Origin of the sequence: Hwangdonia seohaensis (genome assembly GCF_031932625.1) — a bacterium.
Lineage (GTDB): Bacteria > Bacteroidota > Bacteroidia > Flavobacteriales > Flavobacteriaceae > Hwangdonia > Hwangdonia seohaensis.
Window position 1 is genome coordinate 61,091 of record NZ_JAVSCK010000004.1, and the last position, 230,686, is coordinate 291,776.

Sequence of the window (230,686 nt, forward strand, 5' to 3'; positions counted from 1 at the left end):
AGCCAGTCTACAATTCCAAACGAAGTTGAAAAGAAAGACAATCAGCAAAAAACCTACTATTCAAAAAATAAAAGCAGCCTTTTAGGCGATTATTTAAAACAGGAATTAGAAGCCAAAGAACGAATCATTTTTGAAAATGACGATTTTGTAGTGCTAATCCCTTTTTGGGCCATTTGGCCATTTGAAGCTATGATTGCACCAAAAAAACAATACAAAGATATTACCCAAATTTCTGAAAAGGAAAGTCTTGCGTATGCCGAAGCTATTTCGGTTTTAACCAAAGTTTACGATGCTTTATTTGCCTGTTCTTTCCCTTATTCCAGCGGTATCCACCAAGCGCCAACAAACGGTGAAGACAATAACCATTGGCATTGGCACATGAGTTTTTATCCGCCGTTATTAAGAAGTGCTACCGTAAAAAAGTTTATGGTAGGTTACGAAATGTTTGGTACGCCACAGCGCGACATCACTGCAGAACAAGCGGCACAACGACTACGTGATTTAGTTAAATAGAACTTGGGTTTTTAATTGTAAATTGCCGGAAACTATGTAAAGTAAAGGACAAATAAAATCTGGCAATTTTAACTTTTTAAAAACGTTTATGCTATATGCTTTATTTTTTTATTATTGAGACTTATACCTTGGGCAGTAAAGTTATATTGGGTATTCTGTTTGCGGTATTAGCCTATTTATTGCTTTATTTTGCTTTTAAAATGACCGAAATGGCATATGTTTTAAAGCATAAAAAGCCGTTGTACAATCACTTTTATATATTTTTAAAACAGCTAAATGAGTCGCAAAAAACAATTTTAAAAAATCGATTTTCGTTTTATAAGAAGTTATCGGATAAAGAAAAAAAATATTTCGAGCACCGTGTGGCCTTATTTATTAAAGACAAAGATTTTATTGGTAGGGACGGAAACAGGATTACCGATGAGATGAAAGTTTTAATCTCTGCCACTGCCGTAATGCTTACCTTCGGGTTTAGGGATTTTTATATTGGTGTAATTTCTAAAATTGTTATCTATCCTAAAAAGTTTTATTCCAATACCAATAAAGCCTATCACCGCGGTGAATTCAATCCTAAGCTAAAGGCCTTGGTGTTGTCTTGGGAAGATTTTATGGCGGGATTTAATGATGGAAACGATAATTTGAATTTGGGCATTCATGAATTTACACACGCCATTCATATAAACAGCATTAAGGAACGCGATGTAAGTTCCACCATTTTTAGCGATTCTTTTAAAGAGCTCACAAAGCTGTTATCAATAAATGAAGCTTTAAGGAACAGGCTTATGGCTTCAGATTATTTTCGAAAATATGCCTTTACAAATCAGTTTGAATTTGTTGCCGTAATCATCGAAAATTTTATTGAAACACCACAGGAATTCAAATCACAATTTCCCAAAGTTTATGCTAAAGTTAGGCAGATGCTTAATTTTAATGTGGCAGGTTATTGAGCGGAAAAAATAACTTGAATCCATGATTTTTATCATACTTTATTCGGTTTTTCATTTATACTTTTAATGTAGAATTTAAAACGGAATGCCATGAGAAAATTAACTCCAGTTTCAGAAATAATGACCAAAAACGTCATCGCTTTAACGCGGTCTGACAATTTAGATAGAGCCGAAATGCTTTTTAAAAGACACAACATTAGGCATATTCCTGTTGTAACCCAAGAGTCTATAATAGGGATGTTAAGCTATTCTGATTTACTTCGGATTAGTTTTGCCGATGCCACAAACGATGAGCGCAATGTAGATGCTGTGGTTTATAATATGTTTACCATTGAGCAGGTGATGACCAAAAACCTTGTTAGCGTAACAAGCGATACCACGATTAAAGAAGTTGCCAAAATTTTAGCCGAAAAAGAATTTCATGCACTACCAGTGGTCGACGATAGTATTTTAGTGGGTATTGTTACAACAACCGATTTAATAAAATATCTGCTAAAGCAGCTTTAAGAATTTGCAATAGCTTTTAAGCCTTTAATGGTTTCAAGTTGGTCGTCGCTTTTAAAAACATAACTACCGGCTACTAAAACGTCGGCACCAGAATCAATTAATTGCTTTGCATTTTTATCGGTAACGCCACCGTCAATTTCAATACGCGTTGAGGCGCCTTTTCGGTTTATGAGCGCTTTAAGTTGCTGCACTTTATTATAGGTGTTTTCAATAAAACTTTGGCCCCCAAAACCTGGGTTTACGCTCATTAGGCATACTAAATCAATGTCGTTAATAGTGTCTTCTAAAACATTGATGTTGGTATGCGGGTTTAAGGCAACACCGGCTTGCATGCCTTCGGCTTTTATAGCCTGAAGCGTGCGATGTAAATGGGTACAGGCCTCATAATGAACCGTTAATATATGGCTACCTAAATCGGCAAATGTTTTGATGTACCGGTCTGGATCCACAATCATTAAATGCACATCAATTGTTTTTTTAGCGTGTTTGGCAATAGCTTGTAAAACGGGCATGCCAAAAGAAATATTGGGCACAAAAACACCGTCCATAATATCAATATGAAACCAATCTGCTTCACTTTGGTTAACCATTTCTATATCGCGTTGAAGGTTTGCAAAGTCTGCCGCTAAAATTGATGGTGCAATTAATTTAGAACTCATTGTGTGGTATAATTTATTTGCGCAAAAATAGTATAAAAAAACAAACCCGCGGTAATCAGCCGCGGGTTCTTTCATCAATCAAAAAACGAACAGTTATGTGAAACTGTTTGTTGTCGTAATTTAGTCGTAATTTAATTACTAACCTAAATATGTTTTTAATATTTTACTTCTAGACGTATGTTTTAGCCTACGAATAGCTTTTTCTTTTATTTGTCGTACACGCTCTCGAGTTAAGTCGAAAGTTTCTCCAATTTCCTCTAAAGTCATTGGGTGTTGGTTTCCAAGTCCAAAATATAAACGAATAACATCTGCTTCACGAGGTGTTAAGGTTTCAAGGGCTCTTTCAATCTCCGTACGTAACGATTCATGCAACAGCTCTTTATCTGGATTTGGCGATTCACCACTGTTTAATACATCGTATAAGTTAGAATCTTCACCTTCAACTAATGGCGCATCCATACTTACGTGACGCCCGGAGTTTTTCATAGACTCCTTAACATCGTTAATCGTCATATCCAACTCTTTTGCAATTTCTTCGGCCGAAGGCGGACGCTCATGACTTTGCTCTAAAAAAGCAAACGTTTTATTGATTTTGTTAATAGAACCAATTTTATTTAATGGTAAACGTACAATACGCGATTGTTCAGCCAAGGCCTGTAAAATCGATTGACGAATCCACCAAACAGCGTAAGAAATAAATTTAAAACCACGTGTTTCATCAAAACGTTGTGCTGCTTTAATTAAGCCTAAATTGCCTTCGTTAATTAAATCTGGCAAAGTAAGTCCTTGGTTTTGGTATTGCTTAGCTACCGACACTACGAAACGTAAATTAGCTTTTGTTAATTTCTCTAAAGCTAGTTGGTCGCCAGCTTTAATACGTTGTGCTAATTCTACTTCTTCGTCTGCGGTAATTAAGTCAACTTTTCCTATTTCTTGAAGATATTTGTCTAACGATGCCGTTTCTCTGTTGGTAACCTGCTTCGTGATTTTAAGTTGTCTCATGTAATGTTCTCCTTTGTTTTTTAAGGATTGCTAATCCTGCTTCTATAGTTATACGTACAATCTTCAAAAAATGTTACAAAAAAATATAATTATTTTATGGGCATTCTTTTTTAAGACCCCAAAAGTTTAAAAAAGTCACATTGTCTAATATATTTTTGATAAAAAAAGGAAACTCTTGCTATCGTTAAGGTAGCGTGAATGTTTTCAATTGGAATCATTTAAATTTTTATAGGCTTTTTGTTGCTTAAATTTACCGCTTCAAGCATATCTTGTGTAAATTTATAATGACCGCGGGCAGTAATTATTTTAAACCGGTGCGATTTTAAGCTGCTTAATGTGTTTAAAAACAGCCATTTGGATTTGAGTTGATTGGGTTTTTCAGATTTTAAGCTTATATCGAAGTAATGCTTTCTGCCTTCTTTTGTGGCAACAATATCTGGGGTTATACTAATATCGCTTCCTACTTTCGAGAATGATTTTGGTGTTTCGTAACCATCAATATCGGCTTTAATGTTTTCAAAACCACGGCTTTCCAAATAGGCGATTGAATTTTCTAAAACGTCTGAATATTTGTCTTTATCTGCTTTTATCATAGCTAGTAATATAATGATTATTAGCAGAATAGCAAATTTTTAACTCGATTTAACGTTTTGTGAAAGGTTCTTCACTCAAAATCAAAAGGATCATTATCGATAATAATACGTTCTCTTAATCGGTTTATTTTTTGATGCATTCTTTTAAAAAACAGCGATCTGTCTTTTTCGCCGGCATTTACCAATAGTTTTGAAATACTCATTTGTTTCTCAAAAAAATCGAACATGAGCTCGCAAGTAGGTTGATGCTCAATTTTAAAATAGCTTATTACGGTGAACGGCGTAAAAAATACTTTTTGATGTGGTGTTTTTACCATAATGGTATTGCTCATGGTATGTATATCGTTAAAATATAAATTATAAGTAGCTTTATTTTTAGAGTCTATCAACGATTGTTGGATAGCCTGTTTTTCAACATGCCGTATCACATCTTCAATATCGGTACAAATAAGTAATGCCAATTCTTTGGACAGAGATCCTGCTTCAAAATAATACAGCACTTGCTGTAATGTGCCATTAATAGTAGTGTTATTCCAAATTTCGGTAATGTTTATATCTTTATAAACCTCACCTAATTTAAAGGCGTTTTCCAGCAACGAATCCGGAATATCTTTTATAAAATCGTCAAAGGAAACCTTGTTTCTTGTCATTTCTGTATCTACATCCTTTAACCAAACGTATATTTTATAACGCGATAAAAAAGAATCTTTAAGTGTGTGAAAAAGCGGAATATCCTTTGCCGAATAAATAATGGAAGCGCTCTTTAATTTTGTTAACGGATAAACGCTATTGTAGGATTGTTTTAGCCACATCTCCAAACCTTCTTTATTGTGTATGGGAGGCGATAAATCTGTAAGTATTGTGGTTTGGCTACCTACTTCAAATAACTTATTTAACGATATTTTATAATGTTTTGCAAGCTTTACGGTTTCTTCAAGCGACAAACTGGTTTTTAAGTTAATTCTGCGGTAAGCGGCATCGTAACCAATATCCAAAACACCTGCTATTTCATCTACAAATGAGGTGTTGTCATCCGCCTTTTCTTTTAAATATTGAATAAACTGATCTTGCATTATTTCAAAAATTGAAAGTAGGAAAGAGGATGATTTTGTGAAAATTAAGAAAAATAAATTGAATTCTTAGCAAATTAGTCTAATGATTATCAATAAATGCAAAGTAAATTTGAGTCATAATCTTTTAACATTCAATAAAATGAAATCTTCATACTCACATATTTTTCTGTTTTGGACGTTACCGAGTATTTCTATGGTTGAAGCCTATAAAAAAAAGTGCAAACTATTAAATAATGCCATGTATAGCATGAAGTCTATTGAAATTACAACCTTTCAAAATAAAATTTTAAAACTGAAAGAAATAGGCATTGAGTCTGGAAGATTTTATGGATTTGAAAGCATTAAGGGTGGAATTAAAAAGATAAGCTTAAACATTAACGATATAAAAAATATAATACTATTGTAAAACAATAAAACTAATGCCATCATGGGAACTAAAACAACACCATCTGCTTCATGGTTTTTCAGGATATTGGATAGCTATATTCGTTTAATAGTTGTTAGGAAAAGTTATAAAAAAGTTTTTTTTCGCAAAGCACCAAAACGAGCGACTTCAATTAACATAAATATTGCTTAGGTTATATTTGAAAAAATTACTCGTTAATAAATAACGATTTAAAATAATAAAACAATATTTTTGTAATCGATTGACTAATAGTTGTTTGCTTAAATTCCTTAAGGAGTTTCAGGCTTTTTTAAAAATTGCAACATCGAGATTATGGTTTTCCCTAAAATTAATTAAATCTTTTTTTAATTGTATTTAACCAACTGTAATTACTTGTGATAGTTAAAATTATTAATTTTCTTTTAATAGCTGGAGTTCTTCAAGGTTTTGGATTTAATCTTGTGACTGTTTTTGTAAAGAAAAGGTTCCATAAAGTAATTATATTCCTAAATTTAACGGTATTATTTATTTCATTAAACAATCTGCAAGCATGGTTAATTGATAGTGGGTTTACAAGTAAACTTTTCTTAATAAACCAGCTATTGGTGCCTTGGTATTTGTTAATATTTCCCATGTTTTATGCATTTACTGCAAATTTTCTGCGAGTAGAAAAAAAGGTAAATAGCTTTATCAAGCCCACATTAATCCTGTTTTTTACAGAAATGGTTATTAGGCTTTGCTTAATTTCTTATGTGTATTATGAAGTGCTAAATAGAGACATTTCTTTAATTGAAAAATACACAGCACTTGAAGAAATATGCAATGTGTTTTACTGCGTGTTCTTATTTGTAAACGCCAGCTTATTAATTTTTAGAAAACACGAAATGCTTGACTATATTTTAAGTTACGATGATTTAAAATGGATAAAATGGTTCATAAGATTAGGGAGCATCATTGTTTTATTTTGGATTACAGCTATTATTATAAAAAACATTTTTGACAATGATATGGCGTACTATCCTTTGCGTTTGGGGACATCGGTTTTGCTGTATTGGATTGGATACCAAGGATTCTATAAATACAATGTAGTACAAGACCGTATCTTTTTAAGAAGCACCATAAATGAAAACAAGGTACTGATTACGGATAATCCGCCGAATAAAACAGAAACCCAAAAAGATCGCATTGTTAATGAAAAACATCAAAAAGAATTTAATAACATAAAGCAACATATTATAAACAACAAACTCTATCTCGATCCTTTGTTGAGTATGGACACCATAACCTCGCAGTTGGGGATAAGTAAAAGTCATTTTTCTAAACTAATCAATACGTATAGTAAATATAATTTTTCAGATTTTATAAATTCCTTGCGGGTAGAGCAGGCCAAGAAATTCTTATCGAACGATGAATTTAGTGCCTACACCATTGTTGCTATTGGTTTGGAATGCGGATTTAATTCGAAATCCACATTTTATTCCGCTTTCAAGAAGTTTACTTCAGAAACACCCACCCTTTTTAGAGACCAATTTTAAACGTTTTAGTCCGAGATTATCTTTGGACATCCTAATTTTTACAACTTAGAGTATTTAGGATATTTGAACCGGTGATTGCTAATAATTTTACGATTAATAATAATCTTAAAACTATTAGTTATGATACCAGCACTTATTTTATATCTCATTAGAAGATTTAAAAGAAAATCGAGCTCAGCTAAAATAACTAACAAATTAATATCAAAAATAAAAAAGATAAGAGCGCTACTGTTCTTCGCTTTAATGATTTGTTTATCTGCGTTTACAAGTTTTAATAACTCTGAATCAATTACATACAACGTGATAAACGGCGATAAAACCATTGGAACCATTAAAACAATTAAAAATGGTTTTAAAGATTCTGAAACCTATACGCTTGAAAGTAATATTAAAGCAAAATTTCTATTTAAGTTTAATATTATAGGTAAAGAAAAATCTGTTTATAAAAAAGGCATATTAGTATTCTCTTCGGTATTTAGAACGGTAAACAACAAAACTAAAACGAACCATAAAATAGTTTTGGACGGCAATCATTACAACCTCGAATCCAATAAAAACTCTCAAGCATTAAATGTTAGCTTAATCAAGCAAAACCTTATAACACTTTATTACGAAGAACCCATTGGAATTTCATCCGTTTTCTGTGATAATATAAAACAAATGGCACCTGTAAAACCTATGGGTAAAGGGCAGTATAAGGTTGAGTTTACTAATGGGAAGTACAATGTTTTTCATTATAAGAATGGAAAATGCATCAAAATTGAAGCAAAAAGCACACTTTTTAATGTTGATTTAATACCTGTTAATCATGAATAGTTTACATGTTATTTGGATTATCATCGGTGTTATTTTCACCACTTATTTTATAATTAGTTTGATGTATAAAAAATTAGGCATTGGTAAATTGGAAAATGCTTTGGTGGTTGTAAACGGCTTAAGGTTTATAAATTTAAAACACATCATGGGTATCGTGCTTTTCGGGATTTTCCCTTTTGCAATGATGCCAGAATTAAGACATTTAATAAACACTATAGAGGTTCCAAAACTACACGTATTAATCCCTTTTGTAATTGTGTTTTTTCTTTCAGCTTTTATTTCTAATTTAAGTATAAAAAAGCATGTTAATATTGAAAAAATATATGCACAGCATTATAGTTTTTCAGATGCATGGGCTTATTTTATTATCAGATTTTGGTTTCTATTGTTCTACGAATTCTTTTTTAGAGGTGTGTTATTATTTATGTTTTTAGATCACGTAACTATAACAATAGCCATAGTGTGCAATGTTGTTTTATACATGCTAATACATGCTTTTGATTCGAAAAAGGAAATTTTAGGCACCATACCTTTCGGAATAATTTTATGCCTGTTAGCCTATTTTACAAATAGTGTTTGGTATGCTTTTTTAGTCCATCTTTCACTATCTGCCGTTTACGAAATTTCAATTTTTTATTACCTAACCTTAAAAAACAAAACCATATCATGAAGGTATTTTTAACAGGATCAACAGGATATGTTGGTCATCAATTGGCAATAAAACTGGCAAATCAAAATCTAAAAATTATAGCGCTAGTTAGGGATTTGAATTCTGAGAAGATTCCGAATCATAGAAATATTTTCCCGGTTCAAGGCAATGTGTGCGATTATGAATCTGTTGAAAAAAACATTAAAGGTTGCACCTATGTTTTTCATACCGCAGCATACACCAATTTAAAGAATAAAAGATTAGACAACTTTTATAATACCAATGTTGTTGGTACCGAAAATATCTTGAAAGCATCATTAAAACATAAAATTAAAAAAGTTATTTATACGAGTTCATTGGCTGTTTTTGGGCCCTCATATAAAGATGTTCCAATTACAGAAAACCAACCCAGATTGGTGTCTTATTCCAATGATTATGAATTGACTAAAAGTATTTCAGAAGAATTGGTTTTCAATTATATAAAAACAGGATTGCCATGTGCTATCTTGAATGTTTCAAGGGTTTATGGTCCAGGTTTAAAAACATTTTCAAGTGGCGTTAACACTTTAATTTCAAAAATAGCTAACAATGACTTTTTATTTGTACCTGCTAAATTACATGTTTCGGCAAATTATGTTTTTATAGAAGATGTTGTAAACGCACATGTTTTGGCAATGACTAATAGAGCTTCCGTTGGAAAATATATTATAGGTGGAGAAAATATTAGCTATGAAACCCTTTTTAAAAACATTAAGAATTTAACCAAAAGTAAAATTAGAATTATAAAAATTGATTTCGGAATTGTAAAAACAAGTTTAAAATGTATCAATGTTTTTAGAGGTTTTTTGGGCAAACCATCTGGAATTACCATACGTGTTTTAAACTCATTATTCGTTAACCGATTGTCCACTTCTCAAAAAGCAATTACAGATTTAGGGTATCGCATTACACCGTTAAATTCTGGGTTGACGCAAACCATTGAATATTTAAAACTTTCGTAATGAAAACTTATACTTTAATTACTGGTGCAAGCAGAGGTTTTGGAAAAGCTTTGGCTTTGGAATATGCTAAAAAACAGACGAATCTGGTATTGGTGGCTTTACCAAATTCGGGATTACTTTTGTTAAGTAATTTTTTGAAAGATAATTTTAAAATTGATGTTTTGGCTTTTGAAATCGATTTAAGCTCAAAGGAAAATTGTATACAACTATACAGTGAAATAAAAAGGGAAGGAGCGTCTGTAAAGTATTTAATAAATAATGCAGGCATGTTAAGCAATGGCCTTTTTGAAAATATGGATGAAGATTATTTTTTAAATCAAATAAATGTAAATGTTTCAACACCAACGCTTTTAATAAAATTGTTTATAGACGATTTTAAGGCCAATGCCCCATCGGGTATATTAAATGTAAGCAGTATGGCAAGTTTTTTTCATTTACCAAAAAAACAAGTTTATGGCGGTACAAAAGCATATCTGCTTTCCTTTTCAAAAAGTCTTAGAAAAGAATTAAAACCATACAACATATCGGTATCTATTGTTTGCCCGGGTGGGATGAACACCACTACCAATCTGTGTTTGCAAAACAGGACTTTAAGCGGGATTTCCAGAAGTTCTATTTTGAACCCCGAAGAAGCCGCAAAAATTACCGTTGATCAATTTACAAAAGGAAAAGAAGTCATTATTCCGGGAAAAATGAATAAAGTGTTTATGTTTTTAAACTCCATTTTACCTACTGGGATTAAGAATAGACTTACTAGCAATGCTATTTAATCAATCAATTAAACAATGGAATTTATGTGATCTAAATTCAGCTTAAAAACTTATATTATTTAGGCTTACACGCCTTTAAATATATGGAAAACTCGCTTCCTACATCAACCTCGCTAGTCACAATAACTTTTCCGCCCATGGATTCAATATGGGTTTTAGTAATAAATAAACCTATGCCAATGGCATCTTCGTTGCAATGAAACGTTTTGTACATTTGAAACAGCTTGTCGCCATATTTGTCTAAATCTATTCCTAAGCCATTATCTGCAATATTTAGAACTATATAATCATTTTGTAAATCGGTGGTGAGTTTAATTTTTGGCGGTCTTTTATCCGATCTGTATTTTATGGCATTGGTTAAAAAATTTAAAATAATGCTATCTAAATATGCGGGGATTCCTTTTACACAAAAATTCTCATCAACATCGTTTATTATGGTTGTATTTGTGTTTTTGGCAATTGCTTTAATATTGTAAATGGCCTTTTCAACATAATCGTATAAGTTTAAAGTTTCCGTTTCGCTTTCGTCTATTTCTTTAATTTTGGCAACCTGGGTTAAGTGCGCCATGGTTTCCTGTAAATTTTCGATTGCCTTTTTTAAAAGCACAAAATTTTCATTTTCATTTAATAAAGAAAAATCCTCTTCTAAAAATTCGGCAAGCATTGATAAATTGCCCGAGTGCGAGCGTAGATTATGCGTAATGATATCGGCAAAGGCAGTTAGGCGTTCATTCTGCTCTTTTACCACGCTAAGCATCATTTTTAATTTATTTTGACTTTTTTGATGGTTTGTAACATCTGTAAATTGCCAAATCATGTGTGGCCGCCCTTCTTTATAACTTACTAACGACACATATATTAAAATAGAAATAACGGAGCCGTTTTTATGGAAATAGCGTTGTTTAACGCGGTATTTGTCTATTTTTCCCTGAATTAAACTTTCGTACTTTTTTTCGTGAACGCCAAGATCCTCCCTAAATATGATATTGTCAATATTCATATTAAAAAGTTCTCTTCTTGAGTACCCGAAAATTTCGCAAACGCTATCGTTCACTTTTAACCAATCGCCCTCTAAATTTAAAATGGCGATACCATTATAAGTGTTATTAAAAATGCGTTCAAGGAAATATGAGGTATCTGAAAAGGTACCTTGGAGTTTTTCTGTTTTCATCTGTTAATCTTTTAAATTAATTTATAGTTGCTATTAATTAAAAGGGTTGGTTAACGATAAAAAACTTAACGCTTCTTAAGCATCTGTAAAAGTTACAAAAAAATTCGTAAAAACACAAAAAAACACTACATTTGCGGCTCGAAAGAAAGGCTTTCGTGTACATAAAAATCATTTACAACAATATTAGCATGTATTTAGATCAAAAAGAAAAAGAGAAAATTTTTAAAAAACACGGTAACAATGCAAAAGACACTGGTTCTGCAGAAGGACAGATTGCATTATTTACTTATCGGATTAATCACTTAACCGAACACTTGAAAAACAATCGTAAAGATTATAATACCGAGCGTTCGTTAGTGAAATTGGTAGGAAAGCGTCGTGCTTTACTAGATTACTTAACTAAGAAGGATGTTTTAAGATATCGTGCTATAGTTAAAGAATTAGGTTTAAGAAAATAAGAAAAAGAGGCTTTTTTAGCCTCTTTTTTGTTTTTGCGTTAGGGATTGCAGCGGCATCCTTTTTTGCCATTAAAAGCAAAAAAGATATAGCGGAAAGCCCGACCTTTAGGTAACGCCCAAATAACTTAACTCGAGCGTAGGAGTTTAAACCACGCAATAGAAGAAGCTAATTATAGTTTTTCATTGGTCAATCACACACACAACAACTACACACAACACAACGACCATTGTTTAACATGATTTGAGCATGATTGTGCTTGAATTACAAGAAAAAATTTATGATTCCAAAAGTTTTTAAAGAGGTTATTGACCTAGGGGACGGTAGAGAAATTTCTATCGAAACCGGAAAATTGGCAAAACAAGCGCATGGTAGCGTTGTTGTGCAATCTGGAAAATGTATGTTATTATGTACAGTTGTTTCCAATTACAAACAATCTGATGTCGACTTTTTACCGTTGACCGTAGATTACAGAGAAAAATTTGCTGCCTCGGGACGTTACCCGGGTGGTTTCTTTAAAAGAGAAGCAAGGCCTAGTGATGGTGAAGTATTGACCATGCGTTTGGTAGACCGGGTGCTACGTCCGTTATTCCCAAGAGATTATCACGCGGAAACCCAGGTGATGATTCAGTTAATGTCTCATGACGAAGACGTTATGCCTGATGCCATGGCTGGATTAGCTGCCTCTGCTGCGATTCAATTATCAGATTTCCCGTTTGAATGTCCAATCTCCGAAGCAAGAGTTGGTCGTATTAATGGCGAATTCGTTATTAACCCAACACGTGCTCAATTAGCAGATTCTGATATCGATATGATGATTGGAGCCTCTGCCGATTCCGTAATGATGGTTGAAGGTGAAATGGATGAGATTTCTGAAGAAGAAATGGCTGAAGCTATCAAGTTTGCACACGAAGCTATTAAAGAACAATGTGCTGCTCAAGTAAGATTGGCAGAAGCATTCGGAAAGAAAGAAGTTCGTGAATATGCTCCTGAAAGAACTGACGAGGATTTAGCGAAGAAAATTCATGATATGGCTTATGATAAAGTGTATGCTATTGCAAAAGCTGGATCTGCTAAACATGAAAGAAGCGCTGCATTTGAAGCCATCAAAGAAGAAATTAAGGCTACGTTCAGCGAAGAAGAATTAGAAGACTTCGGTGGCATGGTTTCAAAATATTACTATCAAGCTGAAAAAGCAGCTATTCGTGATTTAACCTTAAATGAAGGTTTGCGTTTAGACGGTAGAAAAACAGATGAAATCAGACCAATTTGGTGTGAGGTTGATTATTTACCATCAACACATGGTTCTGCACTTTTTACACGTGGAGAAACGCAAGCATTGGCTACGGTTACTTTAGGTACATCGAGAGAAGCAAACCAAATAGATATGCCATCTTTTGAAGGTGAAGAGCGTTTCTATTTACATTATAACTTCCCACCTTTCTCAACAGGTGAGGCAAGACCAATTCGTGGAACATCGCGTCGTGAGATAGGACATGGTAACTTAGCACAACGTGCTTTAAAAGGTATGGTGCCAGATGAAAGCCCTTATACCGTTCGTGTTGTTTCTGAAGTTTTAGAATCCAACGGATCGTCTTCTATGGCAACGGTTTGTGCAGGTACAATGGCGCTTATGGATGCCGGTGTTCAATTGATAAAACCAGTTTCTGGTATAGCTATGGGATTAATTTCCGATGGTGATTCTGGAAAGTATGCGGTTCTTTCTGATATTTTAGGTGATGAAGATCACTTAGGCGATATGGACTTTAAAGTAACGGGTACGGCAGATGGTATTACGGCTTGCCAAATGGATATTAAAGTAAAAGGTCTTTCTTATGAAATTCTTGTAAATGCATTAAAACAAGCTCGTGATGGTCGTTTGCATATCCTTGAGAAATTAACGGATACCATTGCCAAACCTAATGCTGAGGTTAAAGAGCATGCACCAACAATGGTTACAAGACGTATTCCTAATGAATTCATTGGCGCTTTAATTGGTCCTGGTGGAAAAGTAATTCAGGAATTACAAAAGGAAACGGATACGACTATTGTTATTAACGAAGACCCGGTAACCGAAGAAGGTATTGTTGAAATTTTAGGTGTTGGTAGTAAAGGTATTGATGCTGTTTTGGCAAAAATAGATTCTTTATTATTTAAGCCTGAAGTTGGTAGCGTTTATGAAGTTAAAGTAATTAAAATGCTCGATTTTGGCGCAGTTGTAGAATATATGGATGCTCCAGGAAACGAAGTATTGTTACATGTTTCTGAATTAGCTTGGGAACGTACTGAAAACGTATCGGATGTTGTGAATATGGGCGATGTTTTTGATGTGAAGTACTTTGGTGTTGACCCGAGAACCCGTAAAGAAAAAGTATCTCGTAAAGCTATTTTGCCAAAACCAGAAGGTTATGTGGCAAGACCGCCAAGAGATAACAACAATCGAGGTGGACGCGACAATAGAGGTAGAGACAATCGCGGACGTGATAATCGTCGTGACGACAGAAAACCTAGAGAGGATAAGAAAGAGGATTAAACTTCTTTAAAATCTATAATGTATTAAAGCCCGTTTCAAATTTTGAAACGGGCTTTTTGCTTTTACATCTTAAAACATTGTAGACAGACTGACTTTTTAATGCGTATTCAATCTAATGAAAAACCAAAATCACACTAGGAAAAAACCATTTTGAGCTGTTATATAAATAAATGTAAGATTTGACGCAACCATTTGTTAAGTTTTGTATCTATTAAGTAATAAACATTCTAAAAGCATGAAAATACTTGTAATTATAGCCATCCTTATTATTGTTAATTTGATTCTATTGGCTTTTAGTGTAAACAAAAAAACAGAACCTTGAAAACATTTAGGTTCTGTCTTTTAAAACGGAATTATTAATAACACTTAATTAATTCACTTCTGGCAAAAAACTATAGTTTTTGCTGTATTCTAGCATTTGGCCAGGAAATGTTTCCGGCTGTGTAACTTTAATAGCTATTATTTCTCCAGCTTCATTTTTTTCTGCAACTAAAACAGGATTTACAAAGCCACTGTACGGTGCCGATGTAAACTGTTTGTTTCGCTCTAAAACTTCAGCGTGAATGGCTTGGTCTACTTTTACGCCGTAACCTTCCACTAAAGCTTCAACTGCAGCATAATCACCTTCAGATTTTATACGTTGTGTTTCGCGCAATAACTGTCCAAATAAGTCGTGAAGCTTGTCGTAATCGTTAATATTAAAATAGGTTTTTCCATCGCGCGTTACTTTTTCAATAACATTATCGGCTTTTCCTTTTTCGTATGCCCAGGCCGAAACCCATTGTCTGTTACGCATGTGCGCTTCTTCAACATCGTCGCCTAAATTCAAACGGATCAATTGGGTCATCAATCCATTTCTAATATAGCCATCGTATGCAGCTTTTCCAACCGCTTTCCAATCTTTAACCAAACCTAATTCTTGTAATTTAGGATTGTATAAATAATAAAGTCCAACCAAGTCGGCACGACCTTCTTCAAGAGTTGAGGCATAGTTTTTTAGGGTTTCCTTGGTCTCGCCAACGCCAGGGTTTAATTGCCCCGAGGCGTGCCCAATTACTTCGTGTAATGCCGTATGCAATTTATCGGCCAATTGCCCGTGCTCTTCTTCCAGTTTTAATTCGTCGTCGTCATGCACAAACTCTTTTAAACGCCCTGAACTTCCAGCGTTATTGTATGCCTCGATAATATTCCCTAAAGACACCGACTTACTGCCAACCGCAGCACGAATCCAATTTGCATTGGGTAAGTTTACGCCAATGGGTGTGCTAGGTGAGGCATCGCCAGCTTCTCCGGCCACGTTTACCACTTTATAGGTTACACCAACCACATTTTTCTTTTTATGTGCGTCCATTAACGGTGCATTGTCTTCAAACCATTGGGCGTTATCCGATAACACTTTCATTTTTTGAGACATATCAAAATCATTGATTTGAACGATGTTTTCATAAGAGCCTCTATATCCAAGGGGGTCGTTATAGACTTCAATAAAACTATTAATGTAGTCTATATTTCCTTCCGTTGCTGCAGTCCACGCTACATTGTAGTCGTCCCATGTTTGCAAATCGCCCGTTTTGTAATAATCGATTAATAATCCAAGTGCATTGCCCTGTGCTTCGTTTTCAGCAACCCCTTTTGCCAATTCCAACCACTTAACAATTTCATCGATAGCAGAACCGTACAAACCGCCCGATTTATAAACACGTTCTTTTAACTCACCATTTTCCTTTACCAACTGCGAATTCAACCCATAAGATAAAGGCTTCAAAGGGTCTGGAGATTTCATCTTTCCGTAAAATGTCTCAACATCTTTGTTGGTAACATTTGGCCCATAAAAATTAACTGCCGAAAGCGCAACATTATCAACGCCTTTGGCTTGATTTACTTTTTTGGAATCGGCATCGTTAAAAATAACATCAAAAGCGTCACCTTCTAAAGTTGTACTGGTTTCAGCTAATAATCCTTTTAAATAATCTGAAGAAAATTCAGGTTTTAACTTATCGTTAGAGTAGTGGTGATGAATACCGTTACAAAACCAAACACGCTTTAAATAGGTTTCAAAAGCCTTCCAGTCATCAGTTGATTTATCGCCATTGTAATGGGCATAAACCTGCTCTAAGGCTTTTCTGATTTTAAGGTTATGTCGGTAATTTTGGTCCCACATAATATCTCTACCTGCCAAACCTGCTTGGGTTAAATAATACACCAATTTTTGCTCTTTTAAAGAGAGTTGCTCCCAACCTGGAATTTGATAGCGCAATATTTTAATATCGGCAAACTGTTCAACGTTATAATCAAATGCGGTTGATAGATTCTCTTTAACGCTATCGGTTTTCTTTTCAGATTTATCATTTCCGCACGATAACAAAAAGGTTGCTACTAAAGCAAGACTTAATACTGATTTTAATTTCATGTGTGTTTTTTAATTTGGTTATTCCTTAAAAAAGAACGAATTAAACCTAAATAATTTGTGGTATTTTCAAAATAAATAAGCTCCATTGTAATATTTTTATTTTTAGAGTAGCAAATGTAATAATTTATTAATCAAAGATTAAAATGATTATATTTGATTTTCAATATTTATTATATTTTTTTAAGATGAAAACACTAAAATACATTCTGTTTTTACTGCTTATTGGCATTATTGGAACCGCTATTTATATAGCCGTTCAGCCCAATGAGTTCGAAGTGACCAGAACACGTACCATTGAAGCGCCGGCTGCGGTAGTTTATGATAATGTAATCGATTTTAAAAACTGGGAAGCGTGGTCGTCCTGGGCGGAAGCCGATTCGGACATGACCATTACTTTGCCCGAGCAAACCAAAGGCGTTAAGGGCTCGTATTCTTGGGAAGACAAAGATGGTGTGGGCACCATGGAAATTACTGATGCGACACCCTATGTCTCGATACAACAGCGCATGCAATTTGCCGAATTCCCGCCATCGGATGTGAGTTGGAATTTTAACCCAAACGAGGATGGTTCAACAGACGTTAAATGGACGATTTCCGGAAAGAATTTACCCTTTGTTTTTAAAATGTTTTCCGTTTTAATGGGCGGCATGGAAAAACAAATTGGCCCACATTACGAGCGAAGCCTTGAGAAATTAGACAGTATCGTGGTTAATAGTATGAAGGCTTACATCATAAATATAGATGGTATTACCGAATATGGTGGCGGATTTTATATGTACAAAACAACATCGGCAACCGGGACAAATATTAGCCAAATTATGGGTGAGCAATATGGTGAGATTATGGGGTATATGGCAAGCCATTCCATTAAACAAACCGGCATGCCGTTTACTATTTATCACAATATGGATGTAGCAGAAAACGGTATTATTATGAGTCAAGCCATACCCGTGCAAAATAAAGTTACGGTAACCGGAGATAGTAATGTGCTTTGTGGTTACATTCCTAAAACCAGGGTTTTAAAAACCACCTTAAATGGCAATTATACCAATTTGCCAAAGGCATGGGAAGCCGCCATGAAACATTTAGAAATAAAAAATATCGAACAATCTGATATTCTTCCTTTTGAAATTTACCAAACCGATCCTGGGGAAGTGCCAAATCCAGCCAATTGGATTACCGAAATTTATATCCCGATAAAAGAATAACCTTGTAAATGAAGCAACTTTTATTGGTTTTTGTTGGCGGAGGTTTTGGTAGTGTGTTGCGCTTTGTAATTGGCAAATATTTAAATTCTACCGAAACCGGCATACCTTATGGCACCTTTGCGGCAAACATTATAGGCAGTTTGCTTATTGGTATCATTTTAGGGATGGCAGCCAAAAACGATGCGCTAACCCAAAATCAAACCTTGCTTTTGGCCACTGGTTTTTGTGGTGGCTTTACAACCTTTTCTACTTTTGCATACGAAAACCACGTGTTTTTAAAAGCCGGCGATTTTACAAGTTTTGCATTATACACCATTGGAAGTTTTGTAGTGGGATTTTTGGCCGTGTTTTTGGGGATGTTTTTGGTGAAATGAGATTTGACTTTGTCAGAAAAAAATATAACTTCGTTTGCTTGTGCTGTCCAATAGCTGTCGGGATTGTTTTAGTAACGTCGAATATAAATCATTAAAACGACGCATATCTGCGAGTCATTGTGCATAATCCTAAACCTAATCAAATGAATAATAATAAAGAGATAATTGACAAGCTTTTTGATGTTTGGTTTCAAGGTAAACATAAGTTGATTGAATTTGAAGCTACTTTTCCTGATAACAAAGAGTCAGAGGAATTAAAAGAAGACTTGCTGCCCGACTTTTGCGATACATTGATTGACTTTTACTGGAATTATTTCTTTCTTATAATAGCTAGACTGTTAGACCCACCTACTCAAGGACAACATAAGAATCTAACTCTATTTACTTTATCTGACCTTTTAAAAAAGAATAATAAATCTGAATGGAAAAATGTGTTAAAAAAAACAGATGAATTAAAAACAAAATTTCTGCCAGTTATAAAATACCGAAGAAAAAAGTTAGCTCATTTTGATTTTGACCATACTATTGGAAATGCTGATTTTGGAACTTCAACTCATATTGATGAGATAACTCATTTTTTTGATACAATGCTGGAATTAATAAATTTGACTTACAAACCACTTGGATTTGACATAAGAGTCCCAGTAATTATAAGTAGAGCGAGATTTAAGGGCGGAACCGAATTTAATAGAATATTATCTGAATATAAAAAGTGCTATGCACAACAGTAGCTAAAATTCACTGTGACTGAATGACTAATCGGAATTCAATGCAAGTTTGTTGTTTTTTCGCAACGAAATCATAACCGCAAACGCTAAACAAGCCTCCAAATCTCAATCCTTCCCAAAAGCCTTAACCCCGGCTTCAATCCTGGTTGTTAAATAGTTTTTTCGCGGTACAATGGGGCAAGAATATTTTTCGTTATATGCACAATAGGGGTTATAAGCTTTATTAAAATCTATGATAATGCTGTTGCCTTCGGGAATTCTGGCATCAATATAGCGTCCGCCACCATAACTTTCCAACCCGTTAGTTTCATCTAAAAAAGGCAGGAATAAATAATCTTCATAACCTTCTTCATTTATTAAACCTTGATTTTGATATATGTTCAACGTGAAGTTTTTTCCTTTTAAATCAAAATTTAATTCGCCATATTTTACATATTCCGGGGTTCTGTCTGTGGTGGTCTTCATTTTAAAAATAGGCTCGTTTGGTGTCCGTTTAAAACGTGCGTTTACGACGTAAGTTGAATCGAACTTAAAAAAATCCAAACCCTTAAAACCCTTTCGGTCTTTATCTTTTAATGGTGATGTTGTGGCATCCTTAAAATAAGAATTTTGCTCTTTCTGAAATTCGGTTTCACCTAAAACAGGATTTTTTTCTTGCCCACAAGCTACTACCGAAATGAGTAAAACGGCTAAAACTATTTTTTTCATTTTTAAAATTTAATGCGTTTCAAAAATGCAACTTACAAATATTTTATATAGATTTGTTGCTTACAATTAAGAAAAATGAATAATAACATCACTATTTATAGAAAGCAGTGGACCTCTTGTTTAAAGGCAAGTTGTTGGGCTTATTATATATTGTGGTGATAAGATTATAAAATATTACAATATTAAAAAGTCCGACTTCACAGTCGGACTTTTTATTTTTAGACAACTTTCAATTTAAAAATTACAGCGTATAGAAACAACTTGAACAACTGGAACCAATGAAAATACTATTCAACAATTACCTTGAATCTTTTAAAGGCCTATCGAAAGAAATTTGGTACCTCTCTTTAATAACATTAATTAATAGAGCCGGTACCATGGTTATTCCATTTTTATCGCTATACCTAACCAAAAACCTGGGTTTTAGTAAAGATGATGCGGGTTGGATTTTGGTTTTCTTCGGTTTAGGCTCGCTAATTGGGTCGTGGTTGGGCGGTTGGTTAACAGACAAAATTGGCTTTTACAAAGTGATGGTTTTAAGCCTATTTGTTACCGGTATTGGCTTTATTGGCCTGCAATACGTTACATCGTTTTGGGGTTTGTGTTTTGCCATATTGCTTATAATGGTCATTGCAGATACGTTTCGGCCTGCACTGTTTGTATCGTTAAAGACGTACAGCAAACCGGAAAACCAAACCAGGTCGTTAGCCTTAATTCGATTGGCCATTAATTTAGGAATGGGTGTTGGCCCAACATTGGCAGGCTTAATCATTGTGATGAAAGGTTATAATATGCTGTTTTGGATTGATGGCTTAACCTGTATAACGGCCATTGTTTTATTTAATATTTTGGTAAAAGAAGTTAAGCAAAAACCGAGTGCAGATGAAGGCGAAAAGATTATAAAAGCTAAAAATGTAATTTACAAAGACAGCTCGTATTGGATATTTATTGCGATATGTTTTTTAATGGGCATGACGTTTTTTCAATTGATAGTTACCATGCCCATCTATTACGAAGAGCAATTTGGTTTAAACGAATTTAACATCGGGCTAATCATGTTTATAAATGTGGCTATTATTGTTATTTTCGAAATGCCATTCATACATTTTCTGGAGAAAAAAAGTTTAAAGTCCACGCAATTTATCATCACATCTTGTATTTTGTTCGGGTTGAGTTTTTATGTGCTGTACAACAATTTCTGGCTAGGCATATTAATAGTAAGCATGGTTATAATAACGTTTGCCGAAATGTTGGGCTTTCCGTATACAAACGCATTTGCTTTAAAGCGTGCAAAAGACGGTTTCGAGGGCAGTTATATGGCGTTGTATGCTATGGCATTCTCCTTGGCACATATTTTCAGTTCTAAAATAGGATTGAGTATTGTGGCCAATTTTGGCTATCAAATCAATTGGTTGGTTACGGGCTCGTTTGCAGCCCTTGCCACGGTACTCGCTATATGGTTGCATAATAGGGTGAAACTGGATTTGTAATGCATTAAATCTGAATAATAATTTAAAAATGAAAAGGGATAAATATGAGTATGATTGAAAAATGGGAGAAACTACCGGTTTTTAAAAAAGCCATGGAAATACAAAAATTGGTTGACCATATCGTTGAATGTGTTGAACAATCTGATATTGACTTTGAGAATGACATTGAATCAGAAATGATAAAGAACAACCTGCATTTTTTAAGAGAAAACGCAATGATTATACCTGCAAAAATTGCTGGGGCAGCAGACGAGGATATGCTTTATGATATAAAAATGGAAAACGCCGCCATTATTAGAAAATCTGCTAGAGAACTTATTACCGATGCTAGAGGCATAGAAATGCACGGATTTAAAGATATTGAATATTTAGACCTGTTGAGAAATGAGGTAGAGACGTTTAGGGTTTTGTTTGCAGAATGGGTAAAAACCTTTGATTGTTGGAACTATATTATTGATAGATGGGGGCTTTTTAATCCACCGGGAATTAATTACGACGATAAAGACCCTGATGATGATTTGCCGTTTAATCCCGACGATTTTGAAGAATAGCCACTTACTCAATAGGCCTAATCTCATTGTGTTTTACTACCCGAGATAAAACAATTTGTGTTTTACTTTCGCCATAAATTATTAGCTGATCAATAAACTGCTCTAAATGTTTTTGGTTTTTTAAAACCACTTCCATCACTATGTTTTCGTCGCCTGTAATGCGGTAGCAATTTATAACCTCGTCGTAGGTTTTTACTTTTTCCAAAAACGGTTTTAGTTTACCCATAAAAGCACGTAAGGTAATAATGGCTTTAAACTGATACCCTAATTCAAACGGCGAAACTATGGTTTTATAATCTTCAATAACACCCAAATCTTCCATTTTTTTAATGCGCTCGGAAACCGCTGGCGAACTAACCCCAACCTGTCTTCCAATCTCCGCATTGGATTGTCTGGCATTCTGTTGCAAACACTTTAAAATCTTCTTATTCAGGCTATCTATACTCATTTAAGGAAATCAAACTGCAAAACATTAATATTTAAAGCAAATATACGTATTTACTTTAAAATCAAAAGAACAATGTGGATTCTTGTGAGTAATTTTGATAAAATTGCTTAAGAAAAAATAAAGATGTCATCTAATACCCCACAAAACCTATCGGAATTACCGATTTATAAAAAAGCATTAGATATTTTTGTCTTATCACAAAACATATCTTCGTATTTAAATCAAGATTTATCTGTTTTAAAAGAAGATGGGTCTGAAGACAATAACATTTACTTTTCCGGCGATATCGTTCAGCAATCAGTGTCCTTAGCTCCCGAAATTGCCAATGCGGAATTAGAGCGTTATTCAGAAAGAAGGCATAAACACATTGCTACGCTTAAGCGTATTACAAACTTACTTTATAAAAACTCGTACCGCTTAGAACGTGCCAATAGTAATGGTAAAGATTTTTTGCCCATTTTACGTAAAGAGCTCAAGAAATTCAAAAAATTGCAACGCACTTGGTTGCTGACTTTGTAAAATATCTTAGAGCTACTCTTTCCCTTTTTTTATAATAATAAACAGTTTCCTTTTTTTGATGTTTTTCAGATATAGATTGGTATGCGCTTTTGGCGTTGTATGAAGAATTTAATTCAGCCTAAAAACACGAGATACTAGTGGTAAATTAAACGGGTTGCGGAATTACTTTAAAAAGTATTTAATAGCAACAATGCCCAGTATAAAGGAAATAAAGGCGAGCAGCACCCAAAAACTACCTTTGTAAAAGCGTTTGTGAAGCTTTAAATCTTTGCGGTAAGAATAACCGATTACCACAGCAAAAACAATAAAAAATAAAACTCCAAAAATGATTTGACCTTTACTAAACATATAGTTATTTTTATGCAAATTTAATTAATAAGAACGATATTTTCGCTGTTGCGGAAATGAAATAAAACTTTAAATGAAAAATAAAATTGAGGCCGTAAAAGCATTTCATACCGCATTTAAAATAGGGCACAGGGAAACGCCAAAAGCCGATTTGGGATTAGCCAAAAACATGCTGCGCTACAAACTTATGCGAGAAGAAAACGAAGAATATTTAGAAGCCGCAACCAATAACGATTTAGTTGAAGTTGCCGATGCCCTGGGCGATATGCTTTATATTTTATGCGGAACCATTATTGAACACGGGATGCAACATAAAATTGAAGACGTGTTTAACGAAATTCAAAGAAGTAATATGAGCAAATTAGGTGAAAACGGACAGCCTATTTATCGTGAAGACGGCAAGGTGCTTAAAGGTCCCAATTATTTTAAACCAAATATTGAAGCTATTCTAGAAAAATAAGTTGATACAAATTTCACGAATTAACACTAATCATAACAGTACAAACCATTAGTGGAAATTCGTGAAATTTGTATCTTTTTGTTAAATTACTCTATAACGCCATCCAAAAGGATCTTCAACTTTGTTGGTTTGAATATCGGTAATGCGTTTCTTTAAAGAACTTGCATAGGTGTTTTCTAATTTTGGTAAATCAAAATCTTCATCTTTGTAACCAAAACCAGATATTGGAGAAATTACAGCAGCTGTTCCTGCACCAAACATCTCCTTTAAAGAGCCATTTTTAGCAGCTTCAACAACCTCGCTTACGGTAATTTTTCTAACCTCTACGGGAATGCCTTCTTTTTTCGCCAATTCAATAATACTTTTACGTGTAATGCCATCGAGAATTCTGTCGCTGGTTGGCCCCGTAATAAGGGTATCATTTATACGGATAAATATATTCATCGCACCCGCTTCTTCAATATATTCATGGGTGTTATCATCGGTCCAAATAACTTGTTGGTAGCCTTTTTCAATGGCTAATTGCGTGGGGTAAAACTGTCCGGCATAATTACCGCCAGCTTTAGCAAAACCAACACCACCATTGGCAGAACGCGAATATTTTTCTTCTATTAAAACCTTTAATTCACCAGCAAAATACGAGCCCGATGGTGCCGTGGCAATTACAAATTTATACTCATCGGCAGGCGATGCATGAAACCCTTTCCCTGTCGCAAAAATAAAAGGCCTTATGTATAACGAGCTGCCTTCGTTTTTAGGAATCCAGTCGCTATCCACCTTTAAAAGCGCTTTTAAACCTTCCATGAAATAAGCTTCAGGCAATTCTGGAATCGCAAGGCGTTTTGCTGAAATGTTCAATCGTTTAAAATTATCTAAAGGACGAAATAATAATATATTGTTATCGGTATCTTTATAGGCTTTCATACCTTCAAAAATAGATTGCCCGTAATGAAAAATCTTAGCAGAAGGATCTAAGGTAATCGGCGCATAAGGCACCACTTTGGGCGCTTGCCACTTTCCGTCTTTATAATCACATTCAAGCATGTGGTCAGAAAATGTTTTTCCAAAGCTTAAATGGTCAAAATCTACTTCATTAATTTTGGAATGTTTGGTTTTTATAACCTCGATATCATTCATTAAAGCATTCATAATTTACGTTGTTTTAGGCTGCAAATTTAAGGAAAAACGCAATTAAAAATGATATATTTGCAACAAATCGTTTAAAATTGAAAATTATATACAATGAAACCAATAACTTTAACAATTATCTGTCTGTTTGTGTTAAATTCTTGTAAAAACAAAGTAGAGAATCCACAAGAAAAGCAAATTGAAACTGAAAAAGTAGACTATGCATCCTTTGGAAACACTATAATTGCTGATGATGCAATTGCTGCGGCATCTATGGCAACACACTATAAAACCATGAGCGTGGGAGACAGCATTAATTCTAAAATGACTGCAACTGTTAACAAAGTGTGCCAATCTAAAGGCTGTTGGATGACTTTGGATTTGGGCGATAACGAAGAAGTGATGGTGAAATTTAAGGATTATGCCATTTTTATGCCTAAAGATATTGCAGGAAAAGAAGTGATTATAAATGGCAAAGCTTATGTAACCGAGGTTTCGGTTGATGAGCAGCGCCACTATGCCGAAGATGAAGGGCAATCTACCGAACAGATAGCAAGCATCACAGAGCCTAAAAAAACATATTCTTTTGAAGCCGATGGCGTATTATTAAAACAATAGTGTGCAACGCGAAATTGTAATAACAGCCGATGGCTCTACAACCATTCATTTACCGGAATGGGACGAGCAATACCACTCCAAACACGGCGCTATACAAGAGGCTTATCATGTGTTTATAAAACATGGTCTGCACTATTTTTGTGATTCAGGTGGAAGCAAAGAATCTCAAAAAGCAAGTCATGTTGTTGAGGGCGCAATTTGTAATTCTAATGAAATTTCGATATTGGAAATTGGTTTTGGAACGGGTTTAAACGCTTTTATTACTTTATTGGAAGCCGAAAAATTAAAAACCAATATTGCTTATTATGGTGTTGAGGCCTATCCTGTTTTAATGGATGAAATCAATCAATTAAATTACCCAAAAGAATTAAAAGCTGAAGATAAAGTTTCACTTTTTAACAAGTTGCATGAAGTTTCGTGGGAAGCATCGCATAAAATCACATCTCATTTTTCATTAACAAAACAAAATCGATTTTTTTCAAAAATTAAAGAAAAAGAGCGGTACAACATTATTTATTTTGATGCTTTTGGAGCCCGTGTTCAACCGGAATTATGGACGGAAAGTATATTCCAAAACATGTTTCATGCCCTTAAAGATAACGGGGTTTTAGTTACCTATTCTGCCAAAGGCAGTGTTAGGCGCGCTATGGAAGCCGTAGGTTTTAAAGTCCAGCGATTGCCCGGGCCTCCGGGAAAACGTGAAATGTTACGCGCTTGTAAAGAAGCGTAACATTCAGAGACTCCAAAAAATAAAATCTTGAGTTAAATGCTGAGGGCAACGAAACTTTCGGCAACCTCAAACCATTAAAGTATTGAACTAAATGGCCCGCATCAAAATTTAATCTTGATTAAGGGGTGTTTTGATTTATAAAACTTCGATTTTATTCCGGCTCAATTTAATTTTGTTTTCGTTCTCAAGTTGCTTTAGCAAACGCGAAATAACCACACGAGATGTGTGTAAATCTTCAGCAATATCCAAATGTTTTACAATGATGGTTTTTGAGTTGTCCATCTTTGTTTTATGGATTAAATACTTGTACAAACGCTCGTTCATTTTCATAAAAGCAAGATCGTCAATGGTTTCAAGCATTTCGCTAAACCGTGATTGGTAGCTTTCTAAAATGAAATTCCGCCAACTTTCGTTGTCATGAAACCATTTTTGCATAAACGCAACCGGTATCATGACTAAGCTTGAATCTTTTTCGGCAACCGCTCTCACTTTACTTTTTGAGCTGCCCATACAGCATGTTAGCGACATGGTGCAGGTTTCTCCGGTTTCCAAAAAGTAAATAAGCAAATCGTTTCCATCGTTATCTTCCCTAAGTATTTTTATACTACCACTTAACAAAAGCGGAATGTGTTTTAAGGTTTGGTCGATATCGATAACAATATCTTGCTTTTTAAACGTTTTAAATACACCAAATTGATAGATTTTTTTAATAAGATTATCATCTAAAAGGTGGTTGAAGTTTTGTTGTAATAATTCTTTAGACATGCTCAAAAATAACCATTTTGAAATTTGAAATAAAAGTTTGGTGGGGTTTTAATAAAAAATGTATATTTGCATCCACAAAAAAGGCCATGTGGCGCAACTGAATAGCGCACTTGATTACGGCTCAAGAGGTTGCAGGTTTGAATCCTGCCATGGTCACGAATAAATACAAAAGGGACAATTAAAAATGAGCGTGCTCACCATTTTATTTGTCCCTTTTTGTTTTCAAAACCTATTTGTAAAGGATACTCGCAACGAATAAAATAATACTTCGACAAGCTAAATATGGTATGGAACTAGATTTTAAGGCAGCCTCTTGTGCTTTACAATACATTTTATTTCCCCTTTTGCGCCGTTTAGTTTAAATTTGTGTGTTATTAATCATTTACTAAATAAGGATGTCGAAATTATTTGCGCTTAAAGGAAAAATTCAACATTACGCATGGGGCGGAACTGCATATATTCCTCAATTATTAGGAATAAAAAGCAATACCGAAAAATGTGCCGAATATTGGTTGGGTGCTCACGCCAATGCACCTTCTGTAATAACAACTGCTGCTGGTAGCCGGAATTTGGATAGCCATATAGCCTCAAACCCCAATGAAAGTTTAGGGGCTGAAATTGCTGAAAGCTTTGGGCGGTTACCTTTTCTTTTTAAAGTGTTAGATGTAAAGGATATGTTGTCCATTCAAGTGCATCCCACCAAAATAGAAGCCGAAAAAGGATTTAAACGTGAAAATGAATTGGGCATTCCGTTAACTGCGCCTCACAGAAATTACAAAGACGATAACCACAAGCCGGAAATTATGGTGGCGCTTAGCGAGTTTTGGTTGCTACACGGATTTTTGCCTAAGAATGAATTAATTGAAAGATTGAAAACTACTCCGGAATTTGTCGATTTGTTACCTGTTTTTACAGATTCAGGTTATTTTGGTTTGTATAAAAAAGTGATGGAGCAATCTGCTGAAGACAGCAACCGCATTTTAAAACCCTTGGTAAATCGGATTATGCCATTGTATTCGCAAGGAAATTTGGATAAATCAAGTCCCGATTATTGGGCGGCCAAAGCTGTGGATACGGCACCAGATACAGATGTTTTGGATAAAGGCATTTATTCCATCTACTTTTTCAATATTGTTAAAACCAATAAAGGTGAAGCTGTTTTTCAGGATGCCGGAATTCCGCATGCCTATCTCGAAGGACAAAATATGGAGCTTATGGCAAATTCCGATAATGTTTTACGTGGTGGCTTAACGCCAAAACACGTTGATGTGCCCGAGTTGTTAAAACATGTGGCTTTTGAGGAAACCAAACCAAATGTGATGCAAGGAACCTTGCAAGCCGATGGCATTGAGCGCATTTATAAAACGCCGGCACCAGATTTTGAATTGAGTAAAATAGATTTAAAACGATCGGAAAGCTATCAAGCGACATCAAAAACGGCACAAATTTTAATCGTTATTGAAGGCGAATCTACAATTTCAAGTGGCGAAAAAGTGTTGCATATCGGTAAGGGCGATTCGGTGTTTTTAGAAGCCAATTGTGCGTATAGTATAGCTGCACAAACAAACGCAACCCTTTATAAAGCTACTGCACCGTAAGGTTTTTTGTAGAATAAATCAATCCAAAGCTTGTTTTGTAACGTAAACGCGCCAGCCTATTATGGCCATTTGTAGTTTCGTGGCTTTTGCTAAATCCAGTTGTCGTTTCGAGTAGCTTGGTAAGACTATTTTGTTAACCTTTGCCAAAAATTTGAATACTTGCTTTTTCATTTGTAAAACCCTTATTAAAAGGTAAAAATAGTAAAACTTATTCTAGACTAAGTTTTACTTTTTTTTTGTGTTATATAATTGAAATTATAACCAAGATAATATCAATCATAATTTTAGCAAGAGTTATCATAATTATAGGGTTTTAAAGGTTAGTAAATGGTGTTATTTTATCAATGTTTTTTTAAGATATATTTTTTGGAATATATCCACCAAATGTTTTTGGGTAAATCTGTGAATTTGAATATAGGTTTGTAAGTAAAAAGACGATTTATGTTTCAGTATTTATGTGACGCTCTTTAAGATAGTTTTAAAATGTAATTTTAAACGATGTTAATTGTTGTAATTTGTAATAATTGTAGGGGTGTTTTTGAGTGATTTATAAAAACCAAGGCACTTTTGGTTAAAAAAAGGATGTTATTTGGCCATTTCATCTTTTATTTGATTTTTTGGCACAAAAAAAGACACTCTTTTTAGAGTGCCTTTTAGTTAATCTGTTTAGGTAGATTTAGTTTTTCTTTTTGGACGTAATTTCTACCACACCATCTTTAGCTTTTTTACCATATTTTTCAATGGCCGATTCGCCTTTAAGTACCGTTATGCTTTCAATATCGTTTGGATCAATGGCGTCAAATTTGTTTTTTCTAATTTTCTTACCGTCCAAAATATACAATGGTTCTTTATCACTGTCAGTGGAAATTTGGATTTTACCATTGCCATTACTTTTGCCAAAAGTTTTAATTTTATATGATTTGCCTTTAGATTCTCCACTTTTTAAAATAATAACATCTTCATCTTCATTCTTCCCATCGTTTTCAATAATAACCTCGACATTTTTATCGTCATCATCAGAAATATCTTCAACATTACTATGGCTTTCAACAATAGCATATTGTCCTTTTTTGCCATCATTTTTATTAAAATGAATGCTATCAGCTATAATCGCTTTTTTGTCTTTAAAAACATGTACAAAATCAGAAGTTATGAATGCATAACTGTTTTTGTTATTGGAGTGTAAAGTGTCTATCACTTTACCTGATTTAGAGATAACGTATTTGGTTTTTATTTCAGTGCCAAAACCAAACCCTTCACTATTTTGCCTGTAAGCAAAAGGTTTTATGGGTTTGTCGCCATTTAAGCTATAATTGCCAGAGCCATTTTTGGTTTTAAATTCAGCATAAATTGCAATAATTTCATTTTTTGAGTTTCGCTTTATTTTACTGAATTTTAAAGTCACACCCTTTTCTTTTCCTCTTTTTATGGCATTTTCAAAATCTTTATCTGTAAAATTTTTGGTAATGGTTACGTTAAAAGGTTTGATTTTTTGAGTGTTAGGGTTTTGTTTTGCAGTAGTTCGCTTGAGTTTCGTTTTAGAATTATGTGAGTTTTTGCTACTGCCAAAATCCAAGGTTTTGGAGTTATTAAAATCAAATTCATCATTAACTGTTTTTATGTGTTCAATACCTCCAACTCCACAAGTTTCTTCGTGTTTAAAATAATAAAAAGGTTCGATTGGTGACTGATCGCTATTATAAGTACAACTACCACCTTCAGTTTCAAATTTCGTTATAATTTTTGTAATTTCTCCTTTTGCATTTCGTTTTAATTCTGAATATGTAAAAACAACACCCATACTCTGTAGCTTTTTCTCAATCTTGTTTAAATCTTTGTCAGACAGATTTTTTCTAAAAATTATTTTTATTTTATCATTCTCTTTTGTGATTTCCTGCTGTTCTACTTTGTTTGTAATTTTAGTTGAGCTATCATTATCCAAAACCTTTTCAACATAAACCTCCTCCGTATTAAACCCCATTAAAAACAGGGCGAGAAAAGGCAGAACCAAGGCATATTTTAAAAGATTGATTTTTTTCGATTTTGATTTGTGTAACATAACGATTCGTTTTTTGATTAATGAACTGTAAAAATTATTGGTGATGGCGATGTGCTGATGAGGCACACTTGTTTTTAACAATAAATGCTGATAGCTTTTTTTGCAGCTCGATTGCTTTTGCGCTTTGTAATCGGCAATAAACTCCAGGTTTTGCTGTAAATCTTTTTTGTAAAACCAAGTAATTGGGTTAAACCAAAACACAATAGCAGCGAGTTGCGATATTAAAATGTCGATAGAATGGTATTGTTTTACATGCACTTTTTCATGGGCGATAATATGTTGTAACTCCGTATTGTCAAACTGATTTGGGTTAAAAACAATCCATCTAAAAAACGAAAAAGGCTGGGTTTCGTTTTGGGTTTCAATAAATGTAAATCCGTTTTGTCGCTGCTTTTTATTGTTTAAAATAAGTAAGGCCAACGAGCCCAATTGCACCAAAAATCGCAGGGAAAATAGAGCAACACCAATTGCATAAACAACAAGTGCATAATGCCAAATATTAAAAGGGGCTTCGGTCGTTTCAGCTATAGCTGAAGCATCGGTAACTTCAAAATTCTGAATGGGCATTGGCGTGTACTCAATATAAATAGGAATCACCACATAAGGCAGTGCAAAAGCGGTAATTAGCCCGATAAGCAAAAACCAACGATTGGACTGAAAAAAAGTGTCGCGCTGTAAAAACAGTTTGTAGCACAGGTAAAAAATGGCAATAACCGTACTGGCTTTAAGTAAATATTCCATGGTTATTTTTGTTTTTCAATTAATGCGATAATCTCCTTAAGCTCGTCCACGCTTATCTTTTCCTCTTTGGCAAAAAACGATACCATATTTTTATACGAGTTGTTAAAATAATTATCAATGGCCGCCGTCATAAACCGTTTTTTGTAATCCTCTTTAGTAACAATAGGGTAGTATTGGTGGGTTTTTCCGTAGGCATTATAAGCCACAAAACCCTTGTCTTCCAAATTTCTTATAATGGTCGATAACGTGTTGTAATGCGGCTTGTCGTCTGTAATTTCAGCAAGCACATCTTTTACAAAAGCCTTTTCAAGCCTCCATAAAATATGCATAATTTCTTCTTCTTTGTTTGTTAGTTTTTGCATTATTAAAGGTTATTTCATTTCCACGAAGGTGAAAATCTTTTTTAATTATTAATATTTGGGCGTGACCACAACCCTTCGACTGCGCTCAGGGCAAGTGGTCGGGCTTTCACTACTCGCTTCCTCCTGCGTCGGCGAGCTCAAACATGCCGTTCAATCCCTAACGCAATACAAACGTATAACTATTTTTGTAGTTATACAACTAAAATTGTAGTTATTTAACTAAAATTTAAGTTTTCAAGGCTGTGGCATAAGCAAATACCGCTGTATTATTTGGTCTCACAAAAACTTTCAACTTTTTAACTTCTAACTTTTAACTTTCATTTATCTTCGCAAAAAAATATATAATATGAGTATTCTTTGGGTTGTCCTTGGATTTATTTTATTGGTAATAGGAGGTGAGTTTTTAGTGCGCTCGTCCGTGGCTTTGTCATTTAAGTTTAGCATTTCTAAAATGGTAATTGGTATGACGGTGGTTTCATTCGCAACCTCGGCACCGGAATTATTGGTGAGTTTGCAGGCGGCACTTTCCGGTTCGCCAGCCATAGCCATTAACAATGTGGTGGGTTCCAATATTGCAAACATTGGTTTGGTATTGGGCATAACGGCCATGGTTGGTGCTATTTCGGTCGATAAATCATTTTATAAACTCAACTGGCCAGCGATGATGCTGTTTTCGGTGGCCTTGTATTATTTTCTTAAAAACGATAGTGTATTAACGGCATTTGAAGGCGCCATTTTGTTTGTGGGGCTGTTTTTGTTTCTATTTGTATTAATACGAAGTACAAAAAAAGATATTAATATAGAAGAAGTCGACGAAAGTCTAGCCGTAGTTTCCAATTTTAAAATCGGTTTGTGGTTGCTAATAGGCGCCACAGCGTTGTATTTTGGTAGCGAATGGTTGGTTGTTGGCGCAAAAGATATCGCCACGGCGGTTGGAGTGAGCGAAGCAGTAATAGGCGTGTCGTTAATAGCGGTAGGTACCAGTGTTCCGGAATTGGCTGCATCGGTTATTGCAGCGGCAAAACAGGAAAAAGCCATTTCGTTGGGTAATTTAATAGGCTCGAATATATTTAATATCGGCTCTGTTTTGGGGTTGACGGCCATGATAAAGCCAATTCCTGTGACCGAGCCGCAAATACTAACTAGCGATATTTTTTGGATGCTTGCTTTTTCAGCTGTTTTATTACCCATGATTTTTATAAAAAAACGCATGCAAATAAGCCGAATAAAAGGATTTGTTTTGGTAGTTGCTTACGGTATATTTATGTTTTTGGTGTTTAGCAAGGACAAGTTTTAGTTTGTGATACATTCACTTTGGCAATGTTGTGTAGAACAATGCTTTGTCGGAAAAATTGACTAACTTCGTTTAGCATTAGATATAAAGCACCTGTGCTGAGCTTAGTTGAAGCTTTGAATGATTTTATATCATGTCGTTGACAATAATATAACAAAATGAAAACCTACATACTTGATATAATTCCAAAGATTCAAAGATTTAGTCAAAAATTAGATAATTTGACCATTCTATTACATAAGCATTGGGTAATTTTAGATGAGGATTCCTCAAGAAAATGTGTTTTCATTTTTAGAGAAAAAGACAACCAATTATTAATTTCTAATGATGGAAAAATAGAGAAAGGTAATTGGGAGTATTTGGGAAACAATTCGCTTTTAATTGACCGAAAAGATGGCTCATTTCTTTTTAAACACGGATTTATAGATGATTATGTTCTTGCACTAAAAGTTGATGGTAAAGAAGAATATGCACTACTTGTAAATGAAAAATGGTTTGAGAAACAGTTAAAGTCTCTTGATAAAATTTTATCTTTTCTAAATGAAAGATATATTGAACAAAAAGAGCAACTTTCAATAACAATTCCGAATATTGAAACTCTAAATGCCAATTCTGAAAAGGAATCAACAAATCCACTTTCAATAAACGATTTCAGTAATAGTATTGATAAAATTAAAATCCCTGAATCTATTAAGAAAAACTTTTATTCCGAGAAATCGTTCTTGCTTTATTCAATTGAAGAAATAGATTATTACATAAAATTTTTTAAATCAAAAGAATACCCATTTTATGCAGCTCTTGTTCTTGACAAGAAAAATATTAAATTATCACCAAAATTACGACAGAATTTATTAATGGTAGCAAAAAGAGATTTTGGTTTAGAAACAATTAATGAAGTAATAAATACTATTGCCAACAACATTTATAATTAATGGCGAGTTCTCTTCTCTTGTTAAATTTAGTAACATCAAAGTAAAGAGAAATGTTAAACTCACCTCTCCAAAAAAAAGCAACTTTCAATTTAAAAACATAACCCTGAAAACAAGCCCGACCCTTTTTGCCCTGAGCGGAGTCGAAGGGCGGGGTAACGCCCAACTTCTCGATACAATTCTTTTAAACACATCAGAATCACTCGAAATGACATGCATTATATAAAAAACGCCAACAAATTAATGTTGGCGTTTTTTATGAACAAAAATGTTAATCTATAGGAATTAAATTTTTGCGGATTTAACGGTTTTAATAATTCTTCCCGCAATTTTATAAGGGTCTCCGTTTGACGCAGGGCGTCTGTCTTCCAACCAACCTTTCCAGCCTTTTTCAACCGTGATTATAGGAATACGGATGGAAGCGCCTCTATCTGAAACGCCGTAAGAGAAATCAGAAACGTGTGCCGTTTCGTGCAATCCGGTTAAACGCTCATCGTTAAACTCACCGTACACTTCGATGTGCTCATCTGTAACGGGCCTGAAGGCTTCACATATTTTTTCGTAAGTTTCTTTAGAACCACAAGTTCTTAAAGTGGTGTTGGAAAAGTTGGCGTGCATACCAGAACCATTCCAATCGCCTTTTACCGGTTTTGGGTGGTATTCGATATAGTAGCCATATTTTTCGGTTAATCTGTCTAATAGGTAACGGGCAATCCAAATTTCGTCTCCGGCTTTTTTGGCGCCTTTTGCAAATAATTGGAATTCCCATTGTCCCGGAGCAACTTCTTGGTTTATTCCCTCAAAGTTTAATCCGGCTTCAATACATAAATCGGCATGCTCTTCAACAAAATCCCTACCCCAAGTGTAGCGTCCGCCAACAGAACAGTAATATTTACCTTGTGGGCCAGGGAAACCACCACGTGGGAACCCTAGAGGTAAATCGGTTTTGGTATCCATTAAAAAATACTCTTGCTCAAAACCAAACCAGAAATCACCATTGTCATCATCAATCTGAGCTCTTGCATTTGAAGGGTGTGGTGTTCCGTCTGCACTTAAAACTTCAGCCATCACTAAGTAACCGTTTTTTCTTGTCGGGTCTGGATAAATAGCTACGGGTTTTAATAAACAGTCTGATGCGCCTCCAGAGGCTTGCTCGGTCGAGCTGCCGTCAAAAGACCAAATTGCGCAATCTTCTAATTTACCACTAAAGTCTTCTTCAACTTTAGTTTTGCTTCTCATGTTTTGTGTTGGTTCATGACCATCTAGCCATATATACTCTAATTTTGATTTTGCCATAATGAATAGTTTATAAATACAATATTTAAAATAATGACACAAATATAAAATTTTATGAAACACGGTATGTTTTATAGGGGTATTTTAATTAACAGTGGCTTTATTTTTATTTACCCCCTATTTTTTATGGGTTTATTTTATAATATGAACATAATTTTATGCTAAAATCTAAAAATTGTTAATAACAAACTTTTGTGTTTTATACTTTTATTGTTTTTGCTGTTTATTTTTGCACCTATAAATTTGTTGTAACATCTAAAAATTATACGAAATGTCAACTTTAAGATTTCACGCTATAAAAAAATCGCTTTCAGCCAAACCTGTACCCGTTGAAGAGAAAGAACGTCGCTCAGATATATTTGGTAAGAATGTGTTTAACGAAAATTCTATGCGCCAATACTTGACAAAAGATGCTTTTGCCGGAGTGATGAACGCCATTCAATATGGTAAAAAAATTGATAGAGCTATAGCAGACCAAGTGTCCTCTTCAATGAAAGATTGGGCGTTATCAAAAGGCGTTACACATTATACCCATTGGTTTCAGCCATTAACCGGGACAACTGCCGAAAAGCACGATGCTTTTTTTGAGACCATTGGAGATGGAATGGCCATCGAAAAATTTGGAGGTAGCCAATTGGTGCAACAAGAACCGGATGCCTCAAGTTTTCCAAGTGGCGGTATTCGAAATACCTTCGAGGCTCGTGGATATACGGCTTGGGATCCTACATCACCGGCATTTATTTATGGCACAACCCTTTGTATCCCTACCATTTTTGTGGCGTACACGGGAGAGGCCTTAGATTATAAAACCCCACTATTAAGGGCGCTACAAGCGGTTGATGGTGCAGCTACCGCAGTATGTAAATATTTTGATAAAAACGTAAAAAAAGTAACCTCGTCTTTAGGCTGGGAGCAAGAATATTTTTTAATCGATAAAACCTTGGCGGCCACCCGTCCGGATATTGCATTAACCGGCAGAACATTATTGGGGCACTCTGCAGCAAAAGGGCAACAATTGGACGACCATTATTTTGGCTCTATTCCTAGCAGGGCTTTAAACTATATGCGCGAGCTGGAAACCGAATGTATGCTTTTAGGTATTCCGGTAAAAACGAGACATAACGAGGTAGCCCCAAACCAATTTGAATTGGCGCCAATTTTTGAGGAAGCCAATTTAGCAGTCGACCATAATTCGTTGCTCATGGATATTATGGGTCGTGTGGCATCGCGCCATAATTTTAAGGTGCTATTACACGAAAAACCATTTGCGGGCATCAATGGCTCGGGTAAGCACAACAACTGGTCGCTGTCCACAGATACGGGGGTTAATTTATTGGCTCCGGGAAAAACGCCCATGAGTAATTTACAATTTTTAACCTTTTTTATAAATACCATAAAAGCGGTTAACAAGCACGAAGCACTATTACGGGCCACCATTGCTTCGGCGAGCAACGACCACAGATTGGGAGCCAACGAAGCACCTCCAGCCATTATTTCCGTGTTTATTGGCGAACAATTAACCAAGGTTTTAGAAGAATTGGAAGGCGTTACCAAAGGCAAATTATCACCTCAGGAAAAAACCGAATTAAAATTAAATGTAGTTGGTAAAATACCGGATGTTTTGTTGGACAATACCGATAGAAACCGCACATCGCCATTTGCATTTACGGGCAATAAATTCGAGTTTAGAGCCGTGGGTTCAACAGCTAATTGCGGCGACCCCATGACGGTTTTAAACACCATAGTTGCAAAGCAATTAAAAGACTTTAAAGTGGAAGTCGATAAGCTAATCGACGAAAAAGGTTTAAAGAAAGACGAAGCGATTTTTAATGTGTTGCGCGAATATATAAAAGCCTCAAAACGTATTTTGTTCGAAGGCAATGGCTATAGCGAAGCTTGGGAAAAGGAAGCCGAAAAAAGAGGGTTGAGCAATAATAAAACCACGCCCGATGCCCTAAAAGCTAAAATATCAAAAGATAGTATGGCCCTGTTTGAGGAAATGCAGGTAATGAGTAATATTGAAACCAAAGCGCGTTACGAAATAGAGGTTGAAGCCTATATTATGCACATTCAAATTGAAGGTCGGGTTTTGGGCGATATAGCGCGTAACCACATTGTTCCAACGGCGGTGAGATACCAAAACACCTTAATTGAAAACGTAAAAGGCCTCAAGGAAATTTTCGATGAAAAATTCAAGGAAGTTTCCAAAGAGCAACTCAATTTAATAGAGCAAATTTCAAATCATATAGAAAGCATCAACGCCAATGTTACGAAAATGATTAACGAAAGAAAAAAAGCCAATGCCATTCAAGATGTCGAAAAGAAAGCGCAGGCCTATTGCTTTAACGTAAAGCCCCTGTTCGAAGACATTCGTTACCATTGCGATAAGCTGGAATTGTTGGTAGACGACGAGATTTGGCCACTAACCAAGTACCGGGAGCTGCTGTTTACAAGGTAGTCCGTTTTTAGCAATCCCGTAACTTCGTGGTTTTCTAGAAGTTGGGCGTTACCCCGCCCTTCGACTCCGCTCAGGGCAAGAGGGGTCGGGCTTTCCGCTACAATCTTTTTAAAATGTTTGTTCAGGGAGCAAGCAATGTGTTTGCCTGTTAACACGGGCATTAAAGCAAAGTTTTTGCAAACCAATTTTAAAAAGGATTTCCACTGCAATCCCTAACGCGCTTATGTGCCGGCTTATGGTTTTAAATTAAAAGGGCTTTTGCTTTTTGCAGAGGCTCTTTTTTTTTTTCAATAAAATCGAATTCACATAAGCCCAATTTTCTATAAAAAACCAAATCTTTTCAATTACTTTTAAAATAAATTTTAGCTTCAGGCAACCTTTAGCACAACATTTGCGTCTTTATAAATAGAAGACCACATAAAATCCATTTTTTTTGAAAGTCATTCAACTCCATAAAAACGAATCCGAGCTTATTAAAAGAGCGATTAAAAACAATCGCGAAGCGCAACAGGTGTTGTTCGAGTGGCATGCCCCAAAAATGTTAAGCGTTTGCAGGTATTACATAAAAGATATACAACATGCCGAAGAAGCGATGCTTAACGGGTTTTTCAAGGTGTTTTCAAATTTAAAAAATTTTAAAAATGAAGGCAGTTTTGAGGGTTGGATACGGCGGATAATGATTCGGGAATCGATTTCGTTTTTACGACAGAAAAAAAACATGGAGTTTCCGGTTGAAGCTATTGAGCATAAAAACGATTACACCAACAACATTAAAACCGACATTGAAGTTGCCCAAATACAGCAACTTATAGACGCCCTTCCCGATGGCTATAAAGAGGTGTTTGTTATGTATGCCATTGAAGGTTACAAGCATTACGAAATTGCCAATATGCTAAACATTAGCGAGGGCGCATCAAAATCGCAGCTGTTTAAAGCACGCAAACAGCTTCAGGAAAGCATTAAAAAATTAAATAAAACAACAAGCTATGGCAGCAAATAAATTTGAAAAAAAGATTAAGGATAAACTTGAAAAAAGAACCATAAAACCATCTGCCGATGCGTGGAATAAATTATCTCACCGCTTAGAAAATCAAGAAGAAAAACGGAATAACAAAGCGTTTTGGTGGTTGGGCATTGCGGCAAGTATTATAGGTGTGTTATTGGTGGTTACCCAAGTTTTCAAGAATGATTCCGGTGAGCATGTTGCACCGCAAATTGTGGTAACACCAGAACTTGTTAAACAAGATGATATTTCGACAGGCTCAATAACCGCCGATAAAATAGCTAATGAAAAGGTTGAGCCTATTGAAGAAATTTCAGAAGATATCAAATCAAAAGAAGCTAATCAGTCCAATCAAATTCAAAAAAAACCAACTGTAATCAAACCTAATTTAATTAAAGAAACAACGCGTATTGTTGAAGAAAAAGATGTTCAAACCACAAAAGAAACCCATGTTGAGCCAGTCAAAATAATTTCTGAAAAGTTAACGCTCGAAGAACAGAAAATTAAGGAAGTCATAGCCCAGGTAAAAACCTTAAAAGACGGTAAAAACCAGGTTACGGAAAACGAAATTGAAGCCTTGTTAATTGAAGCTCAAAACGAAATCAAATTAAAACGATTATATAACGAAAGCACAAAAAAAGTTGATGCCTTGACACTGCTTCAAGATGTTGAAGACGAGCTCGACCAATCTTTTAGAGATCAGGTTTTTAAAGCTTTAAAAGAAAATTTTATTACGGTAAAAACGGCCGTGGCACAACGTAACGACTAAAAAAATCATCAAAATTCAATCGATAAATCAATACCCACTTTGGGCAAAAAACGAACAGTTATGCAAACCATTACAAAGTATTTAGCACTGGCGGTGCTGTGTTTAAATGTGCATTTAATCACTGCGCAAGACAGCATTTCAAACACCAATAATCATGAACAAATAAAGACTTTAAGAGCCTTAAAGGATAAGGTTAAAACCCAAGAACGCGAGTATTTAAAAGCCGAGGTTGAAGCCATAAACAAGCAATTGGACGGAAACGAGATTACTTTTGAGGAAGCCGAAAATTTAAAAAAGGAAGCGGCTAAAAAACATGCTTTGAATATTGAAAACCGCATAGCGATTATCAATAATAAAATTTCACTTTTAGAACGAAACGATGCTGTTTACAACAATGAAGAAGAGGAAGCCGATGATCAATTTGTTTTTAGAATTGGAAAGGGAGACGAAACCGATGACGAATTTATATTTATTGGTACAAAGGGAAGCGACAACCACAGACATCGAAAATACGACAGGCGAACCACTAGCGATTTGGTGCTGGCCTTTGGTTTAAACAACGCCATTGTTGAAGGCGATAACCTGGATAATTCGCCGTATAAATTTGGAGGCTCTCGGTTTTTCGAAATAGGTTGGGCGTGGAAAACCCGGGTATTTAAAAACTCGAATGTTTTACGTTTCAAATATGGCTATTCGTTTCAAATAAACGGATTGAAGCCAACCGACAATCGATATTTTGTTAGCCAAGGCAACCAAACCATGTTGGAGGTATTTCCTGAAAACCTTAAAAAATCGAAGTTATCCATAACCAATTTAGTGTTTCCTGTGCATTTTGAATTTGGCCCATCCAAAAAAATCGAAAAGGATGATTATTTTAGATATTCAACACGTAATAAGTTTAAAATTGGCCTTGGCGGATATGCAGGATTTAATATAGGAACGCGCCAAAAATTAAAATATTCAGTTGACGGAAACAGGCAAAAGGATAAAATAAAAGGCGGCTTAAACACCACTAATTTGGTGTACGGAATTAGTAGTTATATTGCTGTTGGCAGTACGGCATTATATGTAAAATACGATTTGTCACCCATTTTTAAAGACCAAGTTGCAGACCAGAACAACATCTCCATTGGTGTTAGGTTCGATATGGATTGATATTTATAAGTCGATTAATAAAATAAAAGAGTTTCAATATTGAAGCTCTTTTTGTTTTACTTCAAAATAGATTATATTACATTTACACATAAAATAAGTTTCTCCATTGATTGCACCATCGTCCATAGACCAAGTATTTGAAACCGCTCGTGTAGAGGAGGTTATAGGTGATTTTGTTCAGTTAAAAAAAGCGGGCAGTAACTTTAAAGGTTTAAGTCCGTTTTCCGATGAGCGTTCACCAAGTTTTATGGTATCGCCAGTAAAACAAATTTGGAAGGATTTTTCCAGTGGAAAAGGCGGTAATGTGGTGGCGTTTTTAATGGAACACGAGCATTTTACCTATCCCGAGGCCATTAGATATTTGGCCAAAAAATACAATATTGAAATTGAAGAAACCGTTCAGTCCGATGAGCAAAAACAGGCCGCGAACGAACGGGAAAGTTTGTATTTGGTAAGCGAATATGCGAGCAAGTATTTTCAAAATATATTGCATAAAACCGATCAGGGAAAATCAATAGGATTAAGCTATTTTAAAGAGCGCGGATTTACCGAAGATACCATTAAAAAATTCGATCTAGGGTATGCACTCGACGAGTGGCAAGCCTTTACCGACGAGGCCTTAAAACAAGGTTATAATATAGATTATCTCGAAAAAACAGGGCTCACCATTGTTAAGGATACCAAACGTTTCGACAGGTTTAAGGGGCGTGTTTTATTTCCCATAAAAAGTATGAGCGGCCGAATATTGGGGTTTGGCGGGCGTATTTTGATCAACGATAAAAAAGCGGCCAAATACCTAAACTCCCCAGAGAGCGATATTTACCATAAAAGTAAAGTATTGTACGGTATTTTCCATGCCAAACAAAGCATTGCCAAAGAGGATAATTGTTATTTAGTTGAAGGCTATACCGATGTAATCCAGTTTCATCAAACGGGTATAAAAAACGTAGTGTCTTCCTCTGGAACTGCCTTAACTTCCGATCAAATCAGGCTTATAAACAGGTTAACCAAAAACATCACGGTGTTATTTGATAGCGATGCGGCAGGTATGCGCGCTTCACTTCGCGGTATCGATTTAATTCTGGAGCAGGGCATGAATGTAAAAGTATGCACATTTCCCGATGGCGAAGACCCCGATAGCTTTGCAAAAAAGAATTCACTTGAAGAACTCGCCCTGTATTTAGAAGAAAACTCCAAAGACTTTATTCAGTTCAAAGCTTCGGTTTTATTTGAAGAATCCAAAAACGACCCCATAAAAAAAGCCGAAACCGTTAGGGATATTGTCAACAGCATTTCTAAAATACCGGACCGTATTAAAAAGGAAATCTACATTCAAGAATGTGCCAGAATTATGGACATTAGCGAAGCTGTTTTGTTTAGTACCTTGGCTCAAATCAATAAAAAGGAATTTCAAGAAGAAAATAAAAAATACCAAAACGAGCAAAAAGCCTTTGATGTAATTAAGAACCAACAGCCTGTAAAAAAGGTTGATGTGCAATATGTGTTGGAGCGAAAAATAATAGAAGTGCTATTGCTTTACGGAAACAAAACCGAAGATTTTGAAGATTTGGTTTTAAAGGAAAATGATAAAAACGAACTTATTTTAGAGCCCGTAATACAACAGGCCAAAGTGTTCGAAAAAGTGTTTTTGGATTTACAAGACGATGAAATGCAATTTTCGAACCCCCAATTTAAAACCCTGTATTACACCATTATTGATAGGCTCAACCAGACCGAGGATTTTGAATTGAAAACCTTTATCAATTCCGTAGACCAAGATATGGCAAACGAAATAACCACCATTTTAATGGATGATGAACGCTATGCTTTGGACGATTGGAACAGGATGAATATTTTCCCAAAAGGAAAAACAACAAGTATTGCGCAACTGGTTAGCGAAACCATTTTAAGTTTACGCTGCTTTTTAATAGACCAAAAAGTAAAAGAATTTCAGCAAGAAACATTGCATAACAAAATAGACACGAATAGAAATATACTTGAAGAAGTAAAAGACTATTCGAGTCTAAAAATGTTATTGTCCAGAAAGCTTAATCGCGTATTATAGCTCAGCTGAAAGTTTAGCTTGGTTAACAAGATCCACTAAATTGGTTACCTTTAGTTTTCTCATTAAACGCGCTTTGTAAGTACTTACCGTTTTCTCGTTAATGTTTAGCTCTTTAGAAATCTCTTTGTTTTTTCTACCAATAGTTAAAAGTTTTAAAACTTCTGACTCGCGAGTTGATAGTTTTTTGTAAAAAGATCCCGATTTGTTGCTTTTAGCACCAAAAGCTAATTGTTGCGTTAAGGCATCACTTAAATAAATACCACCTTCGTGAACCTTTAAAATGGCCTCGTTAATGGTAATGATGTTAACTGATTTAGAAATGAATCCTGAAGCCCCCGCTTTAATGGCGTTTATGCCATATACCTCTTCGGGCTGGCCACTAAAAATAAGGGTTTTTACGTTAGGATAATCCTTCTTTAAATAACGCAAAACGGTTAAACCGTTAAGTTTTGGGAAATCTACTTCTGTTAAAATAATGTCTACGTCATTGTTTTTGACAAAGTCTAAAATATCATCGCCATCGTTTACACTTCCCACAATTTTTATGTCTGAAGATGCCGAAAATAGATGTTCTAGACCCTTTCTGATAATTGGATGATTGTCTGCTATTAGTAATTTTATCATTATTAAGGGTTTTTATACTATTATAGCTGTGAGAGGTTTACAGCTATAATTGAGAGAGTTATATGGCTGTAAAGATAGTTTTTTTTGCTAACAATGCAATGATTATTTTAAATTTGTGGGAATTTCGCAAATAGGTATTGCAATCATTTTGTGTTTATTGGCCGTATTAAAGCGTTTGTAAATTTTAAAAACGTCTTGCTCTCTACCAAGAAATTCCGATGCCGTTTTACCGGCTTGGTCCATTTTCATAGCCCACTCAAGCTCAGGGTATGACGCTCCAATTTGATCTTCATCACTCCGTGCATCGCCAAATAAACCATCACTTGGAGCCGCTTTCATAATGGATTCCGGAACGTCTAAAAATTCACCTAATTTATAAACTTCAGACTTTAATAAATCTGCAATAGGACTTAAATCTACGCCGCCATCGCCGTATTTGGTGTAAAAGCCTACCCCAAAATCCTCCACTTTATTACCGGTTCCGGCCACCAATAATTTATAAAGTCCTGCGTAATAGTAAAGGGTTGTCATGCGCAGGCGTGCTCTGGTATTTGCCAAGGCCATATCAATAGTGGCTTGGTCTCCGTCAAAAAACACCTCGCTTTTAAAGGTCTCGAAAACTGGTGTTAAATTGGTGCGTGTATCGTCAACATTATTAAACCGATGTTTTAATTGCGCAATGTGTTCTTGGGCTCTGGTAACGTGGCTCTCCGCTTGGTGTATTGGCATTTCAACACACAATACATTTAATCCCGTTTTGGCGCATAGTATTGAGGTTACTGCAGAATCGATGCCTCCTGAAATACCAATTACAAATCCGTTTACGCCAGCATTTGTCGCGTAATCTTTTAGCCAATTAACAATGTGATTTACCACTTTTTCTGTTTGCATATTTAACACAGTTTTTAATCTAAGAATAGTACCTTTGCAGACAAAAATAAAGGAAACGCCCAATTAATAAAAATCTATACCGTTTAAGTTATATTTAAAAGCCGAAATGGGCATTTAAAATATTAAATGGATGCCAACCATTTGATTGAAAACCGAATGAAAAGTTGTTTTTAAAATTTTAAGTAAATGAAAAATACAATCTTGTTATTTAGTGTTATTTTGTTAAGCATTTCTTGTAAAAAAGATAATACGTTACAAAAAAATATAGCTAAAATAAACACAGATATTAAAATTGAACGTTTTGACAGGTTGTTTGCCCAGGCAGATTCAAAAGATTTGCCAAAGCTAAAACAAGCCTACCCGTTTATGTTTTCTGAAAAATATTCAGATTCGTTTTGGATTGCCAAAAAAGCCGATACTTTACAAATTCAACTGTTTAATGAGGTTGCTAAAGCATTTACCAATTTTAACGACGTTGAAACTGAAATTGAATCGCTTTTCAATCATTTAAAATATTATTTTCCAGAATTCAATCCACCCAGAATCATTACCGTCACCAACGATGTAGATTATAGAAACCGGGTAATTGTTACCGATACCATTGCTGTAATCGCTTTGGATAATTATTTGGGAAGTGACCACGAATTTTACGGAGCCATCCCCAAATACATTAGAGCTCATTTTAATAAAGAACAGCTCGTTGTAGATTTGGCCGATGCATATGCAAAGAAATATATCTATCAATCGCAAAAAAGAACTTTGTTGGACGAAATGATTTATTCAGGGAAACTACTCTATTTTAAAGATAAGGTTATTCCTTTTAAAACTGATGCGGAGCGTATGGGCTATTCGCCCGAGCAGTTAACTTGGGCCATTGCAAACGAGAGTTATATTTGGCGCTATTTTGTGGAGCGCGAATTATTGTTTAGCACAGACTCAAAATTACCGAGCCGATTTATAAATCCTGCGCCTTTCACTAAATTTTATTTAGAAGAAATTGACGCCGATTCACCAGGGCGATTAGGACAATATATAGGTTGGCAAATTGTACGTGCTTACATGCAGCAAAACGATGTTGCTTTAAAAGACATGCTTATAAAATCTACTGAAGACATATTTAATAACACCAAGTTTAAACCACGTAAATAATGGCAAAAAATCACACCTCAAAAATAGAATTGAAAGTTGAATTGGATGAAAACAGAATTCCGGAAAGTTTGCAATGGACTGCTGAAGATGGTGGTATTACAAACCAAGAAGCCAAAGCGATGATGCTTTCTGTTTGGGACGCTGAAAGCCAAGAAACTCTGCGCATCGATTTATGGACCAAAGATATGCCCGTAGATGAAATGAAAGTGTTTTTTCATCAAACCTTAGTAACGATGAGCGATACGTTTAATAGGGCCACACAGGATGAAAAAATGACGGCAACCATGAAAGATTTTTGTGATTATTTTGCTGAAAAGTTGGAGCTGAAAAAATAATTTTTAAGTTCAAAGTTCAAAGTTCAAAGTTCAAAGTTCAAAGTTCAAAGTTCAAAGTTCAAAGTTCAAAGTTCAAAGTTCAAAGTTGTGTGCAGTAAAACCGAGATTGAATTATGTCACAGAGACTCAGAGAGATACGCAAAATTTTGACCAAAATGATCACTTATTGTAAACTGGGATTGCGTGTTTGGTTTTTGGAATCTAACTTTTTTGGGATTTGTAATTTCTCACCACTCATTGATTTTGTTTGAGTCCAGTTTGATGAAAATAAACAGTAAAATAGTGAATGCCCAAAGCCCGGAACCACCATAGCTAAACATCGGCAGTGGAATACCAATGGTTGGAATTAAACCCATTACCATGCCCACATTTATTAGGAAATGTATAAAAATAATGGATGCAACCCCATAACCGTACACTCTACTGAATTGTGATTTTTGGCGTTCGGCTAAATGTAAAATACGTATAATAAGAAGCACAAAAAGAACAACCACAAATGTGGTTCCTAAAAAACCCCACTCTTCGCCCACGGTACTAAAAATATAATCGGTATGTTGCTCGGGCACAAATTTTCCGGTGGTTCGTGTGCCTTCCATAAAGCCTCTTCCGGTTAAACCGCCAGAGCTAATGGCTTTTTCGGATTCATTCAAGTTATAGGCAAACGTTTTTTTCATTTGCTCTAATTTAACGGGGTCTTTTTCCAATCGAAGCCACAGACTAATACGGTCTTGTTGGTGTGGTTTTAGAAGATTCTGATAAAAGAATTTTATTCCAAAAGACACCACAATGGTTACTAATAAAATAAATAAAGATTGAAATAGGCGTAATTTCTTTTTTCTTAAAAAATGAAAACCAACAAGTATTAAAACGGCAATTATTGAGGTGATTGTAACGCCGAATTTTAAAGACAATATGGATACTATAATCAAGGAAACACCAATGGTTAAATAATATTTTGGCAATCCTTCGCGGTACAAAACAAAAAAGAATGCGCCGTAAACAATGGTGCTGCCCGTGTCGTTTTGCAAGAGTACTAAAATTGCGGGAATGGCAATAATTATAAGGGCTTTTAACTGATCTCTTAGCGTTTTGATGTTGGTGTTTAAATCGCTAACATGTTTTGCCACGGCCAAAGCCGTTGCCATTTTCGCGAACTCACTGGGTTGAATGGTCATTCCGCCAATGGCGTACCACGACGTGGCCCCGTTTACGTTTTTACCGAAAATAAAAAGTCCGATTAAGGAGAGCATCGAAACAATGTAAATAATACTTGAAAATCGTTCGTAAAACTTAGCATCAACCGCCAATAAAAGTACGATTAAACCAAGGGTTAGAAATATAAAAATGAGTTGTTTGCCGTAAGGTTGTGAGAAATCGAAATAGTCGATGGTACTTCCTGTATGCGAAGCCGACAAAATATTCAGATAACCAAAACCAACTAAAAGTAAGAAGAGAATAATGGTAATCCAATCGAATCTAAAATATTTATTCGTATCTCTAACCATTAATTTGTGGCTTTGCTAATGTTGTTTAAATGCTTTTTTAAACGATAGTATTCCTTATCATCAACAAGTTGTAATAAAGTTTGCCCATTAATTTTAAAAGGCTCTCCAGAATAAGGTTTGGCGTATTCATCTTCCAAACTGTGTTTTAACAACCAATCTTCCAAATCGGTTCTGGTAATCTCGCCTTTAATATGTTTTTCAATCATTAAACTGGCAATTTTTCCGGCGAAGCGGCTTCCCCAATAACCGTTTTCAACAAAAACGGCGATTGCTATTTTTGGATTGTCTTTAGGGGCAAAAGCCACAAAAATAGAGTGGTCTGTCAATTGTGTTTTCACACTGTCGATAATAGCAAAATTTTCAACCGTTCCTGTTTTTCCGCAAATATCAATATCCTTTACTTGTAACCATTTAGCGGTTCCGTTTTTATATACTTGGTGCATGCCTTCAATTACAGGCTCAAAATGCTGTTTGTCAATCGTTGTGTATTTAGGAGTCGTGAATTTTTCGGGAAGTGTTTCACCTTTAATGGATTTAATGATATGCGGCGTGTAAAAATGCCCTCTGTTGGCAATAGCTGCAATCATATTGGCCAGCTGAATGGGCGTTGTGGCCACTTCACCTTGTCCAATTGAATTGGAAATGGTGTAAGTTGAATAAAAGGTTCTAGGGTAAATCCTTTTGTAATAGTCTCTATCAGGAATTCTTCCTTTTTGCCCCACTTTTAAATCGTAGCCTAAAAAATTGCCCAATCCGAAACTTTTAGCATGATCGCTCCACACATCAATACCTTTTGAGGCACTACCCGTTTTGTCTAAAATTTTTCTGTAAGCCGTGGCGAAATAAGCGTTGCAGGATTCTTGAATACCACTAATCATATTGTTGCGCCTGCCTATGTAGCAATGGCATTTCATAAACCGATTTCCGTATCTGTAACCCGCATAGCAAGTAACGGTTTCGTTTGGGGTTAATACGCCTTCTTGCAAGCCAATAAGGGCGTTCATTAATTTAAAAGGTGACCCGGGTTCGTAAACCCCTTGCAGACTTCTATTAAATAGAGGTTTGGCGATAGAATCGTTAAAAAGTTTGGTAAAGTTTTTAGAGCGTTGTCTGCCAACCAAATCGTTGGGGTTATAAGTTGGGGCAGCTACCATAGCTAATATTTCGCCTGTAGACGGCTCGATAGCGATAACGCCACCACGTTTGTTTTGCATCAACAACTCGCCGTATTCTTGTAATTTGGCATCGATGGTAATGGTGATGTCTTTGCCCTGTTCGGGGATAGTATCGAATTCCCCACCTTTATACGGTCCAATATTTCTGTTAAATCGGTCTTTTTGAATGAACTTAATGCCTTTTACGCCTCGCAATATGTCTTCGTAGGAGGCCTCAACACCTTGTTTGCCAATTAAATCGCCCATTTTGTAATAGGGGTCGTTTTTAATATCTCTGGTGTTAACCTCGCCAATATCGCCTAAAACATTGGCGCCAATTGAGGTTTCGTACTTTCTAAGCGACCGTTTCTGAATATAGAAGCCATCAAATTTGCGCATCTTTTCTTGTAAAACGGCATAGTCTTCTTTTGATAAATGCGAAACGAAAACCGATGGCAATCGGGGCGAATAATGATAGGCCTTGTTGTACGTTTTTATAAACTGATCTTTGTCAATTTTTAATAAATCACAAAACTCAAGCGTGTCCAAAGGCTGCACTTCACGCGGAATAACCATCACGTCGTAAGAGGGTTGGTTGGCCACTAAAAGTTGTCCGTTTCTGTCGTAAACAAAACCGCGTTTCGGGTAATCGTAAACTTTTCTAATAGCATTGTCTTCAAATAAATTATGCGTATTTGAAGTGTATACTTGCAAGTAAAAAAGCCTTGCGATAAACACAAAACCAACAAGAATTACCGATATGAATAGTAAAAGTTGTCTCATTTAGATTTTCGACTAAAAATAATAGTTATTAAAACACAAAGTATTATAGTGAATATACTTGAGAATAACGTTTTTTGAAGGATTAAAATTATTTTGGAAATGCTAAAAATTTCCAAACAAAACAAAATGAAGTGATGCGCGATTACCATAATGGTGATGTAGATTAGTTTTGCGCCAAAATCTACGGTATTGAATTTCATGTTTTGATGTTCGTAAACCATGCCAAAAGAGAACTTTAATGCAACGGGTCTGGCATAGGCTATAAACACAGATGCCGCAGCGTTAATGCCGCCGGAGTCTAAGAATAAATCGACCGTTAAACCCAATAAAAAACTTAAGAAAATAAATAAAGACCGGTTGTTTTTTACAGGAAATAAAATGATGAAAAGAATATAAATATACGGATTGATGTAGCCCAAAAAATTAATATGGCTGCATATTAAAACCTGAATTAAAATAAGTGCTATAAAGCGGATGCTATTTAAAGAAATGATACCGTTCATTTAATGGGAATTTAACAAATTTGTAATTTCCTCAAAATCCTTGTTTTCTATAATATGAACATGCTCAAGGTTAGTCATGTCGTTAAAAAGCTTCACATTAATCTCATAATAATTTTCGGCAACATCCAATTCAAAATCCTCTACAACACCAATATCAATATTTTTTGGAAAGATTGAAGAGCGCCCCGAGGTAACAATCGTATCGCCTATGGCAACCGGTGCTATTTTTTCAACATCTATTAACTGCACGATGTTTGGCGATTCGCCGTCCCAAGTTAAAGAGCCAATATGATTGGTTTTTTTTAATCCTGCACTAATATTGCTTGTGGTGTTTAACACCGAAATAACCGTTGAATAATTTTTACTTGAGTTGTCTATAATACCTAAAACACCTTTACTGGTTATCACGCCAAAATCTTCTCTAATACTATCGTTTGTGCCTTTATTGATGAGTAAAAAATTATCGGTTAAAGAATAACTGTTCTTTATAATTTTTGCAGTTTGGATTCTATACAGTCCGTTGTACGTAACACTGTCTATATAGCTTGAGTCCAGTTGGTTTTCAGCATTAAACAAAAGCGCTTTTAATCGATTGTTCTCTTCGGCTAAAATCTGGTTTTGCGATTTTAAATTAAAATATTCACTAATGTTATTAACAGAATTGTAAACGCCACCGGTTAAAAAATTGGCAGAATTTATAAACTTGCTTTTGTGATAGGAATGCGATTGAATAGTAAAAACAATAGACACCGAAAACAGCAACAAGAACAACAAAAACCTTTTGTTTCTTATTATAAAATTAATAATCTGTTGCATGATTTAGGGACTGTTTTATGCTTTTATTTAATCAATACACTTTTGTATTTAGGTAAATTTTTAAGTGTAATTCCAGTACCTCTTACCACAGCTCGCAATGGGTCTTCGGCAATATAAACAGGAAGGTCTGTTTTTTGCGACAAGCGTTTATCCAAGCCACGTAACATCGATCCGCCACCAGCTAAATAAATACCGGTATTGTAAATATCGGCAGCCAATTCGGGAGGTGTTTGCGATAGGGTTTCCATAACCGCATCTTCAATTCGTAAAATAGATTTATCTAAAGCTTTTGCGATTTCACGGTACGAAATTTGAACTTGCTTCGGTTTCCCCGTTAACAAATCACGCCCTTGAACACTCATATCTTCAGGCGGTAATTCCAAATCCTCTGTAGCCGCACCAATCTGTATTTTTATCTTTTCGGCAGTACGCTCACCCACATACAAATTGTGTTGGGTACGCATGTAATACACAATATCGTTTGTAAATACATCACCGGCAATTTTAACCGATTTATCGCAAACAATGCCACCTAGGGCGATTACTGCAATTTCGGTGGTTCCGCCACCTATATCAACCACCATATTGCCTTTGGGTTGCATAATATCTACCCCAATACCAATAGCGGCCGCCATGGGTTCGTGAATTAAATACACTTCCTTTCCGTTAACACGTTCGGCACTTTCTTTTACCGCACGCATTTCAACCTCGGTAATCCCCGACGGAATACAAATAACCATACGCAACGCCGGCGTAAAAAACTTCTTTTTTAAAGCCGGTATGTTTTTAATAAACATACTTATCATTTGTTCCGAAGCATCAAAATCGGCAATTACCCCGTCTTTTAAGGGGCGAATCGTTTTAATGTTTTCATGCGTTTTGCCCTGCATTAAACTCGCTTGTTGGCCAACGGCAATTATTTTACCTGTAATTCTATCGCGCGCAACTATCGATGGCGCATCAACAACAACTTTGTCGTTATGTATAATAAGTGTATTTGCAGTACCTAAATCTATTGCAATCTCTTCGGTTAAGAAGTCAAAAAAGCCCATGTGCTATTAGTGGTTTTTAAAGGGTTGTTAACAAATCCTGTAAATGTAATAAAAGTAAATAAATATACCGAGTTTAAATGGCATACAAATGGCATCAAAATAAAGTATTAACTATTTATACGTAGTTTATCGATTTTTAGATGGTTTTTTTAAAGATTGTGGTGTTCCCTACGCTCATACCTACAAGGTTGGATGCTGAAACAAGTTCAGCACAAAAACCTTGCAGGATCGCTTCGGTCGGGCTTTCACTACTACTCGCTTCCTCCTACGTCGGCGAGCTCAAACAAACCGTTCAATCCCTAACGCAAATAACTGCTGTAGTTCAAAAAACTATCATGTTATTTTTAAACTTGCCAGATTTCTAAAACCTGGCAAGTTTAATTTTTTGGTAAGTATCGCAGTAATAATTTTAATGCTTAAAATGGCGTGTTCCGGTCATTACCATCGCCACGTTATTGGCGTTGCAATAATCAATGCTCAATTGGTCTTTTATCGAGCCACCCGGTTGGATTACCGCAGTAATACCCGCATTTTTAGCAATTTCCACACAGTCCGGAAACGGGAAAAAAGCATCACTTGCCATTACCGCACCGTTTAAATCAAATTTAAAAGTTCCAGCTTTATGGATAGCTTGCTCTAAAGCATCAACACGACTGGTTTGCCCCGTACCGCTAGCGCACAATTGTTTGTTTTTGGCTAAAACAATGGTATTCGATTTTGTATGCTTACAAATTTTCGATGCAAATATTAAATCCTCTAATTCGTTGTCCGTTGGATTCGTGTCTGTAACATTTTTTAAACCTTCAATAGTATCTGTAATGTTGTTTCTGTCTTGTACCAAAACACCGTTTAAACAGCTTCTTACATTGGTTTTTGGCATCTCCACATCATGAATTTCCAATAAAATCCTGTTCTTCTTGCCTTTTAACAATTCTAAAGCATCGGAAGCAAAAGATGGTGCAATAACCACCTCACAGAATAACTTGTGAATCTCCTCAGCCGTAGCCAAATCAATTTCTTTATTGCTAATTAAAACACCGCCAAAAGCCGAAACAGGATCACCAGCCAAAGCATCAAGATAAGCTTGGTGTAAGGTGTCGCGTTGCGCCAATCCACAGGCATTGTTGTGCTTTAAAATAGCAAAAGTAGGCGCGTCGTTTTTAAATTCCAGCATTAAATTAACCGCGGCATCAACATCTAAAAGATTGTTATAGCTTAGTTCTTTTCCGTGCAGTTTGGTAAACAGTTCGTCAAAATCGCCAAAGAAAAAGCCTCTTTGGTGTGGGTTTTCCCCATAGCGTAAAACCTTGCCTTTTGGTTCGCTGATTTTTAAAACCGCTTCATCATGGTTTTTGTTGAAGTAATTAAAAATAGCCGTGTCGTAATGCGATGATACATTAAACGCTTTTCCGGCAAAACGCTTTCTGCTTTCTTCTGAGATACTGCCGTTATTTTCAGAAATCAATTCTAAAAATTCCGCATAATCGTCAACAGAAGATACACAAATTACATCGGCAAAATTTTTGGCCGCCGCACGAATTAGCGAAATACCGCCAATATCAATCTTTTCAATAATATCCTGCTCGCTGGCGCCAGAAGCAACCGTTTTTTCAAAGGGATATAAATCCACAATCACCACATCGATCTGCGGAATGTTGTATGCTGCCAATTCTGCCACATCACCTTCATGGTTTTGACGATTCAAAATACCACCAAAAACCTTGGGATGCAATGTTTTTACGCGACCACCAAGAATGGAAGGGTAGGATGTAACCTCTTCAACCGGAACCACATCGATGCCTAAATCGTTAATAAATTTTTCGGTTCCACCCGTCGAGTAAATGGTAACGCCTTGTTCGTTTAACTTTTTTACAATTGGGGCTAATCCGTCTTTGCTAAAAACAGATATTAATGCGGATTTAATGGTTTTTTCGTTGCTCATGTTAGTGTGTTGTGTTTGATTTCCATATTCATGGGAATGACAGTATTATGGTTTTTCAATGTGATGCATTGAATGTGCTGTTTTAAAAATGCAAAAGTAGTTATTTCAACTAAAAAAAGGGGCTACTTGAAATTAAAAAAGAACAGCTTTTTTCAACGAAACAAAGAAGTTGTTAACATTAAGAGTTCAAAGTTCTAAGTTTAAAATTCAAAGTTGCTATAGGTAGAAATATTAAACCCAGAATTTTGAACTTTAAACCTAGAGTAGCTGTGCTACTTGAGTACAAACAAACTCCAAAAAGCGTTCGTCTGCTTCGGTAAACGGATCTGCTGTGTTGGAGTCGATGTCTATCTGTCCGATGTTTTTGCCGTTTACAAAAATGGGCACCACAATTTCAGCCTTTACGGTAATACTGCACGCAATATAATTATCTTGGGCGGCCACGTCGGGCACCACAAAATTTTGGTTGCTTAGGGCAACTTGACCGCAAATCCCTTTCCCGAACGGAATCACGGTATGGTCGGTTGGTTCGCCAACATAAGGTCCCAAATGCAATTCTTTTTTATCGCTATCTGCAAAATAAAAACCTACCCAATTGTAATAATCGATGTGGCGTTCCAATAACTGGCAAATCGATAATAAACGTTCGTCGGTAGTTTTATTGGTTTCGGAAATTATGGTTTCAACCTGCGGTTTTAGAGTTTCAAAATTCATAAATAAAAAACTTTTGGTAAAAGTATTTAAAAAGGTGTAAATTCGATATTTAGTTTAGAAAAAAAATAATCACCAAATTAATTAAAATCACTTTTTTGCAGGAACTCTTCACGAAATACAAATTAGTTATAAAGTTTATACTTACTTTTTTAATGGTATATGTATTGTTTTCCGTGATATATCATTTTTATTTAGAGTTTTCTGAAGGTTGCAAATTCTACCCGGATTATATAACACATTTGGTAGCCAAACAAACCGAGGATTTGCTAAATGGTTTTGGTTACAATACTCAGGTTTTACCGCATCCCGACGAGCCTTCGATGAAGGTGATTCTAAACGGCAACTATGTGGCCCGGGTTATTGAAGGGTGCAATGCGGCAAGCGTAATTATCTTGTTTATGTCGTTTGTATTTGCGTTTTCGGGCAAACTTAAAACCACCTTGTTTTTTATACTTTCGGGCAGTGTTTTAATATATGTCGTTAATTTATTTAGGATTGCCCTTATATGTGTCGCCCTTTACCATTACCCCGAACATCAAGAATTTTTACACGGGGTGCTGTTTCCGGCAATTATTTACGGCATGGTTTTTTTATTGTGGATTTTTTGGGTGAATCGGTTTTCAAACTTAAAAAACAAGCATGGGTAAGTTGGTAAAATACACATGGCTTTTTGTGGGTTTCGGATTGCTGATTTTAATCCGATGGTTTGAAAACGACTTGTTTTACGACCCCTATTTGGCATTTTTTAAAAACGATTATTTATATGCGGATAGCCCAAATGTTGATATGTTAAAAGCATCGGCATTCACGGTGCTAAGGTATGCTCTAAACACACTAATTTCCTTGGCTATTTTGTTTGTTGTTTTTAAAGATAAAGGCGTCGTCAAGTTTTCTGGGTTTATATATGTTGTTGCCTTTGTTTTACTAATGATAGGCTATCTGTACTTTGTTTTAAACCCAAAACAGGAAACCTATTACATCTTTTTTAATGTGCGTCGGTTTTTAATTCAGCCCATAATTTTAATCCTTTTATTGCCAGCGTTTTATTATCACAAACTAAAAAATTAACTGTTAATCATTTTATAAAACAGGGCGAATAATTTTAAGTTTTTGTATTTTGGCACTGTGATAAAACAGATTTTGCATAAAAGCTTTTCCATGCTACTAGCATTTTTAGTGTTGTTTTCAACGGTATCCTTTACTATTGAGAAACACTTTTGTGGCGATGTTTTAGTTGATGTTGCCATTTTTGTTGAAGCTGAAAAATGCGAAATGGAAGCTTTCGAGATTCAGCAAAAAATGACTTGCTGTAAAGACGAAATAAAGGTGATTAAAGGGCAAGACCAATTAAATGTGTCTTCGTTTGATGATTTGGAGTTCGAACACCAACAATTTTTAGCATCCTTTGTTTATTCATTCACCAATCTCTTCAAAACACTTAAAAAAGAGATTGTGCCCCATAAAGATTATGCGCCACCCATTCTGGTCTCAGACATACAGGTGCTTAATGATACTTTCCTGATTTGATTTATTATTTTTTGTAATTCCTGCGTGCCATACTGAATTTGTTGAAGTGACGGCAGGAACCTAATCGCACACTACAATTAATAAAACATCAAAATTTTACAATATTTCTAATAAATGAAACAAATAATATATATACTGTTCATGCTTCCCGTGCTCAGCTTTTCGCAAGACAAAATAAGCGGATTGATTATGGAAGCAAACGATAAAAACGAGCCTATAGGATTAGCCGGCGCTAACGTATATTGGCTCGATACCTCGGTTGGTGCGGTAACCGATATAGATGGAAAATTCACCATACCTTATAAAAAAGAATACACCAAATTAGTAATAAGTTATGTGGGTTTTAAAACCGACACTATTACCATTAGCAAACCAAAAATGGTGCGTCATTGGCTGCAGTCTACAGATAATTTAGATGCCGTAACGGTAACCTCCAGAAAACAGGCCACATCAAAATCGTACATGCAAGCCACTAACGTTTTTACGGTAAGTAGCGACGAACTGCTTAAAGCGGCATGCTGTAATTTGTCTGAGAGTTTTGAAACCAACCCGTCCATCGACGTTAATTTTGCCGATGCCGTTTCGGGTACCCGACAAATAAAAATGCTGGGTTTAACGAGTCCATATATTTTAATAGCGACCGAAAACATACCATCTATTCGCGGTGCATCGCAAGCCTTTGGAATGAGTTTTATACCCGGAACTTGGGTGGAGAGCATTCAAATTACCAAAGGTGCCGGAAGTGCCGTTAATGGTTTCGAGAGTATTGCAGGTCAAATAAATGCAGAATTGGTAAAACCAACAACCGATGCAAAGTTATTTGTAAACGCATACGCCAATGCCAACGGACGCTTGGAATTAAACACCCATTTAAACACGGCCATAAACGAGAAATGGAGTACAGGCCTCTATTTACACGGAAATCTTAGAGACGCAAAGCACGATAATAATAACGATACCTTTTTGGATATGCCTTTGCAAGAACAGGTTAACATCATGAACCGATGGCAATATACCGATACCGAAAAGGGCTTTGTAACCTTTGTAAACCTAAAGTTTTTAAATGATGAAAAACAAACGGGACAAGTCAATTTCAATCCTAAAACCGATAAGGGCACAACCAACGCTTGGGGCAGCGAAATTGATACGCGACGTTACGAAGTATCCACAAAATTTGGATATGTAAACCCAGAATTGCCGTGGCAAAATATTGGGGTGCAAACGGCTTATAGCAACCACAGACAAGAATCGTATTTTGGTTTAAATCAATACGATATTACACATAATAGCTTGTACGCCAATGCCATTTATAGTTCCATTATTAGCGATTCCAGACATAAAATTAAAACCGGCATCAGCTATACCTACGATCATTACGACGAGTTTGTAAATACAAATGATTACGAAAGAACCGAGCGTTCGGTGGGTGCATTTTTCGAGTATAATTTTGACAATCTCGACAAGCTGAACCTAACGGCCGGAATTCGTGTGGACAACCATAATTTAATGGGCACTTTTATTACGCCTAGATTTCATGCACGATACACGCCTTGGGAAAAATCGGCGTTACGGGCGTCGTTCGGTCGCGGTATTCGCAGCGCCAATATTTTTGCCGAAAACCAGAGTATATTTTCAACCTCGCGGTCCATTAATATTTTAAATACCGACGGTGATATTTATGGATTGGACCCGGAAATTGCTTGGAATTACGGCCTGTCTTTTCTACAAGGATTTAATCTTTTTAACAGAAAAGCCGATATTACTTTAGATTATTACCGCACCGATTTTCAAAACCAAGTGGTGGTAGATTTTGAAAACCCGCAGGAAGTCAATTTCTATAATTTAGATGGCGATAGTTATGCCAATAGCTTTCAAGTTGAATGGAATTATAATGTGTTTGAGCATTTCGATTTACGATTGGCGTACAAATATTACGATGTTAAAACCGACTATAATTCCGGTAAATTATCAAAACCGCTAGTGCCAACCAATCGTTTTTTTGCCAATGCCTCTTATGAAACGCACATGCACGAAAATGGTTCGCAGTGGAAATTTGATGCTACCTTTAATTGGTTGGGCGAACAGCGCTTTTCATCAACCGTGGGTAATCCTGCACCATATCAATTACCTGAAAACACACCAACACTTGGTACGTTAAATGCGCAAATAACCAAAGTATTTTCTTCTAAATTTGAAGTATATTTAGGCGGTGAAAACATAACAAACGTAAAACAAGATAATCCCATTTTAGGAGCGAACGATCCTTTTGGTTCAAATTTTGATACAACTTTTGTGTATGGCCCCATTTTTGGAGCAAGTTATTATGCCGGATTGCGGTTTAAAATAGAATAATCAGTCATTTCCTCGAAGGAGGGAATCTTATAAATGGAACTAATATATAAACCTGTCATGCTGAGCGCAGTCGAAGCATCTTATTAAAAAAAACAGATAAATAATAAATGAGATTCCCGTCTTCACGGGAATGAAAAAAACTTAATTATGAAAAAAATAATGATTTTAGCACTTATGCTAATAGGAGCAACAACCTTTGCACAAAACAAAAACCAAAAAGCCTCCATAGAAGTCGATGGCGTTTGTATGATGTGTAAAAACCGCATTGAAAAAGCCTGCTTAACCTCAAAGGGTGTAAAGTCTGCCGATTGGAACGTGAAAACCCACGAGTTAAAATTGATTTACGATGCCCGTAAAACCGATTTAAAAACCATACAGCAAACCATTGCCGATGTGGGGCACGATACCAAAGAAATAAAAGCATCCGACGAGGCCTATGCCAAAGTGCACACGTGTTGTAAATACCGCGACGATGAGGTGATTGATGACCATAAAGAAGACGGTGAAGAAAAACCTAAAAATTAGAAAACGTTATTATCAAAACCCAAACAATTTGTTTGGGTTTTTTGTTTTAGTGCTTTTGGTTTTGTGAGAAAAAAAGGATATTTTCGATAAACTGTGTATATAAACAATTTTAGTTATAAGTTTATATCAGAAAACGTTTTAGCCAATTAAAACCGAACTCAAAATGATATTTAATCTTAATCAAAAACAACATGAAATTAATCGACGAAAAGGATTGAGATTATTTGATATTGGTTGGAAAGAAGAAGATTTTCAAAAGATGATGTATGAAAATTTAGAAGTTCTTCTTCCCGAAGATGAATTACTTCTAATTATGCAATCTCACAAATGGCAGGAGGAACCAGACTTAATGGCAATCGATAAGAACGGAGACTTGTACATTTTTGAATTAAAGGCTTGGGAATCTCAAGATGTCAATTTATTACAAGTAATGAGATACGGACAAATTTATGGTCAATATCAATACGACGACCTAAATGAGTTGTTTTTAAAGCGCTTCCCAAATGAGGTTAGTTTAATTAGTGCATTAAATTCAAAATTTGATAGTGGTTTAAAAACGAGCAATATAAATACTAAACAAAAATTTATTTTAATAACAAATGGATTAGATTTTAAAACAAGAGCAGCTATTGAATACTGGGACAAACAAGGAGTGAGTATTTCAAGTTGGGTTTATAAAATTTATAAAGTAAATAAAGAAATCCTTCTTGACTTTGAAACTTACCGCAAAAATCCTAATCCTTACGAAGATATAGATGAAGGATACTATATTTTCAATACTAACATAAAACATGGATCAGAAGATGAAACGGATATGTTAGAAAACCATAAGGTCGCTGCATATTTTGAGCCTTGGAAGTTTAAAATTGAGCATCTGAATAAAGGAGATAAGGTTTTCTTATACAGTTCAGGTACGGGAATAGTGGCAAAAGGGATAGCGACAGATAAAATTAACAAAGGCAGATATCGTGATAATCCCAAATATTCAAACGAAGAATATTCAATGAAATTAAATAATTTTAAAATTTTGGAAAATCCAATACCTGCATCTGAAATAAAAAGAATTGCAGGTGTAAACTATGTATTTATGCAAACAATGTTTTCCATAGATAAAGAAACAGGTGAAAAACTATGGAAGAAAAAATAACTGGCTATAACACGTTATCGTTTAGGTGGGTAAAATACTAAATTCAAAGTTTTCGGCACTTAGCAAAGTTTATCTCATTCGGACAGATAAGAGCTTTTAAATCAGCCGCAAGAAAAATAAACAGCGTCAAAAAATCTTTACAGAACACTTCAAAATTCAAACACAAACCACTGAATTTTAAACAAGTAATTGTCCTTCATTTCAAAATTTAGTATCTTTACTCAGTCAAATCGTTTATTCACTCAATATAACTTTCATGGCAATCTTTCTTAGGATAGATTTGATGAAAACAAAATATTTATAATTATGAAAACACAGTTAAAATTCACACAGAAAAAAGCGTATCGCACCTTAGGTTTTGTCGCCATTTTTATGATGTCCACATTGGCATTTAATCCAATTTACGGACAAACAAAAAATGCGACTTCAGCCGAAACCCCGCAAAACGAGCGCATCGTTAAAGGCATTATCACCAATGATGAAGGGCCTGTAGAGAGCGCAAGTATTACATTAAAAGGTACTAAAGTAGGAACGGTGTCTAACAGCAAAGGCGAATTTACATTTCCGCAAGCACTAAAAACAGGCGATGTTCTGCTTATCAACTATTTGGGTTACGAAACCATTGCCATAAAAATTAAAGACGATACCTCGTTTATCAGACCGGTATTAAGCGAAGATTTAATTGAATTCGTGGGGGCTTTAAATACCAATAAACCTTATAAATCCAAACGCTCAAATTAGTAATTGCCACTTGATAGCCTTGTTTAAATGAAAATGATACGATATTTATTTTTGTTCATTTTTGTATTCCAATCCCATGCTCAAATTTCTGATTTTGATACTATTGATTTTAAAAAAGCAGATAGAATAGCGTTGGAGTACAAAAATGAAAGGCTTGATAATTTACCCGAATTGGTACATAAACTCACCTCGAATTTAAATACCGATGTTGAACGTTTCAGGGCAATTTTTACTTGGGTTTGCAATAACATTGCCAACGATTACGGCATGTATTCAAAAAACATGCGAAAGCGCCAACGTTTTAAAAACGATAGTGTTAAGCTTGAAAACTGGAACACCGAATTTAGAAAATCGACCCTTAAAAAACTCCTAAAAAACAATAGAACCATTTGCACGGGGTACGCTTATCTTTTAAAAGAGCTTGCAGATTTAGCCAATATTGAATGCGAAATGGTGCACGGTTTTGCAAAAACAAGTACGATAAACATTGCATCGCTCGACATGCCGAACCACACTTGGAATGCGGTTAAATTAAACGGCAAATGGTACCTTTGCGATCCCACTTGGGCAAGCGGTATTCCTAACCCGTCAACTTTTCAGTTTACATTTCATTATAACGATGGTTTCTTTTTGGCCAATCCCAAACTGTTTGTTATCGATCATTTTCCGGTCGACAAAAAATGGTTGCTTTTAGATGATGCCGACACAGCTTCATTTGAAACATTTTTAGAATCGCCTATAATTTACGGTCAGGCTTATGCGAATCTCAACAGCCATATTCAGCCTAAAAAGATGCATAATACCATTCAGAAAAACGAAAAAATCACCTTTGAGTTTCAACTACTTAAACCGGCAAATGTTAAAGATGTGACACTTTTAATTGATAGCGGCCATAACAGCAAGAAAATCCGACCGGAATCTACTTTTATAAAAAACGAATCCTTAATATTCGAATATAAATTCAAGCACACAGGCTTTTACGATGTACATTTTTTAATTGGTGAAGATTTAATTTCCACTTATACATTTAAAGTAAAAAGCTAAAACGGCATAAATACTGCTTTATTTAGTTGAAATATTTCGATGTAAATTTTTATAGCATATAATAGCGTAAAAATGTATTTTCGCTTTTTAAAATTATGAAAATGACAATGACTGAGTTTGAGCCTATTATAGAAGTTATAGAAGAGGCTTACGAAGTACCACATTTAAATGCCACCAGAAAAATTTCGGCATTATTGCCACACGATTATTACCAAACCGATAAAAAGTATCCGGTTTTATATCTTCAAGATGGGCAAAACCTATTTAATCCATCGGCCCAATATGGCGATTGGGCAATAGATAAATCGATGGCAAAATTAGCCGAAGAAGGGCTGAGCGATATTATAATTATAGCCATAGACCACGGCGAAGAGGAGCGTATTATTGAATACTTACCGTATTATCATCCACGTTTTGGTAAAGGCAAAGGGAATTTTTATATACAATTTATGATTGATAAATTAATTCCTTACATTAACAAGCATTACCGTACGTTAACCGATTTTGAGCATACGGGCATTGGCGGGAGCTCTATGGGTGGCTTGATAAGTTTGCACGCCGGTTTATCAAATCCCGGGGTTTTTGGTAAAATGATGATTTTTTCACCCAGTTTATGGATTTCGAGAATGATTTTTAACAACACCAAAACCTTTACACCATTAAACGAATCTAAAATTTATTTGTATGCTGGCGGACAAGAAAGCAAAGAGCATTTACCAAATGCTAGAATGCTGGAAACCATTATTAAAAACAAAATGGTGAAAGGGCATGCTATAGATTTTCATTTTTCGTTGAACGAATTGGGTAACCATTCCGAAGTGCATTGGCGCGAAGAATTCCCCAAAGCTGTAAAATGGCTTTTCTTTAATAAAAAAACATGATATATAAACACACACAGAGTTTAGATACAAAAAAGGATATCATAATTCCTTGTAAAAAAGGAAACCTAAAACGTCTGGCAGAATTCACGTCCATAAAAAACCTGGATTTTGAAGGCGATTTATCTACCTATCAACTCATTTATGGCGATGCCGGAAATAGAATTTATCTTTTGGGATTGGGCGAAGAGAAAGATGCCATAAAGATTGAAGATGCCTTTAGGAAGTTGGCTTTCGAAACCAAAAAGCATTGGAAAAAAAACATTCAGGTTGATGCGCAATCATTATCTGAAGATGCCGTAAAACAAGCGGTTATTGGTTTGGAATTATCCAATTATGAAATCGGTCAGTTTAAATCAGAAAAGAAAAAGCAAGCCGAATTAGTAGTCAATTTCATTTCAAAAAATGATATCGAAAATCAGCTTAAAGAGGGCAAATATACGGGCGAAACCACTAACCAAATTAAAGCTTTGGTTGATGCGCCGGCAAATTATAAAACACCAGAATTTTTAGGGGAATGGGCCACTAAATCTGCCAAAACATACGGTTATAAATGCACCGTTTTACACCAAAACGAGCTTAAAAAACAAGGCTTCGACGCGGTAATTGCTGTGGGCCAGGGCAGTGTTAATCCCCCGGTGGTCATCGTTACGGAATACATTACAAAGCCAAATGCCAAAATAGATATTGGTTTAGTGGGTAAGGGCATCACCTTTGATACGGGTGGGTTATCCATAAAACCATCCACCAATTTGCACTATATGAAAAGCGATATGGGTGGGGCAGCCGTGGTTTTAGGTGTTGTTGAGTTGGTGGCAAAATTAAAATTGGATGTTAATATTGTCGGTATTGTCGCTTCCGCGGAAAATGCGGTTGATAAAAACAGTTACAGACCGGGCGATGTGATAAACTCGTATTCAGGAAAAACCATTGAAATCATTGATACCGATGCCGAAGGGCGCTTGGTTTTAGCCGATGGATTGAGTTATTTAATTAAGGAATTCCAACCTGAAAAAATCATTGATATCGCCACTTTAACGGGCAGTGTGGTGCGAACTTTGGCGTTTTCTGCAGCGGGAATGTTTACCAATAATACCGAAATGGCAAAATCCATGTCGGATATCGGATTTAAAACCAACGAGCGCGTGTGGCAATTGCCATTGTTTGAAGATTTTGAAACCGATTTACACTCAGATATTGCAGATTTGCGTAACTTTAGTGGTAAACCTATCGCGGGGGCCATTAATGCCGCAAAATTTCTAGAGGCATTTACCGAGTCTCATAAAAATTGGATGCATTTGGATATTGCAGGTGTATCTTTTGGCGATTCGCCTTTTTCAAAAATGAAAAGCGCTTCGGGCTTTGGTGTTCAATTAATTACCAATTATGTAAAATCTTTAAACTAAAAAACATGTCTACACAGCCACTCAATTTCATTTGTATTTCCACTTATTTTAAGGGTGAAGATTTTTTAAAACGATGCAAAGCCGAGGGCAACCATGTGTATTTGTTAACCATGAAAAAGCTGGAACATGAAAATTGGCCATGGGAAGCGATAGATGATGTGTTTTATGTTGAAAATTGGAATGATAACGATGTTATTAAAGGGTTGGCGTACAAATACAGAAGCATCAAGTTTGACCGCTTTGTGGCATTAGACGATTTTGATGTTGAAAATGTAGCCGCCATACGCGAGCATTTCAGAATGCCGGGAATGGGCAGTACCACGGCGCGCTATTTTAGAGATAAATTGGCCATGCGTATCAAAGCAAAAGAAGAAGGGATAAATGTGCCTGAGTTTACAGCCTTGTTTAATGATGGTGCCATTAATAATTACGCCGATAATGTTAGTCCACCTTGGTTGTTAAAACCACGCTCGGAAGCATCGGCAGCAGGTATAAAAAAAATACATTCTAAAGACGAGCTTTGGGAAGTAGTGCATAGTTTGGGCGATGAACGCGACGATTTTTTAGTTGAAAAATTTGCTCCGGGCGATGTGTATCATGTCGATGGATTAAATGTTGACGGGAAAGTCCTTTTTTCTCGGGTAAGCAAATATTTAGATACGCCTTTTGAGGTTGCCCACGGGGGCGGTATTTTTAGGTCGGCCACTTGTGAAATGGGGTCGAAAACGGAAAAAGCATTAAGCAAAATGAATGCAGAAGTTATGAAAGCTTTTGGGATGCAGTTTGGCGCATCGCATACCGAGTTTATTGCATCAAAAGCCACGGGCGAGTTGTTTTTTTTGGAGACATCGTCAAGAGTTGGTGGTGCTAATTTAGCAGAAATGGTGGCCTTTGCCTCGGGTGTTAATTTATGGAGCGAATGGGCCAAAATAGAATCGGATACTTTAAAAAAACAAACCTATAGATTGCCAAAAATCCATGATAAATATGCTGGCATTGTGGTGTCTTTAAGTCGATATGAGCATCCCGATACCTCTAGTTTTTCCGATAAGGAAATTGTGTGGCGTATGAATAAACCATGGCATATTGGACTTATTGTGGTGTCGGAATCAAGCGAGCGTGTTTTAGAATTGTTGGATCTGTACACTACCCGTATTGCCAATGAGTTTCATGCGAGTTTGCCAGCACCGGACAGTTTAAGGGAATAGTCGGTTTTTAGCCGTTTTTGGATGTAATCGCCATTAATCAAATAAAAAATTATTAAAAGCTTCGTGTTTGTTTACGGAGCTTTTCTATTTTTATGGAAATCTATTTAAAATGAAACGTATCGCATTTGTATTAGTCGTTATTGTGTTTTTTTCTTGTAAGCAGGAAGATAAGTTTGTTCCTAGAAATATTTCTAAAGTTGAAATTAATCATCTTTTGGAAGATTCTTTATTGAATGTTAGGGCTTTGGAAATTATGAATGATACTGTTTTAATATTTCCTTTTGATAGATATACTGTTTATAGTAATGATATAGGTTACGATGAAGGGTTTTGGGTTGATACAGTTCATAGTACTTATCCCATTATGAATGAAGAGGTAGATACATTAAATGGAATTGGTAAAATTGAATCAAAACAGATTAGATCAATCGCATCAAACTATAATTCATTGTTTCTTCTTAATATAGAATCTCCTGCGTTTATTAATAAAATAAAACTTGATACAGTTTTACATGCAAATTTAAGATTACAAAAAGTGATCATGGTTGATGATAGCCCCAAAGCCTTTTACGACTCCATGGATTTTTGGAACGACAACGAAGGCATTGCCATTGGCGATCCAACCGAGGAATGTATGAGTATTATCATCACCCGCGACGGCGGGGAAACATGGACTAAACTATCTTGCGACGATTTACCAAAATCCAAAGCAGGCGAAGCGGCATTTGCAGCTAGCGATACCAATATTGCCATTGTTGGCGATAACACTTGGGTGGCCACAGGAGGAAAGGCAAGCAGGGTTTTGTATTCGCCAGATAAAGGTAAAACCTGGACCGTTTTTGAAACACCTATTGTTCAAGGATTGGAAACTACGGGTATGTATTCTATCGACTTTTATGATGAACTCACTGGGTTTGCTATTGGTGGTGATTACACCAAACCAGACGATAACGCTGCCAATAAAATAAGAACAGCCGATGGCGGAAAAACTTGGGAGCTGGTGGCACAAAACCAAAATCCCGGATACCGAAGCTGTGTGCAATACATCCCAAACGGTAGAGGGAAAGAGCTCGTTGCCATTGGTTTTAAAGGAATTGATTACAGTAACGATTATGGAAGTACGTGGAAGCGTTTAAGCGATGAAGGCTTTTACACCATCAGGTTTTTAAACGATAGTGTGGCTTATGCCGCTGGCGCAGGCAGGATTTCTAAGCTCACGTTTAGGGAGGAATGAATCTGTCTAAAAAAGTCTTTTTGGATTGTATCTGCCAGGTTGAGCTTGTCGAAACCAATCTTGATTATCAGTAAGTCAAAATATTTCGACAAGCTCAATATGACATAGAATTAGACTTTTCAGATAGCGGCATTCTAATTTCTGCTTTTACCTTCTTGTCTTCTTTTTTTAAATTGCTCAAATAGTTTTCTTTTAAAGCTTTCTTCAGCAATTTGCAATAACAGTATTTTTTTAGGGGAAATTATGGTTTTTAGTTTGCTGGCTAATTTAACACGTTCGTTGTGCAAACTGTTTTCAGCTTTATATAACCTATCTAATAATTCCTGGGATTTTTCATCCGTGAGCGTTTCATGATTGTCTTTAATTTCTTTGCGAATACTTCTAATGTCTTGATGTTTTAACTTATAAACATTATCGTCGTAAGCATTATATATGGGCCAAAACTGTTGCGCTTCCTTTTCGGTTAAGTTTAATTTTTCAGTAATATGCGCTACTTTAAGTGCTTTAATATGCTCTCTTCTTTCGTTTCCTTGAGAAAAGGCAGTTAATGTTAAACTTGCGAAAAGCATTGTTATTATAATTTTTTTCATGCTTGTTTTATATCTTTATTCTATTAATAAATCTTCAATGTCTGCGTTATCCAACAAATAATCTTCTAATGAATCTTCTGTGATATTGGTGTTTGTAAAAGCCTCCGAATTTAATTCTTCTTCAGTTAATAAGGTGGCTAGCTCGTAACTTGTAAAATCTTCTTCAGCTAAATAATTTTCGATGGATGCGGTTTCTAACGAATCGAAGGTCAGTTCTTCAGAAGTATTAAAAACAAGGTTAAACATAAGTATGATACTTGCCGCTACCGCTGAGGCATACGCCACTTTTTTCCATGTAAATAACGAGATGACTTTGGTGTCTCTTTGATTTTTAACCGCATTTAAAATGGTGTCATCAATCGTTTCAAAATAATCGTTTGGCACTTTAAAGCCCGTTGTTTTAATACCATCCAATTTATTGGAAGTTTTTAACTTAGCTAAAAGCTCGTCATCAAAAGACTCAAAGTAGTTATCTGGCGTTTTAAAGCCTGAAGATTTTATATTATGTAAATTCTTGTTTTTCATGGTATTAATTGGACTAATTTATACTTAAAAGGTTTAATTTTTAGTTAAATAGTCTTCTATTTTTTTAACGGCAATATGATAGGATGCTTTTAGTGCTCCTTCGCTGGTTTCCAATATATGTGCCATGTCTTTATATTTAATATCCTCAAAATACTTCATATTAAAAACCAATTGTTGTTTGTGCGGTAGCGTCGCAATGGCTTGTTGCAATTTTAACTGAATGGCATCGCCCTCAAAATAAACATCGGTGGTTAAATTGTTTATAGCTATTTGCTGCACCTCTTCACTTGTTACCTGTAATCGTTTTGCATTTTTATTGATGAACGTAATGGACTCGTTTGTGGCTATTCTGTACATCCAAGAAAACAGTTTGCTTTCCCCCTTAAAGTTATTAATATTTTTATAAATTTTTATGAACGTGTTTTGCAGCACATCATCGGCATCATCGTGCGATTTAACAATGTTTCGAATATGCCAATATAAGCGTTCCTTATAAAGTGTCAGCAAGGTTTTAAAAGCCTGCTCTTTATAGGTGTCAGATTTCAATTGTTCTAATAACTGTGCGTCGTCAATCAAAGAAAATAGTTTGGTTTTTAGACTATTAAATATAATAAAAGTTTAATGTGAATTTTTTTAATATTTTCTTAAGATTTTAAAGTGCTGATAGTCAATAGTTTGTCTTGAAAAACATCGATAAAGTGTATTGTTAATACGATTAAATGCAGTTTTTTCTTGTGTAGTCTGTTTTTTTACTTTATGTTTGTACCAGAAACCTACTTATGTTGCTAGTTTGTCCCCAAGTCTAGCAATGAATAAAAAAAGGATAGAAGCCCCAAATCTCTATCCTTTTTTGTTTTTTATATGTCTGTGCTTTTATTCAAAGCTCTGCATTTCCACTAATTTTTTATAAGTCCCATTTTTAGCAATGAGTTCGTTGTGCTGTCCTTTTTCATCAATTTGACCTTTCTTTAAAACCACAATTTCATCGGCATTTTGAATGGTTGATAAGCGGTGTGCGATAACGATGGATGTTCTGTTTTTCATCATATTTTCCAAAGCGACTTGCACCAAGCGTTCGCTTTCGGTGTCCAGTGCCGATGTGGCTTCGTCTAAAACCATAATTGGTGGACTTTTTAATACCGCACGGGCAATACTTAAACGTTGTTTTTGTCCGCCGGAAAGCTTGTTTCCGGAATCGCCAATATTGGTATTGATACCTTCGGGTAAATCTTTAACAAACTCCCAAGCGTTTGCCACTTTTAGCGCTTCAATGATGTCTTCGTCCGTAGCATCGTCGTTGCCCAATTTCATATTATTTTTTATGCTTTCGTTAAACAAAATGGCGTCTTGGGTTACAATGCCCAATTGCGCACGTAAAGAGCCCGTTGTTAAGTCGCGAATATCTATGCCATCAATTAAAATTTGTCCTTTATTTACATCGTAAAAACGGGTAATTAGGTTGGCTATGGTCGATTTTCCGCTACCAGACTGCCCAACAAGCGCGACGGTTTTTCCTTTGGGAATGGTTAAGGAAAAATCCTTTAAAACATAGTCGTCTTGATATTTAAAAGAAATATTGTCAAATTTAATTTCCGAATCGAAACTGGTTTTTTCAATAGCATTTTCTTTATCCTTTAAAGGATTTGGCGTGTCGATGATTTCTTGAATACGTTCCGCGGCAGCGCCACCTTTTTTAATGTTGTAAAGCGCTCTTGAAATGGCTTTTGCCGGTGTTAATATATTGTAAGACAGCCCCATGTAAACGAGAAATGTACTGCCGTCTAATTCAGAATCGCCAGTAAGCACCAAATTACCACCGTACCATAAAATAACGGCAATCATAAGAATGCCCAAGAATTCGCTACTTGGTGATGCTAAATTTTGACGGTTGAGCAACTTGTTTGAAAAATGGTAGAATCGCGTAGTGGATTCCTGAAATTGTTGGTTGAATTTTTCTTCAGCATTAAAACCTTTAATGATGCGTAGTCCCGTAAGTGTTTCTTCCAAAGCAGACAGAAATATACCCTGTTCTTTTTGAACACGATCTGATTTTCGTTTTAAACTTTTACCGATTTTTGAAATGATAAAGCCCATTACTGGGATGAAAATAAAAATAAACAAGGTGAGCTGCGGACTAATATACAGCATAATCGTGATGGTGAAAATAATGGTTAAAGGCTCTCTAACAATAAGCTCTAAAACCGATAAAAACGAATATTGCAAATCTAAAACATCACTGGTTACACGCGATAATATATCGCCTTTTCGTTGCTCGGAGAAATATGATAGCGGTAATTCTACCGTTTTTTTATAAACTTTATTTCTAATGTCCCTTATAACGCCATTTCTTAGGAATACTAAAAAATAATTGGCTAAATAGCCAAAAATATTTTTTAATAAAAACATAACAACTATCAATCCCACCACAAAAATCAATGCTTTCGAATCGTCTCCGCCGGTAAACTGGTGCATGTTGTAGGCTAACAAATTTTCAACATAATCGTCAATTTGCATTAAACCGGTATAAACGGGCTCGGTAGGAGCCATTTGCGCGATGGGTTGCCCTAAATCATCAAGAGGGTCTTTCTTGAAAATAACATCGAGCATGGGCTTTAATGCTACAAATGACAGGGTGCCAAATAAAGCAAAAAACACATTAGAAATAATGTGTCCTATGGCATAACGCTTATAAGGTTTTGCGTATTTTAGAATATTTATAAAGTGATTCATTAACTCAATTTCATGTCTTTTACAATCGCTGCTATTTTTTTGTCGAGTTGCGCTTCTACGGTTTTATACTCCGAAGCTGAATTTAAAGTGGTGTTAACACTCATATAAAATTTTATTTTTGGCTCCGTACCACTTGGTCTTAGTGCCACTTGGGTACCATCTTCGGTATAATAAATAAGCACATTTGATTTTGGGATATCAATAGGGCTTTCTTCTCCAGTAACCATATTTTTTGAAACCGATAATTGGTAGTCTTCAATTTTAGTTACTTTCGAGCCGTTAACTTCGGTTAGCGGGTTTTCGCGCGCATCAATCATCATTTGCTTTATTTCCTCGGCACCTTCAATTCCTTTTTTGGTCAATGCGATTAGGTGTTCTTTATAGAAGCCGTGTTCAACGTACAAGTCTATTAACTCTTTATAAACCGAACTGCCACTTGCATTAGCCTGAGCAGCAATTTCGCAAGCTAAAAGCGTTGAGGTTACCGCATCTTTGTCGCGTACAAAATCGCCCACCATGTAGCCAAAACTTTCTTCGCCACCACCAATAAAATTGAGGTCTTTGTTTTCGTGGATTAACTGAGCAATCCATTTAAAACCGGTAAGTACAATTTTACTCTCTACATTATACGATGCCGCAAGGGTGCTTAACAAAGGCGTTGAAACTATGGTAGAGGCAATAAATTCCTTTCCTGTAATTTTGCCTTGTTTTTTCCATTGTTTCAAAAGGAACTGCGTCATCATTAACATGGTTTGATTTCCGTTAAGCAATTGCAATTCGTTTTTTGTGTTGCGCACGGCAATGCCCAATCTGTCGCAATCTGGATCGGTACCAATAACAATATCGGCGTTAACTTTTTCGGCTAATTCCAAGGCCATTTTTAATGCCGCAGGTTCTTCTGGGTTTGGTGATGCTACGGTTGGGAAATCGCCATTTGGTACTTCCTGCTCCTTTACAATATGCACGTTTTTATAACCCGCACGTTTTAAGGTTTCTGGCACTGCCGTAATTGACGTGCCATGAAGTGAGGTAAACACAATGGTTAAATCGTCTTTCGCGGCTTGCGATGTGTTAAAACTTCCGTTGCTTACCGAAGCATTAATAAATGCATCATCAACCTCTTTTCCTATATATTCGATTAAATCGTTATTGGCTTTAAATTTAATGTCGGCATAATCTAAACTTTCTATCTCATTAATAATGGCATTGTCGTGCGGTGGTACTAATTGTCCGCCATCTTGCCAATATACTTTGTAACCGTTGTATTCCGGTGGATTGTGCGATGCTGTTAGCACGATACCACAGTGGCAGTTTAAGTATCTTAAAGCGAATGATAATTCTGGAGTTGCTCTTAAGTCCTCAAATAAATAGACTTTTATGCCGTTGGCCGAAAACACATCGGCCACTACTTTTGCCAACGATTTGCTATTATGTCTGCAATCGTAAGCAATTACGGCTTTTGGCGTTTCGTTAGGGAAAGATTTATGTAAATAATCACTTAAGCCTTGCGTGTTTTTTCCGAGGGTATATTTGTTGATTCTGTTGGTGCCAACACCCATAATACCACGCATTCCTCCAGTACCGAATTCTAAATTTTTATAAAAACTTTCTTGAATATCCTTTGGATTATTGGCGATGCTATCTTTGATGGTTTGCTGCGTTTCTTCATCGAAAGTTGGAGTTAACCACGAGTTTATTCTGTCTAAAATTTCTGGTTTAATGTGAATCATCTTTAAGCATTGATTAGTTGACAAACGCTAAAATAAGCATTTCGTTAGTTAGTTTATTGTTTTAAATTTAAGAAATATAATTTTTATAATTATAATAATTCAGCTCTAATATTTTAATTAAAATTCAATTCGTCTTTAATTAAATAGCGTTTTTTATTTTGCTTGGTACGTAAAATAATTTCGCCTAAAAAACCAGCAACAAAAAACTGGGTGCCAATTATCATTGTAGAAAGTGCTAGGTAAAATTGGGGGCGTTGGGTAATGAGTCGGCCCATGGGGTTTAAAAACAATTTGTCTATGCCTAAATAAATGGCAAAGCCAAAGCCAATGGCAAACATAATAAACCCTAAGGCACCAAATAAATGCATGGGGCGTTTACCAAAGCGCGACAAAAACCAAATGGTTATTAAATCTAAAAAACCGTGTACAAACCGGTTCATTCCAAATTTGGTTTCGCCATACTTTCTGGCTTGATGCTGAACTATTTTTTCGCCAATTTTTGAAAATCCTGCGTTTTTGGAAAGCACGGGGATATAGCGGTGCATTTCGCCATTAACATCAATGTTTTTTACAACATCCAGTTTGTAGGCCTTAAGACCGCAATTAAAATCGTTCAATTTTACACCCGAGGTTTTTCTGGCGGCCCAATTGAATAATTTTGACGGTAAATTTTTTGCTAACACCGAATCGTAGCGTTTCTTTTTCCAGCCCGAAACCAAATCGAAACCATCGTTTACAATCATATTGTACAGCTCGGGAATTTCATCTGGATTATCTTGTAAATCGGCATCCATGGTAATAACCACATCGCCTTGGGCTTTTTCAAAACCTGCGTGCAATGCTTGAGATTTTCCGAAGTTTTTTAAAAACCGAATGCCTTTTACTTGGTTATTTTGGTTAGATAGCTGGCTGATAATTTGCCAAGAATCATCGGTACTGCCATCGTCGATAAAAATGATTTCATACGAAAAATGATTGGACTGCATAACTTTAGCAATCCAATCATTTAATTCTGTTAGAGATTCTTGTTCGTTAAGTAGTGGTATAACTACAGATATATTCATTTATAAATTTCAAAATTATTTTCACTTCAAAAATACTGAAATTATGCTTCGTCTGGATTATTTTTTTTAACAACCAAAGCCACAATTAATCCAACAAGACTATAGCCAATAAGCTGAAATGCCAAAGATTGCAAAACCTTGCCCATGGCAAACATGCTTTCATCGGCTTCCATTTTTTCTACGGTTTCGGCAATAGCTTCTTCCGGTGCGCCAAAATTACGCATCATTTCAACAGTTGAATCCAATATTTTTTCTTTTAAAGCGACTGCTGCATCCGGGTCAATAAAATTAAAAATTAAAATACTCACCACGGTACTTATAGCTAAACCTAATGCTACTGTAATAAAATATGAAGTAAAAGCTTCTTTATAACTTATAAACCCGTTTAAAGCACCTCTGGATTTCATTGAAGATATAATCCCGAAAATGATAATTATAATGAGCATGCCAATACCAAACCACCATTTAGTAAATAAATCGAGGTTTACATAACCCAATAAGGTTAATAGCGATAAGACAATACCTAAATACAAACCGTAATTTGTAGCAACAGATTTAATAGATTTTTCCATAATATTTTGTTTAATTTGTTAGTTGATTAGTTAGTATTCAAAGATAACAAAACGTTACATTTTTAATACGAATAAAAAATATTAAAAAGTATTGTGCATTTGTAAAAAATGCGTAAATTTGCAGCTCGAAAATTATAAAGAATAAAAAGCGTTTAGCGATGAGAAAAGGTATACATCCAGAAAATTATAGATTAGTAGCATTTAAAGACATGTCTAACGATGATGTGTTTTTAACTAAATCTACTGCAGTTACTAATGAAACTTTAGAGGTTGATGGCGTAGAATATCCGCTTGTAAAAATGGAGATTTCAAGAACATCTCACCCATACTATACCGGTAAATCTAAATTGATAGATACTGCTGGTCGTATTGATAAATTTAAAAACAAATACGCTAAGTTTAAAAAATAAATTTAGCCGAATACATATTTAAAAGCCTTTCAAAATTGTTGAAAGGCTTTTTTTGTGCGCATAGGTGTTCTCGAACACAACGATAAGCTACTGTTTTACTAGGTAAAATGAGATACAACTTTTTGATGTAATGTTTATATTTGGCGTCTAAAAAATAAATTAAAGATGAACTACATTCTATTTGATGGTCCTTCGCGTATTAATTTATTACCGTTTACCTTTACAAGGCCTGTTGCAGATATTAGAGTAGGTATTTTAACCATTCGCGAAAAATGGGAAACCTATTTGGGCTCAACAATAACAACGGTAACCGAAGATTATTTGTCGGATAAATACCCGATGGTGGAAATGGACGAGAATGTTATGATAAACGCCTCCTATCTGCCAAACGAGACCTTAGTGTATCTGGTTGAAAATTTAAAGGAAAACCAAGCTATTTTTGATGGTGAATCCGTGGTTGCCTTTTATGCCAAAGATACCCAAGAAGATATAGATTTTGATACATACGAATCTGTTGAGCTTAATAGCGATGTTATAAAAATAGAGCACACTTGGGATATTTTTTCTAAAAACGGAGAAGCTATTCAAGAGGATTTTAACATAGTTACAAAAAACAGGAAATCCCAACCCATTTCGTCTACAAACAACATTGTGGCACCTGAACATATTTTTATAGAAGAAGGTGCCACCGTAGAATTTGCAACCCTTAACGCAAGCCTTGGACCCATATATATAGGTAAAGATGCTGTAATTATGGAAGGGGCACTTATTCGCGGTCCGTTGGCATTGTGCGATAGGGCCGGAATAAAAATGGGCACCAAAATTTATGGACCAACAACCATTGGACCTTGTAGTAGAGTAGGCGGGGAAATTAAAAATTCCGTGATTTTTCAAAACTCCAATAAAGGGCACGAAGGTTATTTGGGAAACTCGGTAATAGGTGAGTGGTGTAATTTAGGCGCCGACACCAATAACTCCAATCTTAAAAATAATTATGCCGAAGTACGCCTGTGGGATTACGAAACGGAAGGCTTTGCGAAAACCGGATTACAGTTTTGCGGACTCATGATGGGCGACCATAGTAAATGTGGCATAAACACCATGTTTAACACAGGAACCGTTGTTGGCGTTAACGCCAATATTTACGGTAGTGGTTTCCCAAGAAATTTTATTCCGAGTTTCAGTTGGGGCGGAAATGCCGGTTTTATAACTTATAAGCTTCCTAAAGCTATTGAAGTTGCCAAAGTGGTTATAAGTAGAAAAAATTTAGAATTCACGGAAAAAGACGAAGCCATATTCGAACACATTTTCGAAGAAACCAAAAAGTTCAGAAGAGATTAGTATAGTAATATACTGAAGTGGTGACTAGCTCTCAATAGGTTTAAATTCAAAATATTATATTTGTTTTTAAACCTTTTTTTTAATGAAGTTATTCTGCTATCTCGTCTTATTTGTTGGCTGCTTTGGGTTTTCCCAAACTGAAAGATATGAGATAACCAATTTAGAAATAAATAACGAGCACCCGCATTATGGATTGATGTGCGCCAGTGCCAACACAATTATTTTCACAACCTATTTTTTAACGAAAAAAGGAAAAGTAAAAAAGGTTTCAAGAAACACCGTACTCGCCATTTTTCAAGGTGAATTATCTGAAAACGGACAAATAATTAATATTTACCCCATTGGTGTTGATGCCAAATACGGTATTACGCGCATTACAAGTGCTGCGATATCACCTAACGGAAAGCAGCTCTTTTTAACTACAAATTATAGTGATAAAGACAGGCCGTCAGGCAGTTTTAAAGACACCAATTTTCATATAAAAGTAGGCGAGTATAATGAGGCTTTAGGTTGGACAAACTTTAAAGTGCTGCCCTTTTGCAACCCAAAATTTTCGTATGCGCATCCCAGTTTAAGTGCCGATGGCAAAACCCTTTATTTTACTGCCAATATTAGAGGAGGCAAGGAAACCACAAAAGGCGGATCGGATATTTTTAAGGTTGATGTTTTAGAAAACGGAAATTATAGCGAACCTAAAAATTTGGGCAGTAAAGTAAACTCGTATAGCAAGGAAATGTTTCCGTTTATAAGTGCAGATAATACCTTGTATTTTGCGTCAAACCGACCAAACGGTTATGGCGGATTCGATATTTACAAAAGCACAATGAATGCCGATGGTGCATTTTTAAAAGCCATAAAAATGCCAAAACCCATAAATAGCAATAAGGACGATTTTTCCTTTATAATTGACGCCCAAAACAAAACGGGTTACTTTTCATCAAAAAGAAATGAAGGAAAAGGCGATGATGATGTTTATTTCTTCACGATAAATCGATAATAGCTATATTTAGAAATTAATATAAAACCCAAGATTAGAATGTTAGGAATTTTACTTATTTATTTTATTGGAAAAAGATTTTATGATTTATCGGTAGACTATCAGCAAAATAAATGGCTGTATGCTATATTAAGTGTTGTTGTTTATTACACAGGAACTTTTTTGGCTGGATTAATTTTAGGAGTTTTAATTGCGTTAGGCATCATGGATTTAGACCCTGAAAACACCTTTGTTATTAGTATAATTACTGTACCATTTGGATTGGGCTTCGTGTACTTGTTTTATATTTTATTAGAAAAAAAATGGAAAAAAACAGTTGTCGTTATTAAAGATGAAATAAATGATATTGGAAAACACTAATGAATTAATTTTCTTATTTCCTTTTTTCATAAAAAAACGTATTAATTGTAAGCATAAAGACTAGCTGTAGCCTAAACAAATTGAAAGAAAAAGATCTTACTATATTTATTTTACTACAAATTAGATTGTAATCGGTATTTTTGTTATTTTCGTCGACATTCATCATTGCCCCAAATAATGATAAAACGTGTTTTTTTAAACCATAAACAATTTGCATTGCTCTATTTTATCGTGTTGTCAATCGATATTGTTGTGAAGCTAAATTGTGCTCAGTTTCCCTATAGGTTTATGTCTAAGCCTTGGGTAATTATAATTTTATTGGGGTATTTTTATTTCAATTTAATTAATAAAAATGATACAAAGCACAAAATGGTATTTTGGGCATTATTATCGTTTCTTTTAGGCGATTTAATTATCTTGTTAAAAGGAGATAGCGTTGTTCTTTTAGGTATAACCATCGCTTTTTTTACAGCGGCTAAATTGTTTTTAAGTTATACATTCTCCCATAACAAAGATTTTAGCGTTTCAAGGCTAATCCCCTTTACTTCAATTTTGTTTGTTTATACCGTTTTTATGACGTGGTTTCTTTATGATGACCTCAAAGCTTTTTTTGTGCCTGCATTGATTTCCTTCTTTATATCTTTACTCATGCTTCAATTTGCTTTTTTAAGACAAGTTGTATTCAATAAAAAGAGTTTTAAATGTGTTTTTATTGGTGTATTGTCTTATGTAGCGAGCGAAGGCTTGCAGGCCGTTCAGTTGTTTAAAGGCATGTTTCCTCTGCAGGAGTTTTTAAGTACGCTGTTTTATGGGTTTGGATTGTATGCTATAGTTTTCGGTATTTTAAACGAAAAAGAAATCGAGCAAGAACAGGTAGAAAAATTTGATGATAAAATTAATGTTTTATAGTTGGCGCATAGCTCAATAAAGCCACGGCATTTTCTTTAAACCCTTCCATTTTTCAATATAATATTTTAGTTGTAAATTTGCAGTCTTTTAATAGAAACAGGTTATATAACAAGGTTTTCCATTTGTGAAAATCAAAATAGATACATGAAAAATAAAGTCGCGTTTTATACTTTAGGTTGTAAACTAAATTTTTCGGAAACTTCAACCATTGCCAGAAATTTTACCGATGAAGGTTTTAACCGTGTCGATTTTTCTGAAAAAGCCGATATATATGTTATCAATACCTGTTCGGTTACCGAAAATGCCGATAAGCGTTTTAAAACCATTGTAAAGCAAGCCCAAAAAGCAAACCCCGAGGCTTTTGTTGCTGCGGTGGGCTGTTATGCCCAACTTAAACCACAAGAATTGGCCGATGTTAACGGTGTGGATTTGGTGCTTGGTGCTACCGAAAAATTCAAGATTACCGATTACTTAAACGATTTGTCGAAAAACGATTTTGGCGAAGTGCATTCCTGCGAAATTGAAGATGCCGATTTTTATGTGGGTAGTTATTCAATGGGCGACAGGACCCGTGCTTTTTTAAAAGTACAAGATGGTTGCGATTATAAATGTACCTATTGCACCATTCCGTTGGCTCGTGGTATTTCACGTAGCGATGCTTTGGAAAACGTGTTGAAAAATGCAAAAGACATTGCAAAGCAAAACATTAAAGAGATTGTTTTAACGGGCGTTAATATTGGCGACTACGGTAAAGGTGAATTTGGCAATAAAAAACACGAGCACACTTTTTTGGATTTGGTTACCGAGTTGGATAAAGTTGAAGGCATCGAGCGTTTGCGCATCTCATCAATCGAGCCTAACCTTCTAAAGAACGAAACCATCGATTTGGTTTCAAAATCCAGGGCTTTTGTGCCTCATTTTCATATTCCCTTACAATCGGGAAGCAATGCGATTCTAAAAAAAATGAAACGTCGTTACATGCGCGAATTGTATATTGATCGGGTTTCAAAAATAAAGGAAGTAATGCCGCATGCCTGTATTGGTGTTGATGTTATTGTTGGATTTCCGGGTGAAACCGACGACCATTTTTTAGAAACCTATAATTTCTTGACCGAGTTGGATATTTCGTATTTACATGTATTTACGTATTCTGAACGCGATAATACCGAAGCTGCAGAAATGGAAGGCGTAGTGCCTATGAATGTAAGGAGTAAGCGCAGTAAAATGTTACGTGGTTTATCGGTAAAAAAGCGTCGTGCCTTTTATGAAAATCAGATAGGAAGCCGTAGAACCGTTTTGTTTGAAAGCGAAAATAAAGATGGTTATATTCATGGGTTTACAGAAAATTACATTAAAGTAAAAACGCCTTGGAACCCAGAATTGGTAAATACGCTGCACCAGATTAAACTCACCAAAATTGATGAGGATGGTTTGGTAAGGTTTGAATTTGAAAAAGAACTTATAGTTTGATAAACAAAAAAAAATCCGAAGCCTAAACTTCGGATTTCATATTTTTCTAACTTCTAACTTCTAACTTCTAACTTCTAACTTTCTATATCCTCACGCCAACCGGAAGCATGCGTTTGTATTTTCTATTGCTTCTTACAAACTTAGCAATTTCAGGGCTTGTTGGAACTACGCTTAAATTGCGTTCTTGAATTTGATCAAAAACAAGGGTCAAAAATTCTTTTTTAAAATTTTCGTCTTTTATACCTTCAGGAATAATAAGTTTGGTTAAAAAAATCTTTCGTTCTTGTAAGGAATATTCAATTTTTGCCAAATGGTCATCAATTTTAATTTCATATTGACGTAAAAAATCATTGTCAATTAATTCTGCAGTATCAACCATAATGTATTAATTTAATTTCTTAGGAATTTCTAAAATAGCGAGCACTATTTCATAACTTTGTGCAAAAGTACGAAAAATTTCGTTACCATCAACAGTATTAAAGGTTAAAACCTTATGGGTCAAGAGATAATACCAGTGTATTTTATGCCGGGAATGGCTGCAAGTCCTAAAATTTTCGAGCATATCAAGTTGCCGGAAAATCAGTTTGAAATACATTATTTAGAGTGGATGATTCCTTTAAAAAACGAATTATTGAGCGCGTATGCATTGCGGCTTTCAAATTGTATTAATCATGACAATGTTGTATTGCTGGGCGTGTCGTTTGGAGGCGTTTTGGTGCAAGAAATGGCAAAGCACATCAGTGTTAGAAAACTCATTATTGTATCGAGTGTAAAATCCATGCGCGAATTGCCAAAACGCATGCTTATCACCAAAGCCACAAAAGCCTATAAGTTAATACCAACACAACTTGCCAGCAATATTGATGCCTTTGCTAAACTCGCTTTTGGCGGCAATATAAATAAACGCTTGGAGCTTTATAAAAAATATTTATCGGTAAATGACAGTACATATTTAAGTTGGGCCATAGAAAATATGGTGCGTTGGAATCAAAAAGATTCCGACCCCAAAATAATACATATCCATGGCGATAACGACCCGGTATTTCCATTAAAAAATATTAAACAATGTATTATCATAAAAGGCGGTACGCATATTATGATTATTAATAAATATAAGTGGTTTAATGAAAATTTACCTCGTATAATTTTAGAAACCTAATCCTTTTTTTTACCTTTAGAAAAACTTTTTAAAAATGAAGATAATACAGAAAGCACTTGCGTTTGTAGGATTATTAAGTTTATGCGGATTATTTATTTATGCCCTACAAGATGCTCCCACCGATGAAAATTTTGAAACCAAATTAATAAACGATTATAATGTTTATGCACTTCAAGTTCCAGACGATTTGAATTTTGCTGGCGAACCAATGCCCTTACAAAATCCAGATATTTTAGAGCGTATGGACAGAGAGTTGTTGGTTAACACCTATTGGCAATCTAACGGGTTGTTAATGTTTAAACGCTCTAAAAAATACTTCCCGATTATTGAGCCTATTTTGGCAAAACACGGTATTCCAGACGATTTTAAGTATTTGGCAGTTATTGAAAGCGGATTAACAAACGCTGTGTCGCCTGCTGGAGCGCGAGGTGTTTGGCAAATCATGAAAGCTACCGGAAGAGAAAACGGGTTAGAAATTAATGCAAATGTTGACGAGCGCTATAACCTGGAAAAGGCCACCGAAGTAGCTTGTAAATATTTAAAAAACTCTAAAGAGAGATTAGGGTCTTGGACACTAGCTGCTGCTGCCTATAACGGAGGAAACGCGGGCATGTCTCGACGTTTAAAAGCACAAAATGTCAATAATTACTACGATTTATTATTGGGCGAAGAAACAGGTCGTTACCTCTTTAGAATTGTTGCTTTAAAAGAAATTTTATCAAATCCGGATAAATACGGCTTTAATTTTAGAGAAAAGGATTTGTACAAAAACATACCAACTTACCAGGTAGAAGTGGATACGGCGGTTGCCGATTTTTCAAAATTCGCGCAAGATTTTGGTATCAATTACAAAATATTAAAACTGCATAACCCATGGTTGCGTGAGCCGCATCTTAACAACAGTTCCAGAAAACTGTATAAGATTGAAATTCCTAAAGCCGGCGTCTACCAGACCGGTCCTTAAATGCTCAATTTTATAAAAGAAAACATTTGGTATTTACTCATTATAGTCAATTATATATTAGCTATATCTGCAGTAATTACCATTTTTTTTAAACGTATAAATCCAACCAAAACACTATCTTACATTATCGTTTTGGTGTTCTTCCCGTTTTTGGGATTGTTGGTTTATTATCTTTTTGGGCAAGAATATCGGAAAAATAAAATTTTTAGCAGAAAGCATATTCTCAATAAAAGTGTTATAAAATCCATCAATAAGGAATTAGAGTTTAGCAAAGCGGAAATTAAAAAGGTAGACAACTATTTAGACGATAAAGTAAAACTGGTAAAGTTGCTTTATGAAAGCGATGATGAGCCTTTAACTTTAAAAAATAAGATTGCAATCCTCAAAAATGGCGATGCTAAATTCAAACATCTTTTAGACGATTTAAAAAATGCTGAACATCACATTCATTTAGAATATTATATTGTTAAAGATGATGATATTGGAACGCAGGTGTTAAATGTACTTTGCGAAAAAGCCGAAGCTGGCTTAAAGGTGAGATTGATTTACGATGATGTTGGTAGCAAAATATCAACCCAAATGAAGCGTAAACTATCCAGTTCTGGAGTAAAACACCATCCGTTTATGCCCGTTCTTTTTTCCAAATTCACCGGGAAAATGAATTACAGAAACCACCGGAAAATAGCTGTTATAGATGGTAAAATAGGTTATGTTGGCGGTATTAATATTTCGGACGAATATCTTAACGAAAACGATAGTGACCGTTTTTGGCGCGACACCCATTTGCGTATCGAAGGTGAAGCTGTAAAATCGTTGCAAATCCATTTTTTGTCCACTTGGGATTTTGTTTCGGATGAGAAATTGGCAGTTTATAAAACGTTTTTTCCAGAGGTTGAAATGGAAAATGGCAACGTAGCTTTACAAATTGCTGCCAGTGGACCGGATACCGATTGGGCAAATATTATGGAAGTTATTTTTACAGCCATAGTTACGGCCAACGACTATATTTATATTACAACGCCTTATTTTGTGCCCAATGAGCAAATAATAACCGCTTTACAAATAGCTGCCAAAAGCGGTATTGATGTTAAGTTAATCATTCCCAAAAAATCAGATTCCTGGATTGTTAAACACGCCTCAAACTCGTACTTGGACGCCTTATTAAAAGCCGGTATTAAAGTGTATAAATACAACAAAGGTTTTATTCATGCGAAAACCATGGTGGTTGACGATATATTTTCTACCGTTGGCACATCAAATATGGATTACCGTAGCTTTAATATAAACTTCGAAATAAACTCTTTAATTTATGATGAAGCACAAAGCAAAATCATTAAAAAGCACTTTTTAGAAGATATGGAAAATAGTGATGAGGTAAATTACAATACGTATTTAAATCGCTCTAAATTCGAAAAATTAAAAGAATCATATTGCAGATTGTGGTCTCCGCTCATTTAACCTCTGCGTTTCTGCGCTCTTAAAGAGCCACCAGCTCCATAATGTTGATTTGGTCCTGCAGCGCGCTTCATATTTTGTTTCATCATTTTAATCTGATCGGTAAGCATGCCTTGTTTATCTAGTTTTTGAGCTTCAGATAATAATTTTTGGGCTTCTTGTTTTCTGCGTTTAGAAAATGCAATACCAGATAAATTCAATTTGGCCATGGCTAAATCATGATCCATGGATAAGCCTAACGAAATCGCCTTTTTAAAATACTTTTCGGCTTCATTCATATTACTTTGAGATACCATCAAACCGTGTAGATAATTGTAATACCCTTGTTGTTTTCTTACTAAAGCAGTCTCTGGATTTTTAATTTTGCTCAACCATTTTTTGGCGCCGTCAAAATCCTGTTTACGCAATCTTAAAAAAGCCAATAAAATAAATTCATTTTTAAAATATAAGAACACAAAAATTAATGATAACAAAATAAACATAATTCCATTACCAATATAACCTTCGGTGAACTGGTAAACGGCATAAGCAATAATACCCGCTGCAATAATTAGTTTTATAATTTTATTGTACATGATGCGTAATTTATAATAGATTTAGAAGCTTTTTTTTTTTTTTAAAATCTTTATTTGTTGTTTTGTAACTGCAAAGAAACTAAATTTTTATTAATAAAAGAACATAGGGCGGTAACAAAAACTAAGGGTTAGCCCAAATAAATAAAGGTGTGGCAAGCGTTTTAGCTTTAAAAAAATAAATTAAAAATATTTTAAAATAAGGTTTGTCAAAGTAATAAAGGCTTTGTATATTTGCCCTCGGTTTTTAGGGGAGCCTAATACATTATAAAAATTACAATTCAGATTTAAAGATATAAGATAATGAGTAAAAGAACATTTCAGCCATCTAAAAGAAAGAGAAAAAACAAGCATGGTTTTAGAGAAAGAATGGCTTCTGCTAACGGTAGAAAGGTATTAGCACGTAGAAGAGCTAAAGGAAGAAAAAAATTATCTGTGTCATCTGAAATTAGACATAAGAAATAATGATTAACAATTGTTGATAATAAAAAGGTGTTACTTAACGGTAACGCCTTTTTTTATATCTGCTAAACAGTATTTTTGTAACACTTTTAAATAAAACACAATACAAACAAAATGCCGAAAAACGAAACACTAAAATCTATTTTAATTATTGGTTCTGGTCCAATTATAATAGGACAAGCATGCGAATTTGATTACTCAGGATCTCAAGCACTACGATCGTTGAGGGAAGATGGGATTGAAACGGTATTGATTAATTCCAACCCAGCGACAATTATGACAGATCCTTCAATGGCCGACCATATTTATTTGTTGCCGCTTACCACAAAGTCACTTATAAAAATACTTAAAGAGCATCCGCAAATCGATGCTGTTTTACCAACTATGGGCGGACAAACGGCGTTAAATTTATGTATTGAAGCCGATGAAAAAGGAATTTGGGAAGATTTTGATGTTGAAATTATTGGTGTAGATATTGATGCCATTAATATTACCGAAGATAGAGAGCAGTTTAGAGAACTGATGCTAAAAATAGGTGTGCCCATGGCACCTCAAGCTACAGCAACATCGTATTTAAAAGGAAAAGAAATTGCACAAGAGTTTGGATTTCCGTTGGTAATTAGAGCGTCTTATACATTAGGTGGAGCGGGCGCATCTTTTGTGCACAAAGAAGAAGATTTTGATGAACTGTTAACTCGTGGTTTAGAAATTTCCCCAATCCACGAAGTGATGATTGATAAAGCACTAATTGGTTGGAAAGAGTACGAATTGGAGCTGCTTAGAGATGCCAATGATAACGTGGTTATTATATGTTCTATTGAAAATATGGACCCAATGGGCATTCATACCGGAGACTCCATTACGGTGGCACCAGCCATGACTTTAAGCGATAGAACTTACCAAAAAATGCGTGATATGGCCATCCACATGATGCGCAGTATTGGCGATTTCGCCGGTGGTTGTAATGTGCAATTTGCTGTGTCTCCGGATGAAAACGAAGATATTATTGCTATTGAAATCAATCCGCGTGTGTCGCGTTCTTCCGCTTTAGCGAGTAAAGCCACAGGATATCCCATTGCAAAAATTGCAGCTAAATTGGCGATAGGCTACCATTTGGATGAATTACAAAATCAAATTACAAAATCAACTTCGGCGCTGTTCGAGCCAACTTTAGATTATGTTATCGTAAAAATACCGCGTTGGAATTTTGATAAGTTTGAAGGCAGCGACAGAACCTTAGGGCTTCAAATGAAATCCGTTGGTGAGGTTATGGGTATTGGACGTTCGTTTCAAGAAGCACTCCATAAAGCCACACAGTCACTGGAGATTAAACGAAATGGTTTAGGTGCAGACGGAAAGGAAAATAAGAATTACGACCAAATCATCGAAAAGCTAACCTACGCATCTTGGGATCGTGTTTTTATAATTTACGACGCCATTCGCATGGGCATTCCGTTAAGTAGAATCCACGAAATCACAAAAATTGATATGTGGTTTTTAAAACAATATGAAGAGCTACATTTCCTTAACAACGAAATTTCAACCTTTACCATTGATACGATTCAAAAGGATTTATTGCTTGAAGCGAAACAAAAAGGCTATGGCGACCGCCAAATAGCACACATGTTGAATTGTTTAGAAAGTCAGGTTTATAATAAAAGGGAAGAACTTGGTATCAATCGCGTTTACAAATTGGTCGACACCTGTGCCGCAGAATTTGAAGCCAAAACACCTTATTACTATTCTACTTTTGAAAGCGATATGGAAACCGCCGATGGAAACCGTTTTGCGCACAATGAAAGTATTGTAACCGATAAGAAGAAAATCATTGTTTTAGGCTCTGGTCCTAATAGAATAGGGCAAGGGATTGAGTTCGATTATTGCTGTGTTCACGGGGTTTTAGCTGCTGCGGAATGTGGTTACGAAACCATTATGATTAACTGTAACCCAGAAACCGTTTCAACCGATTTTGATACGGCCGATAAGTTATATTTCGAACCTGTTTTTTGGGAACATATTTACGACATCATCAAGCATGAAAAGCCAGAAGGTGTTATTGTGCAATTAGGTGGGCAAACGGCTTTAAAGCTTGCAGAAAAACTCACCAAATACGGTATTAAAATTATAGGAACCAGCTTTGAATCGTTGGATTTAGCTGAAGATAGGGGGAATTTTTCAAAGTTGTTAAAAGCAAATGATATTCCTTATCCGCAATTTGATATTGCAACCACGGCCGATGAAGCTGCAGCCATTGCCGATGTTTTGGATTTCCCGATTTTAGTGCGTCCGTCTTATGTTTTGGGAGGGCAAGGCATGAAAATTGTGATTAATAAAGAAGAATTAGAAAAGCATGTGGTTGATTTGTTACGACGCATGCCTGGGAATCAGTTGCTTTTAGACCATTACTTGGATGGTGCCATTGAAGCCGAAGCGGATGCGATTTGCGATGGCGAGGATGTTTACATTATCGGGATTATGGAACATATCGAACCTTGTGGAATCCACTCGGGTGATAGTAATTCAACTTTACCGCCATTTAACATTGGCGAATTTGTGATGCAACAAATAAAAGACCACACTAAAAAGATTGCTTTGGCATTAAATACGGTTGGCCTGATAAACATTCAGTTTGCCATTAAAGACGATATCGTCTATATTATTGAAGCCAACCCAAGAGCTTCTCGTACCGTACCGTTTATTGCAAAGGCCTACGGCGAACCTTATGTAAATTATGCAACTAAAGTAATGTTAGGGGAGAAGAAGATTAAGGATTTTGTTTTTAATCCAAAATTAGAAGGTTTTGCCATTAAGCAGCCGGTGTTCTCTTTTAATAAGTTCCCTAATGTAAACAAAAAACTTGGTCCGGAAATGAAGAGTACAGGCGAAAGCATCTTGTTTATCGATAGTTTAAAAGACGACCAGTTTTACGATTTGTATTCGAGACGAAAAATGTATTTGAGTAAATAATAATTTGAATAAAAGAGGTTGTCTAAAAAGCCAATTTCTACCCTAAATGTCACATTGAGCGCAGTCGAAATGTTTTGGTTTTCAGAATATTAAAACTTCGACTGCGCTCAGTTTGACAGAGGGTAATCACTTTTCAGACAGCCTCTTTTTATTTCTTTTTCATATTAAATTCAAATGAAACCTCAATGGTTTCAGAAATTTTATTACTGACTATTTTAGGGATTTCAATATCAAAATCAGATGCTTTTGCTTTAAAGTTTCCCGATAAAATAATCATATCATTATCTTTTGAAATGGAGATGTTTAAAGCATCAAATGCTTTTGTTTTTCCGTGAAAATTCAGTTCGCCTTTTATGGTATAAAATGCTGTTTCAGTTTTCAAATCAACTATATTAAAATCCTTTATTTTCCCTTTAAAGGTAGCTTTTGGAAACTTATCCGATTCGGCATAGTTTTCATTAAAATGTTCTTCCATTAAAGCATTTTTAAAACGAAATCCTTTCACTAAGGCTAATGCTGCAAACTCGCCATTTTCAATGTTTATTATGGCTGTAACCAAGTTGTGGGATGCTTTAACTTCTTCAAAAGATGGCACTGAGGCTTCAAAATTCACCACTCCCGTTTTAGTTATGTATTTGGTCTGCGCAGACAAGCTAAAACAGATTAAAAACAATACGTAAATGGCATTTTTCATAACTATAAAATTACATTGTTATTAATGAGAAATCACTACTCCAGTAAGCCATCGGCTTGCCATTGTATGATTTCGTCAATTAGGTTTTGTGGCAACCTTGGCCCGCCCAATGGCATCGCTCCAGCTTCTCCTACTTGTTTTGAAATCCGACCAATTAAACCATTTATTTGAACGGCGTTTTTAACTTCGTTGTACGTGGTTAAGGAAATTGGCGCACCGTTTACTGGCGGATTGCTATGGCAAAAAATACAGTTGTTGTTAATGGTAGATTTTATATTGTTATAAGTAACCAAAGTAGGCAATGGCTGTGTATCAGTCAAGTCGTCGGTACTTGTGTGTGAGCACCCCAAGAGGATGAACGCCGTAAAAACTAATGTTATAAATACTTTTTTCATAACTGTGGGTTAAAATACTCTGCTTAGGTTAAATCCGAAATAGATATTGCCATCGCTCCAATCTCCAGTGCCTTGGCCTAAAAAACTATTGGTATTCATGCCTTGCGCATTGGTAAAATGCATTTGAAATACATGTCCGCCAGTTTCCAAATCCAAACCTATGGATAAAGGGTTTTTAAACGGCGAATTACTATCGCGGTTTAAGTGCCAGCCATAATCCATGTTTAAAGACCAGCGTTTACCCAGTTTGTACCTGCCACCAAAACCCAGAGCGAATTGTGAGTTGTCCTGATCACTTAATTTTACTTGGTTTTCATCATAAAACGAAGATGTTAGGTTATCGTGAAAAAAGGTTGGAGCCAATTCAACCGAAAAGTTGGTATTTAACTTTCTTGATATTAACACTTGAACCGTTTGGCCTAATCGGTGTTTAAACTTTAAAAGAGGCAAATTGCTTTTATCTAAACCCGTGTTGATTAAAAACGAATTATAGCCAACAACGGTAAATGGAAAACCGCTTTCAGTTTGCCTCAGCAATCTGTACTTTGCTGAAAACTCATAAATTTTCTGAAAAGAACTTCTGGAGGCTCCAATATTAAAACCATCTGAAATTCCGTAAACAAAATTTAAACGTGTTACCGCATCATCAAGACCAAAAAAGCTATCAAAACCATTTTCAATACTGCCAAACCGGTGCGCCACAATAAAGGTTAACTGTTTTTTTGCAACCAATTTGGTCGATTCAAAATTTACAATTTTCAATCCTTTAAATACTGCTGTTGCATATTGTATTCCCGTTGAATCGGTATTGATTTCATCCAATAAATCATCTTGGGAAAAACAAAATACAGGAAAGCAAAAAATTAAAAATACGAGTTTCATAAACTGTTATTGCTTTATAAAGCGTTTCGTGTGATTGATGCCTTCTGACGAGATTTTAACAAAGTACAATCCGTTGGTCAAACCTGAAATATCAACAGTGGTTTTTGTAATGGTATTTGAATAAAGTTGTTTGCCCAATAAATCGAAAACGCTAATAGTCCCCGTATTTAATCCTTTAGGAAGCTTAAATGAAATTACCGTATTTGCTGGGTTTGGAATAATTGCAAATCCTTTTAAACGAAAATCATCTACACTAAGCGCAGCTTCTACGGTTATGGTGCCCTTCATGGTTGACGGATGGAAATTACATTGATATGGATTTGAACCAGCTGCATTAAAGGTTTTAGAATATGTCGAATTGACTCCAGTTTTTGAACCACTATCAAAAGTCTCTGTACTTCCCGGTAAGCTAGATACGGTGTGAGGGGCACTGTCCGTCCACGTCCAAATAACAGTATCGCCTTCATCAATAGTTAAATCTAGGGTTCCAATACCAATTTCCCAATTAAGATTATGGGTGGTTTGAGCATGTGCACTTAACATTCCTAAAAACATTAAGGCGAGTAGTTTTGTTTTCATAATTGTAGTTTTAGTTAATTAATAATTGTGCATTGGTCTAACTTAACTTGCTCTAACAAATCATCGTAGCCAATGCAACGTCCTTTTACTTTAAGAGTTGTATTAATTTTTATCGATTGGTTTAACATGTCATTGAATTGACAAAAAACCAAGTCGTTTAAGGTTATGTTATTTTGGTTAACTTCGGTAACTATACCTAAGATTTCAATGGTTTTATTAAGGAATTTTTTTTCAGATTTAAGGGCGTCTTGCTTAAATTCATCACTAATGGATTGCGGTGTTGTAGTGTATTCGGCTTTTTCCGTTTCAATATCTCTATGGTCTTGATAGATGTATTGATAGCCCATAAACGCGCACAGGATTAATAGCACTATCAAAAAAAACCAATTGCGTTTATTTTTGCTACCAACCATTTTCGTGGAGTGTTAATGTTAGTTTTAGTCGTGGTTAAATATTTTTAATTACATGTTTCACTAAATTATCGCATTTTTCAAATCCGAATTCAAACACATTGGGTTTTTGCGATAACTCGTAAAGATTGTCTTTCAGCATTTGTTTGGCCCGATGGGTTCTAACTTTTACGTTGTTTATTGAAATGCCAAGGCAGTCACTAATGTCTTTAATTTTCATGTTTTCAACTTCACTTAGTATATAAACCACTTTATACTTTTCTGGAAGCTGGTCAATTACTTTTTCTAAAATCCATTTGGCTTCCCTTTGAATAATATTATGCTCCGGATTCATGTTTTTTGATGCTTCTGTAAATGATTTAATACGGTTGGTGTTTGGATGGATAACAAGGTTACGCTGTTTAGATTTTAATTCGTGCAACGCTTCATTAATGCCAATTCTGATCAACCAAGTTGAAAACTCCGATTTTTTACTAAATTGATATAGTTTCTCGTAAGCCTTTATATACGTGTTTTGCATAATGTCTTTTATAACATCTTCATCCTTAATATAGCTCCGTACAACGCGATATAGTTTTTGGTTGTTTCTCCGCATTAAAATTTCGTACAGGCCTTTTTCTCCACTCAGTATTTGCGTAATAACATCAAAATCATGAATGGTATGATTGTTATAATCACTTATTTTAATGGCTTTCATGTGTTTGTTTTTCCTTTAGATGGGTTAATCTGCAAATAGTTACAAAGTTTTGTAACTTTTTTAAAGTTTGGGTATCAAAAGCATAGAATAACTAAAATAATGATATTATGAATGAACAAACATTACTGAAGTATACCTTTGGTTTAGTGCCCATTGTGGCCGGATTAGATAAATTTACAAATATTTTGACAGATTGGAGCCAGTATTTAAGTTCAGGGTTTCAAGAATTGTTGCCTTTTGATGCCTCAACTTTTATGATTATTGTTGGAATTATTGAAATTGCAGCAGGAATTATTGTATTGGTTAAAACCAAAATAGGAGCCATAATAGTCGCCCTATGGCTGGCTTTAATTGCCCTTACTTTAATATTTAGCGGCCAATATTTAGATGTGGCCGTACGCGACTTGGTAATGGCAATTGCTGCTTATGTATTGTATAAACTCAGTAACTAATTAATAGTGTTGTTAGTTTTAATCGCATAGCAAATTGGTAAGATTGTTATGCGGTTTTTTAATTTAACTAAACTCTAATTTAACGTTATGTGTTTTAAGCAAGTCTAAATGCTCTTCAATTTTAAACCCAGAAGCTTTAAAATATTCAGATCTTTTTTTTGCATGTTCCTGCCTGGTAATACTTCTTGAAAACCTGCGGATGGCGGTTTTGGAGTTTAGAATAATTCCGGGCACGGGTACATTGTTCCCATCGTCATCCTTAGCCACCATGGTAAAATATGATGAGTTGCAATGTTTTGTTTCGCCTGAATGAATGTTTTCAGATTCTACCCGAACACCAATAACCATTGAGGTTCGCCCGGTGTAATTTACAGAGGCTTTAAGGGTTACCAATTCGCCAACTTCAATAGGGTTTAAAAAATCGACCTTGTTAACAGATGCCGTTACGCAATAATGTCGGGAATGTCTTGAAGCACAAGCAAAAGCAATTTGATCCATTAAATTCAAAATATAGCCCCCATGGATTTTACCGCTAAAATTAGAGTGCGATGGCAACATGAGTTCGGAAATTGTAATTTGGGAATCTTTAATGTGTTTAAACATAGCTTTAAATTTTATAAGTCGTCTTCTTCTGCGCGTTTTATTATAGCTTCAGGTAATGCTTTTTTAGCTTTTGCTCCCATTTTTTTAAGTTTTTCAACACTGGTAATTAAATTGCCTCGGCCATCGACTAGTTTATTCATGGCTGCCGAATAATCACTTTTAGCGGCATCAATTTTTTTGCCCACACCTGTTAAATCACTAACCAAACCTTCAAATTTATCGTATAATGCCCCAGCTTGACGCGCAATTTCAATAGCATTTCGCTGTTGTTTTTCGTTGTTCCACATGCTATCAATGGTACGTAAAGTTGCCAATAAAGTGGATGGCGTTACAATAACAATGTTCTTTTCGAAAGCTTTGTTATAAATAGAATTGTCTTCATTTACAACAACCGCAAAAGCAGGTTCAATGGGGATGAACATCAATACAAAATCGGGTGATTCAATATCGTATAAATCCTGATAATTTTTTTCGGAAAGTTGATCCACATGTTTTTTTATGGAGTTAACATGTGCTTTTAAAAAGGATGGTTTGTCATCATCTTCAGCATTTACCAAACGCTCATAATCGGTTAATGATACTTTACTGTCAATAACCATTTTTTTACCATCGGGAAGGTGTAAAACCACATCGGGCAATACGCGAGAGCCGTCTGCCAAAGTAAAGCTTTGTTGCACAAAATACTCTCTGTCTTTTTCCAGTCCGGATTTTTCCAAAACGCGTTCTAAAACCAATTCGCCCCAATTTCCCTGCATTTTACTATCGCCTTTTAAAGCTCTGGTTAAATTGGTGGCTTCCTTGGTCATTTGTTGGTTGAGGTCTTTTAATCCCAGCAATTGCTCTTTTAAAGCAGAGTGCATGCTGATGCTTTCTTTTTGGGTTAAATCTACTTTTTCTTCAAAGACTTTAATTTTTTCTTGAAGCGGATTTAAAATGTTTTTGATGTTCTCCTTATTCTGAAGTGTGAATTTTTCAGATTTTTCATCGAGTATTTTTGTAGCTAATAATTCGAAATCTTTTCGTAATTGTTCTTGACGTTCTTCAATTTCCGCATCACGTTTTAAGCTCAATTGTTGCAGATTTTCGTATTCGGTATTTCTTCTGGTCAATTCAGCATTTAAAAAGTCTTTTTCCTTCCGAATAGTTTCACGTTCGTTTTCAATTTTGCTTAAATTTTGCTTTAATTCATCAATAGTTTGATGCGCTTGGTTTTGGCGTTCCTCCAAAGTGCTTTGTTCGCTTTTGCTTTTAAGTTTGGTAAATAGCATGCCCAAATAGGCACCAATGCCACCGGAAATAAGAATAGCTATGATAAGAATTAGGTTGTCGTTCATTTAAAATAGAAGTTTACCCAAAGATAAATTTTTACCTTGAGGATAAAAAGAATAAATAAGAGATAAATTTAATCTTATATTAAAGAACAGAGGTATTTATTTCTATATCCGCATCTTGCCATGCCAGGTTAAATTCTTGCATTACGCTGGCAGCTTCATTTAATTTTCCTTGAGCCCTTAAACTTTCATATAAGCCCATTAGCGACCAACCATTTTGCCTTAAATCTTCTAAATCTTTGTGGTAAACGTGTTCGGCTTCACTGTATTTTCCGGCTTTTAATAATGCGGCTCCCAAATTTTGTCTCGGTGGAATGTACCATGCGGATGGCTCGTTGTAAACCAGGTTGTCTTCCATTACTACGGCGTTTTCAAAATGACCAATAGCTAAGTTGTAATTTTTTTCCAATAAAGCTATTTCGCCGGCAACCACTTGGTAAGCTAATTTTGCAATCGTAGTACCGTTGTCAAAACCGGTCGCTACAAGGGTTTCCATTTCGGGGTCATCAACCAATGTTTGTATAGCCTCAAGTTCTTCTTTGGCTTCCTTGATATTGTTCTTTCTAACAAAAGCTACGCCTCTAGCATAATGCCATATAAGTTTAAGGTGCTTGATGCCATCATTAGGTTTTGGATAGGTTAAAATATCATTCCATTTACCAAATCTTGTGTATGCCAAAAGTGGGGTTGCTGCAAAGTTTTGTAAAAAATGTAGTTCTTTCATTTCGCCCACAGGAACTTTTTCAGCCGTTTTTTTTGCAGCATCAATGGCGAGGTCGCTATTGCCTAAAAGGCTTGAAGCAGACCATAAAAAATGAATGTTATGCGGATAATACCCAAGCGGATACATACCTTGTGAAAGGCATTGCGAAATATAATCCTCATCTGCCAAAATAGCTTGCTGATTGGCTAAAACAGCATCTTTGTAACGCCCAACCCGAATAAAAATATGCGATGGCATGTGAACAATGTGTCCAGCGGCTGGCATTAAACCTCCTAGTTTTTCTGCACTTGGAACAGCCAAATCCGGCTTAGGCAGTTCTACCATGTGAATATAATAATGGTGCGCTCCGGGGTTATCGGGACTCATAAGCATAGCTTTTTCCAAGGCTGCTTTTGCTTCGGGAATATTGGGCGATGGATTACCGTTGTTATCCCAATAATTCCAAGGAACCGTATTCATAACCGAAGCCGCATACAGGGTTAAAATATCTGGGTCTTTCGGATATTCTTTTGCCACTTCAGCCATAGATTCCATGTATTTATGGTTTAATTCCGTTACATCTTTGTCTAAATCTACCGAATATCTATGGGCTAATGCTTTTATTAAAGCTTGCTCCTTTTGCGAGGCATTGGGTGCTAATTTAATCGCTCTGGATATGGCCTCATTGTATTTGTTTTTCCGGTTTTCGTCGGGAAAAGGGTCGTTAATATTTGGACCCAAAGCATAGGCTTGCCCCCAAAAAGCCATGGCCAAATTAGGGTCTAGTCGTGCCGCTTCCATAAAAGAACGATGTGCTTCGGCATGGTTAAAGGCATAGGTTAATCGTAATCCTTGATTAAAAAACCGTTGCGCCAAATCGTTTTTGGTGCTTACTTTATAACTGTGATTTCCAAGGTTTTCAAATAAGGGTGATATTTGTTTTGTTGAATCGACATCGGTAAGGATGAATTTTGCAGGCATGCATTTAATAGCGTTCGCGCCTATTTTTTTTGAATAATCAAATTCATTTTCTTTGTTAAATTGATAAAACAAGAAACCTATAAATAATGTAATTGTTAAAAGAATTAAACCTGCTTTGAATTTCATGACTTTTAAATTAATGGTTAATAATGCATTAAATGCTATAAGGTTGAAACTAAAAGTAGCTTAAGGACTTGAGAATGAATGTGCTAAAGTTAATGAATTAAAACAGTAAAACAGAAGCTAATTTTTATTTTTTCACCCTAAAACTCCCCGTGTTTGCATCAAAATTTATTAAATCCTTAGGGAATAAAGTATCGAAAGTGCCTTTTAAAATGAGGTTGCAAGGTTCGTCGGAGACCACTTCTCCTTTAGTCATTACAATAAGTTTGTCGCATAGCTGAATGGCCAAATCGATTTCGTGTGAAGAAAATAAAATGGTTTTGCCCGTTTCTTTGGCCAATTTTTGAAGCAGTTTTAATATGTATGCTTTATGATACATATCCAGATGTGTTGTGGGTTCGTCTAAAATAATCAAATCGGTGTCTTGTGCCAAAGCACGTGCAATCATTACTTTTTGTAACTGGCCGTCGCTTAACTCAAAACATTTTTTATGTTTTAAATTTTCAATGTTGGTTTGCGTTATCGCTTTATTTATAATGATTGTGTCGTTTTCAGATAAATTACCAATCCAACTTGTGTAAGGCTGTCTGCCCAATGCGATCACCTCAAAAACAGTTAGGTTTTTAGAGGCTATTTGTTCGGTTAAAACCAAGCTCATCACTTTCGCCAAATCGACCGCTTGATAAGCTGAAATATGTTTTTCATTAATGAGAATATCACCTTTTAAATGTTTTTGAACATTCGTAATGGTTCTGATTAAAGTCGATTTTCCAATACCATTGGCACCAATCAAACCAACCAATTCGCCTTTTTTCAACTCAATATTTATATTTGAAGCCACAACAGTTTGCCGTTTTTTAGTTGAATAACCAATCGTAAGATTTTCTGTTTTTAAGATAATATGTGATTCGTTTACACTCATAAATTTCAATATACAACTTTCAAATTCCAACTACTAAATTCCAAAAAATCGCTCTCATTTTTGTAGCATAGGTTTTGGAATTTTGTTTTTGCTATTTTGGAGTTTATATTCATATTAAAACACCATTTTCCGTTTTCTAACCAATAACCAAATCACAACCGGTGCGCCAATTAAAGAGGTTATGGCATTAATGGGCAAGGTGTAATCGCTGTTTGGTAATTGCGCAATACTATCGCAAATTAACATGATAATAGCACCGAACAAAAATACAGCGGGCAATAATATTTTATGGTTTGAGGTGTTAAATACTTGCCGTGTTATGTGCGGAATAGCCAATCCGATAAACGCAATGGGACCCGCAAAAGCAGTTATCGTTCCTGCCAATAAACTCGTGGCGGCAATAATAATTAACCGACTTCTTTTAATATTCAATCCTAAACTTACGGCGTAATTTTCGCCTAAAAGCAAGGTGTTTAACGATTTGATGGAAATGATGCTTAACAAAATACCCAAACAAAATATAACTGAAAAAATAAACAATTCATGCCACGATAAATTACCTAGACTTCCAAAGCCCCAAAAAATGTATTGCTGCAATTGTTCGGCAGACCCAAAATAGGAAAGCACACTTACAATGGCGGCCGTGATACTGGCAAACATGAGCCCGATAATAAGAATTGCCATGGTATCGCGTACTTTAATGGAAACCACTAAAACGGCTAAAAGCACCAGAAAACTACCCAAACTTGCTGCGATTACAACGCTCCATTTCGATATAAAAAATGATGCAAAAACACCGCCAAACAAACCTGAGCCTAAAATGATCAAAGCGACACCCAAGCTGGCACCCGAGCTAATGCCCAATACAAATGGGCCGGCTAACGGATTTCTAAATAGCGTTTGCATCAATAGCCCTGAAATACCCAAACCCGAACCCACTAAAATGGCTGTTAAGGCCTTTGGTAATCTGTAATTGGTAATAATATGTTGCCAAGTATCCTGTTCCGTTGCGGTTCCGATAAGGCTATTAAAAACATCTTTTAATGGAATATAAACCGAGCCCAAACTTATATTGGTTATAAAGCAAACCAAAAGTATGAGCGCTAATGTTATAAACGGAAACTTGTATGTTTTTGAAATCGACAATTATTTTAAGGGTTTAAAAAAGAATGGTTTGTAGTCTTTTAATAGCTCTGGGTGACAGATTTTAATAATGTCCTTTAGTACCAAATCGGGTCTGGCAAAACCCAATTCGTAGTACAAAACACCACCCGTTTTGCCAGTCGTATTTGCAATAGTAAATACTTTTTTGTTTTTAAAGGCAATAAACATGGCATTGTGCGAACTTGAGTTTTCAAGTGCTTTTAAACTTGTGTAATTTGATGGGTTTATCCAAATATCGGCATCTTTGGCGGTTGTAAAAACAGATTCAAAATTAAGTTTTAAACTCCCGGAACCTTTAGTGTCGCTCCAAAGATAGTTTAGGTTGGCGTCTTTAAAAAGCTGTGCTTCGGTACTCGATCCGTTTGGTAAATACCAAATATCGCTATGCATGGCACCGCTTAAAACAGTGGGTTTGTTTTTAACGGTTTGCGCTAGTTTTTTAGCTTCCAAATAATTTTTTTCAATGGTATTAAAAATAGAATCGGCTTCTTTTTCTTTATTGTAAAGCGCTCCAAAAAATTTAATCCATTCGGCTTTTGCCAATGGTGAATTCTCAACCCAATCACCATTATAAATAACAGGAATGCCCGATTTTTTTATGGTTTCAAAGGTTTTGTTATTGCCGTCAATACCAAAGCCAATTACAGCATTCGGGTTTAAGCTCAATAAAACCTCGGTGTTTATGCTTTCGTTTTTACCAAGTTCCCTGATTTTGCCTTGGCCGATTTGGGTTCTTATTTTTTCAGATGAAATAAAATCCGTTCCGGGAAATCCAACTAAAGTTTTTTCGGCATTCAATAATTCTAAAGCAGGTATATGCGTGGTTGAGGTAACCACTATTTTTATTATGGGGTTTATTATAATGCCATCAAACGCATCTTTCATAAACGTTGTTTTTGCCGCATTTTCCTTATTGATTAACACGTAACGATAGCTTTTTTCGGCGTTTGGCCATGGGTTTTCAATGTTTAAGACTTTATAGGTTGAATAGTCTGTTACCGAAAATCCTTTGGCATATTTTAATTCAAGTTGAATCCCATCAACAGGTTTAACGACATGTTTGGCTGTTTCATTTTTACATGAAAAAACGAAAACTATAAATAATAAAAAGACGGCTTTTTTCAAGGTTTTAGCTTTATTGATTTCAAAAGTAATATTATTTAAAGTTTTAATATAAACAATCAAGAGAATGTTTATTTTTGCAGCGAAATTTGGTTTCATTCAGTTTTAACTGAAAAGAATTAAAAGGGAATCTGGTGCGATATTTTTATCAATTCCAGAACTGTTCCCGCAACTGTAAGTTTATGCTCTCCCGATATATCGGGATTACCGAGCTCCTTTTAAAAAGGGTGTTATTTCTTCTTTTAAACCACTGTTCTTCATAAAGAATGGGAAGGTTAAATAACATAAAACAAGTCAGGAGACCTGCCATTTTCAAAAAATTAATAAGTCAAACTTTCGGGATAAAAGTTTTGGTATGAAGAGTCATGCTATTCCGAGTAATTATTCATTAAAATGAAAAAAACAAATGTTTTGGGTGTGCTGTTTTTTGGCGTATCTATGGTTGGTTTTGCACAACAGCAACAAACCGATTCAACAAAAGTAGAACAGCTGAACGAAGTTGTGGTTACCGATTCGCGTTTTAAACTAAAACGTGAAAACTCGGGAAAAACGGTTATTAAAATTTCAAAAAAAGAACTTGAAAACCATCAAGGGCGCACCATTTCGGAACTTATAAATACCAAAAGCGGTATTGAAATTAACGGGAGCCGAAGTGTCGCAGGGCAGAATTTGGGTAATTTTATTAGAGGCGGTAACAACAGGCAGGTTTTGGTGCTTATTGACGGTATTCAAGTGAATGACCCTTCGATTGTGGCAAACGATTTTGATTTGCGATTGATGGATTTAAACACCGTTGAATCTATCGAAATTATCAAGGGCGCGGCAAGTACGCTTTACGGTAATGCCGCTGCAACTGCTGTAATTAATATTACCACTAAAAAAGCATCTACAAAACAAATTTCAGGAAGTTTTTTAACCGTAGTCGGCACCAATCAAACACAAGACGATTTGAACTATAATGGGTCTAGTTTTACCAATAATGTGTCGGTAAACGGTAGCTTAAATAAGTTTACATATTTAGCTAGTTTTGGGAATAGATATGTTGATGGTTTATCGGCTGCAAAATCTGACAATCCCGAAAAAGATCCGTTTTCAAGATTTAATACTAATGTGAAGTTGGGTTACGAAATTAACGATGCTGTCGAGGTTAACGCCTTTGCCAGTTACGATAAGTTTAAAACCGATATCGATGGGTTTCCTGCGCCAACGTACAGTTTTGCTGATACCAACGATAAATATATTTCGGAACAAGCGCGCTTTGGAATTTCTCCAAAGTTTAACTATGAAAACGGAAGCGTTCAAATTAATGCCGCTTTTTCTAAAATAAACAGAGAAACCATTTCTGAATTTGGGTCGACCAACGAAGCCGAAAGTTTTGTGGTTGATGCCTTTAACAAATATGTGTTTAATGAAACCTTTTATACCATAGTTGGTGTGAATTATTCCGATTATAAAAGTGTGTTTACCGACGAGGAAAGCTACACCAATACCGACCCGTATTTGAATGTGGTTTATGTTTCAGACTTTGGATTGAACATAAATGCGGGAACACGTTTTAATAACCACAGCGAATACGGTTCGCAGCTGGTTTATAGTTTAAATCCGTCGTATAGTATTCCTGTGAATTCAGGTTATGCTAAAGTTTTTGGTTCCTACGCTACCTCGTTTATTGCGCCAAATTTATCGCAATTATTCGGCTTTTTTGGAGCCAATCCTGATTTAAAACCCGAGGAAAATGTTACGATTGAAGGTGGTTTGGAATTTTCAAATAAAAACGGGTTTCGAATAAATGGGGTTTACTTTAACAGGAAAGAAGAAAACACCATAATTTATACAACTGGCTATGAAAATGCTACTGAAGATGCGACGGTTCATGGTTTTGAAGTTGAGGCTGAATTGAAAACGATTAAAAATCTAACGTTTAGCGCGAATTACACATTTACCGAGTTAAAAGATGGCGTGCGTTTGCGTATACCAAAGCATAAAGCCAATACGGGTTTGGGTTATAATTTTTGTAAAAACACGTTTGCATCCATAAATTATCAATTTGTTGGAAGCAGAACGGATACAAATTTTTCTACGTTTGCAAATGAAGAATTAGAAGCTTTTTCTTTGATTGATTTATATTTTAGTCAGAAAATCATCAAAAATAAAGTGAAGCTTTTTGCAAGTGTAACCAATGTATTTAACGAAGATTATTTTGAAATTTTAGGATACACTACAAAAGGTAGAAATGTAAATTTAGGATTGCATATTAATTTGTAAAATTTATCTGCGTCATTCTGAACTTGTTTCAGAATCCCACTCTAATGAGAGCCTGAAATAAATTCAGGTTGGCGGAAAATAATATTTTCAGACCTAACAAGTTTTATAAAACCTGTTAGGTCTTTTTTATGGAATTAAATCGCAATACCAAACGCCATATTTGGTATCTTCACCATACGAGTCGTCAGTTTTTGGCGCATCATATTCGCGATACACTTTTTCTCCAATTTTAAAAGGAATCGGGTTTTTGAAAATGGGGCCATCAAAACAAAAGGTGTGGAATTCGCCGTTTTCACCACAGGGATCGACCCCTTTTGGTAAATTGTCGATAAAATCTTTGTCTATAACAGTTCCCACAAAATCTTCATCAAAATATTTGGAATGTGCACAAACAACAATGGTTTTAAAACCTAAATCTATAAACTCATTTAAGAGTTTTTTGGTGTCTCGTTTCCAAAGTGGAAATATGGTTTTTATGTTTTGTTTCGCGAGTTGTTTTTCGCGATAGCATTTTAAGTCTTCAAGAAAAATATCGCCAAAAGCGCTGTGTGTAAATCCGTCTTTTTTTAATCGTGTTACGGTTTCCAACATTTTTTGCTCATAAACTTCCATACTTGGCTTTTCCGGAAGTTCAATTAAACTGGCCGGAATGTTTAAAGCAAGGGTTTGGGCAATCAATAATTCTTTCCTTAAACCGTGCATCGATACCCGATTGTAATGGCTGTTTATTGTTGTAATCAATTCATCGACAGCATAGCGTTTGTCTTGTAATACATGATAAAGTGCTAAGGCAGAATCTTTGCCAGAGCTCCAGTTAAAATAGGTTTTGTGTTTATTCAAACAGTATTCTTTTAATCAATTCGTCCGGAATCTCTTTATCGGTATACATGTCGTTTGAAAGCGGAAGCAAATCTTTACTGCTGCCCGTAATATCTATCAGGTTTTCACTTTTAGAAGGTTTGGTTATTGGAAATCTTCCCGAGCCATCAATAATGCTAATGGCTCTTGCCAGTAAAGGTTCGTTTTCATCACCTAAAACGCCTAAATTATGAATGCTTTCGCCCAAAACATTATTAGGATTTGGAGATAGTCCGTTAAAATAATCGGTTACACCGTTAACATTTAACGATTTAAAAATAAGCGGTTGCATGGCGTAAGTATGGCTTGGGTTTGCGCCCGAGCGACTAAAGTTTGGGGAATCGTATAAAGTACGGGATGCTTGATATTTTCCTCTTGTGGTCGTGCCAATTTGAACCACGTTAATATATGGTGCTAAGCTGTTAATTACCAATTCGCTTGCCGAGGCGCTTGAGTTTGTTGTGAGCACGAAAACTCTTGATAGGTTTAAGCTGTTTAAGGCTGCACCCTCATTATTATCTACAAATCTGTTTATTAATAATTCTGGGTCTTCGTTCTCAAAAGCCTGCTGGATTTCGGCATTCCATTGTTCGGTGCTAAAAATTTCGCCCGTAAATTGACCGGTGATCAAGCTGGATAGCAAAATAGCTGTATTTACCGAACCGCCAGGGTTGTACCGCAAATCGAGAACCAATTCGGTTGCATTTGCACTTTTATATGTGCTAAAAATATCGTTTAATTCGGCATTAAATTGCTCGGTTCCCGTAAAGCCATTGTACATTAAGTAAGCCACTTTGGTGCCTACCACATCGAAAACCCTACTGAGCAACACGGGGTTTTCGGTGTATTGCGCTTTTGATAGTGCTATGGTTTCTGAGGTGGTGGTTACTGAATCGTCTGTGGTCTCTGGCGTGCCTTTATCGCTGTAGGTTCCTAAATTAATCGTGTAGTTTTCTGCACCGGTAAGTGTTCTCCAGTTTTCCGTGGTAAGTTGTGTGTCATTTATGCCATAAAAAATATCGCCCCGTTTAACACCTTGGCTTGAAGCACTTGTGTTGGGTAAAACGTAGCGCACGTAACCGTAAACATCTGTATCGGTTGAAGAAAAACGGAATATGCCAAACTCCATGCCATTGCTGGTGATGATACCGCTAAAAAGCTGCTCTAAAGCTATGTAATCGTTAACAATCCAACTAAAACGGTCAACGGTTTGGCGTTGGTGTATAAGGCTTTCAAACAAATCTTCGGGTGCCGAAAATGTGTTTAGATAGTTGGCATAAGCGCCGTTGGAATCGAACCTGTCGTTGGCGAGGTCTGGTACATCGTCTTTATAAAGATAGAAAGCATTCATGCCTTTCCAAACAAAGTCGTTTATCTGGCTGGCTGAAATTTGGTTGTCGTCGTTATCTTCAAAACAGCTTACCGTGAAAGATGAAACTATAAATAGTACAATTAGGGCTTTTAAATGTCGCATAGCATTATTTAATATAAGTAGTCTATAAAACCCTAAATTTACTTACATTATTGTTTAATAAAAAATAATCGCTAAAAATTTCGTTGGCTGCTATGGTGTGGCTTTTGTAAATTGGGATGTAACATAGCGTTTTACGGGAACTTAGCTGATGGCCCTGCGTAAGGGATTGCAGTGGAAAGCCCACAGCGAGGTACGAGCGAGGACTTGTAGCGGAAAGCCCGACCCGACGGTCGCTGAGCGGAGACGAAGCGCAGGGTTACGCCCAAAAAATTTATTTTATTTTATTTGCGATGTAACAAAACAAATAGATGCTCGTCGTAACATTAAACAGCCCTAACTAAGCAGTTTTAACTAAACCAAACCACAGATGACTCAAACAGAGTTTTTAAATATTGTAATGCCTTTTAAGGATAAAGTATTTCGATTGGCGAAACGGTTGCTTATATCGACCGAGGAGGCCGAGGATGCCACGCAAGAGGTTTTGATGAAGTTGTGGAACAATAAAAAGAAGATTGCCGAGTATAAAAACGTGGAGGCTTTTTCGATGACGATGACAAAGAATTTTTGTTTTGACAAGTTGAAATCCAAACAGGCACAGAATTTAAAAATTGTGCACAGTAATTACGAATCGAAAGAGACGGCGTTACAAAAACAGGTTGAATTAAACGACAGCGTGAATTGGGTGGCGAAGATTATTGAGGATTTGCCCGAACAGCAACGGATGATTATTCAGCTGCGAGATATAGAAGAGTACGATTACGATGAGATTGCAAAAATGCTGGATATGAATAATACAGCGGTACGTGTAAACTTATCGAGAGCAAGAAAAACAATACGAGAAAAATTAACTAATACACATAATTATGGTATTAAATAATATAGAAAAATTACTTGAGAAGTACGAAAACGGTGAGACATCGCTAAAGGAAGAGCAAGTGTTGAAAAACTATTTTACCAGCGACACGGTAGCGCCACATTTGGAAATGTACAAACCCATGTTCGACTATTTTTTGGTAAATCAACAAGAACAATTTACTAAGGACGTTCCGCTAAAAACTAAAAAAGTATTTAACTACAAGTGGATTTCTGTTGCTGCCGTAGCTGTTCTTATGTTGGGGTTTTATTTTGGCAAATCGTTCAATGCGAATGATTTAGGTACTTATGACGACCCGCAATTGGCTTTTAACGAATTTTCGAAATCTATGGAAATGATTTCCCAAAGTTTTAATAAAGGCACATCGACCGTTGGATATTTAAACGAAGTAAACAAAGGTACTTCAACACTCGGATATCTCAACGAAATTGATAACGCAACAAGTATAATCTTTAAGAATAATTAGAATTAATGAAAAGTAATAACTTAAAAACAAGAACAATGAAAAATAAATTAATAGTATTCGTAATGGCCATTATGTTATTGCCAATAACCGGAATGGCACAAAGCAATATTTTTGATAAATATAGCGACAACAACGACGTAACGTATGTAAACATTAAACCAAAAATGTTTCAGATGATTGCTAAAATGGGCATTAATGTTGAAGATGAAGAGGCAAAAGCCTATATGGATATGGTAAAAAGCATCACGAGTTTTAGAACCATTGTAACCGATAACAAAGCCATATCTGCTGATATTGCCAAATGGGTTAAATCGCGCTCTGGTGGTTTGGAAGAATTAATGGAAGTGAAAGACGATGGCACCGAAGTGAAGTTTTATGTAAAGGAAGGAAAAGATGCCGACCACGTAAAAGAGCTATTGATCTTTGTAAACGGGATTGATAAGGTGATGGACGATAAAATTGAAATTAACGGTAAAGAGCGTAAAATTGAAACCGTTGTGGTATCGATGACCGGTGATATCGATTTGAATGAAATCTCGAAACTTACCAATAAAATGAATATTCCCGGAGGTAAGCATTTAGAGAAAAAGAACTAATAAAAACAATACATCAATCATGCAACGAACAATCAAACATATCGTATTAGTATTCGGTTTAGCAATAGCTTTTGTAAGCTGTAACGATGGTAAAAGTTTACAAATGTATTTTGTAGACAATCAGGAATCGTCAAATTTTATTACACAAGATATACCCATATCGATGGTTAAAATAGACGATTCTAAATTTACCGAAGAACAAAAAGAAGCCTACAACTCCGTAAAACGCTTAAACTTTTTAGGCTATAAGGTTGAAGGTACAGAAGCCGAAACTTTTAAAGCGGAATTGGCAAAAGTGAAGACTATTTTAAGCGATAAAAAGTACCACGATCTTATGGAATTTAGCGATAAAGGAAATAAAATCGTTGTGAAGTACATTGGAACGGAGGATGAAGCCGATGAGGTTATTATCTTCGGAAGCGCAGATGAATTGGGCTTTGGTATTGTTCGTGTATTGGGCAATAATATGAATCCCGATAAAATGGTAACCTTGGTTAGCGCGATGCAAAATGCGAACGTTGATGAAAACCAGGTTCAAGATATTGTGAACTTCTTTAAGTAAACTTAGGATTCCTGTTAAAGTGGAAAACAAAAAAAAAGGCTGTTGAAAATTTTCAACAGCCTTTTTTTATTTTACAAATGCAAATGCTACTTTCTCTTTTTTGAAATTCGGTTTAGGTAAATAATATTAATAACAATCGCTAAAAAAATGATAGTAAGTACGGTTAAAACAATAAAATTGTCAAGGATTTCCAAAATTCCGGTAACAAAAATACCACCGGCCATCAGGCCACTTAGTATTAATGTTTGTTTATCGTTTAGCATTGTTTTTTAAGTATTAAATTCCTGTGTAATTACTAGGAGTAATACGTTTTAATTCTTCTTTTATTGTGTTTGAGACTTCTAATGTATCAATAAAATTTGAAATAGAGTTTTGGTTTATCGCTTCATTAGTTCTGGTTAAACCTTTTAAAGCTTCATAGGGATTTGGATAACCCTCGCGACGTAAAATGGTTTGAATAGCCTCGGCTACCACAGCCCAATTGTTTTCTAAATCTTCTGCAAATTTAGATTCATTCAACAGTAATTTGTCCAATCCTTTTAAAGTCGATTTAAAACCAATTAAGGTATGTCCAAAGGGAACACCAACATTACGCAAAACGGTGCTATCGGTTAAATCGCGTTGTAGTCTTGAAATTGGTAATTTAGCCGAAAGATGCTCGAAAATAGCATTGGCAATACCCAAATTGCCTTCGGAATTTTCAAAATCGATAGGGTTAACTTTGTGCGGCATGGCGCTACTACCAACTTCACCTTTTTTGATTTTCTGTTTAAAATAATCCATCGAAACGTAGGTCCAAATATCGCGGTCCAAATCAATTAAAATGGTATTGATGCGTTTTAAAGTGTCAAACAAGGCAGCCATGTGGTCGTAATGCTCGATTTGCGTAGTCGGGAACGAGTGTTGCAAACCTAGCTTTTCTTGTACAAATTGGCTTCCAAAAGCTTTCCAATCGATGTTTGGATAGGCCACATGATGCGCATTAAAATTACCGGTTGCACCACCAAATTTAGCGGCACTTGGTATATCGTTCAACAAATTAAATTGCTCGTTTAATCGCACCACAAAAACCTCAATTTCTTTACCCAAACGTGTTGGCGAAGCGGGTTGCCCGTGAGTTCTTGCAAGCATGGGAATGGCAGACCAATCCTCAGACAAACTTTTGAGTTTCTCTAAAACGTTATTGTATTCGGGAACGTATACATCGTTCATCGCTTCCTTGATGCTTAATGGCACCGCGGTGTTGTTGATGTCTTGCGAGGTTAATCCGAAATGGATAAATTCTTTATGTTGGGATAATCCTAAGGCGTCAAATTTTTCCTTTATAAAGTATTCAACCGCTTTAACATCGTGGTTGGTTACACTTTCAATGTTTTTAATGGCTTGAGCATCATCAGCGGAAAAACCTTTGTAAATCGCTCTTAAATCTTCAAAAATGGCATTATCAACGCTTTCGAGTTGCGGTAACGGAATTTCGCAAAGTGCGATAAAGTATTCAATTTCAACTAAAACACGGTATTTTATAAGGGCTTCTTCAGAAAAATAAGGAGCTAATTCGTTTACTTTATTTCGATATCTTCCATCAATTGGAGAAATGGCGTTTAGTGGTGATAATAACATGTTTTGTGTGGTTTTTAAGAAGACGCAAAGATAGTCAACAAAGTTAGAAGTACGAAGTGTGAAGTTAGAAGTTTTTCAGAAGTTATTTTTTAATTTTTTTTAAAATATGTTTGGCTCGTGCCTTGAAACCAGAACTCTGCATCTGAAAATCGCGCTCTAAAATAAGCGCCAATTCGGGGTGCACCCAATCATAATCCTTTCCAAATAAAAAAAGGGTATTCATGGAATAAGCTTTTGGGGCAATTTTTTCGTCGTTAATCATATAATCAAAACAGACTTCAATAATACGTTCTTTATGTGTTTTGGTTAAAGCGGTTTGTATGTTGTTCTGGGTTTTCGAATGATAAGCTGTTGCCAAAAACTCACATATTTTAGCCACGGGTCGTACTGCAGAATCCAAATGGACTTTGTGCATGTTTTCGGTAAAGGTATCTAAATACGGTATTATGGCGTCTATGTTTTTTTTGCACATAAACTCGAATACCCAAGCGGCACGGGGCGATGCTTTATCGTTAACCCAAAACATAATCTCCAATAACTTAGGGATTAAATCTTTGTTGTTAATAACCATATTGGCATAATACAAACGTTTTTCGCGCGAATGGTTAACATTGCTTAATTCGTTATAAAGTTCCTGTGTGGTCAAATGAATTTTAGTATTTTTAAAAATCTAAAATTAAGTAAAATGCGAAAAATAAAAAAGATTCTTTGGTTGCTGCTTATTGTATTTATAATTGCCCAATTTTTTGGGCCTGATAAAAATGAAGGCGATATGGCCTCGATGGATGCGTTTTTGGCGGAGACCAATCCACCTAAAGAAGTAAGGCTTATTTTAAAAGAAAGTTGCAACGATTGCCATAGCAATGTAACACGATATCCGTGGTACAATAATTTAACGCCGATAAATTATTGGCTTGCAGATCATATTGAACACGGGAAGAAAAAATTCAATATGTCGAATTGGGAAGGGAATTCTACGAAACGAAAAGACCATAAATTTGAAGAACTTATTGAAGTGGTAGAAGCCAAAGACATGCCATTAAATTCTTATACTTGGACGCATACCGAAGCTAAACTCAGCGATGAGCAGATAAAAGCGGTTGTAGATTGGGCGAAGCGAGTTAGATTAAAATACGGTTTGGAACCTTTACCTAACTAGGCAGCCATCGGTTTGCAGTAAACAGTCAATTTGAACACAAGAGAACAATCACATAATTTTAATTTAACATTCGTGCATTCGTGGCAAACAAAACATTATTAATCATAGGTTTCGTTTGGCCAGAGCCCAAAAGTTCTGCGGCCGGTAGCAGAATGATGCAGTTAATTGCCGTGTTTCAATCGCAAAACTATCACATCACTTTTGCTAGTTCGTGTGCTAAAACAGATAATGCTTTTGATTTAAAAACGATGGGGATCGAGCAGGTTAAGATTGAATTGAATCATTCCAGTTTTGATGATTTTATAAAAGATTTGAATCCGGCTGTTGTGCTGTTTGACCGTTTTATAACCGAAGAGCAATTCGGTTGGCGCGTCGCCGAACAATGCCCGAATGCTGTAAGAATTCTGGATACCGAAGATTTACATGGATTGCGAAAAGGCCGACAGCAAGCTTTTAAAGATGATACTGCGTTTGATAATTCTTATTTATTTAACGATACCGCAAAGCGAGAAATAGCCAGTATTTACCGAAGCGATTTGAGCTTGATTATTTCGGAAGCCGAAATGGAATTCCTTAAAAATCAATTTAAAGTCGATACGACTTTATTGATTTATTTACCGTTTATGCTGGATGAAATTTCAAAAGAAAGCCGTGGCAAACTCCCAGATTTTGAAGAGCGACAATATTTTATAACCATTGGAAATTTTTTGCACGAACCCAATTATAATGCCATTTTGTATTTAAGAAAAGCCATTTGGCCGCTTATAAGAAAGCAATTGCCCAAATCGGAATTGCATATTTACGGTGCTTATGCCACCCAAAAAGTAAACCAATTGCACAATGAAAAAGATGGTTTTTTAATCAAAGGTTTCGCCGAAGATGTAAACTTGGCTATGCAGCAATCAAAAATATGTTTAGCGCCCATACGTTTTGGTGCAGGCTTAAAAGGGAAATTGGTTGATGCCATGCAAAACGGTACACCATGTATTATGAGTGGTATAGCGGCAGAAGGCATGTTTGGTAATTTAGAACCAAACGGGTTTATTAAAGATATTCCAGAGGAATTTGCACGTAAAGCGGTTCAATTATATAATGATGCAGCGCTGTGGAAAGCAAAACAGCAAAACGGGTTTGAGATTATTAATAAGCGTTTCAGTAAAATTGAACACCAAAAAAGGTTTATAAATGAAATAGAGGAAATAACTCATCAACTAAAAGAAAAACGACTAAATAATTTCACAGGGCAGATGCTACAGCATCACGCATATCAAAGTACCAAATTCATGGGTAAATGGATTGAGGAGAAAAATAAATACTAAAAAAATTTGTCGAATTCAAAAATGTAAAGTATATTTGTCATTATGGAAAATTAATTTTCCTTTATAGAAAGTATGTTTGTCAATTAAATTTAAAAATATGAATGCGAAAAGTTTTATAGATTGTGAAAGAAAACGATTTGATAAACTAATTAATTTTAGGTTGCCTCATAAATTTATGTATGTAGGAATAGCTATAACGGCATTATCAATAATTGGTATGTTTATTCGTGCTTTTGCGATGGACGGCGATACCGAGCTATTGAAAACAATGTTACAAAAAATAGTTTTAGTTGGGTTATTGCTTATGTCTGTTTCAAAAGATAAAATTGAAGACGAGATGACTATCCAGCTTAGGTCTCAATCTTATATGGTTGCTTTTGTTGTAGGTGTTATATATGCTTTGGTAATGCCTTATGTAGAGTTTGGTGTTTCTAATGTTGTGCATGCTGGAGGTGAGGAGTTTAAAAGTTTAGGCGATTTTCAAGTCTTGCTATTTATGCTAATGATACAGTTAATGTTTTATCACAATTTAAAGCGCTTTAGATAATGCAAAATACTATAAAAGTAGAACGCGCCATATTGAATTTAACGCAAGATGAATTAGCGCAAAAAATAGGCGTATCTAGGCAAACCATTAACTCGATTGAAGCTAATAGATATGTGCCTTCAACGGTATTGGCTTTAAAATTGTCAGAGGTATTTGGTAAACCGGTAAACGATTTTTTTAAACTTTCAAAAGATGATTAGCGCTACATTGTTACTTATAATGTTAATTGTAAATACGATTTTGTGATTTTTTTTTTTAACTGCTGCAATAATCATAAATGTTAATAGTTTTTCTGTGGTTTTAATATTCGCTATTTTTACCTCAAAATAACCAATTGCCATAGTGACATTGATTAGAGTTTATAAGCTTTTATTTTTTTTTGTTTTTCTTTTCAATCAAGGTTGGACGCAAACAAACACCCCTCCAGAGCTTGTTGCTATTGGGGATCAAATTTACTGTCCATTAAGTCAAATAAATATTGTAACCGACTTTGACATCATCGACCCAGATGATGTAGAATTAGACATTCTAAAGATTTTAATTTCTGAAGGTTATGTTGAAGGCGAAGATGTGCTAACCTTGGTTGGGTCGCATCCAAATATTGTTGCTACTTGGGATGCTGTAAAAGGCAAACTAACATTAGAAGGTGTTGCAAATGCGCCCATGCTTTATACCGATGTAATTAACGCTGTAAAAAGTGTGGTTTTTAATAGTTCGTCGGTTGCCGTGTCTGGAGAAAAAGTGTTTACTATTACCATTGGACCTGCGGAGTATTTGCCGTTAACCGGACATTATTATGAGTTTGTACCAGATAAAGCAAGTATTTGGACGAATGCAAAGTTTGCAACTGAAGCAAAAAACTACTACGGATTACAAGGTTATTTAGCAACTATACTTTCGCCCGAAGAAGCTCAATTAACAGGGGAATTGGCCTCGGGTTTAGCATGGATAGGCGGTAGTGAAGCCTCCAACATTGGAACTTGGCAATGGGAAACTGGGCCAGAGGCTGGAACGGTTTTTTGGGAAGGTAATCATAATGGGTCGACACCAAATTTTGCCAATTGGATGGCGGGCGAACCAAGAACAAGTCCTTTTGGAGAACATTTTGCGGCCATAACAAAACTGGGAAATTTAGGTGAATGGGATAACATACCCAGGAGCGGAAGCCAAACAGGAGGCCCATTTGAAGTTAAGGGGTATGTTATAGAATACGGGGGCATGCCTAATGATCCACTGGTTAAAATTTTAGGCGAAACAAAAATAGCAGTCCCAAAAATAGACAGTATAGTGGAAGGCGCAAGATGCGGTTCAGGTAGTGTACAATTAGAAGCCATTCCATCGGCAGGTGATATACATTGGTTCACTTCTTTAACGGGGGGACGATTTTTAGGAAGTGGCACGGTGCTAAATACACCAGTAATATCGACTACCACAACCTTTTATGCCTTAGCAGCTCCGGCTGGGTGTTTTGAAGGTATACGAATTCCTGTTGTGGCTACCGTTAACGAGGTTCCATCCGTTCAACCTTTGGTAGTACTAACAAATTGTGATGAAGATGGTGCTTCTGACGGGTTTACGGACTTTAATTTAAATGAGGCTAATTCCTTTATTGTTAACGGTAATACGAGCGATTTTAGCTTTACATATTATCTGTCGTACAATGATGCCGATAATAAAGTTAATGCGATAAATGCGGCGCCTTTTAATAACAATACGGCAAGTACCGTGTACGCTCGTGTTGAAAGTATTCATGGCTGTTACCGTGTTTCAACGGTTAATTTACAGGTTTCCACTTCCTCATTGCCAGCGGGGTATATGCAAGAATTGGAGTTGTGCGATGAAGACCGGATAATCGATGGGATTAAGGTTTTTGATTTATCTCAAGCCTCTGCTGCCTTTATTAATGAGTTTCCTGCAGGACAAAATTTAAGTGTGCGTTATTTCAGAAATGCATACGATGCTCAATTTGGGCAAAACGAAATATTGCCGCAATCTAGGTATATGAACGAAACACCTTTTTCGCAAGTGTTATACGTTCGTATTCAAAGTGATGATAATGGCGCCTGTTTTGGATACGGGCCATATTTAAGGTTAACCGTTCATCCGAGACCGGAATTTGAAGTAGAGCAATCTGAAATTTTCTGTTTAAATAATCAACAGCCCGTTACCTTATTTACGTTTAATGCCAAAGGTAATTATACCTACCAATGGTTGGATAGTAGTAAAAATATAATTAGCAATTTACCTACGGCAACCGTCTCTATGGGCGGCCAATATACCGTTATTGGCACCTCAAACAATGGTTGCGAATCGTTCCCCATAACAATTACGGTAAACGAATCTGCCAGTGCCATAATTACAAATGATGATGTTACTGTTGAAAGCTTATCAAACAATAACACCATTACAATTAACCCCGATAATTTGGGAATTGGTGATTATGAGTTTTCGTTGGACCATAGTTCCGGGCCGTACCAAAGCACTCCGGTTTTTACCAATGTATCGGCAGGAAATCATATTGTGTACACTAAAGATATTAATGGTTGTGGCGTTTCTGAATTTGAAGTTTTTATTATGGGATTCCCGAGGTTTTTTACACCCAACGGCGATGGATATAACGACACGTGGAATATTATTGGTTTAAGTACTGAGTTTAGTGGTAATTCGTCGGTATCTATTTATGATCGATACGGGAATTTAATCAAGCAATTAAACCCTTGGGGAGCAGGTTGGGATGGATTGCGAAAGGGGAGGGAACTCATGGCAACCGACTATTGGTTCGTGGCTCAATTAATAGAAAATAGCGGCACTACAAAAATCGTTCGAGGGCATTTTAGTTTAATTAGATGATGTTATTTATTGGCTTTTAACAACCCAACAACCTTCTTCATCCCAATCGTAGCCGTTTCCGCAATTACGGTTAAATTGTGTTTACTATCAATATTTGGTTTTGGGTCAATAAAATAGGTAGGCGTATGTTGAGGCACATAATGCATTAAACTTGCTGCAGGATATACTTGCATGCTTGTGCCAATAATGATTAATACATCGGCCGTTTCGCAAATATCAATAGCCTTTGGAATCATGGGGACATCTTCACCAAACCAAACTATATGCGGGCGTAATTGGTGCCCTTTTTTACAACAATCGCCTAAAATCAAATCGGTTTTCCAATCTTGTATGTCCCATTCATCAATAGAACTTCGCACTTTTAATAATTCACCATGTAAATGAATCACATTGGTGCTACCGGCGCGTTCGTGCAAATCATCTACATTTTGGGTGATTATTGAAACTTTAAAATCGGTTTCCAGTTCCGCTAAATTATAATGCGCTGCATTGGGCGAAACTTCACGTAATTGGCGCCGGCGTTGGTTATAAAAATCCAATACCAATTCTGGGTTTGCGGCAAAACCTTCGGGCGTGGCAACTTCCATAACATCGTGCCCTTCCCATAATCCATCGGCATCTCTAAAGGTTTTTATACCACTTTCGGCACTCATGCCTGCTCCTGTAAGTACAACGATGTGTTTCATAAATTATTCTTTTTTGTGATTCCCGCGTGCCATACTGAGTTTATCGAAGTGAAGGCGGGAATCCATTCAAATATACTAACTTTAGCGTTATTGCAAATCACACTTTTGTGTTTTACCAGCACTGAGCGTAGTAGAAGTGTGGCCATCTTTTAAATATAACTTCAAATAAAAAGATTACCACGTCACTTTGTTCCTCGTAATGACATTTGTATTTTTGAATATGACCGATTTAAAACTTTTAGAGCATTTGGAAACCTACTTAACCGAATCGCGTATAGCCCGTTTTGATGCCGTTTTATCGCAGCGCACCAAACATTTTACCGTTGCTACCGAGGATGTGTACCAGTTGCACAACACAAGCGCCGTGATACGCAGTTGCGATGTGTTTGGCATACAAGAAGTAAATATTATTGAAGAACGAAACAGCAAACGCATTGATAGGGAAATTGCCATGGGCGCCCAAAAATGGGTGGATGTCAATCGGTTTCATACCGTAAAAGATTGTTTGAAAGATTTAAAGCAAAAAGGTTATCAAATCGTGGCGACAACACCGCACAAAAACGATGCTTTGCTCAATGAATTCGATGTTACAAAAAAATCGTGTTTTTTCTTTGGAAGGGAAACCGAGGGCTTATCGCAAGAGGTCATTGATGAAGCCGATTGCTTTTTAAAAATCCCCATGGTTGGTTTTACCGAAAGTTTAAATATTTCGGTTTCTGCTGCCATTATTTTACAAGATGTTACCCAAAAGTTAAAACAAACCCAAGTGAATTGGCAATTAACCGAAGAAGAAATGCTTGCCAAACGTTTGGATTGGATTAAAAAATCCATAAAAAGTTACGACGACATTGTGGCGCGTTTTTATAATCCACGATAATTTTCGTAAATTTAAAATCCCTTAACTAAAAAACCAAATAGCATGTATATAGCACTTTACATTGTCGTCGGTCTTATTGCCGTTATTTTTTTACTCGCTTTAATTGCGCCAAAAACGTACGAAGTTAACAGGAGCATCATTATAAACAAACCTGTTTCGGAGGTGTTTCAGTATATAAAACACATCAAAAATCAAAACCATTGGTCGCCTTGGAAAAAGAAAGACCCCAATATGAAACAAGAATTTGTTGGAACTGACGGCGAGGTTGGTTTTATCTCAAAATGGGAAGGCAATAAAGAGGTGGGAACAGGCGAACAGGAAATTATAGGTGTTGAGCACAACCAACAACTAACCTCGGAATTGCGATTTTTTAAACCTTGGAAATCGGTTTCAAAAGCATATATTAAAGTTACCGAGATTGAAACCAATCAAACCAATGTAACTTGGGGTTTTACGGGTAATAACCCGATACCGATGAATATTTTTATGCTGTTCTTTAATTTTGAAAAATCCGTTGGAAAAGATTTTGAAGAAGGTTTAGAAAGCTTAAAAGGTATTTTAGAGTCTTAGTTTTCCATGTTTACAGTAGGTAACTGTAACGCGGTCGAAACATTTTAACAATTAAAGCACTTTTTACAAATGAAAAAAAATATGGTAGGTTGGTTTGAGATTCCGGTTTCGGACATGGATAGAGCGAAAGCCTTTTACGAAGCGGTTTTTAAAGTGGACATAGAAGTTCATAATTTTGGCGGAATGTTAATGGGCTGGTTTCCTTTTGTAGAAGGTAAAGAAGGGGCGGCCGGTACGTTAATTAAGCAAGAAACCTATATTCCAAGTCAAGAAGGAACACTGGTTTACTTTATGTGCGATGATGTTAAGAACGAACTCGATAGGGTTGAAGGAGCCGGTGGCAAAATTTACCAACCTAAAACCGAAATTTCTCCAGAACATGGTTTTATGGGTGCTTTTATAGATACCGAAGGTAACCGTGTGGCATTACACTCCAAGGTATAAAAAAAGAGGACACTATTAGCGTCCTCTCTTAAATTTTAGTATTCAAATTAAGTCTACAAACGCTTACTGCGCCCTCGGCTTAATAGTTTGTATTCTTCATAGCACTCGCTAATGGCATCCAATATTTGCAAATCGTTTGCGGTTTGTATAAAACCTTTGGAGTAGTTACATTGACTCACAATTTCATCTAAATCCACACGATCTACTTGCAATAAAACGGTAAGCATTTCCCTGTCAAAACGAGAAGCCAAAAGGTTTCTAATTTCATCATCCTGTTTCATCTTCTTTAGCTTGCGCAATTCGTTGGGTTTTTTCCCAAACATGCGGTATAAAAAATCGGCAGGATTAAAAATAGACCCCAATATTTTGGTTACCGCGGTTGGTCTTCCGGCTTCGTAACCTGTACTTGGCAGCCCAGAAATACTGTATCGGTAATTGTTATTAATGGCCGGCACCTGCTTTACATCAACCTCTAAATACCCCGTTAATTTTAATTGGCTTACAACCACTTCCTCAAGGGCCAATGCCAATTCTGTAAGCTCTATTTTAGAACTCCCGAATTTTAACCAGTCATTGGTTACCCTAACTTTTATAGATTTAAAACCTAAATAAGAAAAGTGTAACGTATCATTCGCTTTCGCGGAAATTTTAAACTCACCCTTGCTATTTGTACTGGTACCAATAACCTGATTGAGGTTTACAATGTTTACGCTTTCCAATGGTGTGTCGTCCGCAGAATTAATAACTACACCAATTACTTTATCGGCATCTTGAGCTGTACAAAACGCTGCGACTAATAAAAAAGTAAAAAGGACTATGTAGTTTTTCATCTGCATAAATTTTATTGTTTTCAAACGGTCAGATGTAATGCGCAATTAAAACTCTTGATTTGCATCAAAGAACTAATAAGGCTCATTTTTACGGTATTAATTGGGCAACACTGATTTAGTTGTAAAAGTACTAAACAAAACGTTAACCATTAGCTAGTACGTTTCATTTTGACTTAAAATTAACAAAAAAGTTTAACTTAATCGCATTAACTAACGCCTAGAACGTCTTGGTCTTGAGGCTGCAAAATCATTGGATTTCGAACCGGAATCTGATCGTCTTGGTTTTGAGTTGCTTTCACTACGGCGTCTCTCACTTCGGTTGCCTGAATCACTCCTTCTGCCTTCGCGCCTTCCGCCGCCACGTTTGTCGTTACGGTTTCTTCCGCCACCGCGTTTGTCGTTGCGCCTTCCGCCGCCACCGCGGTTTTCAGAAACTTCAACATTTACAAAACGACCATCATGTTTGTAGTCTGTAAAGAAAGCCAGTACCTTTTCTTTTTGTTCATTCTCGGTATTAAAAAATGAAAAGCTATCTTTTACTTCAACTTTAAAAACATCATCTCTACCAAGTTCTAAAACTTCTTTTAAGAAATCTTTAAGTTTCATCCAATCATAACCATCTTTTCCGCCAACATTAATAAAATAACGGGTAGAGTTTTTGCTTCCACCAAAATCGCGTCCACCTTCGCGACCGCTATCTCTATCGAATGAGCCTTCAGCAATATTGAGGTTTTTAGATTTATTGTAGTAGTTATAAAAACGCGTAAACTCAACCGTGAAGAATTTTTTAATCAACTCATCTTTATCGGTATCAACAAACAATTCGTTAATACTGCTTAAATGCTTATCGATTTCGTGGTTGATTTCGGTATTATGGATTTTATTGGCTAGCGACATAAGTTGCACTTCGCAAATCTCTGCGCCATCTGGAATTTCCTTTTTCTCAAACTGCTTTTTAATAATACGCTCGATGCCTTTTATTTTACGCACCTCGCTTTTGGAAACAATAACCATGGAAACGCCCGTTTTTCCAGCACGACCAGTTCTACCAGAACGGTGTGTGTAAATTTCAGGTTCGTCAGGTAATTGGTAATTTATAACGTGCGTAATATCGTCAACATCAATACCACGGGCAGCAACATCAGTTGCCACAAGGGTTTGTATTTGTTTGTTTCTAAACGATTTCATCACCAAATCGCGTTGGTTTTGGCTTAAATCGCCATGCAATGCCCCAGCACTGTAACCATCTTCAATAAGGTTTTCAGCAACTTTTTGAGTGTCGCGTTTTGTACGGCAAAATACCACAGAGAATATATCGGGGTTCGCATCCGATAAACGTTTTAGCGCTTGGTATCTATCTCTGGCATTTACCAAATAGTATTCGTGCGAAACCTGGTTTGTGCTTTCGTTTTTATTCCCAACAGTGATTTCCTGCGGGCTGTCCATGAATTTTTTAGCAATCGTTGCCACTTCTTTGGGCATTGTTGCCGAAAACAACCATGTACTTTTATCTACTGGTGTGTGCGATAAAATATCGGTAATATCTTCATAAAAGCCCATGTTCAGCATCTCATCGGCTTCATCTAAAACCGCATATTGAATTTTACTAATATCAACCAAACGTCTTTTAATCATATCCTTCATACGCCCGGGCGTAGCCACAATAATTTGCGCGCCACGTTTTACCTCGCGTGCTTGGTCGGTAATGCTCGATCCGCCATAAATGGCCACCACATTTAGTCCTTTGCAATACTTACCGTATTGCTTCATTTCGTTGGTAATTTGCAAACAAAGTTCGCGCGTTGGGCTTAAAATTAAACCTTGGGTCGTTCGGCTATCAATATCAATTTTTTCCAACATCGGGAAACCAAACGCTGCCGTTTTACCGGTTCCTGTTTGGGCCAATGCCACTAAATCGGTTTCCGATTCTAATAAAATAGGGATTGCTTTTTCTTGTACTTCACTGGGTTTTGTAAACCCTAAATCTGTAATAGCTTGTAATAGGTCGTCATTAAGACCTAAATCTTGGAATGTGCTCATTCTTGTTTATGTATGCGATTATGTTATGTAGTGTTACATAAAGAAGCGTATCGACATACTTAACCTTAAACCTCTAGTAACACATCCTCACTCTGAGGAGTTTAAACCCATTTTTCTGAGTTTGAAGCGGCAAAGGTACATTATTATTTTTGATTGACGATTTTTTTATTTAGCGAATTATAATTGGCTTTTGGAATTATAATGAACGAGCTGCAATTTGGAATTTAGTCTTTTGGAATTTGAAATTTATTGTATTTGGGCGTTTTAACACGCTTTCACTACTCAATCTTTTTGCCGAAAAAGCAAAAAGGATTTCAAACATGCCGTTCAATCGTTAACGCGCTTATCTGCTAACTTATGTTGTAATTTGATGCTTTTTCGTTTTTGGAAAGGTTCGTTTAACGTTTCGTGTATGGGCAGTGGCGTGGTTCGTCACGGACAATTGCAAACAAGTACTTAACATTGGAAATTCCGCAGGAATTTCCAAGTAGGCAAGGACAAGCCATTGCTTGTACACATTGTTACAGCACGTATTTTCTTCAAGATACTGCTGTGATTTTTATCTTATCAATTACCCATTTACCCTTTACTTTTCGAATAAAAACCAATCCACTAAATCCGCAAAGTCGTCCACATCCAAATCCGCTTATCATAACTCCGTAATTTTTTGTATGATCAAATTGAATACGTGAAAATCCAGTTATTCCAGAAAGATAAAAATTATAATCGCCTTTCCAAACTTTGCTTGTAGGTGGTAATTGCGATCGGTATTTGAGTTTGAATTTATCATCATGTTTTAAATCCGCTAAATTTATTTTATATGGTTTTTCAATATTTGTGGTATCCAATTTAATTTTGAAATACTTATAAAAGTTAATCAATTCCTTTTTCGCTCTTTCATTTATCTGGTAAGTACTGTCTACAATCGCAACTACTAATTTAGTAGTATCTTTTTGTAATTCATATTTTCGCCTTTCGAGATCGGCTAAAATTTTGGTTTCGTCCCATTTAATTTCGGTCGAATCAGTCCGTTCAAAACTCGGTGGTGGCGGTGGTGGTATCTGTGTCAATCTTGTATCGTAAAAAAACAGAATCAAGCAAAGCTGGAAAAATTTCGTTCGCAACAGCCTTTTCAAACTCCAAACTTGTTTGTTTTTTTTTACAGCTAATGAATAGCAAAAACATTGAAATTATGACTAAGATTTGTTTTGTGGTCATATGTGCTGTAATGGCGCGCGGATATGCGTCGTTTTAATGACTTATATCCAACGCTAAACGAATTTCGGTATTTTTTCTGACAAAGTCAAATTTTAACCAAAACAAAAAGCATATTGCTTTTGAACCTTAGCGCCTTTGCGCGACAAAATTTATTTGCTCAAATTCCCAATCCGTAACAAAAGGTATTTTGATTTTTTACACATGTGATTATTACCAAGGTGTTTCAGCGTATTTTTGTATAAGATTTAAATGAAAAATTTGATTTTTTAAAACCTAAAAATTTAAAATTTTTACCGCTGCCAAATAAAGTATTATTAAAGTGGTGAATAAGCCACTTATCATAATTATAAAGTGCCAATAATAAGTTCTGGCTACCCATGTTTTCCGCATCTTTTTACTATTTTCTTTTTTGTAAAAACCATCAAAAAACTGCCGAACAAGAAAAGTGACTATTAAAAAAATCGATATCGCTATTAATATTCCCCAAAATTTTTCCATTAGTCAGATTTTTAATTTATTCATTTGTTGCCAGCGCAGAGATACAATGCCATTTTAAAGAAGAAGCAAGTTAAGTAAAGTTGAGCTTTATCGGCTGTTTAACGAAGTTAGCATTTTTTCTTATGAAATCAAAATAGATGCAAGCCACAAAGGGTTTGCCTTAATAATCTGTTTTATGTTTTTTAATTTCTTCTTCGGGTAATCCTAAAAATTCAGCAGCATTGTTGTAAAATATATCGGCCTTTTGTTCCAAGGTTAAAAAATCGGCAGAATTTATAGCCTCTACACAATCGGTAATAGTTTCTGGCCAAATCATTTGATCTGTTCCAAACATTATTTTTTTGCCCTGCCCTGCATCAATCAAGCCTTTTAAAAAATCATGAAATTCTTTGCGAGGCAATGCCCAGGCTATAACACCTACCTCTACATAAACCTGCGGATGAGCATACATTAAAGCCTTCATGTCTTCTAAATAGGGCCAGCCGGCATGCATGATAAAGAACTTCATTTTTGGATGTGCCAACAAAATGTCTTCAAATTGAAGCGGTTTGCCTTGGTGCGCTCTGGTTTTTGGATATGCAAAATACGCGCCACCTGGAGGCCCACCGGGATACATGTGATAACCCATCGGAATATTTAATTCTTCAGCTAAATCGTAATACGGTTCTAAACTTTCGTCAGTTGGAAGGAGGCCATCATAACTCGGTGCAATTTCGGCTAGTATATCCAGATTTCCTTCGGCATGTCTTTTTCTTAGTTCTTCAATGGAGTTTTTATGATTATTCCCAATTAATACTAACTCTGGTGCATAACTTTTCCATAATTCACCTTGAGACACCATGGCTTTAACAACATGATGTTTTTTGTATTGTTGAAAAGTTTCTTCCCTTTGTTTTTCAATAGAGGAAGACGCTATGTGTTTTTTACCGGTTAGCGGGTTTTCGTAATCTACGCCACCAAAAAACATTTTCTCAAAGGCATGCGCGTGCATATCGATTTTTGGTCCATGGTATGCCGTATTCGCATTGCCTATTTCATTTGTTTGGGATTCTGTGTATGTGCAAGCCAGTATGAATATGGCACCCAAGTATAATTTTAATGAATTCATGATTTTATAGTGTTATTTTAAACATAACTAAATCATAAATAAGCTAAATATCGGGGACAAGAGATTGGTTTCCAGTAAATTTACAAAATAATAGGGTTACTTTTTTAAGTTGGTAATTCTTTGTAATAAAGTAGGATGCGAATAATGCATAAACACATACGCTTTATGCGGTGTTAAATTGCTCAAATTATTTTTTGAAAGTTTTTTAAGCGATGTGATTAATGGTTCGGCTTTATAGGTGTTTTTGGCATAATCATCGGCTTGGTATTCAAATTTTCTTGAAAACATATTCATAATCAATCCCGTTATTTCAGAAATAGGCGAGTAGAGTAACCCAAAAGCAATCAACCCGATATGGAAACTCGGTATCTCCACACCCAAAGCTTGTGATAGCAAAGGGTTCGAAATGAACAACGATAAAATATAAAGCGTTAATCCCGTTAATAGAATAGAGGCAAACAAATTGAAAATGATGTGCTTCTTTTTGTAATGCCCAACTTCGTGCGCTAAAACGGCAACGATTTCTTCGTCATCTAAATCGTTAATCAGCGTGTCGTAAAGTGTAACACGTTTTTCGCTACCAAACCCCGAAAAATAGGCGTTGGCTTTGGTGCTTCGTTTGGAGCCATCAATTACAAAAATTTTATCCAATTTAAAACCGACGGTTTTTGCATACGCCGAAATTTTGTCGCGCAAACTGCCTGCTTCCAAAGGCGTTTGTTTATTGAAAAGCGGCACGATTAATTTGGAGTAAAACATATTCATAAACAAGGTAAAAACAGCGACTAAAGCCCAAGCATACAGCCAAAAGTGTTTTCCGGTAATATTGTAAAACCAAATAATCAGTGCTAAAATACCGCCGCCAATAATGGCCATCATCAACCAACCTTTTATTTTATCTAAAAAGAACGTTTTAACGCTGGTTTTATTAAACCCAAATTTTTCTTCAATTACAAAGGTGCTGTAATATGAAAAAGGTGTCGTGATAATATCGCTGCCAATCATAATAATTCCGAAGAAAATAAGAGCGATAATAATGGGGTTTTCGCTGTATGTTCGGGCGATGTTATCAACAAATTCAAACCCATCAAAAAGCAAAAAGCCCAAGGTTAAAAGGATTGAAAAGGTTGAGGTAACCAGTCCGAATTTGTAATTAGTGGCTTTATAATTTTGCGATTTTTTGTATTCGGCTTCATCATAAACATCTTGCAATTCTGTTGGAAGGGCATCGTTAAAATGTTTGGCGTTTAAAGCATCGAGAATTTTATCAACCAAAAAATTGATGATGATAATGGCAATGATGATGTAAAATAGTGTTGTTGATGTCATATTTGTGTTTGTGGCGCTAAATTAAAACTATTTTGTCACACTGAGCGCAGTCGAAGTGCTCATTTACCTATATACTTGTAATGAGTTGCGTTTCTACATTCAGCCAATATTTGAAGCATATTAAAATTACCATCAATCAAAGCTTCTTTCTTGGCACGTGTCCATTTTTTGATTTTCTTTTCAAAATACATAGCTTGTAATACATCATTAAAAGTTTCATAAAATTTAACTTCTAATGGCCTTCTTGAATACGTATAGCAATCTCTATACTTTCCAAATTTATGTTCGTTTATACGTTTTGCTAAATCATTTGTAATTCCTGTATAATAAGAATTGTCGGAACATTTTAGAATATAAACGTAATAGAAATACATGTGAGTTATCGCTTGTTTCAATTGTTTACACGCAGTTTTTGCTAGGATTAGTATTTTAACTAAAATGCCACACTAAGCGCACAGTGGAATTGCATCGGTGTTTATAGTTTATTTTGGTCTTCGACTGGGCTCAGACTGACATCAGTAATAATTTAAAATCCCAAATCCCAAAAAAGGATGCGCTTTTGGGATTTGGTTTTTGTTTTTTTTTGGGATTTGATTTTTCTATAAAAAATCCCTTTGTCTTTTAGCCTCAAAAATAAGAATTCCGGCTGCAACCGACACATTCATGGAGTCTATTTCGCCTTGCATTGGAATAATGATATTTTGGGTTGAATTTTCTAGCCATTCCTCACTTAAGCCTGTGGCTTCCGTTCCCATAACAATGGCTGTGGGTTTTGTAAAATCTTGGGTATGGTAATTAACCGAAGCTTGCAACGCCGCACAGTAAATATTGATGTTTTTAGTTTTTAAAAAGGCGATGATTTCTGTGGTGCTGCCCGTTGCAATTTGATTGGTAAACACGCAGCCCACACTAGATCGTATGATGTTTGGATTGTATAAATCGGTCTTCGGGTTTGCAATGATTACCGCATCTGCATTGGCAGCGTCGGCGGTTCGTAAAATGGCACCGATATTACCGGGTTTTTCGGGGGCCTCCGCCACTAAAATCAATGGGTTTTTATTTTCAAAAGTTAAATCGTTTAAACTATTCGTTTTGCTTTTTGCGACAGCCATAACCCCTTCGGTACTATCTCTGTAAGCTAATTTTTGATAGACTTCTTTTGAAACCTCAATAACATTTGTTTGTGGAGTTGTTAATTCGTTAAGCTGCTCGATAGAATATAATTCAGGATAAAACAATACCGTTTCAAATTCATAGCCACCTTTTGAAGCCAGCGAAATTTCACGTTCGCCTTCAATTAAAAAAGTGCCTGTTTTTTTGCGTTCGCGCGACTTGTCTTTTAGCTGTGCAAGTTGTTTAATGAATGTATTTTGAATGCTGGTAATTTCTTTATTCATAATAATAACAAAAGTAATTTATTTTAGTGTAATTGAATGGGGTTTTTACCGACTTAAGAATCTAATTTCTTAACCAAGCAATCGTGAGAGCTCTATATTTATTAATTTCAATGATTTTGATTGTTTCTTGCAAACAATCCTCAGAAACAAAAAAGGAAAATGTTAACGTTGAAGACACTCCAACTATTTCAAAAGCTTATCCTGAAAATATTTCAAAAATTTTCAAGGCACACGGCGGATTGGAAATTTGGAATACAATGAACACCTTAAAATTCACTATGCCAAAAGAAGATGGGAACGAGGTGACCACAACCCATTTAAAAAACAGAAAATCCTTAATTGAAATGCCTCATCACATCGTTGGGTTTGATGGGAAAAATGTTTGGTTAAAAAACAAAGACACGGCAACATATAAAGGCAATGCTAAATTTTATTACAATTTGATGTTTTATTTTTATGCCATGCCTTTTGTTCTAGCGGATGATGGTATTGTTTATGAAGATACAGATCCTTTGGTTTTTGAGGGTAAAACCTATCCTGGAATTAAAATCTCTTATAACGCTGGAATAGGCGAATCACCTGAAGACGAATACATTTTGTATTACGATGCTGAAACGCACAACATGGTTTGGTTGGGCTATACGGTAACCTTTTTTACAGATGAAAAAAGCAAGGAATTTCATTTTATAAAATATAGCAATTGGCAAACGGTTGAAGGTTTGTTGTTGCCAGAAACCTTAACTTGGTATAATTATGAAAACAATAAACCCACAACAAAGCGCAACGATTTAAAATTTACGGATGTGGTTTTATCAAAAGAAAAACCATCAGATGCTTTATTTGAAATGGTTGAAGGTGCTACGATTGTGGAATAACATTTAGCTTAAAAAAAAAGCTTCGTATAAATTTATACGAAGCTTTTTTTATTATTGATTTTTATACTTCTCCGAATAGCGTTTCCAAAGTTTGGTTTGATGCGTTTCTAGGCTAATTTCCCTGCCATCAATAAAGGCATGCTCTATAATATTGGTTCGCATATCCAAAGCGTCACCTTCGCTAATAAATAGGGTAGCACTTTTACCAGGTTCTAAACTTCCGTATTTCGCATCGATACCCAATATTTTAGCAGAGTTTAGGGTGATAAGCTGTAATGCTTGCGCTTTGGTTAAACCGTGTGCCACGGTTGTGCCGGCATAAAATGGCAGGTTTCTCGAGTTCATACGCTCCATTCTTCCGCCAGAAGCCACTTGTAACGCTACTAAAACCCCATTGTCAACTAATAGTTTTGCGGTTTTAAAGGGCAGATCGTAATCGTCGTCATCGCTATTTGGTGTAGCGTGTACACGTCGTAATAGTACAGCAATGTTGTGTTGTTTTAATAAATCCGGAACTTTATAAGCATCGCTACCGCCAACAATCACCATCTTTTTAACCCCGTTTTCTTTTGAAAAATGAATGGCATCGGTAATGCCTTTTTCGTCGTTTACGTTGATGTAAAGCGTTTTAGAACCATCAAAAATGCCTTGTATGGCTTCGAAAGGTAGATTTATCTCTGGTTTATTTCCTTGGTTATAGGCCTTACTTTCTTTAAAATAATTGGCGATTTCGGTTACCTGTTCCCCATATTTTTTGTTTGGCTTAAGCCCTGGGTCTTCACCAAGCCACCAACGTCCGCTGGTAAAGCTACTCGGCCAATTCATATGAATGCCATCATCGGTTTTTACAGCCGCATCTTCCCAATTCCAAGCATCAAATTGAACTACTGACGAGGTGCCCGAAATACGACTGCCACGTGGTGTAATTTGCCCTAAAAGCACCCCATTGGGACGCATGGACTCAACAATCTTGGATTCAGCATTGTAGGCAATTAAACTTCTAATATGAGGATTCATTAAACCCATTTCTTCATCGTCTTTTGAAGCTTTCACAGCACTAACTTCAACGAGACCCAAAGTGGAATTAGGAATTATAAACCCGGGATAAACATGTTTCCCATTGGCATTAATTACGTGCATGCCCGCTAAACCTATATTAGCAACCGTCATATCTGCAACTGTATGAAGCTTTCCGTCTTTAACAATAATAATACTCTTTTCAATAACGTTGCCGTTTCCAATATGAGCCGTTGCACCAACAATGGCAAAATCTTTAGTTTGTTTTGCAGCTGGTGTTTGTTGTGCCATTACCATTGAAACACACAACATAATAATAAGTAAGAATGATAGTTTTAAATTTTTCATCGTGATAAATTTTTAGTGTTGGTGTTCTTCGTTATCGATTGAATCGCAGTGTAAATGTTCTTTCACTTTCTTTTTAATAGGCTGCGTTTTTAAACCTTTGTTTTTGGCTTGCATCATCATATTAATAAGTGTGCTTTTTTCGTCTTTTATTTTAGTACGTTTTGCTTCATCTTGTTTTAAATCGAAATAGGTGACACCCTCGATAATGGTTTTTTCGGCCTTGGCGTAAACGGAAAGCGGATGGTCTGACCAAAGCACCACATCGGCATCTTTACCCACTTTAATACTGCCAACTCGATCATCAATATGTAGCAGTTTTGCAGGGTTGAGCGTTACAAATTTCCAAGCCTCTTCTTCGCTGATACCGCCGTATTTTACAGATTTTGCAGCTTCTTGGTTTAGTCGGCGGGACATTTCGGCGTCGTCGCTATTAATAGCCACCGTTACACCGGCGTTGTGCATAATGGCAGCGTTATACGGTATCGCATCGTTAACCTCGTATTTGTAGGCCCACCAATCGCTAAACGTCGAGCCGCCAACCCCGTGTTCTTTCATTTTATCGGCCACCTTGTAGCCTTCAAGAATATGGGTAAACGTATTGATGTTAAAGTCGAATTTTTCAGCTACTTTCATAAGCATATTTATTTCGCTTTGTACATACGAGTGGCATGAGATAAAACGCTCTTTATTTAAAATTTCTGCCAGCACGTCTAATTCAATATCTTTTCTGTACGGTTTGCCGCTTTTCTTTAAAGCGTCGTAGGCTTTAGCTCTATTAAAATAGTCAACAAAAACCTGCTCGACACCCATACGTGTTTGCGGAAAACGAACATTGGTCTGGGCACGGGTTTGTTTTACGTTTTCACCCAATGCGAATTTGATGAATTTCGGGCTGTTTTCGTAGATGAGATTATCTGCCGTTTCGCCCCATTTTAATTTGATGATGGCCGACCGACCGCCAATGGGATTCGCAGAACCATGTAATATTTGAATGGAAGTAACGCCGCCAGCTAGGTTTCGGTATATGCCAATATGGGTTTCGTCAATAACATCTTCAATGCTTACTTCGGCTGAAGAATTTTGTCCGGCTTCATTCACCGATGATGTGGCAATATGCGAATGCTCATCAATAATTCCAGCGGTTAAATGCTTGCCCGTGGCATCGATAATTTTAGCACTTCTATCGGATAGGTTTTGGCCAATCTTGGCAATCTTTCCGTTTTTAATTAACACATCGGTATTCTGTAAAACACCTTCTTTTTCGCTGGTCCAAACGGTAGCATTTTTAAATAATAGCGTTTCGGCTTTTGGCAATGCTTCAAATCCATACGAATTGTTAGGGAAGGTAATGGGCAACACCTTTTCGGTTTCTGTTTTTTCTTTTTTCGTGTCATCTTTTGAGGGATCTTTTTCTGTCTCAGATGATTTTGCAAAAAACGAAAATTCATTGCCGTTTGGCATAATGGTTTTACCGCTTAGGTTTTTGTTGGTATCAATAGTTGCGGCAATTCTTATAAATTCCTGTTTTGTAGAATCAGCTGTTGTAAAGGCAATATTAACCCAATCGTTGGTGTATGTTATTTTAGAACCAAGTGTTTTATCATTGCTGGTAATCTCAGATTTAGGTTTGCTTAATTCGCCTTTAATCTTCATGTTGTAGTCGTTTCCGGCAACTGTAAATTCGTAAGAACCTCTAATGTCCTTAGTGTTTAAAGGCTCTAAAACATGCGGATTACCTTGAACCCAATTTTCGTAAAGCGTCGTCTTTTTATCAAAAATATCTCCGGAAGTAATTAAGAAATTAGCAAAACTACCGTTTGTTAAGGACCCAATGACATTGGATTTTCCTAAAAGTTGTGCCGGAATCGTAGTTAAAGCTTCCAGGGCTTTTTCTTTGGAAAGACCATATTCAACAGCTTTTAAAAGGTTGGATTTAAAGTCTTTAGGCGATTTTAAATCGTGGGTTGTTAAAGCAAAATTGATGTTGTTTTCGGCCAAAACTTTTGGGTTGGCAGGTTTTTGGTTCCACGCGCGCATATCACCCAACGATAAAGTTGATGCTAAAAAAGGATCTTCAACATCGTAAGCATTGGGGAAATTAATGGGAATAATTAGCGATGCATTTGTGGCTTTAACTTCGTTAATACGCTCGTATTCATCGCCGCCGCCAACAATTACATATTGCACATTATGGGCATCGCCAACCTTATCGGCCCTTAAAATATTGGCCCGACTTCCAGCATCGAAAATTTGAACTAAATTTTGGTTGCGGTTTAATGCTTCAAGCGATAAATCCTTGGTTTTGCTCAATCCTTTAGCGTACCAATCGGCATCTAAATACATTTGGCGCAACAACGCCATCGCACCCATTAAAGAGCTTGGGTAAGACTGTCTTGAGGTTACGCTTTTTCTAAAAGACAAATATTGCCCCGAGTTCGCATCCAAAACCCGAGTTTCGTTGCCATCTTTTTCGTTGAGAGCTACAAGCGTTCCACTCCCTCGTACAATACCATCTTGAATGTGTGTATTTACAACACCAAAACCAGCTTTAAGTAATTCGGTAGCCGATTTGGAGTCGTATTTAAAGGCAGTAATGGTTTTGTTTTCAGGCATAACATGGTCGTTCCAATAATAGCCCGTTCTGCTGGCATCGTATTGGGCACTTCGGCTACTGCTTGACGAACGTTGCGGTTTTTCAACTCCAAAGCTGGAATACATATCAATAAACGACGGATAGATACTTTTGCCCGAAACGTCAATAATTACAGCGTTTTTAGGAATGCTTACAGAGGTTCCCGTGGCAACTACTTTCCCATCACGAATAAGCAAGGTGCCTTTATTGATAACCTGTGTGGGCGTTACATAAATTTTGGCATTGGTAAATGCGGTGAAGTTGGTGTTTTTTGCCGTTACGCCATCATTTTTTGGAAAATAATCTTGCGACAATACAGACAAACTACACAACAGCGTCAGGATTAAAAACTGCTTTTTTATCATTATAATGGTTAGTTAAAAAGTTTAATTTCTAAAGATATAAATTAAGAAGATAGTTGTAGCGTATTAAGAATTTTTTAACATTGTTACAAGGTGGCGTCTTCAAAATAATTAACCAACAAGGCCACAACGTAGTTGTAACTTTCCATGCCTTTACTTTGGTTGTTGACTTTTAAAAAATTGCCGTAAAAAAGCTTAAACAAAGGTTCGGTTGGGTTTTGGTGCGCTTCCCAAAACAAACGCACTTCCTCGTAATTTTTTAAAATACCAATATTTACATCGGCAACAATGGTTTCGTATAAAGCCTCATCGCGTCGGTAAATTTCATTCAAACAAAACCGCAGTCCAAAGGTGTAGCCCGAGTATTTAAAGTAAATGTCATCGTTATTTATAGTGGCCAAAAACCCAATAAAATTAGCTTCGTTTTCGGCGGCATAACCCAACTGATGTGCAATTTCGTGTGCCGTAGTTGTGGGGAATTTATAAACCGGAATCAAGCCATCCACCTGCGCTTCGTTGGTTAACGGATTCAAATAACCGCTAAAACCCATATAGGTTAAAGGGTAGCTAAACAACGATTTTTTAACACTTTTCGGGTGATATTCCAAATGCGGAAACGTCACCTTTAAATGGTCGTAACCATTCTGGGTACGCTTAAAAATTTCAGATTTGCTATACGGAACCGCCACCCTTACCGTATCGTTATCGGTAATTTTTAAATGGTATGCGTTCGATTTTTCAATCAGTTTTTTAGTCACCAAAACCAACTGTTCGGTGGTGTAATCGTGGTTTAAATTCAGGTTTTTATGTAGTGGCAGCCGGTAATAATTCAAGCCCCAAAGCGCATGGAACGCAAAGTAAAAAATCGACAAAACCGCAACCACATCAACTATCCATTGCTTGGTATCCTTTCGCAAACGCTTCCTGTTTTTATACAGCCATCGCACCGCGTAAATAATGGCAAATGCGTAAATAAAATCGCCAAACGAAAACGGCAACCAACCCAAAACATACCTAAAAATTTTCGAAATAAAAGGGTACAAACCATTGCTGTAATAGGTTTCAACAAACTCCGGATTATTTGATAATAATTTGATTAAAAAATACTGCGGAATCAATAAAAGTGCAATAATTGTTTTTTTCTCTTTCAGCATGTTTCAAAAATAATAAAAATTTGTACCCTATGGCCGTTGTTTATGTGTTAAGGTTTCTTCCTGCTTTCCACTGTATCTTTTTAAAAACGTCATTGCGAGGAGCACGAGACGTGGCAATCTGTCAATATTTTATTCTGCACAAAATTAAGTCTACTTTCTTTTTTAAAAAGGATGCCGCTGCAATCAGGAGTAGCTGCCAAAGTATGGCTTTATTTGTATGTAAATTTCCTTGTAGGTTTTTAGAACCAGCAAGGTATTCCGGTTCACTATTCGTATCTTTGGGGCTATAAAAACAAAAAACCAATGAGCTCAGAAATAAGACAACTCGAACCACAACGACTTTGGAATAAATTCGCCGACTTAAATGCCGTACCGCGACCATCAAAAAAAGAAGAACGCGTTATCGCATTCATGAAAGATTTTGGAAAAAACCTCGGCTTGGAAACCATTGAGGATGAAGTGGGGAACGTGATTATAAAAAAACCGGCAACCGCAGGAATGGAAGACCGCGTTACCATTGTGATGCAGTCGCATTTAGATATGGTGCACCAAAAAAACAACGACACGGTTTTCGATTTTGATACCCAAGGTATCGAGATGTTTGTCGAGGGCGATTGGGTAAAAGCCAAAGGCACAACTTTGGGCGCCGATAACGGCTTGGGCGTTGCCACCATAATGGCCATTTTAGAAAGTACCGATATTCCGCATCCGGCCATTGAAGCTTTATTTACCATTGATGAAGAAACAGGAATGACGGGCGCCATGGGACTAAAAGGCGGTTTGCTTAATGGCGAAATTCTTTTAAATCTGGATACCGAAGAAGATGACGAAATAGGCGTGGGTTGCGCCGGCGGTGTAGATGTTACGGCAACCCGAACTTACAACGAAGAAGAAACACCGGAGTTTAAAATAGGTTACGAAATTAATGTAAAAGGTTTACAAGGCGGCCATTCGGGAATGCAAATCCACGAAGGTTTGGGCAATGCCAACAAACTAATGAATAGGGTGTTGTTTGATGGATTCGAGAATTTCGGATTGCGCATTTCAGAAATCGATGGTGGCAGTTTACGTAATGCCATTCCGCGAGAAAGCAAAGCTGTTGTTGCTATTGACGCCATTAATGAAGATGCGTTTGTGTTGGAAATGAAACAACAGGCCGATACCATAAAAAAAGAGCTTAAAACCATGGAACCCGATTTAGAAATTACCGTTTCTAAAACCGATACGCCACAAAAAATTATGGATTTGGGCGTTCAAGAAGGGTTAACACGGGCTTTGTATGCAGCCTTAAATGGCGTGTACCGCATGAGTGCCGATATTCCGGAATTGGTGGAAACTTCAAATAACATCGCACGCGTTATTGTAAAAGATGGTCACATTAAAATAGGTTGTTTAACACGTAGTTCGGTGGAGAGTTCTAAACTGGATTTAGCAAATACCCTGCGCGCCACCTTTGAGTTAACAGGTTGCGAGGTGGAATTTTCGGGCGATTACCCGGGTTGGACACCCAATATGGATTCTGCGATTTTAAAGGTAATGACGAAGTTGTACGAAGATTTAAACGGGGAAAAACCGCATGTAGCGGCATGCCATGCCGGATTGGAATGTGGTATTCTCGGGCAAAATTACCCAGAGATGGATATGATTAGTTTTGGGCCCAATATAAAAGGCGCACACTCACCCGATGAGCGTGCCCAAATATCATCGGCGCAAAAATATTGGAAGTTTGTTTTGGAGATTTTAAAGGCGATTCCTAAGAAATAGAATGTTCTTTTTGGGGGTTTGTTTAATGTGTTTTTCTATTAATAAATAACTTTATATAGAAAATTCGTGAACCCTGATGTTTCGAGGTTCGTGAGTGGGTAGAAGAAGCTTTTGCAATAGCCAATAGCGAATAGCCATTTGATGAGAACTTTGTTTTAAAATTAGCTTAAAATTGCTTGTTTTTTAACTCAGTTCTTCGTTGGCAACTAATATTTTTAAATTAATGGATAAAGTGATTTTAATTTACCGTTTCTTATAATTATTTCCACTTCTATATTTGATTCAGTTAAAGATTTTATTTTACTATTAATTAAATCCTTTTCATTTAGTTTATCAAATGCGAATTTACATTCCATAAGTAATGTTGCTAAATTCCAATCCTTTGGAAAAAATGTGCTTGCAGCTCTCTTTTCAATCCATTTTTTTGTCTTAACGTCAAAAAATTCAAACCTTGCTTTGAACACTCGAGTTGTTTCATTTATCTCAATAATCTCTATTATTCTGACTTTTTCTGGGTCGAAAAAATGAATACCTGTTAATTCTCCTCTTTTTATTCGTCCGATTGTTGCGTGAATAAATCCGTCGACTATTGCAGGTTTAAATTCAGTTCCTTTAGGTGTTGCTATTAATTTTTCAGATGTTATTATATTCATTTCCTCTACGATTTGTTGAGCTCTTTTCGGATTTGTAGTTTTCAGTAATTTTAATATTGGTGAATATCTTTTTAATGCTCGTAATGATTTAAAAGGTCCATTTCCATCTGAAAAGTCAATTGGAAAATGATTTGGAATTCGAACGATAAACGTTCCCTCTTTAAGCTTCTGTTTGTCTGTGGAAAATCCATTCCGAAGTATGTAGTAATGGTATTCCATATTTGTTGCTAACAATTATATATAATTAATATTAACTACATAACCAATGATGTGTGTCATAGTTAATGCACGTATCAATGCTGCAAACGAAATTATAATTTTTTTTCTGACAAAGTCAAAATTAGTAAAACGAAATAAACAGATTTTTGTATGGTAACGGAAGTTATCGGATCTTTTTGCATAAATATTAAGGCACAGGGTCGTACCCAGAGCCGCCCCAAGGATGGCAGCTAAATATGCGTTTTATGGCTAACCAACCGCCTTTAAAAAGACCGTGTTTTTGCAGGGCTTCTTTGGAGTAGTGCGAACAGGTTGGTTGAAATCTACAGGTGGCAGGCGTTAATGGCGATATCAAGGTTTGATACACTTTTATTAATAACAAAAACGGTGCAATGAGTAGTTTTTTTAACATTAGTTTTGTCATTCCCTCGGAGGAGGGAATCTTTTATTTGAACCTCAATTATTGTAAAATGGATGCCGCATCACATTTCGATTTGTACCCATGTTTATGGAATCAAATCGTATAGCGTCTACCTGAACTTGTTTCAGGTTTCCATTAGGTTTGTACACACTTTATGTGATTCTGAAACAAGTTCAGAATCACGGCCAACATATATTAATTAATCGTAAACGTTGTGCCGTCTTTACCATCTTTTAGCTGTATGCCAACGGCGGCTAATTCGTCCCTGATTTTATCCGATAAAGCAAAATCTTTATTCGCTCTGGCGTCTTGTCGTAATTTAATCAACACATCAACGGCAGCAGAAAGTTTATCGGTTCCGGAGTCGTTTTTTGTGATGTTTTCTAAGCCTAAAATATCAAAAACAAAAGCGTTTATGGTGTCTTTTAATGTGGTTAAGTCTTCAGCGTTTATGGTTTCCGAACCTTCTTTTATTTGGTTGATGTATTTAGCGGCTTCAAACAAATGCGCGATTAAAATGGGCGAATTAAAATCGTCGTTCATCGCATCGTAACATTTTTGTTTCCAACCGTTAATATCAACCGATGAGGTTTCGGAGGGTTTTAAATCGTCTAATAAATTCACCGCATCCATTAATCGGTAAAAGCCTTTTTCGCTTGCCAATAAACCGGCATCGGTTAAATCTAAAACACTGCGATACGACGATTGTGCATTAAAAAAACGAATGACACTTGGCGCATAGGCTTTACTGAAAATACTGTTGTTTCCAGACAGTAATTCATCAGGATTTATAGTGTTTCCGGTAGATTTGGACATGCGTTGTCCGTTCATTTCCAGCATATTGGCGTGCATCCAATAGTTTACGGGCGGCTTCCCTTTTGCCGCTTCGTTTTGTGCAATTTCACATTCGTGGTGCGGAAATTTTAAATCCATGCCACCACCATGAATATCAAATTGTTCGCCCAAATACTTCGTGCTCATCGCTGTACACTCTAAATGCCAACCTGGGAAACCATCGCTCCAAGGCGAAGGCCAACGCATAATATGCTGCGGTTCGGCTTTTTTCCAAAGGGCAAAATCTTGCGGATTTTTTTTATCGCTTTGGCCGTCCAATTCACGGGTGTTGTGTATTAAATCTTCAAGCTTTCGTTTGCTTAAAATACCGTAATGGTTGGTTTCGTTGTATTTGTGAACGTCAAAATATACCGATCCGTTAACTTCGTAGGCAAAACCATTGTCGGTAATGGTTTCAATCAGCTCGATTTGCTCAATGATATGGCCCGTTGCCGTAGGCTCAATACTTGGTGGTAAAAAATTGAATATTCTTAGTACGTTATGAAAATCAACCGTGTACCGCTGTACCACTTCCATCGGTTCAATTTGTTCTAAACGTGCTTTTTTCGTGATTTTATCTTCGCCTTCATCAGCATCATTTTCCAAATGTCCCGCATCGGTAATATTGCGCACATAACGCACTTTATAGCCCAAATGCTTTAAGTATCGAAAAACCATATCAAAAGACATAAAGGTTCTTACATTGCCCAAATGCACATTGCTGTAAACGGTAGGACCGCAAACATACATGCCCACGTAACCGTCGTTAATGGGTTTGAAGGTTTCTTTTTTACCAGAAAGTGAGTTGTATAGTTTAATTTGTTGTTCTTTGTATAGTTGCATAGCTGTTAAGTCGTTAGGACTTTAGAAAATGATTTCGTAACGAATTGATTTTATTGGTAATCGATTCAACTTCAAATCTAATATTTTTATAGTTTTCTTCTGAAATAAATTCCAATTCTTCTGAAATTATAGCTTGATTTAATAATTCGAGAGCAGAACTGTAAGCCATAGTCATAAAATGCGCTTTGTCTTTTTTTGTTAATCTCGCTGTTCCTTCTGCGATATTTGATGACACTGAAACTGAACATCGTCTCATTTGAGAGATTAAACCAAACTTTTCTTCCGAAGGATATAAATCTGTAACTTTATAAGTTGTAACAGCCAATTGAATGGCTTCTTTCCAAACTTCTAATTTCTCAAACGAATATAAATGCATTTTTTTATCGCTTAATTGTTTATTGTGAATTGTAAAGTTGTTGTTTGTTCAGATTTTGTATGCATCTTCGGTTAAACGACTTAACAGCTTACAACTAACAGAAAGACTAAAATTTCGTGTCTAATTTTATGTAATCTAAAAATTCCCTACGTGTAGCTTCTTCTTTAAATTTACCTCCAAATTCTGAAGTAACGGTACTGCTTTCAATATCTCTAATGCCTCTTGAGTTTACGCATAAATGTTTGGCATCAATAACACAGGCCACATCTTTGGTGTTTAAAACCTCTTGCAATTCTTTTACAACTTGTATGGTTAAGCGCTCTTGTACTTGCGGGCGCTTTGCAAAATAATCGACGATACGATTCATTTTGGATAGCCCAACAACCGTGCCGTTTGAAATATAAGCAATGTGTGCTTTCCCAACAATGGGTAATAAATGATGTTCGCAGGTTGAATACACCGTAATATTTTTTTCAACCAGCATTTCGCCGTATTTATATTTGTTTTTGAAGGTTGAAGCATTTGGTTTTTTCTTCGGATCTAAGCCTCCAAAAATTTCTTTAACAAACATTTTTGCTACTCGATTTGGCGTGCCACTTAAACTATCGTCGCTTAAATCTAAGCCTAAAGTTTCCATAATATGGCGCACGTCGTCTTTTATGATGTCTATTTTTTCTTCGTTTGAAAGTTTAAAGGCATCATTGCGCATTGGCGTATTTGATGAAGTTCCAATATGGTCGTCTCCTAAAGATTCGAATTCTTCTATTTTATTTTCAATTTTCACCCGTTTAATTTTTTTTAATTCTGTAATAATAAACTAATTAAAAAAATGAGAACGTGTGTAATCACTGCGTTCTCTCATTAAAAATTTTAAAAACCCCATTTGGGAAATATTCTTTTTAAAATTTATTAATGTTCGTTTCATCAGTTAAAAAAATCTTATTTATAAGTCTGCAAAGATAAACAAAACACTTTTGTTATGTTTTGTATTAACAAACAATTAATTACAATGGAACGCTAGGGTTGTAAATCGTGGTTTCAAATATAAACTGTCATTCCCGTAAACGCGGAAATCTGTGTATTTGTCTGCTTTTTACGGGTTAAATTACAAACAACAAATTTCTTGAAACGAACTGTCCTCGAAGCGGAGCCATAGAGGTGTTTCACTCTTTTTAAGAAATTTGTTGTTTAGATTCCCGATGTCTCGGGAATGACAGTTTCAAAGGAAACCCCGAGGTAGAACCTCGAGGAATTCGTTTCGATTAAAGCAAAAAGCTTGAATAGACTGTATTCAAGCTTTTTTAAAAATAGATTTATTATTTTTTAGATATTGAAACTTAACGAAAACGTTAGGTTGGAATTTGTTCTATCAACCAAAGCAGCGTCGGTTAAGCCAACATTGTATAGTTGGGTTTCGTTTGTTCTGTTTGATTGATCGTAAGTAACATCTAATTTTGTGTTTCCGAAGTTATACCCAATTCCGAAAGAATAGCCTGTTAAATCGCCAACCGTAACGCCATTTTTGTATGGGCTTTCTTCAAAACGATAACCGCCTCTAAAACTGAATTGCTTGTGCTTGTACTCGCCGCCCAATCGATATGTTGCAGCATCGGCAAGCATGTTGCTAATGTTGTTGTTTACGTTGGTGTAATCGTTTTCCGGTTTAAACTTTGTACTGCTGTAATCTTTACGCGAATAATCGAAACTTATTAAGCCTTGTTGCCCAAAAACGTATGCTAAACTACCCGTGATTTTTGAAGGTGTTTGTAACTTGTATTGTGGATAGATATTGATTATTTGCGGATTTATCACCTGCGTTTCCATGGTACCGGCATCATCCCTTACGGTTGCTAAATATTGCGTGGTTTCTTCTTCCATGGTGTACCATGTTGGTGAATCATAGGTGAAGCCTACCCTAAATTCCGGACTCAGTTTTAAAATACCACCCAATTGAAAAGAGAACCCATTTCCTCTTGTTGATAATGTGTTTTCAAATTCAATATCATTTATAAGTGAGCCTGAATTGGCATTGTCTTCAAACAATAAGGTTGAACGTTGATAATCTATAAAGTGCGAATTAAGGTTTAAACCTAAATATAGATTTTCCTCGTATTGGGCAGCCATATTAAAGGTTAGTTTGCCATTGTAACCCGTAGAGGTATAGGTGTAATCGTGGTTAAAATCACCATTTGCTAAATTTGAAAAGTAGGTTGTATTGGCATCGTTATTAATGTCATCTGGTTCTAAAATATAAGACTCAAACCCTAAAAAAGCTTGTTGATGCGCAAAGCCATAAACATTGCCAATATCTGCATAGGCATCGGTAAGCGATTCGCCATCTAAGGCCGAAATTTCATCTAACCTTAAGCCATCGGCATAGTTTAAAAAGTAAAGGTCTATCGATTGGTTGTTGGTATTTGTTCCGAAGGCAAACCAATTGTTATCAAAATCGTTGGTTTTTTCGTAAGCCACGCCCATTGTGAATTTTCTCCAGGGCGAATTATTTCTACTCGCAAAAACAAATACGGCACCACCTTGATTGATGTCGAAATTAGAATCATTGGTGCTTCCGGAGCCATTAAAATATTGCGTATCGTTGGTGGTCTCCAAAGTAGATAGTGTAAACGAGGCGTGACTGCTACTAAAAATCGCTGATCCTGCAGGGTTTAGGCTCACCGCACTCATATCGCCACCAAGCGCACCAAATGCACCGCTTAAAGCCCTGAAACGAGCCGTTCCCTGTATGTTATCTTGCGAATAACGTATAGCATCTGTTATGTCTTGAGCGTATATTGTAGACATAGATAGGATACCTATGAATAGTAAATGTAACTTTTTCATATCTATTGAATTTTTCTTTTTTTAGATTTTATCCGCGTCTTCCTCTTGATGAACTACTTGAACTTCTACTAGTGCCACTAGAACTTCTGCTACTTGATGAAGATGACCTGGTAGTTGTTCCCGAACTTCTGCTACTAGACGATGATCTTGAGGCAGAGGAATTTGAGCTTCTTCTGCTCGTTCCAGAATTATAAGTGCTTGAAGGTCTGGTTGAGGTTCTGTTTCTTCTTACAGCCGGTGTAGACGACCTTGTTGTTGAATTTCTGGCCGGAGCTGCTGTAGAGCGTCGTCTAACCACATTAGTGCCTACGCGCGAATTTGTTGAATTGTTTCTATTTATTGTTGAGGTTGAACTGCTTCTTCTAGAGTTATAATATCTTGAATTGGTCGAATTGATGCCACTTGAACGGTTTGAAAAACTACCGCGTCTGCTTGCGTTATAAGCTAAACCTCGGTTGTAGTAGCGATTGTTTCCGTAATATCTGTAGTTTCTATAGGGGTAACCATAATAGCCGTAGCCGTATCTATAAGGATTGTAAAAGCCACCATACAAACCGCCAATATAAAAAGAAGGGTGCCAGTAAGAGTCATAATAACCATAATTACGCCATCCATTATAGCCCCAATGGTTATAATACGGTCTGTGCCACCAATAATTATACCCATAGCGCGGATAAATATTTATCGATATTTCGCTGATATCCTGTCCCCAACCCGCATAGCCTTGATAGTTGTTATTAATGGAGTCGTTTTCAACATAATTATTGCCTACATACGAATCGATATCTGTAAACACCTCATCGTTTGCCATATTTTCATACTCTAAAGCCTTGGTCTTAAAGTAGTTTTGGTAATAATTGTTTTGCGAATTATCATTAACCGCTACAACAGGTTGCTCTTGCTGTACAGGTTGTTCCACAGTGCCGTAAATACCATCATTGTCAACGCCTACGTATTGATAAGAACCACACGATGATAAACCAAGTAGCAAAACAAAGCTTGCTAAGATTGGTATTTTTCTGTTTAGGTAGTTATTAAATTGCATATCTCCAGAATTTTATTGTTGAACATAACAAAAATAGTTAGTTTTGCCGAACTATTTCTTTTATTTAACATAATCACAATATTTGTGCCAAAACATTAATATGAGCAAAAAATTGACGAGTAGAGCAGCAGATTATTCAAAATGGTATAACGAACTTGTTGTTAAGGCTGATTTAGCAGAGAATTCTGCCGTGAGAGGTTGTATGGTTATTAAGCCTTATGGTTATGCAATTTGGGAGAAAATGCAGGCAGAATTGGATAAAATGTTTAAGGAAACAGGACATCAAAATGCTTATTTTCCATTATTTGTGCCCAAAAGTTTGTTTGAAGCTGAAGAAAAAAATGCTGAAGGTTTTGCAAAAGAATGTGCTATTGTTACTCATTATAGACTTCAAAATGACCCTGATAAACCGGGGAAACTAAGAGTTGATCCAGAAGCCAAATTAGAAGAGGAGTTAATTGTAAGGCCAACAAGCGAAGCCATTATTTGGAACACCTATAGGGGCTGGATTCAGTCTTACAGGGATTTGCCATTGTTAATCAACCAATGGGCAAATGTGGTGCGTTGGGAAATGCGTACCCGTTTATTTTTGCGCACAGCCGAATTTTTATGGCAAGAAGGCCATACGGCTCACGAAACCAAAGCTGAAGCCATGGCTGAAGCTAAATTAATGAATAATGTGTACGCCACTTTTGCCGAGAATTTTATGGCCATACCAGTAATACAAGGTTTAAAAACGGAAAGCGAACGTTTTGCGGGCGCCGAGGAAACCTTTTGTATTGAGGCCTTAATGCAAGACGGGAAGGCGTTACAAGCAGGAACGTCACATTTTTTAGGTCAGAATTTCGCCAAAGCTTTTGATGTTAAGTTTGCAAATAGAGAAGGTAAACAAGACTATGTTTGGGCTACCTCATGGGGCGTTTCCACACGATTAATGGGTGCATTAATTATGACGCATAGTGACGATAACGGGTTGGTGTTGCCTCCTAGTTTGGCGCCAAATCAAGTTGTAATTGTACCTATTTATAAAAGTGAGGAGCAACTGGAAGCGATTAGCAATGTAGTAAATGGTATTATGGGTGATTTGCGTGCAAAAGGAATTACTGTAAAGTACGACAACAGAACCACCCACAGACCCGGAGCTAAATTTGCACAGCACGAATTACAAGGTGTACCGCTAAGAATAGCCATTGGTGCGAGAGACTTGGAAAACGGAACGGTTGAATTGGCAAGACGCGATACATTAACAAAGGAAACCATTGCATTAAGTGATTTAACCGAAACGGTTGAAGGTTTAATGGTCGAAATTCAAGAATCTTTGTTTAATAAAGCTTTAGATTTTAGAAACAACCACATTACGAAGGTGGATACCTTTGAAGACTTTAAAACCGTTTTGGAAACCAAAACAGGCTTTATTTCGGCACATTGGGATGGCACCACGGAAACAGAAGATAAAATAAAAGAACTTACAAAAGCGACCATAAGATGTGTTCCGTTGGATTCGGTAAACGAAGACGGGGTTTGCGTGTATAGCGGAAAGCCTTCAAAACGTAGAGTATTGTTCGCAAAAGCGTATTAAATAAAATTTTTTAAAAAAAATTTATTTAGGTATTGCAAGAGTGGAAAATAGTTGTATTTTTGCATCCGCAATGGAAAACATTGTGAGTTATTTGAAAGGTATTGCAAGTTTAAGTATTAGTACTTATCTTTGCGCACTTAAAAACAAATGGCCCGTTCGTCTATCGGCTAGGACGCCAGGTTTTCATCCTGGTAAGAGGGGTTCGATTCCCCTACGGGCTACAATATTTTAATAATAGAAAAAAACAAAATGGCAAATCATAAGTCAGCATTAAAAAGAATTAGAAGTAACGAAGCGAAACGCTTGGTTAATAGGTATCAGCATAAAACAACTCGTAGTGCTATTAAAAAGTTACGTGAGTCAACAGATAAGAAGGAAGCTGAGAAATTGTTTCCTACTGTAGTTTCTATGTTAGATAAATTAGCTAAGAAAAACGTAATTCACGCTAACAAAGCGGCTAACTTAAAGTCTGGTTTGGCAAAACACGTTGCTGCGCTTTAATTAGTTTTAAAGGTTTATAATATTTGAAAGCTTCTCAGAAATGAGAAGCTTTTTTTTGTGATTTTTTTATGCGGTTATAGTGTGAAAAGCATTTTAAAGATATAAATTTGCAGGTATTAAAAGTTAATCAATTATAGCCCTTTGGAAAATAAAAACGCCATTAAATTAATAGATAAAATTCTTAAAGACCTTGACAAAACAGGTTTTGATTCGGATACCTTAATAGATGATATTAAAACATTGCGAACGTATGCTTTAGAGCAGCAAATCCCTTTAGTGGTTAAGGTGCTTAGGTTATCTTACGAGCATATTGAAGCCAACAACTCGTTTTTTATACCCATTCCGAATGATGAGCCAATTGAAGAAGATGGCACTGTTGAAACAACCGATACCACTCCTGTAGAAAGTTTTAAATATTTAATTTCGCTTATTGGAAATCTAAACAATAAATCGAATGTTGCGGACTTGAAAGAATACAGAGATCTTTTGAATCGTTATTGATTTTGTTTTAAAACCATTATTTATTCTTTACATATTTTACCATCGATGATTATGGATTCGTCTTTAAGTTTTAAAGTGGAACGATAGAAGAAACATCGGCCTTCAATTTTAATTTTTTCGACCAAAATTCCACCGTTATCATTTATAAACTTTTGGTAATCCAGAAGTTTGTTTTTGGCTGGGTTGAATTTGCCTGTATAGGTGCAGTCGTCTATCCAATTAAGTGTAATATGTACTTTACTGGGCATGTCCATGTCTTCTAACTCTTTTGGCTTTTCCAATAAAACTTCGGTCTGATTGTTGCCTCGTCGGGTGATTTTAGTTACAGACGGTAATGGCTTCTCAATAGTCATTATAAATGTTCCATTCTTAAAATCTCGACATTCCAAATTTTGACTAACGGCATTTAAACCAAAAAGGATGGTGAGAATGCATATGGTTTTTTTCATGTTGTTTTGGTTAGTTGATTGCGACAAGATAATACATTTAATATTTTAATGTTAAACTTGAAATGTTATTAAAATATTAAAACGAGTTGCTAATCCGCGTTAGCGATTGAACGGTTTGTTTGAGCTCCCCGACGAAGGAGGGAGCGAGTAGTGAAAGCGCGACCCCGATTTTTTTCGGGGTAACGCCCAACCTCTCGATATAATATCGGTAAAAAACGGAATCACTCGAGGTAATAGCAAAAAAAACCTTAACACTAATGTGCTAAGGTTTTTTGAATTTGAGTTAGTCTGTTGTTTAATTGTGTTATCCGTTCATGGAAATTAAAAACTCCTCATTGTTTCTGGTTTGTTTGAAACGCTCGTTAATAAATTCCATCGCTTCAACGGGGTTCATGTCTGCAAGGTATTTGCGCATAACCCACATGCGTTGAATGGTGTTGTCGTCCAATAGGATATCATCACGACGCGTGCTTGACGATGTTAAATCGATTGCCGGGAAAATTCTACGGTTGGATATTTTTCTGTCCAATTGCAGTTCCATATTACCGGTACCTTTAAATTCTTCAAAGATCACCTCGTCCATTTTAGAGCCTGTTTCGGTAAGTGCCGTTGCGATAATGGTTAACGAGCCGCCGTTTTCGATATTACGGGCCGCACCAAAAAAGCGTTTTGGTTTGTGCAGTGCATTGGCATCTACACCACCACTCAGTATTTTTCCGGAGGCAGGTTGCACGGTATTGTAGGCTCTCGCCAAACGTGTAATGGAATCTAACAGGATTACCACATCGTGCCCGCATTCTACCAGTCGTTTTGCTTTTTCTAAAACGATGTTTGCAATTTTTACGTGCTCGTGCGCTTCTTTATCAAAGGTTGAAGCAATCACCTCGCCACGTACGTTGCGTTGCATATCGGTAACTTCTTCGGGGCGTTCGTCAATCAATAAAATCATTTGGTACACTTCCGGATGGTTCGCCGCAATTGCATTGGCCACGTCTTTTAACAACATGGTTTTTCCTGTTTTTGGTTGCGACACAATCATACCACGTTGCCCTTTACCAATTGGGGCAAATAAATCCATGATACGTGTTGAAATGGTGCTTTGTTTTTCGGCTATATTAAATTTTTCCTGTGGGAATAACGGTGTTAAATGCTCGAAAGACACACGGTCTCTAACCACATTTGGATTCTGCCCATTAATTTTACTTACCTTAATTAAAGGGAAATATTTTTCGCCTTCTTTTGGCGGACGCACATGTCCTAAAACGGTATCTCCGGTTTTTAAACCGAATAAACGGATTTGCGATTGCGATACATATATATCGTCTGGTGATGATAAATAGTTGTAATCTGATGAGCGTAAAAACCCATAGCCATCTTGCATAATATCTAAAACCCCTTCGCTTTCAATAATGGCATCAAATTCGAAATCTGGCTCCCGATAGCGGTTTCTGCTATCCTTATTGCCTTTGTCAATATTGCCGTTTTTCTGGTTTTTATGCTGATTTTTATGTGGTTGGTTGCTGTCTTTTTTTTGGTGTGTTTTTTGTGGGTTGTCCTTTTTGCTATCGGAAGAAGGCCTGGGATTAGGCTTGTGGGCTGGTTTTCTTTCTTCTTTTTTCTCCGGTGAAGCTTCCGTTGATTTTACTTCCGGTGTTTTGCTTTTTTCTTGTGGTTTTTCTTCGCGTTTCGCAGGCTCGTTTTTAGCGGGCTTTTGCACGCGCTGTCTGGGTTTTCTTGGTTCGGGCTTTTTGTTGGTGTCGGCCTCAGTAGTTTGTTTGGGTTCTATCACGGCGGTTACTGCTTTTGGGTCGGCAGCTTGTTGGTCGAGTATTTGGTAAACTAAATCTAATTTTTTTAGAGAACGGTATTTTGGGACGTTCAATTTTTTTGCAATCTCCTGTAAATCAGTGAGTTTCTTTTCTTTTAATTGTGAAATTTCAAACATTGATGTTTAATTGAATAAGTATGTTGAGTATAATTTTGATAATATTCTGAAAATGATTTCTTTAATTTGAAGAATTAACAACCTGCAATAGTGGTTGTTGGGAATCATTACTGCAATTATACAACTTTATTTTATTTTTTTGGACTTATTTTAAAAAAGAAACTATTATTTTTGCGGTCTAGTTTTTCAATTACTTATGTTACAACGCATACAAACCATATATCTTTTAATTGCCGCAGGCGTATCTGCGGGACTGATTTTTGTGTTTGAATTATGGATAAAATCCGATGGTGTTAAAGTATTTGCAACCGATATTAATTATGTGTTTGCAGCCTTTTTAACATCGGCGTTTTTATCAGTTGTAGCAATATTTAGATATAAAAACAGGAAGTCTCAATTTATGTTGGGGCGACTGAACATCATATTAAACTTTTTTTTAATAGGATTTTTTGTGTATCAATCTCTAAGCGTATCTGGAGAAACGGCGGTTTCTGAGAAAGGTATTGGGATGCTTCTTCCTATCGTTTCTATCGTGTTTTTGGCATTAGCCAATAAGGCCATTAAGAAGGATGAAGATCTTGTAAAATCTGTAGATCGATTGCGATAAAAACCTAATATCTTAGTAGTATTAGTGCGTAAGCCCAAGGTGAAGACCTTGGGCTTTTTTTATAGCCTCCCTTAATCCCTCCAAAGGAGGGAAATACTCAACTTTATATATAATATATTGTGTAAATTTTGCCATGACAGAAAGTGGCGGCTTCCCCTTTGGTAAGGATTTGGGAAAGGAGATTTTTTATCCGGTTTCAGCATAAAAAAAGCCTAGATTAATATCTAAGCTTTTTGGTTTTTTACTAAAAACGAATGGTTATTTTATTTCGATAAGTTCCAGATCGAATGTTAAATCTTGCCCTGCCAACGGGTGATTGGCATCAACAATAATATAATCGTCATTAACTTCGGCAACACGAAACTGCACTTCAGATCCATCGGGATTTTTTGAAGCTAGCCCCATACCAACTTCCGGCGTAATTTCCTGTGGTAATTGGTCTTTCTGCACTTTATGGAACATGTCTTCCCTCACATCGCCATAGGCTTCTGCTGCAGGAATATTGATGGTTTTTTTCTCGTTTAATTCCATAGAAACAATACCTTTTTCAAAACCAGGAATTAGCATCCCTTGCCCTAAAGTAATTTCTAAAGGCTCTCTTTCCAGCGAACTGTCAAAAATTTGACCATTATTTAATTTTCCTGTGTAATGTACTTTTACAGTATCATTTTCTTTTACTTGACTCATAATTTGTTTACTTTTTTTCAATTGCTGCAAAACTACAATTTATGAATCGTCTGCCAATTTATTAGGCAATAAATGCTGGGGTTTGTGAAAAAATTAACATAAACACTCTTGTACATAGACTATAAAACGAGAAGTTTTTTATGTTAGTGTTTTTACGACGGAAATTCTACAACCTCCAAGTTATCTATTTTTTTTCCATCGATGGTAAAACGCAACATGGTACGTTTTTTATGAAACCCATGCTTGCCAACCGCCCCCGGATTCATGTGCAGTAAATTCAGTTTTTTATCGGGCATAACTTTTAATATGTGCGAATGCCCGCAGATGAACAGTTGTGGCGGATTCAATCTTATTTCATCGCGAACCCTAACGTTATACGCTTTTGGGTAACCGCCAATATGGGTTATCCAAACATCAACACCTTCGCACATAAACCGGTTGTGTTCGGGGAATTCCGTTCTAATTTTTGTATTATCAATATTGCCGTAAACCGCCCGTAAAGGTTTTAGTTTTTTTATGGCATCGGTAACTTTTAAATCCCCAATATCGCCGGCATGCCAAACCTCGTCAGCTTGTTTTACGTATTTTAAAATGGTGTCGTCCATATAACTGTGGGTATCGGAAAGAAGCAATATTTTGGTCATTGATAAAAATCGTGTTACAGCTGTAAAGTTATAACTATTTGTTTTATTTGATGAAGGTTCTTTATTGACTTTATCAGAAAAAAACTCTAAATTCGTTTATTGTCGGCTATAAATAATTTTATTGCAATTTATTCCGTAAGAGACATCGTGTGCCATTTGAAAGCATCAAACTAAATGAAGACAGAATGTTTAGACATCAAGGGAGAAGCAGGACTTTAATACACAATCTGAGAATTGCCACTTTTCTGGCCTTTGTTGCGGGCATTGTAAATGTTACAGGTTTTTTGTTTTTCAAACAGTTAACAACACACGTTACGGGGCATTTTTCACAGTTTATAAATGATGTTGCAGATTTAGAATTTTGGAGAGGCACCGTATATTTTCTTTACATTTTTTCGTTTCTCTTTGGGTCATTTTCATCCAGTTTTCTCATTATAAAATTCAGAAAAAATAAAAAGCTAAACGTTTTTCTTCTTCCAACATTAATTGAATGTTTAATTTTAACATCCATCGGGCTTTTAAGTAATGTTATTGAAATGGAATCTTCAGATTTAGTCGTGTGCCTGCTGCTGTTTGCCATGGGGCTTCAAAACTCATTTGTTACTAAAATTTCAAATGCCGTAGTAAGGACCACACATCTTACGGGTCTTTTTACCGATTTAGGGATTGAGATTTCGCAAATGTTTTTTCCGAATTTATATCCGCACCGAGAAAAACTAAAAGCCAATATTAAACTAAGGATTTATATTATTTCATTCTTTTTTGCCGGCGGATTGGTTGGTGGGTTTTTTTATTCCGAACTTGATTGGAAATTAAACACATTGCTCTTTGGCGCATTGATTTTGCTGATGAGTTTATTTTATAACAATATAAGGTATCGATTAATAAAAGCTAAAAGAAGACTTAACCAAAAACAACGGTATAAAACCAAGAACAAGTTGGTTTAATGAGCGGGGGAATTTTTGTTGATTTTGTCAGAGAAAACAGTTTATTCCGGTTAACGATTGAAACAAAACATTTTAACTCACCTTGTTTTGGTATAAAAAAAAGATAGCGTTAAACCCATTGGCCGCCCAAAAATAATTTATAAAAAAATGTATCTTTTATGATGTTTATTAGTCTACGTAATGAACCATAAAATGTGAAAATTATGAATAATTGTAAATGCACAACCTGCGATTGTACAAAATGCAATTGCGGAAATTGCTTGGAAAACAACTGCCCGTGTACGAAATGCGAATGCGATAAATGCACCTGTTGCTAAATTTAATAAAGGTTGGTTTTTAAACCAGCCTTTATTTATTTTTGAATATGGAAACTCAAAATATATGGAATAATTTCAGTGATGAGCTCTATTTTTTCATTCTTAAAAAAGTGAAAAATAAAGAGGTTACAAACGATGTTTTCCAAAATACATTCTTGAAAATTCACACTAATTTACCCAAGTTGAAAAAGGAGGAAAAAGTAAAGGCTTGGGTTTTTCAGATTGCTCGTAACGAAATATATAATCACTTTAATAAAGAATCCAGTGACGCGACTAAATTGGACGCTATTAAGGATATTGATTTGCAACAATACGAACAGATTTGCTGCTTTGACAATTTTATAAATGATTTGCCCGAAATTTACAAACAAGTGATTGAATTGATTTATTTACAGGGCAAAAAACAAAAAGATGTTGCCCAAGCATTGGATATAAGCCTTGAAAACGTAAAAGCGCGCGTTAAAAGAGCGAAAGGTATTTTAAAGAATAAATTTAACCAATGTTGCAAATTCGAACTCGATAAAAACGGTAAGTTAATTGGAGAATCTAATTGCGCTATTTGCAAAGTGTAATTGGTAAACACGAAGTTTTCTCTAAAAGCACAAAGTGTGTAAACAAGCGCGTTAGGGATAGAACGGTTCGACTGCGCTCACCGCAGGCTAACTGTTTGAGCTCGCCGACGTTAGGAGGAAGCGAGTAGTGAAAGCCCGACGCACTTTTGCCATTAAAAGCAAAAGTGGGTAACGCCCAACTTCTCGATACAATTTCGATAAAAATCGAAATCACTCGAAGTAACAACTAGATATCTTTTAATATTTAATTAAGACAACTGTTTTCGGTGGAATAACAAATCTGTCTATCTTTGTTATTTCAAAAAAACGATAGATAAATTGCGGTATTTTATTGAACTTTCTTATAACGGCAGTGCTTATCATGGTTGGCAATACCAGCCTAAAGCCATATCGGTACAAGAAGTTTTGGAGCGCGCTTTATCCACCTTGTTGAAAACTCCCGTTTTTGTTATGGGCGCGGGACGAACCGATACAGGCGTACATGCCTCACAATTGTTTGCGCATTTTGATTTTAATGAAGTGCTGCTTGATGGTAACTTCATTTTTAAACTCAATTCGTTTTTGCCAAAAGACATTGCCGTCCATAACATTTTTAGGGTGAAAGACGATGCCCACGCGCGTTTTAATGCCCTAAGCAGAACTTATTTATACAGAATAACTTTGGAAAAAAACGTTTTTACTTTTAACGATACGTTTTATGTGAAGCAGGATTTGGATATTGAAAAAATGAATGAAGCTTCGAAAATTTTATTGGATTATAAAGATTTTCAATGCTTTTCGAAAAGTAATACCGATGTAAAAACGTATTATTGTAATATTATGAAAGCGGCTTGGGTTACGGAAAATAACGAGCTTCGTTTTACGATACAAGCCGATAGGTTTTTGCGTAACATGGTGCGCGCCATTGTTGGCACGATGGTTAACATTGGTTTGGGCAAAACAACTATTGATGATTTGCATGCTATCATAAAATCTAAAAATAGGAGTGAAGCTGGTTTTTCGGTACCTGCACATGCTTTATATTTAACAAAAATTGAATATCCGGACGATATAAAATTGTAAATGACTAAAAAGAAAGAACATATTTTCGACGTAAAATTATTCAAGCGTCTTTTTCAATATATAAAACCTTATAAAGTGGTGTTTTTTGGGTTGTTATTGATGGTGATATTGCTGGCCATTTTAGGAGCTGCAACGCCTAAATTAACACAGTTCGCCATCGATGATAGTATTGCAGGTGCAAACCCGGATAAATTTCTGTTTTACATAGCTATTATGCTTGGGGTTTTAATTTTGCAAACGGTATTTCAACTGTCTTTTATTTATTATGCGGCGTGGTTGGGGCAAAATTTGGTGATGGACGTTCGTGTAAAACTCTTTAACCATTTACTTCGTTTTAAAATGAAGTATTTCGATAATTCTTCGGTGGGTGTTTTAATCACAAGAGCGGTAACAGATATGGAGCGTATTGCCGATATTTTCGGGCAGGGTTTGTTTATGATTTTTAGGGATTTACTTACCATGTTTGTTGTTTTCGGATTTATGGTTTACACGAATGTAAAATTAAGTTTAATCGTGTTTATCATGCTGCCCCTGCTGTTATACGCCACCCGTATTTTTCAGAAATACATGAAAAAAGCCTTTGAGGAAGTGAGAAATGAAGTCTCAAATTTAAATTCCTTTGTACAAGAGCGCTTAACGGGCATGAAAATCTTGCAATTGTTTACCCGCGAAACCACAGAGTATAAAAGATTTAAAGCCATAAACGAACGCCATAAAAAAGGCTGGTTAAAAACCGTTTGGTACAACTCCATATTTTTTCCTTTAGCAGATTTATCAAGTTCTATCACCATTGGTTTGGTAGCCTGGTACGGCGGATTGAATGTGGTTTTGGAAGGCAGCGTAACCAAAGGAACCTTAATCGCATTTATCATGTTTATCCCCATGTTGTTTAGACCGCTTAGGCAAATCGCCGATAAGTTTAATACGTTGCAAATGGGTATGGTAGCCGCAAACCGCGTGTTTAAAGTGCTTGATACCACCTCGCAAATTGACGATACCGGAACGCATATAGCTGAAAATTTTAACGGTGATATTGCGTTTAAAAATGTGTATTTCAATTATGTTGAAGACGAAACCGTTTTAAAAGGGGTTTCCTTTAATGTAAAAGCCGGAGAAACGGTGGCCATAGTGGGTGCCACTGGCGCAGGAAAATCGACCATTATTAATTTATTAAATCGGTTTTATGAGATTAAGGATGGTGTCATTTCGGTTGATGGGATTGACATAAAGGAAGTGACTTTAGAATCTTTGCGAACCCAAATCGCGGTTGTTTTACAAGATGTGTTTTTATTTGCCGATACAATTTTAAATAACATTACACTTAACCATCCCGAAATTACCGAAGCCTATGTGGAACAAGCTGCAAAGGATATTGGCATCCACGAATTTATAATGAGCTTGCCAAAAGGTTATCATTATAATGTAAAGGAACGAGGTGTGATGCTGTCTTCGGGTCAGCGCCAACTCATTTCGTTTTTGCGCGCCTACGTAACCAATCCGAGTATTTTGGTGTTGGATGAAGCGACATCGTCGGTCGATTCGTATTCAGAGCAACTCATTCAAAATGCAACCGATAAAATTACCAAAGGGCGTACCTCCATTGTTATTGCACACCGATTGGCAACCATAAAAAAAGCCGATAAAATTTTAGTGATGGATGCTGGCGAAATTGTTGAACAAGGGACGCACGACGAACTTCTCAAAAAAGAAAACGGGTATTACAGAAATCTTTACGAAGTACAATTTTTAAAAGAGGAAGTGGCTTAATTGGGGCATTAGTTTTGCTGTTTCTGCAGCAGCTTTTTTGGCCTCAATCATCTCATCAAACATTCCCGATTTTAAAGCGAATACTACACCTGCTACCATAATTATGAACATTAGCAAGCCTAAAATTCCAATAAAAATTAAGGTTCTTATTAATGTTTGTGTGTTGTTTAAACCATAAACCCGTTTTAAGCAATATGTGAAATATATGATTTGTAAAGGCATAATAAAGAAACCGATTGTAGCAAATGACATTATGTTTAAAGGAATAATAATGATGGATAGTACAGCTATACAAATAGATATTTGGGCCTGCGCATATAAGAATACAACCAATAATTCGGTATAATTTAAGGTGTTGATTTTAAAAAAAACGATTCTGGCCAGTAAGGCATAAAAAGGTATATATAGCATCATAACCAGCGATTGGTAATCGGTGGTAAATTTGAAAATTGAATCAAATACCTCTTGTTGTTTCTGACCTAATTCTGTAGATGTATCGTAAAGGGTTACATCGGTTTGAAACTTTTGAATCACATAAATTTGTAAACCGGCAAGTGTAATGGCCAATGCAAAGTAGCTAATAACATTAACGTATTTTTTACGCGTACCATTAATGTAACCACCAATAACATCATCGGGTTTTGAAAAAAGCGATAAAAACGTTCTCAAAAGTTTATTGTCGTAATTAAAAAATGTTTCGCTAATGTGTTCAAATAAATTTTTAATTGTAAGTCTGTTTCTAATCACTTTGCCACCGCAAACGTAGCAATAGTCACTTTCTGAGGATAATATTGTATTGCAGTTTTTACAATTCACTTATGCTAAATCTTTTTTAATCATACCGTTAAGTTCGTTGGTATTGTTAAAAACCACAAATTCACCATCTTTAAAATAGGAAATATGTCCGGTTTCTTCACTAACAGCCAAAGCCAGGGCATCGGTTTTTTCGGTAATGCCAATAGCGGCCCTATGGCGTAAACCAAAACGTTTGGGAATGCTTTTTTCGTTGTTTACAGGAAGTATAACTCGCGTTGCTTTTACAATATTATTACTCACAATAATCGCACCATCGTGCAACGGACTATTTTTAAAAAATATGCTTTCAATAATGGGTTGCGTGACTTTAATGTTCATTTCGTCGCCGGAAGCCGATAAAAAATCCAGATTGTTATTTCGCTCAAAAACAATTAAGGCACCCGTTTTTGAAGCGCCCATTTTAACACAGGCCGAAACAATGGCATCGACATTTGTTTCGTCGCCAGTTTCGGTTTTTATAAAACTGAATTGCTGTAAAAATTTACGTCGCCTGCTAAAATTAGTTGAGCCCACCATGAGCAAAAACTTCCTGATTTCCGGTTGAAATACTACTATTAAAGCAATAATACCCACTTTAATAAAACCACCAAAAATGCTGGTTAAAAGTTCCATTTCCAGAAAATCGGTTAATCGCCAAACCAGATAAATAATAATGATACCAATAAAAATATTGATGGCAACAGTGCCTTTTACAAGTTTGTAAATGTAGTAGAGTAGTAGTGCGACTAAAATAACATCGATAACATCGACAACCGTAAATTTTAAAAGGTCTTTAAAAATTTCCAAAGGCAAGTGGGTTTTGGTAAATTTAGTAAAAAAGGGTTAATAAATAAATTCGTTGTTTGAAATGTGGATGGATTTATTTTCCAGTGATAAAATTAATGATTTAAATGAAATATAATCTTGAAAAGTCAATGCGCTATTGAAGTTCAGATACACCGTTTTTGTATCGGGAATCACCTTTTTTAAATCATTGATTACATTTTCTTTATTTGTTTGAATTATAAAGGGATCAGAATCCGGGGTTATGATTGTAATGCTATTATTAAAATCGACATTGATTCCGATTGAGGATTCCGAAGGTTTTAAATTTGAATTCTTATTAAAATAATCACTTGAAGATTCCACATGATAAAATACATCCGTAAACTCAATAAACCCTAAGTTCTTTCTACTAATATCATTACATGTAAAATAGTTTTTAGCGTTTTCGTTTTTATGGCTGGAGTTTCGTTTTTTTTCTTGAAGTAATGTAATATGCGGAATGGCTTGTTTTAGCGTTAGTCGCTTATCGACATTTACCAACCAATTTGTGGTGACGATTAAATTTTTTCTATTCAGCTCTACACTGTCTTTTTGAGTTTCATCATAAAATAAATAAGCCGGGGAAACATCGAGGATCTCAGTGATTTCAGAATGACTTATTTCGGGGAGCAAAACCACTTTATCTTTTCCGCAGGAAAAGAAAAAAAGAATCGCAATCAATAAAAAAGTATGTTTCATAACTTCTAACTTCTAACTTCTAACTTCTAACTTCTAAATTTTGAATTAATTTAATGCTTTCAACAGCTTCTTTCACATCGTGCACCCGTAAAATAGATGCCCCTTTTTGCAACGCCACCGTATTTAAAACCGTAGTACCGTTTAAAGCATCTTTAGCCGAAGTTTCTAAAGTTTTGTAAATCATCGATTTTCTGGATATTCCGGCAAGTATGGGTTTGTCCAATATTTGAAATAATTCCAATTGGCTTAAAACTTCAAAATTTTGTTTGGTGGTTTTCGCAAAACCAAAACCAGGGTCAACAATTAAATCGATAATCCCCAATTGTTTGGCCGCTGCAATGCGTTCAGAAAAATAAAACAACATCTCTTTTATCAAATTATCGTATTGGGTGTGCTGCTGCATGTTTTGTGGTGTTCCGCGCATGTGCATCATAATGTACGGCACTTTTAAATGGGCAATGGTTGGCAGCATGTTAGTATCTAATTTCCCTGCCGAAATATCGTTAATCACACAAGCACCAGCTTCAATGCAGGGTTTTGCCACCGCACTTCTAAAAGTGTCAATAGAAAGTAATGTTTTTGGGAATTCCTTTAAAATCAAATTAACAATGGGCAATATGCGTTTTAACTCATCGGTTTCACTTACATGGGCGGCATTTGGTCGCGAACTGTATGCGCCAATATCAATAAATGTAGTGCCCTCGGTTAACATTTTTCCAACCTGATTTAAAATATCTTTTTCATTTTTATAACTACCGCCATCGTAAAACGAATCGGGCGTGATATTTAAAATACCCATCACTTTTGGCGATGATAAATCAATGAGTTGGCGTTTGCAATTTATAGTCATAGTTTTTTTGCCACGAATACACGAATGCTTTTTCTTTGGTTAAATAATTATATCAAATTTATATCAAAAATAAAAAGCAAATCCCAGAGTATAGCATCAATACAAAAAAAATTATTCGTGTATTCGTGGCAACTTTTAAAACTTTGACCATTCAACTTTGAACTTTGAACAATTTAAGCGAAATTTACGCAAAATTGATATTATAGATGCAAGATACCTCAAAACAATACGATGCCGTGATGGATACCTGTAAAAGTTTATTTGTTAAAAAAATGGGCGACTACGGCAGTGCATGGAGAATACTGCGTTTACCGTCATTAACCGACCAGATTTTTATTAAAGCACAGCGTATAAGAAGCTTGCAGCAAAATGCCGTAAGAAAGGTTGATGAAGGCGAAGTAAGCGAATTTATCGGTATTGTAAATTACTGTATTATAGCACTTATTCAGTTGGAAAAAGGCGTGGTTGAACAGCCTGATATGACTACCGAAGAAGCCACAAAATTATACACCGAACAAGCGGCAATTACCAAAAAACTCATGGAGGATAAAAACCATGATTACGGCGAAGCATGGCGCGATATGCGCGTGAGTAGTTTAACCGATTTGATTTTGCAAAAATTGTTACGCGTTAAAACCATTGAAAACAATAAAGGCGAAACCTTGGTAAGCGAAGGCGTTGATGCCAATTATCAAGATATGATTAATTATGCGGTTTTTGCTTTAATTCATTTGAAAGAAAAATAACTGTTATTCCTGCGAATGCAAGAATTCACTTTATAAAAATTAAGGTTCAATTAAAAAGATTCCTGCTTTCGCAGGAATGACAAAATTTATGAAAATATTAGTAGCATTAAGTAGAATATTCGTTGGTGTTTTATTTATTATTTCGGGATTGATTAAGTTAAACGATCCGTTAGGGTTTTCGTATAAACTAGAGGAATACTTTAGCGCAGACGTTTTAAATATGGAGTTTTTAATTCCGTATGCTTTGGGTATTTCGGTAATCGTTGTGGTTTTCGAGGTGGTTTTAGGCGTGTTTTTGCTTATTGGTTACAAACCAAAATTTACCGTTCGGAGCCTGTTGGCAATGATTGTCTTTTTTACATTTCTCACCTTTTACTCGGCCTATTTCGATAAGGTAAAAGACTGCGGTTGCTTTGGCGATGCCTTAAAGCTCACACCATGGGAAAGCTTTACAAAAGACCTTATTTTACTGTTTTTTATTCTTATTTTATTCTTCGGATTAAAACATATAAAACCCATATTCAGTAAACTGCCAACAACAATTTTGGCTCTGTTGAGCTTTATTTTCAGTTTGTGGTTTGGGTACCATGTGCTGATGCATTTACCAACAATCGATTTTAGAGCTTATAAAATAGGAAACAATATAGCCGAAGGTATGCGTATTCCAGACGATGCACCAAAAGCCATACAAGAATTTACGTGGACATTTAACGTCAACGGCGAAGAAACAGAAATTGTAACCGATGGCAGTTATCCAACCGTTGATGGCGAATACGTTGGCGTAGAAACCAAAGTTATCAGGGAGGGCTATCAGCCACCGATTTTAGATTTTTCAATTGAAACGGATGATGAAGATTTAACCGAACACTTTTTGAGTCAGGAAAATCTAATCGTTATCGTATCCTACAGTTTGGAAAAAATGGAACGAGAAGGCGCTTTAAAATTAAAGGCAACCACCGATGAAGCTGTTAGAAAAGGCTATAAGGTTATCGGTATAACAGCCTCTGGTAACGATGCAAAACAGCGTATTAACGAAGCCTATAATTTAGATTTCGAGTGGTATTTATGCGACGAAAAAGCACTGAAAACCGTAGTGCGCTCGAACCCTGGTATTTTAGAGTTGGATGCTGGAACGGTAAAACAAAAACTCCACTGGAACGATATAGACGATTTGGAGTTGCCCGAAGTAGAACGGAAAATTGAACCCAAACAAGAAAGGGCTGAAATAAAAAACATTCTTTACGTGGTAGGTGGTGAGGTTTCCACTAAAGAAAAGTTAGACTCTGTTTTGGCTAGTAATACTTACAAAAACTATTTGTATTCCATAGATGAAACCGTTTTGGATTCTATAAATAAAGCTAATAACAGCAATTATGATGGTTTTATGACTGTAGAGCTACATAAAGAATAATCAAAACAATCGTATCAAGTATTAAAATTTTTTTAAAGAATATAACTAACATGAGAAAACTATTTATTGTTATACTGATTTCAACAACAGGAAATTTATTAGCTCAATCGAGTCCACAGGATTTGATTGATACTTTTTTTAATACATATGAAAAAGATGCAGGTAAAGCTGTAAAAGATTTATATGCGACTAATATATGGACTGAGCGAGTAAAAGATAACATTGATAAAGTTATTGGAACAGTTAATGGTTTCACTGAAAGTTATATGGGTAAATACTACGGATATGAAATTATAACAACCAAAAAATTCTCTGAAAGCTTTGTATTGTACTCGTATCTTGTAAAGTATGACCGACAACCGATCAGATTTATTTTTAAATTCTATAAACCAAATAAAAAATGGGTGTTATTTTCTTATGCCCTCGACGATAATTTGGATGATGAAATTCAAGAAGCAGCAAAACTTTATTACTTGGATTTAGATAAAGATTAATCAACTCGAATAATTAATATTAATTGCTATTCCATAAAAAACCTTGATTCAAATAAAAATGAAAAAAATGATCTATACCCTAATCTTATTATTCAGTGTATTTAGTTGCAATACAGAAGTGCCAACTCAATTTTCTGAGGAAGCGTTAAACGATACCTTCGTAACTTTAGAAGGCAACAATATAGCTTTCAAGGATATTTTAGAAACCCACAAAGGCAAAACAATCGTTATCGATGTTTGGGCATCGTGGTGTAAAGACTGTTTAGAAGGCATGCCAAAAGTAAAGGCATTGCAATCCGAATACAAAGAGGCGGTTTATGTGTTTTTATCATTGGATAAAAGCCAGAATGCATGGAAAAAAGGTATTAAAAAATACAATGTTAACGGCGAACACTACTTTATGCAGTCCGGTTGGAAAGGCGCTTTTGGCGATTTTGTAAATTTAGATTGGATTCCTAGATATATGGTAATAAATAAAACTGGAAACATAGAATTATTTAAAGCCGTAAAAGCCGACGACGATAAATTAATTGAAGCCATAAAAAAATAGTATTTTTGCCTAAATAACGATAAGATTTTATTCAGACAATAAATACAATCACTTCAAAATATAACATTTAACACACATTCTGATGAGAAAACAAATTGTAGCAGGAAACTGGAAGATGAACAACGATTTATCTCAAACCGAAACTCTAATTACAGCTTTAAAAGCACAAAACAAAACAACCAACGCCGAAGTTATGATTGCTCCAGCGGCAACTAACCTATGGCAAGCTTATAACAGCTTAAGAGATTTCAATATCGAGGTTATAGCGCAAAACATGCACTATGCCGAAAGTGGTGCATACACAGGCGAAATCAGTGCCTCTATGCTAAAAAGTGTGGGTGTTAAAACGGTTATTTTGGGTCATAGCGAGCGTCGTGCCTACTTTAACGAAACCGACGAAACATTGGCCAAAAAAGTCGATGCGGCCTTGACAAACAACATGCGTGTTATTTTCTGTTTTGGTGAAGAGTTGGCCGATAGAAAATCCAACAACCAAGAGCACGTGGTCGAAAACCAAATTAAGAACGCCCTATTTCATTTAGATGCCGATGCGTTTAAAAACATCGTGCTGGCCTACGAACCCGTTTGGGCCATCGGCACCGGCGAAACGGCAAGCCCAGAGCAAGCCCAAGACATGCACGCCTTTATAAGAAAAACATTAGCAAATAAATACGGAAACGATTTAGCCAACAGTGTATCTATCCTTTACGGCGGAAGCTGTAAACCCAACAATGCCAAAGAAATTTTCTCAAAACCAGATGTCGATGGCGGCTTAATTGGCGGTGCGGCACTCAAGGCAGACGACTTTTTTGCTATTGTAAACGCATTTTAAAATATTTTTTTGGGCGTTACCCCGATCAAAAATCGGGGTCGCGCTTTCCGTTATATCTTTTTCTCGTACCTCAAAAAAGGATGCCACTGCAATCGCTAACGCGCTTATCCGCCAAAATAAATACCAATGCCAATGTCAAATTCAATATATATAGGCTATTATTTTAAAGTAAAACCAATACAACCAGTAACCGAAATCCTAATTGCAGAATTGGGTTACGCCGGATTTGAAAGTTTTGTAGAAAACGAAGATGGCGTTACGGCCTACATCCAAAAAAAAGAATGGCAAAAAGATATTCTTGATGATATTCAAATATTGAATTCCGATGAGTTTGAGATTTCTTATACGTTTGAAGATATCGAGCAAACCAACTGGAACGAAGAGTGGGAAAAGAATTTCAACCCTATTGTTGTTGATAATTTGTGTTCGGTTCGTGCACCATTTCACCAAAAACCCAATACCAAATACGATATCATTATAGAACCCAAAATGAGTTTCGGCACTGGGCATCACGAAACCACGCACATGATGATTCAACATATTTTAAACAACGATTTTAAAGATAAATCGGTTTTGGATATGGGTTGTGGTACGGGCGTTTTGGCCATTTTAGCCGAAATAAAAGGCGCAAAACCCATTGATGCTATAGATTACGATAATTGGTGTTACCTAAACAGCCTTGAGAATGTCGAGCGTAATAATTGTAAAAACATTACCGTTTTAGAAGGCGATGCGAATTTGTTAAAAAACAAAAAGTACGATATAATTATTGCCAACATCAACCGGAATATTTTGTTGCAAGACATGAAAACTTACACGGCATGTTTAAACAAAAACGGGATGCTGTTTTTAAGCGGATTTTATGCCGATGACATTTCTATTATACAGGCAGAGTGCGAAAAGTATATGTTAAAATTTGCAGAAAAATTGGAAAGAAACAATTGGGTTTCATTAAAATTTTTAAATTAGTAGTATAAATTAATCAATAAATAAGCAATGCTTTCCCTTAAGGGAAATGCCTGCGAGATAACAGACTTATGAGTACAAAAGAAAAAACATTAGAAGAATTACTTTTAAAGGAAGAAGTAGTTACTCAAAATGAAATTGTATTGTTCAATGACGATGTTAATACCTTCGATCATGTTATCGAGACGCTTATCTATGCCTGTGAGCATACACCAGAACAGGCCGAACAATGTGCAATACTTGTACATTACAAAGGCAAATGCACTGTTAAAACAGGGGAGTATAATGACTTAAAACCACGCTGTTCCCTACTTTTGGAAGCGGGTTTAAGCGCCGAAATTGTATAAAAAAGAGGCTGTCTAAAAAGTCCTTTCCATTTAATTTGTCAGGTTGAGCTTGTCGAAACCGATCTCGATTATCAATAAGTTAAAAATATTTCAACAAGCTCAATATGACATTAAATTTGACTTTTACACAGCCTTATTTTGTTATTTACCCATCCTCCCTACTGCACAACTCACAAAAGATTTCGCTTTGGTAGTTAAGGCGTTTTTATCGCCAACTACTGGATAGCCAAGTTTAGTTAATAGAGCTTTTGCTTTTTCAAGATTATCTTCGTTTTCGTAATTAAAAGAAACAGAATCGTTGGTATTATCAACCTTGATTTCTGATATATCATTTAAGTCACCCAATCGATTGACAATAGTGCTGGCGCAACCGCCACATTTAAGGTTTTGTATTTTTAAAGTTGATTTCATTTTTTATAAGGTAGTGGGACAAACAAAATCTGTTGTTGGTAAATCGGTGTTTTTAATCGCTCCGAAACCACCGGCAATATCAACTAAATTATTAAATCCGCGGGCTTTTAAAATAGATGCCGCAATTACCGAACGATAACCCCCGGCACAATGGATGTAATAGGTTTTTTTGCTGTCAATGGCATTCATGTTATCATTGATAAAATCCAATGCGAAGTGCTGTACATTATCGCCTTTTAAATGTTCGGATTTGTATTCACCATCTTTCCTAACATCCAGCGTGTTTGTGTTTTCATTTTTAAAATGTTTTGAAAATGTTTCCGCTGAAATAGATGCAATGGTTTCCACCTCTTTTCCGGCTGCTTGCCAAGCTTCAATACCGCCATCTAAATAGCCCAAAGTGTTGTCGTAGCCCACACGAGAGAGTCGCGTTACGGTTTCTTTTTCCTTGCCTTTTGGGGTAACCAGTAAAATGGGTTGTTTTAAATCGGTAATCAACGCCCCAACCCATGGTGCAAATCCACCATGAATACCAATAAAAATAGAGTTTGGAATATGGCCTTTTACAAAATCTTTCTCATGCCTAACATCAAGTACCAATGCGCCTTCTTGATTGGCAATCGTTTCAAAATCTTTGGCATTTAAAGCCACATCGCCCTGCTGTAAAACGGTTTCAAAAGCATCGTATCCCGATTTGTTCATCATTGCGTTTTTTGCAAAATATTGCGGTGGCGGCGGAATGCCATCAAGTACTTCTTCTACAAATTCCTCTTTGGTCATGTCTGCACGCAAAGCGTAATTGGTTTTTTTCTGTTCGCCAAGAACGCCAACGGTTTCCTTGCTTAAATTTTTACCACAAGCCGAACCTGCACCGTGCGCTGGATAAACAATAACATCATCTTCTAAAGGCATGATTTTATGGCGAAGCGAATCGTATAACATGGCTGCCAAATCTTCTTTTGTAAGGTCTGATTTTATGGCTAAATCCGGTCGTCCAACATCGCCTAAAAACAAAGTGTCTCCCGAAAAAATAGCATGGTTTTTTCCGTCTTCATCAATTAAAAGATAGGTGGCAGACTCTAAAGTGTGCCCCGGAGTGTGCAATACTTTTATAGTTACCTTACCTAGTTTAAACGTTTCGTTATCTTTTGCGATATAGGCATCGTAATCGGTTTTTGCACTAGGACCAAAAACAATTGTGGCTCCTGTTTTTTTTGCCAAATCGATATGCCCTGAAACGAAATCCGCGTGAAAATGCGTTTCAAAAACATACTTGATTTTGGCGTTTTCTTTATTGGCTTTATCAACATATTGCTGTGTTTCGCGCAAGGGGTCAATAATGGCTACTTCGCCATCAGATTCAATATAATAGGCACCTTGAGCTAAACAGCCCGTGTAAATTTGTTCTATCTTCATTTTATTAACTTTTCATTTCTGCCCTTCGGCCATCGCTTGAGATAAACTCTGCGAATATTATTTCAATATAAAAAATCATTCAAAAATATAAAACCTAAATGATTTGAATTGTGACTTATGTCACTTTTATAAATTGGTCTCTTTATAGATGATATAAAAAGCCATAATTAACGTAAAAAAACCAAAACTTTTTTTAAGCTTTTTGCTACTTATGAATTTTGAAAGAAACACGCCAATAACAATCCCGATAACCGAAATAAAAGTGAAAGTGAGTAAAAACAGCCACTCGATTTCGATGGTTTGAATATCGCCGGTAAACCCGATTAAGGAATTAATGGTAACTATGATCAAGGAGGTTCCCACAGCTTTTTTCATTGGAATATTTGCCCAAAGCACCAACGCAGGCACGTACAGAAAACCTCCACCTGCACCGATTATTCCTGTTATGGTTCCGATGACCAACCCTTGAATAAAGGTTTTGTAATACGCTTGTTTTTCGGCAATCAGGTCCGCTTCCTTTTTGTTTGTAATCATTGAATAGGAAGCCAATAGCATAATGATGGCGAAAAAAACCATAATGCCCATTTCCTTGGTTAAAGTGTAATTGCCAAAACTAAAAAGGGTATCTGGAATTCCAGGAACCAAATATCTACGCGATAGATACACCGCAATAAACGATGGGAACGAAAAGGCTAATCCGGTTTTGAAATCGACCAGTCCTTCCTTGAATTTTTGATAGGTGCCAACCATAGAAGTCGTGCCCACAACAAATAAAGAATACGCCGTGGCAATAATAGGGTTGTAGCCCAAAAGGTATACCAATAAAGGTACGGTAAGTATAGAGCCGCCTCCACCAATTAGTCCCAAAACCAAACCAACTATTAAAGCGCCAATGTATCCTAGGATTTGTGTCGTATCCATTTAGTGCGGTAGTTTGTCTTTTAAAACACCGTAAATAAATGTGCCTAATAGAGCTGCAGCAATTACAATAAGCATGCTGTAAACACCAGTGCCCAATAATATGTACATGGGCCCTGGGCATACGCCAATAAGCGCCCAACCTAAGCCAAAAATGGTGCCGCCAATAATATATCTGATAAATCCGCTGTCTTTTTTAGCTACAAAAATAGCTGAGCCTTTAATGCTTTTGATATATCCTTTTTTTGAGATTTGCAAAAACAGAATACCGGATGCAATAGCGGTTCCTATAATGCCATACATGTGAAAGGACTGAAAGCGAAACATCTCGTAAATACGGTACCACGATACGGCTTCGGATTTAACTAACACAATTCCGAAGAAAACACCGATCAATAGAAATTTTAAAAATTTCATAACTAAAAAATTAAAGGTAAAAGCAGGTTAGCCATAATTAATCCGCCAATAAAAAAGCCAATTACAGCAATTAAAGAAGGTTTTTGTAAACTACTCAATCCGGTTATAGCATGCCCCGAAGTACAGCCACCGGCATAACGCGTGCCGAAACCAACAAGTAAGCCGCCAACAATTAAAAGCAGTAAACTTTTTGTGTTTAATGTGTCTAAACTAAACACTTCGTTTGGAACCAATGTGGCTCCGGCATTTTGAAATCCCATACTTTGGAGTTCGGAAATGGTTTGCGGATTTAAATTGGTAACCGCATCGTTTGATAGGTAATGTGTAGCAATAAACCCGCCAATAATAGCGCCTAATACAACAACTAAATTCCAAATTTGATCTTTCCAATTGAACCTAAAAAAATCTGAAAACTTACCTGCGCCACCAATGGTACACAAGGTTTTTAGGTTTGACGACATACCAAATGTCTTTCCAAAATAAAGCAATAATGCCATAACCATGGCAATTAACGGGCCCGATACATACCAAGGCCATGGGTTTAAAATGTATTCCATAAATATGAGTTAAAAAGGCAAAGATAATTTTATTTATAGCTTTACCTTGTAATATACCATAGTTAATCTATTATAATTTTTTGCTAACTATGCAGGTGTTGCGTTATGCCATGCGGCAGTACCTTTATTAAAACCCGCCTGAACCAAACTTAAGCTTTAATGCCATTTCAGACAGAAAGCTTCGTTGTATATTCGCAATTACGATGTTAAAAAACGATTCAGCTATTTTGACGGAACCCCACTTAGCAAGGTTTAAAAGTTAAAGCCCCGTTAAATCTGTTAAACCAAATATAAATGTATAGTCAATAGGATTAACATTTTGTAAATTTATATAAAAAGTATATATGCGCATTTTAATAACAGGAGCAACAGGATTAATAGGGCAGGAGATTGTTAAGCTTTGTCATGATAAAAATATTGCCGTAAACTACTTGACCACCAGTAAATCCAAAATAGAAAACAACGAAAATTATCGAGGGTTTTATTGGAACCCTAAAACACAAGATATAGACACAAATTGTTTTGATGCGGTTGACGCCATTATCCATTTAGCCGGTGCAACCGTGTCAAAACGATGGACACCAGCATATAAAAAAGAAATTCTTTCCAGTAGAATTGATGGCACACAACTACTAATAAACGCTTTAAAAGGCGAAACACATAGTATAAAACAAGTAGTTTCGGCAAGCGCTGTTGGTATTTATCCCGATTCTTTGATTAATTATTACGATGAATCTTTTAAAGATTTTGATGATTCGTTTTTAAGCGATGTTGTGCAACAATGGGAATTTGCCGTTGATGGATTTTCGAAAGTGAACATTAATGTTTCAAAAGTTAGAATTGGTTTGGTATTATCAAACAGAGGTGGTGCTTTACAAGAAATGGTAAAACCTATAAAATTTGGTTTGGGTGCCGCTTTTGGCAGTGGAAAGCAATGGCAATCGTGGATACATATTAACGATTTGGCCCGCATATTTTTATATGTTATCGAGCACCAATTGAGTGGCGTTTATAATGGTGTGGCGCCAAACCCGGTTCCCAATTTAGAGTTAACAAAAACTATGGCTAACGTATTGGCCAAGCCTTTGTTTTTACCAAATATCCCTAAGTTTTTTATGAAACTCGTTTTAGGCGACATGCATACTTTATTGTTTCATAGCCAGCGTGTAAGCTCAAAAAAAATTGAGGATAAAGGATTCCAATTTGAAGCATACCATTTACAACCTGCTTTGGAGGATTTGTTGGGTTGAAAATCAAGTGGTTTATATTCAACGTTTACCGAAGACAACGTTTTTTTGTAACAAGCTCAAACCTAAATTATTGTAGATGCTTAAGGCCTTCATAAACCACAATACTTACGGCATTTGCTAAATTTAAGCTTCTAACATGTTCACTATATAAAGGTATTTTAAAAAGTTGATTTTTATGCTTTTCAATAATAGATTGTGGCAAACCAACCGACTCTTTCCCAAAGATTAAAAACAGATTATCTTTAAAAGGCATATCCCAATGGTTTCGGGTGCCATGGCTCGATAAAAACACCATGTCTTCATCTTTATTTATTTCGAAGAATTGTTCAATATTGTCGTAATAAGTAACCGATAAATGTTGCCAATAGTCCAAACCAGCCCGTTTTAACCGCGCATCGTCAATCTCAAAACCAAAAGGTTTTACTAAATGTAAATTTGAACATGAAGCTAATGCTAACCTGCCAATATTACCTGTGTTATTGGGTATTTCGGGTTCTATTAAAACAATGTTAAGTGGCATTATTTTTTGATGATTTTTAATACAATTAACCTAATTAATAATACAAACGGGAAGCCATGTAATAATACGTCAAACCAATCCATGAGCTGCATACCTTGTGCACCTCCAATCAACCATTTTAATTTTCCCCAAATATGTGGCTCAGGAAAAAAAGGTGCAAGCCCCAATGTTAAACAGAGTAATAGCACGATTTTAAAATCCTTAAAAATCTTCAATGTTTTTAATTTAGAATAGAATTCACAAATTTGTTAATGGTTTTTATGCCCTCATGGGTAACATGCTTTACAAAAGCACTCCCAATAATGGCACCTTTGGCGTATTGCGTAGCTTGAGTAAATGTGTCGTTATTGCTTATCCCGAAACCTATAATTTGTGGATTTTTTAAACGCATATCCGCTATGCGCTTAAAGTATTGTGTTTGCACGTTGCCAAACCCCGATTGCGCACCCGTGGTACTGGCGCTACTTACCATATATATAAATCCGTTTGAAATGGAATCGATATATTTAATACGATCGTCGCTGGTTTGTGGCGTGATAAGAAATACATTTATCAATCCGTATTTTTCAAAAATCGCCTGATATTTTTCGTGGTACACATCAACCGGCAAATCCGGAATAATTAAACCGTCAATTCCAATTTCCTTGCACTTTTCACAAAACGCTTCAACACCGTATTGAAATATGGGATTAAAATACCCCATAATAATCAAAGGGATTTTAACAGTTTTTCTAATGTCTTTTAATTGCTCAAAAAGCACTTTGGTGGTCATGCCATTTTTTAAAGCCTGCGTAGAACTGGCTTGAATGGTGGGACCATCGGCCAATGGGTCGCTAAAGGGCAACCCGATTTCTATCATATCCACACCATTTTTTTCTAAATCCTGAATAATGGGAGCGGTATCGTCAAGGTTGGGGTAACCTGCCGTAAAGTATATAGATAGTAACTTTTTGTTTTCTTGTAATTTTTGATTTATTCTGTTCATTTTTGTTATTCCTTCGAAGGCAGGAATCTGTTTTTAGTTAATCTTTTTTTATTTCATTCTGTTCATTTTGCTTTGATGCAAAACGAACGAAAAAATCATATCAATCTGAGAAAATTCCTGCGGAACATTCGCTCTCGGAATTTCGTGCTTAAAGCTTCGCTTTGCATCTTCATTCCTTCGCTCATTATTTCTGCAGATTGATAATTCCGACTGCGTCGGAACTTGGGGCTTTACTTTTTGTTAATTTTTTTCTAATCTCAAGTTTATAGTTTTCTTAATTTTAAATTAGTACTGGTTTTGCGTTAGGGATTGCAGCGGCATCCTTTTGCTTTTTTGCAAAAGATATAGCGGAAAGCCCGACCCTTGTGGTAACGCCCAAAACTCAAATCTTAAAATAATCAATATAATTCTCTAAATCCTTATCACCGCGACCGGATAAACTCACCACAACAACATCGTTTGGCTTAAAGGTTTTCTGCTCGAAAATAGCTAAAGCGTGCGAGCTTTCAATAGCCGGAATAATGCCTTCCAGTTTGCATAGTTCCAAACCTGCTTTCATCGCATCATCATCGGTAATGGCCATAAATTCGGCACGTCCCGTTTTACATAAATGCGCGTGCATGGGGCCAACACCCGGATAATCCAAGCCTGCCGAAATGGAATAGGGTTCTGTGATTTGGCCGTCGCTGGTTTGCATTAAAAGTGTCTTGCAACCGTGAATAATGCCTTCTTTACCCAATACCGAAGTGGCGGCACTTTCGCCAGAATCTACGCCCAAACCAGCAGCTTCAACAGCAATTATCTTTACATCTTTTTCATGTAAATAATGGTAATATGTGCCGGCCGCATTACTGCCACCGCCAATACAGGCCACGACATAATCGGGGTTTTCTCTGCCTTCGTGCGCTTTGAGTTGCCATTTTATTTCTTCCGAAATTACGGCTTGAAATCGCGTAACCATATCCGGATAAGGGTGTGGGCCAATAGCCGAACCAATAATGTAATGCGTGTTTACGGGGTTGTTTATCCAATCTCTGATGGCTTCGTTGGTGGCATCTTTTAAGGTGCGGCTACCAGACCGAGCAGGAACCACTTTGGCGCCCAACATTTTCATTCTGGCAACGTTTGGCGCTTGTCGCGCAATATCGATTTCGCCCATATATACAATGCACTCAAGACCCATTAAGGCACAAACGGTAGCGGTTGCCACACCGTGTTGTCCGGCACCGGTTTCGGCAATAATCCTGGTTTTGCCCAATCGTTTGGCCATAAGGATTTGGCCTATGGTATTGTTTATTTTATGTGCGCCTGTGTGGTTTAAATCCTCGCGTTTTAAATAGATTTTGGTATTGTATTTTTCTGAAAGACGCTTTGCAAAATACAGCGGCGATGGGCGACCAACATAGTCTTTAAGCAATTGATTGAATTCCTTTTGGAATTCTGGTTCGGCCATGACCTTAAGGTAATTTTGGCGCAATTCCTCGACGTTTGGGTATAGCATTTCTGGGATAAATGCGCCTCCAAATTCGCCGTAATAGCCTTTTTCGTTTACGTTGTAATTCATATTAATTTACTTTTCGTCATTGCGAAACTTTTGAAAAAAGTTGTGGCAATCTGTTTCTTATAAAAAGATTACCACGTCGCTTAGCTCCTCGTAATGACGTTATTTTTAAATGCTTTTAAATTTTCAATATCTTTTAATCCGGGTTCTATTTCAAATTTACTGTTTAGGTCTACTGCGTAACAATATTTTGAGGCTTCGCTTTGTTGAAACTTTTTAAGGTCTGCAATTTGATTCAGTCCTATGCCACCACTTAAAAAGAAGGGTTTGGTTGAAGGGTAATCGCGTAAAACATTCCAATCAAAAGTGTAGCCATTGCCTCCTGGTAACTTGCCTTTGGTGTCGAATAAAAAGTAATCGCAAACAGCTTCATAAGGATTTAATATATCGAAATTAAACTCATCCTTGATTGAGAATACTTTGATGATTTCGAAACTTTCGTCATTGCGAGACTTTTTTTCTAAGCAGAAGCCATCTGTTTCTTTTGATGAGATTACTTCGTCGGTACTCTCCTCGTAATGACGTTTTAACGCGTTACAATATTCCGGCGATTCGTTACCATGTAATTGAATGGCCTGTAAGTTATGTGCTTTTATTTTTTCTAATACAAAATCTAATTCGGCATCAACAAATACACCTGTTTTTTTTATTGATTGAGGTAATTCCGGAATTTGGTTTTTATCGAAATTCCTTGCAGATTTTTCATAAAAAATAAACCCAAGATAGTCAGGTTGCAATGCCGCAACTTGTGTGATATTATCTTGATATTTCATACCGCAGACTTTAAACCTCACCCTAGCCCTTTCCAAAGGAGAGGGAATTGATTGCGCGATACGTTTTTTCTTTTTATTCATAAAAGTAATAGTTCTCCTCCTTTGGAGGAGTTAGAGGAGACTTTTAATAAATTGACTTGCGCTCGCTCCGGGGTTATTGGTTTTCATAAAGTTTTCGCCTATTAAAAAGCCTTGATAACCATAAGGTTTTAATTCTTTGATAGCTTCAATGCTACTAATGCCACTTTCTGATATTTTTACAAAATCGTTAGGAATGAGTGTACTTAATGTTTTGCTTGTTTCTAAACTGACATCGAAGGTTTTTAAATTTCTGTTGTTAACACCCAACATGTCTAAACTGGGCATGATGGATTTGTGCAATTCTTCTTCGTTGTGCACCTCCAAAAGTACATCCAAATTTAGACTTTTTGCCAATTCTGAAAATTGCTTGATTTCGGCCTTCGTTAAAATAGCAGCTATTAAAAGGATAACATCTGCACCAAAACCCTTGGCTTCGAGAATTTGGTATTCGTCTATAATAAATTCTTTGCGCAGCAATGGTAAGCTACAGTTTTCGCGGGCAATAATCAAATCGTCAAGGAAACCACCAAAATAGATTTCATCGGTTAAAACCGACATTCCGCAAGCGCCTGCATGCTCGTAACCCATAGCTACATCTTCAATGTTGACCGTATTGTTAATTACAGATTTTGAAGGCGATTTTCTTTTAAATTCTGCAATAATCCCTGTTTGACTTGTTCTCAATTTTTTTGATAGTGAAATAGTTTTTCTTTCAAAATAAGGTGTTCTTTCAAATATGTCAATAGGAATTAATTCTTTTTTTAAATCAACTTCTTTGCGTTTATCGATTACTATTTTATCTAGAATGTTCATTTACTTAATACAATTAATGTGTCTAAACTATTTTTTGCTTTACCGGAAAGCAACGATTCTTTGGCCAATTCAAACCCTTCTTTATGACTTATTTGGTTTGTGGTGGCAATGGCTAAACCGGCGTTGGCACAAACAACATTATTTTGGGCTTCGGTGCCTTTTCCGCTTATTACATTCACAAATATTTTAGCAGCATCATCAACGGTGTTCCCTCCAAAAATAGATTCTTGTTTTATTTGGGGAACGCCTAAATCCTCAGGCGCAAAAAGGGTTTCGGAATGATTTGAAATCACTTTTGTTTTTCCTGTTAAAGATATTTCGTCATAACCATCCAAAGCATGCACGATACTGTAATTTTTATCGGTTTGCTGATATAAGTAGCCATACAAACGTTGCAATTCCAAATTAAAAACACCAACCATTTGATTTTTTGGGAACGATGGATTTACCATGGGACCTAACATATTGAAAAATGTTTTTACGCCCAATTCTCGACGGATGGGCGCTACGTTTTTCATAGCTGGATGAAATAATGGTGCGTGTAAAACACAAATTCCTGCCTTGTCGATGGAACGTTTTAAAAAATCTTCGTCATTTGAAAATTTAATCCCTAAATGTTCCATAACGTTTGAAGAACCGCAAGCGGAAGACACACCGTAATTACCATGTTTTGCAACTTTAATACCTGCACCGGCTGATACAAATGAAGATAGCGTGGATATGTTGAAGGTGTCTTTTCCGTCGCCACCCGTTCCACATAAATCCACAGCATTAAAATCTTTTAAATCGATGGCAATACATAATTCTAAAAGGGCATCTCTAAAACCTTGAAGCTCTTCGAGGGTAATGCTGCGCATCATAAAAACGGTTAAAAATGAGGCGATTTGGCTTTGGTTATACATACCGTTTGATATGTTTACCAAAACTTGTTTAGCTTCTTCGCTGGATATGTTTTCGTGATTTATTAATCGGTTTAATAGTTGTTTCATGGCTTAAGAATTAATCCAATTTTTAAGAATTTGTTTTCCGTTTGGAGTCAACACCGATTCTGGGTGATATTGTACACCTTTTACATCGTATACTTTGTGCCGTAACGACATGACTTGTCCGTTTTCATCAAAAGAAGTGGCCTCTAAACTGTCAGGTAAATTTGGATTAACTACCCATGAGTGATAACGACCAACTTCCATGTTTTTTTCTAAACCAGCGAATAAAGGTTCATCGTCAACAGTTATTTTTACTTTGGTTGCAACACCATGATAAACTTCGTCCAAATTAATAATTGAACCACCAAAAACTTCGCCAATAGCTTGTTGGCCTAAACACACGCCCAAGATGCTTTTTGTAGGTGCATATTTTTTTATTATGGCTTTTAGCAAACCTGCCTCATCCGGAATCCCTGGACCTGGCGATAATACGATTTTGCTGAAAGGTTCAACATCTTGTAAGGTTAATTTATCGTTTCTAACTACGGTTACATCGCAGTTTAAATCTTCTAAATAATGAACCAAATTGTAAGTAAAACTGTCGTAATTGTCTATAACTAATACTTTCATAAGCCCCTTTTTATTTCCGCGAAGGCGGAAATCTTTTTAAATTATTTCAAATATTTTTCCGTTTTATTAAAAAAACTTTTTTTTAAAACTTTATTTCTGTTCATTTTGTCTTGATACAAAACGAACCAAAAAATCAAATCAATCTGAGGAAATCCCTGCGGATCATTCGTTCTCGGAATTTCGTGCTTAAAGCTTCGCTTTGCATCTTCATTCCTTCACTCATTATTTCTGCAGATTGATGATTCCGACTGCGTCGGAAATTGGGTGTTGTCATTTTACGATATTCTTTTTATAAACCAAATTAGTTTTTCATTTTTCATAACTCATAACTCATAACTCATAACTCATAACTCATAACTCATAACTCATAACTCATAACTCATAACTCCTAACTCATAACTCATAACTCATAACTCCTAACTCATAACTCATAACTCATAACTCATAACTCATTATATATTTTCTGCCAATTCGATAGCTTTTGTTAACGCGCCCAATTTATTGTACACTTCCTGCAGTTCGTTTTCCGGGTTGGATTTCGATACTAATCCGGCACCTGCTTGCCAATGTAATTTATGGTTTTTACTTAAGAATGTACGAATCATGATGGCGTGATTAAAGTTGCCCTCAAAATCCATAAACCCAATGGCGCCTCCGTAAAAGGTACGACTTGTTTTTTCGTACTGTTCAATGAGTTGCATCGCACGGTGCTTTGGAGCACCGCTTAAAGTGCCGGCAGGAAACGTGTCTGCCACCACTTGCATGGTTGAGGTTTCTTTGTGCTTTTGCCCCGTAACTTTACTTACCAAGTGGATAACGTGCGAGAAGAATTGCACTTCGCGATACGTATCGACAGTTACGTGGCTGCCGTTGCGGCTTAAATCGTTTCGTGCCAAATCTACAAGCATCACGTGTTCAGCATTTTCTTTATCGTCAACCGCCAATTGTTTGGCCAATTCGGCATCTTTTAAATCGTTTCCGGTGCGTTTAAAAGTTCCGGCTATGGGGTGGATTTCGGCTTTTCCGTCGCTTACAATGAGTTGTGCTTCGGGCGAACTGCCAAATATCTTAAAGTTTCCATAGTCGAAATAAAACAAATATGGTGATGGATTTATACTGCGTAATGCCCGATACACATTAAACTCGTCGCCTTTAAATTCCTGCTGAAAGTTTTTTGATAATACCAATTGAAACACATCGCCCCTAGCACAGTGCTTTTTGGCTAATTCTACATGGGTTTTATACTCGTTGTCGGTTAAATTTGATGTGATTTCCCCGTTTGATTTAAAATTGTATGACGCAAAGTTTTTAGCTTTTATCAGATGAAGTATAGCATCAATATTGCTTTCGTTATTAAAACAATGTGCAAAAATATAAGCTTCGTTTTTAAAGTGATTTATAGCGATTATGTTTTGATATACCGCATAATAAACATCGGGGATTGCGATTGAATTTTCTTTTCTTGAAATATCTACATCTTCAAAATACCTAACGGCATCATAAGCGATATAGCCAAAAATCCCGTTGTTAATGAATTTGAATTTTTCAGAAGAATCTGCCTTAAATCGTTTTGTAAATTGATGGATTTCCTCTGATACATTTGTTGTGTTGTCTATGTTTTTTGATACCGAACTACCATCGGGAAAGGTTTGCGAAATAACCTCGTTTTCAACTTTAATTGACGCTATGGGGTTAAAACAGATATACGAAAAACTGTTGTCGTTGGCATGGTAATCGCTACTTTCCAACAGAATACTGTTTGGGTGTTTATCTCTAATTTTAAGATAAATACTCACAGGTGTAATGGTGTCTGCAAGAATTTTTTTGTAATGTGTTGTTAGCTGGTACATAGTTTTAAATTGAAAAAGGCTTGTCGTGAACGACAAGCCTTTTTTTGATATTTTTAAATTTTAAATACACTAAGGATTTACTTCACGAACGTAAGTTTGAAAAGCACCACCACCAAGTATGATTTAAAATTGTATTCATTATTTTTGTTTTATCCCAATGGCTATCGGGAGGTCAAATATAGAAATGAAAATAATATTACACAAAACTTTGGTCGATTTTTTATTTAAATGTTTGTTAAACTGTAATATTTACAACAAACAATTATTTATTTTTATGCTTATGAAATTTAAAGTGCTAATTTTTGCGATACTAATAACGGTTAGTTGCGCCAATAAAAACAAGAAATCCCAAGTTGCTATTAATACCGCTAAAAATGAAGTGGTAAGTAGCTCGGATGAAAAAGACATAAATTTAGAAGTTTATGACTTTGCGGGTTTCGAGAAGTTTTTACATAAAAAAGACAATAAAATTTACGTGATAAATTTTTGGGCAACTTGGTGTGCGCCCTGTATTAAAGAGTTGCCATATTTTGAAAAACTAAATACGGAATACAGCAATAAAAATGTAGAGGTTATTTTGGTGAGTTTGGATTTTCCGCATTTGTACGAAAAAAAATTAAAGCCATTCATAAAGAAAAAACAACTACAATCTAAAGTGATTGCTTTGGATGATGCCGATATGAATTCATGGATTCCAAAGGTAGACGAGAGTTGGTCCGGATCAATTCCGGCAACGGTTATTTATAAAAATGAGGAGCGTAAATTTTTTGAGAAACCGTTTAATTATGAAGAACTAGAGGCAGAAGTCAATAAATTCTTAAAATAGAATAAGATGAAAAAGACAATCAAATTAATTTCGGCATTGGTCGTTGTGCTTATTGTGAGTGCTTTTACACTGGCAAAATCAAATAATGATACGGGCTATAAAATAGGCAACGTTGCCGAAGATTTTTCACTTAAAAACATTGATGGTAATATGGTATCCTTGGCAGATTACGAAGACGCCAAAGGATTCATTGTTATATTTACCTGCAACACCTGCCCATACGCCGTGATGTATGAAGACAGAATTAATGCCTTAAACAATAAATACGCCAGCAAAGGTTACCCCGTAATTGCCATTATGCCCAACAATACCAGCGTGCAACCCGGTGATAGTTTTGAGGCCATGAAACAACGCGCCAAAGAAAAGGGCTTTACGTTTCCGTACTTAATTGACGCGCAGCAAACGGTTTACCCAAAGTTTGGAGCCACAAAAACGCCCCATGTGTTTATTTTGCAAAAAGGAGATGGTTTAAACATTGTTGAATACATAGGAGCCATTGACGATAATTACAAAGATGCTTCGGCAGTAAAAACCAAATATGTTGAGGATGCTGTTGATGCTTTGTTAAACGGTGAAGAGATATTGCATACCGAAACCAAAGCAATTGGTTGTTCAATTAAAGCTTAAATGAATAATTAAGATTTCCGCGAAAGCGAAAATAAAAATATTATAATCTGGAGTTTTGTACTTCGGATTTTTTTTTCAATCATTATTTAATCGGATGTATTAAATTTGCAGAAATTAAATTAAAAGAAATGGAACATTTAAGTCAAGACGAGTGGGTATCGCAATTAGAGAACGATGATAACGCAGTTATTATTGATGTGCGAACAGATGATGAGGTAGCCGATGGAGTTATTAAAAACGCCATTCATATCGATATCTATAAAGGACAGGAATTTGTAGATGAGATTGAAGCCCTCGACAAAGATAAAAACTATTATGTGTATTGCAGATCTGGTAACAGAAGCGGGCAAGCCTGCAGTATTATGGGGCAATTGGGTTTTGAGAACGCCTATAATCTTGAAGGTGGTATTTTGGAATGGGAAGGCGATTTGGTAGATTTAGATTAAAAATTTTAAAATGAAAAAAGCAGTAGTCGGCATCGTATTTCTATTTCTGGGAGTAACGCTTATTGGGTGTAATAAAAAAACTGAAGCCAAAGTGGTTTGGGCAAAAGAGGTGCAAACCCTTTTAGAGTTAAATAACGTGCAGTTAATTGATGTTAGAACCCCAAAGGAATTTAAAGAAGGCCATATTGAAAATGCTCAAAACATAGATTTTTTGTCATCTACTTTTACAGAAGACATAAAAACATTAGACAAAGAAAAACCAATCGTTGTATACTGCCGTTCGGGAAAAAGAAGTGCCAACAGCACCAAAAAGCTACAGGAAGCCGGTTTTACCGAAATATACGATTTAGAGGGCGGCATACTAAAATGGAAACAAGAAGGTTTTAAAACACAGTAAGCTTTTAAAGAGACTGTCTAAAAAGTCTCTTTCCATGTCATCTTGAGCTTGTCGAAATATTTTACTTATTGATAATCAAGATCGGTTTCGACAAGCTCAACCTGACAAATTAAATTCAATAGACTTTTTTGACAGCCTCTTTTTTATAAAATCTATTCATACACAAATATTTAGTATATTTACTTCACTCCAAATAGTGAGCCTTCATCTTAAATGATTTATTTCATTTATTATAAAAATCAAACTCTCCTAAATCATTTTTAATAGCACACTATATAATAGATATATAGTTATTAACCAACCAAATAATTTTAATTATGATTAAAAAAACAATTTCAGTACTGGCTGTTATTGCCATGGTATTTAGTGCCGCGGTAACAGCAAATGCCCAAGAAGACAAATCGTATACTATGTGGGAAAACATTTTGTTAACTCCTGATAATACTAAATTAAAAGTATTATCGGAAAACATGAGAAAACACAATGCGCAATACCATAAAAAAGCACCGTATAATGCCACCGTTTACAATATAGTTTCCGGACCCAATTCGGGAAAGATTATCTGGCAAATGGGACCAATGAATTTTAAGCATAACGATACACGCCCAGGCGAAGGCGGACACGATGAAGATTGGAGGGATAACGTGATGCCGTACATAAAAAAAATGCATACCATTGAGTATTGGACACAAAACGATAAACTATCTAATACCAGCATGTTAGCAGGAGAAAGTATTACTCATCCGCTTTTATTTGTAAGAGTTGGCGAGATTGAAAAGGATCATGTGTCATCGGTCAATCAGTTTTACAAATATGTAAGTGAAACCGTTAAAGCTATGGAAGGCGATAACCCTTGGGGCTTGTATTATAACGAGTTCAGACAAGGTAATTTAGGGCGCCATGTGGCTTCGGTAAGTTTTTATAAAAACTGGACCGAATTTGACGAAGATGAGAACAATTTCAAAAAGACTTTTGAAAAAGTACACGGCGAAGGAAATTGGCAAATGTTTTTAGATATGGCCAACAGAACTTTTGCCGATTCCTGGGACGAAATATGGATGTATAATCCTAAAATGAGCGGTCATTAACAACCATTTTTAATAAGGCTCTCAACTTACTTAAAATAAAAAAACCTTTGGTGCTATTTTTGCATTTCAAAGGTTTTTTATATTTAATAATTCGTTCAACTTCTTTTTGGGTACTTTACCTTTTTTATTTTTTGGCACCGTTGCTTTTTTATATTTTTACTTGAAATAAACTGAATATAGCATTTATAAACTTCCTAAGAGAAAACGTTATGGAAAATGGTTTCGTAATATTATCAATAGTAGCATTATTGTTTTTAAGTATATATGGGTATACTTATGGTTCTGTGGCATTGGCAAAGATCAAACAAAAGAAAGCTGAAAAAAAAGAATTGATGAATGAAGAAATGAGGCTTGAAGAAAGAAAAAGAAAACAAGCCATGAGAGATGAAAAACTAAGAAAGCAAAACAAAAGACGCGAAGAAATTAAACACGAGCTTAAATTGCTTGAAGAAATGAAACGCAATAACGAAAGGCTTAATACCATGCGTGTTGAAACAATGAAGGAGAAAAAAGTAAGCTAAAAATTAAATTATAAAATTGAAAAACGCGATGTTTAAATTTTAAACATCGCGTTTTTTTTGATTCTATTTTTAAAGTTTAACAACCGTTATTTTTCCCTTTTTTGAATTTTTGAGGTATTGGCAAACTTTTCTATAATTATTTTAGGGTTGTTATATAAATAAAGCGCACTCGAACCCGATAGTGAAACCGATATGTTATCGGTAACCTCAAGCGTAACATCACTCGACGTTTCAGAGGAAAGACTACAGTTTGTAACCGTAAAGTTTTTGCCGTTAAACTGCGAGTTGTTATCCGTTCTCAACAACAAATTATCACAATCCCCTTCAATGGTGGCATTGGTGCGTTGGTACAAATCGGCTTTTAAAACAGGCGATTGTATTAAAGCCTCCAACTTACTGTAACCATTTAAAACAATTTGGGTGCTATCCGCAGTTAAATTAAGTTTAACCTTAGATTTGTCTAGACTTTCCATATTAAAAATGTTGGACTGTATGGTTAATCCAGCTTTAGAGCTTCCAATGGTTTTAAGGCTGGCATTATTTAAATCCATTGTGGCTAACGAGAGTATTTCGCCATTTTCACGAGTTTCAATATGCCTTAAAGCACCATCGTAATTCACCTTTATATTCAATCGTTTTTTCGAAGTAATCCTTTTTGTTTTATTAAAAGTAAGGACACTATCGCGCACATTAAAAGTGATAAACTCATGGAGGTTTTCATCCGTTTCAACTAAAACCGATGGTTCTTTGTTAAATATTATTTCAATTTCAAAATCCTCATCAACAATAATACTGTGAAATGAATTTATAGGTGTTCGTAAAACGGTTACATTTCTGTTGCCTTTCACTTTCTCTGTATTTTGGGCTTGGGTTGCGAAACAAATACTAAATGTAAAAAGTAATGAGAGCAGTGTTTTGTTCATTTTATTTACGGATTAATTATTAAATGGCTTGTAATTATCAATTAGACACAGCTTAATACACTCGGTCACTAACAAAGATATTGTAAAACGGCCCTAAAACCTTAAAAGCTGTTTTGCTAAAACCTAAATTCTTTGGGTTTGTATTGAAAAAACGGCTGCATATCGCTGTAGTTATTAAAGATAATATAATAAATGTCAAAATTGCATGTGGTTAATCTAATGTATGATAAAAATCATGTTTTAGCAGACTTATTAAATAGAACTTTGCATAAATAAATGAAGCAATAAAAAAACAGAAATTATGAGAATTTTAAATTTAACGAGTATTATAACATTATTTATACTTACGGCTTTTTCTACCGAAAGATGTTTTGGGCAGGAATTTAAACTTGATAACAGCCAATCTACTGTAATTGTACACGGAACTTCAAGTTTACATGATTGGGATATAAAAGCCGAATCACACACAGGACACATCACATTTAAAGATATAAACACTGGCGAAATTGATAAACTGAATGTTGAGATTATGGCAGAATCTTTAAAGAGTGGAAAAAGGGCCATGGATAAAAACACCTATAAAGCCTTAAACACAAGCGAATTTAAAAAAATAACTTTCAGTGCAACTACTGCCAAGGTTTTAAGCCAAATTTCAGAATCTAAATTTAAAGTGGAGGTTGTGGGCAACTTAACAATCTCTGGAAAAACCAACAAGGTTACTTTAAAATTTGATATTGAAATCGATAGCAATAAAATAGAACTGAACGGAGAAAAAAGTATAAAAATGACAGACTTTAATATAGACCCTCCAAAAGCATTACTCGGAACCATAACAACAGGAGACGACATAACCATAAAATTTAAATCAATTTTTAAAAAATAGTAAAGCAATAAATAAAACAAAAATTTAGAAGTATGAAAACAATTTTTAAAAACACATTAATTATAGCATTAGTGCTAACAGGGTTTAGCATAAGTGCTCAGAGTAGAAAGCTTGATAATTTTAGGCAACCCGATAAAAGCGGATTAAATGTATTTGAGGCGCCAAAAGACTCAATAACAACCTTTGATGGTGTAAAAGTAAGAATAGGCGGTTCATCAACGCTTCAATATCAGGATTTGAGCCATGAAAACTCAGGAGCTGTTCCTTTAAAGGAAATAGGAGGCAACTTTAACTTAGCCACCGCCAATTTAGATTTAGACGTTGTATTATATGATGGTGTTAGAATGCATTTACGTACATACCTATCATCACGTCATCACCCAGAACCGTATGTAAAAGGCGGTTATTTTCAAATAGATAAACTGGATTTTATCAGTGAAGGGTTTTTAAGTAATTTTATGAAGCATGCAACCATTAAGGTTGGGCACATGGAAAACAACTACGGTGATGCTCATTTTAGAAGATCTGATAACGCACAAGCCATTTACAACCCGTTTGTGGGCAACTTAATTATGGATGCATTTACAACTGAGGTTGGTGCCGAATTGTACTACCAATGCGATAGTGGATTTTTAGGAATGGTTGGTTTTACCAATGGTAAACTAAACCAAGCGGTTGACAATCCTGGTACTGGCGGAGCTTCTTTCTTAGCTAAATTAGGTTACGATAAGCAGTTTAATGATGATTTCAGATTCAGATTAACAGGATCGTTATACAACACAGGAGCTGTAAGAACATCGTACTTATACAGTGCAGATAGAGCAGGCTCTAGATACTATTTAGTGTTGGAAGATGAAGATGCTTCAACAAAAGGTAATTTCAGATCTGGACGTTATAACCCGAATTTAAGAAATAAAATTACGGCTATTATGTTTAACCCATTCTTGAAGTACCAAGGTTTAGAGTTTTTCGGAACTATTGAAACTGCCAAAGGAAAAGCAGATTCTGAAGCAGAAGAAAGAACAGCAAAACAATTTGCAGGTGAGCTTATTTATAGATTTGGTGCTACTGAAAACTTTTATTTAGGTACACGTTACAATAAGGTTGACGCCGAGGAAGCCAATGGAGATGATGTTGAAATATCAAGATTCCAATTAGGCGCAGGTTGGTTTATGACCAATAATATTTTATTGAAACTTGAATATGTTTCTCAAAAACACGACGGATACAATACCAGCAGTATTTTTGATGAAGGAAAGTTTAACGGATTTATGGCAGAGGCTGTAATTAGTTTCTAAATAGTTTTTTTAAAAGATTATATCAAGTCTCGGTGTTTACGTTTGAATTTAATTTTTTAAATTTATAACTAACATTGAGACTTGTTTGTTAAAGGCCTATATGATGAAAAAGATTTTATTATTTTTTCTGATGCTAATTGTTTTGGGGTTTACATATATTGAAACCGTAAAAGAAACAGCTGTACATATAACTCCCGAAAGTAGTCTGATTATAAAAGGAAAAACTAATATAAATAAATTTGATTGCGAATTTGATGTACAGAATTTAGAAAGCCGAATTCCGGTTTTATTTGAGCTTATAGATGGTATAATGGTTTTTAAGGAAACCCAGCTTGTTTTGAATAATTCTTGTTTCGATTGTGGTAATAGAGGTATGAATAAGGACTTTTATAACTTGTTAAATTCTGATGAACACCCCAACATAACTCTCAAATTAAAAAAAATAGAAGGTCATCTTTCAAAAAACAACATAGTACATGCCAATATAGATATAGCTATTGCGGGTATAGTAAATTCGTATGATTTGCCCTTAAAATTTGAAGGTGATAAAACGATGAACGTTTCCGGGGTTTTAGATGTAAATATCTGCGATTTTAACCTGGAGCCTCCTAAAAAAGCATTGGGACTTATAGTTGTTGATGACTGGATACAAATTCATTTTCAACTAAAAATTCAAGAACATTAAGTGAATAATTTAACACCAAATAAAAACCCCGAAATAATTAATTTCGGGGTTTTTTGGTTGGTTTTTTTGGTTGGTAAATATTGTTTATTGTTTTCTAACGCTACCGGACGAGCTCTTGTTTTTATTCACTTTTTCCGGATTGCCATAATATTTTATATCGCCGCCGCTAGTTGCTTTTGCGGTAAGTTCTTTTACGGTATTTACTGAAATATCTGCACCACTTGTTGCCTTAACTTGACTGGATTCGGCAACTAAATTCGATGCTTTAATATCGCTGCCACTGGTTGCTTCGGCAATGAGTTTTTCGGTTTTACCGGATAGTTTTAAATCGCTGCCACTAGTAGATTTGCATTCCAAAATAGATGTGTTTACATCTAATTTCATATCGCTACCGCTGGTCGATTTTAATTTTAAATGATTGGCGCTAATGGTATTTGTTGAGTATACATCGCTACCACTTGTTGAGGTGATTGCCGAAATATCCTTAAAACTAACCATTACTTTTTTGGCCGTAGATCTGCCAATGTTCTCTTTGGTGTGAATTTTTAATACACCGTCAACCACTTCGGTTAAAATAAGTTCGTGTAAATTTTCGTCGGCTTCAACCGTTAAGCTCACATGGTCGGCTTGTGTTAAATACACATCTAAACCTTCGGTGGCTTTAATAGCTGAAAATGATTCGCTAATAGCCCGCTCTTCAATTTGTACATTACCATTGCCACGAACGCCAGAGTTCATGTTAATATCAAAATTACATGATACCAGGGTTAAGCTCAATAAAGTAGCTACGATAATTTTTGTTAGTGTTGTCATAGTTGTTCGTTTTTTGATTAATTACTTTTTGATGATTCAAATATCTAAAAAGCATTATGCTTTTTTAAATATACATTTCTGAATTGTAGTTTTTTAATGATGAATTGTTTTAGTTGTTTTTAGATTTTATGGAAATACCATCGCCATCAATGTTTACCTTAACATCGTCGTCTTTGGCTTTTATTCCGGTTTTATCAATTTTTACGCTAGAGCTATCAATGGTTACCTTTAGGCCTTTTTCGTTTATTTTTAGGCTGGAGTTTTCATCTTTGATGTCCACATCTATTTTGTAATCTTCCTCAACAGGGCAGTCCAAACACTCAATATCATCTTCTAAAATTTTTAAATACTGATTGGTGTCCTTTGAGGTAACAATGGTGGTGTTATATCGGTGATAGTCTAAAAACGATTTCGTGTTCGTGTTAAAGTTGGCAATTGTGCCTTCAGGTAAATAAAGAATAATTACCACTTCCTGATCGCTGAATTTGTTTTTAGTATCCGTTGTTAAATAAGAGTCTAAATGCAAGCTGTTGTTTTTTAAGGCATAATTGTAATTGATGTTTTTAGCACGTTCAATGGCGGTTTCATAATTTCTCCCGTCGGCACTCTTGTCAATACTTATGGTGGCTAACGAATCGTTGGTAGATTTTACTATAATCCTGATGTCCGATGAATAAATAACTTTTTCACCTTTTTCGTTATGCGCCAGTTTAAAATTATTATGGTTCCTGTAAAAACGATTGTTGTAATTATCGTTGCTTACCATTTTAACATTTAAAGTGTCGGTAGCCATAATGGGCAACTCCTTTTTCTCAACCACACGCTCATCAAAAGCATGTTCGCTGGCTTGTCGCACACCAATAACCACCAATCCGATAATAGACATGAGCCACACCCCCAACAACGTGAATTTTGCAATGCTTCCAATCGATTTTAAGTTGTTAATTAGAATTTTCAATCCTAAATAAAACAGAAAAAAGAACGGAATACCAACCGTAAAAAAGGTTAATAACGATACGAGCCATATGGGTGTATTTCCGGCGTTTACAATCTCTACAAGGTCAAGACCTGGTAAATGAATAACATCTACAACACCTAAAGAAAGCAATGTTACAATTAGGGCAATAAGGGTTACGGCACTTATAAAAATTAAAAGAATACCAATAAATTTCGCAAAAACCTTTAAGAAAAACATAATCACTTCTCCAATGGTATCAAAAAAAGTTCGGGAAGACGATTTTATTTTATTCCCCTGTTTGCTGAAATCCACTTTTTTTGCAGCATCGGTTACCGAATCGCTCACGTTTTTAGCCGCACCGGAAACAGATTCGGTTACGTTTTTTGCCACATCGGTAACTGTGCCAGATACGTTTTCAAAGCCGTCCTTTATTTTTTTTTCAATGTTGCTAATGTTAACCGGCTCACCGGTCATCATTATTTTTTCCGAAGTCGTTTTAGCCTCCGGAACCAAAATCCAAAGCAAAATGTATAACAGAATACCGGTTCCGGCTCCAAAAATTAAAATTATCCAAGCCAAACGCACCCATAACGCATCAATGCCAAAGTAGTGCCCCAATCCGGACGATACCCCTCCAATATACGAGTTGTCGGTATCTCTAAATAATTTTTTAGATGGCGCTGTTTTTCTTCTGTGCGTCGCTTGCGGCTCATCCTCAAAAATCTCGTCGTCTACCAAATAATCTTCAGGTTGCCCCATTATGGTAATCACTTCGTCTACCTCTTTAATACGTATAACTTGTTTATCGTTTTGTACACGCTCGTTAAAAAGTTCTGCAATACGCGCCTCAATATCCGCTATAATTTCAGAGCGTCCTTGAGAGTCTGTAAATGAACGTTTTATAGCCTCAAGATAGCGCTGCAATTTTAAGTATGCATCCTCATCTATATGAAAAAATATACCTGCTAAATTTATGTTGACTGTTTTATTCATTTTTTTGTTGTTTTTTGGCTTGTTACTATTGTTACTGCATTGTGCAATTCGCTCCAGGTGGTGTTTAATTCCTTTAAAAACAATTTCCCTGTTTCGGTTAATCCGTAATATTTACGTGGTGGTCCAGAGGTCGATTCCTCCCATCTGTAATTTAAAAGACCTGCGTTTTTAAGTCGTGTTAGCAAAGGGTAAATGGTGCCCTCAACCACTAGCAACTTAGCATCTTTTAGGGTGCTTAAAATTTCTGCTACATAAGCATCGTCGTCCTTTAAGACCGATAGTATGCAGAATTCCAATACGCCTTTACGCATCTGTGCTTTTGTGTTTTCTATCTTCATGTTCTTAAGCGATTTAATATGGTGAAACTGTTCATTTTTTGATTGATTCGATGATTGTTATTGATGAAATTTTTATTTTGACACTTCGATTGATTCCTATTTTTTTTATCGGAATTGTACCGAGAATTTGGGCGTTACCCCGTTGGTCGCTGAGGCTCCCGAAGCGGGGTCGGGCTTTCCTCTGCAATCCCTAACACGGGCCACTCCGTTATTTTCAGTACGCCGTCCGCAGCCATAATGCTATTTTAAAAAGTTAATGGTTAACGGATATTGGTACAGTTCGCCATCGCGTGCCTTTAAGCTGGCAATTACAATAAAAACCAGCTCTAAAATAAAACCCACTACCGCCAAAGCACCCAATGCGCCGCCTATATAAAGCAGAGGCGATGGCTTGCCAATGTTTATATGAAAATTATGGAACCCGTTAAAATCTATAAAATCCAAACCGCTAAAAATCTTGAAAATAAAAAACGGAATGGTCAAGGTTCCTAAAATAATGGCGTACAGTAAAATACTCATCTGAAAATTTATAGCTTGCTTGCCATGGGCATCTATAAACTCCGATTTAGCTTTGTTTACGCTCCATAATACAATGGGGCCAATAAAGTTTCCAAACGGTATAATAAACCGGCTAAAGGTCGATAAGTGAATAAAAGTGGCGATGTTTTTTTGATGATTGTCTATCATGATTGTAAAACGTATAATAGTTTCTTATGCAAATATATGTCTAAAAGAAGGTACTTTGTTACGCATAGTACTAAAATTTAACAAAAATTTAACAAATTGAAATGTCAATTATTTTCAATAATTTTGATGAAATTCAATTTAAAATGAAGTTAACACCTAGTAAAATAAACACATTCAATATATTTAAACTGCCTGCGGTATTCTTAATGGGTGTTCGCGTAAAATACATAAACAACGAAGCCTGTACGGTAACGGTTAAACATAAATGGATTAATCAAAACCCATTCAAATCACTGTTTTGGGCGGTGCAAGGTATGGCTGCCGAACTTACAACCGGCGCTATTGTTATGGCAAAAATTGCAGAAAGCGGTAAAAAAATTTCAATGCTGGTAACCAGCAATAACGCCACATTTACCAAAAAGGCAACAGGCCGGATAACCTTTGTTTGTAACGATGGCGAGTTAATAGATAAAGCCTTGCAAAGAACCATTGAAACCGGTGAAGGGCAAACCATTTGGATGAAATCTGTGGGCACCAATGCAGATGGCGTTGTGGTGTCAACCTTTAATTTCGAGTGGAGTGTAAAAGTGAAAAGTTAGTTTTCAGTCGCAATTTTAGTCGCAGTCGCAGTCGGCAGTGAGCCACGTTGAGCTTTGCCTCTGTGTAAACTCCGTGAAACTCTGTGAAATAAATTTAACACCCGTTGGAAATTGTAATTTTTTTGAAACATTGTAACAAAACGCAAAACAAATCAACATATAAAATACTAAATAGCAAACAACTTAACAACATACAATATTATGACAGCACATGAAATTGACTACCGCATCTACGGCGAAGAAATGCAATACGTAGAAATAGAACTCGACCCGCAAGAAGGCGTTGTTGCCGAAGCCGGAAGCTTTATGATGATGGACGATGGCATTAAAATGGAAACCATTTTTGGCGATGGCTCAGAAAAAGATTCTGGTTTTTTGGGTAAAATTCTAGGCGCCGGAAAACGTATACTAACAGGCGAAAGCTTATTTATGACGGTTTTTTATAACGATTTGGTAGGCAAACGAAATGTCTCTTTTGCATCGCCCTATCCGGGAAAAATAATCCCAATAGATTTAACCCGATTCAATGGCAAGTTTATATGCCAAAAAGATGCCTTTTTATGTGCCGCAAAAGGGGTAAGTGTAGGTATTGAGTTTTCAAAAAAACTGGGTCGCGGTTTGTTTGGTGGCGAAGGTTTTATTATGCAAAAACTAGAAGGTGATGGTATGGCGTTTGTGCACGCTGGTGGCACCATGGCCATGAAAGAGTTGGCAGCAGGCGAAACATTACGTGTTGATACCGGCTGTATTATAGGTTTCGACCAAACTGTGGATTACGATGTTGAGTTTGTTGGAGGCATTAAAAACACCATATTTGGCGGCGAAGGTTTGTTTTTTGCAAGGCTTCAAGGTCCCGGAACCGTTTATGTGCAATCCTTACCATTTAGCCGATTGGCAGGTCGTGTTTTGGCATCCGCTCCAAAAGGTGGCGGCAAAGATAAAGGCGAAGGCAGTATACTTGGTGGGTTAGGCGATTTATTGGATGGTGATAATAGATTTTAAGTGTTAAACTTTGTTTAATTTAAAGAAACAATGCAATTTTTTATTAACTTTAGGTGTTTAATAAAATATAGAAAGCCTATACACAAATCTACTTATAATTTAAACCAATAATCCTAATAGTAATTATGGCAAGAGCAATGCTAGAGTATACTAAAACTGTACTTAATAAAGTTAGTTTTGATACAACGTTGTTTTGCAGAGAAGTACAAAAGGCAGTTAACAGATTGTTACCCTATGAGATTGAAGAGCTTAAAATTTTTATTCAATCCCTTGTGCAGCAGAACCCAGAATTAAATCAATGTTTAATCTATTTAAAAGCATAAAAAAAAAGCGACCTTTTGGTCGCTTTTTTAGTTTTATTTATTTGAAGCGAGCGGACTAATTATCTCTACATCCTGAAAAGCAATTGCCCCACGAATAATTCCCGAAATGGTATCTTGCAACGCTTCAACAATCTGTATTTTCAATTCGTTTTTGTGGTATATTAAACTCACTTCCCGCGCAGGTGTAGGCTCGGTAAAATGGTGCAGGTTTTCTTTTTCGTTTTCCCTTATATCCAGCGTGTGTAAATAGGGTAGAAGCGTCATGCCCAAACCTTCGTTCGATAGTTTTATAAGCGTTTCAATACTACCGCTTTCCAATTGAAACTGGTCGTTGGTTTGGTTTTTAAATGCCTTACAAAGGTTAATTACGCCATCTCTAAAACAATGTCCATCTTCAAGGAGCAGCATATCGCTTATATCCAAATCGGATACCTTGATTTTTTTATTGGAATGCAAACGATGGCTTTTGGGAATGTAGCTTACAAAAGGTTCAAAATAAAGTACGCGTTCTTTAATGGTTTCGTTTTCAAGGGGTGTAGCGGCAATAGCGGCATCCAAATGCCCATCGGTGATGCGCTCTATAATTTCTTCGGTGGTTAATTCTTCTATTTTAAGCTTTACTTTGGGATGCTTTTTTATAAAAGCTTTTAAAAACATGGGTAACAACGTAGGCATTATGGTTGGAATGATTCCCAGCTTAAACTCACCGCCAATAAAACCTTTTTGCTGATCTACGATATCTTGTATTCTATACGATTCGTTAACGATATTTCTAGCTTGTTTCACAATTTTTTTACCGATATCGGTAAGCTCAATTGGCTTTTTGCTTCGGTCGAATATTTGCACATCAAGCTGTTCTTCGAGCTTTTGGATTTGCATGCTCAAAGTGGGTTGGGTAACAAAACATTTTTCGGCGGCTTTTGTAAAATTTTGATTTTCGGCTACTGCCAAAACGTAGTATAATTGAGTAATCGTCATAAGTATCAATTTAGACTATAAAAATATAAAAACTATCAATAATATTTATTAAATAGCCTGATAATTATGAGTTAAATTTGTGGTGAATAAAAGATCAATATGCAAATACCAAACAGCGGATTTGGTTTAATTGGTTAACATACAAGTTATTGAATTATTGATTTGATTTTTTGACCGAGCGAGAAAAGCAGTTAGAATGAAGAAAGCTCGGTTTAACGATATAGTTTAGTTTAGTTAGTTTTTAAGCGACTTACTTAGGGGTTGTAGCCTAGGTAAGTCGCTTTGTTTTTGTGGCCATTAAAACATAATATTTATACCTAAATCTTCCGATTTTAATTCAAACTTAGCCGATGCAAACTGTGGCGGACCATAACTTGCTGGGTTGTTTGACATGCCGTACGATTCTTTAGGCATACCGTTATCTTCAAAATCCATTTGGTTGTTTTCGTTCTCGTCGTGCAACGCCATAACAGCATAAGTGCCAGGTTCTACATTTTTAAAAGTCACGGTTATTTTTCCGTCTACAATTTTGCTTTGTTCGCTTTTAATGCCTTTTCCTTTCATAAACGTGTTTTCTGTGTGAAGCGATAGCAGCACATTGCCCTTGTTGTTTTTAATATTTTCAATGGTTACGGTAATGTCTTTTCCTTCTTGATTGTCTTGGGCTTGTGTTAATGTAACAGTTAACAGTAAGGTGATGATGAGTGATAATGCCTTCATGATTTTATGGTTTTAATGGTTTAACACTTCAAATATCCAATTGTAAAGCAGGTTTTAACAATTGTTGTTACCCAACTGTAGATTTTTTATGATGAATTGTTTTTTGCTTGAAGACAGAAGACAGAAGACAGGAGTCTGGCGAACGGTAAGGGGTAGAAGTTGTGAGTTTGCAACAGCTTTGGCAAACAGGTGCGTTAGGGATTGAAATGGAAATCCTTTTTTGAGACACGAAAAAAAGATTGTATTGGAAAGCCCGACCCCGCTTCGGGAGCCTCAGCGACCAACGGGGTAACGCCCGAATTTACAGCAGTCCTCTTGCCTTAATTTCCAGATATTTGTTAATGGTATCGATGGTGAGGTTTTCGGGTGTGGTTAGTATGGAATAGATGCCGTATTTTTTGAGTTCGTTGACGATTAAACGTTTTTCGAAATCGAATTTCTCGGCAATCACCTTGTCGTAAATTTGCTGTACGGTTTCGGCTTTTTGGGTAATTAAACTGTTTAACTCGGTGTTTTTAAAGAAAATAACCACCAATAAATGGCTTTTGGCAATGGCTTTTAAGTAGGGCAGTTGGCGGTTTAAGCCGTCGAGGGTTTCAAAATTGGTGTACATTAAAATAAGGCTTCGTTGGGTAATGTGCCTTTTGATATTGCCGTAAAGTCTGCTAAAATCGCTTTCGTGAAAATCTGTTTTTACGTTGTAAAGCGATTCTAAAATAAGCTGCATTTGAGAACTTCTTCTTTGGGCAACCACGATGTTTTCAATCTTTTTGGAGAACGACAGCATGCCGGCTTTATCGTGTTTTTTTAGAACCACATTGCTGATAACCAAGGTGGCGTTAATGGCGTAATCTAAAAGGCTTAAGCCGTTAAAAGGCATTTTCATAACACGGCCTTTATCGATGATGGAATAGATGGGTTGCGATTTTTCGTCTTGAAATTGATTGACCATCAACTGGTTGCGTTTTGCCGTTGCTTTCCAATTTATGGTGCGCAGATCGTCGCCCAAAACGTAATCCTTTATTTGTTCGAATTCCATGGTGTGCCCCAGTCGGCGGACTTTTTTAAGGCCGTATTCGAGTGCGTTTTGATTGATATTTAAAAGCTCGAACTTTTTTAATTGTTTAAAACTTGGATATGTTGGCACCATGGCACCGTGGTTAAAAGTAAAGCGTTTTGATACCAATTTTAAAGCAGAAGAGGCATAAACGTTTAAATCACCAAAATGATATTCGCCTCGCTCCGTTGGTTTTAAATGATATTGAATTGATTTTGTTTTTCTGGGGGCAATCGCGTCTTTTATTTTAAAATCCCGCACTTGAAATTGCTCGGGGATTTCGTCAATAATTTCCAAATAAATGGAAAACGGATAGTTGTTGTTGATGTTTAAATCGATAATGTTTTTATCGCCGTTTGAAAATTTATCGGGTAAAATCCTGCGGGCTTCGATTTTATTTTTTCCAATAAAAACAATGAGAAAATCTAAAACAAAAAGTAAAGCAAGCACTAAAATGGAGAGCTGTGCGATGTTAAATAACAACGGCACAAAATAACTTAAACCAAACAATACCACAATGCCAATGCCTGCGTAAAAGAATCGGGGTTGTATGTAGAGTGGTTTAAAGAGTTTCAATTTTGTTAGAAGTTAGAAGTTAGAAGTTAGAAGTTAGAAGTTGGTGCGAACTATGGCTGAAAACTGTTGAATGTGTAATGCCAACTAATTACCGCGGTATCTCAACAGTTTCAATAATTTGTTTAATAATTTGTTTGCTCGATACGCCTTCCATTTCGCGTTCGGGTGTTACAATAACCCGGTGGTGAAGCACGGGGATGGCGGCGCGTTTAATATCTTCTGGTGTCACAAAATCGCGACCGCTCATGGCTGCAAATGCTTTACTGGATTTTAGTATGGCAATGGATGCCCGTGGCGATGCGCCCAAATATAAAAACCGATTGTTACGTGTGGCGACAATAAGTTCCGCGATGTATTTTAGCAAATGTTCTTCAACCAAAATTTGGGTAACTACATGTTGATACTCCGTAATTTGTTTGGCTGTTAAAAAGGAGGAAACGGTATCGGTTTTCTCGGTGTCTCTTAATTGGTGTTCTCTCGAAAGGATTTCAATTTCTTCATCTAAATTTGGGTAATCCACATCAATTTTAAACAAAAAACGGTCTAATTGCGCTTCGGGCAATCGGTATGTGCCTTCTTGTTCTATGGGGTTTTGTGTTGCCAGAACCATAAATGGCGCATCTAATTTATACTTGTTACCGTCAATGGTTATTTGTTGTTCTTCCATCACCTCAAATAAGGCCGCTTGGGTTTTTGCCGGTGCTCTGTTAATTTCGTCAATTAAAATCATATTTGAAAAAATAGGGCCTTTTTTAAATTCGAATTCGGAATCTTTTAAATTGAAAACCGAGGTGCCCAAAATGTCACTTGGCATTAAATCGGGTGTGAATTGAATGCGACTAAAACCGACACTAAACGATTTTGCCAATAGTTTTGCAGTAATGGTTTTGGCAACACCTGGAACGCCTTCGATAAGCGAATGCCCTTTGGCCAAAAGCGAGGCGATTAACATATCTACCATATCTTTTTGCCCAACGATGACTTTACCAACTTCTTGCCTTATTTTTTCAACACTGCTTTGAAGCGCGGTTAAATCCAATCGGTTTTTAAATTGTAAATCGTTACTGTCTTCCAAAACACTATCGTCTATTGATGATACTGTGCTTTCAGGTTTGGGCATAACATCCTGATGGTCCTTTGGGTCTTTGTTTTCGTCCATAATTATTTTAAATAAAAAGCTTCAATAAGCTTGTTGAGTTGTATTAAGTTGTCTTCAAAAAACTCGTTTTTTGTGCGCAACCAATTGATATAATCGATTAGTTTTTTAACGTCTTCTTTTTTCTTTCCTGTTTTCGAGACTAATTTTACTATAAACTCTTCGTTTAAAACAGCAGTGTCCATATTAAAATCGGTACGGATGCGCTCCAAAAAATACGTTATTTTTTTGTCAATTAGGTTTTTATGATCTTGGGTTTCAAAGTATAAATTAGAAATCGTTTTAACAAAAGCAACAGTTGTATTTTGTAAAGGTTTAATAATTTTAATGATGCGCTGTCTCCGTTTGGCGTTAAAAATCATAAACAAAAGCCCAAAGATTAAAGTGGTGTACCACGCCCATTTAAAGGATAATTGCTCTAAAAACCAACTGAGATTTGATTCTTTTTCCACATTGCCATCATATCCCGTTTGTATTTTGGTGTACGAGTCAAAATACACATCATTTTCCGGTAAATAGGAAATAATGCCTTCGGCATATTTGTATCGGTCTTCTTTTAAAAGATTGTAATTGGTGAACGCTTTGGGTTCTAAATGCAGGTATATATTGCCTTTTCCAAAAGGCGCACGGATAAAGTTTACGTGTTTGTAATCAATTTTAGAATGCCCTAAAACGGTGTGATTTACAGTGTCGATTTTTGAAAAATAATTGTCGCCTTCATTTCTGTCGATAGCAATATCATTCAAATTAAAATACTTTAAAGATTGATACGATATGCTGTCTTTCGTGTTTTCAATATAATCGATATCAATATTTAAGGTGTCGTGAATTTTTTGGGCAAAGTAATAATCCGATATAAAAAGGGTGTTGCCCGAATCGACAAAATGCAATAATTCATCAATAGAATCGTCTTCTATATAATCCGAATTCCCGATGATAATAAAGCTGCCTTCGGCGATATGATCGCCAAAGCTATCTTCGGAATGTGCTTGCAAATAACTCGCCGGTTGGTGGTAAACCGTTCTAACTTTATGGTTTTTAAAAAGTTTAGGTAATTCTTTGTAAAATATGCTAACACCGTAGGGTTTGTTGCTTTTTTCGTTAAATGATTCTTCCCAATCCACCGTTTTGGTCGATTTGATACCAAAAGCAATAGCAGCCGTAATTATTAAAGCGGCGATAATGAAAAGTATGGGAAAGGTTTTTTTCATCAGATAGTTTCTGCTGTTTTTTTATTGGACTGATGTAATATTAACGGGGTCATTTATTTTTAAGAATTAACTTTAAGATATTAATATTTCATTATTTAAACTGATTTAAAAGCGTTGTAAAATTATGCTTTGCTTTGTTGTATTCATCAGTATTCAAAGGGAATTCGCCATACCAAATATAATTGTACAAATACGAGGCGTAAGCAAATTTTTTACTGAATGGTTTTTCGCTTATTTCATTCAAATACTCAGCATTGGTTTTGTCGTCTTCAAATTTTATATGGTTTTTTATGCTCAATGTTTTTAAAACGAGCAAATAATAATACCTGATGGCCAGCCTAAAATCATGGTCTTTTTCAGCATTTAAGATGAGGGTGTCAATATCTGCGTTTTCAATATTTTCGGCAGTAATATCTTCGTAATGGGTAAGTTTTCTGTTTTGTTTTGTAGAAAACAAACCGGTGCCACCTTCGTTAAGCAAAACATAAACCAAATAGATTACGGCAACAGCTAATGCCAAATAAAACAACCAAGCAAAAGGGCCAAGGTTGATGCTGAAACCATCGGCGTTATTCTCATCTTTTTGTGTTGGTTTGCCGTTTTTATAATCTTCATATTTACCCGAACCACTTGGTGTTTGGTTTACAATTTCCCTGCCTTCGTAATTGTATTTTCTGCTGGAATAGCGTGCTTTGAAATCGTCGTCGAATTTTCGAATGTACTCCGGTTCTTGAACCGTGGAAACCCCAAAAACACTTTGAGAACTTGTAACACTCAAAAGCAAGAAAATGATAATATATAATCGATTTATTTTCAAGCAAACGAAGGTTTTAAAAGTGGTACACGCGTGATTTCCCTTTGCACCTTAAACGGGTAAATTAAGTAGTAAAAACTGATTATGCCGAGGGTAATTATAATAATGCCAACCGATAACCAATGCGGCATAATATTGGAATAGCGCGTTACAAATCCTTCTAAAAAACCGGCAAAAAAGGTAAACGGAAAGGTGCTTATTAAAATTTTCACGCCAATTTTTGCACCGTGTTTAAACGAGGTATATCTGGAATGCGTACCCGGAAATAAAATACTGGCACCGAGAATCAATCCTGCGGCACACTCGATAACAATGGCAAAAATTTCCATAGAACCATGAATCCAAATCCCACGAACGCTTTCCCAAAACACGCCCTTTTCATAAAAGAAATACTGGAAAGAACCCAGCATAATACAGTTTTTAAACATAATATAAAGTGTGCCAACGCCACCAAAAACCCCTAAGATAAAAGCAATAATGCCCACCCGCAGATTGTTAATGGTAATGCCAATAAAACTACCCCAATTGCTGCCGCTTTTATAAACCGCAACAGGGTCGCCAGCTTCAATATTTTCCAACGACATGTTTACATAATTATCGCCTAATATGGAACGGACAAATTCGCCATCGTTGGCGGCCGAAATCACACCAATAAACGTAAAGGTGAAAAAAATGATAAAAGCGATATAAATAAATTTTCGATATTGATAACAAATTAATGGCACTTCGGTTTTCCAAAACTCGACAAATCTGTTGGTGTTTTCGCGTTTGGTTTTGTAAATTTTTTGGAATGCCTTGGCTGCCAACTGGTTTAAATACACAATCACCTTACTTTTAGGGTAATAGGTTTGTGCATAAGCCAAATCGTTAATTAAATGGATGTATTGCGAGGCGAGTTCGTCGGGGTCTTTAAAGTCATTATTAAAAATAGCCTGCTCGAAACTCAACCATTTTTCCTTATTTTGTTTGATGAATGAAACTTCCCTCATATATTTGATAAATTAAAATATAAAATGTCAGAGTTACAAATTAACACGACCCAAAATGTAAAAATAAAATTCACTGCCGCAGGTGCAGGCGAACGTTTATTAGCATTTATCATAGATACCGCCATAAAAGTTGGGTATTTGTTGGTTTTAAATTGGACCTTCGGTGCTTTTGAAAACATGGATGAATGGTCTCAAATTGCCATTAATACGGTGTTGAGTTTTCCGGTTATGTTTTACACCTTGGCTTTAGAATCGCTTTTAGAAGGGCAAACTATTGGCAAACGCGCCTTAAAAATAAAGGTTGTAAAAATTGATGGATACCAAGCGTCCTTAGCCGATTATGTGGTACGATGGTTTTTCAGAATTGTAGATGTCTATATTTTCGGCCTCGGTTTTTTCGTAATCATGTTTAGCAAAAAACAACAGCGATTGGGCGATATGGCAGCAGGAACGGCCGTTATCGCTTTAAAGGATAAAGTAAACATCAGCCATACCATTCTAGAAAACTTAAAAGCAGATTACAAACCAACCTATCCCAATGTTATTAAACTATCCGACAACGATGCCCGTATTATAAAGGATACCTTTACCGTGGCGAGGACCTCAAAAGATTATCAAACCTTAATAAAGTTGAGGAATAAATTAGTTGAAGTGGTTGGGATTAAAACCGTAAAGCAAAAAACAGATATCGAGTTTATTGATGTTATTTTAAAAGATTATAATTATTACACACAAGATATGTAAGCAGAGAGCCACTTTTTCCTTTTCGGAAAAAGTGTGCGAATCGCTTACCCTGAGCGAGTCGAAGGGTCTTTTTAAAAGGAAGAGTATGGTTCAGAGAGCCACTTTTTCCTTTTCGGAAAAAGTGTGCGAATCGCTTACCCTGAGCGAGTCGAAGGGTCTTTTTAAAAGGAAGAGTATGGTTCAGAGAGCCACTTTTTCCTTTTCGGAAAAAGTGTGCGAATCGCTTACCCTGAGCGAGTCGAAGGGTCTTTTTAAAAGGAAGAGTATGGTTCAGAGAGCCACTTTTTCCTTTTCTGAAAAAGTGCGCGAATCGCCTGCCCTGAGCGAGTCGAAGGGGTTTTTTAAAAGAAACTAATCTAATTTTAACCAATCGATAAACCTAATTAATTTAGTAAAACCATGTTTCATACTTTAGATATTATAGGAACCATTGCCTTTGCCATTTCCGGCGTTCTCGTTGCCATTAGTAAAAAAATGGACTTATTCGGTATATTAATTATTGCCTTCGTAACGGCAATTGGCGGCGGTACATTACGCGATTTGCTTATAGGAAACACACCCGTAAGTTGGATGCGAGACATGACCTATACTTACGTTATTTTAATTACAACTGTAGTTACCATTCTTATTAAAAGTAAAATCGACTACCTGCGCACCTCGCTGCTTTTATTCGATACCATTGGTATTGGTTTATACACCGTAGTTGGTGTAGAAAAAGGGATTTCAGCAGGTTTAAACCCCATTATTTGTATTGCGTTGGGTACCATTTCGGCCTGCTTTGGAGGCGTAATACGCGATATTCTGTGTAACGAAATACCGGTCATTTTCAGAAAGGAAATTTATGCCACAGCCTGTATATTGGGCGGGTTGTCTTATTTTTTAATCCGAAAATTGCCCATTGATAATAATGTTGTTTTTATCATTGCCGGTTCCGTTGTGATTATTACCAGATTATTGGCCGTTAAGTTCAAAATCGCTTTACCAACAATTTATAAAGATTAATTAATTTTGGGCGTTCCCTACGCTCATACCTACAAGGTTTCCACTTCGGCAAGCTCAGTGCGGACAAAACCTTGCAGGATCGCTTCGGTCGGGCTTTCCAATACAATCTTTTTAAAAACAACATTCAAAAACACAGGCGTCGTGGCAACCTGTACACGTTTAGTTTAAAACATAATGTATGGCTTATACTGTTTTAAAAAGGATTTCCATTACAATCCCTAACGCAAACGTACTGCAAAGCAAAAGCCATACTATGATGTATGGCTTTTGCTCAAAATATTAAGGTTTTCTATTTCTAATTATTAGGTACAGGAAAACCTCTATCTCTCAATAGCGCTTCAATTTTGGCATCACGTCCCCTGAATTTTCTAAAAGCTTCAGCAGGATCCATCGAGTTTCTTGGCGCAAACAGATACTTTACCAATTTGTCCGCAACCTCTTTATCGTAAAAACCACCCGGAGCTTCTTTAAAAGCTTCCGATGCATCACTGGTTAAAACATCGGCCCACATGTAACCGTAATAGGCAGTGGCATAGCCTTCGCCGGAAAATACGTGTCCAAAATGCGGTGTTCTGTGGCGCATTGGTAATTCTTTAGGCATGTTCAATTCGGCTAAAGTCTCACGCTCAAATTTTGCAATATCAATATTTGTGGGGTCTGCCAAGTGCAATTTCATATCCATAATGGCAGATGCTAAATACTCGGTAGTTGCAAATCCTTGATTAAAGGTAGATGCCTTTTTAATTTTTTCAACTAAATCTTCCGGAATCGGCTCACCAGTTTTATAATGTACCAAAAATTGGTTAATTACTTCGTCGGTAGATAACCAACGCTCCAATAACTGACTTTGAAACTCGGTATAATCCCTAACGCCGCCATTTAAAGTGGGGTATTTTACGTTGGATGAAAAGAAGTGCAATGCATGTCCGAATTCATGGAAGAATGTCGTGGCATCATCCCAAGATATTAAAACCGCTTCACCCGGAGCCGCCTTTACAAAATTGGAATTGTTTGAAGCCAGTACATTTTTTTTGCCATCAAAGGTAGTGTGGCTTCTATAGGTTGTTGCCCATGCACCAGAACGTTTTCCTTGGCGGGCAAACGGATCTAAATACCACAGACCAATGTGTTCCCCAGAGTCTTTATCGGTAACTTCCCAAACATTAACATCGGGATGGAATACGGGTACGCTACCTTCCTTTACCGGTGTAAATTTATAATTAAACAAACGTCCGGCAGTGTAAAATAAGGCTTCGGTTAATTTGTCCAATTGCAGGTACTGCTTAACTTCATCACTATCTAAATCGTATTTCTTTTTACGTACTTTTTCAGCATAATATCGGTAATCCCAAGGCTCAATTGTAATGTTGTCGCTATTGGCAACGGCTTGCATATCGGCAACTTCTTCTTTAACGCGTCCAATAGCAGCGGGCCAAACGGCATCCATTAACGCCATGGCGTTTTCCGGGTTTTTGGCCATACGATCTTGTAACCTCCAATCGGCATAATTATCGTAACCCAATAATCCAACACGTTCTTTGCGTAGCTTTAAAATTTCGGCAATAATGTTTTTATTATCGTATTCGTCGTTATTGTCACCACGCGAATAGTAGTTGGTCCATATCTTTTTACGTAACTCACGCTCGGTGGAATACGTTAAAAACGGATCCATCGAAGAGCGTGTATTGGTAATGGCATATTTGCCATCTTGTCCTTTATCGGTTGCGATTTTGGCGGCAGATTTTATATACCCATCGCTCAAACCACCCAATTGGTCTTTGTTTAAATAAGTAACATAATTTTCCTCATCGTGAAGCACGTTGTTGGAAAAATCGTTGTAAAGGCTCGATAGCTCTTTGTTTATTTCGGCGTAGCGTTTCTTTTTTTCGGCATCAAGATTGGCGCCATTCATTTCAAAACGTTTATAAACCAAATCTACCACACGTTGCTGGTCTGCCTCCAAAGGTGTGTTTTGCGACGCTTCGTAAACCGTTTTTACGCGATTGAATAATTTTTCGTTTTGGGAAATTTTTGATCGGTATTCAGATAGTTTTGGTGCCAACTCGCCTTGCACCTCTCTAAATTCGGGAGAACTCATATTACTGCTCAAAATGCCGTAATATGTAAAAACGCGGTCCAGTTCCTCGCCAGAGCGTTCCATGGCAACAATCGTGTTTTCAAAAGTTGGTGCTTCGGTATGGTTTGCAATAGCATCAATATCCTTTAAGCTCAAATCCATGCCAATTTCAACAGCTTCTTTAATGTCTTCAACCTTCATTTTGTCAAAGGCAGGAACACCGTGGTAAGGTCCTGTCCATTCTTGAAGTAATGTGTTATCACTCATGGTGGCAATGTCTCTTTTTGTGTCTTTTTGGGTGTCGTCTTTACAACCGACAGCTGCAAATAAAGCACAAAAAATTAATGGTTTAATCAGTGTTTTTGTATTCATTTTAGTTCTAGTTTTTTAGGTTCTGAAAGATATCAAATTAGCCGGAGCTTTTTTATAATATTAAGTTAAAAGAAATGGGGTAAAAAATAGGTTTGAAGGCTTCGTTTTTCAAAAGAAGGAATCAAAATCTGTTATAAAGCGCTTTTAAAATATGTGATAGTCGCTATGAGGTTTTTGTTTCCAATTAGTCAATAATTTCAACCTTCCGGATATAGATGTTTTTTAAAGGCCAATCGGCTTCATCGGTCTCAACAGCGGCAATTTTATCAACCACATCCATTCCTTTTGTCACCCTTCCAAAAACCGTGTAATCGCCATTTAAAAAGTGGGCGCCTCCTTTTTGGCTCACAATAAAAAACTCAAAGGGCGATGCTAATTTATGCGGGTTATCAATTTCGCTACTGGGCATCGAAATAACACCACGGTCGTGTTTAAATCCGCGTTTGGTATCGGTTGGCAATAGGTATTTGCCAATTTTAAAACGTTTTCTTGCTGTTTTTTTATCATCACTATTTCCGGCTTGCACTATAAAATTATCGATAACCCGATAAAATTGCGTGCCGTTAAAATACTTTTGCTTTGTTAAAAAAATAAAGTTCGAGCGGTGGTATTTTGTCTCTTCAAACAATAAAATATCAATAGTTCCAAAATCGGTGGTAATGCGCACTTTGTTTTCTTTGTGGTTTTTGTCGTATTCCTGGAAAAAAAACATGGCGTTTTTATCATCGAGTTTAGGGTACTTTCGTTTGTCTTCTAAAGTGGTAACCGTAGGTTTGCTTTCCTTTTTAGGCGTAATTGTTGTGGGTTGTTTTGAAATGGTTTTCTGTTTAGATTGTTTATCTTCACAATTCAAAAAAAATAAAAAAAGTAAAAAGAGTAATTTAAAGCGCATTTAAAATGAATTTTGATGATTTTTTAAAATCAATATCAAAAATAGAAAATATACCGCTTCCAGCCGAAGCTTCTCAACTTAAAATGGTGCCGGGGTTTCGGCAGGAATTATTAAGGCAACAGGAAAAAGCCATTAAAAGCGCCAAAAAAGCAGGTGTAATGGCTTTGTTTTTTCCAAACGAAAATAAAGAAACGACATTGGTTTTAATTTTAAGAAAGACGTATAGCGGCGTACATTCGGCACAAGTGGGCTTTCCGGGAGGCAAATTGGAAGACGAGGATAAATCGTTAAAAGATGCGGCCGTTAGGGAAACCTTTGAGGAAATTGGCGTGCCCATGAGGGATATTAAGGTTGTAAAAAGTTTAACGCAGGTTTATATTCCGCCCAGTAATTTTTATGTGTACCCGTTTATAGGGATTTCTAGAAACACACCAAATTTTATTAAACAAGATGATGAGGTTGAAGCGATTATAGAAGTTGAGTTGCAACATTTTTTAGATGACAAGCAAGTTGTAACCAAAACTGTTTCAGCATCGTATAGTGCTGAAGTTGAGGTGCCTGCCTTTAAATTAAACAATTATGTGGTATGGGGCGCAACGGCCATGATGCTTAGTGAAATTAAAGACCTGTTAAAACAAATGCTCTAGTTTGCAAGATTTAGTACATTTGCGTACTTTAACTAACCAATTTTTTTTGACGCGCGATTTATGGGATTATTTAAACGAAATCCGTTCGGACATATACTTTTTGTAAAAAAATGGCTCATCAGAATTCTTGGAGCTCTTACCCACAGACGCTTTCGTGGGTTTAACGAATTGCAAATAGATGGCTCCGAAATTATCAAAACCTTACCCGATACCAACGTCCTGTTCATTTCAAACCACCAAACCTATTTTGCCGATGTGGTGGCCATGTTCCATGTGTTTAATGCCAGTTTAAGCGGTAGGGTAGACTCCATAAAAAATGTAGGCTATCTTTGGAACCCTAAGCTAAACATCTATTATGTGGCAGCCAAGGAAACCATGAAAGCGGGTTTGTTGCCCAAAATATTGGCCTACGTTGGTTCCATTAGTATTGAGCGCACTTGGAGAGCGGAAGGAAAAGAAGTGAATAGACAGGTGAAAATGAGTGATATTTCCAATATTGGTAAAGCGCTCGACGATGGTTGGGTTATTACATTTCCGCAGGGCACAACCACGCCGTTTAAACCCATTCGTAAAGGTACGGCGCACATCATTAAACGCTACAAACCGGTTGTTGTTCCTATTGTTATTGACGGGTTTAGACGCTCTTTTGACAAAAAAGGACTGCGCATAAAAAAGAAAAACATCCTTCAAACCTTTGAGATAAAAGAACCGTTGGATATTGATTACGATAACGAAACGACCGAGGATATTGTAAAGAAGATTGAATATGCCATAGAGCAGCATCCATCGTTTTTAAAAGTCATTCCACAAAAGGAATTAGAAGTTCAAGAAGAGTTGAACAAAAAGCGCAAGTGGAAAACCTAATATAATTTTAAATTCTTCCAATAGTCTAAACATATTGTTTTTAATCTAGTTTTATTTTTTTAAAGCAGACTTGTAAATATCTTCTACAGGATTTTTAGGAAAACAATAGTTTATGACCCATGATTTAATTATAAATTTTACTCCAACGGGCATGATTCCTACCAAGGACATGACACCCCACGTACCATTAAGTGTTGCAGAAATTGTTGAAGACGTACATCAAGCCTCAGAAATTGGCATTACTATGGCGCATTTACACGCACGCGATGCCTATACCGGAGCGCCCACGTATAAAAAAGAGGTGTATGCCAAAATAGTCGAGGGCATTCGCAAGTATGCACCGGAATTGGTTATTTGTTTATCATTAAGCGGTAGGGATTTTAGCGAGATAGATAAACGCTGCGAACCATTAATGCTTGAAGGGCATTTAAAACCAGATATGGGCAGCTTAACTTTAAGTTCGTTAAATTTCAATAAAACGGCCAGTGTAAATGCCCCAGACACCGTTGTAAGTTTAGCAACTATAATGAAAGAAAAAGGCATAGTTCCTGAGCTTGAGGCGTTTGATATTGGCATGATTAACTACGCCAAATATTTAGAGCGCAAACAAATCATTCAAGCGCCCTATTACTTTAATTTACTGTTTGGCAACATTGCCTGTTCCCAGGCAAACCTGTTACACTCTGGAGTTATGGTTAACGATCTTCCTAAAGATTCACTTTGGAGTTTGGCGGGAATAGGGAATGCCCAACTTAAAATGAATTCGCTCTCCATTGCCGTTGGCGGTGGCGTTCGCGTGGGCATCGAGGATAATATTTGGTATGATGCCGCCAGAACCAAATTGGCAACCAATGCCGATTTGTTAAATCGCGTCCATTTAATAGCCAATGCAAATGGGCGTAGTGTGATGTCTTCTAAAGATTTTCGGGTTAAAATGCATTTGGAGTCCGGTTTCGGTAAATATGGGCGAAGTTTTAAATAAAGAGTCTTTATGAAAACAAAGGAAAGTCAAAACACACCCACTTTAAAAAAATATTACAACGTCGTTAAAAATGGTCTGTTTCTTTTCGGATTGAGAAACAGATTGGCCAACATTGGCATCGATATCAATCCGTATTACTGGGTTGAAGAAGAATACAAAAAGTGTGAAGTTCCAAAAATAAAAGACGATGCTTCACAATACACTTTAAAATACCTCACCCACGACCAAATTAAATCCATTACACGTCATTACGGCACCTATTACAAAGACATACTACAAGGATTGGAAAAAGGGCAACTCTGTGTCGGGCTCGAACACCATGGCGAAATTGCATGTTACACCTTTATCGATTTAAAGGATTTTGAATTTAAAGGGCGGGTTTTTAAATTAAAACCTCACGAAGCCTATCTTTTAAACATGTGGACTTTCAATGCGTACCGCGGAAAAAACCTAGCACCATATCTGCGTTACCAAACCTATAGGCTATTGGAAGAGCGTGGCGTAACTACAAAATATAGCATAACGCAGTATTTCAATAAGTCTTCTATAAAATTTAAAAACAAACTAAATTCCAAAAACCACTTTCTGTATTTAAGTGTCGTTTTGTTTAAAAAATTCCAGTGGAACTTCACTTTAAAAACATATTAAACGTAAGCGGAAAATGTAATATAATTTAGGCGTTACCCCGTTTGGTCGCTGTGGCTCCCGAAGCGGGGTCGGGCTTTCCAATACAATCTTTTTTTCGTGCCTCAAAAAAGGATTTCCATTACAATCCCTAACGCGGATACATCATGTTTTTGGTTTATTAAATAAATGTATAGTGTCTTCAAATTATTATTTGAATTTGTACGAAAAAAATGATACATTCGTTTAACGTTGAATATAAATTATTAAAACGGATTCATATTTTGAAAATCGTTGTATACAATATTGAAAACAAACTAATAAATGGGAATACATTACAAAAATACTAGAACACACTGGAATTATTTCCTAGCATTAGAAAAGGATTTTGAGCTTCTTGCTAGATACATTGAGTTTTCAGAAGAAAACAACAATACTTTTTCAATAGAATTAGCCAGAATAATAATGTCTTCTACTCAAGAGGTTGATGTAATTATGAAAAGTATTTGCACTTTACTTGGAAATACTAGTGCTGATAACATCAATCAATATAGAACAACAATAAAGAAAAAATTGAGTGGTTTAATAAATGAAGAAGTTTTTATTCCAAGGTTTGGAATGAGTAGTACCCCATGGTTAAATTGGAATGAAAAAGATGAAAATCCAATTTGGTGGAAAGCAAATAATAAAATAAAACATCAGAGAACAAGCCATTTTCAGAAGGCTAATTTGAAAAACGCATTTAATGCACTTGGAGCCCTTTTAATTGTGAACCTATATTTCTATAAACTAGAGAAAGAAAAAGAAATTGAAAATGTAGTGGATTGGAAAGATATTACTAGTGAATTAAATTCTAGAGACTCATTTATGAAATTAAGGGACAAATATTATCACGAAAGTGTTTTTTTTTAACAGGATAAATACTGTGGAAGACGTATATAATTTATTGCTACTACCAGTCTGTTTACAAAAACCTTCGCGGATTTTCTATTCGGTTTATATTTGCTAAATCATAGTTAATAACTCCTAACAAATCCCTTTCAATTAACTATTTAAAATTTCTATTTTGCATGCCTCTTTTAAAGAAGTTTAAATGAAAGTCTGTATAGCCGAAAAACCAAGTGTTGCCCGCGAAATTGCGTCTGTTTTAGGTGCAAATACCAAGCGTGATGGCTATTACGAAGGCAATGGCTATGCGGTTACTTACACCTTTGGGCATTTGTGCACGCTTAAAGAACCCAACGATTACAAACCCTATTGGAAAAGCTGGGATTTAAACAATCTGCCCATGTTGCCCGAAAAATTTGAAACCAAAGTCGTTGCAAATTCGGGCATTCAAAAGCAATTCAAAATTGTAAAAAGTTTATTTGATAAAGCCGAAGTGGTTATAAACTGCGGCGATGCAGGGCAAGAAGGAGAGCTTATTCAGCGTTGGGTAATGAATGAAGCCAATTACAAAGGCGACGTGTTGCGCCTTTGGATTTCGTCGTTAACCACCGAAGCCATAAAAGAAGGTTTTGAAAACTTAAAACCAGCAACCGATTACGATAATTTGTATTACGCCGGATTTTCCAGGGCCATTGGCGATTGGTTGTTGGGCATGAACGCCACCCGATTGTACACCGTAAAACACGGTGGTTACAAACAGGTATTGTCCGTTGGTCGTGTGCAAACACCAACCTTGGCCATGGTTGTAAATCGGTTTAAGGAGATTGAAAATTTTAAACCACAACCGTATTGGGAATTGCAAACCCTGTATCGCGACACACTTTTTAGTTACGAAGACGGGCGTTTCCTTAAAAAAGAAGACGGCGAAACTCTAGCTAATAAAGTAAAGGAAAGCGATTTTGAAATTAAATCCATTACCAAAAAGAAAGGAAAGGAATACGCCCCAAAACTGTTCGATTTAACAGGGCTGCAAGTGTATTGCAATACCAAGTTTGGTTTTTCGGCAGATGAAACCTTAAAGATTGTCCAAAAACTGTACGAACAAAAAGTAGTGACTTACCCGAGAGTGGATACCACCTTTTTACCAAACGACGTGTATCCAAAGGTTGCGGGAATTCTTCAAAAGCTAACCAATTATTCAAAACTAACGCAGCCGCTTTTAGGAAAGAAAATAAAAAAAACAAGTCGCGTTTTTAACGATAAAAAAGTCACCGATCACCACGCTATCATTCCAACGGGGATTCAAATCAATTTACAATACAATCAGCAACAGGTTTACGATATTATTGTAAAGCGCTTTATAGCGGTATTTTATGATGATTGTACCGTATCCAATACCACCGTTTTGGGTAGTGCGGCAAAGGTTGTTTTTAAAACCACCGGAAAGGAAATTTTGGAAAAAGGCTGGCGCATCGTATTCGAAAACCCAAATGCAAAAGAAAAAGAATCGGGAATTTTGCCCACTTTCGAAAAAGGCGAAAAAGGCCCGCACGAACCCTCGTTTTTAGAAAAGGAAACCAAACCGCCAAAGCAGTTTACCGAAGCCTCGTTATTGCGTGCCATGGAAACTGCCGGTAAACAGGTGGACGATGAGGAATTGCGTGATTTAATGAAAGAAAATGGTATTGGACGACCATCAACGCGAGCCAATATTATTGAAACCCTTTTTAAAAGAAAATACATAAAACGCAATAAAAAACAGGTATTGCCAACGGTTACAGGTATTCAGTTGATCGATACGATTCAAAATGAACTATTAAAATCGGCTGAGTTAACGGGCTCGTGGGAAAAACAATTAAAGGATATCGAAAAAGGTGAGTTTAGCGCTGGAGCCTTTATAAAAAACATGAAGCGGATGGTTGATGCTTTGGTGTACGAAGTGCGCAGTGAAACCAATCGCGCCAACATTTCGCAGGCTACCGTTATTAAAAACAGAGCCGCAAAAGCAACGGTTAAAAAGCAGGCGGGAATTACGGCCGAGGCTTGCCCCAAATGTAAAAAGGGCCAGCTTTTAAAAGGGAAAACCGCTTATGGTTGCAGCGCTTATAAAGCGGGATGTGATTTTGTGTTGCCCTTTAGTTTTGCGGAGAAAAAAGTATCTGAAAAACAATTGATAAGACTACTTCAAAAAGGAAGTACGGTTAATTTGAAAGGTTTTAAAACCCATGCCGGAACTGTTGAAGGGGTGTTGCGATTTGATGAAAATTTCAAATTGAAATTAGAGCCTAAAAAAACTTCCGCTAAAGCTAAACCAAACGAATTGGCTTGCCCCAAGTGTAAAAAAGGAACGGTTATAAAAGGAAAAACGGCTTACGGGTGCAGCGACTATAAATTGGGATGTGATTTTAAAATGACTTTTGATGAAGTACGTGCGAAAATTAACGGGCAAACACCAACCAAGGAATTGGTTTATAATATTTTAAATGGAGATGTTTAAAACGTTTTTTTGAATTTAATTGGTCAGGTGGAGCTTGTCGAAATCGATCTTGATTATCTATAAGTTAAAACATTTCGACAAAGCCTGTGCTGAGCGCAGTCGAAGTACTCAATACGACAGGGTATTAGACTTTTTAGACCGTATCGTTTTGCTTGCGACTAAAAGTGGAAATTTTGCTGATAAAAAATATGGCCATAAATAAAACAAAACACCGTCATTTTATAATCTATAAACCTTATGGGTATTTAAGTCAGTTTAAAAGCCACGACTCCAAACAGCAATCTAAAAAGTTTTTGGGAAGCCTTTTTGATTTTCCGGAAAACGCCATGGCCATTGGCAGATTGGATGAAAAATCGGAAGGCTTGTTATTGGTTACCACCGATGGTAAAATGAGCGATTTTGTAAATAGCCAAAAAGTAGAAAAGGAATATTACGCGCAGGTTGATGGCGATATTTCAGCGGAGGCTGTTAAGAGTTTAGGGTTGGGTGTAGAAATAGGTTTTAACGGTAAAAAGTATAAAACCAAACCTTGTAAAGCGTTTAAGTTGAATGAAATACCCGAATTGCCAAAACGCTCCCAGAAAATTAGGGACGCTAGGCACGGACCAACATCGTGGGTATCGATTACCTTAAACGAGGGTAAATTTAGACAGGTTAGAAAAATGACTTCGGCCGTTGGGTTTCCTACGTTGCGATTGGTGCGTATTCGGGTTGGCGGTATTGCCCTTGGTAGCATGCAAGTGGGTGATGTGGTTGCCGTTGATGGATTTGAATTATAAAAACCGATTGGTCATTGCGAGGAGCTTTTCGTGACGTGGCAATCTGTTTCTTATTAGTTAACCTTTCTTTTATAAAGCAAACATTAACTTTAGCATTCAATTAAAAAGATTACCACAGTCGTACCTCTTTCGTAATGACGAATTAAACTTCCAGCTTTTTAAGCTCTTTGTAATTACGGTTTAATCGTTTTAAAAGAATGCCGTAAACCAACCAGTAAAACAGAAGCAGAATCCCGATAGCGACCACCAATATTAAGATGGTTGCTATTATTATGCCGGCATAAAATTTAAAAGCTTCGCCATTTGCTGCGGCCTTATTGACCTGATCGATAACTTGCTGGTCTCTGTCGAACTCAAGAAACAGAACCACGATGGTGGATACTACGAGATAGATTAAATTAAAGGCAACATATTGTTTTACCGTTTTTCGGGTTTTAAGGATGTTTTCCATTAAAACCTTGGCATTATCGGTGGCCGAAATGGTTTTGTAGTTTTTGTAGAAGAGGTAGAAAAAATAGGCTAAAATAATGTAGCCAATTACCATTAATGGGATGAAAATGGCATCGGCATCGTATTGGTTAAAGCGCTTCATGCTTTCGGAGTCTTTTAAGAAAAAGGATATAAAGGTCCAGAACCCAAACTCCAGTAAGCTGATGATAAATATCCACTTAACGATGGAAGACGATTTTTTTAATATCATCTTGTAAATTTCGTTATAGGTTAATTTTGGAAACGCGTCGTCGCTTTTTTTCCAATCTTTTTTTAATAATTCTAATTCATCCATAATGTTACGGATTTAATATGGTTTTAAGTTTTGTTTTAATCCTGTTCATTTTCACGCGTGCATTCACTTCGCTTATACCTAAGGTTTCACTAATTTCTCTGTAATCTTTGTCTTCTAAATACAAGAAAACAAGTGCTTTTTCAATATCGTTTAATTGGTGTACGGCTTTGTAAAGTGTTTTTAATTGCTGTTCTTCGGTGTCGTCATAATCTTCAGCTTTTATCTTGAATTCAACACCTCCAAAATCCTGCGTGCTTATCCTTCGTTTAGATTTTCGGTAGAGCGTAATAGCCGTATTTAAGCCCACGCGATACATCCAAGTACTAAATTTTGCATCGCCTCGAAATTTTGGATAGGCTTTCCAAAGTTGTATGGTTATCTCCTGAAATAAATCGTTATGGGCATCATAATTATTCGTATACAACCGGCATACTTTATGAATAATATTCTGGTGCTTTTCTAGCAATTCAACAAAACTATGTTCAAGTTCTTTATTCAATTCGTTGGTTTAGTTATAAGGTAAGTAGCTTAAATATTTAAAATGTTACAGCAACTTATAACAATATTTTTAATTAAGAAAAAAAAGATGAAATGGCTTGTTTGATAAATGCTGATTTTAGCAATTTCTTTTGATTGAAAATAAACTGAAATTTGAAACACCAAAAGCAGGTGTTTGCCATAGCTTTAAAATGAAATGAAAAGTGAAATAAATGTGATGGTTAAAAAATTGAAAGATAACCACCGTTTTTTTTGCGATTTTCAATTTTTTTGGAAGTTTGTTTTTGATGGTTAAATGAATGCTTTGTATTTTTGTTTTATTTATCTGATATTCAGTATTTTGAATATGTAATATAGATTTTGTCTATGATTGCTTTATGAGTCCAAAAACGATAAAAAGTTGAGCGATTGAATAGGTAAGCATGATGCCGATATTTGAAAAAGGCAATGGTTCGTAAAACTTATTTAAAGCCAATAAACTATCCGAAGTTATAAAAAAAAGTGCACCTAAAAAAACTAAAATGTAACTGTTTTTTGGAACACGTCCCTGTCGTAAAAAACCGGTAATGGCCATTAATAAAATAACACCCATATAAACCATTACGGGCAACAGTAAATCGCCCAACCCATCCTTTAAAAAGTAAAATACGGTAGCCGCATAAAGCAGTAATATTACAGTAAAAGGGAACACCTTTTTTGATTTTTTTCTTTTCCTTAAAAAAACCAAAACATACATAACATGCGCCAATAAAAAAGCAAGCAAACCACTTATAAAATAATTGACAGATGCATTTACAAACATTAAAAGCACATCGCCCATTAGCGAAAACACCAAGGCTAAAAGCGTAAGCCATTTTGTTTTGACATCAAGATGTTGGGCGTGTTTCCAAAAGAAGAAAATGAGCGAAATTAAAATTAAAGGCTTGGTAAAGTAATGGTACGTGGTTAAACTTTCAACGGAGCCGGCAATCAATTCTGCAATAACAACAATTGAGAAAACTAATGAAAATGATTTTTCGGTTTTGGTTAGCATGTCCATATCTATTTTTTCAAATATATTCAATTCATCATTAAAATTTTACAGTTCGGTTAGTATTAGTTTTTTCAAGCGTGGTTATGTTTCAAATTTGCTCGTGTTGAATTTATTTCAGTACCACATCAACAAAAACGAACAAACCACTAATCAACCTAAAAAATGAAAAAGCTATTATTGATTTTAAGTGTATTTATTACAACTCAAATTACGGCACAAACCATTATCAACGGAAAAGTTACCGATACCAAGGGGCTGCCCATTGTTGGGGCAAACGTTTATTTGGATGCTACTTACGATGGCAGTACCACCGATGAAAACGGTCTGTTTTCCTTTAAAACCGAAGAAACCGGTACGCAAACCCTAATCGTATCTTTTTTGTCTTTTGAAACCTTTACTATGGTTGGCGACGTATCATACATGAAAGATTTAAGCATTAAACTTCGCGAAGATGTAAACACTTTAGATGCCGTTGTGCTATCTGCCGGGACCTTTGCGGCGGGCGATAACAGTAAGGTTAACGTGCTAAAACCTTTGGATGTAGTAACCACTGCCAGTGCGATTGGTGATTTTGTTGGCGCCTTGCAAACCTTACCTGGAACCACAACGGTTGCCGAAGACGGCCGGTTGTTTGTGCGTGGTGGTGAAGCCGAGGAAACCCAGATTTTTATTGACGGTATCCGTGTGTTTACGCCGTATTCGCCAACTACCAATAACACACCAACGCGCGGGCGGTATTCGCCTTTTTTGTTTGATGGCATCACCTTTTCAACGGGTGGCTATTCAGCGGAATTTGGGCAATCCTTATCCAGTGTATTGCTATTAAATACCATTGACGAACCCGACCAAGAAAAAACGGATATTGGCATAATGAGTGTTGGCGCAACATTGGGCAACACCCAAAAATGGAATAAAAGTTCAATTAGCGTTAATGCGTCCTACATCAATTTAGCGCCTTATATCGCTTTGTTTCCAGATAGAAACGATTGGAAAAAACCTTTTGAAACCCTTTCGGGCGAAGCGGTATTCCGTAAAAAAACAGATGCGGGTTTAATTAAATTGTACGGGGCTTTTGATACCACAAATTTTGAACTCACCCAAGAAGATATCAATTACAGTGAAGGATTGGATTTTAAATTGAAAAACAAAAACCTATATGTTAATGGCTCGTATCAAGGGGCATTAAACGCTAATTGGTCGTTATTCGGAGGGGTAAGTTATACCCACGGGAACAACAATATCGATATTATGGATCGTGATATTGAGGATTTTGAAAACGCGATACACATCAAACTGAAATTTAAAAACCGAATAAGCAACCGTTTCAAACTGTATTTTGGCGCAGAGTATTTTGCAACGGATTTTGATGAAACCTATGCCGATGATACGGTTAGTCGGGTAAGCTACGGTTATAACGATAACATTGCGGCAGCCTTTGCCGAAGCCGATATTTTTATATCGAAAAAATTAGCGTTTAAAACGGGTTTACGTGCAGAATACACCGAAATTTTCAAAGATTTTACTGTGGCTCCTAGGCTGTCGTTGGCCTATAAAACCTCAGGGAAAAGCCAGTTGTCTTTGGCTTATGGTAATTTTTACCAAAATCCGTCGAGTTATATTTTAAAGTTCAATCAAAATTTAAAACCCCAAAAGACATCGCATTATATTTTTAACTATCAGTACAATGCCGATAGGCAATTGTTTCGGGCCGAAGCGTATTATAAAAGATATGATGATTTGGTGAAGTTTAATGACGAGTTTCCAGATTTCAACAGCAATTATAATAGCAATGGCAGCGGTTTTGCAAAAGGCATCGATTTCTTTTGGAGAGACAGTAAAAGCATTAAAAATTTTGATTATTGGTTAAGCTATTCGTTTTTGGATACCAAGCGTGATTACAGGAATTATGCCGAAAAAGCACAGCCAAATTTTGCAAATACACATAATCTTTCGGTAGTTGGTAAATATTGGATTAACGATTGGCGCAGTCAAGTTGGTTTTAGTTACGGGTTTGCTTCGGGCAGAACCTACACCAACCTAAACCAGCCTGGGTTTTTAAACAACAAAACCAAAGCTTATAACAGTTTAAGCATTAATTGGGCCTATTTAATAAGTCCGCAAAAAATCTTGTACGCCTCGGTAAATAATGTGTTGGGATTTAAAAATATTAATGGCTACCAATATGCAAATACACCAAATGCGAATGGCCATTTTGAAAGACGTGCGTTGCAACCTGCGGCCGACCAATTCTTTTTTGTTGGTTTCTTTTGGACCATTAGCGAGGATAAAAAGAGTAACCAGTTGGATAATTTGTAGAGGAGATTTGTTTACCAGTCTCATATTAGAATACTGCGTAGTTTGAGTTAAAGGATTTTCTGAAGGAAAATCGGATGCAAGCAAATAATCACTAATCTTTAGATTTAGGAATAAACTTATGTATTATTTTTGTACAATTTTAGGTACTGGTTTTTATATTAATTCTATTTTTTTGTATTCATTAATTATCTTGAACTGTCCCTCATAAAGTACTTCCAAATCTGGATTAGAAGTTTTTGTTCCTTTCCAATAATCAGTTGCTAAAGTTTTCCATTCCTTAATACTGTGTAATTCCGTCTTTATGTATTCCGCGTCTGCAATGTGTCTTTTACCTTTAGGAGATAATTCAAGTTCTATTATTCTCTTTTTTGGGTGTTTTTTAAAAGTATCCCACCAACTTTCAAGTGTGTCAGTTGTGCATAACCAAATGCACTTTTTTCTTGATGGAAGTAAAGGGTTTACTTCAAGTCTAACTTGCTCAAACGTATCTTCTCTTATTAATTTTAAATGTTGAAAATGTGATTTATACAGTTCGTTTGATAAACCTTCGTAGTCAATTAGTAAATCTTGAACTTTATAGAAAAGGTCTTCATAGTTTTTAGATTCGTAGTCTAGATTATCCATCCATTCAATTTCTATAGTTTCTCCAGCTCTTTTAATTAATCTTTTGCCTTGGAAATTAAATTTTGAAATATTTTCGATGCCATTGAGAATATCTCTGTAAAAATTATTAAAGCCTGTTTTTTCAGAATCTCCTTTTCTCCATTCTTTTCGAATACCATTTAAAATCTGAATATGAAAATATCTCATAAATTCTGTTCGTAAGTCAACTTGCACCTAATGGCTCGTGGATATACGTCGTTTTAATGTTTTATATCAACCACTAAACAAACATATCAATTTTTTCGCACAAAATCAAACTTAAAATTCACATTCAAAAACCACCCACACATGATAAATATCATAGTATTTAGTTGGGTTTTATAATAATTTTAATGGTATAAAACGGATTAGTCATGAAACCCAAAAAAAACCCAGAATTAGAGATAGGACGAAACAGTAGCCTGTACTTTGCCATAGGTTTAAATGTGATGCTGCTTATGTCCTGGCAAGCTTTAGAGTACAAAACTTACGATAAAGATCTTGCAACCATCGATATATTGGATGTTGATGAAGAGTTAGAGGAAGATATCCCTATTGTAAACCTCAATACGCCACCGCCGCCACCGCCACCGCCGCCAGTAGTTGTTGAAACCATTACTATTGTTGAAGATGTTGAAGATGTGGAAGAAACTATAATTGAAAGTTCTGAAGCTAACCAAAACGAGGCTGTTGAAGAGCGTATTATAGATGTTAGTGAAGTTGATGTTGAAGAGGTTGAAGAAGACGTAGAAGTATCGTTTGCAGTCATTGAGGACGTGCCTGTTTTTCCAGGCTGCGAAGGATTGTCGAAAAATGAAATGAAGGATTGTTTCCAGCAAAAAGTACAAGAGCATGTTAGAAAGAATTTTAGATATCCGCAAACGGCTCTGGAAATGAATATTCAAGGACGTGTGTCGGTAATCTTTGTTATCGATTCTAAAGGACATACAACCAATGTAAGATCCAGAGGTCCAGATAGAATTTTAGAAAAAGAAGCCGAACGTATTATTGGCTTGTTACCAAAAATGATTCCAGGAAAACAGCGTGGTAAATCTGTTAAAGTAAGTTATGCTGTACCTATATTTTTTAAACTTCATGAAGGTTAAAATAGGGTTTTTTTAAATGGTTTTATCAATGTGAAAAAGAGGTTGTTTAAAGTAGACTTTTTAGGCAACCTCTTTTAATGCCAGTGTTTTACGGCATCATGGTGTAAAATTACCTTTCTGAAGGCATTTGGCGCTTTCTCGTTTAAAAGTTTTAAGCCATCGCCGGCATCAATCAATTCCTGAAAATTTTTCTCGCTGGCCTCGTATTGCGCTTTGTTTTTATAGGTTGTAATAAGCATAAAAGTATAGGGCGTTTTGGCCGTTGGTTGGGTTTCCAACAATTGGTAAGAGGTAATAAAGCCTTTTTCAATAGCTTTAATGCGTAGCTGTTGCCAATTGTTTTGATAGTAAAAAAGAGCTTCGGCTTTGTTTTCATTTAAAACCTGTACATAATCTATCATGGAAACATGAGCGGATGGTTGGCTTATTCCCATATAAAATGTGAGCAAAACCGCAATGAGAATTGTTTTTTTCATAGTTAGTTTGTGTTTCGAATTTTCTTCAATGTAATAATTTTTGCGAGCCAATATTTAAAGTTTAACATTTCGTCTACAAAAAATAACAATTCGGTAAGTTGCTTTTTTAAAGATTGGTTTTCTGCTTGATATTTGTTTCATCATTAACAGTATAAAAACCAAACTTATGAAACATTTAATTATTATCGCAACACTTTTAGTATCAGGACTAATGCATGCTCAAACCAATTACGAAAAAGGTATGCAAAAGGCCTTTCAGCTCTGGGGAAGCAACCAACCCACCGAAGCAGCCAATTTATTTGAGCGTATTGCAAAAGCTGAACCGGACAACTGGTTGCCATTGTATTACGCCGCACAAATTAATGTTGTAAAGAGTTTTGGTGAAAAGGACGAAGAAAAACTGTCGGCACAACTTAAAAAGGCACAAAATTTAATTAACGATGCCACGGCCATTTCAAAAGACAACCCGGAAATCCTGGTGCTGCAAGCCTTATTGCACACCGCTTGGGTAGCTTACGATGGCGCCACTTATGGCATGACGCTTTCGGGAAAAGTAGTGGAATTATACACAAAAGCAGCACAAATAGCACCCAAAAATCCGCGTGTGGTGTTTAGCAAAGCAGAGTGGGACATGGGAGGCGCACGTTATTTTGGGCAAGATACCACGCCATTTTGTAAAGATATAGAACGCTCTATAGAACTTTTTGCTAACTTTAAGCCAGAAACACCGTTTCATCCTAATTGGGGAAAAGAGCGCGCGGAGCAAGTACTAAAATCTTGTGAAAAGTAAATTATACACTAAAAAAAACACATGAAAAATTCTGTTAAAAATATCATTATAACATTTGTTATTGGGTGCGCTGTATTTGTAGTGGCCAACTTTATTTCTGATGGCTTTGAGTTTGAAAGCGTGAGTGATTTTCTAATAGATTTTTCATTTTATCAGCTGTATTCTTTTGTGCTTGGGTATTCCAACATGTATTTTTTTGGTTATATGGATGGCCTCCAATGGAAAAAAAACGAGACGGTAAAGCGCATTGTTATTGGTGTTTTTGGATCTACGGTAATCACTTTAATAGGCTTGTTTTTTCTTCGAGCTTCCACATCGGTATTTTATGTGGGCAATACATTTGAAGCTTTTTTGGCCAACGAAAAACTTAAATATTACCAGTTTGGGTTGTGGGTAACCTTAACCATTGTAGCCATTTTTCATGTTATTTATTTTTATAACAGATACCAGCAAAACAAAATAAAAGAGCAAAAGGTTATTGCAGGTACGGCAAGCGCTAAATTCGATGCTTTAAAAAATCAGTTGGATCCGCATTTTCTGTTCAACAGCTTAAATGTATTAACCAGCTTAATTGAAGAAAATCCGGATAATGCCCAAAAATTCACTACATCGCTATCCAAAGTATACCGCTATGTTTTAGAGCAAAAAAACAAGGAATTGGTAACGGTTGACGAGGAGTTGGAATTTGCAAAAACCTACATGTCGTTGCTAAAAATGCGGTTCGAGGACAGTATCGTTTTCAGTATGCCCGAAAAAGCATCAAACCCAGAAAGCAAAGTGGTACCGCTATCGTTGCAATTGCTTTTGGAAAACGCCGTAAAGCACAATATGGTAACATCAACCAAACCCTTGCACATTAAAATTTACGAAGACCGAGATAATCTGGTAGTCGAAAACAATTTGCAGCCCAAACAAATAGTAAAAAAGAGCAGTGGAGTGGGCTTAAGCAATATTATGCAACGCTATGATTTATTGACCAACCGAAAAATAAATGTAAACAAACAAGCCAATAGGTTTGCGGTAGCCATACCTATGCTTACAAAACAAATATCAATTATGAGAACAGAACAAACTTCATCAACATTAGACGACAGCTACATGCGTGCACTAAACCATGTTGACGAGCTTAAAGCCTTTTACTATAGCCTAATATCGTACTTTTTGGTTATTCCGTTTTTAATATTTATCAATTACAAAACCTCATGGGGATTCCAGTGGTTTTGGTTCCCCATGTTTGGCTGGGGCATTGGTTTGGTCATTCAAGCCTTTAAGGTTTTTGTAAACGATGGCGCATTGGGCAGAAATTGGGAAAAACGTAAAATGGAAGAGTTTATGAAAAACGAAAAAAACAATTGGGACTAAATAATATAACAATCATGGAAAGATTACCAGATATAGAAACCAACAAAAAAGCGATAAGAGCCCGCAAGCGTGTTGAAGCCATAAAAGGCTTTTACCAACACCTTTTAGCATATTGTTTATTTACGCCGTTCACCATTTTTATTAACTACAAAACCTATTGGGACTATAAATGGTTTTGGTTTTCGGTTATAGGCTGGGGTATTGGTTTGGCCATTCACGCCTTTGTGGTTTTTGTTCAAAAAGGATTTTTTGGAAGCCAGTGGGAAGAGCGCAAAATAAAAGAAATAATGCGTAAAGAAGAAAACCGGTGGGATTAAAACATTAAGATTATGGAAGATTATAAATTAGAACCTTACCAAAATAAAAATTTTGAAAAAGAACAAGCATACGTCCGTGCAAAAAAACGTGTAAAAGAGCTTAAAGGCTTCTATTGGCACGCCTTTTGGTACGTTGTGGTTAACATTTTCATTATAGCCATGGTCGTGTCCAATAATGGCAATCTATGGCATTTCGGCACCTTTTCAACCGCTATTTTTTGGGGCATTGGCCTGGGCTTTCACGCGCTTGGGGTGTTCGGAAAAAACCTCGTTTTCAGTAAATCTTGGGAAGAGCGGAAAATCAGGGAGTATATGGATAAAGATAAAAAACAATGGAAGTAATTTGGGCGTTACCCTGCGGGTCGGGCTTTCCACTATATCTTTTTAAAACGCCATTGCGAAGAAGGAACAACTGTGGCAATCTGCTTAATTTTAGTTTAATGCTATTTTCGTTTTATCAAGTTTTAAAAAGGATGCCGTTTCAATCCCTAACGCGGGGTTAGTCCGCAATCGGCAGTAAGCAGTCGCAGTCGGTACAGCATATTTAAAGAAACAAGTTGATAAAACATTCGTGAATTCGTGGCAAAACAAATAGATTTCCTTCTTCAAGGAAATGATAAAAAAGAACAATTATAAAATGAACGTAATAATTATAGAAGACGAAAAACCATCAGCACGACGTTTACAGCGCATGCTGCAAAAATTAAATTTAGAAGCCAAAACCATGTTGCATTCCGTTGAGGAATCCATCAACTGGTTTCAAAACAACCCACATCCGGATTTAATATTTTTAGACATCCAATTAAGCGATGGCCTATCCTTCGAAATTTTTGAAGCTGTCAACATTAAAAGTGCCGTTGTTTTCACCACAGCTTACGATGAGTACGCACTTCAGGCCTTTAAATTAAATAGCATCGACTACTTGTTAAAACCCATTGACGAAGACGATTTGGCAACGGCCGTTAAAAAATACCAAGATCGCGCACCGCAAAAACAAGCCGTTACCCTAGATTTTAACGATATAAAAAAACTCCTCATAAACCCGATTGATAGAGAATACAAAAAACGGTTTTCGGTAAAAGTGGGGCAGCATTTAAAACTCATCAATATCGATGATATTGAGTGTTTTTATAGCGAAAACAAAGGCACGTATTTGCACACCAACGAAGGGCGAAACTATCTTTTGGATACCACTTTGGAGTTGTTGGAAAACGAGTTGGAGCCACAAACCTTTTACCGTATCAATCGTAAGTTTTTTGTAAATATCAATGCCATAAAAGATATGGTGAGCTATTCCAACTCGCGCTTGCAAATTAAACTCCATTCTTATAAAGAACAGGACGTCATTGTAGCCCGAGAGCGCGTTAAGGATTTTAAAGCGTGGTTGGAGTGATTTTTCACAAATAACCACTCCTCTTTTCAGATAATCTTAAATTTAAAAAAAATAAAACAGCTTATTTTTTCAATGCCGTTAACTCTGCAATTTTGCAAATGACCTCGGTGGCTTTCATCATGCTTTCAACAGGCACATACTCATAACGCCCATGAAAGTTATGTCCGCCGGCAAAAATATTTGGACAAGGTAATCCCATATAACTTAACTGCGAGCCATCGGTACCACCACGAATGGCTTTTATTAAGGGCTCTATGTTTAATTGTTTCATGGCTTCTTCAGCAATATCAACAATATGCATAACAGGTTCAATTTTTTCTTTCATGTTGTAATACTGGTCTTTTATATCAACAACAATGGCTTCTGTTTCGTATTGCGAGTTTAGCTCATTCGCCAGCTTTTCAAACAACGCTTTTCTGGCTTCAAACTTTTTCATATCGTGGTCGCGAATAATATATTCTAAAACGGTTTCCTCCACTTTTCCGGTCATATTGCTCAAATGGAAAAACCCTTGGTAACCCTCAGTGTGTTCTGGGGTTTCCATTCGCGGCAACGAGTTGATGAATTCGGTTGCAATGTACATGGAGTTTATCAATTTCCCTTTCGCATATCCCGGATGTACAATTTTCCCTTTCACTTTTACTTTAGCACTGGCGGCATTAAAATTCTCATATTCCAATTCCCCAATTTGGCTACCGTCCATCGTGTAAGCCCAATCTGCACCAAATTTTTCTACGTCAAACTTGTGCGCACCACGGCCAATTTCTTCATCCGGCGTAAAACCGACACGTATTTTACCGTGTTTAATGTCTGGGTTGTTAATTAAGTACTCCATGGCCGAAACAATTTCGCAAACACCCGCTTTATCATCGGCGCCCAAAAGCGTTGTGCCATCGGTAGTAATTAGAGTTTGCCCGATATATTGACGCAAATCCTCAAAATAATCTGGAGATAGAACTATGTTTTCTTCTTTATTCAATAATATATCGCCACCGTGGTAATTCTCAAAAATTTGAGGTTTTACATTGGCACCCGTAAAATCTGGCGAGGTATCAAAATGAGAAATAAACCCAATAGTTGGCACATCGTGTTCCACATTACTTGGCAGCGTTGCCATGATGTAGGCGTTGTCGTCAATGGTAACCTCGTGCATGCCGATGGATTTAAGTTCTTCAGCCAGTTTATTGGCTAAATCCCATTGTTTTTTGGTGCTTGGTGTGGTATTGGAATTGGGATCCGATTCGGTGTCAATGGTCACATAACTGATGAATCGTTTTATAAGGCGTTCTTTTGAAATCATTCTATAATATTTTGGGTGAAAAATTAATTGCTCATTTTGGGCTTAAAGTTACGATTATTAAGTTTTTTAGCTTTTGAATTGCTCATTTTTTTAATTAGAAGTATTTTTGCATAAATAATACTGATGTACAAATTATTACTTCGTCCGCTATTCTTTTTATTCGACCCCGAAAAGATTCATCATTTTACGTTTTCGTTAATAAAATTCACTTCCAAAATCCCTGGATTCGCATCCATATTTAAAAGTTTGTATGTTGTAAATGATAAACGATTGGAGCGCAACTTGTTCGGGTTAACCTTTAAAAACCCGGTAGGTTTAGCGGCAGGTTTCGATAAAAACGCGGTATTGTATAATGAGTTGGCAAACTTCGGATTTGGTTTTATCGAAATTGGTACGGTAACCCCAAAGGCACAAGCCGGAAACCCCAAAAAAAGATTGTTTCGGTTAAAAGATGACCAAGGTATTATTAACCGCATGGGTTTTAACAATGAAGGATTGGAAGCCGCAATTAACCAATTAAAAAAGAATAAAGGCCAACTGATTATTGGTGGAAATATTGGCAAAAACACCCAAACAAAACCCGAAGATTATACCAAAGATTATTTGGAGTGCTTCAACGCCTTGCATCCCTTTGTTGACTATTTTGTGCTTAATGTAAGTTGCCCGAATGTAGGTAGCCATGCCAAATTAAATGACAAAGATTATTTGGAAGAATTGATAGGCGCGGTACAAAATGCCAATAAAACTTTTGGGAAACAGAAACCGATTCTTTTAAAAATTGCACCGGATTTAAATACGATACAGTTGGATGAAATTATTCAATTGGTGGCCGACACCAAATTGGATGGTGTAATTGCCAGCAATACCTCGATGGACAGAAGCGAACTAAAAGCCACAGAGCAACAATTAAAAGCTATTGGTAACGGTGGTTTAAGTGGCCAACCAATTAAAGAAAAAAGCACAAAAGTTATTAAATATCTTTCCGAAAACAGTAATAAGGCCTTTCCAATTATTGGTGTTGGCGGTGTGCATTCAGCCCAAGATGCTCTGGAAAAAATTAATGCTGGCGCCGATTTAATACAAGTTTACACAGGTTTTATATACGAAGGACCGCGTTTAATTAAAGCGATAAACCAAGCGATTTTAAAAGAAAGTTAATTCGTTGATTTTGGTTTATTATGCTGAGCTCGTTTCCTTTTTATGGGATTTGGAATTTCCTTTTTTTGGAATTTCAATCTTTATTTAATGAATTTTTTAAGAACCCTTGATTTACCATCGTTTAAAATAAGCAAATAAGTCCCTGAAGATAAGTTGCTCACATCTATGGGTTGGTTTGAAACGGCGCCAGATAAAAATGTTTGTCCCACTAAGTTAGAAATTTCGAAATTTGAAACCAATTCAGAATCGTTGGTTTTTATGTATAGCAAGTCTTCTTTAACAGGATTTGGGTATACTATAAAACTCTCGTCCGATATAGGCACATAAATCGTTTTGATAAACACATCATCGATGGCAATATCGCCTTCCCAACTTGAGCCTCTAACCGCTCTAAATCTAACTTTTATGGTTTGATTGGTATACGACGACAAATTTACAGACTTGGTTAAAAACGCATCGTTTTGACTCTTTTGTTGATTTCCAATAATGGCGGGGATAACATCGGTAATGTAACCATCTTCGGTTTTTAAATCCACATGCAATTCACCAATATCTTTTCCAAACATGTGGTATGAAAATTCAAGTTCAGAGTTTTCTTTGTCAACAGTGAAACAAGGTGAACTAAATTCGGCAATATCACCTGGGTTGGATCCAGAGGCTTCGGCGTAAATATATTTTCCTAAAATTTCTGTGTTCGAATTATCACTATTTGGGCCTGTGTTTTCTGTTGAGGTTTCGCCAAAATTAACATACCAATTATAACCGTTTTCAGACACATCGTTGACTGTCCAACCCTTATCTCCCGCCACTTCAAAATCGTCAAAATCTTCATTTAGCATATCGGGTTGTGTCCCGACTTTAATATATTTTGAATAGGTTTTACTAATGGATTTCGATTTGTTTGAAACCTTTAGCGTCACATCGTAAATCCCAACAGAGTACGTATGTATTGGGTTTTTAGTGGTGTAATCTATAACTCCGTCAGAATCAATGTCCCATTCCCATTGCGTTATATTTTCACAGCTACTTTTAAACTGAACCGTTAAATCTTCTTCGCAGGTTTGGTTGACATCCGTAACAAAATCGGCATTAAATGACGGGCAGGACAAATAGTTTTTAGTCGTCATAAAAAAAGCGTACATACGTGCCAATTGTTGCTCTGTAAAATGCGTTCTGCACCCTTTTTTGGAATACGACATTATATTTTGAGTATCGGGTTTGAAGGCAGCTCCGTTTTCATCGGTTTCCGTACCAATATATTCGCAAAAATTATTTACGTTTTTGTCTGTAAGTTTAGGGTCGGCTGGTGTATCACAGATGCCATCGCCCGTAGTATCGCAATTACTACCATCAACCAACTCTTTGGTTAAAGTATCGTTTTTTGGCCCGTGGGTATGTATCAATGAAAAAAAATGGCCCATTTCGTGCGCTAGCGTAGAATCGTTGGTAACACAATCGTTTTTTAATACAATAACATCCTTTCTCGCCATATTATTGCTGAAACCACAAATAATTTCATTAGAATCATTCTTGATGTAATCGGTAAAATAAATATTGATTAAACCAGCAACATTGTATTTTTCGGTTAGTGTGGTTTCATCTTTTTTATCAAAAAAGCACAATTTATCATCATCGATATAATTAATGCCATCGCATAGGAAAAATTCCATGAACGCATCTTTATAAATGGCATTTAAATTAGAAATCGCATCGTCAAGCTCCGAAACGCTAAGACCACCCGTTCCATTGGAATGTCTTATAATATGTGCTTTTATCGGAATGGCGTTAATAGTTTTTTTAGGAGTATCACCCTTAATGTACTTAGCATTTAAAAACGCTTGCTCGAAAGTTTGAAGTTGAGGCTTTATACTTTGAATGTATTTTATGGAAGCTTCCGAAGTTGTTGTGCCACAATCAGTTGCCGTGTTTTGACCATACAGCAAACCCATGGTGGTAAAACCAACTAAACAAAAAAGAATAGTAATTCTTGAAGTAAAAATATTCATTCGGGGCAAACATTTGCTCAAATGTATATTTTATCGCAAATTATGAATAATAAAAACGTTTAAGCGTTATATTTTATCGCTTATCTATAATTATCAACTTAAAATCAGTGGATTACTAGTTTTTTGGTAGCGCTCTTATTCGTGGATTTTAAATTTAAAAGGTAAACACCCGTGTTTAAATGCGATAAATCAATTTCTAATTTAGACAGCCCTTTTCCAATGGGTATGTTTTTAACCAATCGTCCTAATATATTATAAACTTGAACTGACTTTAAATCACTGTTTTTAAGGTTTGAAAGCGTAATTTTGCCTTTTGACGGGTTTGGATAGATGGAAACATGTTCTAAAACGTCAATATCATCTTTACTTAAAGTAGAATCGATATAATTAAAGGTAACCGTGCCAATTCTATGGCTCATATTAGAGTTTACACCATCAAAAGGCGGCTGGTTTAACAAACTTGTAATAACATCTAAAGGATTGGACGCGGGATTGCTTCCAGAATAGCCATTGCCGTCTTCTGTACCGGCATCGTATGGAAACACATCTAACGTAAAAGAAGCTTTCCAGCCGTTATTTACAGCATTGTTTCCAGATCTTAAATTTTCACTATTAATGGCAATAAACCAATCGGGGCTAGGGGCAATCATTGAAGCCAGACTTACAAAAGGGTAATCTGAACTTATCTGAATGTTTTTTGTAATAGTGCCTTGAGCCACGTTTAATCCGGAACCGATTACAAATTTATCGGCATCGGCATTGGCAGTTACTTCGTTTTGAAAAGCAGTTGTGTCGCCTGTTTCCGCTATCGATTCTATTCCAGCGGAAGCAGCACTTCCCATTTCCAAAATGGAGTTTGCTGTTTGATGCGTAGCAATAGCTAGAGGCGACCAATGCGGATTACTTGGTAGGGGAATAGTGCTAATGCCATTTACAGGATCTCCAGTTGGGGTCTCCCAAAAACTCTCAAAAACAATGCTGTAATTTGCAACACTTTGCGCAAAGCTATTAATGGAAATAAACACACAAAACAGTAAGACTGTAAACGAAGTATAGTTTTTCATGAGTTTAATAGCTTAGTGGTTTAATAAATATTTAAGTCTGATTAAATTGCAATCCCTTACAAAATAATAGTATTTTTATGGTCGAATATTTAAGTGTTAAATGCCTAAAAAAGTAAAGATAATTGAATGCCCACGCGATGCCATGCAAGGTATTAAGGCATTTATTCCAACAGCTAACAAAGTGCAATATATCCAATCGTTATTACGTGTTGGATTTGACACCATAGATTTTGGAAGTTTCGTATCGCCAAAAGCCATCCCGCAAATGGTGGATACGGCCGAAGTTTTAGCGCAATTGGATTTAAGCAAAACCACCAGTAAATTATTGGCCATTGTAGCCAACCAAAGAGGTGCGGAAAATGCATCAATCCACAAAGAAATCGATTATTTAGGCTATCCGTTTTCAATATCAGAAAACTTTCAAATGCGTAATACCCATAAAACGATAGCACAGTCGGTTTCGATTTTAGAAGACATTTTAAATATCGCCGACCAAAGCAATAAGGAAGTCGTGGTTTATATTTCCATGGGGTTTGGGAATCCTTACGGCGATCCGTGGGACGTAAATATAGTAGGCGAGTGGACCGAACGCTTAAATAAAATGGGTGTTAAAATTTTATCGTTAAGCGATACCGTGGGCACTTCAAACCCCGAGAGCATCAGCTATTTATTTTCACATTTAATACCACAATACCAGCATATTGAGTTTGGTGCCCATTTACACACCACGCCATCTACTTGGTTCGAAAAGGTAGATGCCGCTTATAAAGCAGGTTGCATGCGTTTTGATGGCGCCATACAAGGTTTTGGTGGATGCCCCATGGCAAAAGATGAGTTAACGGGCAACATGCCAACCGAAAAACTATTATCTTACTTCACGTCGCAAAAAAACAATAGTTTAAACGCCCTTAGTTTTGAGAGCGCATACAACGAGGCTTCAAAAATATTTAATACTTATCATTGATTTTTTTTTAATGACTTGTTTCATTTTCACTTCATTAACTTTTTAAGTTAAATTTTATTTAAAATAATTCTAAATAAACTTTGCTAAAGTCATTTTCATTTTTACTTTTGCAATCGAAAATCATAATCTATTTATAATTAGTCTAAATAAAGACAATAAATTTAACCAATGAAAAGAGTCATCACAATTTCAGCAATTTTTATCAGTGCATTTGCTTTTGCACAAACGGTAAGTCAAGATACGACTTCAACAAAAAACCAACAGCAAAACGCTGCACAAAACATAATAAACGGTACCGTTTCTAATGGGATAACCGTTGGTGGATACGCACAAATTGACTACAACCAGCCCGAAGGTGCAAACGGTAAAATGGACGTGCACCGTATGGTTATGCTTTTAGGTTACAAGTTTAACGACAAGGTGCAATTTGTTACTGAAATTGAGTACGAACACGTTAAGGAAGTGTACATCGAGCAAGCATTTTTAAACTACAGCTTAAACGATAACCTTAATATTCGTGGTGGTTTAATGTTGGTGCCAATGGGTATTGTAAACGAATATCACGAGCCAACAACCTATAATGGTGTAGAACGACCAAATGTTGATAAAAGCATTGTGCCATCGACATGGAGAGAAATTGGAGTAGGTGTAACCGGCAGATTTAACAACGCCAATTTACGTTACCAAGCCTATATTTTTAACGGATTTACATCGTTAAACGGTTCTAAAACTTTGGGCGGAAGCAATGGTTTGCGTAACGGCCGTCAAAAAGGAGCAGAATCTACAATAAACACACCAAACCTTTCGGCAAAAGTAGATTACTACGGCATTCAAGGATTGCGTTTAGGGCTTTCAGGATACTTTGGTCGCACACAGGCCGAAGACGATGTAGACATGATTGACGGTGCAGATGTAGGAATCTCTATGTTTGGTTTAGATGCCCGTTATATTAACAAACGTTTCTCGGCACGTGGGCAGTACATTCACGCATTAATTAGCGACGCAACAGCTTACAATAACTTAAACAGTGCCAATTTGGGTAGCGAGCTTAAAGGTTGGTATGCAGAGGCCGCTTACAATTTATTGCCACTTACCAACGAGCAAAAACTAGATGCTTTTGTACGTTACGAGCAATACGATACCCACGCCGCAACCCAAGATGCAGGCATTGCCAGAAACCTAAGTTACAACAGAAACGAGTGGACTACTGGTTTAAGCTACCACGTAGCAAATGGCGCGGTGGTAAAAGCAGATTACCAAATTTTAGATAATGCTGCCATTGGCAACAAATCAATGGGGCAGTTAAACTTCGGAATCGGAGTTTGGTTCTAAACCATAATAATAATTTGGGCGTTACCCAATCCCGATACCTATCGGGAGGGTCGGGCTTTACGTTGCAAGTCCTCGCACCAAAAAAAGGTGCTATGGGCTTTCCACTGCAATCCCTAACGCGGGCAAGCACAATGGTTAACCACTAAAACTAAATTTGGTGGCTAACCATTTGGCTTGTAAAACAAATAAAAAAGAATACTTTTGCAATATGAGTTTTAAACACATAACAATATTATTAACAGCGCTTTTTTTAATGGCTTTTGGGCTTCCAAAAAACATTCAAAAAAAGGTAGATAAAGAAATTAAAAGCGTTTTTAATATTGAGACCTTTTCGTTTAATGCCAAAGCAATTCCTCAAGACATTGCAAAAAAATTACCATCAAAATTCGAAGAGAACAATTTATTTAAAATAGAAACGGACAGCGAACTTTTAGGATACGCTTACGTAGCAAAAGCCCCAAGTAAAACCGATGAGTTCGATTATTTGGTATTACTCGATAAAAATTTGGTGGTTTTAAAAGCCAAAGTGCTCATCTATCGGGAAGATTACGGCGCCGAAATTGGCAGCAAACGCTGGTTAAAACAGTTTACAGGTAAAACCCGAGCAGATAGCTTAAATTATGGCGATAATATAGTCGCTATTTCGGGCGCAACCATTTCGGTACGCTCAATGACAAATGCCATGAACAACTTGTTAAAATCTTTAAAAATCCTTCATTCAAAAAACATATTGTAAATGCAACTAAACGGATTAATATTTACGCTTCCTAAAGAGATTAAATTATTAATCGGTGCTTTTATTATTGTATTAAGTATTGGGTTTTTTACGGGATTATTGTTTGTTGGCGAGACATCTTCAACAAATCCAAATGGCATTGAAGAGCAATATTTAGGAAACGAAGACGATGAAAACGCCACCGTGATGCGCTTTAAAAAAAGCGATCAAGAAATGCTAACTTTGGTGCACAACCACATTTTATCCATGGCTATTATTTTCTTTATGGTTGGGCTTTTGGTTGCCATAACCAAATTAAACAACAAGCTTAAAATATTCTTAATTGTGGAGCCATTTGTTTCGGTCGTGCTCACTTTTGGCGGACTTTACCTCTTGTGGAAAGGCATGCTTTGGATGAAGTATATTGTTATGTTTTCCGGTATTTTAATGACCCTTACTTATTCGTTATCCGTATTAATTGTATTTAAACAATTATTTCAAAAAAGATAATTAGCATGCTGTTTTCCTGAATGCTGAACACCAACTCAAAAACATTATACTTACTTGAAATTCCGACAGCGTCGTAAGCAGCGATTTTCAGAAATAATGAGCTGTAAAAATAATGTTGGAATTCCAAACAAGGATTATAAAATAAAAACCAAATAAATATCCTAAATAGTAATGTACTAAAGCGAATGGTGCACAGCAATTTCCTAATACATCGTTTTGATTTTTTGGTTCGTTTTGTATCCAGACAAAATGAACGTATCAAAAAAAGTATTAACTACAGAACACGCAATTTTTTTTCCGTATTTTTATTCAATTATGCGATGGATTACCTTTTTTATAATAATAATTTTCAGCAATTCAGTTTCAGCCAAAGAATGGAGAAACCTAAAAACCTACCAGAAAACCACTCAAAAGCAAAATCTTTCACCATCCGATTGGTTAAAATCAGACCGACAAAAAAACACCCTGGTTTGGCAACGCGCCAACCACTATAACTTAACCCATAATTTACCAAAAGAATACGTCAATATTAAAGAGCGCAAAGCTTTTTACATGTGGTTGTATAACGAACTCGATAAAAAAAGACACGAGGTGGTTTGGGTTAAAATGGCGCATTACATTTCCACCAAATTGCGTAAAATGGAATCTTTTCCCTTTGACATATTTACGAGCAAAAGAATTTTAGGGTACGCCAACAGGGGTAGCAAATTGGTTTTTAACGATGCTTTTGTGCCATTGAATTCAATATACCAATCTCATAAAATCTATACGGGCCAAAGCGCTGTACAATGGGATAAGGATATGCTGTACCAAGAGCAGTATTTTTGGATTGCTTCTATTTACAAATCCATGGACAAAAGAAGCCTAAAAAAGTTTCAGCGTATCGCTAAAGGCACTTTTTTATACGCACTGGTTGTACCAAAGGCCATTCGGTTTAAAGGCAATCTCACAAATGCCGAAGCCCGCTATAAATACGCCTTCGATACATTGAGGACATATTGCAAAAACAGATACAAATAATTAACAATTACTTGATATTTATATTGTATATTTGCACGCAATTTAACGCTAATTGCAAAATGACTTCACAACAAAATAAAATATTAGGAGAAGGTTTAACTTACGACGACGTTCTTTTGGTCCCAGCATTCTCAGAAGTACTTCCTCGCGAGGTCAATATTCAAACCAAATTCACGCGTAACATTACCATTAATGTGCCCATTATTTCGGCAGCCATGGATACCGTTACCGAAAGCAAAATGGCCATTGCTATGGCGCAAGAAGGCGGAATTGGTGTGCTGCACAAAAATATGACTATTGAAGAGCAGGCCTTAAAAGTTAGAAGGGTTAAGCGAGCGGAAAGCGGTATGATTATCGACCCGGTTACCTTGCCGCTCACTGCAAAGGTTGGCGACGCTAAACAGTACATGGCCGAGTATGGAATTGGAGGTATCCCCATTGTTGGCGAAGACCGCACATTAAAAGGTATTGTAACCAATCGCGATTTGCGTTTCGAGCACGATAATTCACGATTGATTAGCGAGGTTATGACGAGTGAAAATCTGGTAACTTCGTCAATAGGCACCTCATTGCAAGATGCCGAAAAAATACTTCAACAACATAAAATTGAAAAACTGCTTATTGTTGACGATAACTATAAACTTTCTGGTTTAATTACCTTTAGGGATATTACAAAAGTCACCCAAAAACCAAATGCCAACAAAGACCAATACGGTCGTTTGCGTGTGGCTGCTGCCATTGGCGTTACCGCTGATGCCGTTGATAGGGCAGAAGCTTTGGTAAACGCAGGTGTTGATGCCGTAGTTATCGATACGGCGCACGGGCACACAAAAGGCGTGGTGTTGGTGTTAAAAGAAATAAAGTCTAGATTCCCTGAACTTGATGTTATTGTGGGCAACATTGCAACGGCCGAAGCTGCAAAATACTTGGTTGATGCCGGTGCCGATGCTGTAAAGGTGGGCATAGGCCCAGGTTCAATTTGTACCACGCGAGTAATTGCAGGGGTTGGTTTTCCTCAATTTTCGGCAGTTATTGAAGTCGCTGAAGCTATAAAAGGAAGTGGTGTTCCGGTAATTGCAGATGGTGGCATCCGTTATACCGGCGATATACCCAAAGCAATTGCAGCGGGAGCAGATACGGTTATGCTTGGTTCGCTTTTAGCGGGAACCAAAGAATCACCCGGGGAAACCATTATTTACGAAGGACGAAAGTTTAAGTCGTATCGTGGTATGGGTTCTGTTGAAGCGATGAAACAAGGAAGCAAAGACCGTTACTTTCAAGATGTAGAAGACGATATTAAAAAATTAGTACCCGAAGGTATTGTGGGGCGTGTACCTTATAAAGGCGATTTATATGAAAGCATTCACCAATTTATAGGCGGTTTACGCGCAGGAATGGGGTATTGTGGTGCCAAAGACATCGCTACGTTAAAAGAAACCGGGCGGTTTGTAAAAATCACGGCAAGTGGGATTAACGAAAGCCATCCGCACGACGTTACCATTACCAAAGAATCTCCCAACTATTCAAGGTAGTTTTAATATGCTTTTTGAGCTTATTTATTAACGGGTTTTCATTTATTTTATAAGAAGATATAAAAAAAGCGCATAGAATATATGCGCTTTTACTTTTGCTATTAATCATAGGGATTTACAATAAGTATGTTGTCAATCTCAACGATGTAGCAAATGTATGATGATAAATCGTTAAAAAAATTGATGTATGATAATAAATTCAGTTGCTCGATAATTCTTTTCTAATTCGGCTTAAACTTTCTGTGGTAATACCCAAATAAGACGCAATGTGGTAGTTTTTTAAACATTGTTGGATATTGTGAAACGTCTTAACAAAATTAATGTAGCGTTCGGTGGCAGATTGCGATAAACCTGCGAGAATTCGTTTTTGGAAAGATGCAAAAGCGCGTTCCAATTTTATTCTAAAAAAGGTTTCTACTTTGGGTATTTTCGCATATAAAAACTCTTTGTCTTCTTTCGATATGCGGTACAACGTAGTGTCTTGCAAGACCTCTATGGTCAATATGGCTTTTGATTTTGAAAAAAATGCCGTGAAATCGCTAATCCACCAATCAGTAAAACCAAACTGTACCGTGTATTCCTTTCCTTTGGAATTTATATGAAACGAACGCAAACAGCCATCTTCAATATAATATTGGGCGTCAACCACGTCGCCGGCCTTTAAAAGTATTGCGCCTTTTTTGTGAATTTCTTTATGAAACAAGGAATCAATAATCATTACCTCTTGATTTGAGAGAGTAAGATTTTTGAATATTTTTTTTGCTATGGAGTTATTAGCACCCACTCTGTGATTAATTAATTATTAAAAGTACGAAAAATCGCTTTAGGTTCATATAAAAGTCGTTATATTATTAGATAAATTAGTCAACCTACTTTAAAGCAGAAAAACACGTGGTTTTTATGACGGGATTCCTTTCTTTTAATATAATATATTGTCTTATTATGTTGATAATGTGATTATTAGGGTTTGTTAAAATAACTATGAGCGGTTTTAATTACATTCATCCGTACGCTGCAACCATTTTAAAGCGCTTCTTAATTATGTTATGCAGATATTAAGTTTTCAATTCTTTTTCTATTTTAGTTGTATGCAAGAAGATTTTCTACATTACATCTGGCAACATAAAAAATTTGATGCGTCGAACTTAAAAACCACAAATGCAGAAACGGTTTCCATAGTTTCGGTTGGACAACACAATAGGAATTCAGGACCGGATTTTTTTAATGCACAACTTAAAATTGACAACCAACTTTGGGCGGGAAATGTAGAAATCCATATCAAATCTTCCGATTGGTTTTTGCACAATCACGAGCAAGACAAGGCTTACGATAATGTTATTTTGCACGTAGTTTGGGAGCACGATACCAATATTTACAGAAAGACTAACACGGCAATTCCAACTTTGGAGCTGAAAGCGTATACCTTTAAATCGGCATTAAAAAATTACCGGCAATTATTTTCGAAAACCAATAAGTGGATTAATTGCGAAAACGATTTTAAAAGTGTTGATGATTTTATAATCCAAAACTGGTTGGAGCGCTTATATTTTGAGCGTTTAGAGCGGAAATCTGAAGATATAAACCAGCTTTTAAAAACATCAAAAAACGATTGGGAAGCGGTTTTGTTTAAAATGCTTGCTAAAAATTTCGGACTTAAAGTTAACGCCGATGCTTTTTTAAGTATGGCAAATACCGTGGATTTTTCAATGGTTAGGAAACTGCAAAACAACCAAACCAGTTTGGAAGCTTTGTTTTTTGGGCAGGCCGATTTATTAATTGGCGATGTTGAAGATGCCTATTTTCAAAATTTAGCCAAAGAGTATCAATTTTTAAAACAGAAATTTACGTTAAACAATCAAAATATAACGCCCGTTCAGTTTTTTAGGTTACGGCCACCAAACTTCCCAACCGTTCGTTTATCGCAATTGGCAAGTCTGTACCACAAAGAGCAAAACCTGTTTTCAAAACTCAATAACATAAACAATATTGAAGATTTTTATATGCTATTTTCGGTACAAACATCTGCGTTTTGGGAATCGCACTATACCTTCGACAAAGTTTCAAAAACATCAAAAAAACAACTCACAAAAGCGTTTATCGATTTATTGATGATCAATACCATTATTCCCATAAAATTCGCATACGCCAAGTATCGAGGCAAACAGGTTGAAGCGGATATCGTAAAACTAATGCGGCACATTTCTTCAGAAAAAAACAGTGTTATAGAAAAATTCAATGCGCTTAAAAAAGTATCGACTTCAGCTTTGCAATCACAAGCTCTGCTTCAGCTAAAAAACGAATATTGCACTAAAAATAAGTGCTTGCAATGTGCTATAGGAAATACACTTTTAAACAAATAAACGTATAAACTTTTAAACTAAAAAAGTTAGTGTTAAATTGCAACATGAACATTTTTTACAAACCATTATTGTTTTTTCAAAAGCACGGATATTATGTTTGTCAGCGTATAGCCGACAGGTTTGGTATTAGGGCTAAAGTGGTGCGCACCACGTTTATGTATCTTACTTTTGTAACGGTTGGTTTTGGTTTTGCGCTGTACTTATTTTTGGCCTTTTGGATGCATGTTAAAGATTTGGTTTATACAAAACGCTCATCGGTTTTTGATTTATGAATCCACTAATAAAAATTTTTAGAACAAAAATTTATACAGCAATTTTTCTGTTGATTCTATTGGTGGGCATTGGTGTTGTTGGCTTTAAATCGATGTCCTATTACACCTGGATCGATGCACTTTACATGACCGTTATAACCATTACAACCGTTGGTTTTAAAGAAGTGCACCCACTAGACGACGCCACAAAAATATTCACCATATTTTTAATTTTAACCAGTGTTTTTATTTTGGGGTATGCCTTATCCGTAATCACCGAATATATTTTAAGCAAGAATAATTTTGAAGAATTAAAACAAAAAAAGATGCAGAAAAAGATTGATAACTTAAAAAATCACATTATAATTTGTGGTTACGGAAGAAATGGGAGACAAGCTGCAAGAAAATTATTAGCCTACAATAAACCATTTGTTATTGTTGAAAAAGACAAAGAATTGGTCGATAAAGTTGGAAACGAAGAAACCCCGTTTGTTTTGGGTAATGCCAGTGAAGACGAAACTTTAATACAGGCAGGCATTGATAGGGCATCGTGCTTAATAACGGCTTTGCCAAACGATGCCGATAATTTGTTTATCGTCCTTTCTGCCAGACAAATAAAC

Annotated in this window: 234 protein-coding genes, 2 tRNA genes and 1 riboswitch (1 of these 237 only partly in view); of the genes, 125 read left to right on the plus strand and 111 right to left on the minus strand. The window is 36.1% G+C overall.

Annotated features, from left to right (window positions below):
• The 3 genes from galT to RNZ47_RS12960 all read left to right on the plus strand — a co-directional run.
• Positions 1 to 513: galactose-1-phosphate uridylyltransferase (galT, locus tag RNZ47_RS12950; protein WP_311940782.1), on the plus strand; the 513-nt coding region annotated here is incomplete at its 5' end.
• A 95-nt stretch (positions 514 to 608) separates the two neighbouring features.
• Positions 609 to 1,460, plus strand: a complete 852-nt coding sequence (locus RNZ47_RS12955; protein WP_311940785.1) for a zinc-dependent peptidase — start codon at positions 609 to 611, stop codon at positions 1,458 to 1,460.
• A gap of 90 nt (positions 1,461 to 1,550) precedes the next feature.
• On the plus strand, positions 1,551 to 1,967 hold the full coding sequence (locus RNZ47_RS12960) for a CBS domain-containing protein (protein WP_311940787.1): 417 nt from the start codon (positions 1,551 to 1,553) through the stop codon (positions 1,965 to 1,967).
• Here the strand turns inward: RNZ47_RS12960 and rpe are convergent.
• The 4 genes from rpe to RNZ47_RS12980 form a co-directional block, all read right to left on the minus strand.
• Complete coding sequence (gene rpe / locus RNZ47_RS12965) at positions 1,964 to 2,626, minus strand: ribulose-phosphate 3-epimerase (protein WP_311940790.1); 663 nt, start codon at positions 2,624 to 2,626, stop codon at positions 1,964 to 1,966. The genes RNZ47_RS12960 and rpe overlap by 4 nt on opposite strands.
• A 138-nt stretch (positions 2,627 to 2,764) precedes the next feature.
• On the minus strand, positions 2,765 to 3,628 hold the full coding sequence (locus RNZ47_RS12970; RefSeq protein ID WP_242085608.1) for a sigma-70 family RNA polymerase sigma factor: 864 nt from the start codon (positions 3,626 to 3,628) through the stop codon (positions 2,765 to 2,767).
• 218 nt (positions 3,629 to 3,846) lie between these two features.
• Positions 3,847 to 4,221 carry a hypothetical protein gene (locus tag RNZ47_RS12975; protein ID WP_311940800.1) on the minus strand — a complete coding sequence of 125 codons (375 nt, stop codon included), beginning with the start codon at positions 4,219 to 4,221 and terminating at the stop codon, positions 3,847 to 3,849.
• Between the two features lie 71 nt (positions 4,222 to 4,292).
• A complete protein-coding gene (locus tag RNZ47_RS12980) occupies positions 4,293 to 5,294 on the minus strand; it encodes a hypothetical protein (protein ID WP_311940802.1) in 1,002 nt (333 codons plus the stop codon).
• A 139-nt stretch (positions 5,295 to 5,433) separates the two neighbouring features.
• Here RNZ47_RS12980 and RNZ47_RS12985 point away from each other — a divergent pair, with 139 nt between their 5' ends.
• The 6 genes from RNZ47_RS12985 to RNZ47_RS13010 all read left to right on the plus strand — a co-directional run bounded on the left by RNZ47_RS12985 (position 5,434) and on the right by RNZ47_RS13010 (position 10,450).
• Positions 5,434 to 5,700, plus strand: coding sequence for a hypothetical protein (locus RNZ47_RS12985; RefSeq protein WP_311940805.1), 267 nt, complete (start codon positions 5,434 to 5,436; stop codon positions 5,698 to 5,700).
• Between the two features lie 374 nt (positions 5,701 to 6,074).
• Positions 6,075 to 7,214 (plus strand): helix-turn-helix domain-containing protein, encoded by a 1,140-nt coding sequence (locus tag RNZ47_RS12990; RefSeq protein ID WP_311940808.1) that lies wholly within the window; start codon positions 6,075 to 6,077, stop codon positions 7,212 to 7,214.
• Positions 7,215 to 7,334: 120 nt separating this feature from the next.
• Positions 7,335 to 8,030 (plus strand): DUF6134 family protein, encoded by a 696-nt coding sequence (locus tag RNZ47_RS12995; RefSeq protein WP_311940811.1) that lies wholly within the window; start codon positions 7,335 to 7,337, stop codon positions 8,028 to 8,030.
• A 61-nt stretch (positions 8,031 to 8,091) separates the two neighbouring features.
• Positions 8,092 to 8,700, plus strand: coding sequence for a CPBP family intramembrane glutamic endopeptidase (locus RNZ47_RS13000; RefSeq protein WP_311940814.1), 609 nt, complete (start codon positions 8,092 to 8,094; stop codon positions 8,698 to 8,700).
• Positions 8,697 to 9,680: an NAD-dependent epimerase/dehydratase family protein gene (locus RNZ47_RS13005; protein WP_311940817.1), complete on the plus strand. Its 984-nt coding sequence runs from the start codon at positions 8,697 to 8,699 to the stop codon at positions 9,678 to 9,680. Before RNZ47_RS13000 ends, RNZ47_RS13005 begins: the two co-directional genes overlap by 4 nt.
• Positions 9,680 to 10,450, plus strand: a complete 771-nt coding sequence (locus RNZ47_RS13010; RefSeq protein WP_311940820.1) for an SDR family NAD(P)-dependent oxidoreductase — start codon at positions 9,680 to 9,682, stop codon at positions 10,448 to 10,450. Before RNZ47_RS13005 ends, RNZ47_RS13010 begins: the two co-directional genes overlap by 1 nt.
• Before the next feature lie 55 nt (positions 10,451 to 10,505).
• Here RNZ47_RS13010 and RNZ47_RS13015 read toward each other — a convergent pair whose 3' ends face one another.
• The gene (locus tag RNZ47_RS13015) at positions 10,506 to 11,621 is read right to left on the minus strand and encodes a sensor histidine kinase (RefSeq protein WP_311940823.1); all 1,116 of its coding nucleotides are present in this window, start codon (positions 11,619 to 11,621) and stop codon (positions 10,506 to 10,508) included.
• A gap of 188 nt (positions 11,622 to 11,809) precedes the next feature.
• On the opposite strand from RNZ47_RS13015, the gene rpsO reads away from it, so the two are divergent.
• Together rpsO and RNZ47_RS13025 are read left to right on the plus strand one after the other, a co-directional pair.
• Positions 11,810 to 12,079: a 30S ribosomal protein S15 gene (gene rpsO / locus RNZ47_RS13020; protein WP_311940826.1), complete on the plus strand. Its 270-nt coding sequence runs from the start codon at positions 11,810 to 11,812 to the stop codon at positions 12,077 to 12,079.
• A gap of 278 nt (positions 12,080 to 12,357) precedes the next feature.
• Positions 12,358 to 14,610, plus strand: coding sequence for a polyribonucleotide nucleotidyltransferase (locus tag RNZ47_RS13025; protein WP_311940829.1), 2,253 nt, complete (start codon positions 12,358 to 12,360; stop codon positions 14,608 to 14,610).
• A gap of 370 nt (positions 14,611 to 14,980) precedes the next feature.
• On the opposite strand, the gene RNZ47_RS13030 is transcribed toward RNZ47_RS13025, so the two are convergent.
• Entirely contained in the window at positions 14,981 to 17,020 is a 2,040-nt protein-coding gene (locus RNZ47_RS13030) for a dipeptidyl-peptidase 3 family protein (RefSeq protein ID WP_311940832.1), read from the minus strand.
• A 185-nt stretch (positions 17,021 to 17,205) separates the two neighbouring features.
• Between RNZ47_RS13030 and RNZ47_RS13035 the strand changes: the two genes are divergently transcribed.
• The 3 genes from RNZ47_RS13035 to RNZ47_RS13045 all read left to right on the plus strand — a co-directional run bounded on the left by RNZ47_RS13035 (position 17,206) and on the right by RNZ47_RS13045 (position 19,333).
• Positions 17,206 to 18,228, plus strand: coding sequence for an SRPBCC family protein (locus tag RNZ47_RS13035; protein ID WP_311940836.1), 1,023 nt, complete (start codon positions 17,206 to 17,208; stop codon positions 18,226 to 18,228).
• Positions 18,229 to 18,236: 8 nt separating this feature from the next.
• Complete coding sequence (gene crcB, locus RNZ47_RS13040) at positions 18,237 to 18,602, plus strand: fluoride efflux transporter CrcB (RefSeq protein ID WP_311940839.1); 366 nt, start codon at positions 18,237 to 18,239, stop codon at positions 18,600 to 18,602.
• A 143-nt stretch (positions 18,603 to 18,745) separates the two neighbouring features.
• Positions 18,746 to 19,333, plus strand: a complete 588-nt coding sequence (locus tag RNZ47_RS13045; protein ID WP_311940841.1) for an AbiU2 domain-containing protein — start codon at positions 18,746 to 18,748, stop codon at positions 19,331 to 19,333.
• A 102-nt stretch (positions 19,334 to 19,435) separates the two neighbouring features.
• Here RNZ47_RS13045 and RNZ47_RS13050 read toward each other — a convergent pair whose 3' ends face one another.
• Positions 19,436 to 20,038 (minus strand): DUF1684 domain-containing protein, encoded by a 603-nt coding sequence (locus tag RNZ47_RS13050; protein ID WP_311940844.1) that lies wholly within the window; start codon positions 20,036 to 20,038, stop codon positions 19,436 to 19,438.
• 278 nt (positions 20,039 to 20,316) lie between these two features.
• Between RNZ47_RS13050 and RNZ47_RS13055 the strand changes: the two genes are divergently transcribed.
• Together RNZ47_RS13055 and RNZ47_RS13060 are read left to right on the plus strand one after the other, a co-directional pair.
• On the plus strand, positions 20,317 to 21,528 hold the full coding sequence (locus tag RNZ47_RS13055; protein WP_311940848.1) for an MDR family MFS transporter: 1,212 nt from the start codon (positions 20,317 to 20,319) through the stop codon (positions 21,526 to 21,528).
• Positions 21,529 to 21,572: 44 nt separating this feature from the next.
• Complete coding sequence (locus RNZ47_RS13060) at positions 21,573 to 22,079, plus strand: hypothetical protein (RefSeq protein ID WP_311940852.1); 507 nt, start codon at positions 21,573 to 21,575, stop codon at positions 22,077 to 22,079.
• 4 nt (positions 22,080 to 22,083) lie between these two features.
• Here RNZ47_RS13060 and RNZ47_RS13065 read toward each other — a convergent pair whose 3' ends face one another.
• Positions 22,084 to 22,527 (minus strand): Lrp/AsnC family transcriptional regulator, encoded by a 444-nt coding sequence (locus RNZ47_RS13065; protein ID WP_311940856.1) that lies wholly within the window; start codon positions 22,525 to 22,527, stop codon positions 22,084 to 22,086.
• 123 nt (positions 22,528 to 22,650) lie between these two features.
• On the opposite strand from RNZ47_RS13065, the gene RNZ47_RS13070 reads away from it, so the two are divergent.
• Together RNZ47_RS13070 and RNZ47_RS13080 are read left to right on the plus strand one after the other, a co-directional pair.
• The gene (locus RNZ47_RS13070) at positions 22,651 to 23,046 is read left to right on the plus strand and encodes a hypothetical protein (RefSeq protein WP_311940860.1); all 396 of its coding nucleotides are present in this window, start codon (positions 22,651 to 22,653) and stop codon (positions 23,044 to 23,046) included.
• Between the two features lie 421 nt (positions 23,047 to 23,467).
• On the plus strand, positions 23,468 to 23,854 hold the full coding sequence (locus RNZ47_RS13080; RefSeq protein WP_311940867.1) for a pyrophosphohydrolase domain-containing protein: 387 nt from the start codon (positions 23,468 to 23,470) through the stop codon (positions 23,852 to 23,854).
• A gap of 81 nt (positions 23,855 to 23,935) precedes the next feature.
• On the opposite strand, the gene RNZ47_RS13085 is transcribed toward RNZ47_RS13080, so the two are convergent.
• Complete coding sequence (locus RNZ47_RS13085; RefSeq protein WP_311940871.1) at positions 23,936 to 25,003, minus strand: branched-chain amino acid aminotransferase; 1,068 nt, start codon at positions 25,001 to 25,003, stop codon at positions 23,936 to 23,938.
• Between the two features lie 93 nt (positions 25,004 to 25,096).
• On the opposite strand from RNZ47_RS13085, the gene RNZ47_RS13090 reads away from it, so the two are divergent.
• Entirely contained in the window at positions 25,097 to 25,600 is a 504-nt protein-coding gene (locus RNZ47_RS13090) for a DUF4920 domain-containing protein (RefSeq protein ID WP_311940875.1), read from the plus strand.
• A gap of 1 nt (position 25,601) precedes the next feature.
• Positions 25,602 to 26,330: a tRNA (5-methylaminomethyl-2-thiouridine)(34)-methyltransferase MnmC2 gene (gene mnmC2, locus RNZ47_RS13095; RefSeq protein WP_311940879.1), complete on the plus strand. Its 729-nt coding sequence runs from the start codon at positions 25,602 to 25,604 to the stop codon at positions 26,328 to 26,330.
• 135 nt (positions 26,331 to 26,465) lie between these two features.
• On the opposite strand, the gene RNZ47_RS13100 is transcribed toward mnmC2, so the two are convergent.
• Positions 26,466 to 27,095, minus strand: coding sequence for a Crp/Fnr family transcriptional regulator (locus tag RNZ47_RS13100; RefSeq protein WP_311940884.1), 630 nt, complete (start codon positions 27,093 to 27,095; stop codon positions 26,466 to 26,468).
• An 82-nt stretch (positions 27,096 to 27,177) separates the two neighbouring features.
• On the opposite strand from RNZ47_RS13100, the gene RNZ47_RS13105 reads away from it, so the two are divergent.
• Together RNZ47_RS13105 and manA are read left to right on the plus strand one after the other, a co-directional pair.
• Positions 27,178 to 27,251 (plus strand) — tRNA-Arg (locus RNZ47_RS13105).
• A gap of 239 nt (positions 27,252 to 27,490) precedes the next feature.
• Positions 27,491 to 28,693: a mannose-6-phosphate isomerase, class I gene (gene manA, locus RNZ47_RS13110; RefSeq protein ID WP_311940888.1), complete on the plus strand. Its 1,203-nt coding sequence runs from the start codon at positions 27,491 to 27,493 to the stop codon at positions 28,691 to 28,693.
• Positions 28,694 to 28,711: 18 nt separating this feature from the next.
• On the opposite strand, the gene RNZ47_RS13115 is transcribed toward manA, so the two are convergent.
• The 3 genes from RNZ47_RS13115 to RNZ47_RS13125 form a co-directional block, all read right to left on the minus strand.
• Positions 28,712 to 28,864 carry an SsrA-binding protein gene (locus RNZ47_RS13115; RefSeq protein WP_311940892.1) on the minus strand — a complete coding sequence of 51 codons (153 nt, stop codon included), beginning with the start codon at positions 28,862 to 28,864 and terminating at the stop codon, positions 28,712 to 28,714.
• 505 nt (positions 28,865 to 29,369) lie between these two features.
• Positions 29,370 to 31,493 (minus strand): M56 family metallopeptidase, encoded by a 2,124-nt coding sequence (locus RNZ47_RS13120; RefSeq protein ID WP_311940895.1) that lies wholly within the window; start codon positions 31,491 to 31,493, stop codon positions 29,370 to 29,372.
• Positions 31,494 to 31,495: 2 nt separating this feature from the next.
• Complete coding sequence (locus tag RNZ47_RS13125) at positions 31,496 to 31,855, minus strand: BlaI/MecI/CopY family transcriptional regulator (protein ID WP_311940898.1); 360 nt, start codon at positions 31,853 to 31,855, stop codon at positions 31,496 to 31,498.
• A gap of 346 nt (positions 31,856 to 32,201) precedes the next feature.
• On the opposite strand from RNZ47_RS13125, the gene RNZ47_RS13130 reads away from it, so the two are divergent.
• Complete coding sequence (locus RNZ47_RS13130; protein WP_311940902.1) at positions 32,202 to 33,152, plus strand: calcium/sodium antiporter; 951 nt, start codon at positions 32,202 to 32,204, stop codon at positions 33,150 to 33,152.
• Positions 33,153 to 33,307: 155 nt separating this feature from the next.
• The gene (locus RNZ47_RS13135) at positions 33,308 to 34,081 is read left to right on the plus strand and encodes a hypothetical protein (RefSeq protein WP_311940905.1); all 774 of its coding nucleotides are present in this window, start codon (positions 33,308 to 33,310) and stop codon (positions 34,079 to 34,081) included.
• Positions 34,082 to 34,363: 282 nt separating this feature from the next.
• On the opposite strand, the gene RNZ47_RS13140 is transcribed toward RNZ47_RS13135, so the two are convergent.
• On the minus strand, positions 34,364 to 35,374 hold the full coding sequence (locus RNZ47_RS13140) for a glutamine synthetase beta-grasp domain-containing protein (protein WP_311940908.1): 1,011 nt from the start codon (positions 35,372 to 35,374) through the stop codon (positions 34,364 to 34,366).
• A 271-nt stretch (positions 35,375 to 35,645) separates the two neighbouring features.
• Between RNZ47_RS13140 and RNZ47_RS13145 the strand changes: the two genes are divergently transcribed.
• The 5 genes from RNZ47_RS13145 (at position 35,646) to dnaG (ending at position 42,824) form a co-directional block, all read left to right on the plus strand.
• A complete protein-coding gene (locus tag RNZ47_RS13145) occupies positions 35,646 to 37,832 on the plus strand; it encodes a glutamine synthetase III family protein (RefSeq protein WP_311940911.1) in 2,187 nt (728 codons plus the stop codon).
• A gap of 433 nt (positions 37,833 to 38,265) precedes the next feature.
• Positions 38,266 to 38,832, plus strand: a complete 567-nt coding sequence (locus RNZ47_RS13150; protein ID WP_311940913.1) for an RNA polymerase sigma factor — start codon at positions 38,266 to 38,268, stop codon at positions 38,830 to 38,832.
• Positions 38,819 to 39,604, plus strand: coding sequence for a hypothetical protein (locus tag RNZ47_RS13155; RefSeq protein WP_311940916.1), 786 nt, complete (start codon positions 38,819 to 38,821; stop codon positions 39,602 to 39,604). Before RNZ47_RS13150 ends, RNZ47_RS13155 begins: the two co-directional genes overlap by 14 nt.
• A 60-nt stretch (positions 39,605 to 39,664) precedes the next feature.
• The gene (locus RNZ47_RS13160) at positions 39,665 to 40,759 is read left to right on the plus strand and encodes a hypothetical protein (protein WP_311940919.1); all 1,095 of its coding nucleotides are present in this window, start codon (positions 39,665 to 39,667) and stop codon (positions 40,757 to 40,759) included.
• Positions 40,760 to 40,865: 106 nt separating this feature from the next.
• Positions 40,866 to 42,824 carry a DNA primase gene (dnaG, locus tag RNZ47_RS13165; protein ID WP_311940922.1) on the plus strand — a complete coding sequence of 653 codons (1,959 nt, stop codon included), beginning with the start codon at positions 40,866 to 40,868 and terminating at the stop codon, positions 42,822 to 42,824.
• Here dnaG and RNZ47_RS13170 read toward each other — a convergent pair.
• Both RNZ47_RS13170 and nadE read right to left on the minus strand, forming a co-directional pair.
• Positions 42,819 to 43,448, minus strand: coding sequence for a response regulator (locus RNZ47_RS13170; protein WP_311940925.1), 630 nt, complete (start codon positions 43,446 to 43,448; stop codon positions 42,819 to 42,821). The genes dnaG and RNZ47_RS13170 overlap by 6 nt on opposite strands.
• Before the next feature lie 102 nt (positions 43,449 to 43,550).
• On the minus strand, positions 43,551 to 44,339 hold the full coding sequence (nadE, locus tag RNZ47_RS13175; RefSeq protein WP_311940929.1) for an NAD(+) synthase: 789 nt from the start codon (positions 44,337 to 44,339) through the stop codon (positions 43,551 to 43,553).
• A gap of 186 nt (positions 44,340 to 44,525) precedes the next feature.
• Here nadE and gldB point away from each other — a divergent pair, with 186 nt between their 5' ends.
• Both gldB and gldC read left to right on the plus strand, forming a co-directional pair.
• Positions 44,526 to 45,488 (plus strand): gliding motility lipoprotein GldB, encoded by a 963-nt coding sequence (gene gldB / locus RNZ47_RS13180; protein WP_311940932.1) that lies wholly within the window; start codon positions 44,526 to 44,528, stop codon positions 45,486 to 45,488.
• Positions 45,488 to 45,823: a gliding motility protein GldC gene (gene gldC, locus RNZ47_RS13185; RefSeq protein WP_311940935.1), complete on the plus strand. Its 336-nt coding sequence runs from the start codon at positions 45,488 to 45,490 to the stop codon at positions 45,821 to 45,823. The genes gldB and gldC overlap by 1 nt, the downstream gene beginning before the upstream one ends.
• Before the next feature lie 227 nt (positions 45,824 to 46,050).
• Here the strand turns inward: gldC and rodA are convergent, their stop codons facing one another.
• The 7 genes from rodA to RNZ47_RS13220 form a co-directional block, all read right to left on the minus strand.
• A complete protein-coding gene (gene rodA, locus RNZ47_RS13190; protein ID WP_311940939.1) occupies positions 46,051 to 47,328 on the minus strand; it encodes a rod shape-determining protein RodA in 1,278 nt (425 codons plus the stop codon).
• Positions 47,328 to 49,265, minus strand: coding sequence for a penicillin-binding protein 2 (gene mrdA / locus RNZ47_RS13195; RefSeq protein WP_311940941.1), 1,938 nt, complete (start codon positions 49,263 to 49,265; stop codon positions 47,328 to 47,330). Before mrdA ends, rodA begins: the two co-directional genes overlap by 1 nt.
• A complete protein-coding gene (locus RNZ47_RS13200) occupies positions 49,262 to 49,768 on the minus strand; it encodes a rod shape-determining protein MreD (protein WP_311940944.1) in 507 nt (168 codons plus the stop codon). Before RNZ47_RS13200 ends, mrdA begins: the two co-directional genes overlap by 4 nt.
• A complete protein-coding gene (gene mreC / locus RNZ47_RS13205; protein ID WP_311940948.1) occupies positions 49,769 to 50,584 on the minus strand; it encodes a rod shape-determining protein MreC in 816 nt (271 codons plus the stop codon).
• A 23-nt stretch (positions 50,585 to 50,607) separates the two neighbouring features.
• Entirely contained in the window at positions 50,608 to 51,636 is a 1,029-nt protein-coding gene (locus RNZ47_RS13210; RefSeq protein WP_311940951.1) for a rod shape-determining protein, read from the minus strand.
• A 409-nt stretch (positions 51,637 to 52,045) separates the two neighbouring features.
• Positions 52,046 to 53,578 (minus strand): bifunctional phosphoribosylaminoimidazolecarboxamide formyltransferase/IMP cyclohydrolase, encoded by a 1,533-nt coding sequence (gene purH / locus RNZ47_RS13215; RefSeq protein ID WP_311940954.1) that lies wholly within the window; start codon positions 53,576 to 53,578, stop codon positions 52,046 to 52,048.
• A 258-nt stretch (positions 53,579 to 53,836) separates the two neighbouring features.
• A complete protein-coding gene (locus RNZ47_RS13220) occupies positions 53,837 to 54,292 on the minus strand; it encodes an XrtF-associated fRMsr-like GAF protein (protein WP_311940959.1) in 456 nt (151 codons plus the stop codon).
• Between the two features lie 95 nt (positions 54,293 to 54,387).
• Between RNZ47_RS13220 and xrtF the strand changes: the two genes are divergently transcribed.
• The 12 genes from xrtF to RNZ47_RS13280 all read left to right on the plus strand — a co-directional run bounded on the left by xrtF (position 54,388) and on the right by RNZ47_RS13280 (position 66,354).
• A complete protein-coding gene (gene xrtF / locus RNZ47_RS13225) occupies positions 54,388 to 54,939 on the plus strand; it encodes an exosortase family protein XrtF (RefSeq protein ID WP_311940962.1) in 552 nt (183 codons plus the stop codon).
• The gene (locus RNZ47_RS13230) at positions 54,932 to 55,360 is read left to right on the plus strand and encodes an exosortase F system-associated membrane protein (protein ID WP_311940966.1); all 429 of its coding nucleotides are present in this window, start codon (positions 54,932 to 54,934) and stop codon (positions 55,358 to 55,360) included. Before xrtF ends, RNZ47_RS13230 begins: the two co-directional genes overlap by 8 nt.
• Positions 55,361 to 55,417: 57 nt before the next feature.
• Entirely contained in the window at positions 55,418 to 55,819 is a 402-nt protein-coding gene (locus tag RNZ47_RS13235) for an HYC_CC_PP family protein (protein WP_446497231.1), read from the plus strand.
• 114 nt (positions 55,820 to 55,933) lie between these two features.
• Positions 55,934 to 58,171, plus strand: a complete 2,238-nt coding sequence (locus RNZ47_RS13240) for a TonB-dependent receptor (RefSeq protein ID WP_311940973.1) — start codon at positions 55,934 to 55,936, stop codon at positions 58,169 to 58,171.
• 147 nt (positions 58,172 to 58,318) lie between these two features.
• Complete coding sequence (locus RNZ47_RS13245; RefSeq protein WP_311940978.1) at positions 58,319 to 58,696, plus strand: heavy-metal-associated domain-containing protein; 378 nt, start codon at positions 58,319 to 58,321, stop codon at positions 58,694 to 58,696.
• A 163-nt stretch (positions 58,697 to 58,859) separates the two neighbouring features.
• On the plus strand, positions 58,860 to 59,843 hold the full coding sequence (locus RNZ47_RS13250) for a hypothetical protein (RefSeq protein ID WP_311940981.1): 984 nt from the start codon (positions 58,860 to 58,862) through the stop codon (positions 59,841 to 59,843).
• 306 nt (positions 59,844 to 60,149) lie between these two features.
• Positions 60,150 to 60,584: a carboxypeptidase-like regulatory domain-containing protein gene (locus tag RNZ47_RS13255; protein WP_311940985.1), complete on the plus strand. Its 435-nt coding sequence runs from the start codon at positions 60,150 to 60,152 to the stop codon at positions 60,582 to 60,584.
• Positions 60,585 to 60,617: 33 nt separating this feature from the next.
• A complete protein-coding gene (locus RNZ47_RS13260) occupies positions 60,618 to 61,628 on the plus strand; it encodes a transglutaminase domain-containing protein (protein ID WP_311940988.1) in 1,011 nt (336 codons plus the stop codon).
• Positions 61,629 to 61,723: 95 nt separating this feature from the next.
• The gene (locus tag RNZ47_RS13265) at positions 61,724 to 62,509 is read left to right on the plus strand and encodes an alpha/beta hydrolase (RefSeq protein WP_311940991.1); all 786 of its coding nucleotides are present in this window, start codon (positions 61,724 to 61,726) and stop codon (positions 62,507 to 62,509) included.
• Positions 62,506 to 63,912 carry a leucyl aminopeptidase family protein gene (locus RNZ47_RS13270; RefSeq protein ID WP_311940994.1) on the plus strand — a complete coding sequence of 469 codons (1,407 nt, stop codon included), beginning with the start codon at positions 62,506 to 62,508 and terminating at the stop codon, positions 63,910 to 63,912. Before RNZ47_RS13265 ends, RNZ47_RS13270 begins: the two co-directional genes overlap by 4 nt.
• A 5-nt stretch (positions 63,913 to 63,917) precedes the next feature.
• A complete protein-coding gene (locus tag RNZ47_RS13275; protein WP_311940997.1) occupies positions 63,918 to 65,120 on the plus strand; it encodes an ATP-grasp domain-containing protein in 1,203 nt (400 codons plus the stop codon).
• Between the two features lie 109 nt (positions 65,121 to 65,229).
• Entirely contained in the window at positions 65,230 to 66,354 is a 1,125-nt protein-coding gene (locus RNZ47_RS13280) for a WD40/YVTN/BNR-like repeat-containing protein (RefSeq protein ID WP_311941000.1), read from the plus strand.
• A gap of 134 nt (positions 66,355 to 66,488) precedes the next feature.
• Here RNZ47_RS13280 and RNZ47_RS13285 read toward each other — a convergent pair whose 3' ends face one another.
• From RNZ47_RS13285 to RNZ47_RS13315, 7 genes are all read right to left on the minus strand, one after another.
• Positions 66,489 to 66,944, minus strand: a complete 456-nt coding sequence (locus tag RNZ47_RS13285) for a Spy/CpxP family protein refolding chaperone (protein WP_311941003.1) — start codon at positions 66,942 to 66,944, stop codon at positions 66,489 to 66,491.
• Positions 66,945 to 66,959: 15 nt separating this feature from the next.
• Positions 66,960 to 67,469, minus strand: a complete 510-nt coding sequence (locus RNZ47_RS13290) for a hypothetical protein (protein WP_311941007.1) — start codon at positions 67,467 to 67,469, stop codon at positions 66,960 to 66,962.
• A 33-nt stretch (positions 67,470 to 67,502) separates the two neighbouring features.
• Entirely contained in the window at positions 67,503 to 68,045 is a 543-nt protein-coding gene (locus RNZ47_RS13295; protein WP_311941011.1) for an RNA polymerase sigma factor, read from the minus strand.
• Positions 68,046 to 68,342: 297 nt separating this feature from the next.
• Entirely contained in the window at positions 68,343 to 70,199 is a 1,857-nt protein-coding gene (locus RNZ47_RS13300) for an ABC transporter ATP-binding protein (RefSeq protein ID WP_311941014.1), read from the minus strand.
• A complete protein-coding gene (locus tag RNZ47_RS13305; RefSeq protein ID WP_311941017.1) occupies positions 70,199 to 71,929 on the minus strand; it encodes a phospho-sugar mutase in 1,731 nt (576 codons plus the stop codon). The genes RNZ47_RS13300 and RNZ47_RS13305 overlap by 1 nt, the downstream gene beginning before the upstream one ends.
• A gap of 113 nt (positions 71,930 to 72,042) precedes the next feature.
• Positions 72,043 to 72,993: a glycosyltransferase family 2 protein gene (locus RNZ47_RS13310; protein WP_311941020.1), complete on the minus strand. Its 951-nt coding sequence runs from the start codon at positions 72,991 to 72,993 to the stop codon at positions 72,043 to 72,045.
• A 41-nt stretch (positions 72,994 to 73,034) separates the two neighbouring features.
• Positions 73,035 to 73,565 carry a DUF4199 domain-containing protein gene (locus tag RNZ47_RS13315; protein WP_311941024.1) on the minus strand — a complete coding sequence of 177 codons (531 nt, stop codon included), beginning with the start codon at positions 73,563 to 73,565 and terminating at the stop codon, positions 73,035 to 73,037.
• 158 nt (positions 73,566 to 73,723) lie between these two features.
• Between RNZ47_RS13315 and RNZ47_RS13320 the strand changes: the two genes are divergently transcribed.
• The 6 genes from RNZ47_RS13320 (at position 73,724) to mtaB (ending at position 79,052) form a co-directional block, all read left to right on the plus strand.
• Positions 73,724 to 73,975: a type B 50S ribosomal protein L31 gene (locus RNZ47_RS13320; protein ID WP_311941027.1), complete on the plus strand. Its 252-nt coding sequence runs from the start codon at positions 73,724 to 73,726 to the stop codon at positions 73,973 to 73,975.
• A 165-nt stretch (positions 73,976 to 74,140) separates the two neighbouring features.
• Positions 74,141 to 75,316, plus strand: a complete 1,176-nt coding sequence (locus RNZ47_RS13325) for a GlmU family protein (protein WP_311941030.1) — start codon at positions 74,141 to 74,143, stop codon at positions 75,314 to 75,316.
• Positions 75,317 to 75,398: 82 nt separating this feature from the next.
• On the plus strand, positions 75,399 to 76,313 hold the full coding sequence (locus RNZ47_RS13330; RefSeq protein ID WP_311941033.1) for a TolB family protein: 915 nt from the start codon (positions 75,399 to 75,401) through the stop codon (positions 76,311 to 76,313).
• A 39-nt stretch (positions 76,314 to 76,352) separates the two neighbouring features.
• Entirely contained in the window at positions 76,353 to 76,673 is a 321-nt protein-coding gene (locus RNZ47_RS13335; protein WP_311941035.1) for a hypothetical protein, read from the plus strand.
• Between the two features lie 177 nt (positions 76,674 to 76,850).
• Positions 76,851 to 77,582 carry a lysoplasmalogenase family protein gene (locus RNZ47_RS13340; RefSeq protein ID WP_311941037.1) on the plus strand — a complete coding sequence of 244 codons (732 nt, stop codon included), beginning with the start codon at positions 76,851 to 76,853 and terminating at the stop codon, positions 77,580 to 77,582.
• Positions 77,583 to 77,726: 144 nt separating this feature from the next.
• On the plus strand, positions 77,727 to 79,052 hold the full coding sequence (gene mtaB, locus RNZ47_RS13345) for a tRNA (N(6)-L-threonylcarbamoyladenosine(37)-C(2))-methylthiotransferase MtaB (RefSeq protein ID WP_311941041.1): 1,326 nt from the start codon (positions 77,727 to 77,729) through the stop codon (positions 79,050 to 79,052).
• A gap of 82 nt (positions 79,053 to 79,134) precedes the next feature.
• Here the strand turns inward: mtaB and RNZ47_RS13350 are convergent, their stop codons facing one another.
• Positions 79,135 to 79,431: an N-acetyltransferase gene (locus RNZ47_RS13350; protein WP_311941044.1), complete on the minus strand. Its 297-nt coding sequence runs from the start codon at positions 79,429 to 79,431 to the stop codon at positions 79,135 to 79,137.
• 114 nt (positions 79,432 to 79,545) lie between these two features.
• Here RNZ47_RS13350 and RNZ47_RS13355 point away from each other — a divergent pair, with 114 nt between their 5' ends.
• The 3 genes from RNZ47_RS13355 to cls are packed head-to-tail and all read left to right on the plus strand — an operon-like array spanning position 79,546 to position 82,633.
• Positions 79,546 to 80,211 carry an alpha/beta hydrolase family protein gene (locus RNZ47_RS13355; protein ID WP_311941047.1) on the plus strand — a complete coding sequence of 222 codons (666 nt, stop codon included), beginning with the start codon at positions 79,546 to 79,548 and terminating at the stop codon, positions 80,209 to 80,211.
• A 34-nt stretch (positions 80,212 to 80,245) separates the two neighbouring features.
• On the plus strand, positions 80,246 to 81,175 hold the full coding sequence (locus tag RNZ47_RS13360; RefSeq protein WP_311941050.1) for a lytic transglycosylase domain-containing protein: 930 nt from the start codon (positions 80,246 to 80,248) through the stop codon (positions 81,173 to 81,175).
• Positions 81,176 to 82,633, plus strand: coding sequence for a cardiolipin synthase (gene cls, locus RNZ47_RS13365; protein ID WP_311941053.1), 1,458 nt, complete (start codon positions 81,176 to 81,178; stop codon positions 82,631 to 82,633).
• Here the strand turns inward: cls and RNZ47_RS13370 are convergent.
• Positions 82,630 to 83,205 carry a tetratricopeptide repeat protein gene (locus tag RNZ47_RS13370; protein WP_311941056.1) on the minus strand — a complete coding sequence of 192 codons (576 nt, stop codon included), beginning with the start codon at positions 83,203 to 83,205 and terminating at the stop codon, positions 82,630 to 82,632. The two genes, cls and RNZ47_RS13370, sit on opposite strands and share 4 nt — an antisense overlap.
• 300 nt (positions 83,206 to 83,505) lie before the next feature.
• Between RNZ47_RS13370 and rpmH the strand changes: the two genes are divergently transcribed.
• Together rpmH and carB are read left to right on the plus strand one after the other, a co-directional pair.
• A complete protein-coding gene (gene rpmH, locus RNZ47_RS13375) occupies positions 83,506 to 83,667 on the plus strand; it encodes a 50S ribosomal protein L34 (protein ID WP_311941059.1) in 162 nt (53 codons plus the stop codon).
• A 111-nt stretch (positions 83,668 to 83,778) separates the two neighbouring features.
• Positions 83,779 to 86,631: a carbamoyl-phosphate synthase large subunit gene (carB, locus tag RNZ47_RS13380; RefSeq protein ID WP_311941062.1), complete on the plus strand. Its 2,853-nt coding sequence runs from the start codon at positions 83,779 to 83,781 to the stop codon at positions 86,629 to 86,631.
• Between the two features lie 148 nt (positions 86,632 to 86,779).
• On the opposite strand, the gene RNZ47_RS13385 is transcribed toward carB, so the two are convergent.
• From RNZ47_RS13385 to RNZ47_RS13410, 6 genes are read right to left on the minus strand one after another with little or no spacing between them, the layout of a single operon-like run.
• Positions 86,780 to 87,325, minus strand: coding sequence for a YceI family protein (locus RNZ47_RS13385; protein WP_311941067.1), 546 nt, complete (start codon positions 87,323 to 87,325; stop codon positions 86,780 to 86,782).
• Between the two features lie 35 nt (positions 87,326 to 87,360).
• The gene (locus tag RNZ47_RS13390) at positions 87,361 to 87,720 is read right to left on the minus strand and encodes a hypothetical protein (RefSeq protein ID WP_311941069.1); all 360 of its coding nucleotides are present in this window, start codon (positions 87,718 to 87,720) and stop codon (positions 87,361 to 87,363) included.
• Positions 87,721 to 87,729: 9 nt separating this feature from the next.
• Positions 87,730 to 88,602, minus strand: coding sequence for a DUF5777 family beta-barrel protein (locus tag RNZ47_RS13395; protein WP_311941072.1), 873 nt, complete (start codon positions 88,600 to 88,602; stop codon positions 87,730 to 87,732).
• A 6-nt stretch (positions 88,603 to 88,608) separates the two neighbouring features.
• A complete protein-coding gene (locus RNZ47_RS13400) occupies positions 88,609 to 89,181 on the minus strand; it encodes a T9SS type A sorting domain-containing protein (protein ID WP_311941076.1) in 573 nt (190 codons plus the stop codon).
• 14 nt (positions 89,182 to 89,195) lie between these two features.
• Entirely contained in the window at positions 89,196 to 89,594 is a 399-nt protein-coding gene (locus tag RNZ47_RS13405; protein ID WP_376717826.1) for an OB-fold protein, read from the minus strand.
• Between the two features lie 34 nt (positions 89,595 to 89,628).
• Positions 89,629 to 90,288 carry an RNA polymerase sigma factor gene (locus RNZ47_RS13410; protein ID WP_311941082.1) on the minus strand — a complete coding sequence of 220 codons (660 nt, stop codon included), beginning with the start codon at positions 90,286 to 90,288 and terminating at the stop codon, positions 89,629 to 89,631.
• 107 nt (positions 90,289 to 90,395) lie between these two features.
• On the opposite strand from RNZ47_RS13410, the gene RNZ47_RS13415 reads away from it, so the two are divergent.
• Positions 90,396 to 90,740, plus strand: coding sequence for a hypothetical protein (locus tag RNZ47_RS13415; RefSeq protein WP_311941085.1), 345 nt, complete (start codon positions 90,396 to 90,398; stop codon positions 90,738 to 90,740).
• A 63-nt stretch (positions 90,741 to 90,803) separates the two neighbouring features.
• On the opposite strand, the gene RNZ47_RS13420 is transcribed toward RNZ47_RS13415, so the two are convergent.
• The 6 genes from RNZ47_RS13420 to RNZ47_RS13445 all read right to left on the minus strand — a co-directional run bounded on the left by RNZ47_RS13420 (position 90,804) and on the right by RNZ47_RS13445 (position 97,692).
• Positions 90,804 to 91,343 carry an acyl-CoA thioesterase gene (locus RNZ47_RS13420; protein ID WP_311941088.1) on the minus strand — a complete coding sequence of 180 codons (540 nt, stop codon included), beginning with the start codon at positions 91,341 to 91,343 and terminating at the stop codon, positions 90,804 to 90,806.
• A gap of 11 nt (positions 91,344 to 91,354) precedes the next feature.
• Entirely contained in the window at positions 91,355 to 92,677 is a 1,323-nt protein-coding gene (locus RNZ47_RS13425) for a DNA recombination protein RmuC (protein ID WP_311941091.1), read from the minus strand.
• A gap of 79 nt (positions 92,678 to 92,756) precedes the next feature.
• The gene (locus RNZ47_RS13430) at positions 92,757 to 94,484 is read right to left on the minus strand and encodes a tetratricopeptide repeat protein (RefSeq protein ID WP_311941094.1); all 1,728 of its coding nucleotides are present in this window, start codon (positions 94,482 to 94,484) and stop codon (positions 92,757 to 92,759) included.
• 124 nt (positions 94,485 to 94,608) lie between these two features.
• On the minus strand, positions 94,609 to 95,403 hold the full coding sequence (locus RNZ47_RS13435; RefSeq protein ID WP_311941097.1) for an ABC transporter ATP-binding protein: 795 nt from the start codon (positions 95,401 to 95,403) through the stop codon (positions 94,609 to 94,611).
• Positions 95,404 to 95,517: 114 nt separating this feature from the next.
• Entirely contained in the window at positions 95,518 to 96,549 is a 1,032-nt protein-coding gene (locus RNZ47_RS13440; protein ID WP_311941100.1) for a FecCD family ABC transporter permease, read from the minus strand.
• Positions 96,550 to 97,692, minus strand: a complete 1,143-nt coding sequence (locus RNZ47_RS13445; RefSeq protein WP_376717828.1) for an ABC transporter substrate-binding protein — start codon at positions 97,690 to 97,692, stop codon at positions 96,550 to 96,552.
• Positions 97,693 to 97,762: 70 nt separating this feature from the next.
• Positions 97,763 to 98,014: riboswitch (cobalamin riboswitch) on the plus strand.
• A gap of 68 nt (positions 98,015 to 98,082) precedes the next feature.
• On the opposite strand from RNZ47_RS13445, the gene RNZ47_RS13450 reads away from it, so the two are divergent.
• On the plus strand, positions 98,083 to 99,954 hold the full coding sequence (locus RNZ47_RS13450) for a TonB-dependent receptor plug domain-containing protein (RefSeq protein ID WP_311941105.1): 1,872 nt from the start codon (positions 98,083 to 98,085) through the stop codon (positions 99,952 to 99,954).
• A 126-nt stretch (positions 99,955 to 100,080) separates the two neighbouring features.
• Here the strand turns inward: RNZ47_RS13450 and RNZ47_RS13455 are convergent, their stop codons facing one another.
• Together RNZ47_RS13455 and RNZ47_RS13460 are read right to left on the minus strand one after the other, a co-directional pair.
• The gene (locus tag RNZ47_RS13455) at positions 100,081 to 100,794 is read right to left on the minus strand and encodes a Dph6-related ATP pyrophosphatase (RefSeq protein WP_311941109.1); all 714 of its coding nucleotides are present in this window, start codon (positions 100,792 to 100,794) and stop codon (positions 100,081 to 100,083) included.
• Positions 100,787 to 102,286, minus strand: coding sequence for a GFO_1087 family putative carboxy terminal peptidase (locus tag RNZ47_RS13460; protein WP_311941114.1), 1,500 nt, complete (start codon positions 102,284 to 102,286; stop codon positions 100,787 to 100,789). Before RNZ47_RS13460 ends, RNZ47_RS13455 begins: the two co-directional genes overlap by 8 nt.
• A 367-nt stretch (positions 102,287 to 102,653) precedes the next feature.
• Between RNZ47_RS13460 and RNZ47_RS13465 the strand changes: the two genes are divergently transcribed.
• The 4 genes from RNZ47_RS13465 to RNZ47_RS13480 are packed head-to-tail and all read left to right on the plus strand — an operon-like array spanning position 102,654 to position 104,784.
• Positions 102,654 to 103,163: a GFO_1088 family ECF-type sigma factor gene (locus RNZ47_RS13465; RefSeq protein ID WP_311941117.1), complete on the plus strand. Its 510-nt coding sequence runs from the start codon at positions 102,654 to 102,656 to the stop codon at positions 103,161 to 103,163.
• On the plus strand, positions 103,150 to 103,626 hold the full coding sequence (locus RNZ47_RS13470; RefSeq protein WP_311941121.1) for a PG0215 family putative anti-sigma factor: 477 nt from the start codon (positions 103,150 to 103,152) through the stop codon (positions 103,624 to 103,626). The genes RNZ47_RS13465 and RNZ47_RS13470 overlap by 14 nt, the downstream gene beginning before the upstream one ends.
• 35 nt (positions 103,627 to 103,661) lie before the next feature.
• Positions 103,662 to 104,222, plus strand: a complete 561-nt coding sequence (locus RNZ47_RS13475) for a GFO_1090 family protein (RefSeq protein WP_311941125.1) — start codon at positions 103,662 to 103,664, stop codon at positions 104,220 to 104,222.
• Between the two features lie 19 nt (positions 104,223 to 104,241).
• Positions 104,242 to 104,784 (plus strand): GFO_1091 family lipoprotein, encoded by a 543-nt coding sequence (locus tag RNZ47_RS13480; RefSeq protein WP_311941129.1) that lies wholly within the window; start codon positions 104,242 to 104,244, stop codon positions 104,782 to 104,784.
• 276 nt (positions 104,785 to 105,060) lie between these two features.
• On the opposite strand, the gene purB is transcribed toward RNZ47_RS13480, so the two are convergent.
• Both purB and RNZ47_RS13490 read right to left on the minus strand, forming a co-directional pair.
• Complete coding sequence (purB, locus tag RNZ47_RS13485) at positions 105,061 to 106,404, minus strand: adenylosuccinate lyase (protein ID WP_311941133.1); 1,344 nt, start codon at positions 106,402 to 106,404, stop codon at positions 105,061 to 105,063.
• Positions 106,405 to 106,486: 82 nt separating this feature from the next.
• Positions 106,487 to 107,050 carry a HEAT-like fold family protein gene (locus RNZ47_RS13490; protein WP_311941136.1) on the minus strand — a complete coding sequence of 188 codons (564 nt, stop codon included), beginning with the start codon at positions 107,048 to 107,050 and terminating at the stop codon, positions 106,487 to 106,489.
• Between the two features lie 39 nt (positions 107,051 to 107,089).
• Here RNZ47_RS13490 and RNZ47_RS13495 point away from each other — a divergent pair, with 39 nt between their 5' ends.
• From RNZ47_RS13495 to RNZ47_RS13515, 5 genes are all read left to right on the plus strand, one after another.
• Positions 107,090 to 107,563: a heme-binding domain-containing protein gene (locus RNZ47_RS13495; RefSeq protein ID WP_311941139.1), complete on the plus strand. Its 474-nt coding sequence runs from the start codon at positions 107,090 to 107,092 to the stop codon at positions 107,561 to 107,563.
• Positions 107,564 to 107,643: 80 nt separating this feature from the next.
• The gene (locus tag RNZ47_RS13500) at positions 107,644 to 108,882 is read left to right on the plus strand and encodes a glycosyltransferase family 4 protein (protein WP_311941143.1); all 1,239 of its coding nucleotides are present in this window, start codon (positions 107,644 to 107,646) and stop codon (positions 108,880 to 108,882) included.
• Positions 108,883 to 108,979: 97 nt separating this feature from the next.
• On the plus strand, positions 108,980 to 109,429 hold the full coding sequence (locus tag RNZ47_RS13505) for a hypothetical protein (protein ID WP_311941146.1): 450 nt from the start codon (positions 108,980 to 108,982) through the stop codon (positions 109,427 to 109,429).
• Entirely contained in the window at positions 109,429 to 109,629 is a 201-nt protein-coding gene (locus tag RNZ47_RS13510; protein WP_311941150.1) for a helix-turn-helix transcriptional regulator, read from the plus strand. Before RNZ47_RS13505 ends, RNZ47_RS13510 begins: the two co-directional genes overlap by 1 nt.
• A 142-nt stretch (positions 109,630 to 109,771) precedes the next feature.
• On the plus strand, positions 109,772 to 112,279 hold the full coding sequence (locus RNZ47_RS13515) for an FIDD domain-containing protein (protein WP_311941153.1): 2,508 nt from the start codon (positions 109,772 to 109,774) through the stop codon (positions 112,277 to 112,279).
• 2 nt (positions 112,280 to 112,281) lie between these two features.
• On the opposite strand, the gene RNZ47_RS13520 is transcribed toward RNZ47_RS13515, so the two are convergent.
• Positions 112,282 to 112,965: an SIR2 family NAD-dependent protein deacylase gene (locus RNZ47_RS13520; RefSeq protein WP_311941156.1), complete on the minus strand. Its 684-nt coding sequence runs from the start codon at positions 112,963 to 112,965 to the stop codon at positions 112,282 to 112,284.
• A gap of 220 nt (positions 112,966 to 113,185) precedes the next feature.
• Here RNZ47_RS13520 and RNZ47_RS13525 point away from each other — a divergent pair, with 220 nt between their 5' ends.
• The 3 genes from RNZ47_RS13525 (at position 113,186) to RNZ47_RS13535 (ending at position 114,856) form a co-directional block, all read left to right on the plus strand.
• On the plus strand, positions 113,186 to 113,842 hold the full coding sequence (locus RNZ47_RS13525; protein WP_311941159.1) for a TrmH family RNA methyltransferase: 657 nt from the start codon (positions 113,186 to 113,188) through the stop codon (positions 113,840 to 113,842).
• 42 nt (positions 113,843 to 113,884) lie between these two features.
• The gene (locus RNZ47_RS13530) at positions 113,885 to 114,412 is read left to right on the plus strand and encodes an SRPBCC family protein (RefSeq protein WP_311941162.1); all 528 of its coding nucleotides are present in this window, start codon (positions 113,885 to 113,887) and stop codon (positions 114,410 to 114,412) included.
• Positions 114,413 to 114,481: 69 nt separating this feature from the next.
• Positions 114,482 to 114,856 (plus strand): VOC family protein, encoded by a 375-nt coding sequence (locus tag RNZ47_RS13535; protein ID WP_311941165.1) that lies wholly within the window; start codon positions 114,482 to 114,484, stop codon positions 114,854 to 114,856.
• Between the two features lie 53 nt (positions 114,857 to 114,909).
• Here the strand turns inward: RNZ47_RS13535 and RNZ47_RS13540 are convergent, their stop codons facing one another.
• From RNZ47_RS13540 to RNZ47_RS13570, 7 genes are all read right to left on the minus strand, one after another.
• On the minus strand, positions 114,910 to 115,686 hold the full coding sequence (locus RNZ47_RS13540) for a carboxypeptidase-like regulatory domain-containing protein (RefSeq protein ID WP_311941168.1): 777 nt from the start codon (positions 115,684 to 115,686) through the stop codon (positions 114,910 to 114,912).
• 210 nt (positions 115,687 to 115,896) lie between these two features.
• The gene (locus tag RNZ47_RS13545) at positions 115,897 to 117,726 is read right to left on the minus strand and encodes a DEAD/DEAH box helicase (protein ID WP_311941170.1); all 1,830 of its coding nucleotides are present in this window, start codon (positions 117,724 to 117,726) and stop codon (positions 115,897 to 115,899) included.
• A gap of 539 nt (positions 117,727 to 118,265) precedes the next feature.
• Positions 118,266 to 118,796 carry a hypothetical protein gene (locus tag RNZ47_RS13550; protein WP_311941173.1) on the minus strand — a complete coding sequence of 177 codons (531 nt, stop codon included), beginning with the start codon at positions 118,794 to 118,796 and terminating at the stop codon, positions 118,266 to 118,268.
• 806 nt (positions 118,797 to 119,602) lie between these two features.
• The gene (locus RNZ47_RS13555; protein ID WP_311941176.1) at positions 119,603 to 120,550 is read right to left on the minus strand and encodes an amidohydrolase family protein; all 948 of its coding nucleotides are present in this window, start codon (positions 120,548 to 120,550) and stop codon (positions 119,603 to 119,605) included.
• Positions 120,551 to 120,646: 96 nt separating this feature from the next.
• Positions 120,647 to 121,879: a M48 family metallopeptidase gene (locus tag RNZ47_RS13560; RefSeq protein ID WP_311941179.1), complete on the minus strand. Its 1,233-nt coding sequence runs from the start codon at positions 121,877 to 121,879 to the stop codon at positions 120,647 to 120,649.
• Positions 121,880 to 121,938: 59 nt separating this feature from the next.
• Complete coding sequence (locus RNZ47_RS13565; RefSeq protein WP_311941914.1) at positions 121,939 to 122,253, minus strand: GIY-YIG nuclease family protein; 315 nt, start codon at positions 122,251 to 122,253, stop codon at positions 121,939 to 121,941.
• Positions 122,254 to 122,478: 225 nt separating this feature from the next.
• Positions 122,479 to 123,276, minus strand: a complete 798-nt coding sequence (locus RNZ47_RS13570) for a TrmH family RNA methyltransferase (protein WP_311941181.1) — start codon at positions 123,274 to 123,276, stop codon at positions 122,479 to 122,481.
• A 110-nt stretch (positions 123,277 to 123,386) separates the two neighbouring features.
• On the opposite strand from RNZ47_RS13570, the gene RNZ47_RS13575 reads away from it, so the two are divergent.
• Entirely contained in the window at positions 123,387 to 124,151 is a 765-nt protein-coding gene (locus RNZ47_RS13575; RefSeq protein ID WP_311941185.1) for a DUF6503 family protein, read from the plus strand.
• 51 nt (positions 124,152 to 124,202) lie between these two features.
• Here the strand turns inward: RNZ47_RS13575 and RNZ47_RS13580 are convergent, their stop codons facing one another.
• From RNZ47_RS13580 to RNZ47_RS13590, 3 genes are all read right to left on the minus strand, one after another.
• Positions 124,203 to 125,516 carry an amidohydrolase family protein gene (locus RNZ47_RS13580; protein ID WP_311941188.1) on the minus strand — a complete coding sequence of 438 codons (1,314 nt, stop codon included), beginning with the start codon at positions 125,514 to 125,516 and terminating at the stop codon, positions 124,203 to 124,205.
• A 12-nt stretch (positions 125,517 to 125,528) separates the two neighbouring features.
• Positions 125,529 to 128,513: an amidohydrolase family protein gene (locus RNZ47_RS13585; RefSeq protein WP_311941191.1), complete on the minus strand. Its 2,985-nt coding sequence runs from the start codon at positions 128,511 to 128,513 to the stop codon at positions 125,529 to 125,531.
• A gap of 83 nt (positions 128,514 to 128,596) precedes the next feature.
• Positions 128,597 to 129,664: a DUF3810 domain-containing protein gene (locus RNZ47_RS13590; RefSeq protein WP_311941194.1), complete on the minus strand. Its 1,068-nt coding sequence runs from the start codon at positions 129,662 to 129,664 to the stop codon at positions 128,597 to 128,599.
• Positions 129,665 to 129,967: 303 nt separating this feature from the next.
• Between RNZ47_RS13590 and RNZ47_RS13595 the strand changes: the two genes are divergently transcribed.
• The gene (locus RNZ47_RS13595) at positions 129,968 to 131,428 is read left to right on the plus strand and encodes an aminoacyl-histidine dipeptidase (protein WP_311941198.1); all 1,461 of its coding nucleotides are present in this window, start codon (positions 129,968 to 129,970) and stop codon (positions 131,426 to 131,428) included.
• A 215-nt stretch (positions 131,429 to 131,643) separates the two neighbouring features.
• On the opposite strand, the gene RNZ47_RS13600 is transcribed toward RNZ47_RS13595, so the two are convergent.
• The 7 genes from RNZ47_RS13600 to RNZ47_RS13630 all read right to left on the minus strand — a co-directional run bounded on the left by RNZ47_RS13600 (position 131,644) and on the right by RNZ47_RS13630 (position 138,660).
• Positions 131,644 to 132,300, minus strand: a complete 657-nt coding sequence (locus RNZ47_RS13600; RefSeq protein ID WP_311941202.1) for an EndoU domain-containing protein — start codon at positions 132,298 to 132,300, stop codon at positions 131,644 to 131,646.
• A 187-nt stretch (positions 132,301 to 132,487) separates the two neighbouring features.
• The gene (yidD, locus tag RNZ47_RS13605; protein ID WP_311941204.1) at positions 132,488 to 132,712 is read right to left on the minus strand and encodes a membrane protein insertion efficiency factor YidD; all 225 of its coding nucleotides are present in this window, start codon (positions 132,710 to 132,712) and stop codon (positions 132,488 to 132,490) included.
• A 204-nt stretch (positions 132,713 to 132,916) separates the two neighbouring features.
• Positions 132,917 to 134,398 (minus strand): cysteine--tRNA ligase, encoded by a 1,482-nt coding sequence (gene cysS, locus RNZ47_RS13610; RefSeq protein WP_311941209.1) that lies wholly within the window; start codon positions 134,396 to 134,398, stop codon positions 132,917 to 132,919.
• A 13-nt stretch (positions 134,399 to 134,411) separates the two neighbouring features.
• Positions 134,412 to 134,774 carry a four helix bundle protein gene (locus RNZ47_RS13615; RefSeq protein ID WP_311941212.1) on the minus strand — a complete coding sequence of 121 codons (363 nt, stop codon included), beginning with the start codon at positions 134,772 to 134,774 and terminating at the stop codon, positions 134,412 to 134,414.
• Between the two features lie 106 nt (positions 134,775 to 134,880).
• Entirely contained in the window at positions 134,881 to 135,558 is a 678-nt protein-coding gene (folE, locus tag RNZ47_RS13620; protein ID WP_311941215.1) for a GTP cyclohydrolase I FolE, read from the minus strand.
• Between the two features lie 539 nt (positions 135,559 to 136,097).
• A complete protein-coding gene (locus tag RNZ47_RS13625; RefSeq protein ID WP_311941218.1) occupies positions 136,098 to 137,615 on the minus strand; it encodes an OmpP1/FadL family transporter in 1,518 nt (505 codons plus the stop codon).
• Between the two features lie 28 nt (positions 137,616 to 137,643).
• The gene (locus tag RNZ47_RS13630; protein ID WP_311941221.1) at positions 137,644 to 138,660 is read right to left on the minus strand and encodes a hypothetical protein; all 1,017 of its coding nucleotides are present in this window, start codon (positions 138,658 to 138,660) and stop codon (positions 137,644 to 137,646) included.
• 100 nt (positions 138,661 to 138,760) lie between these two features.
• Between RNZ47_RS13630 and proS the strand changes: the two genes are divergently transcribed.
• The 4 genes from proS (at position 138,761) to RNZ47_RS13650 (ending at position 141,241) form a co-directional block, all read left to right on the plus strand.
• A complete protein-coding gene (gene proS, locus RNZ47_RS13635; protein ID WP_311941224.1) occupies positions 138,761 to 140,239 on the plus strand; it encodes a proline--tRNA ligase in 1,479 nt (492 codons plus the stop codon).
• A gap of 149 nt (positions 140,240 to 140,388) precedes the next feature.
• Positions 140,389 to 140,460 (plus strand) — tRNA-Glu (locus RNZ47_RS13640).
• Between the two features lie 28 nt (positions 140,461 to 140,488).
• The gene (rpsT, locus tag RNZ47_RS13645; protein WP_311941227.1) at positions 140,489 to 140,740 is read left to right on the plus strand and encodes a 30S ribosomal protein S20; all 252 of its coding nucleotides are present in this window, start codon (positions 140,489 to 140,491) and stop codon (positions 140,738 to 140,740) included.
• Positions 140,741 to 140,881: 141 nt separating this feature from the next.
• The gene (locus RNZ47_RS13650; RefSeq protein ID WP_311941231.1) at positions 140,882 to 141,241 is read left to right on the plus strand and encodes a hypothetical protein; all 360 of its coding nucleotides are present in this window, start codon (positions 140,882 to 140,884) and stop codon (positions 141,239 to 141,241) included.
• Positions 141,242 to 141,261: 20 nt separating this feature from the next.
• Here the strand turns inward: RNZ47_RS13650 and RNZ47_RS13655 are convergent, their stop codons facing one another.
• Both RNZ47_RS13655 and rho read right to left on the minus strand, forming a co-directional pair.
• Positions 141,262 to 141,690: a hypothetical protein gene (locus RNZ47_RS13655; protein ID WP_311941234.1), complete on the minus strand. Its 429-nt coding sequence runs from the start codon at positions 141,688 to 141,690 to the stop codon at positions 141,262 to 141,264.
• 304 nt (positions 141,691 to 141,994) lie between these two features.
• A complete protein-coding gene (rho, locus tag RNZ47_RS13660; RefSeq protein ID WP_311941237.1) occupies positions 141,995 to 143,635 on the minus strand; it encodes a transcription termination factor Rho in 1,641 nt (546 codons plus the stop codon).
• Between the two features lie 196 nt (positions 143,636 to 143,831).
• On the opposite strand from rho, the gene RNZ47_RS13665 reads away from it, so the two are divergent.
• Positions 143,832 to 144,242 carry a DUF4293 domain-containing protein gene (locus RNZ47_RS13665; protein WP_311941240.1) on the plus strand — a complete coding sequence of 137 codons (411 nt, stop codon included), beginning with the start codon at positions 143,832 to 143,834 and terminating at the stop codon, positions 144,240 to 144,242.
• Positions 144,243 to 144,500: 258 nt separating this feature from the next.
• Here the strand turns inward: RNZ47_RS13665 and RNZ47_RS13670 are convergent, their stop codons facing one another.
• Both RNZ47_RS13670 and RNZ47_RS13675 read right to left on the minus strand, forming a co-directional pair.
• On the minus strand, positions 144,501 to 144,929 hold the full coding sequence (locus RNZ47_RS13670; protein WP_311941243.1) for an FKBP-type peptidyl-prolyl cis-trans isomerase: 429 nt from the start codon (positions 144,927 to 144,929) through the stop codon (positions 144,501 to 144,503).
• Positions 144,930 to 145,081: 152 nt separating this feature from the next.
• A complete protein-coding gene (locus RNZ47_RS13675) occupies positions 145,082 to 145,573 on the minus strand; it encodes a metallophosphoesterase family protein (protein ID WP_311941247.1) in 492 nt (163 codons plus the stop codon).
• A gap of 185 nt (positions 145,574 to 145,758) precedes the next feature.
• Between RNZ47_RS13675 and RNZ47_RS13680 the strand changes: the two genes are divergently transcribed.
• From RNZ47_RS13680 to RNZ47_RS13695, 4 genes are all read left to right on the plus strand, one after another.
• The gene (locus tag RNZ47_RS13680) at positions 145,759 to 146,520 is read left to right on the plus strand and encodes a YoaK family protein (RefSeq protein WP_311941250.1); all 762 of its coding nucleotides are present in this window, start codon (positions 145,759 to 145,761) and stop codon (positions 146,518 to 146,520) included.
• 364 nt (positions 146,521 to 146,884) lie between these two features.
• Positions 146,885 to 147,409, plus strand: a complete 525-nt coding sequence (locus tag RNZ47_RS13685) for a sigma-70 family RNA polymerase sigma factor (RefSeq protein ID WP_311941253.1) — start codon at positions 146,885 to 146,887, stop codon at positions 147,407 to 147,409.
• Positions 147,410 to 147,727: 318 nt separating this feature from the next.
• On the plus strand, positions 147,728 to 148,471 hold the full coding sequence (gene truA / locus RNZ47_RS13690) for a tRNA pseudouridine(38-40) synthase TruA (protein ID WP_311941256.1): 744 nt from the start codon (positions 147,728 to 147,730) through the stop codon (positions 148,469 to 148,471).
• Positions 148,472 to 150,238, plus strand: a complete 1,767-nt coding sequence (locus RNZ47_RS13695) for an ABC transporter ATP-binding protein (RefSeq protein WP_311941260.1) — start codon at positions 148,472 to 148,474, stop codon at positions 150,236 to 150,238.
• Here the strand turns inward: RNZ47_RS13695 and RNZ47_RS13700 are convergent.
• The 4 genes from RNZ47_RS13700 to folP form a co-directional block, all read right to left on the minus strand.
• Positions 150,218 to 150,907 carry a DUF3667 domain-containing protein gene (locus RNZ47_RS13700; protein ID WP_311941264.1) on the minus strand — a complete coding sequence of 230 codons (690 nt, stop codon included), beginning with the start codon at positions 150,905 to 150,907 and terminating at the stop codon, positions 150,218 to 150,220. The two genes, RNZ47_RS13695 and RNZ47_RS13700, sit on opposite strands and share 21 nt — an antisense overlap.
• Positions 150,908 to 151,054: 147 nt before the next feature.
• Complete coding sequence (locus RNZ47_RS13705) at positions 151,055 to 151,840, minus strand: diadenylate cyclase (protein WP_311941268.1); 786 nt, start codon at positions 151,838 to 151,840, stop codon at positions 151,055 to 151,057.
• Positions 151,841 to 151,876: 36 nt separating this feature from the next.
• Positions 151,877 to 152,557 (minus strand): hypothetical protein, encoded by a 681-nt coding sequence (locus tag RNZ47_RS13710; RefSeq protein ID WP_311941271.1) that lies wholly within the window; start codon positions 152,555 to 152,557, stop codon positions 151,877 to 151,879.
• 19 nt (positions 152,558 to 152,576) lie between these two features.
• A complete protein-coding gene (gene folP, locus RNZ47_RS13715) occupies positions 152,577 to 153,407 on the minus strand; it encodes a dihydropteroate synthase (RefSeq protein ID WP_311941274.1) in 831 nt (276 codons plus the stop codon).
• A 206-nt stretch (positions 153,408 to 153,613) separates the two neighbouring features.
• Between folP and RNZ47_RS13720 the strand changes: the two genes are divergently transcribed.
• The 7 genes from RNZ47_RS13720 (at position 153,614) to RNZ47_RS13750 (ending at position 158,753) form a co-directional block, all read left to right on the plus strand.
• Positions 153,614 to 154,153 (plus strand): DUF1599 domain-containing protein, encoded by a 540-nt coding sequence (locus RNZ47_RS13720; protein ID WP_311941277.1) that lies wholly within the window; start codon positions 153,614 to 153,616, stop codon positions 154,151 to 154,153.
• Positions 154,154 to 154,241: 88 nt separating this feature from the next.
• Entirely contained in the window at positions 154,242 to 155,564 is a 1,323-nt protein-coding gene (locus RNZ47_RS13725) for a BT_3928 family protein (RefSeq protein ID WP_311941282.1), read from the plus strand.
• 50 nt (positions 155,565 to 155,614) lie between these two features.
• On the plus strand, positions 155,615 to 156,058 hold the full coding sequence (locus tag RNZ47_RS13730; protein ID WP_311941285.1) for a hypothetical protein: 444 nt from the start codon (positions 155,615 to 155,617) through the stop codon (positions 156,056 to 156,058).
• Between the two features lie 67 nt (positions 156,059 to 156,125).
• A complete protein-coding gene (locus RNZ47_RS13735; protein ID WP_311941289.1) occupies positions 156,126 to 156,608 on the plus strand; it encodes a TlpA family protein disulfide reductase in 483 nt (160 codons plus the stop codon).
• 82 nt (positions 156,609 to 156,690) lie between these two features.
• The gene (gene tpiA, locus RNZ47_RS13740; RefSeq protein ID WP_311941293.1) at positions 156,691 to 157,440 is read left to right on the plus strand and encodes a triose-phosphate isomerase; all 750 of its coding nucleotides are present in this window, start codon (positions 156,691 to 156,693) and stop codon (positions 157,438 to 157,440) included.
• Between the two features lie 132 nt (positions 157,441 to 157,572).
• Complete coding sequence (gene prmA, locus RNZ47_RS13745; RefSeq protein ID WP_311941296.1) at positions 157,573 to 158,409, plus strand: 50S ribosomal protein L11 methyltransferase; 837 nt, start codon at positions 157,573 to 157,575, stop codon at positions 158,407 to 158,409.
• Positions 158,410 to 158,477: 68 nt separating this feature from the next.
• Positions 158,478 to 158,753 carry an ATP-dependent Clp protease adaptor ClpS gene (locus tag RNZ47_RS13750; protein WP_311941300.1) on the plus strand — a complete coding sequence of 92 codons (276 nt, stop codon included), beginning with the start codon at positions 158,478 to 158,480 and terminating at the stop codon, positions 158,751 to 158,753.
• 141 nt (positions 158,754 to 158,894) lie between these two features.
• On the opposite strand, the gene RNZ47_RS13755 is transcribed toward RNZ47_RS13750, so the two are convergent.
• The 5 genes from RNZ47_RS13755 to RNZ47_RS13775 form a co-directional block, all read right to left on the minus strand.
• Positions 158,895 to 159,164 carry a heavy-metal-associated domain-containing protein gene (locus RNZ47_RS13755; protein ID WP_311941304.1) on the minus strand — a complete coding sequence of 90 codons (270 nt, stop codon included), beginning with the start codon at positions 159,162 to 159,164 and terminating at the stop codon, positions 158,895 to 158,897.
• Positions 159,165 to 159,167: 3 nt separating this feature from the next.
• Positions 159,168 to 160,580 (minus strand): MBL fold metallo-hydrolase, encoded by a 1,413-nt coding sequence (locus RNZ47_RS13760; RefSeq protein WP_311941307.1) that lies wholly within the window; start codon positions 160,578 to 160,580, stop codon positions 159,168 to 159,170.
• Positions 160,581 to 160,706: 126 nt separating this feature from the next.
• On the minus strand, positions 160,707 to 161,501 hold the full coding sequence (locus tag RNZ47_RS13765) for a sulfite exporter TauE/SafE family protein (RefSeq protein ID WP_311941311.1): 795 nt from the start codon (positions 161,499 to 161,501) through the stop codon (positions 160,707 to 160,709).
• Positions 161,502 to 161,915, minus strand: a complete 414-nt coding sequence (locus RNZ47_RS13770) for a DUF6691 family protein (protein ID WP_311941315.1) — start codon at positions 161,913 to 161,915, stop codon at positions 161,502 to 161,504.
• Between the two features lie 2 nt (positions 161,916 to 161,917).
• The gene (locus RNZ47_RS13775) at positions 161,918 to 162,472 is read right to left on the minus strand and encodes a YeeE/YedE family protein (protein WP_311941318.1); all 555 of its coding nucleotides are present in this window, start codon (positions 162,470 to 162,472) and stop codon (positions 161,918 to 161,920) included.
• Between the two features lie 344 nt (positions 162,473 to 162,816).
• Here RNZ47_RS13775 and RNZ47_RS13780 point away from each other — a divergent pair, with 344 nt between their 5' ends.
• Positions 162,817 to 163,722: a TIGR01777 family oxidoreductase gene (locus RNZ47_RS13780; RefSeq protein WP_311941321.1), complete on the plus strand. Its 906-nt coding sequence runs from the start codon at positions 162,817 to 162,819 to the stop codon at positions 163,720 to 163,722.
• Between the two features lie 67 nt (positions 163,723 to 163,789).
• Here the strand turns inward: RNZ47_RS13780 and RNZ47_RS13785 are convergent, their stop codons facing one another.
• From RNZ47_RS13785 to RNZ47_RS13825, 9 genes are all read right to left on the minus strand, one after another.
• A complete protein-coding gene (locus RNZ47_RS13785) occupies positions 163,790 to 164,242 on the minus strand; it encodes a tRNA (cytidine(34)-2'-O)-methyltransferase (RefSeq protein WP_311941325.1) in 453 nt (150 codons plus the stop codon).
• Positions 164,242 to 164,457 carry a hypothetical protein gene (locus RNZ47_RS13790; protein ID WP_311941328.1) on the minus strand — a complete coding sequence of 72 codons (216 nt, stop codon included), beginning with the start codon at positions 164,455 to 164,457 and terminating at the stop codon, positions 164,242 to 164,244. Before RNZ47_RS13790 ends, RNZ47_RS13785 begins: the two co-directional genes overlap by 1 nt.
• A 5-nt stretch (positions 164,458 to 164,462) precedes the next feature.
• Positions 164,463 to 165,227, minus strand: coding sequence for a tryptophan synthase subunit alpha (trpA, locus tag RNZ47_RS13795; RefSeq protein ID WP_311941331.1), 765 nt, complete (start codon positions 165,225 to 165,227; stop codon positions 164,463 to 164,465).
• A 382-nt stretch (positions 165,228 to 165,609) separates the two neighbouring features.
• Positions 165,610 to 166,791, minus strand: coding sequence for a tryptophan synthase subunit beta (trpB, locus tag RNZ47_RS13800; RefSeq protein ID WP_311941334.1), 1,182 nt, complete (start codon positions 166,789 to 166,791; stop codon positions 165,610 to 165,612).
• A gap of 80 nt (positions 166,792 to 166,871) precedes the next feature.
• The gene (locus tag RNZ47_RS13805) at positions 166,872 to 167,561 is read right to left on the minus strand and encodes a phosphoribosylanthranilate isomerase (protein ID WP_311941338.1); all 690 of its coding nucleotides are present in this window, start codon (positions 167,559 to 167,561) and stop codon (positions 166,872 to 166,874) included.
• A gap of 111 nt (positions 167,562 to 167,672) precedes the next feature.
• The gene (gene trpC, locus RNZ47_RS13810) at positions 167,673 to 168,455 is read right to left on the minus strand and encodes an indole-3-glycerol phosphate synthase TrpC (protein WP_311941341.1); all 783 of its coding nucleotides are present in this window, start codon (positions 168,453 to 168,455) and stop codon (positions 167,673 to 167,675) included.
• The gene (gene trpD / locus RNZ47_RS13815; RefSeq protein ID WP_311941344.1) at positions 168,452 to 169,444 is read right to left on the minus strand and encodes an anthranilate phosphoribosyltransferase; all 993 of its coding nucleotides are present in this window, start codon (positions 169,442 to 169,444) and stop codon (positions 168,452 to 168,454) included. Before trpD ends, trpC begins: the two co-directional genes overlap by 4 nt.
• Positions 169,445 to 169,447: 3 nt before the next feature.
• A complete protein-coding gene (locus RNZ47_RS13820; RefSeq protein ID WP_311941347.1) occupies positions 169,448 to 170,011 on the minus strand; it encodes an anthranilate synthase component II in 564 nt (187 codons plus the stop codon).
• 452 nt (positions 170,012 to 170,463) lie between these two features.
• Positions 170,464 to 171,861 carry an anthranilate synthase component I family protein gene (locus tag RNZ47_RS13825; protein WP_311941350.1) on the minus strand — a complete coding sequence of 466 codons (1,398 nt, stop codon included), beginning with the start codon at positions 171,859 to 171,861 and terminating at the stop codon, positions 170,464 to 170,466.
• 280 nt (positions 171,862 to 172,141) lie between these two features.
• On the opposite strand from RNZ47_RS13825, the gene RNZ47_RS13830 reads away from it, so the two are divergent.
• The 6 genes from RNZ47_RS13830 (at position 172,142) to RNZ47_RS13855 (ending at position 175,766) form a co-directional block, all read left to right on the plus strand.
• Complete coding sequence (locus tag RNZ47_RS13830) at positions 172,142 to 172,687, plus strand: TlpA family protein disulfide reductase (RefSeq protein WP_311941353.1); 546 nt, start codon at positions 172,142 to 172,144, stop codon at positions 172,685 to 172,687.
• A 6-nt stretch (positions 172,688 to 172,693) separates the two neighbouring features.
• Positions 172,694 to 173,314, plus strand: coding sequence for a thioredoxin family protein (locus RNZ47_RS13835; RefSeq protein WP_311941356.1), 621 nt, complete (start codon positions 172,694 to 172,696; stop codon positions 173,312 to 173,314).
• A 128-nt stretch (positions 173,315 to 173,442) separates the two neighbouring features.
• Positions 173,443 to 173,760 (plus strand): rhodanese-like domain-containing protein, encoded by a 318-nt coding sequence (locus RNZ47_RS13840; RefSeq protein WP_311941359.1) that lies wholly within the window; start codon positions 173,443 to 173,445, stop codon positions 173,758 to 173,760.
• A 10-nt stretch (positions 173,761 to 173,770) separates the two neighbouring features.
• Positions 173,771 to 174,157: a rhodanese-like domain-containing protein gene (locus tag RNZ47_RS13845; RefSeq protein ID WP_311941362.1), complete on the plus strand. Its 387-nt coding sequence runs from the start codon at positions 173,771 to 173,773 to the stop codon at positions 174,155 to 174,157.
• A gap of 317 nt (positions 174,158 to 174,474) precedes the next feature.
• Entirely contained in the window at positions 174,475 to 175,245 is a 771-nt protein-coding gene (locus RNZ47_RS13850) for a hypothetical protein (RefSeq protein ID WP_311941365.1), read from the plus strand.
• Between the two features lie 209 nt (positions 175,246 to 175,454).
• On the plus strand, positions 175,455 to 175,766 hold the full coding sequence (locus RNZ47_RS13855) for a hypothetical protein (RefSeq protein ID WP_311941368.1): 312 nt from the start codon (positions 175,455 to 175,457) through the stop codon (positions 175,764 to 175,766).
• 86 nt (positions 175,767 to 175,852) lie between these two features.
• Here RNZ47_RS13855 and RNZ47_RS13860 read toward each other — a convergent pair whose 3' ends face one another.
• Positions 175,853 to 176,689, minus strand: a complete 837-nt coding sequence (locus tag RNZ47_RS13860) for a GIN domain-containing protein (RefSeq protein ID WP_311941371.1) — start codon at positions 176,687 to 176,689, stop codon at positions 175,853 to 175,855.
• A 301-nt stretch (positions 176,690 to 176,990) separates the two neighbouring features.
• Here RNZ47_RS13860 and RNZ47_RS13865 point away from each other — a divergent pair, with 301 nt between their 5' ends.
• The 3 genes from RNZ47_RS13865 to RNZ47_RS13875 all read left to right on the plus strand — a co-directional run bounded on the left by RNZ47_RS13865 (position 176,991) and on the right by RNZ47_RS13875 (position 179,555).
• Positions 176,991 to 177,572 (plus strand): YceI family protein, encoded by a 582-nt coding sequence (locus tag RNZ47_RS13865; protein ID WP_311941374.1) that lies wholly within the window; start codon positions 176,991 to 176,993, stop codon positions 177,570 to 177,572.
• 32 nt (positions 177,573 to 177,604) lie between these two features.
• Positions 177,605 to 178,870, plus strand: coding sequence for a hypothetical protein (locus RNZ47_RS13870; protein WP_311941377.1), 1,266 nt, complete (start codon positions 177,605 to 177,607; stop codon positions 178,868 to 178,870).
• A 103-nt stretch (positions 178,871 to 178,973) separates the two neighbouring features.
• Positions 178,974 to 179,555 carry a YceI family protein gene (locus RNZ47_RS13875; protein WP_311941380.1) on the plus strand — a complete coding sequence of 194 codons (582 nt, stop codon included), beginning with the start codon at positions 178,974 to 178,976 and terminating at the stop codon, positions 179,553 to 179,555.
• 84 nt (positions 179,556 to 179,639) lie between these two features.
• Here RNZ47_RS13875 and RNZ47_RS13880 read toward each other — a convergent pair whose 3' ends face one another.
• From RNZ47_RS13880 to RNZ47_RS13895, 4 genes are all read right to left on the minus strand, one after another.
• On the minus strand, positions 179,640 to 180,368 hold the full coding sequence (locus tag RNZ47_RS13880) for a head GIN domain-containing protein (RefSeq protein WP_311941382.1): 729 nt from the start codon (positions 180,366 to 180,368) through the stop codon (positions 179,640 to 179,642).
• A 109-nt stretch (positions 180,369 to 180,477) separates the two neighbouring features.
• Complete coding sequence (locus RNZ47_RS13885; RefSeq protein ID WP_311941386.1) at positions 180,478 to 182,319, minus strand: PspC domain-containing protein; 1,842 nt, start codon at positions 182,317 to 182,319, stop codon at positions 180,478 to 180,480.
• Complete coding sequence (locus RNZ47_RS13890; protein ID WP_311941389.1) at positions 182,316 to 182,657, minus strand: PadR family transcriptional regulator; 342 nt, start codon at positions 182,655 to 182,657, stop codon at positions 182,316 to 182,318. Before RNZ47_RS13890 ends, RNZ47_RS13885 begins: the two co-directional genes overlap by 4 nt.
• A gap of 240 nt (positions 182,658 to 182,897) precedes the next feature.
• Positions 182,898 to 183,344 (minus strand): DUF4870 domain-containing protein, encoded by a 447-nt coding sequence (locus tag RNZ47_RS13895; RefSeq protein WP_311941393.1) that lies wholly within the window; start codon positions 183,342 to 183,344, stop codon positions 182,898 to 182,900.
• Between the two features lie 143 nt (positions 183,345 to 183,487).
• Between RNZ47_RS13895 and RNZ47_RS13900 the strand changes: the two genes are divergently transcribed.
• The 3 genes from RNZ47_RS13900 to RNZ47_RS13910 all read left to right on the plus strand — a co-directional run bounded on the left by RNZ47_RS13900 (position 183,488) and on the right by RNZ47_RS13910 (position 185,268).
• Positions 183,488 to 183,943: a DUF4442 domain-containing protein gene (locus RNZ47_RS13900; protein ID WP_311941917.1), complete on the plus strand. Its 456-nt coding sequence runs from the start codon at positions 183,488 to 183,490 to the stop codon at positions 183,941 to 183,943.
• 201 nt (positions 183,944 to 184,144) lie between these two features.
• Entirely contained in the window at positions 184,145 to 184,945 is an 801-nt protein-coding gene (locus tag RNZ47_RS13905) for a TIGR00266 family protein (protein WP_311941396.1), read from the plus strand.
• Positions 184,946 to 185,070: 125 nt separating this feature from the next.
• On the plus strand, positions 185,071 to 185,268 hold the full coding sequence (locus RNZ47_RS13910) for a hypothetical protein (protein WP_311941398.1): 198 nt from the start codon (positions 185,071 to 185,073) through the stop codon (positions 185,266 to 185,268).
• Between the two features lie 33 nt (positions 185,269 to 185,301).
• Here the strand turns inward: RNZ47_RS13910 and RNZ47_RS13915 are convergent, their stop codons facing one another.
• The 7 genes from RNZ47_RS13915 to RNZ47_RS13945 all read right to left on the minus strand — a co-directional run bounded on the left by RNZ47_RS13915 (position 185,302) and on the right by RNZ47_RS13945 (position 192,769).
• A complete protein-coding gene (locus RNZ47_RS13915) occupies positions 185,302 to 186,246 on the minus strand; it encodes a LysR substrate-binding domain-containing protein (RefSeq protein WP_311941400.1) in 945 nt (314 codons plus the stop codon).
• A gap of 297 nt (positions 186,247 to 186,543) precedes the next feature.
• A complete protein-coding gene (locus RNZ47_RS13920) occupies positions 186,544 to 186,966 on the minus strand; it encodes a DUF2141 domain-containing protein (protein WP_311941404.1) in 423 nt (140 codons plus the stop codon).
• A 301-nt stretch (positions 186,967 to 187,267) separates the two neighbouring features.
• Positions 187,268 to 188,599: a DUF58 domain-containing protein gene (locus RNZ47_RS13925; RefSeq protein WP_311941406.1), complete on the minus strand. Its 1,332-nt coding sequence runs from the start codon at positions 188,597 to 188,599 to the stop codon at positions 187,268 to 187,270.
• A gap of 88 nt (positions 188,600 to 188,687) precedes the next feature.
• Positions 188,688 to 189,719: an AAA family ATPase gene (locus tag RNZ47_RS13930; RefSeq protein ID WP_311941920.1), complete on the minus strand. Its 1,032-nt coding sequence runs from the start codon at positions 189,717 to 189,719 to the stop codon at positions 188,688 to 188,690.
• A gap of 41 nt (positions 189,720 to 189,760) precedes the next feature.
• Positions 189,761 to 190,966, minus strand: a complete 1,206-nt coding sequence (locus tag RNZ47_RS13935) for a DUF4350 domain-containing protein (RefSeq protein WP_311941410.1) — start codon at positions 190,964 to 190,966, stop codon at positions 189,761 to 189,763.
• A gap of 91 nt (positions 190,967 to 191,057) precedes the next feature.
• The gene (locus RNZ47_RS13940; protein WP_311941415.1) at positions 191,058 to 191,783 is read right to left on the minus strand and encodes a hypothetical protein; all 726 of its coding nucleotides are present in this window, start codon (positions 191,781 to 191,783) and stop codon (positions 191,058 to 191,060) included.
• Positions 191,780 to 192,769: a stage II sporulation protein M gene (locus RNZ47_RS13945; protein ID WP_311941418.1), complete on the minus strand. Its 990-nt coding sequence runs from the start codon at positions 192,767 to 192,769 to the stop codon at positions 191,780 to 191,782. Before RNZ47_RS13945 ends, RNZ47_RS13940 begins: the two co-directional genes overlap by 4 nt.
• Before the next feature lie 24 nt (positions 192,770 to 192,793).
• On the opposite strand from RNZ47_RS13945, the gene RNZ47_RS13950 reads away from it, so the two are divergent.
• Positions 192,794 to 193,513 carry an RDD family protein gene (locus RNZ47_RS13950; RefSeq protein ID WP_311941421.1) on the plus strand — a complete coding sequence of 240 codons (720 nt, stop codon included), beginning with the start codon at positions 192,794 to 192,796 and terminating at the stop codon, positions 193,511 to 193,513.
• A 399-nt stretch (positions 193,514 to 193,912) separates the two neighbouring features.
• Positions 193,913 to 194,515 carry a trimeric intracellular cation channel family protein gene (locus tag RNZ47_RS13955; RefSeq protein ID WP_311941425.1) on the plus strand — a complete coding sequence of 201 codons (603 nt, stop codon included), beginning with the start codon at positions 193,913 to 193,915 and terminating at the stop codon, positions 194,513 to 194,515.
• A 295-nt stretch (positions 194,516 to 194,810) separates the two neighbouring features.
• Here the strand turns inward: RNZ47_RS13955 and RNZ47_RS13960 are convergent, their stop codons facing one another.
• Positions 194,811 to 196,964, minus strand: a complete 2,154-nt coding sequence (locus RNZ47_RS13960) for a M3 family metallopeptidase (protein ID WP_311941428.1) — start codon at positions 196,962 to 196,964, stop codon at positions 194,811 to 194,813.
• Positions 196,965 to 197,148: 184 nt separating this feature from the next.
• Positions 197,149 to 197,856 carry a peptidylprolyl isomerase gene (locus tag RNZ47_RS13965; protein ID WP_311941432.1) on the minus strand — a complete coding sequence of 236 codons (708 nt, stop codon included), beginning with the start codon at positions 197,854 to 197,856 and terminating at the stop codon, positions 197,149 to 197,151.
• 5 nt (positions 197,857 to 197,861) lie between these two features.
• On the opposite strand from RNZ47_RS13965, the gene RNZ47_RS13970 reads away from it, so the two are divergent.
• From RNZ47_RS13970 to RNZ47_RS14000, 7 genes are all read left to right on the plus strand, one after another.
• Positions 197,862 to 198,503 (plus strand): NUDIX hydrolase, encoded by a 642-nt coding sequence (locus tag RNZ47_RS13970; RefSeq protein ID WP_311941438.1) that lies wholly within the window; start codon positions 197,862 to 197,864, stop codon positions 198,501 to 198,503.
• A gap of 60 nt (positions 198,504 to 198,563) precedes the next feature.
• Positions 198,564 to 199,367 carry a lysophospholipid acyltransferase family protein gene (locus RNZ47_RS13975; protein ID WP_311941442.1) on the plus strand — a complete coding sequence of 268 codons (804 nt, stop codon included), beginning with the start codon at positions 198,564 to 198,566 and terminating at the stop codon, positions 199,365 to 199,367.
• Between the two features lie 112 nt (positions 199,368 to 199,479).
• Positions 199,480 to 200,349: a beta-keto acid cleavage family enzyme gene (locus RNZ47_RS13980; protein ID WP_311941445.1), complete on the plus strand. Its 870-nt coding sequence runs from the start codon at positions 199,480 to 199,482 to the stop codon at positions 200,347 to 200,349.
• 9 nt (positions 200,350 to 200,358) lie between these two features.
• The gene (locus tag RNZ47_RS13985; protein ID WP_311941449.1) at positions 200,359 to 200,997 is read left to right on the plus strand and encodes a hypothetical protein; all 639 of its coding nucleotides are present in this window, start codon (positions 200,359 to 200,361) and stop codon (positions 200,995 to 200,997) included.
• Positions 200,998 to 201,297: 300 nt separating this feature from the next.
• A complete protein-coding gene (locus RNZ47_RS13990) occupies positions 201,298 to 201,885 on the plus strand; it encodes a hypothetical protein (protein WP_311941453.1) in 588 nt (195 codons plus the stop codon).
• Between the two features lie 181 nt (positions 201,886 to 202,066).
• A complete protein-coding gene (locus RNZ47_RS13995; RefSeq protein WP_311941456.1) occupies positions 202,067 to 204,358 on the plus strand; it encodes a type IA DNA topoisomerase in 2,292 nt (763 codons plus the stop codon).
• A gap of 188 nt (positions 204,359 to 204,546) precedes the next feature.
• Positions 204,547 to 205,137, plus strand: a complete 591-nt coding sequence (locus RNZ47_RS14000) for a pseudouridine synthase (protein ID WP_311941923.1) — start codon at positions 204,547 to 204,549, stop codon at positions 205,135 to 205,137.
• 142 nt (positions 205,138 to 205,279) lie between these two features.
• Here the strand turns inward: RNZ47_RS14000 and RNZ47_RS14005 are convergent, their stop codons facing one another.
• The 3 genes from RNZ47_RS14005 to RNZ47_RS14015 all read right to left on the minus strand — a co-directional run bounded on the left by RNZ47_RS14005 (position 205,280) and on the right by RNZ47_RS14015 (position 207,482).
• Positions 205,280 to 205,921, minus strand: a complete 642-nt coding sequence (locus RNZ47_RS14005) for a DUF8845 family protein (RefSeq protein ID WP_311941458.1) — start codon at positions 205,919 to 205,921, stop codon at positions 205,280 to 205,282.
• 4 nt (positions 205,922 to 205,925) lie between these two features.
• Complete coding sequence (locus tag RNZ47_RS14010; RefSeq protein WP_311941461.1) at positions 205,926 to 206,420, minus strand: RNA polymerase sigma factor; 495 nt, start codon at positions 206,418 to 206,420, stop codon at positions 205,926 to 205,928.
• Positions 206,421 to 206,783: 363 nt separating this feature from the next.
• Entirely contained in the window at positions 206,784 to 207,482 is a 699-nt protein-coding gene (locus RNZ47_RS14015; RefSeq protein ID WP_311941465.1) for a lysoplasmalogenase, read from the minus strand.
• Positions 207,483 to 207,614: 132 nt separating this feature from the next.
• Here RNZ47_RS14015 and RNZ47_RS14020 point away from each other — a divergent pair, with 132 nt between their 5' ends.
• The gene (locus RNZ47_RS14020) at positions 207,615 to 209,768 is read left to right on the plus strand and encodes a TonB-dependent receptor (RefSeq protein WP_311941469.1); all 2,154 of its coding nucleotides are present in this window, start codon (positions 207,615 to 207,617) and stop codon (positions 209,766 to 209,768) included.
• Between the two features lie 153 nt (positions 209,769 to 209,921).
• Here the strand turns inward: RNZ47_RS14020 and RNZ47_RS14025 are convergent, their stop codons facing one another.
• Positions 209,922 to 210,578: a DUF2441 domain-containing protein gene (locus RNZ47_RS14025; RefSeq protein WP_311941472.1), complete on the minus strand. Its 657-nt coding sequence runs from the start codon at positions 210,576 to 210,578 to the stop codon at positions 209,922 to 209,924.
• 206 nt (positions 210,579 to 210,784) lie between these two features.
• On the opposite strand from RNZ47_RS14025, the gene RNZ47_RS14030 reads away from it, so the two are divergent.
• Positions 210,785 to 211,516 carry an energy transducer TonB gene (locus RNZ47_RS14030; protein WP_311941474.1) on the plus strand — a complete coding sequence of 244 codons (732 nt, stop codon included), beginning with the start codon at positions 210,785 to 210,787 and terminating at the stop codon, positions 211,514 to 211,516.
• Positions 211,517 to 211,590: 74 nt separating this feature from the next.
• Here RNZ47_RS14030 and RNZ47_RS14035 read toward each other — a convergent pair whose 3' ends face one another.
• Positions 211,591 to 211,992 carry a hypothetical protein gene (locus tag RNZ47_RS14035; RefSeq protein WP_311941478.1) on the minus strand — a complete coding sequence of 134 codons (402 nt, stop codon included), beginning with the start codon at positions 211,990 to 211,992 and terminating at the stop codon, positions 211,591 to 211,593.
• A gap of 166 nt (positions 211,993 to 212,158) precedes the next feature.
• Here RNZ47_RS14035 and RNZ47_RS14040 point away from each other — a divergent pair, with 166 nt between their 5' ends.
• The 5 genes from RNZ47_RS14040 (at position 212,159) to RNZ47_RS14060 (ending at position 215,854) form a co-directional block, all read left to right on the plus strand.
• Positions 212,159 to 212,782 (plus strand): tetratricopeptide repeat protein, encoded by a 624-nt coding sequence (locus RNZ47_RS14040; protein ID WP_311941481.1) that lies wholly within the window; start codon positions 212,159 to 212,161, stop codon positions 212,780 to 212,782.
• Between the two features lie 21 nt (positions 212,783 to 212,803).
• A complete protein-coding gene (locus RNZ47_RS14045; protein ID WP_311941484.1) occupies positions 212,804 to 214,144 on the plus strand; it encodes a histidine kinase in 1,341 nt (446 codons plus the stop codon).
• Between the two features lie 14 nt (positions 214,145 to 214,158).
• Entirely contained in the window at positions 214,159 to 214,461 is a 303-nt protein-coding gene (locus RNZ47_RS14050; RefSeq protein WP_311941487.1) for a 2TM domain-containing protein, read from the plus strand.
• Positions 214,462 to 214,473: 12 nt separating this feature from the next.
• Entirely contained in the window at positions 214,474 to 214,803 is a 330-nt protein-coding gene (locus tag RNZ47_RS14055; protein WP_311941490.1) for a 2TM domain-containing protein, read from the plus strand.
• Between the two features lie 295 nt (positions 214,804 to 215,098).
• Positions 215,099 to 215,854: a LytR/AlgR family response regulator transcription factor gene (locus RNZ47_RS14060; protein ID WP_311941493.1), complete on the plus strand. Its 756-nt coding sequence runs from the start codon at positions 215,099 to 215,101 to the stop codon at positions 215,852 to 215,854.
• 61 nt (positions 215,855 to 215,915) lie between these two features.
• On the opposite strand, the gene pepT is transcribed toward RNZ47_RS14060, so the two are convergent.
• Entirely contained in the window at positions 215,916 to 217,154 is a 1,239-nt protein-coding gene (gene pepT, locus RNZ47_RS14065; protein WP_311941496.1) for a peptidase T, read from the minus strand.
• 123 nt (positions 217,155 to 217,277) lie between these two features.
• Here pepT and RNZ47_RS14070 point away from each other — a divergent pair, with 123 nt between their 5' ends.
• On the plus strand, positions 217,278 to 218,312 hold the full coding sequence (locus RNZ47_RS14070; RefSeq protein WP_311941499.1) for a quinone-dependent dihydroorotate dehydrogenase: 1,035 nt from the start codon (positions 217,278 to 217,280) through the stop codon (positions 218,310 to 218,312).
• Positions 218,313 to 218,392: 80 nt separating this feature from the next.
• On the opposite strand, the gene RNZ47_RS14075 is transcribed toward RNZ47_RS14070, so the two are convergent.
• Entirely contained in the window at positions 218,393 to 220,318 is a 1,926-nt protein-coding gene (locus tag RNZ47_RS14075) for a T9SS-dependent choice-of-anchor J family protein (RefSeq protein WP_311941502.1), read from the minus strand.
• Between the two features lie 104 nt (positions 220,319 to 220,422).
• Positions 220,423 to 221,382 carry a T9SS type A sorting domain-containing protein gene (locus RNZ47_RS14080; protein WP_311941505.1) on the minus strand — a complete coding sequence of 320 codons (960 nt, stop codon included), beginning with the start codon at positions 221,380 to 221,382 and terminating at the stop codon, positions 220,423 to 220,425.
• A gap of 100 nt (positions 221,383 to 221,482) precedes the next feature.
• Between RNZ47_RS14080 and RNZ47_RS14085 the strand changes: the two genes are divergently transcribed.
• The 6 genes from RNZ47_RS14085 to guaB all read left to right on the plus strand — a co-directional run bounded on the left by RNZ47_RS14085 (position 221,483) and on the right by guaB (position 227,455).
• Positions 221,483 to 222,346, plus strand: coding sequence for a hydroxymethylglutaryl-CoA lyase (locus RNZ47_RS14085; RefSeq protein WP_311941509.1), 864 nt, complete (start codon positions 221,483 to 221,485; stop codon positions 222,344 to 222,346).
• 168 nt (positions 222,347 to 222,514) lie between these two features.
• On the plus strand, positions 222,515 to 223,678 hold the full coding sequence (locus RNZ47_RS14090) for a putative porin (RefSeq protein ID WP_311941512.1): 1,164 nt from the start codon (positions 222,515 to 222,517) through the stop codon (positions 223,676 to 223,678).
• Positions 223,679 to 223,886: 208 nt separating this feature from the next.
• A complete protein-coding gene (locus RNZ47_RS14095; protein ID WP_311941515.1) occupies positions 223,887 to 224,414 on the plus strand; it encodes an FMN-binding protein in 528 nt (175 codons plus the stop codon).
• Positions 224,415 to 224,903: an Aq_1264-related membrane protein gene (locus RNZ47_RS14100; protein WP_311941518.1), complete on the plus strand. Its 489-nt coding sequence runs from the start codon at positions 224,415 to 224,417 to the stop codon at positions 224,901 to 224,903. It abuts the gene before it with no gap.
• 249 nt (positions 224,904 to 225,152) lie between these two features.
• Entirely contained in the window at positions 225,153 to 225,923 is a 771-nt protein-coding gene (locus tag RNZ47_RS14105; RefSeq protein WP_311941521.1) for an Insecticidal toxin complex protein, read from the plus strand.
• 59 nt (positions 225,924 to 225,982) lie between these two features.
• Positions 225,983 to 227,455 (plus strand): IMP dehydrogenase, encoded by a 1,473-nt coding sequence (guaB, locus tag RNZ47_RS14110; protein ID WP_311941525.1) that lies wholly within the window; start codon positions 225,983 to 225,985, stop codon positions 227,453 to 227,455.
• A gap of 199 nt (positions 227,456 to 227,654) precedes the next feature.
• On the opposite strand, the gene RNZ47_RS14115 is transcribed toward guaB, so the two are convergent.
• Entirely contained in the window at positions 227,655 to 228,173 is a 519-nt protein-coding gene (locus RNZ47_RS14115; RefSeq protein ID WP_311941528.1) for a Crp/Fnr family transcriptional regulator, read from the minus strand.
• A 370-nt stretch (positions 228,174 to 228,543) separates the two neighbouring features.
• On the opposite strand from RNZ47_RS14115, the gene RNZ47_RS14120 reads away from it, so the two are divergent.
• The 3 genes in view from RNZ47_RS14120 to RNZ47_RS14130 are tightly spaced (at most 44 nt apart) and all read left to right on the plus strand, a layout consistent with a single transcriptional unit that may run on beyond the window.
• Positions 228,544 to 229,815, plus strand: a complete 1,272-nt coding sequence (locus tag RNZ47_RS14120; RefSeq protein ID WP_311941531.1) for a DUF2851 family protein — start codon at positions 228,544 to 228,546, stop codon at positions 229,813 to 229,815.
• 44 nt (positions 229,816 to 229,859) lie between these two features.
• The gene (locus tag RNZ47_RS14125) at positions 229,860 to 230,087 is read left to right on the plus strand and encodes a PspC domain-containing protein (RefSeq protein ID WP_311941535.1); all 228 of its coding nucleotides are present in this window, start codon (positions 229,860 to 229,862) and stop codon (positions 230,085 to 230,087) included.
• Positions 230,084 to 230,686 carry the 5' portion of a potassium channel family protein gene (locus RNZ47_RS14130; protein WP_311941538.1) on the plus strand. Its footprint extends 411 nt past the window's final position, so only the first 603 of its 1,014 coding nucleotides appear in the window; its start codon is at positions 230,084 to 230,086; its stop codon lies off the right edge, out of view. Before RNZ47_RS14125 ends, RNZ47_RS14130 begins: the two co-directional genes overlap by 4 nt.

Bases quoted from the DNA above. Each gene is read 5' to 3' on its own strand.
- trpD (WP_311941344.1), bottom strand. From the start codon at position 169,444: ATGAAACAACTATTAAACCGATTAATAAATCACGAAAACATATCCAGC.
- RNZ47_RS13675 (WP_311941247.1), bottom strand. From the start codon at position 145,573: ATGACCAAAATATTGCTTCTTTCCGATACCCACAGTTATATGGACGAC.
- RNZ47_RS13390 (WP_311941069.1), bottom strand. From the start codon at position 87,720: ATGAAAAAAGTATTTATAACATTAGTTTTTACGGCGTTCATCCTCTTG.
- RNZ47_RS13510 (WP_311941150.1), top strand. From the start codon at position 109,429: ATGCAAAATACTATAAAAGTAGAACGCGCCATATTGAATTTAACGCAA.
- RNZ47_RS13805 (WP_311941338.1), bottom strand. From the start codon at position 167,561: ATGAAATATCAAGATAATATCACACAAGTTGCGGCATTGCAACCTGAC.
- RNZ47_RS13350 (WP_311941044.1), bottom strand. From the start codon at position 79,431: ATGGTTGATACTGCAGAATTAATTGACAATGATTTTTTACGTCAATAT.
- RNZ47_RS13435 (WP_311941097.1), bottom strand. From the start codon at position 95,403: ATGAGTGTAAACGAATCACATATTATCTTAAAAACAGAAAATCTTACG.
- RNZ47_RS13975 (WP_311941442.1), top strand. From the start codon at position 198,564: ATGGGATTATTTAAACGAAATCCGTTCGGACATATACTTTTTGTAAAA.
- RNZ47_RS13200 (WP_311940944.1), bottom strand. From the start codon at position 49,768: ATGAACGGTATCATTTCTTTAAATAGCATCCGCTTTATAGCACTTATT.
- RNZ47_RS13840 (WP_311941359.1), top strand. From the start codon at position 173,443: ATGGAACATTTAAGTCAAGACGAGTGGGTATCGCAATTAGAGAACGAT.
- RNZ47_RS13965 (WP_311941432.1), bottom strand. From the start codon at position 197,856: ATGCGCTTTAAATTACTCTTTTTACTTTTTTTATTTTTTTTGAATTGT.
- RNZ47_RS12980 (WP_311940802.1), bottom strand. From the start codon at position 5,294: ATGCAAGATCAGTTTATTCAATATTTAAAAGAAAAGGCGGATGACAAC.
- proS (WP_311941224.1), top strand. From the start codon at position 138,761: ATGAGCAAAAAATTGACGAGTAGAGCAGCAGATTATTCAAAATGGTAT.
- RNZ47_RS13750 (WP_311941300.1), top strand. From the start codon at position 158,478: ATGAGTACAAAAGAAAAAACATTAGAAGAATTACTTTTAAAGGAAGAA.
- RNZ47_RS13005 (WP_311940817.1), top strand. From the start codon at position 8,697: ATGAAGGTATTTTTAACAGGATCAACAGGATATGTTGGTCATCAATTG.
- rpsT (WP_311941227.1), top strand. From the start codon at position 140,489: ATGGCAAATCATAAGTCAGCATTAAAAAGAATTAGAAGTAACGAAGCG.
- RNZ47_RS13565 (WP_311941914.1), bottom strand. From the start codon at position 122,253: ATGTATTTCTATTACGTTTATATTCTAAAATGTTCCGACAATTCTTAT.
- RNZ47_RS12975 (WP_311940800.1), bottom strand. From the start codon at position 4,221: ATGATAAAAGCAGATAAAGACAAATATTCAGACGTTTTAGAAAATTCA.
- RNZ47_RS13835 (WP_311941356.1), top strand. From the start codon at position 172,694: ATGAAAAAGACAATCAAATTAATTTCGGCATTGGTCGTTGTGCTTATT.
- RNZ47_RS13060 (WP_311940852.1), top strand. From the start codon at position 21,573: ATGAGTATGATTGAAAAATGGGAGAAACTACCGGTTTTTAAAAAAGCC.
- RNZ47_RS13155 (WP_311940916.1), top strand. From the start codon at position 38,819: ATGGCAGCAAATAAATTTGAAAAAAAGATTAAGGATAAACTTGAAAAA.
- guaB (WP_311941525.1), top strand. From the start codon at position 225,983: ATGACTTCACAACAAAATAAAATATTAGGAGAAGGTTTAACTTACGAC.
- RNZ47_RS13010 (WP_311940820.1), top strand. From the start codon at position 9,680: ATGAAAACTTATACTTTAATTACTGGTGCAAGCAGAGGTTTTGGAAAA.
- RNZ47_RS13100 (WP_311940884.1), bottom strand. From the start codon at position 27,095: ATGTCTAAAGAATTATTACAACAAAACTTCAACCACCTTTTAGATGAT.
- RNZ47_RS13880 (WP_311941382.1), bottom strand. From the start codon at position 180,368: ATGACAACACTAACAAAAATTATCGTAGCTACTTTATTGAGCTTAACC.
- crcB (WP_311940839.1), top strand. From the start codon at position 18,237: ATGAAGCAACTTTTATTGGTTTTTGTTGGCGGAGGTTTTGGTAGTGTG.
- RNZ47_RS13555 (WP_311941176.1), bottom strand. From the start codon at position 120,550: ATGAATTCATTAAAATTATACTTGGGTGCCATATTCATACTGGCTTGC.
- rpe (WP_311940790.1), bottom strand. From the start codon at position 2,626: ATGAGTTCTAAATTAATTGCACCATCAATTTTAGCGGCAGACTTTGCA.
- purB (WP_311941133.1), bottom strand. From the start codon at position 106,404: ATGTTATTATCACCACTAAACGCCATTTCTCCAATTGATGGAAGATAT.
- RNZ47_RS13710 (WP_311941271.1), bottom strand. From the start codon at position 152,557: ATGAAACATACTTTTTTATTGATTGCGATTCTTTTTTTCTTTTCCTGC.
- RNZ47_RS13475 (WP_311941125.1), top strand. From the start codon at position 103,662: ATGAAAAATAAATTAATAGTATTCGTAATGGCCATTATGTTATTGCCA.
- RNZ47_RS13935 (WP_311941410.1), bottom strand. From the start codon at position 190,966: ATGAAAAAAACCTTTCCCATACTTTTCATTATCGCCGCTTTAATAATT.
- RNZ47_RS14120 (WP_311941531.1), top strand. From the start codon at position 228,544: ATGCAAGAAGATTTTCTACATTACATCTGGCAACATAAAAAATTTGAT.
- RNZ47_RS13250 (WP_311940981.1), top strand. From the start codon at position 58,860: ATGATATTTAATCTTAATCAAAAACAACATGAAATTAATCGACGAAAA.
- RNZ47_RS13945 (WP_311941418.1), bottom strand. From the start codon at position 192,769: ATGAGGGAAGTTTCATTCATCAAACAAAATAAGGAAAAATGGTTGAGT.
- RNZ47_RS13915 (WP_311941400.1), bottom strand. From the start codon at position 186,246: ATGACGATTACTCAATTATACTACGTTTTGGCAGTAGCCGAAAATCAA.
- RNZ47_RS13220 (WP_311940959.1), bottom strand. From the start codon at position 54,292: ATGAATTTTGAAACTCTAAAACCGCAGGTTGAAACCATAATTTCCGAA.
- RNZ47_RS13665 (WP_311941240.1), top strand. From the start codon at position 143,832: ATGTTACAACGCATACAAACCATATATCTTTTAATTGCCGCAGGCGTA.
- trpB (WP_311941334.1), bottom strand. From the start codon at position 166,791: ATGAATTACAACGTAAACGAAAAAGGCTATTACGGCGAATTTGGAGGC.
- RNZ47_RS13130 (WP_311940902.1), top strand. From the start codon at position 32,202: ATGAGTATTCTTTGGGTTGTCCTTGGATTTATTTTATTGGTAATAGGA.
- RNZ47_RS13820 (WP_311941347.1), bottom strand. From the start codon at position 170,011: ATGAAAGTATTAGTTATAGACAATTACGACAGTTTTACTTACAATTTG.
- RNZ47_RS14085 (WP_311941509.1), top strand. From the start codon at position 221,483: ATGCCTAAAAAAGTAAAGATAATTGAATGCCCACGCGATGCCATGCAA.
- RNZ47_RS13850 (WP_311941365.1), top strand. From the start codon at position 174,475: ATGATTAAAAAAACAATTTCAGTACTGGCTGTTATTGCCATGGTATTT.
- RNZ47_RS13340 (WP_311941037.1), top strand. From the start codon at position 76,851: ATGATAAAACGTGTTTTTTTAAACCATAAACAATTTGCATTGCTCTAT.
- RNZ47_RS13775 (WP_311941318.1), bottom strand. From the start codon at position 162,472: ATGGAATACATTTTAAACCCATGGCCTTGGTATGTATCGGGCCCGTTA.
- RNZ47_RS13885 (WP_311941386.1), bottom strand. From the start codon at position 182,319: ATGAATAAAACAGTCAACATAAATTTAGCAGGTATATTTTTTCATATA.
- rpsO (WP_311940826.1), top strand. From the start codon at position 11,810: ATGTATTTAGATCAAAAAGAAAAAGAGAAAATTTTTAAAAAACACGGT.
- RNZ47_RS13125 (WP_311940898.1), bottom strand. From the start codon at position 31,855: ATGCAAAAACTAACAAACAAAGAAGAAGAAATTATGCATATTTTATGG.
- mrdA (WP_311940941.1), bottom strand. From the start codon at position 49,265: ATGAGACAACTTTTACTATTCATATCGGTAATTCTTGTTGGTTTTGTG.
- RNZ47_RS13065 (WP_311940856.1), bottom strand. From the start codon at position 22,527: ATGAGTATAGATAGCCTGAATAAGAAGATTTTAAAGTGTTTGCAACAG.
- RNZ47_RS13470 (WP_311941121.1), top strand. From the start codon at position 103,150: ATGGTATTAAATAATATAGAAAAATTACTTGAGAAGTACGAAAACGGT.
- RNZ47_RS13870 (WP_311941377.1), top strand. From the start codon at position 177,605: ATGAAAACAATTTTTAAAAACACATTAATTATAGCATTAGTGCTAACA.
- RNZ47_RS12955 (WP_311940785.1), top strand. From the start codon at position 609: ATGCTTTATTTTTTTATTATTGAGACTTATACCTTGGGCAGTAAAGTT.
- RNZ47_RS13495 (WP_311941139.1), top strand. From the start codon at position 107,090: ATGCGAAAAATAAAAAAGATTCTTTGGTTGCTGCTTATTGTATTTATA.
- RNZ47_RS13360 (WP_311941050.1), top strand. From the start codon at position 80,246: ATGAAGATAATACAGAAAGCACTTGCGTTTGTAGGATTATTAAGTTTA.
- RNZ47_RS13355 (WP_311941047.1), top strand. From the start codon at position 79,546: ATGGGTCAAGAGATAATACCAGTGTATTTTATGCCGGGAATGGCTGCA.
- nadE (WP_311940929.1), bottom strand. From the start codon at position 44,339: ATGCAAACAGAAAAAGTGGTAAATCACATTGTTAATTGGCTAAAAGAT.
- RNZ47_RS14045 (WP_311941484.1), top strand. From the start codon at position 212,804: ATGAAAAATTCTGTTAAAAATATCATTATAACATTTGTTATTGGGTGC.
- RNZ47_RS13585 (WP_311941191.1), bottom strand. From the start codon at position 128,513: ATGATAAAAAAGCAGTTTTTAATCCTGACGCTGTTGTGTAGTTTGTCT.
- RNZ47_RS13370 (WP_311941056.1), bottom strand. From the start codon at position 83,205: ATGTACAATAAAATTATAAAACTAATTATTGCAGCGGGTATTATTGCT.
- pepT (WP_311941496.1), bottom strand. From the start codon at position 217,154: ATGATTTCAAAAGAACGCCTTATAAAACGATTCATCAGTTATGTGACC.
- RNZ47_RS14100 (WP_311941518.1), top strand. From the start codon at position 224,415: ATGCAACTAAACGGATTAATATTTACGCTTCCTAAAGAGATTAAATTA.
- mreC (WP_311940948.1), bottom strand. From the start codon at position 50,584: ATGCAACAGATTATTAATTTTATAATAAGAAACAAAAGGTTTTTGTTG.
- RNZ47_RS13920 (WP_311941404.1), bottom strand. From the start codon at position 186,966: ATGAAGGCATTATCACTCATCATCACCTTACTGTTAACTGTTACATTA.
- RNZ47_RS13050 (WP_311940844.1), bottom strand. From the start codon at position 20,038: ATGAAAAAAATAGTTTTAGCCGTTTTACTCATTTCGGTAGTAGCTTGT.
- RNZ47_RS14000 (WP_311941923.1), top strand. From the start codon at position 204,547: ATGGCCATAAATAAAACAAAACACCGTCATTTTATAATCTATAAACCT.
- RNZ47_RS13265 (WP_311940991.1), top strand. From the start codon at position 61,724: ATGAAAATGACAATGACTGAGTTTGAGCCTATTATAGAAGTTATAGAA.
- RNZ47_RS13765 (WP_311941311.1), bottom strand. From the start codon at position 161,501: ATGGATACGACACAAATCCTAGGATACATTGGCGCTTTAATAGTTGGT.
- RNZ47_RS14005 (WP_311941458.1), bottom strand. From the start codon at position 205,921: ATGGATGAATTAGAATTATTAAAAAAAGATTGGAAAAAAAGCGACGAC.
- RNZ47_RS13055 (WP_311940848.1), top strand. From the start codon at position 20,317: ATGAAAATACTATTCAACAATTACCTTGAATCTTTTAAAGGCCTATCG.
- RNZ47_RS13120 (WP_311940895.1), bottom strand. From the start codon at position 31,493: ATGGAATATTTACTTAAAGCCAGTACGGTTATTGCCATTTTTTACCTG.
- RNZ47_RS13415 (WP_311941085.1), top strand. From the start codon at position 90,396: ATGAATGAACAAACATTACTGAAGTATACCTTTGGTTTAGTGCCCATT.
- RNZ47_RS13170 (WP_311940925.1), bottom strand. From the start codon at position 43,448: ATGATAAAATTACTAATAGCAGACAATCATCCAATTATCAGAAAGGGT.
- RNZ47_RS13255 (WP_311940985.1), top strand. From the start codon at position 60,150: ATGAAAACACAGTTAAAATTCACACAGAAAAAAGCGTATCGCACCTTA.
- RNZ47_RS13895 (WP_311941393.1), bottom strand. From the start codon at position 183,344: ATGATAGACAATCATCAAAAAAACATCGCCACTTTTATTCACTTATCG.
- RNZ47_RS13160 (WP_311940919.1), top strand. From the start codon at position 39,665: ATGCAAACCATTACAAAGTATTTAGCACTGGCGGTGCTGTGTTTAAAT.
- RNZ47_RS13135 (WP_311940905.1), top strand. From the start codon at position 33,308: ATGAAAACCTACATACTTGATATAATTCCAAAGATTCAAAGATTTAGT.
- RNZ47_RS13085 (WP_311940871.1), bottom strand. From the start codon at position 25,003: ATGAATGCTTTAATGAATGATATCGAGGTTATAAAAACCAAACATTCC.
- RNZ47_RS13910 (WP_311941398.1), top strand. From the start codon at position 185,071: ATGGCAAGAGCAATGCTAGAGTATACTAAAACTGTACTTAATAAAGTT.
- RNZ47_RS13600 (WP_311941202.1), bottom strand. From the start codon at position 132,300: ATGGAATACCATTACTACATACTTCGGAATGGATTTTCCACAGACAAA.
- RNZ47_RS13030 (WP_311940832.1), bottom strand. From the start codon at position 17,020: ATGAAATTAAAATCAGTATTAAGTCTTGCTTTAGTAGCAACCTTTTTG.
- RNZ47_RS13615 (WP_311941212.1), bottom strand. From the start codon at position 134,774: ATGCATTTATATTCGTTTGAGAAATTAGAAGTTTGGAAAGAAGCCATT.
- cls (WP_311941053.1), top strand. From the start codon at position 81,176: ATGCTCAATTTTATAAAAGAAAACATTTGGTATTTACTCATTATAGTC.
- RNZ47_RS13400 (WP_311941076.1), bottom strand. From the start codon at position 89,181: ATGAAAACAAAACTACTCGCCTTAATGTTTTTAGGAATGTTAAGTGCA.
- prmA (WP_311941296.1), top strand. From the start codon at position 157,573: ATGTCAAATTCAATATATATAGGCTATTATTTTAAAGTAAAACCAATA.
- RNZ47_RS13930 (WP_311941920.1), bottom strand. From the start codon at position 189,719: ATGCCCAAACCTGAAAGCACAGTATCATCAATAGACGATAGTGTTTTG.
- RNZ47_RS13035 (WP_311940836.1), top strand. From the start codon at position 17,206: ATGAAAACACTAAAATACATTCTGTTTTTACTGCTTATTGGCATTATT.
- mtaB (WP_311941041.1), top strand. From the start codon at position 77,727: ATGAAAAATAAAGTCGCGTTTTATACTTTAGGTTGTAAACTAAATTTT.
- folP (WP_311941274.1), bottom strand. From the start codon at position 153,407: ATGACTATAAATTGCAAACGCCAACTCATTGATTTATCATCGCCAAAA.
- yidD (WP_311941204.1), bottom strand. From the start codon at position 132,712: ATGTTAAAAAAACTACTCATTGCACCGTTTTTGTTATTAATAAAAGTG.
- RNZ47_RS14125 (WP_311941535.1), top strand. From the start codon at position 229,860: ATGAACATTTTTTACAAACCATTATTGTTTTTTCAAAAGCACGGATAT.
- rpmH (WP_311941059.1), top strand. From the start codon at position 83,506: ATGAGTAAAAGAACATTTCAGCCATCTAAAAGAAAGAGAAAAAACAAG.
- RNZ47_RS13270 (WP_311940994.1), top strand. From the start codon at position 62,506: ATGATATATAAACACACACAGAGTTTAGATACAAAAAAGGATATCATA.
- purH (WP_311940954.1), bottom strand. From the start codon at position 53,578: ATGAGCAACGAAAAAACCATTAAATCCGCATTAATATCTGTTTTTAGC.
- RNZ47_RS13590 (WP_311941194.1), bottom strand. From the start codon at position 129,664: ATGCTGAAAGAGAAAAAAACAATTATTGCACTTTTATTGATTCCGCAG.
- RNZ47_RS13290 (WP_311941007.1), bottom strand. From the start codon at position 67,469: ATGAAAAACAAGAATTTACATAATATAAAATCTTCAGGCTTTAAAACG.
- tpiA (WP_311941293.1), top strand. From the start codon at position 156,691: ATGAGAAAACAAATTGTAGCAGGAAACTGGAAGATGAACAACGATTTA.
- RNZ47_RS13425 (WP_311941091.1), bottom strand. From the start codon at position 92,677: ATGAACGACAACCTAATTCTTATCATAGCTATTCTTATTTCCGGTGGC.
- RNZ47_RS13905 (WP_311941396.1), top strand. From the start codon at position 184,145: ATGACAGCACATGAAATTGACTACCGCATCTACGGCGAAGAAATGCAA.
- RNZ47_RS14075 (WP_311941502.1), bottom strand. From the start codon at position 220,318: ATGAATATTTTTACTTCAAGAATTACTATTCTTTTTTGTTTAGTTGGT.
- RNZ47_RS13335 (WP_311941035.1), top strand. From the start codon at position 76,353: ATGTTAGGAATTTTACTTATTTATTTTATTGGAAAAAGATTTTATGAT.
- RNZ47_RS13260 (WP_311940988.1), top strand. From the start codon at position 60,618: ATGATACGATATTTATTTTTGTTCATTTTTGTATTCCAATCCCATGCT.
- RNZ47_RS13480 (WP_311941129.1), top strand. From the start codon at position 104,242: ATGCAACGAACAATCAAACATATCGTATTAGTATTCGGTTTAGCAATA.
- RNZ47_RS13955 (WP_311941425.1), top strand. From the start codon at position 193,913: ATGTTTCATACTTTAGATATTATAGGAACCATTGCCTTTGCCATTTCC.
- RNZ47_RS14070 (WP_311941499.1), top strand. From the start codon at position 217,278: ATGTACAAATTATTACTTCGTCCGCTATTCTTTTTATTCGACCCCGAA.
- RNZ47_RS13535 (WP_311941165.1), top strand. From the start codon at position 114,482: ATGAAAAAAAATATGGTAGGTTGGTTTGAGATTCCGGTTTCGGACATG.
- RNZ47_RS13995 (WP_311941456.1), top strand. From the start codon at position 202,067: ATGAAAGTCTGTATAGCCGAAAAACCAAGTGTTGCCCGCGAAATTGCG.
- RNZ47_RS13760 (WP_311941307.1), bottom strand. From the start codon at position 160,580: ATGAAGATAGAACAAATTTACACGGGCTGTTTAGCTCAAGGTGCCTAT.
- RNZ47_RS13080 (WP_311940867.1), top strand. From the start codon at position 23,468: ATGAAAAATAAAATTGAGGCCGTAAAAGCATTTCATACCGCATTTAAA.
- carB (WP_311941062.1), top strand. From the start codon at position 83,779: ATGCCGAAAAACGAAACACTAAAATCTATTTTAATTATTGGTTCTGGT.
- RNZ47_RS13395 (WP_311941072.1), bottom strand. From the start codon at position 88,602: ATGAAACTCGTATTTTTAATTTTTTGCTTTCCTGTATTTTGTTTTTCC.
- RNZ47_RS13825 (WP_311941350.1), bottom strand. From the start codon at position 171,861: ATGTACCAGCTAACAACACATTACAAAAAAATTCTTGCAGACACCATT.
- RNZ47_RS12970 (WP_242085608.1), bottom strand. From the start codon at position 3,628: ATGAGACAACTTAAAATCACGAAGCAGGTTACCAACAGAGAAACGGCA.
- RNZ47_RS13725 (WP_311941282.1), top strand. From the start codon at position 154,242: ATGAAAATATTAGTAGCATTAAGTAGAATATTCGTTGGTGTTTTATTT.
- RNZ47_RS13025 (WP_311940829.1), top strand. From the start codon at position 12,358: ATGATTCCAAAAGTTTTTAAAGAGGTTATTGACCTAGGGGACGGTAGA.
- manA (WP_311940888.1), top strand. From the start codon at position 27,491: ATGTCGAAATTATTTGCGCTTAAAGGAAAAATTCAACATTACGCATGG.
- RNZ47_RS13540 (WP_311941168.1), bottom strand. From the start codon at position 115,686: ATGAAAAACTACATAGTCCTTTTTACTTTTTTATTAGTCGCAGCGTTT.
- RNZ47_RS13520 (WP_311941156.1), bottom strand. From the start codon at position 112,965: ATGAAACACATCGTTGTACTTACAGGAGCAGGCATGAGTGCCGAAAGT.
- rodA (WP_311940939.1), bottom strand. From the start codon at position 47,328: ATGGTTAGAGATACGAATAAATATTTTAGATTCGATTGGATTACCATT.
- RNZ47_RS13115 (WP_311940892.1), bottom strand. From the start codon at position 28,864: ATGAAAAAGCAAGTATTCAAATTTTTGGCAAAGGTTAACAAAATAGTC.
- RNZ47_RS13410 (WP_311941082.1), bottom strand. From the start codon at position 90,288: ATGAAAGCCATTAAAATAAGTGATTATAACAATCATACCATTCATGAT.
- RNZ47_RS13000 (WP_311940814.1), top strand. From the start codon at position 8,092: ATGTATAAAAAATTAGGCATTGGTAAATTGGAAAATGCTTTGGTGGTT.
- trpC (WP_311941341.1), bottom strand. From the start codon at position 168,455: ATGAACATTCTAGATAAAATAGTAATCGATAAACGCAAAGAAGTTGAT.
- RNZ47_RS13450 (WP_311941105.1), top strand. From the start codon at position 98,083: ATGAAAAAAACAAATGTTTTGGGTGTGCTGTTTTTTGGCGTATCTATG.
- RNZ47_RS12960 (WP_311940787.1), top strand. From the start codon at position 1,551: ATGAGAAAATTAACTCCAGTTTCAGAAATAATGACCAAAAACGTCATC.
- RNZ47_RS14055 (WP_311941490.1), top strand. From the start codon at position 214,474: ATGGAAGATTATAAATTAGAACCTTACCAAAATAAAAATTTTGAAAAA.
- RNZ47_RS13595 (WP_311941198.1), top strand. From the start codon at position 129,968: ATGAGCTCAGAAATAAGACAACTCGAACCACAACGACTTTGGAATAAA.
- RNZ47_RS13845 (WP_311941362.1), top strand. From the start codon at position 173,771: ATGAAAAAAGCAGTAGTCGGCATCGTATTTCTATTTCTGGGAGTAACG.
- gldB (WP_311940932.1), top strand. From the start codon at position 44,526: ATGAAAAATACAATCTTGTTATTTAGTGTTATTTTGTTAAGCATTTCT.
- RNZ47_RS13325 (WP_311941030.1), top strand. From the start codon at position 74,141: ATGAACTACATTCTATTTGATGGTCCTTCGCGTATTAATTTATTACCG.
- RNZ47_RS13320 (WP_311941027.1), top strand. From the start codon at position 73,724: ATGAGAAAAGGTATACATCCAGAAAATTATAGATTAGTAGCATTTAAA.
- RNZ47_RS14035 (WP_311941478.1), bottom strand. From the start codon at position 211,992: ATGAAAAAAACAATTCTCATTGCGGTTTTGCTCACATTTTATATGGGA.
- RNZ47_RS13275 (WP_311940997.1), top strand. From the start codon at position 63,918: ATGTCTACACAGCCACTCAATTTCATTTGTATTTCCACTTATTTTAAG.
- RNZ47_RS13280 (WP_311941000.1), top strand. From the start codon at position 65,230: ATGAAACGTATCGCATTTGTATTAGTCGTTATTGTGTTTTTTTCTTGT.
- RNZ47_RS13525 (WP_311941159.1), top strand. From the start codon at position 113,186: ATGACCGATTTAAAACTTTTAGAGCATTTGGAAACCTACTTAACCGAA.
- RNZ47_RS13630 (WP_311941221.1), bottom strand. From the start codon at position 138,660: ATGCAATTTAATAACTACCTAAACAGAAAAATACCAATCTTAGCAAGC.
- RNZ47_RS14025 (WP_311941472.1), bottom strand. From the start codon at position 210,578: ATGAGATATTTTCATATTCAGATTTTAAATGGTATTCGAAAAGAATGG.
- RNZ47_RS13285 (WP_311941003.1), bottom strand. From the start codon at position 66,944: ATGAAAAAAATTATAATAACAATGCTTTTCGCAAGTTTAACATTAACT.
- RNZ47_RS13730 (WP_311941285.1), top strand. From the start codon at position 155,615: ATGAGAAAACTATTTATTGTTATACTGATTTCAACAACAGGAAATTTA.
- RNZ47_RS13245 (WP_311940978.1), top strand. From the start codon at position 58,319: ATGAAAAAAATAATGATTTTAGCACTTATGCTAATAGGAGCAACAACC.
- RNZ47_RS13960 (WP_311941428.1), bottom strand. From the start codon at position 196,964: ATGAATACAAAAACACTGATTAAACCATTAATTTTTTGTGCTTTATTT.
- RNZ47_RS13770 (WP_311941315.1), bottom strand. From the start codon at position 161,915: ATGAAATTTTTAAAATTTCTATTGATCGGTGTTTTCTTCGGAATTGTG.
- RNZ47_RS13575 (WP_311941185.1), top strand. From the start codon at position 123,387: ATGATTTTGATTGTTTCTTGCAAACAATCCTCAGAAACAAAAAAGGAA.
- RNZ47_RS13545 (WP_311941170.1), bottom strand. From the start codon at position 117,726: ATGAGCACATTCCAAGATTTAGGTCTTAATGACGACCTATTACAAGCT.
- RNZ47_RS13990 (WP_311941453.1), top strand. From the start codon at position 201,298: ATGGGAATACATTACAAAAATACTAGAACACACTGGAATTATTTCCTA.
- RNZ47_RS12985 (WP_311940805.1), top strand. From the start codon at position 5,434: ATGAAATCTTCATACTCACATATTTTTCTGTTTTGGACGTTACCGAGT.
- rho (WP_311941237.1), bottom strand. From the start codon at position 143,635: ATGTTTGAAATTTCACAATTAAAAGAAAAGAAACTCACTGATTTACAG.
- RNZ47_RS13465 (WP_311941117.1), top strand. From the start codon at position 102,654: ATGACTCAAACAGAGTTTTTAAATATTGTAATGCCTTTTAAGGATAAA.
- RNZ47_RS13505 (WP_311941146.1), top strand. From the start codon at position 108,980: ATGAATGCGAAAAGTTTTATAGATTGTGAAAGAAAACGATTTGATAAA.
- RNZ47_RS13145 (WP_311940911.1), top strand. From the start codon at position 35,646: ATGTCAACTTTAAGATTTCACGCTATAAAAAAATCGCTTTCAGCCAAA.
- RNZ47_RS13090 (WP_311940875.1), top strand. From the start codon at position 25,097: ATGAAACCAATAACTTTAACAATTATCTGTCTGTTTGTGTTAAATTCT.
- RNZ47_RS13685 (WP_311941253.1), top strand. From the start codon at position 146,885: ATGGAAACTCAAAATATATGGAATAATTTCAGTGATGAGCTCTATTTT.
- RNZ47_RS13570 (WP_311941181.1), bottom strand. From the start codon at position 123,276: ATGAATAAAGAAATTACCAGCATTCAAAATACATTCATTAAACAACTT.
- RNZ47_RS13985 (WP_311941449.1), top strand. From the start codon at position 200,359: ATGAAAACAAAGGAAAGTCAAAACACACCCACTTTAAAAAAATATTAC.
- RNZ47_RS13655 (WP_311941234.1), bottom strand. From the start codon at position 141,690: ATGAAAAAAACCATATGCATTCTCACCATCCTTTTTGGTTTAAATGCC.
- RNZ47_RS13240 (WP_311940973.1), top strand. From the start codon at position 55,934: ATGAAACAAATAATATATATACTGTTCATGCTTCCCGTGCTCAGCTTT.
- RNZ47_RS13970 (WP_311941438.1), top strand. From the start codon at position 197,862: ATGAATTTTGATGATTTTTTAAAATCAATATCAAAAATAGAAAATATA.
- RNZ47_RS13140 (WP_311940908.1), bottom strand. From the start codon at position 35,374: ATGGCAAAATCAAAATTAGAGTATATATGGCTAGATGGTCATGAACCA.
- RNZ47_RS14050 (WP_311941487.1), top strand. From the start codon at position 214,159: ATGGAAAGATTACCAGATATAGAAACCAACAAAAAAGCGATAAGAGCC.
- RNZ47_RS14115 (WP_311941528.1), bottom strand. From the start codon at position 228,173: ATGATTATTGATTCCTTGTTTCATAAAGAAATTCACAAAAAAGGCGCA.
- gldC (WP_311940935.1), top strand. From the start codon at position 45,488: ATGGCAAAAAATCACACCTCAAAAATAGAATTGAAAGTTGAATTGGAT.
- RNZ47_RS13530 (WP_311941162.1), top strand. From the start codon at position 113,885: ATGTATATAGCACTTTACATTGTCGTCGGTCTTATTGCCGTTATTTTT.
- RNZ47_RS14080 (WP_311941505.1), bottom strand. From the start codon at position 221,382: ATGAAAAACTATACTTCGTTTACAGTCTTACTGTTTTGTGTGTTTATT.
- RNZ47_RS13210 (WP_311940951.1), bottom strand. From the start codon at position 51,636: ATGGGCTTTTTTGACTTCTTAACCGAAGAGATTGCAATAGATTTAGGT.
- RNZ47_RS13625 (WP_311941218.1), bottom strand. From the start codon at position 137,615: ATGAAAAAGTTACATTTACTATTCATAGGTATCCTATCTATGTCTACA.
- RNZ47_RS13950 (WP_311941421.1), top strand. From the start codon at position 192,794: ATGTCAGAGTTACAAATTAACACGACCCAAAATGTAAAAATAAAATTC.
- RNZ47_RS13855 (WP_311941368.1), top strand. From the start codon at position 175,455: ATGGAAAATGGTTTCGTAATATTATCAATAGTAGCATTATTGTTTTTA.
- RNZ47_RS13300 (WP_311941014.1), bottom strand. From the start codon at position 70,199: ATGAATCACTTTATAAATATTCTAAAATACGCAAAACCTTATAAGCGT.
- RNZ47_RS13460 (WP_311941114.1), bottom strand. From the start codon at position 102,286: ATGCGACATTTAAAAGCCCTAATTGTACTATTTATAGTTTCATCTTTC.
- RNZ47_RS13720 (WP_311941277.1), top strand. From the start codon at position 153,614: ATGCAAGATACCTCAAAACAATACGATGCCGTGATGGATACCTGTAAA.
- RNZ47_RS14105 (WP_311941521.1), top strand. From the start codon at position 225,153: ATGAACGTATCAAAAAAAGTATTAACTACAGAACACGCAATTTTTTTT.
- RNZ47_RS12995 (WP_311940811.1), top strand. From the start codon at position 7,335: ATGATACCAGCACTTATTTTATATCTCATTAGAAGATTTAAAAGAAAA.
- RNZ47_RS14095 (WP_311941515.1), top strand. From the start codon at position 223,887: ATGAGTTTTAAACACATAACAATATTATTAACAGCGCTTTTTTTAATG.
- RNZ47_RS13780 (WP_311941321.1), top strand. From the start codon at position 162,817: ATGCGCATTTTAATAACAGGAGCAACAGGATTAATAGGGCAGGAGATT.
- RNZ47_RS13315 (WP_311941024.1), bottom strand. From the start codon at position 73,565: ATGGAAAAATCTATTAAATCTGTTGCTACAAATTACGGTTTGTATTTA.
- RNZ47_RS14040 (WP_311941481.1), top strand. From the start codon at position 212,159: ATGAAACATTTAATTATTATCGCAACACTTTTAGTATCAGGACTAATG.
- RNZ47_RS13405 (WP_376717826.1), bottom strand. From the start codon at position 89,594: ATGGTTGGTAGCAAAAATAAACGCAATTGGTTTTTTTTGATAGTGCTA.
- RNZ47_RS13890 (WP_311941389.1), bottom strand. From the start codon at position 182,657: ATGAAGATAGAAAACACAAAAGCACAGATGCGTAAAGGCGTATTGGAA.
- cysS (WP_311941209.1), bottom strand. From the start codon at position 134,398: ATGCAACTATACAAAGAACAACAAATTAAACTATACAACTCACTTTCT.
- RNZ47_RS13875 (WP_311941380.1), top strand. From the start codon at position 178,974: ATGAAAAAGATTTTATTATTTTTTCTGATGCTAATTGTTTTGGGGTTT.
- RNZ47_RS13865 (WP_311941374.1), top strand. From the start codon at position 176,991: ATGAGAATTTTAAATTTAACGAGTATTATAACATTATTTATACTTACG.
- RNZ47_RS13310 (WP_311941020.1), bottom strand. From the start codon at position 72,993: ATGAATATATCTGTAGTTATACCACTACTTAACGAACAAGAATCTCTA.
- RNZ47_RS13560 (WP_311941179.1), bottom strand. From the start codon at position 121,879: ATGACATCAACAACACTATTTTACATCATCATTGCCATTATCATCATC.
- RNZ47_RS13045 (WP_311940841.1), top strand. From the start codon at position 18,746: ATGAATAATAATAAAGAGATAATTGACAAGCTTTTTGATGTTTGGTTT.
- RNZ47_RS14020 (WP_311941469.1), top strand. From the start codon at position 207,615: ATGAAAAAGCTATTATTGATTTTAAGTGTATTTATTACAACTCAAATT.
- RNZ47_RS13755 (WP_311941304.1), bottom strand. From the start codon at position 159,164: ATGAAATCAACTTTAAAAATACAAAACCTTAAATGTGGCGGTTGCGCC.
- trpA (WP_311941331.1), bottom strand. From the start codon at position 165,227: ATGAACAGAATAAATCAAAAATTACAAGAAAACAAAAAGTTACTATCT.
- RNZ47_RS13695 (WP_311941260.1), top strand. From the start codon at position 148,472: ATGACTAAAAAGAAAGAACATATTTTCGACGTAAAATTATTCAAGCGT.
- RNZ47_RS13230 (WP_311940966.1), top strand. From the start codon at position 54,932: ATGGGTAAGTTGGTAAAATACACATGGCTTTTTGTGGGTTTCGGATTG.
- RNZ47_RS13900 (WP_311941917.1), top strand. From the start codon at position 183,488: ATGAAGTTAACACCTAGTAAAATAAACACATTCAATATATTTAAACTG.
- RNZ47_RS13580 (WP_311941188.1), bottom strand. From the start codon at position 125,516: ATGAAAAATTTAAAACTATCATTCTTACTTATTATTATGTTGTGTGTT.
- RNZ47_RS13735 (WP_311941289.1), top strand. From the start codon at position 156,126: ATGATCTATACCCTAATCTTATTATTCAGTGTATTTAGTTGCAATACA.
- RNZ47_RS13330 (WP_311941033.1), top strand. From the start codon at position 75,399: ATGAAGTTATTCTGCTATCTCGTCTTATTTGTTGGCTGCTTTGGGTTT.
- RNZ47_RS13860 (WP_311941371.1), bottom strand. From the start codon at position 176,689: ATGAACAAAACACTGCTCTCATTACTTTTTACATTTAGTATTTGTTTC.
- RNZ47_RS13980 (WP_311941445.1), top strand. From the start codon at position 199,480: ATGACCCATGATTTAATTATAAATTTTACTCCAACGGGCATGATTCCT.
- RNZ47_RS13785 (WP_311941325.1), bottom strand. From the start codon at position 164,242: ATGCCACTTAACATTGTTTTAATAGAACCCGAAATACCCAATAACACA.
- RNZ47_RS13015 (WP_311940823.1), bottom strand. From the start codon at position 11,621: ATGAAAACAGAAAAACTCCAAGGTACCTTTTCAGATACCTCATATTTC.
- RNZ47_RS13070 (WP_311940860.1), top strand. From the start codon at position 22,651: ATGTCATCTAATACCCCACAAAACCTATCGGAATTACCGATTTATAAA.
- RNZ47_RS14090 (WP_311941512.1), top strand. From the start codon at position 222,515: ATGAAAAGAGTCATCACAATTTCAGCAATTTTTATCAGTGCATTTGCT.
- RNZ47_RS14030 (WP_311941474.1), top strand. From the start codon at position 210,785: ATGAAACCCAAAAAAAACCCAGAATTAGAGATAGGACGAAACAGTAGC.
- RNZ47_RS14060 (WP_311941493.1), top strand. From the start codon at position 215,099: ATGAACGTAATAATTATAGAAGACGAAAAACCATCAGCACGACGTTTA.
- RNZ47_RS13305 (WP_311941017.1), bottom strand. From the start codon at position 71,929: ATGATTCACATTAAACCAGAAATTTTAGACAGAATAAACTCGTGGTTA.
- RNZ47_RS13385 (WP_311941067.1), bottom strand. From the start codon at position 87,325: ATGAAAAATGCCATTTACGTATTGTTTTTAATCTGTTTTAGCTTGTCT.
- RNZ47_RS13670 (WP_311941243.1), bottom strand. From the start codon at position 144,929: ATGAGTCAAGTAAAAGAAAATGATACTGTAAAAGTACATTACACAGGA.
- RNZ47_RS13680 (WP_311941250.1), top strand. From the start codon at position 145,759: ATGTTTAGACATCAAGGGAGAAGCAGGACTTTAATACACAATCTGAGA.
- RNZ47_RS13420 (WP_311941088.1), bottom strand. From the start codon at position 91,343: ATGTTTAAACACATTAAAGATTCCCAAATTACAATTTCCGAACTCATG.
- RNZ47_RS13830 (WP_311941353.1), top strand. From the start codon at position 172,142: ATGAAATTTAAAGTGCTAATTTTTGCGATACTAATAACGGTTAGTTGC.
- RNZ47_RS13430 (WP_311941094.1), bottom strand. From the start codon at position 94,484: ATGAAATTCAAAGCAGGTTTAATTCTTTTAACAATTACATTATTTATA.